The following is a 228,596-nucleotide window of genomic DNA, read 5'->3' on the forward strand; positions in this document are numbered from 1 at the left end:
AAGAGTTCGTAGAACAGAAACAACGCCGCAATTTGAAGTGGACTGTAGCCCAAGGCGTGAAAGTGCAGCACCACCAACATGCGCAGAGCGCCGTCGGTGAGGGTGAAGGCCCAATAATTGCCGGTCACGAGCAGGTACTGTCGCACTTCGGGCGCGAGGGCTAACAACGCTTTCATGACCGCTCCTCAGACTGCCAGACCGACCATTTTGGCCAGTTCGACGGTACGGTTGGCATAGCCCCATTCGTTGTCGTACCAGGCATAGAGTTTGACCTGGGTGCCATTGATGACCATGGTCGACAGCGCATCAATGATCGATGAGCGCGGGTCGGTGCGGTAGTCGATGGACACCAGTGGACGCTCCTCGAAACCGAGGATGTCTTTCAGCTCGTTCTCGGAAGCGTCCTTGAGGAGTTGATTCACCTCCTCCACAGTGGTGACTCGCTCGACCTCAAAGACACAGTCAGTCAGTGAAGCGTTGGCCAGCGGCACGCGCACAGCGTGACCATTCAGTCGCCCACGCAGCTCCGGGAAAATTTCGGCGATGGCAGTGGCCGAGCCGGTGCTGGTCGGAATCAGACTCATGCCGGAAGCACGCGCACGGCGCAGATCCTTGTGCGGCTGATCGAGGATGCTCTGGGTGTTGGTCAGGTCGTGAATAGTGGTGATGGAGCCGTGACGAATGCCCAGCTTCTCGTGGATCACCTTCACCACGGGCGCCAGACAGTTGGTGGTGCACGAAGCGGCGGTGACGATGCGATGTTCAGCTGGCTTGAACAGCTGATGGTTGACGCCCATGACGATGTTCAACGCGCCCTTTTCCTTCACCGGAGCGCAGACCACCACACGCTTGACGCCCTGATCCAGGTAGGCCTGCAACACCGCCACGGTTTTCATCTTGCCGCTGGCCTCGATCACCAGATCGCAACCCGACCAGTCGGTGTCGGCAATCGCTTTGTTCGCGGTCACCTTGATGCGCTTGCCGCCGATCACGACATGATCGCCCTCTGCGCTGGCGTCGCTGTGCCAACGGCCGTGCACAGAATCGAAGTTGATCAGGTGTGCATGGGTGACCGCATCACCGGCCGGATCATTGATCTGCACGAATTCAAACTCTGGCCAGTTCCAGGCTGCTCGCAGAGCGAGGCGACCGATCCGACCGAAACCATTGATGCCAACTTTGATAGTCATGTTGTTGCGCTCTGTATCTGTTGTCAGAGGGAGTTCGACTGGGTGTCGAACTGGCTGATGTATTCGATATGGGCAGGGTGTTGAATGGCGCGCGGAAGGGGGAATCAAACGATCTGGTTTTAACAGCAGGCAAGTGCCCGCTCAGGCCGATCACCCATTTCATCAAGGCGTTTTGCATCAGGACCTAACCAATGCTTGTTGTTATCGAGCACCGTAGTCAGCACTTGATGAACCCAGTCCGGCAGATTTGGATGCAACCGGTAATAGACCCATTGGCCTTGCCGACGGTCAGACAACAGGCCGCAAGTCCGCAGTTGTGCGAGGTGCCTCGAGATTTTTGGCTGACTCTCGTTCAACGCGCAGGTCAACTCGCAAACACACAGTTCACCTTCACGGGTGATAAGCAGCATCGTGCGTACCCGAGTATCGTCAGCCAGGCATTTGAAAACAGTGGTCGGTATCAGATGGTCAGTCATATCGTTTCTCAGCGCTTGTTTTTGACCAAAACGAACAGCTTGATGCGCTCATGAATTTCGTGAAGGGCATAACGGAAGGCCTCGGATTGGTGCTGGTCACTGGGTCCTCAAAACTCCAGGCCAACGCCTCTACTGCTCCAGGTAACGAGAGGCAATCGGCTGCGGCCTTTTCACACAAGGTGATGACGTAATCGAAACGCTCACCACGAAATTCGTCTATCGACTTGCCGCGCAATCCTCCGCTACTCACACCGATATGTGAGAACGCCTTGTGAAGCCTCTGCTCGCATATGGCTTTTCGAATATATGGTTTTCCATATATTAAGTAAAGGCGGCGGACATCGATCCGCGAGCGATTCTTATCGAAGCGAAGGGCGCAAGATGATTTTTTCGACAGGGAAGCTGACTCCTCAATCAGAACTGATTGAGGTTGCGTATCGCTGGTAAATCGAGAAAATCCACCCGCTATTGCACCCGCCCTGCCCCATGGACGCATAGCTGATAAATGATGAATGTTGGACATAGCGAATAATATGGTGTCCCAGGGCAGGTTCGAACTGCCAACCTTCCCCTTAGGAGGGGGATGCTCTATCCAATTGAGCTACTGAGACACAAATGTCTGCGAGGATACGCAGAGCGGTAGACGGCGAGCATGTTAACGGGCAAGCCTGCCTTTGTCATGTCGTCCGTGGGCTTTTTAAGTGTAGGCAAGTGCTCCACTGAGCCGCGACGTTTTACCAGGCAAACCGGTAAGCTTCCCACTTTCCTCTCATGCAGCAAGCAGAAACGCCAAGCATTTGCTATTCGAGCGGGCCAGACGACCCCGTCGTGGTCGGCCCGGAGGCACTCCCCCTTTTCGCCATCCATCCTAAATAGGCCTCACTGCACACGCACCTCTAGTAAATCGGCCATTTGCCACTATCCTGTAAAGGGTAAGGAACAGCCGCATGAAATGCCCTCAGATATTTCGACTTCGGCTGTAGGGCTGAGGACGCGGTCAGCGATACGGACCCAGACAGCTTTCCAAACCAGTCCGCATTTCTGATAATTGGTGCTGGCATAACGCCTTTATCCAGTTCAATATTTGTCACAGAATTGACGCCAATGATCTGGCAACTTTGAGGCATGATGCCAGCCTCTATCAATTCAGGTTGAACATTTGGCCATTGCGCTTGTCGTATCAGACATCCTGCGGCCAATCCCGAGAACCGCTCCCCTGAACTAACCGGTTAAATATATGCGCCCATTGAAACAGGCAATTTATTCCAGCCGTACGGCTGACAAGTTCGTCGTACGTCTGCCAGACGGAATGCGTGAACGCATTGCCGAGGTGGCTCGCAATCATCACCGCAGCATGAACTCCGAAATCATCGCGCGCCTTGAGCAAAGCCTTATTCAGGAAGGCGCACTGGGCGAAGAACTAAGCATGCGCCTGGACAGCCCAGAGCTCTCGTTGCACGAACGTGAATTGCTGCAACGCTTCCGCCAACTCTCTCACCGCCAGCAAAACGCTCTCGTCTCACTTATTGCCCATGATGCCGAGATGGCTGCTGACGCCTCCTGATTCAAATACTGAAAGCTCAAGCCAGCCTGATCGCTGGCTTTTTTTTGCCTGAAATTCGGGCATAAAAAAACCCGCGGATGGCGGGTTTTTTTCTCGCAAGAAACTCAGAGCAGGAAGATCGTGGCCAGCCCAAGGAAAATAAAGAAGCCACCGCTATCGGTCATAGCCGTGATCATTACACTCGCGCCCATCGCCGGGTCGCGCCCAAGCCGCGCGAGCGTCATCGGAATCAAAACCCCCATCAACGCCGCAAGCAACAGGTTTAGGGTCATGGCAGCAGTCATCACCACTCCCAAAGACCAGCTGCCGTAAAGCAGGTAAGCAACAACGCCGATCACCCCACCCCAGACCACACCATTGATCAGTGCAACCGCCAGTTCCTTGCGCATAAGTCGCGAAGTATTACCGGTGCTCACCTGATCCAGCGCCATGGCTCGAACGATCATGGTGATGGTCTGGTTACCGGAGTTGCCACCGATACCCGCCACGATCGGCATCAACGCCGCAAGCGCCACAAGCTTCTCGATGGAACCCTCGAACAGACCAATCACCCGAGATGCAACGAATGCGGTGATCAAATTTATCGCCAGCCAAGCCCAACGGTTGCGCAATGACTTCCAGACCGATGCGAAAATATCTTCTTCTTCACGCAGACCCGCCATGTTGAGAACTTCGTTTTCGCTCTCTTCACGAATCAGGTCGACCATTTCATCGATGGTCAGACGGCCAATCAGTTTGCCGTTTTTATCGACCACTGGTGCGGAAATCAGGTCATAACGCTCAAACGCCTGGGCGGCATCGTAGGCTTCTTCGTCCGGATGAAAACTCACCGGGTCGCTGGCCATGACTTCAGAAACCTGCTTCTCCGGATCATTGACCAGCAAACGCTTGATCGGAAGCACACCCTTGAGGACACCGTCGTAGTCGACCACGAACAGTTTGTCCGTATGGCCAGGCAACTCCTTGAGTCGCCGCAAGTAACGCAGAACCACTTCGAGACTGACATCCTCGCGGATGGTCACCATTTCGAAGTCCATCAATGCACCGACCTGCTCCTCGTCATAGGACAAAGCAGACCGTACGCGTTCGCGCTGCTGGGCATCGAGGGTTTCCATCAACTCGTGGACGACGTCTCGCGGCAGCTCGGAGGCCAGGTCAGCGAGTTCGTCTGCATCCATGTCCTTGGCCGCAGCCAGGAGCTCGTGATCGTCCATGTCGGCGATCAGGGTTTCACGGACCGAGTCGGATACTTCGAGAAGAATGTCGCCGTCGCGATCAGCCTTGACCAATTGCCAGAGTGTCAGACGATCGTCCAGCGGCAAGGCTTCAAGGATGTAGGCAACGTCGGCGGAGTGCAGATCATCGAGCTTGCGCTGCAGTTCGACGAGGTTCTGCCGGTGAACCAGGTTTTCGACCCGGTCATGATGCGGGCCTTCCTGGCGGTGAGTCAGGTCTTCAACCACTCGCTGACGCTGCAACAGCTCAACAACTTGAGCGAGGCGGTCCTGCAAGCTTTCCTGTGTTTTCTTTACTTCAATTTCAGACATAGGCGAACTCCACTCCCAGCAGTGGAGCACGCCGGAAGGATCAATCAGTCAATTCATGATTGGAAAAACGGTTTACTGAGTAACTACTGGGTAAGTCCATGGAGGTATTCCACAAGCCCCGGCGGGGCTGACGGGCGCAATGATACACCGCCTGACGGTTTTAAATGTTAAAAAATCGCGGCTGAAACAAGCGCTTGCAAGACAAACTTGAGCGCCGTCCTGATCCTTCAAACTGCGACGACTCATCCTGAAAAGAAAACACACCACAGCGGAAAAATGTGGCGGCTAACCTTGATTTCAATCGTCACGGAGGACGCTTGATGCCATCGAATGCGCAGTATTGCTTTCTTATCGCCCTGCTCTGTCCGCCCTGTGCGCTTGCCACGACCATTCACCGATGCGCGGCACCCAACGGGCATATCACCTATACAACGCTAAGCTGTGCCATCGACGAAAGCCTTACGGCCCATGAAGTCCGCACACCAACAGCCGGCAGCGTGGCGCCCACCCTCATGCCCGAAGCCGAATCTCGCGCAACTTCAGGCGTGAAGATTCAAGACAGAGATCCAACCGTTGTCGGCAAGACAGAGGACAAATGTGGAAGCCAGATCAGTGCGAGAGAGCGGCGCGAAGCCATTCTCAATCAACGGATTATTGCAGGCATGACTCAGCAAGACGTCGAAAGCGCTCTCGGCAAGCCGAGCAAGATCAGTATTCGGAATTCGAGCACGAGCTACCGCTACGAAACCAAGCGAGGTCGTAGCGCCTACATAGAATTCGATGAGAGAGGATGCACGAAAGGAAAAGCCAAATCCCAGACGGCAAAAAGCCCGCTTTAAAGGCGGGCTTTTTGTTTGTATGGTGCACTCGACAGGATTCGAACCTGTGACCGCTCGGTTCGTAGCCGAGTACTCTATCCAGCTGAGCTACGAGTGCATTTTGTGTTTTTAGACCAGACCACAACTGGTTGAAACAGAGTAGCTCACATCACTGCAAACAACTCTTAAATGGTGCACTCGACAGGATTCGAACCTGTGACCGCTCGGTTCGTAGCCGAGTACTCTATCCAGCTGAGCTACGAGTGCATTTGTTGCCGCGCATTATAGGCCGTCTAATCTCTATGTCAAACACTTTTTCTAGTAATTTCAACAACTTACCGAAGAAGCCAGATTACAACGTACTACGCAAATAATGGCGGAGAACGGGGGATTCGAACCCCCGACACCCTTTTGAGGTGTACTCCCTTAGCAGGGGAGCGCCTTCGGCCACTCGGCCAGCTCTCCGCAACACGGGGCGTATATTAACCAGCTTCTTCCCCGTTTGCAAACATAAAAAACGATAAAAATTAATGGCTTGGTTCTTCGTCCTTCTCTTTCTTGATGCGCAGGTAAATTTCCTCACGGTGGACAGCCACCTCTTTAGGCGCGTTCACCCCAATACGCACTTGATTTCCTTTGACGCCGAGCACGGTCACGGTGATTTCGCCATCACCAATAATCAGGCTTTCTGCGCACCGACGAGTCAGAATCAACATACCTTTCTCCTCACGCCTTACATTTCAGGGACAACAGTCTGCAAAAAAAAGGCACTCGACCTACAACCAAAGCGGTCGCGGCCTACATGCCTGAGTATTGACTAGCGCGAGCAAAAGAACAGCCTCGGGGTCACGCCATTCAAAAAAACAAAAGGCGCGGTCAGACCGCGCCTTTTGGCAAACGCATCACTCGCCCTGGCGGGCCGGCGCGTCCAGATCGAAAGCTGTGTGCAGGGCGCGCACAGCCAGCTCCAGATACTTCTCTTCGATCACTACAGAGACTTTGATCTCCGAAGTCGAGATCATCTGGATGTTGATGCTTTCCTTGGCCAGGGATTCGAACATGCGGCTGGCTACGCCTGCGTGAGAGCGCATGCCAACACCAACGATCGAAACCTTGGCGATCTTGGTGTCGCCAACGACTTCACGGGCACCGATCTCACTAGCGGTGTTTTCCAGAACGGCTTGCGCAGCCTGGTAATCATTACGGTGCACGGTGAAGGTGAAGTCGGTGGTGTTATCGTGCGCGACGTTCTGCACGATCATGTCGACTTCGATGTTCGCGGCGCTGATAGGGCCGAGAATCTTGAACGCTACGCCCGGGGTGTCTGGCACGCCACGGATGGTCAGCTTGGCTTCATCGCGGTTGAAAGCGATGCCGGAAATGATCGGCTGTTCCATGGTTTCCTCTTCATCAATAGTAATGAGGGTACCCGGACCCTCCTTGAAGCTGTGCAATACGCGCAGCGGAACGTTGTACTTGCCGGCGAACTCCACCGCACGGATCTGCAACACCTTGGAACCGAGGCTGGCCATTTCCAGCATCTCTTCAAAGGTAATCTTGTCCAGGCGCTGTGCCACGGACACCACACGCGGGTCAGTGGTGTATACGCCGTCGACGTCGGTGTAGATCTGGCATTCGTCAGCCTTCAGGGCTGCCGCCAGGGCCACGCCGGTGGTGTCGGAGCCGCCACGACCGAGGGTGGTGATGTTGCCGTGCTCGTCAACGCCCTGGAAACCGGCAACAACCACGACACGACCGGCCTTCAGGTCGCCGCGGATCTTCTGGTCATCAATCTGCAAGATACGCGCTTTATTGTGCGCGCTATCCGTCAGGATCCGTACCTGGTTGCCGGTGTAGGACACCGCAGGCACGCCGCGCTTGATCAGCGCCATGGCCAACAGGGCAATCGTCACCTGCTCACCGGTGGACACGATCACATCCAGTTCACGCGGAACCGGCTGGCCGTCGCCACTGATTTGCTTGGCCAGATCGATCAGACGGTTGGTTTCGCCGCTCATTGCAGACAGCACAACCACCAGGTCATCGCCGGCATCGCGGAATTTCTTAACCTTGTCGGCGACCTGCTCGATTCTCTCGACAGTACCGACCGAGGTGCCTCCAAATTTCTGTACGATCAAAGCCATTTCAAAGCCGCCTCTGCCCATGAAGGGCGCCCAAATAATCACTCAAACAGCGTTGCGGCCCGCCACTAGACTGCGGGCCGCAAGCACTGCCTTATAAACCCTGCTCTACAAACGGAACGGTCAGCGCCAGTGCCGCATCCAGTGCGCCGGCGTCAGTACCACCGCCCTGCGCCATGTCTGGACGACCACCGCCCTTCCCGCCCACTGCCGCAGCGGCTTGCTTCATCAAATCACCGGCTTTGAGTTGGCCAGTCAGGTCTTTGGTTACGCCTGCAACCAGAACGACCTTTTCCTCATGGACACTGCCGAGCAGGATCACTGCGCGACCGAGTTTGTTTTTCAGCTGATCAACCAGCGCCAGCAATGCCTTGCCGTCCTGACCGTCCAAACGCACGGCCAGCACTTTCACACCTTTGACGTCCAGCGCTTGCGCCGACAGATCGTCGCCGGCCGCGCTGGCTGCCTTGGCTTGCAACTGCTCGAGTTGCTTCTCCAGCAGACGGTTGCGCTCCAGCACAGCCGACAGCTTGTCGATCAGGTTGTCGCGGCTACCCTTGACCAGGTTGGCCGCTTCCTTGAGTTGTTCTTCCGCCGCATTCAAGTAGGCCAGTGCCGCAGCACCGGTGACTGCCTCGATACGACGCACACCCGAAGCCACACCGCCTTCGCTGATGATTTTCAGCAGGCCAATGTCGCCGGTACGGTTGGCGTGGATACCACCACACAGTTCGACGGAGAAATCGCCGCCCATGCTCAGCACACGAACGCTGTCGCCGTACTTCTCGCCGAACAGCGCCATGGCGCCTTTCTGCTTGGCGGTTTCGATATCGGTTTCTTCGGTTTCAACTTCGGAGTTCTTGCGAATCTCGGCGTTGACGATCTCTTCCAGCGCTTTCAGCTGTTCAGGCTTGATGGCTTCGAAGTGACTGAAGTCAAAGCGCAGGCGCTGACTGTCGACCAGCGAGCCTTTCTGCTGAACGTGATCGCCCAGCACCTGGCGCAATGCGGCGTGCAGCAAGTGAGTGGCCGAGTGGTTCAGCGACGTCGCGTGACGCACTTCGGCATCGACATGAGTCTCGACCGGGGCACCTACAATCAGGCTACCCGAGTCAAGCACACCGTGGTGCAGGAACGCGCCGCCGGTCTTGGTGGTGTCGCGCACGTCGAAACGCGCAGCGCCAGCCTGGAGGAAGCCGCAATCACCGATCTGACCACCGGATTCCGCATAGAACGGCGTCTGGTTCAGAACCACCACGCCTTCTTCGCCTTCATTCAAGACGTCGACCGATTGCCCGTCCTTATAGAGAGCAACGATCTTTGCCGAACCGCTGTGAGCGGTATAACCGGTGAACTCGGTGTCCACGTCGACCTTGACCAGGCTGTTGTAATCCATGCCGAAGGAACTGGCGGAACGTGCACGGACGCGCTGGGCTTCCATTTCGCGCTCGAAGCCTTCTTCGTCGATGGTCAGGCTGCGCTCACGGGCGATATCGCCGGTCAGGTCCATCGGGAAGCCGTAGGTGTCGTAGAGTTTGAACACGACATCGCCCGGCACCACGTCGCCCTTGAGCTCGGCCAGATCCTGCTCGAGGATTTTCAGCCCCTGCTCCAGGGTCTTGGCGAATTGCTCTTCTTCGGCTTTCAGCACGCGTTCGATGTGTGCCTGCTGGGATTTCAGCTCCGGGAAGGCTTCGCCCATCTCGGCGACCAGGGCCGCGACGATCTGGTAGAAGAAGCTGCCCTTGGCGCCCAGCTTGTTGCCATGACGGCAAGCACGACGAATGATCCGGCGCAGCACGTAGCCGCGGCCTTCGTTGGACGGCAGCACGCCATCGGCAATCAGGAAACCGCAGGAACGAATGTGGTCGGCCACGACTTTCAGCGAAGCCTGAGCATCGTTGGTGCAACCGATGGCCTTGGCCGATGCGCTCAGCAGGCTCTGGAACAGGTCGATTTCATAGTTCGAGTGAACGTGCTGCAGCACGGCACTGATCCGCTCCAGGCCCATGCCGGTATCCACCGACGGTGCTGGCAGCGGGTGCAACACCCCATCGGCGGTGCGGTTGAACTGCATGAACACGTTGTTCCAGATTTCGATGTAACGGTCGCCGTCTTCTTCCGGCGAGCCCGGTGGGCCACCCCAGATGTCGGCGCCGTGATCGTAGAAAATCTCGGTGCAAGGACCGCACGGGCCGGTGTCGCCCATGGTCCAGAAGTTGTCGGAAGCGTACGGCGCGCCCTTGTTGTCGCCGATGCGAACCATGCGCTCCGCCGGAACGCCGATTTCCTTGGTCCAGATGTCATACGCCTCGTCATCGCTGGCGTAGACAGTGACCCAAAGCTTTTCCTTCGGCAGGTTCAGCCACTTGTCGGAGGTCAGGAAGTTCCAGGCGTAGGTGATTGCGTCACGCTTGAAGTAATCGCCGAAGCTGAAGTTGCCCAGCATTTCGAAGAATGTGTGGTGACGAGCGGTATAACCGACGTTTTCCAGGTCGTTGTGCTTGCCGCCGGCGCGCACGCATTTCTGGCTGCTGACGGCGCGGGTGTACGCGCGTTTTTCCTGGCCCAGGAAGCAGTCCTTGAACTGGTTCATCCCCGCGTTGGTGAACAGCAGGGTTGGGTCGTTGCCCGGAATCAAAGAGCTGGAGGCTACACGGGTGTGGCCTTGCTCTTCGAAGAAGCGAAGGAAGGCTTCACGGATTTCTGCGCTTTTCATTAGGTTCTTCCACGGAGGCTGCGGCCAAAGGCCTGTTCGAAACGTCAACAGACGAAACGACGGCAAAGGGCCGCATTATATCGGCCCTGTGCGCGGGGTACAGCGTGTTTATACGATAGAAACGGTCAATTGGACGGCTAACGCTATCACTTACGTGAAAAGTCGACGAATGTCGCGACGACCTGCTCGATTTGCGCAGCGCTGACGTCCATGTGCGTGACCATCCGCAGGCGTGCGGCGGCGCTGAGCCTGACCCCGCGTTCAGCGGCAAAGGCCTTGATCGCCTCGGCCCGGTCGCCCATGTTCACATAAACCATGTTGGTCTGTACCGGCTCGACCTCATAACCCGCCGCGCGCAGGCCTTCGGCCAGCAATTGGGCGTTGGCGTGGTCGTCGGCCAGGCGCTGAACGTTGTTGTCCAATGCATACAAACCAGCCGCCGCCAGGATTCCGGCCTGGCGCATGCCGCCGCCGACCATCTTGCGCAGGCGCCGCGCCTTGGCGATCAACTCCGCCGAGCCGCACAACACCGAACCGACCGGCGCGCCCAGGCCTTTGGACAGGCAGACCGAGACGGAATCGAAATGCCGGGTGATTTCCCGGGCATCGACACCCAGCTTGACCGCCGCGTTGTACAACCGCGCACCGTCCAGATGCAACTGCAGCCCGTGCTCGCGGGTAAAGCGGCGGGCCCGGGCCAGGTATTCCAGGGGCAGAACCTTGCCCTGCATGGTGTTTTCCAGTGCCAGCAGTCGAGTGCGGGCAAAGTGGAAGTCATCCGGCTTGATCGCGGCAGCGACTTGCGCCAGGTCCAGCGAACCATCGGCTTGCACTTCCAGTGGCTGCGGCTGAATCGAGCCAAGCACCGCCGCGCCGCCCCCTTCGTATTTATAGGTGTGCGCTTGTTGGCCGACGATGTACTCGTCACCGCGCTCGCAATGGGCCATCAACCCCAGCAGATTGCTCATGGTGCCGGTCGGGACAAACAACGCCGCGGCAAACCCCAGGCGCGTTGCCAATTCAGCTTCCAGCCGATTGACCGTCGGATCTTCGCCATAAACATCGTCTCCGGTGGCCGCGGTGGTCATCGCGTCGAGCATGCCGGCGGTGGGTTGGGTGACTGTATCGCTGCGAAGATCGATAACGCTCATGAATCTGGCCTCGGTTAGCAGGGGAAAATCCCTTTCAGGTAGGAATTACTGCGGTCATGCCGCTGAATAATCAACCCTTGTGTAGGAAAAGGCTTGTTGAACCGACGAAAAAGTCGATAAGAATCATCAGATAGCAGCGATGCACAGGTGAGAAATATGTGTTAAAAAAGCGGCGCCGCCAAACAATCTGACGGCAAAACGTTCTCAGGGCGGGGTGCAACTCCCCACCGGCGGTAATTGCGCGCAACGCGCATAGCCCGCGAGCGCTTGGTGACGGCACGGCTTCGGCGGTGACTGGCGGCAAGGTCAGCAGACCCGGTGTGATTCCGGGGCCGACGGTCATAGTCCGGATGAAGAGAGAACGGGATTGTTACCGATGGGCCCTGCGCAGCATTCGTGCGAGCGCGCGTACCCTGAAATCCCCTTCGATTCATAACGCCCTGTTTTTCACACAAACAGGAGTCAGAACATGCAACCCACCGCAATCGACAGCAAAAGCAAACACCATCAGGGCGAGCGCGTTGCGTTCATCCAGGCCTGCTGGCACAAGGATATTGTTGACCAGAGCCGTAAAGGCTTCGTCGCCGAAATGATTGCCCAGGGTTATCAGGAGTCCGACATCGATTTCTTCGAAGTCGGCGGCGCCTTTGAAATGCCCTTGCACGCCAAGTTGCTGGCCAAGACCGGCCGTTATGCCGGCATCGTCGCGGCAGCCCTGGTGGTGGACGGCGGCATCTACCGTCACGAGTTCGTCGCCCAGTCGGTAGTCAGCGGCTTGATGCAGGTTCAGCTGGAAACCGAAGTGCCGGTGTTCTCGGTGTCCCTGACCCCGCACCACTTCCATGCCGGCGAAGAGCACCACAAGTTCTTCTTCGAACATTTCGTGCATAAAGGCCAGGAAGCGGCGAGGACGTGTGCGGATACGTTGAAAAAAATACGAGCATTGCGTCGCACTGAACACCGCGCAGTAGCGGTGTAAGCAGTGTAAAACCTGTGGGAGCGAGCCTGCTCGCGAAGACGGATTGTCAGTCAGCAATTATGTCGACTGATACACCGCTTTCGCGAGCAGGCTCGCTCCCACAATGTTTAGTGTTGTGCTCAGGCGAGGTTATCGTCGCTGGTTGGCACGATCAGGATGCCGGCGCGCAGGCCATTCTTCACCTTGGGGTTCGGGAAGATAATCCGGGCGCCCTCCTCCTCGATGATCCAGCGGGTATTGGCGATGTCTTCCGCCAGCAAATACCCCACGTCCAATTCGGAAAAATTCTCGATGTCCGCTGGCAGGTTCAAGCGGAAGCTATCGCTATGCTTGATGATTTCCCGTGCCACGCTGAACAGTTGCAATCCGTCCAGCGCCGCCTCGGTCGACTCCGGCTCGTTGCCTTCGATGATTTGCTTAAGTCGGTTTTCCAGCAGCGAGACGTTAACGCCGTCGTTCTGCCCGAACGGCCGCGCCTTACCCAGTTCGAGGGTAAAGGACTCTGCCCCGAGCTTGTCGTAGGTGTAGGAACTGAAAACGATGGACGGCTTGTTCTGCAGCAGCACCGCCTCCATGCCGGCGGCGCGCAAGCGGGCCAGTTCCTGGCGCGAATGCTGGCGCCCTTCTTTCCAGGGGTACAACGCGAACTGCTCGATTTTCGAGCCGCGGATCGCGGTGTGCAGGTCGTAGTGCAGGCGCTGGCGATCCGGCAGGCTGAAGAAACTGGCGGCCAGCCGCTCGAGTTCACAGGCGCGCAAGGCTTCCGAGCCGCTGCTTTGTTCGTGACGGCCATTGAATAGCCGATTGACGTCCTGCTCGACGAAACGCTCGCCCTTGCGAATCGCTTCGGGGTTGCCGAACAGGAACAGAATACGGGCGCACGGCTTCAGATCGCCGCGAGCGATGTCATGCAACAACCGATCAAGCAATTCGATCGGCGCTGTTTCGTTGCCATGGATCCCTGCGGACAGCAGCAGATCCAGGCCATTGTCGCGCGCTTCGGGCGGCCGGACTTCCAGCGCACCCTCGCTCAACCAGCGCATGCGCACGCCTTCGACAGTCAGTTGAGTCTTCTCCGCCGGTTCGCGGCCGGCGAGGGTCAGTTCAAGCAGTTTGCCGAGGGCGAGCATAGAGCGGTTTCCTTAGTGATCGTGATTGCAATCCGGGCCGTGAACGTGGTCTTCGTCGCCGACTTCAGCCGGTTCCATTTCCAGTTGCAGACTTACCAGATTAGTCGCCAATGGGCGCAGCAGCAGGTTGGCGTATTCGGCGTCGCCTTCTTCGACGTCCACGCCGATCAGCAACTGCCCGCGGCCATCGTGCTGGATCCACAGCTCTTTGCCTTGCCACATGACCGCGACGCGGGTGCAGGAGGTTTCCAATTGCGTGCCGTCGGTGTCTTCAAGGATCAGCTGCAGTTTGTCGCTCATGTAATAACGCTCTCGTTTGAGATGAAGCGGCGCGCTGTCGTGTCCGAAAGCGCGCCGTCGATCAATTGATCTGGAATGGATAAACCGCGCCCAGTTTAAGGATTTGCGTCAGTTCATCCAGTGCCGTCCGGCACTCAAGCAGCAATTGCGGGTCCGCCAGATCGTTTTCGGTCATGCGGTCGCGGTAGTGCTTGTTAACCCATTCGGTCAACGTGCCGTACAACGGTGCCGTCATGATAACCCCTGGATTGACCGCCGCCAGTTCGGTTTCGTTGAGCGCGACGCGCAACCTCAGGCAAGCAGGGCCACCGCCGTTCTGCATGCTTTGCTTGAGATCGAAAACCTTCACCTCGCGGATCAGGCCGCCGGAACTGGTCAAACTCTGCAGGTATTGCCAGACACGCTCATTGCCACGGCATTCTTCCGGCACGATCAACAGCATGGAGCCGTCAGCACGCGACAGCAATTGGCTGTTGAACAGGTAGGACCGAACCGCGTCTTCGACCGTTACTGCGGAACGTGGCACACAGATCGACTGAAATTTCCCACCGACCTTGGCGAGTTTGCTCTGCAATTCAGCCAACATCTGTTCGGTCTCGAGGAACGCGTCCTCGTGATAGAACAGCACTTCACCGTTGCCCACGGCGATCACGTCGTTGTGGAACACGCCCTGATCGATCACAGACGGGTTCTGCTGGGCGTAGACCACACCGTCATCCTTCAAGCCGTGCAGGCGAGCGACGGCCTGGGACGCTTCAAGGGTCTGGCGTGCCGGGTACTTCTGCGGAGCCGGGTAGCGGGTGTCGAACGCGCTGCGGCCGAAGACGAAGAACTCGACGCCGGCTTCGCCGTATTCACGGCAGAAACGCGTGTGGTTGGCCGCGCCTTCGTCACCGAATTGCGCCACGGCCGGCAACGCGGCGTGGTGTGCGAAGTGTTTATGGTCGGCGAACATCGCCCCCAGCACGCGGCTGGTGGTCGGGTGTTCGATGCTGCGGTGGTATTTGCAATTGAGGTTGGCGGCCGTGAAATGCACGCGGCCGTCCGCGGTGTCGGCACTCGGGCTGACGGTAGCGGCGTTGGCGACCCACATGCTCGACGCCGAGCAACTGGCGACCAGCAGCGGCATCGCTTCTTTGGCAGCGCGCTCAATCACTTCAGCGTCGGTTCCGCCAAAGCCAAGGCGACGCAGAGCCGCCACATCCGGGCGCTCCTGAGGTGCCAGCACGCCTTGCTGAAAGCCCATGTCCATCAGCGCCTTCATCTTCGCCAGGCCTTGCAGGGCCGCTTCCTTCGGGTTCGAAGACTGCTGGCTGTTGCTCTGGGACGCGACGTTGCCGTAGGACAGGCCACCGTAGTTATGGGTCGGCCCCACTAGACCGTCAAAATTGACTTCATAGGATTTCATCAGCGAGGCTCCACGAGAATCTGTTTGTTATAGGCTTCAGTAACTATTCAGTACGACCGAGGCGCGGCCATCGCTGGCAAGCCAGCTCCCACAGTGATTGCGTCGTACACAAGATGTGTGAACGCCACCGAACCTGTGGGAGCGGACTTGCCCGCGAATGGGCATCACGCCATTTTCACGCCAGGCGTCAGGGCCGCTGGCAACACCAGGTTCGGCGTTTCCAGCGAGGCCACCGGGTACGCGCAGTAATCCGCCGCGTAGTAAGCGCTGGCGCGATGGTTGCCCGAAGCGCCGACGCCGCCGAATGGCGCGCTACTCGCGGCGCCGGTCAGTTGCTTGTTCCAGTTGACGATACCGGCACGGCTTTCCAGCCAGAATTGCTGATAACGCGCTTCGGAGTCCGAGAGCAGACCGGCGGCCAGGCCGTAGGCGGTATCGTTGGCTTCAGCGATCGCCGCTTCAAAATCAGCGTAGCGGATCACCTGCAGCAACGGACCGAACAGCTCTTCATCCGGGCGCTCGGCCACGGCGGTCACGTCGAGAATGCCTGGGGTCAGCAGTGCGGCCTGGGCCTGGGGTTGAGTCATTTCCAGCAGCGCCACCGCGCCGTTGGCCAACAGATGCTCCTGGGCCTCCATCAGCGCCTTGGCCGCACCGAGGGAAATCACCGAACCCATGAATGGCGCCGGTTGCTGATCAAAAGCGCCGACCTCAATCGTCGAGCTGACTGCCACCAGTCGCGCCAGCAATGCATCGCCCCAGGCGCCTTGTGGCACCAACAGGCGGCGTGCGCAGGTGCAGCGTTGACCAGCAGAAATGAACGCCGACTGAATGATGGTGTACACCGCGGCTTCCACATCGGCGACCTGATCGACCACCAGCGGGTTGTTACCGCCCATTTCCAGCGCGAGGATCTTGTCCGGACGGCCGGCAAACTGATTGTGCAAGTGATTGCCGGTACGGCTGGAGCCGGTGAAGAACAGCCCGTCGATCCCCGGATTCGCCGCCAGGGCGATACCGGTTTCGCGGGCGCCTTGCAGCAGGTTCAGCACACCGGCCGGCAGACCGGCCTCGATCCAGCACTTGACCGTCAGTTCGGCGACTTTCGGTGTCAGTTCGCTGGGCTTGAACAGCACACTGTTACCGGCCAGCAGTGCCGGCACGATATGACCGTTGGGCAAGTGGCCCGGGAAGTTGTAAGGGCCGAAAACGGCGACAACACCATGGGGTTTGTGGCGCAGCACGGCGGTGGCGTCGCCCAGCGGGCCGCTCTTCTCGCCGGTGCGCTCACGGTAGCTCTGCACCGAGATGGCAATCTTGTTGACCATGCTGGTGACTTCGGTCGCCGCTTCCCACAGGGGCTTGCCGGTTTCCTCACCGATGGTGCGAGCCAATTCGTCAGCGCTGGTCTTCAAGGCTGCGGCAAAGGCTTCCAGTACCGAAATGCGCTCTTCCAGGGTCCGACGGGCCCAGCCCGGGAACGCCTGACGCGCCGCTTGCACGGCCGATTCAACCTGAGCGGCGGTGGCGCCTTCACCCGACCACAGCACTTGCTGGGTCACCGGGTTCAGCGACTGGAACGTTTCGCCCTGACCGGCCAGCCATTCACCTGCAATGTATAGCGACTTCATTATTTCGACTCCCGAGCTGCGGACAACGCCACGGCGCGCACTTGATCGCCAGCGTTGAGTTGAAGACGTTTGGCGGTCAGCGGGTCGACCACCAGCGTACCGGCGGCCAGACGTGCCGGAGCGGCAGTGATGCGGCAGTCTTCGCGCTTGCGGTTGTGAATGATGAATGGCGTGGCGTCGTCACCCGGTGTGCCGATGGCCAACACCAGCGCCTGGCTGTCACGCACGGCGCGGATCTTGCCGGTTTCGCATTCGATGGCCGGGCCTGCGTCGAAAATGTCGACGTAACCCTGGTAGCTGAAACCTTCGCTCTTGAGCATGGCCAGCGCCGGCTCGGTGTCCGGGTGCACCTGACCGATCACGTTGCGTGCATCCGGCGACAGGAAGCAGGTGTACAACGGGAATTTCGGCATCAGTTCGGCGATGAACGCCTTGTTGCCCACGCCGGTCAGGTAGTCGGCCTGGCTGAATTCCATCTTGAAGAAGTGTCGGCCCAGGCTTTCCCAGAACGGCGAGCGCCCGGCGTCATCGGACACGCCGCGCATCTCGGCAATGATCTTGTTGCCGAACAGTTGCGGGAACTCGGCAATGAACAGCATCCGCGCCTTGGACAGCATGCGGCCATTGAGGCCACTGCGGTAATCGGCGTGCAGGAACAGCGAGCACAGCTCGGAGTTGCCGGTCAGGTCGTTGGCCAGGAACAGCGTCGGGATTTCGCGATAGATGTTCAGTTCCTGGGACGCGCTGACGGTCAGACCGACGCGGAAGTTGTACCAGGGCTCCCGCAGGCCAACGGCGCCTGCGATGGCGGAAATGCCCACCACGCGAGCGTTGTCGTCTTCGAGCACGAACAGGTAGTCCGCATCGCCCCGCCCGGCTTCGCCACGGAAGGTCTTCTCGGCCCAGCCAACCCGATGGGCCAGACGCTCTTCGTTGGCCGGCAAGGTGGTCAGGCCGGTGCCGGTGCTGCGGGCCAGGTCGATCAGAGCGGGTAAATCGCTGCTGCGTACGGGACGAACGATCATGCTATCTCCTCAAACGGGCCGCCAACGCCACCCGCGAAACTTCGCTGCTTTGCAAGACTCTTTTCAGTCAGGTGTCAAACCGCTACCAGGCGCACGCTGGCACCTTCACCGACGCCCAGGGCTTCGGCCGCATCCAGGTCGAGAGTGACGGGTTTGCCCGGCGCGTAATCGAGCTCGAGCATGACCGCGCGGTAATCCTGCAACTGCGCGTTGGACACCAGGTACTGTCGACCGACACCTTTGACCGGCTCGCCGATTTTCACCGGCACCACGCGGCTCTGGGCGATCGAACGGATCCCCGAGACGCGGGCATGCAGGGTCGGGCCGCCGTCGAAAATATCGATGTAGTGATCGGTCTCGAAGCCTTCGCGCATCAGGATGTCGAAGGTGATCTGCGCCCGTGGATGCACCTGGCCCATCGCTTCTTGCGCAGAGTCTGGCAGCAACGGCACGTAGATCGGGTAATGCGGCATCAGCTCGGCCAGGAACGTACGGCTCTTCAGACCGCAAAGACGCTCGGCTTCGGCGTAATTGAGGTCGAAGAAGTTGCGGCCAATGGCATCCCAGAACGGCGAGTCGCCGTTTTCATCGCTGTAGCCGACGATCTCGGTCACCACGGAATCGGCAAAGCGCTCCGGGTGGCTGGCCACGAACAGCAGGCGACCACGGGAGTTGAGCTCGGCCCAGGGCGAACCCACCAGCTCACGCTGTACGTAGAAACTGGTCAGCAAGCTGTTGCCGGTCAGGTCGTGGCACTGGGAAAGCACGTGAATCTTGTTATGAATCTTCAGCTCGCGAGAGGCGTGCACGAAGGTTTCATTGCGGAAGCTGTAGAACGGCTCGGAATAACCGGCGGAAGCGACGATCGCCGAGCAGCCCACCAGTTTGCCGGTGGCCGTGTCCTCGAGGACGAAGAAATAGCTTTCTTCACCGTTGAAACTCACTTCGGCAGCGAACGACGCCTCGCTCGCGGCGATCTTGTCGCTCAGGCGTTCAACGTCATCCGGCAAGGAAGTGACACCAATCGGGCTGTCCGCAGCCAGACGCTGTACCTCGCCCAGATCAGCCATTTGCGCGGGGCGCATCACCAGCATGGTGTCACTCCTTAATCAAGAACAGGTCGACCCGATTGGCCGACGGGAAAAAAATACCGGGGTTGCTCAACACATCGCCCTCTGTAGGAGCTGGCTTGCCAGCGAAGGCGACCGTTTGATCACCGCGAGGCCTTCGGGCCTCTTCGCTGGCAAGCCAGCTCCTACAGGGGTCATGCGTCGGGCAGGCCCGGCACGGAAAAATTGTCTCGGCGCTCACCCTTGAGAATAGGCGCCGAGCGTCACGCGACCTGAATTCAGGCTTGGGTCAGTTTTGCCGCAGCGCGTTCGAAGCGGTCCAGACCGGCATCGATGTCGGCGTCTTCAACCACCAGGCTAGGCGCGAAACGGACCACGTCCGGCCCCGCTTGCAACACCATCAGGCCTTCTTTCTCAGCGGCGTTGAAGATGTCCTTGGCCTTGCCTTTCCAGGCGTCGCTCAGCACACAACCGATCAACAGGCCCAGACCACGCACCTTGGTGAACAGGCCGTACTTCTCGCCGATCTGCTCCAGGCGAGCCTTGAACTTGTCGTGCTTGGCGTTTACACCGGCCAGCACCTCAGGAGTATTGACCACGTCGACCACCGCTTCCGCGACCGCGCACGCCAGCGGGTTGCCGCCGTAGGTGGTGCCGTGGGTGCCGACGACAAGGTGCTTGGCCAGGTCTTCGGTGGTCAGCATCGCCGCGATCGGGAAACCGCCGCCCAGGCTCTTGGCGCTGGTCAGGATGTCCGGGATCACGCCGTAGTGCTGATAGGCGAACAGTTTGCCGGTACGGCCCATGCCGGTTTGCACTTCGTCGAAGATCAGCAGCGCGTTGTGCGCGGTGCAGAGCTCGCGGGCGCCTTGCAGGTATTCGAGTTCAGCCGGGATAACACCGCTTTCGCCCTGGATCGGCTCCAGCACCACCGCGCAAGTCTTGTCGGAAATGGCGGCTTTCAGCGCGGCCAGATCGTTGTACGGCACGTGGGTGATACCGGTGATTTTCGGACCGAAACCGTCGGAATACTTCGACTGGCCACCGACGTTCACGGTGAACAGGGTACGACCGTGGAAGCTGTTGAGCGCGGCGATGATTTCGTACTTCTCGCTGCCGAAGCGGTCGTGACCGACGCGACGGGCCAGCTTGAAGGCGGCCTCGTTGGCTTCAGCGCCGGAGTTGCAGAAGAAAGCACGCTCGGCAAAGGTGGCATCGATCAGCTTATGGGCCAGGCGCAGGGCCGGCTCATTGGTGAACACGTTGGACACGTGCCACAGCTTGTTGGCCTGTTCGGTCAAGGCGCCGACCAGCGCCGGATGCGCATGGCCCAATACGTTTACGGCAATCCCGCCGGCGAAGTCGATCAGCTCGCGACCGGACTGGTCCCAGACGCGGGAGCCGGCGCCACGCACAGGAATGAAGGCGGCAGGCGCGTAGTTGGGAACCATAACCTGATCGAAATCGGCGCGTTGTACCGCAGCGTGCTCAACGGACATCGGAGTCTCCTGAAGAGAAAACACTCGCCTGAAACTGGCGAGCGATGGGGGGATTGTAAGGACAGTTTTCAGCCCGGCCTTGCCGCCAAGCGACAACTTCTTATAGCGCAAACCCCGGATTTTCCCGGGTTTACGGCAATGCGACATATAGGGTCGCAAAGGCGCAGTTTAACTGGACCAGACAGTTAACGGCAGGCTTGGCAGGATTTGATTTACCGAGGCATCGCGAGATGCCGACAACGGCCGGACATCTATAAAGAAGGATGAGCGAAGGCTTTAACAGGTCATCCATGGCAATAGCGCCATGGACTGATCAGGCAGAAATCAGCCGCGCTCGGAAGGCACGGAGGACAACTCGAACGGGCTGCTGCTGCGTCGCTGGTTGCGATCTTCCCGCGGCGTGGCGCCGAAGAAGTTTCGGTAGGCGCTGGAGAAATGCGGCCCCGAGGAGAAGCCGCACGACAAGCCGATCTGAATGATCGACTTGCTGGTTTGCATCAACATCTGCCGGGCCTTGTTCAGGCGCAGCTCCAGGTAGTACTGGCTCGGCACACGGTTGAGGTATTGCTTGAAGATCCGCTCCAGCTGTCGACGGGACACGCACACGTGCTGGGCGATTTCGTCGGTGGTCAGCGGCTCTTCGATGTTGGCTTCCATCAGCAGCACCGCCTGGGTGAGCTTTGGATGGCTGGAGCCGAGGCGATTCTGCAACGGAATACGCTGACGCTCACCGCCTTCGCGGATGCGCTCGACCACCAACTCTTCCGACACCGCACCGGCCAGTTCCGCACCGTGATCGCGAGCCAGCACCGCCAGCAGCAAGTCGAGCACCGACATGCCACCGCAGGCGGTCAGGCGATCGCGATCCCAGTCGAACAGATGGCTGGTGGCGATGACTTTCGGGAAACGTTCAGCGAAATCGTCCTGCCAGCGCCAATGCACGGCAGCACGATAACCATCAAGCAAACCGAGTTGCGCCAACGGATAGACACCGGCGGACAGACCACCGATCACACACCCCGAACGCACCAGTTGTTTCAGCGCACTGCTGAGTGCCGGCGCCAGGGTGGTCGGTGGCTCGTCGGCGAGCAGGAACAGCTTCTGGAAATTTTCGAGCTTGCCAGTCCAGGCTTCGCCGGGCAATTGCCAGGCGTTTTCGGCCGGAGGTTCGGCCTGCAGGAATGACAGTTCGTAGACCACGTCCGGATGCACACGCTGGGCAACACGCAAGGCCTCCTCAGCCAGCGCAAGCGTCAGTGCTTTAGTGCTGGGCCAAATCAGGAAACCAATTCGATGGGCAGTCATGGGTGGGCGATCCGAAGCGAAGAACAGTGATGAAGGCATGGGCCAATGCTAGCCCGTAAGTGGACGCAAATCTCGAAACCAACACAGATCAACTGTAGGAGCGAGCCTGCTCGCGAAAGCGGTGGATCAGTCGACATCTACGCTGGATGTCACACCGCATTCGCGAGCAGGCTCGCTCCTACAAGGGATCAGGAGCCAGCCTCTGATTTGCGAAGCATGCACGATCCTGGTGCACAACGGCAGTCTTGATTACTTCAGGCTGCCCGAGAGGAATTGCTGCAAACGTTCCGATTGTGGGTTCACCAGCACTTCACGCGGGTTGCCGCTTTCTTCGACGACACCTTTGTGCAGGAACACCAGCTGGTTCGACACTTCACGGGCGAAGCCCATTTCGTGGGTCACCACCACCATGGTCCGGCCTTCCTGGGCCAGGGCCTGCATCACCTTGAGAACATCGCCGACCAGCTCCGGGTCGAGGGCCGAGGTCGGTTCGTCGAACAGCATCACTTCGGGTTCCATCGCCAGCGCACGGGCAATCGCCACGCGCTGTTGCTCGCCGCCGGACATATGGCCCGGGTAGGCATCCTTGCGATGAGCGACACCCACCTTGTTCAGGTAATGCTCGGCCTTTTCACGGGCCTCGGCCTTGGAAACGCCCAGCACATGAACTGGCGCTTCCATGATGTTTTCCAGCGCAGTCATGTGCGACCACAGGTTGAAATGCTGGAACACCATCGACAGGCGCGAACGCATGCGTTGCAGCTGTTTCGGGTCGGCGGCCTTCAGCGCGCCGTCCTTGTTCGCCACCAGCTTCAGCTCTTCATTGTTGAGCAGGATCTTGCCCGCGTGCGGCTGCTCCAACAGATTGATGCAGCGCAGGAAGGTACTTTTGCCGGAGCCACTGGAGCCGATGATGCTGATCACATCGCCAGCCGCCGCTTTCAGGGACACGCCCTTGAGCACTTCGTGACTGCCATAGCGTTTATGCAGGTCTTGGACTTCAAGTTTGTACATGCGGTCGGTTCTCACAAAAAGCAGTCAGTCAGTCGTTGAGCAAGCGCCCGTGACGCAGCGCTTCGCGCCCCGCCACCTTGGCCAGCCAGAAACCGGGTTGGGCATAACGCAGCCGTTCAATGGCAAACAGCACCCCGGACGTACCAGCACACACCGTGCTGACCCGATCCGCCAGCGGATCGATCACCTCAAAAATCTCGTCGCCGGCTTCAATCCACTCGCCGGGTTTACGCAGAAAACTCACCACGCCCGGATGCGGCGCGAACAGCAATTCAGTGCCTTCGAACGGCAGGCCTTCGCAAGCGTCCTGTGCAGGTGCAGGCCAGTCGCCGCTGATCAGGCCCTGCTCGGCGAGGAACGCCAGAATGCCCTCGGCGTGCGCCTCGGTCTCGAGGCGACCGGTGTCGGCCTGGCCACCCAGCTCAATGGTAGTCGCCAGGCACGCCAGCGGAATCTGCGCGTCCGGGAACAAACGGGACAACCGCAACCACGGCAGCGAACAGGCTTCATCGAAGGAGCTGCCGCCGGAGTCTTCCGCCAGCAGGCCGACCCGCACATTCAGGTGCGCGGCCAACGAACGCCACTGCGGCCAGTGCTGCGGCAAGGCGTACATGTGCAGCGCCGCCTCGCAATCGCAATGCAGGTCCAGCACCACATCGGCGGTGCAGGCATGGCTGAGCAGCACACGCTGCATGCCTTGCAACTGGCTGCTCGCCTCTGGCAAGGCAGCCAGATGGTCACTCATGGCCTGGCGGATCAAACGGATGTTGGCGTGCGGGTCATCGCCCAGATGCCCATCGAGCGCCGCCGCCACAGGCGCGCTGAGCTCGACGAAATCCCGGTTGAAGTTCTTGCCGCTGCCGGCCTCGAACCGCCCCTGATGGTTGCCCTGCAACAGTTGACCGAGGCCCAGTGGATTGGCCACCGGCACCAGTTCGATCACGCCATTGAGCAAGCCTTGGGCTTCGAGTTCGGCCAGGCGCTTCTTCAGCGCCCAGGCCGTGCGCATGCCCGGCAGTTCATCGGCATGCAGGCTGGCCTGGATGTAGGCCTTGCGCTCGCCACTGCCGAAGCGGAACACCGAAACCTGGCGCTCGCTACCAAGGTGGCTCCACGGCAATGCATGATCAATGCGTTCCATATCAGTGCTTCCGCGGGGCCAGGTAGCCCAGCCAGCGGCGCTCGGCCAGTTTGAACAGCTTCACCAGAATGAAGGTCAGGCACAGGTAGAACACGCCGGCGGTGATGTAGGCCTCGAACGGCAGGTAGAACTGGGCGTTGACCGTGCGCGCGGCACCGGTGATGTCGATCAGGGTCACGATGGACGCCAGACTGGTGGTCTGCAGCATCATGATCACTTCGTTGCTGTATTGCGGCAGCGCACGACGCAGAGCCGACGGCAACAGGATGCGCTTGTACATCTTGACCCGCGACATGCCCATGGCCTTGGCCGCTTCGATCTCGCCGTTCGGCGTGGCCCGCAGGCTACCGGCGATGATTTCGGCAGTGTAGGCGCTGGTGTTGATGGCGAATGCCAGGCACGCACAGAAGGTCGCGCTGGACAGCCACGGCCAGAGGAAGCTGTCGCGAACGGTTTCGAATTGCGCCAGACCGTAGTAGATCAGGAACAACTGCACCAGCATCGGCGTGCCGCGGATCACGTAGGTGTAGAGCCATGCGGTCATGTTGACCGCCGCGTTTTTCGACACGCGCATCAGGCCCAGCGGCAAGGCACACAGCAGGCCGAAGAACAGCGACAGCGCGAGCAGTTTGAGGGTGGTCACCAGGCCGCCGAAGTACAGCGGCAAGGCCTCCCAAATGACGTTGTAGTCGAAGATCATAGATCAGCCGCCCTTACGCCTACCGAGTAGCGCTTCTCAAGGTGACGCAATGCCAGCAACGAGACACTGGTGATCACCAGGTACATCGCCGCCACTGCGAGGAAGAAGGTGAAAGGTTCGCGGGTGGCATCGGCCGCCTGCTTGGCCTTGAACATCATGTCTTGCAGACCCACCACCGAAATCAGCGCGGTGGCCTTGGTCAGTACCAGCCAGTTGTTGGTGAAACCCGGAATCGCCAGGCGAATCATCTGCGGTACCAGCACCCGGAAGAACACCTGGAAACTGCTCATGCCGTAAGCCATGCCGGCTTCGGCCTGACCTTTGGGGATCGCCATGAAGGCGCCACGGAAGGTTTCCGACAGGTACGCACCGAAGATGAAGCCCAGGGTGCCGATACCGGCAGCCAGCGGGTTCAAGTCGATGTACTCGTCAAAACCGAGCAGCGGTGCGACGCGGTTGAGCAGGTCCTGGCCGCCGTAGAAAATCAGCAGGATCAACACCAGGTCGGGAATACCGCGGATCACCGTGGAGTACAGATCGCCCAGCCAGGCCAGCCAGCGCACCGGCGACAGGCGCAGTGCCACGCCGATCAGGCCCAGAACAATGGCCAGGGCCATGGACGACAAGGCGAGCTGAAGCGTCAGCCAAGCGCCATCGAGGATGACAGCCCCGTAGCCTTTCAACATGATTCAGGTCCTCGAAAGTTGGGATGAAAAAATGGCGCAAACCTCAGAGATCCTGTTGCTTGCGCCATTTAGGACTTGTCGCCGGGACGTGTTACTTGCCGTAGATATCGAAGGCGAAGTACTTGTCCTGGATTTGCTTGTACTTGCCGTTTTCGCGGATGGCCGCGATGGCAGTGTTGAGCTTGTCCAGCTCAGCCTTGTCGCCCTTGCGCACGGCAATGCCGACGCCGTCGCCGAAGTATTTGACGTCGGTGAACGCAGGACCGACGAAGGCGAAGCCTTTACCGGCGTCGGTTTTCAGGAAACCGTCATCCAGCAGCGTAGCGTCTGCCACGGTGCCGTCGAGGCGGCCAGCGGCCACATCCAGATAAATTTCGTTCTGCGAGCCGTACGGCTTGATCTCGGCACCCAACGGGGCCAGGACTTCACGGGCGAAACGCTCGTGGATCGAACCACGTTGCACGCCGATGTTCTTGCCCTTGAGCTCGGTCAGGTTGTCGCTGACCTGAGTGCCGGCCTTCATGACCAGGCGCGCCGGAGTGTTGTAGTACTTGTTGGTGAAGTCCACGGACTTCTTGCGATCTTCAGTGATCGACATGGACGACAGGATCGCGTCGATCTTACGCACCTTGAGCGCCGGGATCAGACCGTCGAACTCTTGCTCGACCCACACGCACTTGACCTTCATCTCTTCGCACAGGGCGTTGCCGATGTCGTAGTCGAAACCCACGATGCTGCCGTCCGGTGCTTTGGATGCGAACGGAGGGTAAGCCGCTTCAATACCGATTTTCAGAGGTTTTTCATCGGCGAAGGTTGGCAGGGACAGCACGGTGGACAGTGCCAGGGCGCCAAGCAGCACGAGTTTCTTCATCTTGGGACTCCATCGGAAAAGGGCTAAAACGGCAGAGTGAGCGACAGCCCAATATGCGAATGAGTGGAACCGGAAAGCGTTGCTGCGTCCTGCATTGCGTGTGCGAATTTTCAACACGGGCAACGACGAGCGAATGATCGGCATTCTAACGACAGGCCCGAAGCCGATATTTCTTCAATGCGACAACTAGTTACAGAAGCACCGAGAAAGCCGTTTAGGCACGTTGACAGCCTTGCAAAATCATGCAAGAGCAAAAGATGGTAAACCGATCTATGTTGCAAATTGCGGGCCTATTATTGGCAAACCCTTCTAATCCGGCAAGCGTAGCGTGGGGAGTTATTTTTTGAGCGTGCGAAATGCACCATTGCTGGCCGACGGCGTTTCGCAATGCCCCGACTCTGCGCGAGCGGTTACACATTCAGTTACTTGAAAGCAGATGGGTAACAGTGGGAAAGCGCCTACAGAGGAAGCCGATAATTATTGGCTGATGTTTATGCGGTATCTGTCAGGCCGTCATCGCGGGCAAGCCTTGCTCCCACGGAATCGGCGTCGTGCCCAAGATCGGCGAACAACACAAAACCTGTGGGAGCAAGGCTTGCCCGCGATGAGGCCAGAACTGCCAACACAAAAACCTCAGGCAACAAAAAGCCCCACCCGACTCAACATCGGGTAGGGCTTCGATGACGCCAAACGCTACTTACGCAACATTCATCGTCTTGTGCGTATCAATCAAATGCTGCACCACCCCCGGGTCCGCCAGGGTGGAAATATCGCCCAACCCGTCATATTCAGCGGTAGCAATCTTGCGCAGAATCCGCCGCATGATCTTGCCCGAACGGGTTTTCGGCAAGCCCGGCGCCCACTGGATCACGTCCGGCGAAGCAATCGGGCCGATCTCCTTACGCACCCAGTTCTTCAGCTCCAGGCGCAACTGCTCGCTGGTTTCTTCGCCGGCGATCAGGGTGACGTAGACATAGATGCCCTGGCCCTTGATGTCGTGCGGCACACCGACCACCGCCGCTTCCGCGACTTTCGGGTGCGCGACCATGGCGCTTTCGATCTCGGCGGTGCCCATGCGGTGGCCGGAGACGTTGAGCACGTCGTCCACGCGACCGGTGATCCAGTAGTACCCATCGGCATCGCGACGGGCGCCGTCACCGGTGAAGTACATGCCGCGGAAGGTCTTGAAGTAGGTGTCGACGAAACGGTCGTGATCGCCGTACAGCGTGCGCGCCTGGCCTGGCCACGAATCGAGAATCACCAGGTTGCCCTCGGCCTCGCCTTCGATGATGTTGCCCAGGTTGTCCACCAGGGCCGGCACCACGCCGAAGAACGGACGCGCCGCCGAACCTGGTTTCATGGCATGGGCGCCCGGCAGCGGGCTCATCATGTTGCCGCCGGTTTCGGTCTGCCACCAGGTGTCGACGATCGGGCAACGGGACTGGCCGACGTTCTTGTAGTACCAGTCCCAGGCTTCCGGGTTGATCGGCTCGCCCACCGAACCGAGCAGGCGCAGGCTGCTGCCATCGGCGCCTTCCACCGCCGCCGTGCCCGAGGCCATCATGGCGCGGATCGCCGTCGGTGCGGTGTAGAGGATGTTGACCTTGTGCTTGTCGACGATCTTCGCCACCCGGGTGATGTCCGGGTAGTTCGGCACGCCTTCGAACAGCAGCGTGGTCGCGCCGTTGGCCAGCGGGCCGTAGACGATGTAACTGTGGCCGGTGACCCAGCCGACGTCGGCGGTGCACCAGTAGATTTCGCCCGGACGGTAGTCGAATACACGTTCGTGGGTCATCGCCGCGTACAGCAAGTAGCCGCCGGTGGTGTGCTGCACGCCCTTCGGCTTGCCGGTGGAACCGGAGGTGTAGAGGATGAACAGCGCTTCTTCGGCGCCCATCTCTTTCGGCGCGCACACGGTGCCGGCCACTTTCATCAGGTCTTCGTACCAGATGTCGCGGTGCTGGTTCCACTTGATGTCGCCACCGGTGCGCTGGCAGACGATGACTTTCTGGATGCTGCTGGTTTCCGGGTTGGTCAGCGCGTCGTCGACGTTGGCCTTGAGCGGGATCTTCTTGCCGGCACGGATGCCTTCGTCGGCGGTGATCACCACTTTCGAGCGGCAGTCGATGATGCGACCGGCCAGCGCTTCCGGCGAGAAGCCGCCGAACACCACCGAGTGAATCGCGCCGATCCGGGTGCAGGCCAGCATGGCGACCACGGCTTCGGGGATCATCGGCATATAGATCGTCACCACGTCGCCGCGGTGCACGTCCTGGCCGCGCAGGGCGTTGGCGAACTTGCAGACTTGTTCATGCAGTTCGCGGTAGGTGATGTTTCGGCTTTCGGCAGGGTCATCGCCCTCCCAAATGATCGCGACCTGGTCGCCGCGCTCGGCCAGATGCCGGTCGAGGCAGTTGTAGGAAACGTTCAGGGTGCCGTCGGCGAACCACTTGATGTCGACATGGTGATCGTCGAAGGAGGTCTGCTTGACCGTGGTGAAAGGCTTGATCCAGTCGAGGCGCTTGGCTTGCTCGCGCCAGAAACCGTCCGGGTTGACGACCGACTGCTGGTACATGGCCTTGTAGGTCGCCTCGTCAGTCAGCGTATTGGCCAGGACCTCGGGACGAACGGGATACAGGGAAGCCGCACTCATCTTTCTTACCTCGGTGGAATTAGTTGTTTTTGTATGGCCCCCGTTTTAGCCGGGCCGGGCCTATAGAACCATTCGACGATGGTAGTAACAAGCCCATACAAATTGTCATGAATAGCTCTAAACCGCCCACCGCCCCTGGTAGGAGCGAGCCCTGCTCGCGATGGTCGTCAACAATAACGCGCCCAGCCTTACACCCCGCGAAGATCTCAGGTTCATCGCGAGCAAGCTCGCTCCCGCAGAGAAATAGAGGTTATTCGGGGATTGTTACAGGATCTGTCAAAGGTGTTTATCAAAACCACGTCTATATGAACGTATCCGCCACCCCTAAAATCTGCCACGCCAACCCGGCAACCTGAGTTAACCCAGTTACAGCCCCCACGAAGGCAGTTAACCCAAACCAAGTAGTTCAGCTCCACACGCAACCCCAAAAAGGTTGCGTGAACCCACTCGACCTTAGAAAGGTAAAACTCAAATGAAAGCTTTATTGGTTCTGGCCCTCAGCAGCGTGTGCGTAAGTGCCATGGCAAGCGAGGTCCCGACTGATGTCGCGCAGCAACAACCGCCCATTGAGGAATACACTTACTCGATGAACCTGGACATCGCCAAAGTGATCTCCATGAGCGAAGCCCCGAATGTTTGTGAAGTTGTGCCAATGAAAATGGAATACGAAGATTCCAACGGTCAACGGCATATCCTGCGTTACAGCGCGATGGGCAACGGTTGCTCTAACGGCTGATCCCCTGCTTCACCCCTCCCCCGAATAGGTTCGACCCACCCGCCGCGATCAGGCAGATGAAGCGCCGAACCTTAACAATCGAATATTTCGATTATTTTAAGCATTTATTTGCGCTTTTTAATCGAAATAGTCGGCGTAGTATCAGTCTCAACCCACGACAAACAACGCCCTCGAAACTGGAGCAAAGACCATGAAAACCCAACTGATCCTCGCCCTGACCCTCTCCGTCCTGGCTGCCAACACCTTCGCTGCCGATGGTTACGACCGCACCGGCTCGGCCGCCTACACCAGCGAAGCGGCTGTCGCTTCCGACGGTTACGACCACACCGGTTCAGCGTCCTTCGCAGCCGATGGCGCAGACCACGTTGGCGCAGGCAAACTTGCTGCCGACGGCTCTGATCACACTGGCGCCGCCCGCCTCGCCGCCGATGGTGCCGACCACGTTGGCGCCGCTCGCCTGAGCTGAGCCGCCAGCGCGACTTCATGGCCCGACTTCGGTCGGGCTTAGTTGTGTCTGGAGCCTGAGAAACCCCCACAGAAACACAAGATGTAGTGAAAAAAGCCTTTTTTGGTTATTTCTTGAGCAAAAATAATCCACGGCAAAAAATCAGGAAAAAAAATCTTTCCCCGCCAACATCGTTCAAAGCCCTGTAAACCCTCGCTCTGGCCGAACAACGGTCGCCGTCGACCGATCCGCAAGCCATTTCGTCGCACCACAGCACGCAAAACTTCCCTATAATGCGGCCGTAAACGGGCCTGCAATATTCCCTTACAGGGATGAAAAGCCAGTCTGAAGCCCCGCACAAGCAATCAACGCTTGCTGCGCCCATCAGTGGCTCTCGGAACCCCGTACAAAATTCTGTTTGATGCCTGCGTATAGCTGCTGCAAAAAACGATTCCTTTAGATCCAACGCGGCCAGTAAGGCCGTGTGAAAAACCGACCTATTCATTTTCACACGGGCAACTGGCCCTCACGCAGGAGACGACACGTCATGCTGAGCTGGGACGAATTCGACAAAGAAGACACGGAAGTAGTGGCCAAGAGCGCCAACGCCGGCCACGCCACCGAAGCCAATATGGACCGTCTCGACAGCGCCGGCGGTGCCGCAGCCCTGGAAGCTCGCGCCGTGACCGCCTCTGACTCCGCTGCCGTGGCCCGCGCCAAAGCTGCCCTGGATTCCCTCGACGTCGCCGAAGGCCTCGCCGAACTCGAAGGCGCCTCCGCCCGTGTCGCCGTTGACGAAAAGCGCATGATCAACTGCCGCGCCGACCTCAACCAACTCGTGCCCTTCAAGTACGACTGGGCCTGGCAGAAATACCTGGACGGCTGCGCAAACCACTGGATGCCGCAAGAAGTCAACATGACCGCCGACATCGCCCTCTGGAAAAACCCGGAAGGCCTGACCGACGACGAGCGCCGCATCGTCATGCGCAACCTCGGCTTCTTCTCCACCGCCGACTCCCTGGTTGCCAACAACCTGGTCCTGGCCGTGTACCGCCTGATCACCAACCCGGAATGCCGCCAGTACATCCTGCGCCAGGCTTTCGAAGAAGCGATCCACACCCACGCCTACCAGTACTGCATCGAATCGCTGGCCATGGATGAAGGCGAAATCTTCAACATGTACCACGAGATCCCATCGGTCGCGAAAAAAGCCACCTGGGGCCTGAAATACACCCGCTCGATCTCCGATCCGAAGTTCGAAACCGGCACCGTCGAAACCGACAAAGAACTGCTGCGCAACCTGATCGCCTACTACTGCGTTCTGGAAGGCATCTTCTTCTACTGCGGCTTCACCCAAATCCTCTCCATGGGCCGCCGCAACAAAATGACCGGCGTCGCCGAGCAGTTCCAATACATCCTGCGCGACGAATCCATGCACCTGAACTTCGGCATCGACGTGATCAACCAGATCAAAATCGAAAACCCGCACTTGTGGGATGCTGAAATGAAGGAAGAAGCCTCGCAGATGATTCTGCAGGGCACTCAACTGGAGATCGAATACGCTCGCGACACCATGCCTCGCGGTGTGTTGGGCATGAATGCGGCGATGATGGAGGACTACCTCAAGTTCATCGCTAACCGTCGTCTGTCGCAGATTGGGTTGAAGGAAGAGTATCCGGGGACGACTAACCCGTTCCCTTGGATGAGCGAGATTATGGACTTGAAGAAGGAGAAGAACTTCTTTGAGACGCGGGTTATTGAGTATCAGACTGGTGGGGCGTTGAGCTGGGATTGATTTCCACCCCCCCTGCTGCTCTTTCGGGGGCAGCAGGAAAAAAATTTGCAGTAACCAAAAACAAGAAACCCGCAGTAATCGCGCCAACGATTACTGCGGGTCTTGACCGCACCGTTGAACCGAAGCCCGAGGGTGCGGGCCGTGACTGAGAAGTCTCGAATCACGATGCATTGGGAAATGCGCGACGTGATTATAGACACCTTTCGGACGGTTACAACGGCCTCGCGTCGGAGATTTCGTTTTATGAACGAAGGTCCAGTGGCGCCGCCAGGATACAGAGTCATTTTCTGTATGAGCTTTAAGCACTGGCGTAGTGGTAAGGACGTATTTCGTAAGGACGGCGGGACGGGTGACTGTCCCGTTCCCATTATCACGTCGTGAGTAACATCTATGAGACAGATCATTATTGATGCAATTAATAACCTTCAAGTTCTGAAGTTCACCTACAGCGGTATTGATCGCGTAGTTGAACCACATGCAATTGACATTTCTCGCACGGGAAAAATATTGCTACGGTGCTTTCAGACTCTAGGAGGTCATGTCACGCCAGGTCATGAGTGGGATCTTTGTGAACTGAGTAAAATTTCCAACCTCAGTTTCTCGGGTGATTGCTTTCAGGCACCACGGCCAGGTTATCGAAAAGGCGATGGCCATATGATCCGCATTTTTGCGCAACTTTGACCTCAAGTAGGGATAGCCGCAGACTACGCGGCTATTTTTTCATTAACAGCCAAAATTCATCCTTAGGAAGTGCACCATCCCCCTAAGCACCTCATCAACTAGTCAGGGACTACACTGGAAGGATTAATGAAGGGCGCTTCATTTTCACCTCATTATCGAAAAACTGCCTGAACGTGATGACGTTATCGTAGCCATCGTAAGCCGACTCTTTAGCTTTCTTCAAAGACTCTGGCACAACCAGCGAAATCGAGTTCCTAGCCATCTCATCAATGGCCTCCCCCGACACTCGATCATCAACAGTAGCGAGAAAAATTTCTCCAAGCGGCTTCTCTAACGCCAACTGTTTCCATCGTTCGCGCAGGGTTGTCTTCAAGGAAACAATAACCGCATCTCCCTTTACATTGAGTTCCTTAACGTCAGGTAACACGAAATCCGGGCGCCGACCACCGAAGACAGCCTGCGCTTCGTGACGAATTCGACCATCCTTGAAAAGCCTCGCTACATGATGCTCAAACGAAAGCCCTGCTCTGCTCTTTCTGGTTTGCGCCGCGCTGAGGAATATCGAGTCGAGCTCAGAGAATGCCCGAACAAGATTGCTAACAGGATCACCTCCCCCGTGAAGTAGGATTCGGGCGACTTGAGCTGCACGAAAGCGAAGTTCTGCCTGCTTGTAGATGGAATATTCAATGTCCCTGCTGATAAGCATGACCGCATCACCAGGCCGGGACACGGTGAACGGATTCATGTCACAGAAGCCACTCCCATCGAGCCACTTGTCCTGAGCTTTTCCCGCCAGTGCATCCGGAGATGGAAGAGCCTGCTTCTTAATGAATTGCTCCAGGGTTCCATCCTTTAACGCCTGCGACAGCTCCGCAATAAGCTGATCGGTTTCGGAAGCAGGCTCAGCAAGCGAAGCAGGATCGAATAGCCCGTAGTGAAAATCGGAACCCAGCTCGAATGCGGTCTCGATAATTTCCGCCTCTTCGCTTACCGAATCGACGACGATGAACCAATAGGTGGAACCAAACCTCACCTGCTTGAGCTTTCCGATAACAAGCAGCGAGGCTGGGGAAAGTGCCTGGAATTGCTCCTTGGGTATCCCCGTGTGTTGCCACTCATACCTTGGCTTTGCTTTCTCTTTGTTGCCTGGATTGCGCATCGAAAAATATTTGATCGTCGATATCTTTATCTCGCCAGTGGCTGGCCAGAACGTTGGATATTCGACATCGTAAATGTGCGGTTTGTCCGGGTTGGAATTCTTCAGTTTTGGAAAAAAGTCAGACTCCGCAATAGGGCGAGGGATAAAAAAGCCGTTTTGGTGCCCATTCTTGGAACTATCTGCCCAAGATGTGTCATTGCGTGACAATTTCTTGATGAAGAGACTCTCACTCTGATTGATCAAAGTGGAAATATCATTCCATTCCGGATGGAAACCCATTGTTGTTCCTTATTTCTGATATTCAGGTGAGCCATCGCTGACTCGAAATGCTCAGCGACGTCCACCGCTTCGCGCATCCAGTAGGTTCTGGAGCGTTTCCAGGACACGGCCTTCAACTCTGGTGCGTTCACACCAGCGAAGTTTTCGTCGGAAATGCTTTCCCCGAAGTTTCGTTCAGATTTAGCGGACGGAGCTGCCACTGAACCACAATCACTACCTCTAGTGTGAGGACCTGCATCCTGGTTCCAACGCATCTTCGTCGATTTGGAAATATTCCGATCCATTTATCAGCCAGTTCGTTATCAGGTCAACAAGCAACGTTTTTTTTTCTTTTTTCATCGACCGTACAGCGCACTCCCACACGACAAGCACCCTCCAGCCCATTGCTTTTAGGGCGTCTTCCTGAAGGCTGTCACGAGTCTGATTTTTTCCGATTTTCTCTAACCAGAACTCAGGGCGAGTTTGGGGAATCTTGAAATACCTGCATGCATGACCATGCCAAAAACAGCCATGGATGAAAACAATTGCACGGTATTTTGGTAACACCAGATCAGGCGTACCGGGAAGGTCTTTGACATGCAACCGGAAGCGAAAACCCCGTGCGTGCAGGGCTTTGCGGATTAGAAGTTCAGGCTTGGAATTTTTACCCTGGATTCCAGCCATCATTCTAGAGCGTGTAGCTACATCCACCACATCAGTCAAAGAACCTCCATACCGGAGCGCTGGACGCTCCGGATCTAGGACCGACGCGGTTACCTCATCAGGCTGGAAGGGCGAACTCCAACTGAGGCTGCTCAGTGTCGGCCATTTTCTCTTTCGCTTTCAGGATACGGTCCTTCATCAATCGAGCCACCGCCTCGAAAACCGGTACGGCAACAGAGTTACCAAACTGACGATAAGCTTGTGTGTCAGAAACCGGAATGATGAATGCGCTCTCACCAGGCTTATCAAATCCCATCAATCGTGAACACTCATGGGGTGTCAATCGACGAGGTCGATTAATCTGGTTCAACTCGCTATTGAAATCCAGAGTGTCGACAAAGCCTCGGTCAACAAGGATTTCAGAGCCGTCCTTGTGATACCTGGCAGATAGCGTTCGCGCAATGTCATTAGGCCGTGTCAACCCAAAACCGAAGCCATTACCCTTCTCACGATGCTTCGCAGCATAGCGATACAGGTAATCCCAGAGTTTTGGCGTCAAGATGTATTTGCTGTCTACTTCTTTATCGAGCAAATCTCCAAACGTCGGTTTTTGCTTCGGAATGAGCTTGCTGATTTCACTCAGGGTGAAGCCTTGGTGAACATTCAAATCGCGGCGGAAGCCCACCAGCACAATCCGCTCACGGTGCTGGGGAAGGAAGTGTTTGGCATCGATAACTTTCGGATCTGTACCCTTCGAGGCATCTACGTCTGCTACCTCATACCCAAGCTCATCAAGCGCTTCGCAGATGATTCTGAATGTGTTGCCTTTGTCATGACTCTTGAGATTCTTCACATTCTCCAGCAGGAAAGCAGCTGGACGTTTAGCGGCAATGATCCGTGCCACATCAAAAAAGAGGGTGCCTTGGGTTTCGCACTCGAAGCCGTGCTTACGGCCTAGCGAGTTTTTCTTGGAGACACCAGCCAGCGAAAACGGCTGGCAAGGAAAGCCCGCAAGCAATACGTCATGATCCGGGATATTGCGATCAATGTGCAAATAGGCTTCGTCTTCACTTACCTCTGGTTTGTCGGACAGAGTTACCGAGCGGATATCCAGATTGAAGCTATGCCGGGCGGGATCACAGTAGTGATTCGCCTTATAGGTTTTAACCGCATATTTGTTCCACTCGGAAGTGAACAGGCACTCACCGCCAATTGCTTCAAATCCCTTTCGAATGCCTCCGATCCCAGCGAATAGATCGATGAATGTAAAAGAAGGCTTATGGTTTAACCGCTTAGGGAGTAGAGACTCCAGATGAGTGTACTCAGCGTGGGTCAGCTTCGGAAACGCTTTACCCTTCATCCAGCGGTTGACCGTTTCGCGACAGTGAGGCGAACCAATCTCACTGAGCTTTTCGGCTAGCTGGCCTTGGTCGTAGATCTCAAGCAGTTTGTGTAGAAGTGCCAAATCTTGAGCCGGATGTGGATCTTGGTGAAATGATTGCGAGCTCGTCTCGTCGGCTTGTGTAAATGCGGTTTCAAAAAGGTTCATGAGCCCTGCAATCCTCTGGGTCAAATCTGTGACGAATGATCACTATTCTATCCCTTGTGTGGCTGATGTAAATTTATCATTTCGCTAAATCACGAAATGTCAGCCGAATCACTGGAACGAAATCAAAAGCGATCTGGCATGCAAAATATACTGTACAAAAAAACAGTATATGGCGATTCGAGATTTTGTCCAGGCAGCTGCGACATTAGATAGGTGTTGAGGCAAGTAGGTCGGTACCGCCTACTCCACTCAGCCCATGTCTTGACCCTCCACCACATTCAACCTAACCTCCCGGCTCAGAGCCTAAGAAACTCTACAAACCAGAGCGGTCCTCCGCACCCGACAGTCATGCGGCTTTTTTTCGTCTGCGGTTTCTCTACGTCTGCGAAAAATTCCCGTTATGTCGGGAGTGGGCGAATACAAGACCCGAAAGGGGAATATGTCCGGCCCGTCTCTGGTGGGTTTCTTAGCTCCCGACACCCTTAACGAATGCCCTAAGAAAGCAGCCAGAGGTAAAGGAAATGCCTGACAATCCGACCTTCACGATGAAGGTGAATCGCCGTACCCTCAGATCCAACCACGCGCTTCCGCTCCAGGAGGCACGCCATGCCTGAATCGCTCAGACCTACCCTTTTCACCCGTCACAACGTCCACCTGCATGCTCTTCTTTTGGAGAACCAGGCGTGGTTCTGCGCACATGATCTAGGACGGCTGATGGGTAAACACCTTGATGAACGTATGACGCGCAAGCTCGATGCGGACCAGAGGCAAATGATGCTCATCGAAGTCTATGGCGCAGCCAAAAAGCGCTTGATGGTGAGCGAGTCAGGTGTGTATGCGTTGTTGATTTATCACTACTACCCTGAGAATCGATTGCTGCGGGAGTGGCTGACTCATCAGGTAGTGCCTGTGTTGCGTGATGCTCAGCCGTCGCGCAGGGAGCGCCCGACGTTGAGTGTGCTTGATTGGCCGAAGATGTCGCTCTGCATGCTGCATTGGCAGGATGAACCGTGGATTCGGTTGCGGGATATGCCGTGCATGTTGGCGGATGATCCTTTCAATCGGCATGAATCGTGGTGGCGGAAGGCATCACGAGTGATGCGTGGATACTGACTGCTCGCCCCAATAAAATCCGCTGCCTGAAATATCGGCAGCGGATTTTCTGTTTCTGAGTAAAAATAGCCAATTCGCGCGCGTCAGTTTGTTTGATGTTCCGCTTAGTGCGGTTTTTGGGGCTGGTTCGCAGCCCAACGGGAGCAAGCTCCCTCGCCACAAAGTGGGGGGCTTGCTTGGGGGCTGTGTTGTTCTTGGGAATAGCGAGCAAGCCCGCACCCACGGAATTTCTGAAGCTGATCGCCTGGCAGGCAGACCGAATTCGTTGAAGAACAGACAACACTCTCACGCCTGTAAGAGCGGCGGTTCATAGAAGCTCTGCGCTGCCGTCCTGACCATCAGCGACATTTCCCTGAGTCATTAGCGACCCGTCCTACAGCCACACTGTGTCCCATTCGTTAACGTCGCGCAGCCCCTATTCGGGGCTGTCGATGGACGAACACACAAGGACAATCAGTGGCTCGCAACAAGGACATTCCCCTAATTCGAAACCCGCCATCCGGTGACGGTCATCACGTCACCTACCGCCCTATGACAGCCCGCGAACTGACCGAGCGCGAGGCCCGGCAAAAAGACCACGAGGCCATGCTCGCCCGGCAAGACGAATACATGCGTAAGCGCCAGATCGTCGCAGTCGAACAAAAAACGGTTCAAGCGGGCTGCGTCTTCGCCAAATCCTGCAAGCTGCCGGACGCGGTCATCAACTACTCAAACCCTTCGGGCATGGTGCCCACCGATAGCCTTGAGGACTACGGTGAAATCGCCTGGCTCGGTGCTCGCGAGGCGGACGATGGCGGGCTGCTGAATCTGCAAACGATCAGCGGTTCGACCCTTTCGCTGGGTGTCGGGCGACTGGCACTGCGCGCTCCAGCCATGCAAGTCATGCCAGCCATCGGCGCTGCCGCAAGCGCCACGTTGGCCGGCCTGCTCGCCGTGTTCTGGACACCCAGCCTGGGCGATAGCGCCCTTTACTCCGAAGACCAACTGCGCGCCCTCAAACAGGCCCGCACTCGCGTACGCCTGCAAATCGAACAACAGGCTGATGGCAGTCTCAAGGGTTACGGCTTCTACACCGGCAAGAATCGCGACTGGGAGATGGTTGATGTCGTACAGATCGCCATGCGCGGCAGCCAATACATTGCCGACCTCGGTGACGGCATCGAACTGATCTGGACCCCAGCCGTGGACGGCACCGACATTCTCGGCATTCCCAAGCTGGAGGCCGCCCCGCAGGCACCGCATATATGGGTCTTTCCGCCGACGAAGCAGGCTGATGCCATTATCGTGAACCCGATTTACCCGCCTGAGTACAAGGATTTCATTCTTGTGTTTCCGGTGGGGACGGGGGTGAGGCCGGTTTATGTGGTTGTTAGTGTTTCTCACAAATACCACCCGAAACCGAACGTACTGCCCGCATTCCCAGGTGCAAAATGGGCTCCACCCAAAACACGTATGAAGGGTGGTGGTCTCCGCCCTCGCTGGAAGGATGGTTCCGGCACAATTTACGAATGGGACTTTCAGCATGGCGCAGTGGAGAAGTACAACAAGCGTGGGAAACACTTGGGTGAGTTTGACCATAACTCAGGAATTCAGACAAAACCTGCAGATCCGACACGGAGTATAGAACCTTGAAGCACACAGTAATGGGAGTACGCGATGGGGATGATTTCGCGTCATATGAAAAAACACTCCCAATTCTTAGCGGCGAGCTAGCTGCATTAATGGGCTGGAAAAGTGAAGAAGATTATGTGTACGACTACAAACTGACGAAAAAACAAATAAGCGAAATCGAGAAGATTTGCGCCATATCACTCCCACACAACCTAACTCTGTTTTTAACCTGTAGTGATAGTCGATAACTGAAATGATTCCGAGTGAGCGAGTTGAACAAAAACCTGTGGCGAGGGAGCTCGCTCCCGTTCGGCTGCGCAGCAGTCGCCAATCCGCGCGATGCGGTTTACCTGATGTACCGAGCTTGCTGGTTTTGGGGCCGCTTCGCAGCCCAGCGGGAGCAAGCTCCCTCGCCACAGGTGGGTGGTTGGCTTGATGGCTGTGGTGATTTTTGGAATCGCGAGCAGGCTCGCTCCCACAGGTTCAGTGGCTGGCCTTCGATTTGCGGTGTGTTGAAAACAGTGAGTGCAACCAGTCTCGGCTCCCGCTATTAATACCCCTCCCCCTCACGAATCCGAGCCCCATGAAATTCGACCTCGCCTACTGCCTCAGCCTCGACGACAAACTGTCGATCTATGACGTGCGCGATCTCAATTTCGACGAGACGATGGCGTTCGATTCCGCCCAGGAGCATTTCCAGTGCCCCAACGATGCCTGTCGTTTGGCGTTCGATGCGACGAATGGGTTGGGGACGTTCAATGCCAAGAATGTGAATTACGTGCGTACACCGCATTTCAAAAATCTGCCGAGTACGCGGCATGTCGAGGGTTGTCCTTATGTGAGCCTGAAGGCGCCGGCGTCGGGTGTGGAGGCCGAAGCGGAAGACGGTCCTGAAGAACATTTTCCGTCGGAGTTGCTGCTGACCCGGCGTCAGTATGTGCGTAAGCCGCACAGCCCAGCGGTGACGACTGATGTTGCCAGGGATGAGGCGATAACGTCTTCAGCGGACAATAGCGTCGAGCATCTAGCCCAGGATTCGGCACCGGACAAAACCAGTGTCTTCGCTCACCCCGTGGAGTGTTTTGTCTCGAACTTCGAAGACAAGGAGCTGCTCAAGCGCATGCCATTGAAGATCGGTGAGCACACGGCAACCTACGGGGCGTTCTTCAAGAAGATCGAATATCTACAGGACAACAACGGGCTGATTTACTGGGGCAGGATCAAGGAGATCAAAGACTACACCCAGAGCTTTCGCATCGATTTCGAGAAGAAGGTCTGGTTCGAGAAGAAGCCGTATTCGGTCAATGTTTACCTGAGCAAGAAGCTGATCGACACCTACCGCAAGCGCAAGGCGTTCCTGGAAGAGATCAAGCATGCCATCGACAGTGGGCGGGCGTTGTATTGCTTTTTTTATGGGGTGACGCCCGAGTTGAAGCAGGTGCCGAGCAAGAAAAACCCCGAGCAGACGTTCGGGGTGTTCAGCGCCAACATTGAGAATCTGGATCACCTCATTGTACGAGAGGCGCCGGGGTTGGAGGGGAAGTAACCGTCCGTCCGGCTGGAAGGCATGGGATAGAAAAAATCAAAAAATCAATTTGATCCGGGCTCAAAACAACTGTACAAAAACACAGTATATTTTGAACCAACACCCCCGAGCCCGGAGAACACCATGGCCTCTCAAGCGATGAAAATCACCCTGGAGCGTATCGCCCTTTTCCAATTCACCCCGGCCCACTGCGCCCAGGCCCGAGCGATGCTGGGTTGGAGTGTAGAAGAGCTGTCTCGGGAGGCCGGGGTTTCGGTGGAGGCCATTCAGCGTTTCGAGGCCAAGCGCGAGGTGCTGGATGTGACGCGGTTGACGTTGGCGTATCGGTTTGAATCGGAGGGGCTGGTGTTCTTCCCGGGGTTTGCGCCGGGGCGTGGGATGAATGTGAAGGGGTCGACGCCGAATCCGGTGGGGCGGGCGGATTTTGCGATGGTTGAATGAGCAGAAGCTTCGATTGACGATTATTCCCATATAGGTATATTTTCGCATGAGTACAAGGAAGTCACTCCTGTGGGTTAGCAGCAGCAAGAAAGATCTCAAGCAGATGCCCTCAGATGTACAGGATGTTTTTGGTCACGCTCTCCATCTGGCGCAAAGCGGCAAGAAGCATCCGGACGCCAAGCCATTGAAGGGCTTTGGAGGTGCGGGGGTTCTTGAGTTGATTGAGGACTTCGATACGAACACCTATCGTGCCGTTTACACCGTTAGTTTTGGTAGCGCAATTTATGTTCTGCACTGCTTTCAGAAAAAGTCGACTACCGGGATCAAGACCGCGCAGTGCGACATCGATCTAATCAGTAAGCGCCTTCAAGCAGCACGGGATCATGCGAAAGGATTGAAAAATGGTTGAAATCGAAGAAGGCAGTGGGAACGTCTACGAAGACCTCGGAACACCCAACGCCAGTGAAATGCGGGTCAAATCCCAGTTGGCTGCAAAAATTGGTGAAATCATCAAGGCTCGACATTTGACCCAGGTTCAGGCGTCAGACATTTTGGGTCTGTCACAACCCAAGCTTTCCGAAATGCTACGTGGAAAGTTTCGGGGGATCAGTGAAGCCAAGATGATGGAGTGCCTGCTGTTGCTTGGGCGTGACGTGCAGATCGTGGTCAAGTCGGCCCCTCGATCACGAAAAGAGGGCCGACTCGAAGTGGTCTTTACCTGATAGGCAATTCGCCTTGATCAGCCACGTTGTCGCCCTCTCGCTACGGCTTGAACGCCGGTGTCCGCCGTGCATGGGACACCTGCTCATAGCCATACGCCAACGCCAGAAGCCTGGCATCGCTCCAGCGAGGTCCGAAGAAGTAAACCGAAGTTGGCACGCCGTCATCGTCTATGCCGGAAGGCACCATGATGCCGGGATATCCTGCCAGCGGTACGACGTTCATGGCCGGTGACGCGACGTCTGATAGGAGGGCATCCAGTTGATGGGTTGCCAGTAATTGATCGATGGCAGCGGCATTTTCGCTTTGGATTTTTTGCCAGAGCTGGTTGTAGGTTTGCTCGTCAAAGACAACCTTGCTGGCGGCGATCAATGTGTCCTGGTTATGACCTTCGGAGTTAGGGGCATTGAACAGCAGTAGATCTTCCAGTGTCTTGGCAGGAACGCCGGTTCGAGTCGCCAGGTAACGAGGCAAGTCGCGCTTGATCCCCATGTGCAATGCCTCCTCTACCCGTTCTGAAACCGGGGCGATCAATTCCACGGGGATCAACGTTGCACCTGCTGCCTGCATGAGTTCCAACGCTTTAGAAAACTGCGGATCGGTCAGGAGCGGTAAATTGCTGCGATCAAATTTGGCGGGATAACCGATTCGCCGTCCGACCAGTGCGTTTGGACGCAACAAGGCGGTGAAGTCCACGGTGTCCAGATTCTGCGGCCTTGGCACCGGATCAGCGGCATCGCTGCCCACCATGGCGTTCAACAGGAGTGCTGCGTCGCGCACCGTGCGCGCCATCGGGCCGGGCGTGTCCAGCTTGTGAGTGACCGGGATGATGCCGCTGCGGCTCAACAGACCTACCGTAGGCTTGATACCCACCACACCATTCATGGACGCCGGGCAGCTGATCGAGCCAGAGGTTTCCGTTCCGACGGTCAAGGGCGCAAAACCTGCCGCGACGGCTGCGGCAGAGCCTGAACTGGAACCGCAGGGGTCGCCACTTAACAGGTGTGGATTTTTGGTTTGGCCGCCGCGCCCGCTCCAACCGCTGGGGAGTCCAGGATCGCGGAAGGCAGCCCATTCACTGAGATTGGTTTTTCCAAGAATCACCGCCCCCGCCGCCCGGAGGCGTTGCACGATGAAGGCGTCCTGCGCGGCGGGCTCACCTACCATGGCCAGTGAACCGGCAGTGGTCTGCATTTGATCGGAGGTATCGATATTGTCCTTGAGCAATACCGGAATGCCATGCAGCGGCCCTCGGATGTAGCCGCCCTTTCGCTCCCGGTCCAGCGACTCGGCCATGGCCAATGCATCGGGGTTGAGTTCGATGATCGCGTTGATGGCCGGCCCGTTTTTGTCCAGCCTTTCGATCCGCTGCAACAAGTGCCGAACCAGCGTTACAGCGTTCAGTTGACCGCGATCCATCCGCTGATTGATTTCATCGACACTCAAATACTCCAGCCTGGTTTCGGGCGCGGGGGGCTGCGCAGTGGCTGCATTCGCCGCCATCGAAAACAGGGCAATCCCGGCCAGCCGCTTCATGCAGCCGTTTAACGTTACGTCCATGTAGACATCCTTCTGACTGATTGCGAGTGAATGATTTCACCCGTTTTTTCAGCCTACAGAAGCGGCCGAAATTATCCGTCATCACGGCTCACTGCTACTCGTACGAAGGTTCGCCTCTGTTTGTAGTTGCCTTACCCGACGCTCTGTTGATCCTCGAATACCTGCTGCTCAACCGCCAGCCACCAGGCCCCACCCCGCTGTGGATGCATCAGGTTGAAGGCCTCGCCCATTTGCGGCGTGGTAATCGAAACGCTGCGTTCCCAGGCCAGGGCCAGGATGCGGTCGAAGGGCTCGTACCAGGCATGCATTGACAGGTCGAAGGTGCCGTTGTGGATCGGCAGCAGCCAGCGGCCCTTGAGGTCGAGGTGGGCTTGCAGGGTTTGCTCGGGTTGCATGTGCACGTGCGGCCACTCGACGTTGTAGGCGCCGGTTTCCATGAGGGTCAGGTCGAACGGGCCGTATTGTTCGCCGATGCGTTTGAAGCCATCGAAGTAGCCGCTGTCGCCACTGAAGAAGATCCGTGTATCGCCGTCGATCATTACCCACGAGGCCCAGAGCGTGCTGTTGCCATCGAACAGACCACGACCGGAAAAGTGTTGCGACGGTGTGGCGACAAAGCGAATGCCTTCGACTTCGGTGCCTTGCCACCAATCCAGTTGCCGGACCTTGCTGGCGTCGATGCCCCATTTGATCAGGGTGTCGCCCACGCCCAGCGGGGTGAGGAAATATCGGGTCTTGTCGGCGAGCTTCAGCACCGCTTGGTGGTCCAGGTGGTCGTAGTGATCATGGGACAGGATCACCGCTTCAATAGGCGGCAATTGTTCCAGGCTGATGGGTGGCTGGTGAAATCGTTTCGGGCCGGCCCACTGCACCGGTGAGGCGCGTTCGGCGAAGACCGGGTCGGTGATCCAGAACTTGTCCCGCAACTTGAGCAATACCGTGGAATGACCGAGGCGATAGACGCTGTGGTTCGGTGCGGCAATCAGTGCCGCTTGCGTCAGGGGTTGCACCGGGACCGGGGCGCTGGGGCGAGTATCACGCGGTTTGTGAAAGATCACGTTCCACAGGATGCGCAAGGTCTTGCGAAAACCTTCGCGTTTGACCGGCGCATGGTTGCGGTATTGCCCTTCTGTCCGACGAGAAGCTTCGGCTGTGTCAGCGACATCCGCCGGGGAAGTTGAGTTGGCCATGACTGAATGACTCCAGAAAAACCGCTCGTTTCACGATTTTCCGCTTGGGACGATAAATGGCCAAGGCACGCACGCATCAGCCGAACACTCTAGTTATCACCGTGCAGGATTAACAAAACATTACACTGCACAGTGTAGTTTCAAGGTTGCATCAAAGCCGTTCACAAGTAAACTACCGAGTGTAATTTTCTATTCACTCTGCCGAAGCCGCATTTATGACAGCTCCACAGCGCCTGACCGACCGAAAACGCGAAGCCATTATTCAGGCGGCGATTGCCGAATTCCGTGCCAACGGTTTCGAGATCACCAGCATGGACAAGATTGCCGCTACCGCCGGTGTGTCGAAGCGCACGGTGTACAACCACTTCCCCAGCAAGGAAGAGTTGTTTGCCGAAATCCTCAATCAATTATGGGCGCGGGTGACGGCTGAACAGGAAACGCCCTACCGCTCCGATTTGCCGCTGCGCGAGCAACTGCGTCCGATATTGGCGGCAAAGGTGCAGATGCTGGGCGATGACAATTTTCTCGACCTGGCGCGGGTGGCGATTGCGGCAGCTATCCATTCCCCGGAACGCGCGCAGAACATGGTGGCGCGTATGGGTGAACATGAAGAAGGCCTGACCGTGTGGATTCGCGCCGCCCAGGCTGATGGTCGCCTGAAAGCGGCCGCCCCCGACTTTGCTGCGCAACAGGTTCAGGGCCTGCTCAAATCCTTCGCCTTCTGGCCGCAGATTTCCATGGGTTTCCCGGGTTTGTCGGCCGAAATGCAGGGCACCGTGGTGGAGTCGGCGCTGGATATGTTTTTGGCCTGTTATCAAGTGCAATAAATGACAATTCTGGCCAAGTGATCGACCTGTCCGCCGTTCCAAATCAGACACGGCAATGTGTTTCTGAATGAAACTGGCGTCGGGGCTATAGTGAGCCTCAGTCCCAGCGCCATCCAGAGAGCATCATGACCAGCACGACCAGCGAAACCCAAGCCCCCGCCGCCGTCGATCACCTGCGTTTTCATCGTCCTCATGCCCACCTGGCCCCCACTTTTGGCAACGACAAATTTGCCCTGCGGGCCGAAGCCTTTGCACGATTCTTCGGCACCCCGACCTTTCTCGGTGCGCAAACGCTGATCGTGGTGGTCTGGGTGTGCCTTAACCTGTCCGGCTTCACCCACTTCGACGTCTACCCGTTCATCCTGCTCAACCTGGCATTCAGTCTGCAATCGGCCTATGCCGCACCCTTGATTCTGCTGGCGCAAACCCGTCAGGCGGCGCGTGACAAAGCCCAGTCCGAAGCCGATGCGCAGCACCGCGAAGCGCTGGCGATTGCCAACAGTGAACGTCAGGCGCAAGCGGCGCAAAATACCGCGCAACTGCTTCAGCTGCTTGAGCAAAACACCCAACTGACACAAATGACCAAGGAACTGACCGAGCGTATCGAAACCCTGACCACGGAGATGCATCAGCATTTCGTACGCAAGGATCAGCCAAAGGCCTGAGTGGCCTTACGGCAATTTCAGCGCGCGTCCCAACTCGTCGAACAGTGTCACCACCGAGCGCAACGCCCGGCAATCCGGGCGGGTCAGCAGCCATAGCGCAGTGTCGTAACCGTGCAACGGCTCGCCCAGCGTCTGCAAGCCGTCACCGATCAAAAAATCCGGTAACGCCGCCACCCCCAATCCGGCCCGCACCAGTTCGGTGACCGACAACATGCTGTTGCAGCGATACCCCGGCATCACGCCCGGCAGCGCTTGACGGCGCCACGCCACCGTTGGGTGATCCGGCAGAAAGTCATCGGGCGCGATCCAGGTCAATGCAGCCAGGTCTGTCGTATCGATCGATTGCAGGTAACCCGCGCTGGCACACACCCGGTAGGCAATGTCTGCCAGGCGCCGCCCCACCAAATGCTCCGGTGGTGTGCGAGTCAGGCGCAGGGCAATGTCTGCATCGCGGCGGCTGAGATTGGCAAAGTCGTTGGAGGTGCTGAGTTCTATCGTCAGCGCCGGGTAGTTGGGCATGAACTGCGCCAGCGCCGGCAACAGCAAACCTTGCAGGACCGAATCGGTGCAGGTCAGGCGCACAGTGCCGCTGACGACTTCACCACCCTGCTCCACGCCGATGCGCGCCGCGTCCAATGCCTGTTCGGCCCGTTCCGCCTGCTCGGCCAGCGACTGCGCCAAGGTGGTGGGCAGGTAGCCGGCGCGACTTTTTTCGAACAACTGTTGGCCCAATGCAGCTTCCAGTCGACGCACGGCCCGAAACACCGTCGAAACATCGACCTTCATCAGCTGCGAAGCCCGAGCCAGCGAGCCGCCGCGCACCAGCGCAAGGATCAGGGCCAGGTCCGGGTAGTCCAGTCGATAGTGCGTCGCTGCATTGATCACTTGGAGTAACGCCAATATTGAGTGCGTGAACGCCAATCTATAGTGGGCGTCAGGAATCAACAAGCGCTGAGGCCAGCCATGGAAAACCCCGTCATCCGCATCGCCCTGATCGGCGATTACGATCCGCAAGTTACGGCTCATCAGGCCATCCCCTTGGCCCTCGGAATGGCCGCCGAACACACCGGCAAGGATGTACAAGGGCTATGGTTGGCCACCGACAGCATCAGCACCTATACGTCGCTCGATGAGTTCGACGGTTTCTGGTGCGTGCCAGCCAGCCCTTATCGCAGCATGGACGGCGCATTGCGGGCGATTCGCTTTGCCCGCGAGCAACAACGACCGTTCCTGGGCACCTGCGGCGGGTTTCAACACGCCGTGCTGGAATATGCGCGCAACGTACTGGGTTGGTCGAATGCCGAGCACGGCGAGACATCTCCCGACGCTGCCCGCGCATTGCTCACGCCTCTGACGTGCTCACTGGTTGAGGTGGTCGATAGCATTCATTTGCGCAAAGGTTCGTTGATCGCCAAGGCGTATGAAACGTCCGAGATTCGTGAAGGCTATCGCTGCCGCTTTGGTGTGAACCCGCTGTTCGAGCAGGCCTTGCTCCAGCACGAACTACATGCTGTCGGTCACGATGCGGCGCAAAGCTTGCGCGCACTGGAGCTCAAGGGTCATCCGTTCTTCGTTGCCACGTTGTTCCAGCCGGAACGCGCTGCGCTCACAGGCACCCTGCCGCCTCTGGTGCGGGCCTTGGTTGAAGCATGCGCGGAGCGGCGGTCATGATCGCCAATACTCCGCCCGCGCCGTATTACGCGGTGATCTTCACCTCGCTGCGCACTGAGGGTGATCAGGGTTACGCCGGAGCTGCCGCGCGAATGGTCGAGTTGGCCCGTGAGCAGCCGGGGTTCCTTGGGGTGGAGTCGGCGCGGGGTGATGATGGGGTGGGGATTACCGTTTCGTATTGGGCAAGCGAGGCGGCGATTTTGGCGTGGAAGCTTCATCCGGAGCACAGTGAAATTCGGGAGCGGGGGCGGTCTACCTGGTATGCGCAGTGTTGTACGCGGGTGTGCAAGGTTGAGCGGGATTATGAGTTCAAGCTGTAGTTGATGCGGTGTTTATCAGGCCGTCTTCGCGAGCAGGCTCGCTCCCACATTGTCCGTGTGAACACTGAAGATCAACTGTGGGAGCATCATCCGGAGCACAGTGAAATTCGGGAGCGGGGGCGGTCTACCTGGTATGCGCAGTGTTGTACGCGGGTGTGCAAGGTTGAGCGGGATTATGAGTTCAAGCTGTAGTTGACGCGGTGTTTATCAGGCCGTCTTCGCGAGCAGGCTCGCTCCCACATTGTCCGTGTGAACACTGAAGATCAACTGTGGGAGCATCATCCGGAGCACAGTGAAATTCGGGAGCGGGGGCGGTCTACCTGGTATGCGCAGTGTTGTACGCGGGTGTGTAAGGTTGAGCGGGATTATGAGTTCAAGCTGTAGTTGATGCGGTGTTTATCAGGCCGTCTTCGCGAGCAGGCTCGCTCCCACATTGTCCGTGTGAACACTGAAGATCAACTGTGGGAGCGAGCCTGCTCGCGAAGAGGCCAGAAAAATCACCGCATAAACCTCAGCCCCGCACCAAACTCCGCAGCGCCGTAATCTCCGGCACATCCCGCCGGTTCATGTACACCCGCAACGGTTCGGTGATGTTGATCCGCTCGTCGATATTCTGATCCAGCAGCAGCTGAATCAACTCGCGCTTGAGGGTCATGGTGTGCTCCGGGCCGACGACCCAGACGAATTCGCTGACCGGAATGATGCCGTCGTCTGCCACGTCCATGCCGAAGGCATCTTCGCTGAAACGGACGATGTAGTGGCCAGTCTTGCGATTGAGGCCGACGAAGCCCTTGAGTTGGTCGGCAGCCTGGCAAATCAGCTGGGAAGTGATGCGCATGGTAAACCTCACACGATGTGATTTCTGGTTTACACGCAGGGCTCGCGAAGGGTTTTCCCTCTGCCGGGGAAATTGCCGGGAGCAAGCCTACTGCAAACGCACGCACAAAAACCCTGACGAACATCAGCTTCAAACAGGTTTATGTCGGTCTCGCGATAGCGCTGGCAACGTTCAGTTGTTAAAAGGGACGTCTTTGAACACCCTCGCGAAAGGATCTCGACCATGCCTGTCACCTTCACTAAAAACGCTCTGTTATTGAGTCTGCTGCTCGCCCTCGGCCAGGCCCAGGCCGCCAGCGAGCCAGCCCCCTCGGCGCTGGCGATCCGATCGGGCATCCCGCACCCGGCTGTGATCGCCCACCGTGGCGCGTCCTTCGATGCCCCCGAATCCACCGCCGCCGCGTACACACTGGCGCGCGACCTCGGTGCCGACTACCTGGAACTGGACCTGCAACGCAGCAAGGACGGCGTGCTGTTCGCCCTGCATGACAACACCCTGCAACGCACCACCGACGTCGCCCGCAAATTCCCCGAGCGCAAGGACAGCCCCGCCAACGCCTTCACCATGGCCGAGCTGAAAACCCTGGATGCCGGCACCTGGTTCAACACCGCATACCCGGATCGCGCACGCCCTTCCTACGCGGGCCTGAACATCCTGACCCTCGATGAAATCATCGACATCGCCCAGGGCAATCCGCAGCACCAACCGGGCCTGTACATCGAGACCAAGGAGCCGAAGCAATTTCCCGGCATCGAGCATGACCTGAAAGCGAAACTTCAGGAACGCGGCTGGCTGATCCCGGCCGGTTCGGCAGTGGCGAAAAGCGAGCCGGCGGTCGGTCAGGGGCCGGGCAAGGTGGTCCTGCAAACGTTCGAGAAGAGCAGCCTCGAACTGCTGCAAAAGGAAATGCCGCAGGTGCCGAAGATCCTGTTGCTGTGGGTCGGCGAGGGCAACATTGAACCTGTTTCGAAGGTCACCTTTGCCGAGTCCGGCGAGAAAGACAAAGCCGCCTATTACGCCAAACAGGCGCCGAAAGACAAAGCCGAGTTCCAGCGCTGGGTCGACTACGCCAAGGCCCAGGGCGCAATCGGCACCGGCCCGTCCGCCGCGCTGACCCAGGGTGGCGATCAGAGTTACGCGGATCTGGTGCACCCGTGGATGAACCGGTACACCCACGATCAGGGCCTGCTGGTGCACGTCTATACCATCGACGATGCCGTGGATTATCAGAAGGTCATGGAAGCAGGGGTTGATGGGATCTTTACCAACCGTGCCAGTGAGTTGTTGAAGTTCTACAAACGCCCGGCGGCGGTGAGTGTCGATCAGGTGTTGAAGAACAACGGGTATTGATCCGGGACCGAGGTGTTTGCATTCGCGAGCAGGCTCGCTCCCACATTTGATCTCGGTAGGTCACAGAATTTGTGTAAGCCAATGAACCACTGTGGGAGCGAGCCTGCTCGCGAAGGCTTTAGTTCGGACAACGGGGATTTAAGGCTGAATTAAGTTGCCACGGATAACCTGATCCCACTTAAACAGCTCCCCCAGGAAAGACGCTCATGAAAACCTTGACTGCCCTGTTCGCGGTTGCAACCCTGACCCTCGCTGCCGGTCTGGCCCAGGCCGATGTACGAGTGGACGAAATTCCACAACTGGTCAAGGACGGCAAGATCAAGCCACTGGAAGACCTGAACCAGATCGCGCTGCAACTGCATCCGGGGGCGACCATTACCAAAACCGAACTGGACAACCACTTCAACGGTTTCGAGTATGAAATCGAACTGCGCGACGCCCAAAACGTGAAGTGGGACGTGGACATCGATGCCGCGACCGGCAAGGTTTTGAAAAACAAACAGGACAAATAAATCCGCTTCAACACCAGCCGCACGATGTTCCGATCGTGCGGCTTTTTTTCGTCTGGCCGATGGGTCAGGCGCTCAGGCGCGCCGTCACCTCGTTCAACTCTCCCGACAACCCGTGCAGGTTGTTGCTCGCCGCTTCGGTGCGCTGCACGTTGTCCAGGTTGGTACTGGCGATGCTGGTGATTTCGGTGAGGTTGCGCGAGATGTCTTCGGCCACCGAGGTCTGCTCTTCGGCGGCGGTGGCGATCTGGCGGTTCATGTCGCGGATGGCTTCCACGGCCAGGGTGATGCGCTCCAGCATGGCGCCGGCCTCGGTCACTTGCTGGACACTTTCCTCGCTGCGCGACTGACCGCTTTCAATCGCCTGCGCGGCATCCACCGCGCCGGTCTGCACGGTCTGAATGATCTGGTTGATCTCGATGATCGACGCCGCCGTGCGTTGCGCCAGGCTGCGCACTTCATCGGCCACCACCGCAAACCCGCGCCCGGCTTCACCGGCACGGGCCGCTTCGATGGCAGCGTTGAGCGCCAGCAAGTTGGTCTGTTCGGCGATACCGCGGATCACTTCCAGTACTTTGCCGATGCGACCGCTGTCGGTTTCCAGCTGACGGATGACTGTGGCGGTATTGGCGATTTCGCCGCGCATCCGGGTAATGGTGTGGATGGTGCCCTGCATGACTTTTTCGCCCTGCTGCGCCGAATGGTCGGCGTCATCAGCGGCACGCGCCGCATCGGCGGCATGGCGGGCGACTTCCTGGGCGGTGGCGGACATTTCGTTCATCGCCGTGGCCACCTGATCGGTACGGTTGAACTGCTCATTGGTGCCGGACGCCATCAGGGTCGCGATCGCATTCAGTTCACCGCTGGCGCTGTCCAGATTCGTGGCGCTGCGCTGCAACCGGTTGAAGGTTTCGGCGAGAAAGTCGCGCAGCGTATTGGCGGCCATCGCCAGTTTGCCCAGTTCGTCCTGACGGGTGCTGGCCACGCGCTCGGCAAGCTTGCCCCGGCTGAGTTGCGCCACGTATTCGATCAGTTGGCGAATCGGCTCGACCAGGTTGCGGTTGACCAGCCACAGGCTCAGCAAACCGATCAGCAGACCCGAGACCAGCATCACGATGATCCCCAGCATCACGGTGTTGTCGGCACTGGCGCTGATCAGCTTCGATTGCTCGGTGCCCTGCTTGCGCAACTCGTTGACCAATTCACTCATCTGATCGCTGGTCGCGCGGTCCACGCCTTTGACCGCGGTGTCGCCCACCGTCGGGTCGGCGCCAGCCGCCACGTAGGCATCACGGCCCTTCTGGTAAGCGGCGCCCAACTGGCGATGCTCATCGCGCAGGCGCTCGATGCGAGCCTTGAGTGACGGCTCGATGTCCTTCTGCCCCGCCAGTTCGCCGAGGATGCCCTGCACATCGCGCTGGCGGTCCTCGAACTGCTTCCAGTATTTGTCCAGGTCCGCCGGTTGCTTGCCGCGCAACAGAACGTTTTTCCACTCTTGCACCTGCACCTTGAATTGCAGGTTGGCTTCGTCGATCAATTGCGACGTGTGCAACGGCCCTTCGATCAAGTTGGCGTAGCGCTGCACGCCGCTGGAGAGAAAGTGAAAACAGGCCAGGGCGATCAACAGCATCGCAAACAGGCTGCCGCTCAACAGGGCGAGAATTTGCGCTCTCAAGGACTTTTGCAAAAGCATCGGAAGGTACTCGTGGCAGGAATGAGACACGCCCGGTGAAGGCGTGAAAGGTGTTCAAACATCCCTGTCTGCGGCGTTGGCTTTGGGCCAAGGGCGCGCAACTTACCTCAAGCGGGATCGGCGTGCCAGAGCGGTTCTTTAGCTGAATCCGACCGCCGGTATGGCCATTTTTTGCATTCACTTTGTCGTCACAAAAACGTCATGAAGCCTTGCGATGATGCGGCTCAAGTGAACCTGTAAAACCCGCGACAGGCGCCTTCCCTTGCGAGTCCTCATGAACCACAGCATCGATCAAAGCCATCGCGATACGGATCTGTTCGGCCTGCTCTACGGCTTCAGTTTCCGCCCGGGCGAGCGCGGGCGGGAGATCGACTCGGCCAGGGCGTTGCAATGCCTGCAACAACCGGACGACAGCGACGAATTCCTCTGGCTGCACCTGAATCTCGCCCATGCCGCGTGCGAGCGCTGGATGAAAAGCCATCTGGAATTGCCCGACGAGTTTTTCGAAGCGCTGCATGAAGGTTCACGCTCGACGCGCATCGAGCATGTCGATTCGGCATTGTTGGCGGTGGTCAACGATGTGGTGTTCAACCTCAGCAGCATGGTCTCGTCGGATGTCTCGACGCTGTGGGTGTGCGTGCGCAGTCGGTTGATCATCAGTGCGCGCCTGCAACCGCTGCACTCGGTAGACAAGTTGCGCTCCTCGGTGAAGGCCGGCGAGCGCTTTCGCTCGCCCCTGGAATTGCTGGTGCACCTGCTGCGCGATCAGGGCGAAGTGCTGACGCAGATCGTGCGCAAGACCAGCCTGAGCGTGGATCAGATCGAAGACGAGTTGCTGTCCTCGCGCCTGTCCACCAACCGCGCCGAACTGGGCGCCAACCGACGGGTGCTGGTGCGCCTGCAACGCCTGCTGGCGCTGGAACCGGGCTCGTTGTTGCGACTGCTCAATCGCCCGCCGCCTTGGTTGCAAAAGGAAGACGTCAAGGAGCTGCGCAAATCCACCGAGGAGTTCGCCCTGATCATCAACGACATGACGGCGCTGAGCGAACGCATCAAGTTGTTGCAGGAAGAAATCGCCGCCAACCTCAACGAACAGAGCAACCGCACGCTGTTCACCCTGACCGTGGTCACGGTGCTGGCGCTGCCGATCAACATCATTGCCGGTTTCTTCGGCATGAACGTCGGCGGCGTGCCGCTTTCCCAGGACCCGGAAGGCTTCTGGATTCTGGTGGCGCTGGTCGCGACATTCACCCTGATTGCGGGACGCTGGGCGTTTCGTAAGCGACGGGATTATTGAACACGCTTGAAATCCTGTGGGAGCGAGCCTGCTCGCGAAAGCGGTGTGTCAGACACACAATTGTTGAATCCAATACCGTTTTCGCGAGCAGGCTCGCTCCCACAGGTTTCAGGTTTCACCGCGACAGAGGAGTGGTGGATTCGGATGATCGGATCCACAAAAAGCCCAAACCCTGACCCAAAGCAGCCTCCCTGTAACATTTCGCAACGATCATGGCGGATACCCCCTTCCCTCCAAAGGAATGTCCGGCATGGCTACGCCTTCCTTCTCCCCCGCCCAGGCGCCCACCAGTAGCGGTAAACCGCAGTTCGATAAAAAACCCGGTCTGCTCACCCTCGTGGTGTTTTTCGCGGTGCTGGCCTTGGGGCTGTTGTTTACTGCCTACAGCCTGATGCACGACATGAACGAACTCGGCACCGTGGTGACCACCTGGACGCCGTTTCTGCTGTTGGGCGTGGCGTTGGTCATTGCCCTGGGCTTCGAATTCGTCAACGGTTTCCATGACACCGCCAACGCCGTGGCCACGGTGATTTACACCCACTCGCTGCCGCCGAATGTCGCGGTGGTGTGGTCCGGGTTCTTCAACTTCCTCGGGGTGTTGCTGTCCAGCGGCGCGGTGGCGTTCGGCATCATCGCGTTGCTGCCGGTGGAGCTGATTCTGCAAGTCGGTTCCTCCGCCGGTTTCGCGATGATCTTCGCCCTGCTGATCGCGGCCATCCTGTGGAACCTCGGCACTTGGTGGCTGGGCCTGCCGTCTTCGTCGTCGCACACGCTGATCGGTTCGATCATCGGTGTAGGCGTGGCCAACGCCCTGATGCACGGGCGTGACGGCACCAGTGGCGTGGACTGGGCGCAGGCGACCAAGATCGGCTATGCGTTGTTGCTTTCGCCTCTGGTCGGCTTCGGCTGCGCTGCGTTGCTGTTGCTGGCGCTGCGCGCGTTCGTCAAGAATCGTGCGTTGTACAAGGAGCCGAAGGGCAACACGCCACCGCCATGGTGGATTCGCGGCCTGTTGATCCTCACCTGCACGGGCGTGTCCTTTGCTCACGGCTCCAACGACGGACAGAAAGGCATGGGCCTGATCATGTTGATCCTGGTCGGCACCCTGCCCATGGCTTACGCGTTGAACCGCACCATGCCCGCCGATCAGGCATTGCAGTTTGCCGCCGTGGCTGAAGTCACTCAGCAAGCGCTGGTGAAAAGCGCACCGCTGCCGGCCCCGGCCGACCCGCGCCCGGTGCTGTCCGACTACGTGCGCAGCAAGGAAGCAACGCCACAACTGGTGCCGGCGCTCGCCGCGCTGACCGGCAGCATCGGTGCTCAGGTCAAGGGTTATGGCGCGTTGTCGAAAGTCCCTGCCGAGGCCGTGGGCAACGTGCGTAACGACATGTACCTGACCAGCGAAACCATTCGCCTGATGGACAAGAACAAGGTCGGCAATTTCGACGCCGACACCAACGGCAAGCTGCAACTGTTCAAGCAGCAGATCGACAGCTCCACGCGGTTCATTCCGTTGTGGGTGAAGATTGCCGTGGCCATCGCCCTGGGCCTGGGCACCATGGTCGGCTGGAAACGCATTGTGGTGACGGTTGGCGAAAAGATCGGCAAGACCCACCTGACCTACGCCCAGGGCGCCTCGGCGGAAACCGTGGCCATGCTGACCATCGGCGCCGCCGACATGTTCGGTCTGCCGGTATCGACCACCCACGTCCTGTCGTCGGGCGTGGCCGGGACCATGGTCGCCAACGGCGGCGGCTTGCAGATGAAGACCATCCGCAACCTGCTGATGGCCTGGGTCCTGACCTTGCCGGCGGCGATCCTGTTGTCGGGGAGTTTGTATTGGTTGTTCACCCAACTGTTCTAAAGAACACCGCAAAACCCTGTAGGAGCGAGCCTGCTCGCGAAGGCGTTGTGTCAGTCGACATTGATATTGCCTGACATGCCGCTTTCGCGAGCAGGCTCGCTCCCACATTAGGTTATGTGATGTTGATCAGATCGCGGAACGCACCACCTCCCCCAACCACTCCATGAACACCCGCACCCGCAATGGCAAATGCCGTTGCCGGGCATACAGCAGCGAGACCTCCATGGACGGCGCGTTGTACTGCGGCATCACCGCCACCAGCGCACCGCTGTGCAGGTATTCGTGCATGCCCATCCGCGGTGCCTGGATCATGCCGAAACCGCCCAGGCATGCCGACTCATAGGCATCGGTGCTGTTGACCGTGATGCTGCCGCTCATCGGCAGTCGCTGCACCTTGCCGTCGACCTCGTACACGAAGCCTTCAGAGCGCGCGCCCAACACACCGACGTAATGGACCAGCCGATGCTGCGCCAGATCTTCCGGGCGCTCGGGCATGCCATAACGCTGCACATACCCGGGGCTGACACAGTTGATCATGGCAAAGTCGCACAGGTGGCGGGCGACCACCGATTGATCCGGTTGCGCACCGATCCGCACCACGCAATCAAAGCCTTCACTGAGCAAATCGACCCGACGGTCGGTGCTGCTGATTTCCAGCTCAAGCAGCGGGTGTCGCGCCATGAATTCCGGCAGGCGCGGCATCACCACGCGCCGGGCCAGAATGTTCGGCATGTCGATGCGGATCCGTCCCACCAATGACGCTTCGTCCTGACGAAACAACCCTTCGATTTCATCCATGTGCGACAGCAAATCCTTGCTGCGCTCATACAACACCAGGCCATCCTGGGTCGCCTGAACCTTGCGCGTGGTGCGTTGCAACAGGCGCGTGCCGAGCAATGCCTCCAGCGCCTGCACCTGTTCGGACACCGTCGAGCGCGGCAACCCCAGACTCTCCCCGGCCAGGGTAAAACTCGACATCTCGCTGACCCGGACAAAGGTGCGCAACAGTTCCAGCTTGTTCATGGCCTGCCCCTCTATTGTTCGGCTGTACCGACCAGTGATTCCGATTTCGCCATGTTTATCACCGAAAGCCGGACAAATAAACTTCCTCACATTAACAGCCACTGCTCCTGAGGAAGTCCCATGACCCGCAAAATCGCATTGATCACCGGCGCCAGTCGCGGCCTCGGCAAAAACGCAGCCCTGCACTTGGCTGCGCAAGGCATCGACATCATCGGCACCTACCACAGCCGCGCCGACGAGGCACAAGCACTGGTCGCCGAAATCGAAAGCCTGGGCGGTCGCGCCGCCATGCTGCAACTGGATGTCGGCCAGAGCGAACACTTCGCCGCCTTCGGCATCGAGGTTGACCAGGCATTACGCACGCACTTCGATCAAACGCACGTCGATTTCCTGATCAACAACGCCGGTATCGGCCTGCACGCGAACTTCGCCGACACCACGGTCGAGCAGTTTGATCTACTGATGAATGTCCAGCTCAAAGGGCCGTTTTTCCTTACCCAAACCCTGCTGCCACTGCTCAATGACGGCGGACGCATCATCAATGTGTCCAGCGGACTGACCCGCTTCAGCCTGCCGGGGTATGGGGCTTACGCGGCAATGAAGGGAGCGATGGAAGTGTTGACGCGCTACCAGGCCAAAGAACTCGGCGCCCGCCAGATTACGGTGAACATCCTGGCGCCGGGGGCGATCGAAACCGATTTCGGTGGCGGCGCCGTGCGCGATAACGCAGCCATCAACCAGTTGGTGGCGAGCAATACCGCGCTGGGTCGTGTCGGTCAGCCGGACGACATCGGCGCCGCGATTGCCTTGCTGGTGGCGCCGGGTAGCCAGTGGATCAATGGGCAGCGCGTTGAAGCGTCTGGCGGGATGTTTTTGTAATCAGCGCAAGACCCGTAGGAGCGTGCGGTGCGGCGATCCGACTTGCCCGCGAAGGCGTCGTACCTGACACACCCTCTTCGCGGGCAAGCCTCGCTCCTACAGGGTTATGCGTTGCTGTGCTCACGCATGACGAGCCGTTCGCGCACCACGTCATACACCCAGTGGTAAACGTAGGTGTACGGCAGGAAAAACAGCAGCACGCCGAGATCCAGCAAGAACGCCTGCCACAGGCTGATATTCAGCCACCAGGCGATCAGCGGTACGCCAAGGGCCACCAGGCCGCCTTCGAACATCAGCGCATGCACCCCGCGGACCCAGGCGTTATGCGCAATGGCCAGGCGCTTGAGCACCCGGTCGAACAGGGCGTTGAACACCACGTTCCAGGCCAGGGCCAGGGCGGCAATGACGACGGTGACCACGCCCATTTCCATCATCGGCTTGTCCATGATCCAGGCCAGCAACGGGGTACAGATCAGGATGGCCAGCAGTTCGAAACCGATGGCCTGGAAAATACGTTCAGTGATGGATTTGTTGGCGCTCATGACCAGACTCCTCTGAGTGACTGTGGTTGCCATGGTCCGACATCACACCGATACTTCATAACCAATAACCATCGATCAAGGCGATAGTTCATGGCCTCCCAGGAAGTGTTGCAGGCGTTTGTCCAGGCGGCGACGCAGGGTTCGTTTTCCGCCGCGGCGCGCAAGTTGGGCCGCAGCCAGTCGACCATCAGCGCCGCAGTGGCCAGTCTTGAAATCGACCTGAACCTGGCGCTGTTCGACCGCAGTAGCCGCAAACCCACATTGACCCCGGCCGGGCACGTGATGTTGCAGCGGGCGGAGGACATCCTGGCCGCTACCAGTCGTCTGGAAATGAGTGCCAGCCAATTGTCTCAAGGGGTCGAGGCGAAGCTGACCGTGGCGCTGTCCGACACCTACCAGTCCGACCGTTTCGAAGCGTCACTCAGTGCGTTCGAGCAGCGTTATCCGGACCTGGAACTCGAATGCCTGATCGCCGAATGCGACGACCTGGTGGCGCTGGTACAAAGCGGCCGGGCACAGGTTGCCTTCGCCGAAATGCAGGACAGCTATCCGCCGGACCTGGTCAATTCGACGGTGGACGAACGCACGGAAATCGCCCTGTTCGTGTCGCCAGGGCATCCGTTGGCGACGTTGAAACACATCGATCAGGACATACTGCAACAGCACCGCGAACTGCGCCTGGCAACCATCGTCAATCCCTATGAAAGCCGTGCAAAGGGCCGTGTCTGGTCGGCGCCGAGTTACTTGATGCTGCTGGAAATGGCCCAGGGCGGATTCGGTTGGGCGCCGTTGCCGCGTTGGCTGGTGGAACGTTTCGGTCCGGGATCGCTGCAGGAATTGCAGGTGCGCGGCTGGCCGAAAACGGTGTCGGTGGATGCCTTGTGGTCGCGCCTCAATCCGCCGGGGCCGGCGGGGAGCTGGTTGTTGGGCAAGATGCTGGAATAGCGGTGTCTGTTCGGACGCCATCGCGGGCAAGCCCGCTCCCACAGTGTCCGAGTCGTACACAAAATATATGCACACCCCTGAACCTGTGGGAGATGCTGGAATAGCAGTGTCTGTTCGGACGCCATCGCGGGCAAGCCCGCTCCCACAGTGTCCGAGTCGTACACAAAATATATGCCCCCCCTGAACCTGTGGGAGCGGGCTTGCCCGCGATGAGGCCCGCAAGATCACATCATTCCAACGCCCTGAGCCGCCCCTCGATAAACCGCCGCTCCGGCTCTTGCTGCGTCAACTCAAGCGCCCGTTCATAAGCCGCTCGGGCCTGCTCCACCCTTCCCAACTGCCGACAAAATTCCGCTCGGGCCGAATGCGCCAGGTGATAATCCAGCAGCTCACCGCGATCCAGTATTGCTTCGACCAGGGCCAGCCCCGCCAACGGACCGTCGCGTTTCGACAGTGCCGCCGCCCGGTTCAACTCGATCACCGGTGACGGCACGGCTCGCAGCAGCACGTCATACAGCCCGACGATTTGCGTCCAGTCGGTCTCATCCACCGACGGCGCTTCGGCATGCACCGCGGCAATTGCCGCTTGCAGGCAGTACGGACCGAAGCGTCGGGTGCCCAGCGCCCGCTCCACCAGTGCACAGCCTTCGGCAATCATCTCGCCGTCCCACAACGTTCGATCCTGCTCATCCAGCAAAATCAATTCGCCACTGGTGGAGGTTCTGGCCACCCGTCGCGACTCGTGCAACAGCATCAGCGCCAGCAGGCCCATGACTTCCGGTTCCGGCAACAGCTCCATCAATAACCGGCCGAGACGAATCGCTTCACGGGTCAAATCCTCGCGAGTCACTTGCGCACCGATGGACGCCGAGTAGCCTTCGTTGAACACCAGGTAAATCACCCGCAGCACGCTGTCCAGGCGTTCGGGCAACTCCGCCAGGGACGGCACTTGATAAGGGATTTTTGCATCGCGGATTTTCGCCTTGGCGCGCACGATGCGCTGGGCGATGGTGGCCGGCGCCGAGAGAAAGGCCCGGGCGATTTCTTCTGTGGTCAGGTCGCAGACTTCGCGCAGGGTCAACGGCACCTGGGCATCCGCCGCCAAGGCCGGGTGACAACAGGTGAAGATCAGGCGCAAGCGATCGTCTTCCACGTCTTCGTCACTCCAGTCGGCCTGCTCCAGCGCCTCCAGTTGCGCGATCAACAGTGGTCGCGAGGCGGCGAAGCGGGCGCGCCGCCGCAACACATCGATGGCTTTGAAACGCCCGGTGGACACCAGCCAGGTACGCGGGTTGTCCGGAACGCCATCCTGCTGCCAGCGCTCGACCGCAACGAAAAACGCTTCGTGCAGGGCCTCTTCGGCGAGGTCGAAATCGCCGAGCAGGCGAATCAGCGTCGCCAGAATGCGCCGCGATTCCTGGCGATAAACCTGCTCGACCTGTGCCTGCACCGAAAGCCCCGGCATCTCAAGGATTCAACTGTCGAACGGGGCGCACTTCGACACAGCCGATCCGGGCCGCCGGAATGTCCCCGGCGACCTGGATCGCTTCGTTCAGATCCCTGGCATCGATCAGGTAGAAACCGGCCAACTGCTCCTTGGTTTCAGCGAACGGGCCATCGGTGATCGACAGCTTGCCGTTGCGCATGCGCACCGTGGTGGCCGTCTGCACCGACTCCAGTGCCTCGGCGGCGACCATCCGGCCGCTGCCCTGGACCGACTCGGCGTACGCCATGCACTCTGAATCGTGCGGGCTTTCCGGCAGCGAATGCAGCAGGTGCTCGTCGCTGTAGACCAGACATAGGTATTTCATGGCGTTCTCCTGGATCGAACGGAACAACTATGGTCGCAGATGGGCATTCTGGCCCGGCTTGCCGATCAACAGCCGGATAATCAAGGCTGCAGGTCGAACAGGGTCGCGCCACTGGTCATGTCGAACGGGGCCGACCAGTGTTCGTGGACGATCTGCCACAACCCGGCTTCCTGCCGATAGCACTGGGTCACACGCATCCAGCAGGCCTGGGTTTCACCCTTCTCGTTGGTGCCGCCGCAATGCGCCAGAAAGTGGGCGAAAGCGATCTCCTGGGACGGCTCGATGGTCACTTCGTGGAACTCGAAAATGTGCGGCCCGGGGCACATTTCCATACAGGCCTGCCAATGGGCCCGATAGGCTGGTTTACCCTTGAATTGCAAGGCCTTGACCGCGTCGAAGGAGACGATGTCCTCGGCATACAGGGCCATGACTTTATCCACGTCCTTGGTCATGACGGCCTGGCGATAGCTCTCGATCAGGTTCTGGATCTGGGTTTGCGAGTTCATGGTGGTTCTCCGTGGTTTTTATTGTGAAGACACCCTTAGTCGTCCGGCGATCCGGCAAATCGACAGACGAAATAAAAATAATCCACCCACGCAATATCGCTAGAATTCGAGACTCATTTTTGTTGGAAAAAGGACACTCCAGTGACAGCCCGACTCGTGCCTTACGAAAGCCTGAACGCGCTGCAGCGACAACAGGTCGAGGCCATCGAAGTGCATCCGGATCAAATCAGGTTTTCCGGTGACATCCACGGTGCATTGCATACCTTGCTGTCCCGGCCCGGCCCCGGCGTCAAAGGCTTCGCCCTGCTGGCCGATGACATTCCCGTGGCTTTCCTGCTGCTCAAGCGCCCGCCGGTACTGCCGGCCTGGGCCGACGAACACAGCGCCACGCTGCATGCCTTGCAGGTCGATCAAAAGGTTCAGGGCAAAGGCTATGGCAAGGCCTGCCTGCAAGCACTGCCTGAAGCGGCCCGTGAGGCCTGGCCGGAAATCAGGGGACTGGAATTGTCGGTGGATGCGGACAATGAATCGGCGATTGCGCTGTATGCCAAGTATGGGTTCATCGACAGCGGCGAGGCGTACAAGGGGCGGATCGGGTATGAGCGGCGGATGGCACTGAAATTCTGAATCCCGGCATAGTTTCCCTGTGGGAGCGAGCCTGCTCGCGAAGCGGTGTATCAGGCAACATTGATGCCGGCTGATACTCCCTCTTCGCGAGCAGGCTCGCTCCCACAAGGGCTGTGCATTGAATCAGAGATTGAGCACCATCTCATGCCAGGCCATCCCGCCATGGTCGGAGGCCGAGGGCTTGATGTAGGCAAAGCCAAACCCGGCGTACAGCGCAATATGCCGCTCCTTGCACATCAGGTGGATGCTGACTTTATTCAGTGCGCGCATGCGTTCGATGAACTCGCCCATCAGGCGCTTGGCCAGGCCCAGCCCCTGATAATCCGGATGCACCACCACCGACATGATCACCACGTGCGGGCCGGCCGGGTCGTGGCCGATCAGTTCCTTGAACGCCTCGTCCGACATTTCGACCTGGAATGCCGCGCCGGAATTGATGAAACCGGCGACCACGCCGTCCACTTCGGCAACGATGAAACCCTCGGGCCAAGTGGCGATGCGGGTGGCGATTTTCTCGCGGGTCGCGGCTTCGTCGCCTTCGTAGGCAACGGTTTCGATGGCGTAGCAGCGGTCCAGATCGGCAGGCGTGACGTTGCGAATGACGGTGTTCATGGCAGCTCGGAATCGGCGGGGAAAGGCTGGGGATTTTAAATCAGCAGCCGCGTGACATCGAGAGGCGAATCCTTTGATGCGCCTCCCGACGCCGGGGTCATTGCTTGATCGGCATCCAGATTTCCAGCTTGCCGGTGTTCAGCTTCGGGTTGAAGTCTTCGCTGTAGCGCTCGAACTCCGGGGCGTCGGTTGCGGTGTACCCGGATTGCGGAAGCCAGGTGTCACAAATGTAGCGGAAGGTCTGCGGCAGGCTGGTCAATGGCCCTTTGTGCTCGAACACCGCGTAATACTGGGGCTGAATTTCTACCCAGCGGTAGGTATCGGGCAGGTCGTCGAGCTTGCTGATCTCGACCCCGGCGATGTAGTCAAAACCGCCCTCGCCGTCGAAGTTGTAACCGACGCCGTACATCACTTCGTTTTTCTGGCCCGGAATCTGACCCAGATGGGGCATGAGTTTCTCCCAAAGGGCCGGAATGCGGGGAATGGTCTGCCGGGTGAAGCGGTCGCCCATACCGGCAATCAGGAAAAAGTGCCCGTGTTCGAAGCGAGGTTCCGACAGTTCGAAGCCTTTTTGTTCATCCATGATGCAACTCCTGGAAGGAAAAAGTGGGTTCGGCTGGGAGTATAGAAGCCAAACCCGATTCGCCCAATCACAGGGCGTGCAACTGCTCGACGGCAGCGGCGCCGACAAACTCGTTGTAACCGGAAAGGATCACGTACACCGCGAAATAGCAGAAGATCGCCGCCGATGCCATGTAGGAATAGCGCAGCAACTTGTCGCCGAGCAACTTGCCGCCGTGGCTCGCCACAAAGCACAGGCCGGCGGACCACAGCAGCCCGGCGCAGAGAAACCCGCCGAGAAACAGCGCCGAGCTGAGGGATCCGCCACCGCCTGATCGGGCGATCAGCGTGCCACCCACCGCGGCGAACCACAGAATCGCACTGGGCGACGACATGGCGAGGAAAATCCCGCGAAAGAACTCCTTGCGGTGGGAGTTGTGGCCGACCTCGGGGGTCTCGGCCAGCAGCGCCTCGTGGTGGATCGCCGAATAAATCATCTTCGCCGCGAAGTACACCAGCAGCGCCGAGCCGCCGATCCACAACACCCAGCGCACGGTTTCGTATTGCAGCAAAACGGTCATGCCGGCCAGCGCCAGCACCGCGTAGATCAGGTCGCCGACACAAGTCCCCAGGCCCAGTGCAAAGCCCTGAAAATAGCCGCGCTGCATTGCCAGGGTGATCATCGCGATGTTGGCGACGCCGATGTCCAGGCACAGCGAAAGGCTCAGCAAGAAGCCACTGGTAAATTCCATCGACCCAATTCCTTCGGAAAAATTTGTTTACATGGAGGCTGGACAGTCTGCCACAGCTGCCCGTACATTCCGCCACAGGTCACCGCAGTGACCAGCGTCGCTCGGACGGTTCCGGGCGCTTACGTTATCGAGGCAACAATGGCCGAACAAGGTTCGCCGCGCCGCTTTGCGCGCATAGATCGACTCCCCCCTTACGTTTTCAACATCACAGCCGAGCTGAAGATGGCCGCCCGTCGTCGTGGCGAAGACATCATCGACTTGAGCATGGGCAACCCCGACGGCGCCACCCCGCCGCACATCGTCGAAAAACTGGTCACCGTTGCCCAGCGCGAAGACACCCACGGCTACTCGACGTCCAAGGGCATTCCGCGCCTGCGCCGGGCGATTTCCAACTGGTACAAGGATCGTTATGAGGTCGACATCGACCCGGAAAGCGAAGCCATTGTCACCATCGGTTCCAAGGAAGGCCTGGCGCACTTGATGCTGGCCACCCTCGACCAGGGCGACACCGTTCTGGTGCCGAACCCGAGCTACCCGATTCACATCTACGGTGCCGTGATTGCCGGCGCCCAGGTGCGTTCGGTGCCGCTGGTGCCGGGCGTGGATTTCTTCGCCGAGCTGGAACGGGCGATTCGTGGCTCGATCCCGAAACCGAAAATGATGATCCTCGGTTTCCCGTCAAACCCCACCGCCCAGTGCGTGGAGCTGGACTTCTTCGAACGGGTGATCGCCCTCGCCAAGCAGTACGACGTGCTGGTGGTGCATGACCTGGCTTACGCCGACATCGTCTACGACGGCTGGAAGGCCCCGTCGATCATGCAGGTGCCGGGCGCCAAGGACATCGCGGTGGAGTTTTTCACCCTGTCCAAGAGCTACAACATGGCAGGCTGGCGCATCGGTTTCATGGTCGGCAACCCGGAACTGGTCAACGCCCTGGCGCGGATCAAGAGCTACCACGACTACGGCACCTTCACCCCGCTGCAAGTCGCGGCGATTGCGGCACTGGAAGGCGATCAGCAATGCGTGCGCGACATCGCCGAGCAATATCGGCAGCGGCGCAACGTGCTGGTCAAGGGCCTGCATGAATTGGGCTGGATGGTGGAAAACCCGAAAGCCTCGATGTACGTCTGGGCCAAGATTCCCGAGGCCTATGCCCATCTGGGTTCGCTGGAATTCGCCAAGAAACTGCTGGCCGAAGCCAAGGTCTGCGTCTCGCCGGGCGTGGGTTTCGGTGAATACGGGGACGATCACGTGCGCTTCGCCCTGATCGAAAACCAGGACCGGATTCGCCAGGCCGTGCGCGGGATTCGCGGGATGTTCCGGGCGGATGGGCTCGTCAGCAAATCCTGACACCCAACACAAAACACTGTGGGAGCGAGCCTGCTCGCGAAAGCGGACTTACATTCGACATCTTCATTGAATGTTAAGCCCTCTTCGCGAGCAGGCTCGCTCCCACATTTGTCTTGCAGTGATATTCAGACGAACAACGACAACAGCAGAATAAAGCCCAGGCCCACCACCGACAGGATGGTCTCCATCGCCGTCCAGGTCTTGAAGGTCTCCGCCACGGTCATGTTGAAGTACTGCTTCACCAGCCAGAAACCGGCATCGTTAACGTGCGACAGGATCAACGAACCGGCACCGGTCGCCAGCACCAGCAGCTCACGGTTAACACCCGGAATCATCCCCACCACCGGCACCACGATGCCTGCGCCAGTGATGGTCGCCACGGTTGCCGAACCGGTCGCAATACGGATCACCGCCGCCACCAGCCAGGCCAGCAGGATTGGCGAAATTTGCGCGGCGACCGCCATATGACCGATCACATCACCCACGCCGCTGGTCACCAGCATCTGCTTGAAGCCACCACCGGCACCGATGATCAGGATGATCGCCGCGGTCGGTGCAAGGCTGGCGTCCAGCCATTTGAGGATCTGCTGGGAGCCGATGCCCTGCTTGTAACCGAAGGTGTACAGCGACAGCAGCAGCGCGATCAGCAGTGCCGAAATCGGGTGACCGATCAGGTCCATGAAGGTGCGGAAGAAATTACCGTCCGGCAGCACCACATCGGCGAAGGTCTTGAGCAGCATCAGGAACACTGGCGACAACACGGTGACCAGGGTGATGCCGAAGCTCGGCAGATCGGCTGAGTCCGTCTCGCGGGCCAGTTGATCCACCAGTTCCTGGTTCGGATGACCGGGGATGTGCTTGGCGATGAACGTACCGTAAATCGGACCGGCAATGATGGCCGTCGGCAGCGCCACGATCAGGCCGTAGAGAATGGTCTTGCCGATGTCGGCACCGAACACGCCAATGGCCAGCAGCGGCCCCGGGTGCGGTGGCACCAGGCCGTGGACGGCGGACAGGCCGGCCAGCAGCGGGATACCGATTTTGATGATCGACACGCCGGTGCGGCGGGCGACGATAAACACCAGTGGGATCAGCAGCACGAAGCCGATTTCGAAGAACAACGGAATGCCCACCAGGAACGCGGCGAACATCATCGCCCACTGTACCTTGTCCTTGCCGAAGGCGCGGATCAGGGTCTGGGCGATCTGATCCGCCCCGCCCGATTCGGCCATCATTTTGCCGAGCATGGTGCCCAACGCGAGGATGATCCCGACAAACCCGAGCACGCCACCGAAGCCGTCCTGGAATGCCTTGATGATGGTGCCGATCGGCATGCCGGAGGTCAGCCCGAGGAAAGCGGCGGCGATGATCAGGGCAATGAAGGGGTGAAACTTGAACTTGGTGATCAGGACGATAAGCCCGATCACCGTCACCACTGCATCGAGCAGCAGGAACGTCTCGTGGGACATGCCAAACATTAGGGGTGTCTCCTGGTTGTTGTTGTTATTAAAGCGGGTAATTCGAAAGCCATAAGGACAGCGCTATCTCTGCAAGCAAAATTTAACCGGCGCGTTTCAGGCCGTGCTCGAGCCACCAGTGGTGCGCTTGCACAGCCAGCTCATCGACGCTGTGGGTCGACGCATCAAGGGCCAGGGTCAACGGCTCGCCGATGGGGGATTCGAGGGTGGCGAACTGGCTGGCGATCAGGGTCGACGGCATGAAATGACCAGGCCGATGGGAGACGCGGTCGGCGGCGACTTCGGGAGTCAGTTCCAGAAACACGAAGCCCAGGCCCGGCAAGGCACTGCGCAGACGTTCGCGGTAAATGTGCTTGAGGGCCGAGCAAGTCAGCACCGGGCGCTCGCCCATGGCATCGACACGGCGCAGTTCATCGCACAGGCTGTCGAGCCAGCCGGCACGGTCTTCATCGTTCAGGGGGATACCCGCGCTCATCTTTTCGATGTTGGCGGCAGGATGAAAAGTGTCGCCTTCAATGGCAGTGGCGCCGCTGAGTTGGCACAGGGCCTCGCTGACGCACGTCTTGCCGCAACCGGCAACGCCCATGATGACCAGGGCGGTGATGGGATGATTCATGTAACACCTCAGCGCGCAGACAGCGCTACCTTTGCCAGTTATGACACTAGACCAAAAGCAGGAGTTGCCGACGCCTTTCTTGTCATTTTATGGGTTGCAGCAGGTTAAGTCTCAACGCCAAAAAGCGAGGATCAGGCGAACCCCCGCTCACGCATTTGCAGCTGCATCGAGACAGCGCTACCTTAGTGCCTTGAATTTTGTTTGGCAAGCCGTCGATGACCTCAACCAAGAACGATAAAAATACGCGCACCACTGGCCGCCCTACCCTGAACGAAGTCGCGCGCCTGGCCGGTGTCAGCCCGATTACCGCATCCCGCGCCTTGCGCGGCGTCAGCACCGTGGCCACGGAACTGGTGGAAAAGGTGCAGAACGCGGCCCTTGAACTCAACTACGTGGTCAACTCTGCTGCCCGCGCCTTGGCCTCGGCCCAGAGCCACTCGGTGGTGGTGCTGGTGCCATCGTTGTCCAACCTGCTGTTCATCGACACCCTGGAAGCCATCCATCAGGTTTTGCGCCCCAAGGGCTTCGAAGTGCTGATCGGCAACTTCCATTATTCGCGCGACGAAGAAGAAAACCTGCTGCGCAACTACATGGCCTATCAGCCCCGAGGCTTGCTGCTCACCGGTTTCGACCGCACTGAAAGTTCGCGACGGATGATCGAGGCGAGCAACATTCCCTGCGTGTACATGATGGAACTGGACAGCGCCGCCGGCCTCAATTGCGTCGGTTTTTCACAACTGGCCGCCGGCGAAACGGCCGCCGAGCATTTGCTGTCCCGCGGCCGAAAACGCCTGGCCTACATCGGCGCGCAACTCGACCAGCGCACATTGTTGCGTGGCGAAGGCTATCGCCGCGCCCTGCAAAAAGCCGGTCTGTACGACCCGGCGCTGGAAGTGCTGACGCCGCGCCCGTCTTCGGTCGGCCTGGGCGGCGAGTTGTTCCTGCAGATGATGGCCAGTCATCCCGACGTCGATGCAATCTTCTTCGGCAACGACGACCTGGCCCAGGGTGCATTGCTCGAGGCCATGCGCTGCGGGATCAAGATCCCCGAGCAGGTGGCGATCCTCGGTTTCAACGACCTGCCCGCCTCGGCTCACATGGTCCCGCGCCTGAGCAGCATCAGCACCCCGCGTGAAGCCATCGGCCGCCGCGCGGCGGAACAGATGCTGACGCTGATGGCCGGCAATACCGTGGCCAAGCCGGTGCAGGACATGGGGTTTGAGTTGAAAGTGCGCGAGAGTACCTGACCGTTCCTGACCTGTAGGAGCCGGCTTGCTGGCGATGGTGGCGCATCAATCGACATGGATGGCGCCTGATAGACCGCTTTCGCCGGCAAGCCGGCTCCTACAGGTCAGCGATCAATCCTGCGGATCAAGATTATCCAGCGCCCGATTCACCGCCAGTTCGGCCAGCATGACGATCTGGGCAATCGCCAGTGCCGTATTGCGATGGCTTCCCTCCAGAAAAGTAGCAAAGTCATTGGTCATGACACTCGCCGAGGCCAGGGATTCGCAGGCATGCGCCAGCAGGGTTTCGTTACTGATGTCTGGGGCGATGAGGAACATGGGACTGGGATTGCGCGGGGGGTTTGGTGTGGGTTTGAACATGGCGATGCTCCTAGAGTGATGGAGCTGCCACTGTTCGCTGCTAGACGAACATTAAGGTGGCAGCCGCGCGTGGGCTAGCAGACCAGGACTCTAGAACCCGGTAGACCCGAAAGTCTTCCCACGCACAGCCGCCATAACGTGAACCCATCACGAACGGTGGACGCCATGCGTCTAAAGTGTCCTGGCTGCTAGACCCGATCGCTGATTTTCAGCGACACGGAACAATAGAATCCGGACACCAGACGCACAAGTCGGCGGATTCTGGCTTAGTTGTAGGCAGGCGCGCAAGAATTCACACTCTTCGGAAATCCTCTGAAATCCCTTGCCTACAGACCATTCCTATAGGCTTGATGTCAGCCGTTGGCAGGCTCACTATGATTCTCCGACGCCTTGATTCGCTGACGGAGTAGCAACATGGACCATGCACTGAAAATCCTCGGCAAAGCCTCTTCGATCAACGTGCGCAAGGTCCTGTGGACCTGCGAAGAACTGGGCCTTACCTACGAACGCGAGGATTGGGGCAGCGGATTTGGCTCGACCCACAGTCCCGAGTTCCTCAGGTTCAATCCCAACGCCCAGGTGCCGGTGATCATCGACGAGAACGGGGTGCTCTGGGAATCCAACACCATTTGCCGCTACCTGGCCGGCAAGCACCACCATCATCACAACGAGCTGTTGCCCATCGAGCCGGCCGCCCGCGCTCGGGTGGAGCAGTGGATGGATTGGCAGGCCACCGATCTCAATTCGTCATGGAGCTACGCGTTCATGGCACTGGTGCGCAAAGATCCGGAGTTCCAGGACCCGCATCGCGTGGAAGTCAGCGTGCGTGGCTGGAACCAGAAAATGGGCATTCTCGAACATCAACTCGCGACCACCAAGGCGTATGTCGCCGGGAACCGATTTACCCTGGCCGATATCGTCATCGGCCTGTCCGTCAATCGCTGGCTGATGACCCCCATGGAGCGTCCCGACTTCCCTGCCATCGATGACTATTTCAAGCGTCTGGCGCCACAAACCGGATTTCTTAAACATTGCTGCAACGGCTTGCCCTGAATGCCACGTTTGCCGTTCGTCGGCAAACCTCTGCCGGTATCGCCCGTCGACATTTCCAATACTTATTTTCAACCAATTGATTTTTAAGGAATTTATTTTAAGGCACAGTATTTGCTGAAAGCGCTGCACCGCCATCACCCACAAGGTCTGCTCATCATGTTGGTCAGTGCAAAATCAACCCTGGTAACACCACTCCCCAAACGTCCCGGCGAAGACCCGACCACCGAAGCCGCCGCCGGGCTTCAAAGCGCCATGGCCCAGGCCCTGCAAAACAATGTGCAGGCGCAAACCGCGCAAGCCAGTACACAGGTCCAGGAATCCGCCACCGGGCAGGCCACGCAACAGGTCAGCGAAGCCACGCGGATCAGCGACAACGTCGATGAGGCGTTTGCCAAGACCCGCGTTAACCTGCAAGCAGTCAACGCGCCGCTGCCGGATGGCGTCAAGGATCGGATCAAGGACGGCTCGGCCACTTCCGAATTCAAGGATTACATGAGCAAGACCCCGGAACAGCGCATGCGTGATGCGGTTCTGCAAGAGATGGGGCTGACCCAGGAAGAGGTCGATCAAATGCCGCCGGAGAAACAGAAGGCGGTGGGTGAGGAGATTGCCCAGCGCATGGAAGACAAGCGCCAGATTGCAGAGGCCGAGAAAGCCCAGGGCAGTGAAAAAAACGGTGTTCAGGTGGTGGATAAATTCCTGGCTTCGCTTTAATCGGTGGCTACAACCCCGCACCTGTGTGAGCAAGGCTTGCCCGCGATGGCGATCTCACGACCGCTATCGCGGGCAAGCCTTGCTCCTACAGGGTTCACGTTGCCTTTTAATTCAACTGTAAGGTCGAGTTGAATTGGCTGATCGCATCCACCACATGCCGCGAGCCCTGCTGAATCTCCAGAATCACCTCCCCCGCCTCGTTCGCCAGTTCCACGCCGAGCCCGGTTCGACTCAGGCTCGACTGCATGCTCGACACGGCGCTCACCGATAAATCGTGGTTCTTGCGCACCACATCAACGATCTCCACCGTCGCCTGGCTGGTGCGCGCAGCGAGGCTGCGCACTTCATCGGCCACCACCGCAAATCCGCGTCCATGCTCGCCAGCGCGGGCTGCCTCGATGGCGGCGTTGAGCGCCAGCAGGTTGGTCTGATCGGCGATACCACGGATGGTTTGCACAATGGTGCCGATGATGTCGGACTGCTTGCTCACGGCATCAATGCTCAGCGCCGCTTCGTTCAAGTCTTTGGAGATGTCCTGAATGATCTTCACCGTCTGCTGCACCACCTCGGAGCCCTTGCGCGCGCAGACGTCGTTTTGCACCGAGGTGCTGTGGGCCGATTCTGCGGCAGTTTGCAGGGTGGTCATCTGGCTGGTGATATCGCTGGCGAACTTCACCACTTTGTAGAGCCGCCCCTTGGCGTCGAACAACGGGTTGTAGGACGCTTCCAGGAAGACTGTATGACCGTGCTTGTCCTTGCGTTCGAAACGGTGCGAGTGATATTCGCCGCGATTGAGTGACGCCCAGAATGCCTTGTAGGCCGGTGACTCGGCTTCGGCACGGTGGCAAAACAGGCTGTGGTGCTGCCCGACGACTTCATTGAGCGAGTAATGCATGGTCTTGAGGAAGTTTTCGTTGGCCGTGATCACCTTGCCGTCCGGGGTGAATTCAATCACCGCCATGGAGCGACCGATCGCCGCCAGCCTGCTTGCGTTTTCGTGTTCCTTGTTGACCCTGTCGGTGATGTCCGTGGCGACTTTGATCACACTGCGCACCTGGCGATCTGGGCCGTACACCGGCATATAACTGGCTTCGAGCCAGATCTCCCTGCCGCTTTTGTTCAGGCGCAAAAAGGTGCCGCTGACCGCTTCGCCACGGGCCAGATCACGCCACAATTTGGCGTACTCCTCGCTGCGGTAAAAGGCCTCTTCGCAAAATATCCGGTGGTGTTTGCCGCGTACCTCGTCGGCGCCGTAACCCATGGCGTTGCAAAAATTTTCGTTGGCATCCAGCACGAAGCCGTCGGGCGTGAACTCAATCATTGCCATTGAACGACTGACTGCGGCCAACTTGGCATTGGCTTCGGTCAGCGCACAACTGAAGCGTTCGATTTCCAGCAAGTCAGCCTTGTTATGCAGGTTGAACATGTTCGTTTCACCCCGAGCGCGGTCTTTTGATTAATGAAAGTAACGGGTCTTTCACATCCACCACTACGTTAGCGGGAACAGGTGCGCGCGCTCCCCCCCCAAAAGAAGGAGACTTGTCAGGTCATTGTTTGATGTTGAATCGGAGGGTCCCTATTGCGACGTCCTCATCAAGACATCCCTTTCTCGATAGCCCGGAGCCGGGCAAGCCCTAACGCGCTCATAAGAAAATTCCATTTAGCGTTTCACTCCCTGTCGTTCCGTGTGGGTGCCTTGGTTTGCGCACTCTCGGGGTCTCAATCCTTGTCATCCGATTGTGACCGACATATTTAGTTACGAGTGAGCATAGACAGGAGACTGGGCTTAGCAAGGCCACTAGTCGGCCACTATCGAGGACAAAATCGGTTCAGCTACGAGAGAGGAAGGATCAGCGGCAGGGGTGAGGTAGCGTTGGTCGCACACTGGGTGTAAGGCTGGAGACCATTAGCGAGCAGGCTCGCTCCCACATTCGATCTGTGTCGTTCACAAACCCAATCTGGGAGCGAGCCTGCTCGCGAAGGCTATGGGTCAGGTACCACTCAATTACAGATTTGCACTCACCTTGCTGGCCACCTCCCCCGGCACCCAGCCCTTCCACACCTGCGGCTGCTCACGCAAAAACGCTTCGGCCACTTCACGGGGCTTCTGCCGTTTTTCGCTCATCTGCCCCAGGGTCCGGTTCAGCAGATCGATCGGCAGGTCGACCTTTTCGAAGAACGCCACCAGGTCCGGGTACTGCGCCTTGAACGGCGCGGACACGCCGATGGCCAGGCTGGCCGGCATCGAACGGGTGCCTTTGGGGTTCGGGTTGTTGGCATCGGCCAGGGTTTTCCAGGCTTCGGCGTCGAACGGCGGTTCGTCGAGCTTCACCAGTTTGAAGCGCCCTAACAGCGGCGTCGGCGACCAGTAGTAGAACAGCACCGGTTTGCCGCGCCGGATCGACGATGCCACCTCGGCATCCAGCGCTGCGCCGGAACCGGTACGGAAGTTGACGAAGCTTGCCGTCAGGTCGTAGGCCTTGAGTTTCTGGCTGTTGACGATCTCCGAGGTCCAGCCAGTGGGGCTATTGAGGAAGCGCCCGCGATTCGGGTCTTCGGGGTCGCGGAACACGTCCTTGTACTTCGCCAGGTCTGCCACGGACTTCAACTGCGGCGCCAACGGTTTGATGCCGCGCTCCGGGTCACCCTTGATCACGTATTCCGGCACCCACCAACCTTCGGTAGCGCCCTTGACCGTGTCGCCCAGACCGAACACTTTGCCCTCTGCGGCAGCTTTGACCCACGCCGGACTGCGCCCGGCCCACTCCTCACCGATCACTTGAATGTCATTTTTGGCCAGCGCCGCTTCGAGGCTGACGGTGCTGCCCGGCAAAGTATCGGTCGGGTAGCCATAACCTTTTTCGACGATCAGGCGCAGGATCTCGGTGATGAGGCTACCGCTTTCCCAAGTGATGTCACCGAAGTGGATGGGCGCGGTTTTTTCTGCCGCCGGTGCCTGGTTGGCCATCAGGCTCAGGGCCAGCAGCGAACTGCCGAGCAGGGTTTTGATCGATCTCATGCGGACCTCTTGTCAGTAAGGCGGTTCAGGAATTGATTGGCGCTGTGGCGGTCGCACAAGGCCTGGGAGCGGGTCATGTAGACGCTGACCGAACGCAGGGAAATACCCAGCTCGGCGGCGATCTGCGGGTAGGTCAGGCCATCGACCCGCGACAACAGAAAGGTGGCCCTGACCTTGCCCGGCAGGCGCGCCAACGTGCGGTCGAGGCCATGCAGCGCCTGGGTCAGTTGCGCCAGTTCTTCGGGCGAAGGCGTTGAAGGTTGATCAACCTGTTGCAGTTGATCCAGATGCCGGCGCTCCAGGTCGTGGCGGCGCCACAGTTGATAAATCAATCGACGGGCGATGGTGGTCAGCAAGGCGCGGGGTTCGCGGATCGACACCGGCTGCGGTGCTTCGAGCAACTGCACGAAGGCTTCGGCGGCAATGTCTTCGACGCTGGCGGCGGTGCCCAGGTAGTGGCGCAATCGAGCGCACAACCAGGGGTAATGGGCGCGGAACAGTCGGCCCACGTCATTGCGATGGGAAAGGTCGGTGCCGGACATAGTGGCTCCAGAAGTTAGGGGTCGCTGAATGTCCGGTCGTCCGGTGACGCGATCCTAGCAAGGAGCCTTATTCATTAATAATATTTAAAATTCATTTTTATATTCTTTTATTGAATATAAAAATAGAGGTGCCTGGCCGATTGCTTTCGCGAGCAGGCTCGCTCCCACAGGTCCACAGAACACCTGTGGGAGCGAGCCTGCTCGCGAAAAGGGATCTGTCGACACCACCCTCAAACCTTATCGCACCCGCCCGTACCCCAACGCTTGCGCTTCCTGCTGGTAATCGAGAATAACGTGGTAGTCGCTTTCACTGGCCGGCAATACTTCCCGCAAACCAAGCACCTCTGCCACCTCCGGCAAATCGCCCAACGCCTGATTCATCACCTCCCGAATTTCTTCAATCTGTTCATCACTGACACCCGCAGCGGTGATGTACGGCAACGTCGGGCTCAAAGCACTGCGAGCGACACCCCGTAACCCGGCCACCTCCTCGGCGGCGTAACGTGCCAGATACGCGTAGGTCACGCTGTCGATGGCCGCCAGGTCGGCAAGGTCTTCGCGCAACCAACGCAGGCTTTCGCGGTGGCTGCCACTGATACCGACGCAGGCAAAAAACTGCCCGTCCCGATGCAACGGCGCCAGTCGATGGCGCAACAGGTTCATGCCGCTGTTGGAGTCTTCACCATTGATCACGCCACGGCTGCCATGAAAGTCCGGCAAGGTTCGCCGTGGATTGTCGGCGCGACTGAGTAACAGACTGCAATGGTTGCCGTCGCTGCTGTCCGGCAGTTCGTAGCGTGGACGCCCGAGGATCCGGACCTGGCCGCGCAGCGCGGTCATCAACGGATAACCGCAGGTTTGCGTCAGGAGTAACTGCGGTGACCGCCAAAGGTCCATCAACGACAGACCCTCAGCGTCGCGGCGGGTGGCGCCGAGTCGCTCGAGGATGCGCGTCAGCCAGCGCTCGTTGGCCTGGCGAATGGGTTCAGGGGCGACATACATCAGCAATTCGGCGATTTTTTGAGCCATCAGATTCGTCCCATGCAACGAAGTACCCTGTGGGAGCGGGCTTGCCCGCGATTACTATTTCACATCCAACACATCTGGCGACTGATTGATCGCTATCGCGGGCAAGCCCGCTCCCACAGGGTTAGTAGTGGTGGCTTTAGATCAATGAAACGGATGCCGTGGGCTGTCGATCGCCTTCACCCCATTCTCCCGCCACAACTGCCCATACCCCCGCACCAGAAACCCGCCGCTGCGCGCCAGCCATTGCTCGCGACGCGCGCGGTAGGCCCGTGGCAAGTCGTACCAGGGCAACCCCGGCAAATCGTGATGCACCAGGTGCAGATTGAGGTTGAGGAACAGCCAGCGCCAGGGCCACGCCGCTTCGTTGATCACGGTGCGCTGCTCCGGCGCCGTGTGCGGGCGATGTTCATAGTAGGAGCGAACCATTGCAACCGACAGCGCCGGTACACTGACCAGCAACAGGTAATGCCACACCGGCAATACGCTGTAGTGCGCAATGAACAGCAGCATCAGCCATGTCAGCGCACCATGGCTGAGCCACATCAGCCAGGCCTGGCGCTCACCGGTCTTGAGTCGATGCAGCTCCTCCCGAGCCAGCCCCAGCAACGCCAGCGGCGCACCGAGCACGAAGCGGCCGAGCACGGTTTTGTTCAGCCAGTGCAGGCCTCGTTCGAACAGCGAACTGCCCTGCCACTGTTCGCTGCTCAAGTAGCGGCTTTCCGGATCGCGGCCCGGGATGGTCAGGTCTTCGTCGCGGTGATGCAGCAAATGGCTGTCGCGATACAGCGTATAGGGATACCACACGGCGAACGGCGCATAGCCGAGGACCTTGTTCAGCGCCGGCCAGCGGGTCGGATGACCGTGCAGCAGTTCGTGCTGCACCGACAGCCAGAGCACCACCACGGGAATCAGCAACAGGGTGCACCACCAAAGACCCAATGAATGGCTGTTCAGAACGATGGCGAACCAGGCGCCGTACACGCCGATCAACAGCAACCAGGTCGGCCACTCGGTGCGGGCGGTCAGGCGCTGGCGCAGGGTTTCGATGTCTTCTCGGTGGGCGTTATCGAAGTAATGGGACATGGCGTTGCTCGGATCGGGGACCAGTCCCCTTCTGTGCAACGACACTGGGATTTCTTGCAGATTATTTTCAAATGACCGCTCCCATGCAGAGCGTGGGAGCGGTCCATCGGAGCAGGATCAATGCCCGAATACGTTCAACTTCTTGGCCTTTTTGTCGGCACGTTTTTCAATGGCGGTTTTCGCCGGTTTTTTCTTCAGCTCTTTTTTTGATTCCATACCTTTAGACATGATGCGTACTCCACTCGCGAGGGATGTGAGATCAGGTATACACCTATCCCGGCGTGCGCGTTCTTTTATAATCGCGCGCTTGCCCTCCAACAGTTTAGTCCTATGCACAGCACCCATTACGCCCAACTCGATGAGCCCCTCTGGCCGTTGATGAACAAGTTCTATCGTGCCCACCAATCGTCGATGAAAGCGGTGCGCGACGCGCAACTGTGGGTCGCAAGGCGTGACGAGATCATCGCGGCGCTGTGTTTGCGCCCGGTGTCGGGTGGGCATTGGCTGACGGGTTTGTTTGTCGATCCGGCTTGTCGCGAGCAAGGTGTCGCCGCTGCCTTGATCGCTGAGGCGGTGAAAGGACTTGAGCTGCCGGTGTGGTTGTTCTGCCATCCGGACTTGCGTGGGTTTTATGAGCGCCGTGGGTTTACCTTCGACCCGCCGATGCCCTACGCCATGGTCGAGCGCTTGAGCCGTTATGCTCGCAGTAAGCCGATGATCGCCATGGGCCTGGAACCGTTAGTCAGGTCCACCGCCGATAATGTGTGATCTTCCCCGGAACTCAAATGTGGGAGCGAGCCTGCTCGCGAAAGCGGAGTGTCAGTCGACATCAATATTGACTGACATATCGCCTTCGCGAGCAGGCTCGCTCCCACAGGGGTTTTGTGGTGAGTTCAGTCATCCGCATTCGGATCAAGGTCCGGGAACATCACTTCGGTGAACCCGAACTTGCTGAAGTCGGTAATGCGCGACGGGTACAAGCGACCGATCAGGTGATCGCATTCATGCTGTACCACCCGCGCATGGAACCCGGAGGCGATGCGCACGATGGGTTCGCCCTTGGGGTCGAAACCTTCATAGCGGATCTGTTGATAGCGATCCACCGCGCCACGCATGCCAGGCACCGACAGGCAACCTTCGAACCCCTCTTCCATAATCGGGCTCAGCGGCGTGATCAAGGGATTGATCAGAATCGTCTGCGGCACGGCTTCCGCGTCCGGGTAACGCTCGCTGTGCTCGAAACCGAAGATCACCAGTTGCAGGTCGACGCCGATCTGCGGCGCGGCCAGGCCGACCCCGCCAACACTTTCCATGGTCTGGAACATGTCGTCGATCAGTTGCCACAACTCGGGGCTGTCGAACATGTCAGCCGGCACCGGTGGCGCGATGCGCAGCAGGCGCTCATCGCCCATTTTCAGAATTTCACGGATCATTTGATGACTTCGTCAGTGGGTGGCTTCACGGAGTGATCCCGGCCCAGCCCGGAAACATGGTGTTTTTCTTCGTGGACGGGACCGTGCTCACCGGCGACTTTTTCGCCAGGGTCTTTACCTTCGCGCGACATGTGTTCGATCACCGCATTCATCTCGGCCCCGAGCAGCAGCACCGCGGCGGATATATAGAAGTACAGCAACAGCACGATGATCGCGCCGATACTGCCATACATGGCGTTGTAGTTGGCGAATTCCTTGACGTACAGACCGAAGCCCAGGGACGCGATGATCCACACCACCACTGACAGCACCGAACCCGGCGTGATGAAGCGAAACTCCTGTTTGACGTCGGGCATGACGTAATAGATCAGCGCCACGGCGACCATCAGCAAAATCACGATCACCGGCCAGCGCGCGATGTTCCACAGCGTGACGATGAAGTATTCAAGACCGACTTGCGCGGCGATCCAGTTCATCACCTGCGGCCCCAGCACCATCAGCGCGGCGGCGACCAACAGCATGCCGGCGATGCCGACGGTGTAGATGATCGACAGCGGAAAACGTTTCCACGCCGGCCGGCCTTCAACCACATCGTAGGCGGCGTTCATCGCACTCATCATCAAGCGCACACCGGCCGAAGCCGTCCACAAGGCAATCACGATACCCACGGACAACAATCCGCCCTTGGATTGCTGGAGCTGGTCGATCACCGGGTTCACCTGCTCCAGCGCCTGGGGCGGCAGCACCAGTTCCGACTGCAGGCGCAACCAGGAAAAGAAGTCGGGCAAATGCAGGAAGCCGATCAGGGCGATCAGGAACAGAATGAAAGGAAACAGTGAAAACAGCATTTGATAGGCCAGCGCCGAGGCATAGGTCGACATCTCGTCATCGACGAACTCGGTGACCGTGCGCATCATCACACGGTGCAAAGGCAGGCCTCTCATGTCCGGGAAAATCATTCGCGTCTCCATTCGCCGCATTACAGGATGGGTGGAATTGGTGCGTCTCAGGGGCCGTTTTCTTTCATCAAAGTAGCCTACCTGGCGACTTTGAAACAATTTCGTCGATCTAGTTCAGGCTGACACAAAAACGGCCATCCGTGGATGGCCGTTTCTTCCGCTCCTTGAAGGCCGTATCACGCTTTATCGACACCTTTCTTGATCGCGTCCTTGGCTTTGCCGATGGCTTGCTGGGCCTCGCCTTTCCTTTCCTGAGCCTTGCCTTCAGCTTGCAGATTGGGGTTATTGGTGGCCTTGCCAACGCCTTGCTTGACGTTGCCAGCGGCTTCGTTGGCCATGCCTTTTACTTTATCGCTTGTGCTACCCATGGTGTTTCTCCTGTGAACAATTCAATGAGAAAAGTCGTTACATGAGGTTGACCGGGGGCGTTTGCACGGAGTTTCATTTATTTTCACCAGGACATTTCATCGTTCAATGCAGGTTGGGCTTTATGTTTGCCCGGCAACCCCCGAGAATGCGCAACGTATTCAGGCCCTGGCGCTGAAGATCCAATCCCGTAGGAATGTTATGAAACTCGATAAAAAGCAGGCCATTGCCCGCAGAAATCAGGAACTCGGCGGTGCTGTGCTTGGCGTCAACAACTGCCACTTCACCGAACTGAACCGCAACCGCAACATCTGGTGGTTCGACATCCCGGTGTCGCGCCTGGCCGTTGGTCAGTACGAGTGGATTCACCTGCTGATGCATACCCCCGATACGGACGAACTGCTGCACCTGAAAGTGCCGACAGTGTTCCTGCGCGAGAAGCTCGAAGGCCTGGTGGTGCGTAACCAGGGCAAGCGCAAGGCGGCCCTGAGCCTGGAACTGAGCGCCGACAAGGACTCGTACCTGCAGGACATGCGCCCGGCGGGCACCAACGTCAATTTCGCGCCGTTTCGCATGTAGGAGCGAGCCTGCTCGCGATGGACGTCAACGATGACGCGGACTGCCTGGATGTCCGTGTTGTCTGGGCCTATTTCGCGAGCAGGCTCGCTCCTACAGAGGATCGGTGTTGCCAGCCGACCAACAAAAAGCCCCGCATCTGCGGGGCTTTTTTTGATCACACAGTCGCTTTCTTCGCGTTGATCTTCTTCAGTTCTTCATCGCGCAATTCCCGACGCAGGATCTTGCCGACGTTGGTGGTCGGCAGTGCATCGCGGAACTCTACGGAGCGTGGGACCTTGTAACCGGTGACGTTGGCGCGCATGTGCGCCATCACCTGTTCCTTGGTCAGGGTCACGCCCGGTTTGGCGACGATGAAAATCTTGATCGCCTCGCCCGACTTCTCGTCCGGCACGCCGATGGCCGCGCATTGCAGCACGCCTGGCAGGGTTGCCAGCACGTCTTCCAGCTCGTTCGGGTACACGTTGAAACCGGAGACCAGGATCATGTCTTTCTTGCGATCGACGATGCGCATGTAGCCATCCGGCTGGATCAGCGCGATGTCACCGGTCTTCAACCAGCCTTCGCTGTCGAGGATTTCATCGGTGGCTTCCTGGCGCTGCCAGTAGCCCTTCATCACTTGCGGACCTTTCACACACAGTTCGCCGATTTCGCCCATGGGCTGTTCAGCGCCAGAATCACTGATGACTTTGCACAGGGTCGATGGAACCGGAATGCCAATGGTGCCGACCTGAATGTTCTGGATCGGATTGACGGTGGCTACCGGGCTGGTTTCAGTCATGCCGTAGCCTTCGCAAATGGCACAACCGGTGACCGCTTTCCAGCGCTCTGCCGCCGCCAGTTGCAGGGCCATGCCGCCGGACAAGGTGACTTTCATCGCCGAGAAATCCAGCTTGCGGAAGCCTTCGTTGTTGCACAGGGCCACGAACAGGGTGTTGAGACCGACAAAACCGCTGAACTTCCACTTCGACAGTTCCTTGACCATCGCCGGCAAATCGCGCGGGTTGCTGATCAGGATGTTGTGGTTGCCGATCAGCATCATCGCCATGCAATGAAAGGTGAAGGCATAGATGTGGTACAGCGGCAGCGGCGTGATCAGGATCTCGCAGCCCTCATTGAGGTTGGAGCCCATCAGTGCCTTGCACTGCAGCATGTTCGCCACCAGGTTGCGGTGGGTCAGCATGGCGCCCTTGGCCACGCCGGTGGTGCCGCCAGTGTATTGCAGGACCGCGACATCGCTGCTGGCCGGGTTGGCTTCGGCCACTGGCTGACCGTGGCCCTTGCTCAATACGTCGTTGAACTTGACGGCTTTTGGCAAGTGATACGCCGGCACCATCTTCTTCACGTACTTGATCACGCTGTTGACCAGCAACCGCTTGAGCGGCGGCAGCAGGTCCGCGACTTCGGTGACGATGACGTGCTTGACCCCGGTTTTCGGCACGACGGCCTCGGCCAGGTGCGCCATGTTCGCCAGGCAGACCAGGGCCTTGGCACCGGAATCGTTGAACTGGTGCTCCATCTCCCGTGCGGTGTACAGCGGGTTGGTATTGACCACGATCAGCCCGGCGCGGATGGCCCCGAAGACGGCGACCGGGTACTGCAGCACGTTGGGTAATTGCACGGCGATTCGATCGCCCGGTTGCAAATCGGTATGCTGTTGCAGGTACGCGGCAAAGGCACCGGACAATTCGTACAGTTCACCGTAGGTGATTGTCTTGCCCAGGTTGCTGAAAGCCGGTTTGTTGGCGAAGCGTTGGCAGGATTGCTTCAACACTGCCTGAATATTCGGGTACTCGTCTGGATTGATGTCGGCAGCAATTCCAGCTGGGTACTTATCCTTCCAAAAGTCTTCGTTCATGGAAGCCCACTCCTCAGCAACGCGAATTCAACACCGCATTTGATGCGATTATTATTGGTGTTTGTCTATAGGTGAGTCTGGCTTTTTACTAGGCCGAGAAGTCACAAAGCGCGCCGAGAGTAGCAGCTTTGAATAGGGTCGCCTAGAGCCAAAAGCGGCCTCTACGGTCACATTTATGACTCAAGAATGGCAATCAGTCATTTTAGAGTAAAAAACCTATATGTCGCTGAAAGCCCCGTAAATCGGGGCCTCCAAAAAAAATCGCGAGCAGGCTCGCTCCCACAGGATCACCGAAATCCTTGTGGGAGCGAGCCTGCTCGCGAACGCGCGAAGCGCGGCCATTCACCGATCAGGCGATATCGCGCAACTCCCGCCGCAGAATCTTGCCCACCGGCGTCATCGGCAACGACTCACGCAAGACAATGTGCTTGGGCACTTTGTACGCCGTGAAGTTTTCCTTGCAGTAGGCCTTGAGCTCTTCAAGGCTGACCCCCGCTTCACGGGCCACCACGAATAACTTCACCGCCTCCCCCGAACGTTCGTCGGGCACACCGATCACCGCGCAGTTGGCGACTTTCGGGTGAGCCATGACCACGTCCTCGATTTCGTTCGGGTACACGTTGAAACCCGAGACGATGATCATGTCTTTCTTGCGATCGACAATGCGCACGAAACCGTCCGGGTCGATCACCGCAATGTCGCCAGACTTGAACCAGCCCTCGGCGTCCAGTACTTCGTTGGTCGCCTCGGGTTTCTGCCAGTAGCCCTTCATGATCTGCGGGCCTTTGATGCACAGTTCGCCACGCTCGCCCAGCGGTTGTTCGACGCCCTCGTCGTTGATCACCTTGAGCGTGGTCCCCGGCACCGGCAGGCCGACCGTGCCGATGCGCGATTGATCGCCATAGGGGTTGGTGCAAGCCACCGGCGAGGTTTCGGTCAGGCCGTAGCCTTCGGTGATGCGGCAACCGGTCAACTGCTCCCAGCGCTCGGCGGTGGCCTTGACCAGCGCGGTGCCGCCGGAGTTGGTGAGCTTGAGGCTGGAGAAGTCCAGGGTCTTGAAATCCGGATGGTCCATCAGGGCCACGAACAGCGTGTTAAGCCCCAGCAACGCCGAGAACCGCCAGTTTTTCAGCTCCTTGATAAAGCCACCGATGTCCCGCGGATTGGTGATCAGCACGTTGTGGTTGCCGGTTACCATCATGCACATGCAATTGGCCGTGAACGCATAGATGTGGTACAGCGGCAGCGGCGCGATCATCACCTCCTGCCCTTCGCGCAGCAGCGACTGGCCGTCATTGGTAAACTGACTGAGGCAGGCCCGTGCTTGCTGCATGTTGGCCACCAGGTTGCCGTGGGTCAGCATCGCACCCTTGGCCAGGCCGGTGGTGCCGCCGGTGTACTGCAAGACGGCGATGTCATTGAGGCCAACCTTCAGCGGCTTGATGGGCTGGCCTTTGCCCAGGCGCAGCGCACTTTTGAAGGAAATAGCCTGGGGCAAGGCATAGGCCGGAACCATTTTCTTGACCTTGCTCAGCAGCGTGTTGACCAGCCACCCCTTGGCGGTGGGCATCAGGTCGCCCATCTTCGCTTCGACCAGGTATTGGATGTCGGTGTCGGCCAGCACTTCCTGGACTTTCTGCCCGAACATGTTCAGGTACACCAGCGCCCGGGCACCGGAATCCTTGAACTGATGACGCATCTCCCGCGCGGTATATAGCGGGTTGGTATTGACCACGATCAGCCCGGCGCGCAAGGCGCCGAACACGGCGATCGGGTATTGCAGGACGTTTGGCATCTGCACCGCGATGCGATCACCCGGCACCAGGTCGGTGTGAGCTTGCAGATAACCGGCGAACGCTGCGCTGTAGCGTTCCAGTTCGGCGTAGGTCAGGGTGACACCCATGTTGCTGAACGCCGGGCGATCAGCAAATTTCTTGCAGGAACGTTCGAACACCTCGATAACCGACTTGTACTCAGCGACGTCAATGTCCAGGGGCACGCCGGCCGGGCGCTTGTCATTCCAGAAATCAGGTTGCATTGTTCTTGTCCTCTTTACCTGAGCCTATCCGGGCCGCTTTTCTGTCATTTCTCTTTCTTGTTGCTCAAAAAGCAGAAAGCGAAAAGCGGAGCTTCACGGACACTAGCAGCTATGTCGAATCAGGCAAATATGCGGATGTGTGTCATTGATTTTGTGAATCTTGCTGCCGCGACGCGGCCTGATCAGGCGTCCGGTGAAGGATGCGCTATAACCTTGAGCGGCAAGCTTTTAGCTGCAAGCGGCAAGCTCTATGTCCCGACAAAGGAATCGCGATGATCCACGATACATTCTGGCTGACCACCAGCGACCGCAGCCGTCTCTTCGTCAACCAGTGGCTGCCCGCAGACAAACCCCGGGCCGTGATCCTGTTGGCTCACGGCATGGCGGAACACAGCGCTCGCTACGGGCGCCTGGCAGAAAAGCTCTGTGCCCAGGGCTACGGCGTGTACGCCCCGGATCTGCGCGGACATGGCAAAACTGCCGAAAACGGGACACTCGGCCATTTCGCCGACAATGACGGTTGGGCCAAAGTGGTGGGTGATCTGGCGTGCCTCAACCAGCACATCGGCCAACAGCATCCCGCCACACCGATCGTGTTACTGGGCCACAGCATGGGCAGCTACATCGCCCAGGGGTATCTGTTGCATCACAGCGCCAGCCTGCACGGCGCCATTCTCAGCGGCTCGAACTTCCAGCCCGTGGCGCTTTATCGCGCTGCCCGCCAGATTGCCCGTTTCGAACGTCTGCGCCAGGGCCCCAAGGGACGCAGCGCGCTGATCGAGTGGCTGACGTTCGGCTCATTCAATAAGCCATTCAAACCGATACGCACCCAGTTTGACTGGCTCAGTCGCGATCCGGCCGAAGTCGACCTGTACGCCAACGACCCGCTTTGCGGTTTCCGTTGCACCAATCAGTTGTGGATCGATTTGCTCGGCGGGTTGCAGCAAATCAGCAAAGCGTCCAATCTCGCCCAGATCGACCCGGGCCTGCCGTTGCTGGTGATCGGCGGCGAATGTGATCCGGTGAGCGAAGGCAAGCGTCTGAAAGATCTGGCCGGCGCCTTGCGCGAGGCCGGCAGCCAGAGCCTGCAACTGACCATTTACCCACAGGCTCGGCACGAATTGTTCAATGAAACCAACCGCGATGAAGTGATCGCCGATGTGCTGGCCTGGATCAACCAGACACTGAGCAATCCCCGGCCACACCGAACCGAATAGTTTTTTTGTGAATCTTTTTATTCGTCACAGGAATCGAGACAGATGACCCAGGTTACCAACACCCCCTACGAAGCCCTCGAAATCGGCCAGACCGCCAGTTTCAGCAAGACGGTCGAAGAGCGCGATATTCAGCTGTTCGCCGCGATGTCGGGCGATCACAACCCGGTGCACCTGGATGCCGAATACGCCGCCAGCACCATGTTCAAGGAACGTATCGCCCACGGCATGTTCAGCGGTGCGCTGATCAGTGCGGCAGTGGCCTGCGAACTGCCAGGGCCGGGCACTATCTACATTGGTCAGCAGATGAGCTTCCAGAAGCCGGTGAAAATTGGCGACACCCTGACCGTGCGTCTGGAAATCCTGGAAAAACTGCCGAAATTCCGCGTGCGCATTGCCACTCGCGTGTTCAACCAGCGCGATGAGCTGGTGGTGGATGGCGAGGCGGAAATCCTGGCGCCGCGCAAGCAGCAATCGGTGACCTTGACCGAGTTGCCGGCGATCAGCATCGGCTGATTCGCCGCACATCAAAATGTAGGAGCGAGCCTGCTCGCGAAGGGGCCGTGTCAGTCAATATTGATGTCGACTGACACTCCGCTTTCGCGAGCAGGCTCGCTCCCACAGTTGTTACTGGCGAGGCTTATGAACGTGCACGCGCCTGGTTACGCAGGGCTTTTACCTGATCGTGGTTACGTTGCACACCGTGATACTGACGCTCGACGATGTCACGAATCCCCACCAGGTTGTGCTTGTTGATTTTTTCCATGGCTTCACGATAAGCCTTCAGTGCATGGTCTTCACCACGCTCGGCTTCGTTGAGCACAGCCTCTTCGCCCTTGCCGGTGAACATCGACTTAACGTCGACCCAGCGACGGTGCATGTCGCCGCTGACACTGGTGGACGTTTCCGGATCGCCACCCATCGAACGCACGGCACTTTGCAGTTCCGCGGCAGCCTTTGCACATTCAGCGGAACGTTGCACGAACAGGGTTTTGAGTTCAGGGTGTTTGATGTCTTCAGCGCAAGTCTTGAACCCTTCCTGACCGTCCTTGCTGGTTTCAATCAGGTCATTGAGTACAGAAATCGCTTCTTTATTCATATCGGTCATTTTTCAATTCCTTGCGGTTGATGAAAGATGCAATTAAACGATGCACCCTGCATGCCAGCTTCGGACCGCAAAATTAACCGTTATTTATCAATCATTTAGACTTATTCAAAAAATCTGTATCCGTTTTTTTTGCATGATCTGTCAATTGGCCTGCATGCAGAATGCCTGTATTTTCCCGACCATTGAATCAAGACGACTGAGTCATGAACCCTGAAAAGCTCGAACTGCTGGTAACCCGTGAAATGCCCTTCGGCAAATACAAAGGCCGAATCATTGCCGACTTGCCGGGCCCGTACCTGAACTGGTTCGCCCGGGAAGGTTTCCCCCATGGCGAATTGGGCGGCCTGCTGGCGCTGATGCAGGAAATCGATCACAACGGCTTATCGGAATTGCTCGAACCGCTACGCGCCAAACATGGCAAACCTGCGCCTCGCCACTGATTCACTCATCCCGCCCCTGATTGAGCAGCCCCATGCCCGATAACACCCGCCGCGCCCGTGACGAAGCCTTCTGGCAAACCTTTGCCGACCGCTACGACCTGCAACTCGGACCGATCAATCTGGAAAACGGTTACTTCGGACGTATGTCACGTACCGTGGTCGAGGAGTATCAGCGCAACATTGAACTGATCAACCGCGGCAATTCGGTTCATGTCCGCCAGCGTTTCGAACAGGGTGAAAGCCTCAAGATACAAGCACAAGTGGCCGGGCTGATGGGTGTGCCCGCGCAGGCCGTCGCCCTCACCCGCAATGCGTCGGACGGTTTGCAGTCGCTGATTCGCAACTACAATCGCCTGCAACCGGGGGACCAGGTACTGATTTGCGATCTGGAGTACGACACCGTCAAGGGCGCCATGCGCTGGCTGGCGAAACATCGCGGTGTCGAGGTGATCGAGATCGAACACCTGCACCCCGCCAGCTTCGACAGCTTGCTCGCTTCCTACCGTGAAACCTTCGCCCGCTATCCTCGACTCAAGCTGATGGCCCTGACCCACGTCACCCATCGCACCGGCCTGGTGATGCCGGTGCAGGCCATTGCCGCTGCCGCCAGGGAGCATGGCATCGATGTGATCCTCGACGGCGCCCATGCCTTGGGTCAGTTCGAATTCAATCTCATTGACCTGGGCATCGACTTTGCTGCCTATAACCTGCACAAGTGGATCGGTGCGCCGCTGACCTTGGGTTTTATCTACATCGCCCCCGAGCGCCTGGCCGACATCGACCCGGACATGAGCGAAATGCATTTCCCGGTCACCGACATTCGCGCCCGCACGCCCTACAGCACACCGAACATCCCTGCCCTGCTGACTTTGCCGCTGGTGCTGGAAGAGCATCACGCCATGGGCGGCGCTGCGGCCAAGGGATCGCGACTGAACTACCTGCGCAACCTGTGGGTGCGCGAGGTACGCGAACTGCCGGGCATCGAAGTCCTGACACCGGATGATCCGCGACTGTATTGCGGCATCACGTCGATGCGCTTTACCGCGCAGGATGATCAACAGGCGATGGTCGAGCGGCTGCTCAGCGAGTACAACCTGTTCACCGTGGTGCGCAGTGGTGCGGCGTGCGGCCCGTGCATCCGGATTACGCCCGGGTTGACCACCACCGCTGAGCACATGAAGCGCCTGGTCACTGCATTGACGGAGCTGCGCTGACCTGTGGGAGCGAGCCTGCTCGCGAAAGCGGTGTGTCAGCCACCACAAATGTTGAGTGTTACGCCGCCTTCGCGAGCAGGCTCGCTCCCACAAGGATTCGCGCCAAGCATTTTTTCGCAGGCAAAAAAAAACGGTGCACCGACCAAGCGCACCGTTAAAGCCGTAAAACACACAACTACGTGTCGGGTGAAGCGATCAGTCCAGCAGTGCCAAGGCCTCGGCGGTGCATTCCTGAATGCGGGCCCAGTCGCCGTTCTTGATCCACTCCGGATCAAGCATCCAGCTACCGCCCACGCACATGACGTTTTTCAACGCCATGTAGCTCTTGATGTTGGCAGGTCCCACGCCGCCGGTCGGGCAGAATTTCACCTCGCCGAACGGGCCGCCCAGGGCCTTGATGGCCGCAACGCCGCCGCTGACTTCCGCCGGGAACAGCTTGAAGCGGCGATAACCCAGGCCGTAGCCTTCCATGATGCCCGAGGCGTTGCTGATGCCCGGCAACAGTGGAATCGGGCTGGCGACGCTGGCTTCCAGCAGGTCGCGGGTGATGCCCGGAGTGACGATAAACTGCGAGCCCGCCGCTTCGGCCGCGGCCAACATGTGGCGATCGAGCACGGTGCCGGCACCGGTCACCAGTTCCGGACGCTGTTCACGCAGGATCTGGATGGCCTTGAGGCCGAACTGCGAACGCAGGGTCACTTCCAGGGCGGTCAGGCCACCGGCTGCGAGGGCATCGGCCAGCGGCAGGACGTCCTGCTCGCGGGCGATGGTGATCACCGGCAGGATTCGCGCCTTGGCGCAGAGGCTGTCGATCAGGACAACTTTATCCGCCATGGAAACGGTCGGGGATGGGTTTGTCATAGCGGCTGTTCCTTGGCTCATGGGCACCAGTAAATCTCTAACGTGGGTTGCAGAAATGCGCGCACCGGCATTTCGGCGACATCGTCACCGGCCAGCGCGAAACTCAGGGTGGTCAGCTTGGACTGACCGGAAATCGACAGGATTTTATGTTTGGCCGAAGCCAGCAGCGCACGACTCATGGTCAGGCGCTGATGCGGCACGGTCGGTGCCAGCATCGGGTAGCAGCGACGGCTGCCGTCAGCCTGAAGGGCTTCGGCCAGGTTCGGGCTGCCGGGAAACAGCGACGCGGTATGACCGTCGTCGCCCATGCCGAGCACCAGCACGTCGATCGCCGGCAATTCGGCGAGCAAACGGTCGGCGTGTTCGGCCGCCTGTTCCAGGTTGGCGCTGGCGCTGTACAGGCTCAGGAACTGCGCCTTGGCCGCCGGGCCTTGCAACAGATATTTCTTGATCAGGCCGGCGTTGCTGTCGGCGTGCTCCACCGGCACCCAGCGCTCGTCCGCCAGGCTGACCACCACGTTCGACCAGTCCAGCGCCTGCTTGGCCAGGTGCTGGAAAAACGCCACCGGGCTGCGACCACCGGACACCACCAGGGTCGCGGTACCCCGGGCGTCGATAGCCTCGCTCAGTTGTTTGGCCACGTTCAGTGCCAGGCCTTCGGCCAAGAGCACGGAGCTCTTGAACGAATGGGCGCTGACGCCCCGGGGCAGTTTCAAATCAGATATCGCCATACCACGACCTCCCATCCCGCGTGATCAGAGCAATGGAGCTCATCGGTCCCCAGGACCCTGCCGCGTAAGGCTTGGGCGCATCACCGGATTTTTTCCACCCGGCGATCAACTGGTCACACCACTTCCACGCGGCTTCGATTTCATCTTTACGGACAAACAGGTTCTGATTGCCGCGCATCACTTCCAGCAACAACCGCTCGTAGGCATCGGGAATCCGTGCGCTGCGCCAGGTGTCGGAAAAATTCAGCTGCAACGGGCCGCTGCGCAGTTGCATGCCCTTGTCCAGGCCTTGATCTTTAGTCATCACGCGCAAGGAAATGCCTTCGTCCGGTTGCAGGCGGATAATCAGTTTGTTGCTGATTTGCAGGCGCTGCTCGGGAGCGAAGATGTAATGCGACGGTTCCTTGAAATGGATGACGATCTGCGACAGCTTTTGCGGCATGCGCTTGCCGGTGCGCAGATAGAAAGGCACACCCGCCCAACGCCAGTTGCGGATATCGGCACGCAGGGCGACGAAGGTTTCGGTGTCGCTCTGGGTGTTGGAATTGGGCTCTTCCAGGTAACCCGGCACCGCCTTGCCTTCGCTATGGCCGGCGATGTACTGGCCGCGCACCACCTGGGTGGTCAGGCCCTCCGGACTGATCGGCGCCAGCGCCTTGAGGACCTTGACCTTCTCGTCGCGGATGCTGTCGGCGGACAGATCGGCCGGCGGGTCCATGGCGATCAGGCAGAGCAGTTGCAGCAGGTGATTCTGGATCATGTCCCGCAGCTGGCCGGCCTTGTCGAAGTAGCCCCAGCGGCCCTCGATACCGACCTTCTCGGCCACGGTGATTTCCACGTGGGAGATGTAGTGCTGGTTCCACTGGGTTTCGAACAGGCTGTTGGCGAAACGCAGGGCAATCAGGTTCTGCACCGTCTCCTTGCCCAGGTAGTGGTCGATGCGATACGTGCGGTTCTCCGGGAAGAACTGCGCCACGGCGTCGTTGACCTTGCGCGAGGATTCCAGGTCCGAACCGATCGGCTTTTCCAGCACCACGCGGGTGTTTTCCGCCAGGCCGACCTTCGCCAGGTTCTCGCAGATCGCACCGTACACCGCTGCCGGCGTGGCGAAATAGGCAATGACCCGTTGCGCGCTACCGGCCAGCTCAGCCAGGGCCACATAGTCTTCGGCCTTGAGGAAATCGACGTGCAGGTAGCTCAGCCGCGCAAGGAAGCGCTCGACCACGGCTTCGTCCAGCTCTTTGGCACCAACATAGCGGCGCAGCTCGGAGGCAATGAATGCCAAATGCTCCTGCTCGCTGCCAGCCTCACGGGCCAGCGCGATGATCCGCGTGTCCTCGTGCAGCAGGCCGGCACCATCGAGTTGATAAAGGGCAGGAAACAGCTTGCGCAAGGCCAGATCGCCGAGGGCGCCGAACAAGGCAAAGGTGCACGGTTCAACCGTAATCGAAGGCATGATGTTTGTTCTTTTATCAAGTTAAGCTACAAATACCTTTTTTCAAGGCATCACTCAAGGGAAAATGTAGTAATAACCACAACATTTTCGCAAAATACAGATTCCGAGTGGTGGTCGGTCGGAGCCATCAGTAGGATAGGCCACCGTTACGGGCCGCATCAAAGGCCCTTTTTGCATTAGCCGTGCGCTTATCGGCGCAGGTGAATCAAGGAAATCCATATGGACCGCGTGCGAAATCTCCTGGAGCAGATCCAGAATCGCCTTGAAGAGCTGAACAAGGCCGAACGCAAAGTCGCCGAGGTGATCCTGCTCAACCCACAGCAGGCCACCCGGTTCAGCATCGCCGCCCTCGCCCAGGCCGCGTCGGTCAGTGAGCCGACGGTCAACCGTTTCTGCCGTTCGTTCGGCGTCAGCGGCTACCCCGAACTCAAATTGCAATTGGCCCAGAGCCTGGCCAGCGGCGCGGCGTACGTCAGCCGCGCGGTGGAGGCCGACGACAATCCGGAAGCCTATACCCAGAAAATCTTCGGCAGCGCCATCGCGTCCCTGGACAGCGCTTGCCAGGCACTGGACCCGAACCTGATCAGCCGCGCCGTCGACCTGTTGATCCAGGCCCGGCAGATCCACTTCTTCGGTCTCGGCGCCTCAGCCCCCGTGGCCCTGGATGCGCAGCACAAGTTCTTCCGTTTCAACCTGGCCGTGACCGCCCACGCCGACGTGCTGATGCAGCGCATGATTGCTTCGGTGGCACACACCGGCGAGCTGTTCGTGATCATTTCCTACACCGGCCGCACCCGCGAACTGGTGGAAGTGGCACGCATCGCCCGGGAAAACGGCGCATCGGTGCTCGGTTTGACCGCAGAGAACTCGCCCCTGGCCAAGGCCAGTACCTTGAGCCTGAACATTCCGCTGCCGGAAGACACCGACATCTACATGCCGATGACCTCGCGGATCATCCAGCTGACCGTGCTGGACGTACTGGCGACCGGCATGACCTTGCGTCGGGGCGTGGATTTCCAGCCGCATTTGCGCAAGATCAAAGAGAGCTTGAATGCGAGTCGGTATCCGGTGGGTGACGAGTTCAACTGATCCGGCATTTTCATTGTCTGAGCGGGCCTCTTCGCTGGCAAGCCAGCTCCCACAGTGTCTGCGTCGAACACAAAACCTGTGACCGCCGCGGTTACTGTGGGAGCGGGCTTGCCCGCGATGGCGTCAGCGGCGCCACCGCAAAATCAGGCCCCCACGCGCGCCTGCAAACTCAAATGCGCCCGCTCCCCAGGCTTCAGGCACAGACTGTCAGTCCCGCCGCTCGCAGCCTCCACGCAAACGAACTCCGATATCTCATTCCAGCTCACGCCCAGCAACGGCCGCGAGCCCGGGTGCCAGACCACCGTGTCCGCCGCATCGCCGGTATCGATGCACAGCGCCCGCTGCCAGGCGTGATCATTGAGCTGCAGCTCGCCGTCATGCTGGAACACCCGCTGACAGCCGCCATCGACGCGCAACTCACCTTCCTGCTGACAAACCTGCCGGTTCAACTGGTCGTAACCTTGCGCGCCGTCGAGTCCAGACAGCGCTACCTCGCCGACGTCACCAATACGCCAGTAAGCGTGCAACGCCTGACTCAATTGGCAGGGAAGGCTGTCGTGATGCTCGGTGCTCAAGCGCAGGTCCATGCGCTCCCCGAGGTGCGCGTGCAGGTCCACTTGCCAGTCGCACAACTGAAGTTGCCAGTGCAGGCGCACGCCGTCGTTTTCACTGCTGCTGTCGATCAGCTTCCAGTCGAGCAAACGTGCCCAGCCGTGGGAAGGCCAGGCATTCTCGCTTGGATGGCGGCCATACCAAGGCCAGCACACCGGCACGCCACCGCGAATGGCCCCGACCTGCGGCCACTTCGCCGCGCACCACAACCAGGGTTTCTGGCCCTTGGGCTGGAAATGCAACAACTGCGCGCCCTGACGACTGAACACCGCCTGACACAGCGGATGATCGATCACCAACACGTCGCGCTTCTGATAGCGCTCCCACGCAAACACCGGCCGTTCGCGCAAGGATTTGAAGAAGCGTTGTAGCGGATGCTCAAGCATGTGCCACGGTCCTGAAAATCATCTTTACCTGGGTGCGCCACCCCAAAAAAAAGCGGACAGCCATGGCTGTCCGCAAAATGCGCACATGGAGAGGAGCTTATCGCAACAACGTCAGAACACCGACTGAATTTTCAGGCCAGCGACCAGTGCGTTATCCACTTCATCCACACCGCCCGGGTGAGTGATGTATTGCAGATTGGGACGCACGGTCAGCCAGTTGGTCACGTGGAAGCCGTAGTTGAGCTCGTAGTTGTACTCGGTCTCACGCAACGGGGAGAACAGTGGGTCCTCGTACTCGGTGACACCATTGGCAGCGTTGGTCAGCTCGGCGTTTTTCTTCACGTCATCGTTGACATGGATACGGGCGAAACCAATGCCGACGTCATCTTTTGGACGCGCATCGAACGGGCCCTTGTACACAAACATCAGCGACTGGTAGTTGTCGACGATGTTGGTGTCCTTGTCATGGAAAGTGGCGTTGGCGGCAACGCTCAGACCGCGGGACTTGTCACCGTTGTGGCTGGTCAGCTGTTGCTGCGCAACGAACCAGTAGCCGTGCTTGCTGTCGTGGCTGCGAAAGGCGTTGCCGGTGGTGGCCGCATCATTGCCGTTGTCGTCTTTGCGAACGTCGTCGGCGTTGGACGTGCTTTTGTAGTAACCGACACGGTATTCGCCCGGCAGGTTGCCAGGGTTCGGCAACCACACCAGCTCGACCGGCAAGACGGTGCCATTGGTCCCGCTGCCACTGAGCTTGAAGCCGTTACCGTGCTCCAGTTGCGAGGTGTTCTGGTTGTACGCGCCGATCTGCGCATAGAACTCAGGCGAGATGTTGTACTTCACACGGATCGCGGCCTGGCTGACCGGCCAGTTGTACCAGATGTTGGTCGCCCAGTTACCCACCTGGGAACCGCAGAACGCCAGGTTCTGGAACTCGCAAGGGAAGGTGTTGAAGTCTTCGCCTTCGCCGAAGTAACCGGCCTTGACGTCCAATTTGCCGTCGAGGAACTGGTGCTTGATCCACAGCTGGGTCAGTCGGACCATGTGGCCACGGCCGAAGACTTCCTGGGAGGAACTCAAGGTGCCGGCACGCGGATCGCCGACGCGGTCATTGGAGATGTTTTCACCGTTACGGTTGGTGAGCTGGATCTTGGCCTGGGTGTTATCCCAGCCCAGCAGTTTTTGCAGGTCCAGCGCCGCGCCCAGGCCAAACTGGTCGGAGTAACGCGCAGTCTTGTCGTTGTTGAAACCGCCGTGAAGGTTGGCGCCCACTTCACCGACATAGTCCATCTTGATGTCGATACCTTGCTCGATCAGCCGGGTCCGTTCACCACCCCAATCACCGGTCATCCATTCGGAGTCGGCGCTAAACGCATCAGCCGCGTGCACGCTACCGGCCAGCATCATGGCCGCAACGGCCGATAACTGGCAGATAAGCTGAGCGTTGTTGTTCTTCTTCATCCCTACATCCTCGTCTTATTGTTATTAACTGTTTTTATCTAACGCGGTTACATCAGTTGGGAGATGCCCCTTGTGGGAGCGAGCCTGCTCGCGAAGGCGGTGTGTCAGACGACATCTATGTTGAATGTCAGACCGTATTCGTCGGAGCGCCGCCCGGAGCCGGCTCGCTCCCACAGGGGGATTACCCACAGTTTTTGATCTTCAGCGGCCTTTGAATTGGGCGACGTTGTCAGCGTGGCTCTCGGCTTTCGGCAGGCCGGCAGCCCCCAGGCGTTCACCGGTCTTGGCATCGAACAGCAGCACTTTCGCCGGATCGAATTGCAGGGTCAGGGTCTCGCCCACCGCCGGTGCAACATCCGGTGAGAGGCGGCAGCAGACCTTGGTGTTGTTGAGATTGACGAAGACCAGTGTGTCGGGACCGGTCGGTTCGGTGACCTGCACTTCGGCGCGGATGGTCGGCAAACCGTTCGCCTCGCCGTTGGCCAGGACAATCTGTTCGGGACGCATGCCAAGGATCACTTCGCGGTCTTCAAGACCGGCGTCCTGCATGCCCAGCGGCAATTCGCAACGGGCCTGGCCGCTGTCGAGCAACGCCAGCAGGCGCCCGTCCTTGCGCTGCAAACGCAACGGGATGAAATTCATCGGCGGCGAACCGATGAAGCTCGCCACGAACAGGTTGGCCGGGTTGTTGTAGATATCTTTCGGCGTGCCGAATTGCTGAATGATCCCGTCCTTCATCACCGCCACCTTGTCGCCCAGGGTCATGGCTTCGATCTGGTCGTGGGTCACGTAGACCGTGGTGGTTTTCAGGCGCTGGTGCATCAGTTTCATTTCGGTACGCATCTCGACCCGCAGCTTGGCGTCGAGGTTGGACAGCGGTTCGTCGAACAGATAAATCTTCGGCCGCCGCGCCAACGCACGGCCCATCGCCACCCGCTGTTGCTGACCACCGGAAAGTTGACCGGGCTTGCGGTTGAGCAGGTGTTCGATCTGCAACAGCTTGGCGACGCGAGCGACTTCTTCGTCGATGTCGGCAGTCGGCATTTTGCGAATCTTCAGGCCGAAGGCGATGTTGTCCCGCACGCTCATGGTGGGGTACAGCGCATAGGACTGGAACACCATGGCGATGTCGCGATCCTTCGGGCTCATGCCGCTGATGTCGGCATCATCCACCAGGATCGCGCCGCCGCTGATGGTTTCCAGGCCCGCGATGCAATTCATCAAGGTGGATTTGCCGCAACCGGACGGACCGACCAGGATCAAAAATTCCCCGTCATCGATCTTCAGTTCGATGTTCTTCAGGGTGTCCGGCAAACCGGCGCCGTAGGTCTTGTTGACGTTGCGTAATTCGAGAGTTGCCATGTTTCTACCCCTTGACCGCGCCGGACGTCAGCCCACGCAGGAAATACTTGCCAGCGAATATGTAGACCAACAGTGTCGGCAGCCCGGCGATCATCGCGGCGGCCATATCAACGTTGTATTCCTTGGTCCCGGTGCTGGTGTTGACCAGATTGTTCAGCGCCACGGTAATCGGCTGGGCATCGCCACTGGCGAACACCACGCCGAACAGGAAGTCATTCCAGATCTGGGTGAACTGCCAGATCAGGCAGACCATCACGATCGGGATCGACATCGGCAGCAGGATCTTCCAGAAGATCGTGAAGAAACCTGCGCCATCCAGACGTGCAGCCTTGACCAGGGCATCCGGAATGCTCACGTAGTAGTTACGGAAGAACAGTGTGGTGAACGCCAGGCCGTAGACCACGTGCACCAGCACCAGGCCCGAGGTGGTGTTCGCCAGGCCGAACTTGCCGAGGGTGAACGAGGCCGGTAGCAGCACGGTCTGGAACGGCAGGAAGCAGCCGAACAGCAACAGGCCGAAGAACAGTTGCGAACCGCGGAAGCGCCACATCGACAGCACGTAACCGTTCATGGCACCGATGAAGGTCGAGATCAGCACCGCCGGTACGGTAATTTTCACCGAGTTCCAGAAGTAACCGCCCACCACATCCCAGGCCTTGATCCAGCCAATGCCGTCGATCACGGCCGGCCAGCTCAACAGGTTGCCGGTGCGGATGTCTTCCGGCGTTTTGAAGCTGGTCAGCAGCATCACCACCAGCGGGATCAAGTAGACCGCAGCGGCCAGTAACAGCGTTGTGTAAATCGCGACTCGGCTGAAGCTCAGGCCGCGCTTTCCGAATTGATCAGTCATGGCGTTTGCCTCGCAGCTCGGAGTACAGGTACGGCACGAGGATGGTCAGCACGGCACCGAGCATCAGCATGGCGCTGGCCGAACCGATGCCCATCTGGCCACGGCTGAAGGTGAAGGAGTACATGAACATCGCCGGCAGGTCGGACGAGTAGCCGGGACCGCCGGCGGTCATCGCCGCCACCAGGTCGAAGCTCTTGATCGCAATGTGCGCGAGGATCATGAAGGCGCTGAAGAACACCGGGCGCAGGCTCGGCAGTACGATCTTCAGGTAGATGGTCGGCAGGCTCGCACCGTCGACTTGCGCGGCACGGATGATCGACTGATCGACACCGCGCAGGCCGGCGAGGAACATCGCCATCACAAAACCGGAGGCTTGCCACACGGCGGCGATCACCAGGCAATACACCACGCGATCCTGATCCACCAGCCAGTCCAGCCGGAAGCCTTCCCAGCCCCAGTCACGCAGCATCTTGTCCAGGCCAAGGCCTGGGTTGAGCAGCCATTTCCACGCGGTACCGGTGACGATCATCGATAGCGCCATCGGGTACAGGTAGACGGTGCGGATGAAGCCTTCCTTGCGGATGCGCTGGTCCAGCAGCACCGCGAGGAACACGCCCAGCACCAGGCTGATACCGATGAACAGGCCGCCGAACAGTGCGAGGTTTTTGCTCGCGACCCACCAGCGGTCGTTGTCCATCAGGCGCATGTATTGCTGCAGGCCAACCCACTTGTAGCTCGGCATGAAGCTGGAATTGGTGAAGGACAGAATGAACGTCCAGATGATGTAACCGTAAAAGCCAACCAACACGATCAGCATGCTCGGCGCCAGTACCAACTTGGGTAACCAGCGTTGCAGCGCATCGAACGGTGAGGCTTTGCTGAAAACCGCCACAGAGCTCATCGGGATAATCCAGGTTAGATGTAAAGGATCGGAGTGCGATCCCTTGTAGGAACCAGCCTGCTGGCGATGGAGTGTCAGTCGACATCTGTGTATCTGACACACCATCGCGAGCAGGCTCGCTCCTACAGGGGCTCACTCGGTGCTGAGGATTACTGGGCCGCTTTGACCGCCGACGCCAGTTGAGCACTGGCCTTGGCCGGGTCGGCGTCCTTGTCGTTCATGAAGTTGGTGACCACGTCGAAGATCGCGCCTTGCACGGCCAGAGAGGTGGCCATGTTGTGCGCCATGCTTGGTTGCAGGCCGCCGGTCTTGTCGTCCGCGATGAAGTCCTTCGCCGACTTCTGGGCACACTCGTCGAAACCGAGCTTGTCCATTTCGTTCAGCATGTCGTTACGCACCGGGATCGAACCCTTGTTCATGCTGAAGACTTTCTGGAAGTCGGTACCCAATGCGACCTTGGCCAGGTCTTGCTGGGCAGCGATGTCACCCTTGCGATCGGCCTTGAGCTTGAACACCGCCAGGGAGTCGATGTTGTAGGTGAAGGCTTTTTCAGTGCCCGGGAACGCTACGCACTGGTAGTCCTTGCCGGCGACTTTCTTCGCGGCGGTCCATTCGCTTTTCGCCCAGTCGCCCATCATCTGCATGCCGGCCTTGCCGTTGATGACGTCGGCGGCGGCGATGTTCCAGTCACGACCGGCGCGGTTCGGGTCCATGTAACCGGTGATCTTTTTCAGCTCGGCGAACGACTTGGTCATCTCAGGGCCGGACAGGGTTTTCTGATCGAGATCCACCAGGGCTTTCTTGTAACCGTCAGCGCCCATAACCGAGAGCACCACGTCTTCGAACACGGTGCTGTCCTGCCACGGCTGGCCACCGTGAGCGAGCGCGATGAAGCCGGCGGCTTTCAGCTTGTCGCCCGCTGCATAGAATTCTTCGAGGGTGGTCGGGGCCTTGTCGATCCCGGCTTTCTTGAACACTTCCGGGTTGATCCACAGCCAGTTGACGCGGTGGATGTTCACCGGCACGGCTACGTAATCGCCTTCGTACTTCACGGTGTCGGAGACTTTCTTCGACAGCAGGCCATCCCAGTTTTCCGCCTTGGAAACGTCTTTCAACGCGTCGGTGCTGAGCAGGCCGGTGCTGCCCCACTCCTGGATGTCCGGGCCTTTGATCTGGGCAACGCCCGGCGGATTGCCGGCGACGGCGCGGCTCTTGAGAACGGTCATGGCCGTGGAACCGCCACCACCGGCGACTGCGCCGTCCTTCCAGGTGAAGCCGTCTTTTTCGACTTGAGCCTTGAGGACATCGACCGCTGCCTTTTCACCACCGGACGTCCACCAGTGAACGACTTCAACGGAACCTTTGGATTCGGCAGCGAGGACACTGAGGGGGAGCGCAGACAGGGAAGCGAGAGAAATGACAGTAGCGAGGCGAGAAATCGCATTCATCTAGGAGCACCTTTCTTGTTGTTATGCATGCAAGTCTGTTGCTTGCGCTGCATAGGATTTTAAACAGGCGCCAACCCTTGGCAGGTAACGAAGGGACGCGCGAATGTCACCATATGGTTACACAGGAGCGCTCTGGGACAACGCTGCCAGAGCACTGGCCATGCTCGGCGCCAATGGCAGGCGCGGGATCAACAGGGCTTGCCAGGCGTGATAAAGATCCGGTTTGCCCGCCCAGATATCGGCGCTCGGGCGGTTCAACGGATCGAGTTCGTGGTGCCAGCTACCCTCGCAGCGGTCGATGAAATGACGGTCACAGAACTCCCAGAATAGTCGGTACCAGTGTTCGTACTGCGCATCGCCCGTACGCTTGAGCAAGGCACTGGCAGCGGCGCTGGCTTCGCAATGAGTCCAGTGCAGGCGGTGGCGAACCACGGCGCGATTGTCCCAGTCGAGGGTGTAGACAATGCCGGGCGCACCATCGACATCCCAGCCATGCAGGCAGTTTTGCTCGAAGAGTTTTTGCGCATCGGTGGCCAGCCAGCCCGGAGTGAGCATCCCGGCTCGCACTCGCGCCGCTTCGAGGTGCAACAACAGCCGTGCCCATTCGAAACCGTGCCCAGGCGTGGTGCCGTACGGGCGAAAACCGTCGGCCGGGTTGTCGCGGTTGTATTCACGCAACGGCTGCCAGTCGAGGTCGAAATGCTCGACCACCAGGTAGCCGTTGGTGGCGGCATGACCATGAATCACCCGTTCGACGATGCGCTGAGCCCGGCACAGCCAGCGCTTGTCGTCGGTGACATCGGCCAGTGCGAGAAAGGCTTCGGTGGCGTGCATGTTGCTGTTGGCACCGCGATAGGCTTCCTCTGCTTTCCAGTCACGGTTGAAGGACTCGCGCATGGCGCCCTCCTCCTCGCTCCAGAAATACGTGTCGATGATGTCGATGGCATCGTCGAGCAAGGCTTGCGCACCGGGACGTTGCGCAACCACAGCGGAACTGGCGGCCAGCGCCACGAAGGCATGCAGGTAGGCGTTCTTGCCGGTATTGCCGTCACGGTGTTCGGCGACGGCGAACCAGCCACCGTACAGCGCATCGCGCAACGGCCCGCGCAGGGCCTGGATGCCGTGATCCACCAGCTCGGCAAACCCCGGCAGGCCTTGGATATGGGCCAGGGCGAAGCTGTGGGTCATGCGCGCGGTGTTCATGGTTTCGGCTTGCGCGTCGGCCGGCAAACGACCTCGTTCGTCGAGATTGCCGAAGCCTTCGGGTAGCTTCGAAGCCTTGGCAAACGCCAGCAGGCGCAGGCCTTCGACGGCGAGCCATTGCTGATGGGCGGGTGCGTTCAGCCAACTGCTGAAGGCGGGTTGGAAGGTGTGCATGGGGGGCCTTTTTTGTTGTTATGACTGAGGGGAGTCTAAACAACGGGCCGGGGCGGGCTTGTAACGAAGGGGGTGGGTTATGTCACCGTTCAGTGACAATTGCCTTGAAGAATGTGTTGCATGGTCTGACGCCTTCGCGAGCAGGCTCGCTCCCACATTGGATTGGTATTAGACGCGAAACCACTGTGGGGGCGAGCCTGCTCGCGAAGAACGATAACGCGGTTTAACTAATCAACACTGCGCGGCAACTGCAACGTCACCCGCAACCCGCCTTCACGCAAATTCTGCAAACTCACTTCCCCCCCATGACTATGGGCAATGTTCCGGGCGATCCCCAGCCCCAACCCATACCCCTGTTGCTGCCCGGCCAGACGGAAGTGTGGCTCGAACACCTGCTCCAGCCGCTGCTCGGGAACCCCCGGCCCTTCGTCGTCGACATGCAGCACGAACGCACTGTCATCGTCATCGATGTGCAGGTGGGCGTTCTGTCCGTACTTCAAGGCGTTGTCGATCAGGTTGCCGATGCAACGCTTGAGCGCCAGCGGCTTGCCCGGATAAGCCGCCAGTGCCCGCCCCTGCTGGGTCACGCGGCCGTTGCCGTTCGGTGCCAGATAAGGTTCCACCAGACAATGGAGTACATGATTGAGATCCACCGGCTCGATGTTTTCGTGGATATCGGTGTCTTTCACGCATTGCAGCGCGCCTTTGACCAGCAACTCCAATTCGTCCAGATCACGGCCGAACTTGGCTTGCAGTTTTTCGTCTTCGAGCAATTCGACCCGCAGCCGCAACCGGGTGATCGGCGTGCGCAGGTCGTGGGAAATCGCGCTGAACAACTGACTGCGTTCGGTCAGGTAACGGCTGATGCGTTCGCGCATGGTGTTGAAGGCCCGGCCGACTTCGACCACTTCACTGCCGCCGCCCTCGGCTACCGGCTCGACGTCGGCGCCCAGCGACAAGTCCCGCGCCGCCCGCGCCAGACGCTTGAGTGGACGGCTCTGCCAATGCACCAACAGGCCAATGAACAACAGCAGAAAGCCGCTGGTGAGGACAATGAACCACACCTGTTGCGCCGGCAGGCCTTGTTCTTCAAGACTGGTGTAGGGTTCGGGCAACAACGAGGCGATGTACAGCCATTCACCGGGCGCCATCTGGATCTGCGTCACCAGCACCGGCGGGTTCACCGGTTCCAGCGTCAACGCGTAGTGCGCCCAGGAACGTGGTAGCTCGTCGAGTTTCAGGCCGCCATTGAAGATCCGCAGGTCCTCGGGGCTGACAAAGGTCACCGAGATATCGGTGTCCTGGCCCAGGGATTGGCGCAACACTTCATCCACCGCTTTGATCACCGCCGCCTTGCGCGGCGTGATCGGCAAGACTTCCATGCCCAGTGGTTTGTCGTTGAGCGTGACCACGAACCGCGTGCCGCCCATGCTGCGCAACTGATCGAGCACCAACGGCCGGAACGCCACCGGCAATGAACGGAAATAACTGACACTGGCGGTCATCGAATGGGCGAGGCTGCGGGCGCTGGTGACCAGGCCTTCAAGTTGCGTGGCGCGCAATTGCGAAACCCAGATCACGCTCGACAACGCCTGGGCGAACAGCACCGCCAGCAGGGTCAGCAGCAACATGCGCCCGAGCAGCGAGCGCGGCACCGGTACTCGTGCGGCGAGTTTGCGCAGGGACTCAGTGACCATTGTTGGCAATCACATTGGCCGCCAACTGGTAGCCGCTGCCCCGCACGGTGCGAATCAACCGTGGCGGCTTTTCCGTATCGCGCAGGCGCTGGCGCAGGCGACTGACGGCCATGTCGACGATGCGATCGAGCGGCATCAGTTCGCGGCCCCGGGTGGCGTTACCGATGGTGTCGCGGTCGAGGATTTCCTGAGGGTGATCGAGGAACAGTTTCAACAAGGCGAAATCGGCGCCGGACAGAATCACCTCTTCGCCATCGATGTGAAACAACCGGTGGCTGACCATGTCCAGCCGCCAGTCATCGAAAGCCAGCACTTCACCGCCGTTTCGTTCCTGCCCGAACTGGGCCCGGCGCAACAGGGCTTTGATGCGTGCCTGCAATTCACGGGGGCTGAAGGGTTTGCCCAGGTAATCGTCGGCACCCAGCTCCAGGCCGATGACCCGGTCGGCCTCGTCGGAACTGGCGGTGAGCATGATGATCGGCACCTGCGCTCGCTTGGGGTGCTGGCGAATCCAGCGACACAGACTGAAACCGTCCTCGTCCGGCAGCATCACGTCGAGGATCACCAGGTCGCTCGGCTGATCGTTCAACGCCTGCCGGAACCCGGCGCCATCGGGCGTGGTGCGGACCAGGAAACCGGCGCGGGTCAGGTAGGTGTCCAGCAACTCGCGTATCTCTTGATCGTCATCGACCAACAAAATCGACTTGTTGACTGAGCTCACGGGGCGGCGTCCTTGTTGTTTGAATTGGGCGGATTATGCCTGATCGAGCGTAAATCTATGTTGTCTGCTCCGGCCCCATCGCGAGCAAGCTTTGCTCCCACAGGTTTCGCTGCAGACCCTGTGGGAGCAATGCTTGCTCGCGATGAAGGCAACTCGGTCTTACATCTGGTCCAGCGCCACACCCGCGCCCACCAACCCGGAATACGGTGCCGTCACCAGCCACACCGGTATCCCCTTGAAGTAATCGCTCATGCAGCCCTTGTCGGCAAAGCACCGGGCGAAACCGCTTTCGAGGAAGAAATCGGCGAAGCGCGGAATCACGCCACCGACGATGTACACGCCACCGCGCGCACCCGTGGTCAATACGTTGTTACCGGCCACGCGACCGAGCCAGCAGCAGAATTGTTCGAGCACTTCCAGGGCAATCGGGTCGCCCGCCAGACCGGCAGCGGTGATCGCTTCCGGGGTGTCGAGTACCGGCGTGTGGCCGTCCACCGCACAGATCGCCCGGTAGACCCGAGGCAAACCACCGCCGCTCAACGCGGTTTCCGCGCTGACATGCCCGATCTCATTAAAGATGTGCTGCCACAACTGGGTTTCCCGCGGACTGCTCAGCGGCAAATCGACGTGACCACCCTCCCCCGGCAGCGCGGCAAAACGCCTTTCGCCGAGGTCGAGCAAGGTGCCTACGCCAAGGCCAGTACCCGGACCGATCACCACCGCAGGGCGCAGCGGCTCAGGCGTGCCTTCGCAGACCACGCGAAATTCGCCCGGCTGCAAACGCGTCATGCCCAGGGCCATCGCCGAGAAGTCATTGACCAGCAACAGTTGCTCGACCTGCAAGGTCCGGCAGAAGCCCTGGCGACTGAGGCGCCAGTGGTTGTTGGTGAACTTGAATTCATCACCGCTCACCGGGCCGGCCACCGACAGGCACACCGAGCCGATCGAACCCGGCGCCAGCCCCAAGCCGCTCAGGTAGAGGCTGATCGCCTCTTCCGGGCTGGCATGGTCGGCCGTCGCGAGCACCTGGACCGATTCCAGCTGCTGGTTTTTCCACAACGCGAACCGTGCGTTGGTCCCACCGATGTCACCGACCAAAGCCAGTTTCAATTAAGCGTCTCCAGGGCAGAAGTAAAGGCGCTGGCGCCCTGCTCCGCCGAGCTGAAGGCCATGCGCATGAAACCGAACAGCTCGCGACCGGTGCCGATGTTGTTGCCCAACAATCCCTTGGCCGGCGTGCGCGCTGCGAATTCTTCGGCGTCCACCTTAAGCTCCAAAGTGCCTTTGACGCCATCGACGCGGATGATATCGCCCTCTTGCACCCGCGCCAAAGCGCCGCCCACATAGGCTTCGGGACTGACGTGAATGGCTGCCGGGATTTTCCCCGAGGCCCCGGACATACGTCCGTCGGTCACCAGTGCGACCTTGAAGCCGCGATCCTGCAGCACGCCGAGGAACGGCGTCATTTTGTGCAGCTCCGGCATGCCGTTGGAGCGTGGGCCCTGGAAGCGCATTACCGCGACAAAATCCTTCTCCAGCAAACCGGCCTTGAACGCGTCGGCCAGATCCTGTTGATCCTGGAACACCATGGCCGGTGCTTCGACGATCTGGTTTTCCACGGCCACGGCCGACACCTTCATCACCCCGCGACCGAGGTTGCCTTCCATCACCCGCAAGCCGCCCTCTGGGGAGAACGCGCGAGCAACCGGGCGCAGGATGCTTTCATCGAGGCTTTCAGTGATGCCTTCGCGCCAGACCAGTTCACCGTTGTCGAGGAACGGTTCCTGGGTGTAACGGCTCAGGCCATGGCCCAGCACCGTGTTGACGTTCTCATGGAGCAGTCCGGCGTCCAGCAGTTCACGGATCAGGAACGACATGCCGCCCGCGGCCTGGAAGTGGTTGATGTCGGCCTTGCCGTTCGGATAGACGTGGCTCAGGGTCGGCACCACCTCGGAGAGGTCGGCCATGTCCTGCCAGGTCAACTGGATGCCTGCCGCCATGGCGATGGCCGGCATGTGCAGAGTGTGGTTGGTGGAACCACCGGTGGCGTGCAGGGCGACGATGGAGTTGACCAGCGAACGCTCGTCGACGATTTCGCCGATCGGCAGGTAGTTGCCGTTCTGCTTGGTCAGGCGTGTGACCTGATGCGCCGCTTCGCGGGTCAGGGCATCGCGCAAAGGCGTGTTCGGGTTGACGAAGGACGCGCCCGGCAAGTGCAGGCCCATGACTTCCATCAGCAGCTGGTTGGTGTTGGCGGTGCCGTAGAAGGTGCAGGTGCCGGGGCTGTGGTAGGAGTTCATTTCCGACTCCAGCAGCTCTTCGCGGCTGGCCTTGCCTTCGGCATAGCGCTGGCGCACGTCGGCTTTCTGCTTGTTGGAAATGCCCGACACCATTGGCCCGCCCGGGACGAAAATCATCGGCAGATGACCGAAGCGCAGCGCGCCCATCATCAGGCCCGGGACGATCTTGTCGCAGATGCCCAGCATCAGCGCGCCGTCGAACATGTTGTGGGACAAGGCCACGGCGGTGGACAAGGCGATCACTTCACGGCTCGGCAAGCTCAGCTCCATGCCTGGCTCGCCCTGGGTCACGCCATCGCACATGGCCGGGGTGCCTCCGGCGAACTGGCCGACCGAGCCGATCTCGCGCAGGGCCTTTTTGATCAGTTCCGGGAAGACTTCGTACGGCTGGTGCGCCGAGAGCATGTCGTTATATGACGAAACTATTGCGATGTTGGCGGAGTTCATCATCCGCAGGCTGTTCTTGTCATCGCTGCCGCAGCCGGCCACGCCGTGGGCGAAGTTGGCGCATTGCAGTTTCCCGCGCATGGGACCGTCGCTGGCCGCACCGCGAATCAGTGCAAGGTAAGCCTCACGCGTGGCGCGGCTGCGGGCGATAAGCCGTTCGGTGACCTCAAGGACGCGGGGATGCATGTGTAGAACTCCAGGCTAACGGATGTGGCGACCTGATTGTCTATGCTGATCAACAACCGTTGTCGATGGGATGACAGACGGCGTTGTTGACCATTGGGACCAGTTGATTCAGGTCACTCGTTGTAGATTGAACAAAATATTGCCATTAAAAAGGCTTGTTTTCTATTTTTTTACGAATAATCTTGTTATTCCAACAACAAAACGACGGCGGCGCTGACAAATGACTCTACGAATAGCTATCAATGGTTTTGGCCGCATTGGCCGTAACGTTCTGCGCGCACTCTATACCCAAGGCTATCGTCAGGATCTGCAGATCGTCGCCATCAACGATTTGGGGGACAGCGCGATCAATGCGCACCTGCTCAAGTACGACACGGTTCATGGCACGTTCGACGCCGATGTCCAGCATGATCAGGAAAGCCTCACCGTCAACGGCGACCGTATCTCCGTCAGTGCCATTCGCAATCCGGCCGACCTGCCTTGGGCCGCGGAAAAGATTGATGTGGTATTCGAATGCACCGGTCTGTTCACCGACCGGACCAAAGCCGCCGCGCATATTACGGCCGGCGCACGCAAAGTGATCATCTCGGCCCCGGCCAAGGGCGCCGACGCCACCGTGGTTTACGGGGTCAACCACGACATTCTGCGCCAGTCGCACCAGATTATTTCCAACGCGTCGTGCACCACCAACTGCCTGGCACCGGTGGCCCAGGTGCTGCATCGCGAGCTGGGCATCGAAAGCGGCCTGATGACCACGATCCACGCCTACACCAATGACCAGCACCTGACCGACGTCTACCACGTCGACCCGTACCGTGCCCGTTCGGCTACCCAGAACATGATTCCGAGCAAGACCGGTGCGGCCGAAGCGGTCGGCCTGGTGTTGCCGGAACTGGCGGGCAAGTTGACCGGCATGTCGGTGCGCGTACCAGTGATCAACGTGTCCCTGGTGGACCTGACCGTGCAGCTCAAGCGTGAAGCGTCGGCCGAAGAGGTCAACGAACTGCTCAAGCATGCCAGTCAGCACTCGAAGATCCTCGGCTACAACACCCTGCCGCTGGTCTCCAGCGACTTCAACCACAACCCGCTGTCGTCGATCTTCGACGCCAACCACACCAAAACCAGCGGCAAGCTGCTCAAGGTACTGGCCTGGTACGACAACGAATGGGGCTTCTCCAACCGCATGCTCGATAACTGCCTGGCGTTGTGTAACGCCGAATAAGCCTCGCCCCCCTTCCTGTAGGAGCGAGCCTGTCGAATCGTCGCACCGTCGCGATGGTCGTGAACGATAACGCGGGGAACCTGATGCCCCGCGGTGTTCGACAGTTCATCGCGAGCAAGCTCGCTCCTACAGGGTGCGTGCCATTTCCGGAGTACCGTCGATGATCGGAATCACCTTCACTCAAAAGACCATGGCAGCCCGCAAGCGCGTCGCCCTGGTCGCCCATGACCACTGCAAGGTGTTTCTGCTGGACTGGGCCGAGCGGCAGAAAGACAAGCTCGCGCAACACGAACTGGTCGCCACCGGCACCACGGGGTTGTTGTTGCAACAACGCCTCGACCTGCCCGTAGAGAGCATGATCAGCGGACCGCTGGGCGGCGACCAACAGCTCGGCGGGCGAATCGCCGAGCAACGGGTCGACATGCTGGTGTTCTTCTGGGACCCTTTCGAACCACAACCCCACGATCCGGACATCAAGGCATTGCTTCGCGTTGCAGCGGTCTGGAACATTCCGGTGGCGTGCAACGAATGCAGCGCCGACTACCTGCTCAGCAGCCCATTGATGAATCAGGCGCACACGCACCGGATTCCGGATTACGCGACGTATTTGTCGGGGCGCAGTTAAGAAGCCGGGCGGGATGGGCCTGGGCAATCGGGCCTGAATCACACCGCTTTTTTTCTCGTTTTTTTCCGCTTTTCGGCACATTTTCCCCCGCAAACGTTCAACCATGACCGTTCGTCGGCATCGGCCTCATGCACCTCATACCGACGCCGATGTGCCATGAATGGCGCTGAATGGATTTGGCGTAACGAGTCGTTCCCGACTCCAGCCAACACCTCACCCATTCGCGAGTTCGCCCTATGTTCGACTCACTGTCCATCCGCCTGAAAACTGTCCTGCTCTCCGGTCTGTGCCTGCTCGGCGTAGTCACGTTGATCGTGGGCATGAACGTCTACCAGACCAACCAGAATGATGAGCTGGTCAGTGCCTCCAGCCGCAAGATGCTCACCGAGAGTGTGCAGAACCTGTTGCAGGCCAAGGCGGCCGAGCAGGCGGTGCGGGTGCAGAAGACCTTCGGCGAGACCCTGACTGTGGTGACCGCCCTGGCGGATCAGATCAAGGACATGCGCGCCATGGCCGCCAAGCGTTCACTTGAGCCCGGTGCCCTGCGTGAAGAGTTGAACCAGAGCCTGAAAACCGCCTTCGAGCGCAACGGCAAAGTGCTGGGTATCTGGCTGGCGTTCGAACCCAATGGCCTGGACGGCAAGGACAGTGAGTTCGTCAGTGACGCCGCCCGCCAGTCCAACGAGATCGGCCGATTCGCGACCTATTGGAGCCGTGCCGGGGGTGAAGCGCTCAACACGATCATGGTCGAAGAGGACATGACCAAAACCACCCTGAACCTCAGCGGTACGCCCTACAACGTCTGGTACACCTGCCCTCGGGACAGCAAGCGCACCTGCCTGCTCGACCCTTACGCCGATACGGTGGGCGGCAAGGAAGTGTTGATGACCACCATTTCCGTGCCGCTGCTGGTGGAGGGCAAATCCATCGGCGTGGTCGGTATCGATATCGCCCTCGATGCCCTGCAAGCCGCGGCGGTCGACGCCCAGCGCGAACTGTTCAACAGTGCCGGGCACATGTTGATTGTTTCCGGCACGGGTGTCATGGCTGCCTACAGTGTCGATGCAACGAAGGTCGGCAAAAGCATCGGCGATACCCTCGGCGCAGTTGGCAAGGACGCGCTGCAACTGCTGGGCGTCGGCGCACCGAAGGTGCTCGAACAAGGTGACCTGATCCGCGCGGTGTACCCGGTCAGCCCGATTGCCGACGCCAAGGCCTGGGGCGTGGTGATCGACCTGCCCAAGCAAGTGTTGCTGGCCGACTCGGTGAAACTGCAAGCGGTGCTCGACGACGCCCGGCAAAGCGGCACGATCAAGGCAGTGGGTGTGGCGATCATTGCCGGGCTGATCGGTTTGCTGCTGATCTGGCTCACCGCCTCGGGCGTTACCCGGCCGATCAACAGCGTGGCCGACATGCTCAAGGCGATTGCCAGCGGCGACGGCGACCTGACTCAACGCCTGCACTACGGCAAAAAGGATGAACTGGGCGAGTTGGTCAGTTGGTTCAACCGCTTCCTCGACAAGCTGCAACCGACCATCGCGCAAATCAAGCAGAGCATCACCGATGCCCGCGGCACGGCCGACCAGTCTTCGGAAATCGCCCGCCAGACCAGCGAAGGCATGCAGGTGCAGTTCCGCGAAATCGACCAGGTTGCCACCGCGTCCAACGAAATGAGCGCCACCGCCCACGACGTTGCCAACAGTGCGTCGAACGCCGCCAATGCCGCCAAGGGCGCCGACCAGTCGGCTCGCGATGGCATGCAGATCATCGAGCGCAGTACCCGCGACATCAATCAACTGGCCGACGAAGTCAGCAAGGCCGTAAGTGAAGTTGAAGCACTGGCGGTGAACAGTGAGCAGATCGGTTCGGTGCTGGAGGTGATCCGCAGCATCGCCGAACAAACCAACCTGCTGGCGCTGAACGCGGCGATTGAAGCCGCCCGTGCCGGTGAGAGCGGTCGCGGGTTTGCGGTGGTGGCCGATGAAGTGCGCAACCTGGCCAAACGCACCCAGGACTCGGTCGAGGAAATCCGCCTGGTGATCGAGCGCATCCAGAGCGGTACTCGCGGCGTGGTCGCCACCATGCATTCGAGCCAGACCCAGGCCCACAGCAACGCCGGACAGATCCAGCAAGCGGTGCAGGCCTTGAGCAAAATCAGCGACGCGGTCACCGTCATCAGTGACATGAACCTGCAAATCGCCAGCGCCGCCGAACAGCAAAGCGCCGTGGCCGAAGAGGTCAACCGCAACGTCTCGGCGATCCGCACCGTCACCGAAACCCTGACCGGACAGGCCACCGAATCGGCGCAGATCAGCAGCCAACTCAACAACCTGACCACCCACCAGATGAAACTGATGGATCAGTTCCGGGTGTAATGAACAACACAATACTGTAGGAGCAAAGCTTGCTCGCGATGGCGCCGGATCAGGCCCCGCATGGTTGACTGTCACGACGCCATCGCGAGCAAGCTTTGCTCCTACAGGGGATTTCATCCGATCGACCCGGATTTTGATCTATGCTCGGGCTCTCGCTCCGGAGGGCCTTCGATGACTGATTTACTCACGTCCATTCAAGCCGCACTCGGCTTGCCGCACACGCCAATCCCCTTCACTTCCACGGGCGCCCTGCCCTCGGCGTTTGCCGTCACGGACCTGGCCTGTGCCAGCATCGCCGTCGCCGGCCAGGCCATCAGTGAATTGTTGCACCAACAAACCGGACGCTTGCCCGGCCTCGAAGTCGACCGGCGCCTGGCCTCCTTCTGGTTCGCGAGTTCGATCCGACCGTTGGGCTGGAGTGTTCCGCCACTGTGGGACCCCATCGCCGGTGACTATGCCGCCAAGGATGGCTGGATTCGCCTGCACACCAATGCCCCCCATCACCGCGCCGCCGCAGAATCGGTGCTTGGCGCCTGCGCTGACCGTGCAGGGGTAGCGAGCAAAGTGGCGCAATGGGCCAAGAGTGATCTGGAGCAGGCCGTGGTCGATGCCGGTGGCTGCGCCGCCGAAATGCGCAGCCGGGAGCAGTGGCAGGTCCATCCACAAGGCCAGGCTGTGAACGCCGAACCGTTGATTCAGTTCGCCGCCCACCATAGCCATAACACCAAACCCTGGCAGGGATCGGTGGCGCAGCCGTTGGCCGGGATCAAGGTGCTGGACTTGACCCGCGTACTCGCCGGTCCCGTCGCCAGCCGTTTTCTCGCCGGCCTGGGTGCCGACGTCTTGCGCATCGACCCGCCCACCTGGAACGAACCGGGTGTCGTACCGGAAATGACGCTAGGCAAGCGCTGTGCTCGCCTGGACCTGCATGACAAAGCCGACCGCCGCGTGTTCGAAAGCCTGCTCAAGGACGCCGACATCGTGATCCACGGCTACCGCGCCGATGCTTTGGAAGGTTTGGGGTACGGTGTCGGTGACCGGCAAAAACTGGCTCCCGGGCTGATCGACGTTTGCCTCAATGCCTATGGCTGGAGCGGCCCGTGGCAGAATCGCCGTGGCTTCGACAGCCTGGTGCAGATGAGCAGCGGCATTGCCGAAGCCGGTATGCAGTGGAAAAAAACCGATAAACCGACGCCCCTTCCACTGCAAGCCCTCGATCACGCCACCGGGTATCTGATGGCGGCCAGCGCGATCACCTTGTTGGCAGAGCGCTTGCGCAGCGGACAAGGTGGTTCGGCACGGCTGTCGTTGGCGCGCACGGCGAAGTTGTTGATCGAGAATGGCACCGATACCGGGCAGCTGTTGCGGGCAGAGGATGAAAGCGATCAGGGGATGCTGGTCGAACAGACGCCTTGGGGGCCGGCGCATCGGTTGCAGGTGCCGCTGAAAATCACCGGTACGCCGTTGCAGTGGGCGATTGCGGCCTCTGAATTGGGTTCCCATCGCCCGCAGTGGTGGTGACCTTCCGGACGCCATCGCGGGCAAGCCTTGCTCCCACAGTTGATCGTCTTCGCTCCTACTGTGGGAGCAAGGCTTGCCCGCGATGGCGTCAGTTCAATCAACACAAAAGCAGGGCCAGCCTCAATCCGACCGACTCAACGAAGTCCAAAGCAACTGCGCCGCATACCCCCGATACGGCCGCCACCCTTCAGCCCGCAACGACAACTGCCGCGCTGTCACGCCCTGCCCCTCAAGCGCTGCCAAGGCATTGATCAACCCCACATCCCCCGTGGGAAACCCATTCATCTCGCGCAACTGCCGCAGGGCAATGTATTGCGCCGTCCAGTCACCTATGCCGTACAAGGCCAGCAAGCGCGCCACACCGCCCTGCCGACCCGGTTCGAACAGCAACGGATCATCGAGCAATGCCCGGGCCACGCCCGACAATGTGCGGCCACGGCTTTTCGGCATCCCCAATGCCGCCAGATCCGCCATCGCCAAGACCTCGGCCTCAGGAAACACGTGGCTCAAGCCACCCTGCGGCGTGGTCATTGGCACGCCGTATTGCGCCACCAGTTTCCCCGCCAGTTTGATCGCGGCCCCCACCGTAATCTGCTGGCCCAACACCGCACGAATCGCCAATTCCAGTCCGTCCCAGGCCCCCGGCACACGCAGTCCCGGACGCTCGGCAATCAACCGCGCCAGCAGCGGATCAGCCGCCAAATGCTGATGAATCGAGGGCAGGTCGGCATCCAGGTCAAACATCCGTCGCACCCGCGCGACGATCTCGGGCACGGCCGCCGGGTCGGGGAAGTCGAGTGTCAGCTCCAGTGAGTCCGCTGTCGCAGGCTTGATCGACAGGCTGCCGTGAGCACCTTTCAAGCCGATGGAGCGCGAGTAAACACCGTCGACCACTTCTTCCATTCCGGCAATTGCCCGCGCCGACAAAAAGCCGAGCATCGCCGGCCAGTCGTAAGGTGGTTGATACGCAAGCAACAACTTCATGGTGGTCCCTCAAATTGATCAAAGTGACCAGACTATCCTTTGTGGGAGCGAGCCTGCTCGCGAAAGCGGAGTGTCAGCCAACACTGCTGTCGACTGACACGCCCTCTTCGCGAGCAGGCTCGCCCCCACAGTGGAAACATCCCTGCCTGCAGCGCGCAGGATTTCACCAAACGCCCGCCCCAAGGCATACTTGCCACCCTCCGCACTCCAGAACCTGAAACCGCCCCATGCGTATCCACGTCAGCTTCATCGACCGCGTCGGTATTACCCAGGAAGTCCTGGCCTTGCTCGGTGGGCGCAATCTCAATCTGGATGCGGTGGAAATGATTCCGCCCAACGTCTATATCGACGCGCCGACCCTCAGTCCGGACGTCCTCGAAGAGCTGCGCGATGCGTTGCTCAGCGTGCGCGGCGTGCAGGCGATGACAGTGGTCGACATCCTGCCCGGCCAGCGTCGGCACCTGCAGCTCGATGCACTGTTGGCGGCCATGACCGATCCGGTGCTGGCTTTAGACAGTGCCGGCAAGGTGCTGCTGGGCAATCCCGCGCTGATTGCCCTGTACGGCCGCGAACCGGCCGGTGAAAGCGTTGCCGACCTGTTCGGCGACCCGGCGCTGCTCGACACCCTGCTCGAACACGGCTTTCGCCTGCCGCTGCGGGAAATCACGGTGAACGGCCAGACGTTGTTGCTGGACGCCACGCCGATCACTGACGCCGGTGCCCTGCTGACCCTGTATCAACCGAACCGCATCGGCGAACAGCTGTCGGCGCTGCACCACGACCACGCCGAAGGCTTCGATGCGCTGCTGGGCGAATCGCCGGTGATCCGCACGCTCAAGGTCCGCGCGCAACGGGTGGCAGCCCTTGATGCGCCGCTGTTGATCCAGGGTGAAACCGGCACCGGCAAGGAACTGGTGGCCCGGGCCTGCCACGCCATCAGTGCGCGGCACAATTCACCGTTTCTGGCGTTGAACTGTGCGGCGCTGCCGGAGAATCTCGCCGAAAGCGAACTGTTCGGCTACGCCCCCGGCGCCTTCACCGGCGCACAACGGGGTGGCAAGCCGGGGCTGATGGAGCTGGCCAACCAGGGCACGGTGTTCCTCGATGAAATCGGCGAGATGTCGCCGTACTTGCAGGCCAAGTTGCTGCGTTTCCTCAACGACGGCAGTTTCCGTCGGGTCGGTGGCGATCGCGAAGTGAAGGTCAACGTACGCATTCTCAGCGCGACCCACCGCAACCTGGAAAAGATGGTCAGCGAAGGCCAGTTCCGCGAAGACCTGTTTTACCGCCTCAATGTCCTCAATGTCGAAGTCCCGCCGCTGCGTGAGCGCGGCCAGGACATTCTGCTGCTGGCCCGCTACTTCATGCAGCAAGCCTGCGCGCAGATCCAGCGCCCGGTGTGTCGCCTGGCGCCGGGCACTTATCCGGCCCTGCTGGGTAATCGCTGGCCGGGTAACGTGCGTCAACTGCAAAACGTGATTTTCCGCGCCGCGGCCATTTGCGAAAGCAGCCTGGTGGACATCGGCGACCTCGACATTGCCGGCACGTCGGTGGCGCGCCAGAGCGACCAGGACATCGACAGCCTGGAACAGGCCATGGACGAGTTCGAAAAAACCCTCCTGGAAAAACTCTACGTCAGCTACCCCTCGACCCGCCAACTGGCGAGCCGCCTGCAAACCTCCCACACCGCGATCGCTCATCGATTGCGCAAGTACGGTATTCCCAACAAACCGTAATCCCGCTACCAACACAAAACCCTGTGGGAGCGAGCCTGCTCGCGAAAGCGGTGTGACTGTCAAATAAGCTTCGACTGACACTCCGTCTTCGCGAGCAGGCTCGCTCCCACAGAGATTGTGTGTTTGTCCTGAGAATCACTTCAAAAACGACCTCCACCTGTACTGAAAGCGCTACAGCGGAACGATATCGCTACACCCCTCTCCGATCAGCGTCCTGCAAGGCTTTGATCCACTTCAGCTTTTATCTTCACTTGCATCTGTAGCGATTTCGCTACAGCAAGCAAATCAATCGCCTTCTGAAAACATCCTAAGTCATTGATTATTAACAATAAAAAAACATTGGCCGTGTTCTTGCTTAGTAACCACTCATAAATCAGGGCAAATGCCCAAGCATTCAATCGCGTCCACCAGACGAGTCTGGCCCCTTAGGAGTTTTCCATGAGCGAATTGCGTTTTACTGAAGATCACGAATGGCTGCGCACCGAAGCTGACGGCACTGTCACAGTCGGCATTACCGCTTTCGCACAGAACGCACTGGGCGACGTGGTTTTCGTACAACTGCCGGAGCTGCAGTCCTACGACAAGGGCGCTGAAGCGGCCACCGTGGAATCGGTAAAGGCGGCCAGCGGCGTTTACATGCCTCTGGACGGTGAAGTGCTGGAAGTGAATCCGGCGCTGGACAGCAGCCCGGAACTGGTCAACGAAGACCCGCTGGGTGAAGGCTGGTTCTTCCGCTTCCAACCCGCTGACGCTTCGGCTGTCGCCAAACTGCTGGATCAGGACGCTTACGACCGTCTGATCAAAGCCCAAGCCGAAGCCTGAGGAGCACCGACATGACCCAGGTCAACCTGACTACTGCCAACGAATTCATCGCCCGTCACATCGGCCCGCGCGCCGGCGACGAGCAAGCCATGCTCAACAGCCTCGGTTTCGACTCCCTGGAAGCCCTGAGCGCCAGCGTCATCCCCGACAGCATCAAGGGCACCAGCGTCCTCGGCCTCGAAGACGGCCTGAGCGAAGCCGACGCCCTGGCGTTGATCAAATCCATCGCCAGCAAAAACCAGCTGTTCAAGACTTACATTGGCCAGGGCTACTACGGCACCCACACGCCGTCGCCAATCCTGCGCAACCTGCTGGAAAACCCGGCCTGGTACACCGCCTACACCCCTTACCAGCCGGAAATTTCCCAAGGCCGCCTCGAAGCGCTGCTGAACTTCCAGACCCTGATCAGCGACCTCACCGGCCTGCCGATCGCCAACGCCTCCCTGCTCGACGAAGCCACCGCCGCCGCCGAAGCCATGACCTTCTGCAAGCGCCTGAGCAAGAACAAGGGCAGCCACAAATTCTTCGCGTCCGTGCATTGCCACCCGCAGACCCTCGACGTACTGCGCACCCGTGCCGAGCCGCTGGGCATCGAAGTAGTGGTGGGCGACGAACTTGAACTGACTGACGTGACCCCGTTCTTCGGCGCCCTGCTGCAATATCCAGCGAGCAACGGTGACCTGTTCGACTACCGCGAACTGACCGAACGCTTCCACGCCGCCAACGCCCTGGTAGCGGTAGCCGCCGACCTGCTGGCCCTGACCCTGCTGACCCCACCGGGCGAATTTGGCGCCGACGTGGCCATCGGCAGTGCACAACGTTTTGGCGTTCCGCTGGGCTTCGGCGGCCCGCACGCTGCGTACTTCTCCACCAAGGATGCGTTCAAACGCGACATGCCGGGCCGTCTGGTCGGTGTCTCCGTGGACCGTTTCGGCAAGCCGGCCCTGCGCCTGGCCATGCAGACCCGCGAACAGCACATCCGCCGCGAGAAGGCCACTTCGAACATCTGTACCGCGCAAGTGCTGCTGGCCAACATCGCCAGCATGTACGCCGTGTACCACGGCCCGAAAGGCCTGACGCAGATCGCCAATCGCGTGCATCACCTCACCGCGATTCTGGCCAAGGGCCTGAGCAATCTCGGTCTGCAAGTTGAACAAGTCAGCTTCTTCGACACCCTGACCCTGAACACCGGCGCCCACACCGCCGCGCTGCACGAAAAAGCGCGCGCGCAACAGATCAACCTGCGCGTGGTCGATGCCGAGCGTCTGGGCCTGTCCCTCGACGAAACCAGCACCCAGGCCGACATCGAAACCCTGTGGAGCCTGCTGGCCGACGGCAAGGCGCTGCCGGACTTCGCCGCTGTCGCCACCTCGGTACAAAGCACCATCCCGGCCGCACTGGTGCGCCAGTCGCCGATCCTCAGCCACCCGGTGTTCAACCGTTATCACTCGGAAACCGAGCTGATGCGCTACCTGCGCAAACTGGCCGACAAGGACCTGGCGCTGGACCGCACCATGATCCCGCTGGGTTCGTGCACCATGAAACTCAACGCCGCCAGCGAAATGATCCCGGTGACCTGGGCCGAATTCGGTGCGCTGCATCCGTTTGCCCCGGCCGAGCAGAGCGCCGGCTACCAGCAACTGACCGACGAACTGGAAGCGATGCTCTGCGCCGCCACCGGTTACGACTCGATCTCGCTGCAACCGAACGCCGGTTCCCAGGGTGAATACGCAGGTCTGCTGGCGATTCGTGCCTACCACCAGAGCCGTGGCGAAGACCGTCGCGACATCTGCCTGATCCCGTCGTCGGCTCACGGAACCAACCCCGCCACCGCGCAAATGGCCGGCATGCGTGTGGTTGTCACCGCCTGCGACGCCCGCGGCAACGTCGACATCGAAGACTTGCGCGCCAAGGCCATCGAGCACCGCGAACACCTCGCCGCGCTGATGATCACCTACCCGTCCACCCACGGTGTGTTCGAGGAAGGCATCCGCGAGATCTGCGGCATCATTCACGACAACGGCGGCCAGGTGTACATCGACGGCGCCAACATGAATGCCATGGTCGGCCTCTGCGCGCCGGGCAAGTTCGGCGGCGACGTATCGCACCTGAACCTGCACAAGACCTTCTGCATCCCCCACGGCGGTGGCGGTCCGGGTGTCGGCCCGATCGGCGTCAAATCGCACCTCACTCCTTTCCTGCCGGGCCACGCGCAAATGGCACGCAAGGAAGGCGCGGTCTGTGCGGCACCGTTCGGCAGCGCGAGCATTTTGCCGATCACCTGGATGTACATCCGCATGATGGGTGGCGCCGGCCTGAAACGCGCTTCGCAGTTGGCGATCCTCAACGCCAACTACATTTCCCGCCGCCTCGAAGAGCACTACCCAGTGCTGTATACCGGCAGCAATGGCCTGGTGGCGCACGAGTGCATCCTCGACCTGCGTCCGCTGAAAGACAGCAGCGGCATCAGCGTCGATGACGTGGCCAAGCGCCTGATCGACTTCGGCTTCCATGCCCCAACCATGTCGTTCCCGGTGGCCGGTACGCTGATGATCGAGCCGACCGAAAGCGAATCCAAGGAAGAACTGGACCGCTTCTGCGACGCCATGATCCGCATCCGCGAAGAAATCCGCGCTGTGGAAAACGGTACCCTGGACAAGGACGACAACCCGCTGAAAAACGCCCCGCACACGGCGGCAGAGCTGGTCGGCGAGTGGTCGCACCCGTACAGCCGCGAGCAGGCGGTGTATCCGGTCGCCTCGCTGATCGAAGGCAAATACTGGCCGCCGGTCGGTCGCGTCGACAACGTGTTCGGCGATCGCAACCTGGTTTGCGCCTGCCCGTCGATCGAAAGCTACGCTTAAGGCAATAAAGGGGCGGGTTCGCTCGCCCCCGTTTTCAAGAACACCACAAAACCCTGTGGGAGCTGGCTTGCCAGCGATGAGGGTGGATCAGTCTACATTTCTGTTGCCTGACACACCGCCATCGCTGGCAAGCCAGCTCCCACAGGGGTTGTGCCAAGTCTCACATTCCGCCAATTCCTATAACAAGAAACCGGAGAACAACCATGTCGTTAAGCGTGTTCGACCTGTTCAAGATTGGCATCGGCCCCTCCAGCTCCCACACCGTCGGTCCAATGCGCGCCGCCGCGCGCTTCGTCGAAGGCTTGCGCCGTGACGGGCTGCTGACGGCCACCACCTGCGTCAAGGTCGAGCTCTACGGCTCACTCGGCGCCACCGGCAAGGGCCATGGCAGCGACAAAGCGGTGCTGCTCGGCCTGGAAGGCGAACACCCGGATACCGTGGACACCGAGACCGTCGCCGCCCGCCTGCAAGCCATTCGCGGCAACGGACGCTTGAACCTGCTCGGCGAACACAGCATTGCGTTCAACGAGAAAGAACACCTGGCGATGATTCGCAAACCGTTGGCCTATCACCCCAACGGCATGATTTTTCGCGCATTCGACGCCGCGGGCCTGCAAATCCGCAGCCGCGAGTACTACTCGGTGGGCGGCGGTTTTGTCGTCGATGAAGACGCCGCCGGCGCCGACCGCATCGTCGAAGACTCGACCCCCCTGACCTTTCCCTTCAAAAACGCCAAGGAACTGCTCGGTCATTGCGCCACCTACGGCTTGTCCATCAGCCAGGTGATGCTGACCAACGAAAGTGCATGGCGTCCGGAAGCGGAAACCCGTGCCGGCCTGTTGAAGATCTGGCAGGTCATGCAGGACTGCGTCGCCGCCGGTTGCCGTAACGAAGGCATTCTGCCCGGTGGCCTGAAGGTCAAGCGCCGGGCGGCCGCGCTGTATCGGCAATTGTGCAAGAACCCGGAATCGTCCCTGCGCGATCCGCTGTCGGTGCTGGACTGGGTCAACCTGTACGCCCTGGCGGTCAACGAAGAAAACGCCAATGGCGGGCGTGTCGTCACGGCCCCCACCAACGGTGCGGCCGGGATCATTCCGGCGGTGTTGCATTACTACATGCGTTTCATTCCTACGGCGAACGATGACGGGGTGGTGCGCTTTCTGCTGACCGCCGCGGCCATCGGCATCCTGTACAAGGAAAACGCCTCGATTTCCGGCGCCGAAGTCGGCTGCCAGGGTGAGGTCGGCGTGGCGTGTTCCATGGCGGCCGGGGCCTTGTGCGAAGTCCTCGGCGGCACGGTGCAACAAGTGGAAAACGCTGCGGAAATCGGCATGGAACACAACCTGGGCCTGACCTGCGACCCGATTGGCGGTCTGGTGCAGGTGCCTTGCATCGAGCGCAATGCCATGGGTTCGGTCAAGGCCATCAATGCGGTGCGCATGGCCATGCGGGGTGACGGACAGCACTTCGTCTCCCTCGACAAGGTCATCCGCACCATGCGCCAGACAGGCGCCGACATGAAAAGCAAATACAAGGAAACCGCCCGTGGCGGTTTGGCGGTCAACATTATCGAGTGCTGATGTGCGCTCACCTGCATAAGCACTTTTTAAGGAGCTGAATATGTCCACCGAACAACTGTTGAAAACCCCGTTGCACGCACTGCACATCGAATTGGGCGCGCGCATGGTGCCCTTCGCCGGCTATGACATGCCCGTGCAATACCCGTTGGGCGTGATGAAAGAGCACCAGCACACCCGTGATCAGGCCGGGTTGTTCGATGTTTCGCACATGGGCCAGATCCGCCTGACCGGCGCCAATGCCGCCAAGGCCCTGGAAACCCTGGTACCGGTGGATATCATTGACTTGCCGGTAGGCATGCAGCGCTATGCGATGTTCACCAATGAGACCGGCGGCATCCTCGACGACCTGATGGTTGCCAACCTGGGTAACGATGAACTGTTCCTGGTGGTCAACGCGGCTTGCAAGGATCAGGACCTGGCGCATCTGCGCAAACACATTGGCGAACAATGCGCGATCGAACCACTGTTCGAAGAGCGCGCCCTGCTCGCCCTGCAAGGTCCGGCGGCGGTCACTGTGCTGGCACGTCTGGCACCGGAAGTGGCGAAGATGACGTTCATGCAGTTCGCTCGCGTGAAACTGCTGGGCGTGGACTGCTTTGTCAGCCGCTCGGGCTACACCGGTGAAGACGGTTTCGAAATCTCTGTGCCGGCCGCCAGTGCCGAAGCCCTTGCCCGCGCCCTGCTGGCGGAGCCGGAAGTCGAAGCCATCGGCCTGGGCGCGCGCGACTCGCTGCGCCTGGAAGCCGGCCTGTGCCTCTACGGCCACGACATGAACACCGACACCACCCCGATCGAAGCCAGCCTGCTGTGGGCCATCTCCAAGCCACGTCGTGCCGATGGCGCACGTGCGGGTGGTTTCCCTGGGGCTGAAAGCGTATTTGCCCAACAACAGGGCGGTGTCAGCCGCAAGCGCATCGGCCTTCTGCCACAGGAACGCACCCCGGTGCGTGAAGGTGCCGAGATCGTCAACGAAGCGGGCGAGATCATCGGAAGCGTCTGCAGCGGCGGTTTCGGGCCGACCCTGGGCGGTCCTTTGGCGATGGGTTACCTCGACAGCGCTTATATCGCTCTCGATACACAGGTATGGGCAATTGTTCGTGGGAAAAAGGTTCCTTTGCTTGTAAGCAAAATGCCATTTGTTCCACAACGCTACTATCGCGGCTGATTGATTGTTCCTATAAGTAACGCGGTTGCGTTAACAGTGCACTAATGTGTAACGCAACCGCCATAAAAGAGTGCATCGTTTGGCTCTAAGCTTCGATTATGAACTTTGCTTATAACGTTCGAAAACAATTGAACAAGCGTATCGAATAAGCAGCCTCCATGAGCCGACAAACTGCCAGCAACCTGAGGAAATCCGGGGCTTGGCAGGGGCTTGTTTTTTCTCCCATAGTTGGCGTAGAGTTTGTTCACTGTGTTTGCATGGGTCGCTTGGAATCGTGACCTGGGCAGTAGCCTACAAGTTAGCTACATCCCGTTCGACGTCTTCTTACTCTCCTGCAACCAGCCCCAGTACTCTTTCATGAGAAGGAGACTGTCATTAATTTTAGCGTCAAAGGAAATAAGAAATGTCCCAACGTCAGAGCGGTACCGTCAAGTGGTTTAACGACGAGAAAGGTTTTGGTTTTATCACTCCAGAAAGCGGTCCGGATCTGTTCGTACATTTCCGCGCTATTCAGGGCAACGGTTTCAAGAGCCTGAAAGAAGGCCAGAAAGTGACCTTCATCGCCGTGCAAGGCCAGAAAGGCATGCAGGCTGACGAAGTACAAGCAGAAGCCTAATCTTCTGTTACGAAAAAGCCCCTGATGCTGACATCAGGGGCTTTTTTGTGCGCGTAAATCCGTAAAATGGTTTCTTTTTTCGCCGAGAGCCGCCATGTCGAAACACCTGCTTAACCCCCAGGGCGAATTTCCTGCCGCTGGCCTGGGTCGTCGTCTGGCCGCGATGTTCTATGACTTCCTGCTGTGCACCGCCCTGCTGATTGTCACCAGTGGCATTTACAAAATGATCCAGATGGCAATCATCGGCGAAGACAAAATGCGCGCGCTCACAGAGGCCGGGGCACTTGATGGCGACCCGCTGCTCTCGACCGTGTTGCTGTTCGTACTGTTTGGCTTTTTCGCCAAATTCTGGACCTGGTCCGGCCAGACCCTGGGCATGCAGGTCTGGTGCATCCGTGTACAGAACGCCGACGGCTCCTCCATCAGCCTGTGGCAAGCGCTGTTGCGCTTCGTGGTGTCGATCGCATCGCTGCTGTGCGTTGGCCTGGGGTTCTTCTGGTCGCTATTCGACAAGCAGCACCGCAGCTGGCACGACATGTACTCCAATACCCGGCTGGTGCGGATTCCCAAGAAGACCAAGTAATCCCGAAAAGCACAAACCAATGTGGGAGCGAGCCTGCTCGCGAAGAGGGAGTGTCAGCCGACATTAATGTTGCTGATACACCGCTTTCGCGAGCAGGCTCGCTCCCACAGTTTTTTTGCGATTTGACAGCTATTAAGCGTTCCCGGCCAACTTCATCCGCGCAGCCTGGGTGAAGTCCAGCATGCGCTTGAGCGGTCGAATGGCCTGAGGAACCAGCGCAGGATCGACAAAGATCTCGTTTGCCCCCTCCTTCAAGCTCTTGAGCGTACGCTCAAGGGTGTTCATCGCCATCCATGGACAGTGTGCACAACTGCGGCATGCGGCGCCGTTACCGGCCGTGGGCGCTTCGATAAACACCTTGTCCGGGCACAACTGCTGCATCTTGTAGAAGATGCCGCGGTCGGTGGCGACGATCAGGGTCTTGTTCGGCAGGCTCTGCGCCGCTGCAATCAACTGACTGGTGGAGCCGACAGCATCTGCCAGTTCGATCACGGAGGTCGGCGATTCCGGGTGCACCAGGATCGCGGCATCGGGATACAGCGCCTTCATGTCTTCGAGCTGTTTGGACTTGAACTCTTCGTGAACGATGCAGGCACCGTCCCACAGCAGCATGTCGGCACCAGTCTGGCGTTGAATGTAGGTGCCCAGATGCTTGTCCGGCCCCCAGATAATGGTTTCGCCGTTATCCATCAGGCTTTCGACGATTTCCAGCGCACAGCTTGAAGTCACCACCCAATCCGCCCGGGCCTTTACTGCCGCCGACGTATTGGCATAGACCACCACCGTGCGCTCGGGATGCTGGTCGCAGAACGCGGAAAACTCGTCGACCGGGCAACCCAGGTCCAGCGAGCATGTCGCCTCCAGCGTCGGCATCAGGATGCGTTTTTCGGGGTTGAGGATCTTGGCCGTTTCGCCCATGAACTTCACGCCGGCGACCACTACGGTCTTGGCCGGATGTGCATTACCGAAGCGGGCCATCTCCAGCGAGTCGGAGACGCAACCACCGGTTTCTTCGGCCAGGGCCTGAATGATCGGATCGCAATAGAAGTGGGCGACCAGCACCGCGTCCTGAGCCTTGAGCTCGGCAGCGATGGCGGCGCGGTAATAGGCCTCTTCGTCGGCTGTCAGCGGCTTGGGCTGCTTGGCGTCGAGGTGGGCTTGAACCAGAAGGCGTTCGGAAATCTGCGTCATGTTCGCAAGACCTGCAGGCGCATTCGCGCGAAAGTCGAGTATACACCCGGCTCCGGACCCATCAGGGTACCGCCGGGAAAGTGAGTATTCATCAGGCACGGACAGCGTTGAAGCTGCGCAAGGCTACAGAATATCCCGTGGATGCAAAAGATGATTCTGACCTGTGTCGTGCAGTGCTGCCCAAGAACCGGGCGGAGGTAAATCGCGGGCAAAAAAAAATCCGGAAATCCTCACTTTCGTGGGCCTTCCAGACTTTTAAAACAGCTTGAAAATGGTGGGTCGTGTGGGATTCGAACCTACGACCAATTGGTTAAAAGCCAACTGCTCTACCAACTGAGCTAACGACCCGCTGTGTGGTGGCGCGTATAATACTGATTTTTAAGGACTATTCAACACCTATTTTAAAATAAATCAAAAATAAGGTGTCGGGTCGCTGATTCCGGCTGCCGCAAAGCCTTCAGCACGCAGGCGGCAGCTGTCGCATTTGCCGCAGGCACGGCCGTTATCGTCGGCCTGATAGCAGGAAACCGTCAGGCCGTAATTGACCCCAAGCTTCACACCTGCCTGGACGATCTGCGCCTTGCTGAGGTTTTGCAGCGGTGCCTGGATACGGAAGCCATTACCTTCCACACCCGCCTTGGTCGCCAGATTCGCCATGCGCTCGAACGACTCGATGAATTCGGGACGGCAGTCCGGGTAGCCGGAGTAATCCACGGCATTGACGCCGATGAAGATGTCCCGTGCGCCGAGCACTTCAGCCCAGCCGAGTGCCAGGGACAGGAATACCGTGTTGCGCGCAGGCACATAAGTGACCGGAATGCCCTCACCCAACTCTTCCGGAATATCGATGCTGCTATCAGTCAGCGCCGAGCCCCCCATTCCGTTCAGGTTGAGGCCGATTACCTTGTGTTCCACGACACCCAAGTCACGGGCAACCCGTTCGGCTGCGTACAGCTCGGCGTGAGAACGCTGACCATAATCGAAGCTCATGGTGTAGCAGCTGTAACCTTCGGCACGTGCCATGGCGACGACAGTGGCCGAATCCAGGCCACCGGACAGCAGGATGACCGCACGTTTTTCCGCAGTGTTCAGTTGTTCCGTCATTTCAGCGCCCCGGCTCATCGTTCCAAAGATATTTATGCAGCTGCAGTTGCAGACGTACTGGCAGGTTGTCCGCTACCACCCAGTCGGCCAGATCCCGAGCATTGAGGTCGTGATGGCTTGGCGAGAACAGAACCTCACCGGCGCGCTGGTCCAGACCATATTGAATCAGCTTGGAAACAGACCAGTCATAGTCTTCCCGCGAGCAGATGACAAATTTCACCTGATCGTTGGGCGTGAGCAGTTCAATGTTTTCGTAACGATTGCGATGCGCTTCTTTAGAACCCGGGGTTTTCAGGTCGACGACGCGACTGACCCGGGGATCCACCGCCGAGATATCGAGCGAACCACTGGTTTCCAGTGACACTTCGTAACCGGCATCACACAACCGCTTGAGCAAAGGAATGGCGTTGGGTTGCGCCAGGGGCTCGCCGCCCGTGACACAGACATAACGCGGGCGGAATCCAGCCACTTGCTCGAGGATATCGTCGAGCGTGCGAATGGTCCCGCCGGTGAACGCGTAGGCGCTGTCGCAGTATTGGCAACGCAACGGGCAACCGGTCAGGCGCACAAAAACCGTGGGCAGGCCGGCAGTCCGAGTTTCACCCTGCAACGAGTAGAAAACTTCGGTGATTCTCAATGTGTCTTGCATAGTCGCCACGGGCGTAACAGCTAAACAGGCTGTCCGCCTCCGTCAGGCACTTCAAGGAACCCCGGCAATGCGCAGATCCCAAAAAGCGTGTTTCAGAAAAAGGGTGTGAATTCTAACGAAAAAACCCGCGACAAGCGCGGGTTTCTTTGAAACGGGTCAAGCAGGCTTACATTTTCTGCAGATCGCGCTGGGCCAACTGAGCGGCGGAAGTGCCCGGATATTGGGAAACCACCTGCTGCAAAATGCCTTTGACCCGGTCGGTATGACCGAGGCGACGCTCTACATCAGCGAGCTTGTACAGCGAATCAGGCACCTTGGCGTGCTTGGGATAAAGCTGCGAAACCTTGGCAAATGCCTGACCTGCACCTTGCAGATCGCCTTTGGCCAGGTTCACTTCGCCCAACCAGTACTGGGCATTGCCCGCGTATTGGCTATTCGGGTATTTGCGCAGGAATGCGGAGAAAGCCTGGCTGGCCTTGTCGAAATCCTTGGCTTTGATCAGGTCGAAGGCCGCGTCGTAATAGAGCTTTTCCTTCGCCGGGTCTGCCGGTTCGCTGCCCGCTGCAGGTGCCTGAGCGGCTGCCGCCCCCGCGGCTGCGCTTGCACCTGCTGCAGCACCGGGGGCATTCAAATCACCACCGGTGGAAGAATTTTCTGGAGTCGCGGCTGGTGCAACGCCCGATCCTATGCGCCGATCAAGATCCTGGTATCGCTCCAGGTTCTCTTGCTTCATGCGCGCTACATCATTTTGCAGAACTTCGATTGCACCTTGCTGGCGCTCGATTTGTTGCTGCATTGATTGCAGTTGGTTGAACAGCTCGCCCTGTGCCGAGACAGGGGCCGAAACCCCTCCCCCGGCATAGGCGCCGTTCGTACCGTAACCCGCAGGCGGATAACTACTCCCGCTATTGTTATAGCCGGAGTTGTCCTCGACCACAGGAACCGCAGCCCACACCGCAAGCGGTGCGAGACTGAGAGCCAAAACAGTTACAGCACGACGGCACGTTCGCATGACGAATTACTTACGCAGTTCGACGCGACGGTTTTGAGCCCAGGACTGCTCGTCGTTGCCGGTAGCAACTGGACGCTCTTCGCCGTAGGAAACCAGTTCCAGCTGAGCTGGGGAAACACCTTGCAGTACCAGGTAGCGCTGAACGGCTTTCGCACGACGCTCGCCCAGTGCCATGTTGTACTCACGAGTACCACGTTCGTCGGTGTTGCCTTCCAGAACAACGCGAGCGCCGTTTGCTTTCAGGTCTTTGGCGTGAACGTCCAGAGCGCGCATGGCTTCTGGCTTCAGGTCCGAACTGTCGTATTCGAAGTAGAAAGTGGTGATAGCGCGCAGTGCAGCTTCTTCGCTCAGGGAGCCGTCAACTGCACCAGTGTTTGCGCCGTAACCAGCGTTTGGATCTACTGCGCCTTCACCGGCATTGTCGCCGCCTTTGGACGAGCAACCTACAGCTACAGCCATGGCGAGAGCCAGCGCAGCAAATTTACCAAACTTCAGCATTTCCATCGTGAAACTCCTAATGAACCCCAGTGTGTTAAGTAAAACGTATAGCGCCGCGTCAGTTCAGGAAAGGGGACCAGGAAGGTTCTCTGACTTCGCCTTGTGCGGTAGGAAGTGGGAGCCTTACGCGTCCATTGATGGACACGAGCATCAAGACTCCCCGGCCCTGCTGGCGGGTGGCGTAGATTACCATGGTGCCGTTGGGCGCAACAGTAGGCGACTCGTCCAGAGTGCTATCAGTGAGGATCTTTACACTACCGCGCTGCAAATCCTGAGCCGCCACTTTGAAATTGGTAAAACCGTCCTGGCGGTGAATCATCACGAGGGTCTTTTCGTCCGCCGACAACTTAGGGTTGGCGTTGTAGTTACCGACGAAAGTCACACGCTCGGCACCGCCGCCACCGACGCTGGTTTTATAAATCTGTGGTTTGCCGCCACGGTCGGACGTGAAGTAGATGGTCGAGCCATCCTTGCCCCAGAACGGTTCGGTGTTGATACCAGGACCGTTGGTGACGCGGGTGATCTGACGCGAACCGAGGTTCATGACATAGATGTCCGGGTTACCGTCTTTCGACAGCACGAACGCCAGGCGATTGCCATCGGGCGACCAGGCTGGCGCGCCGTTCAGGCCTTCGAAGTTGGTGATCTGTTCACGGCGACCGGTATCGATGTTCTGCATGAACACCCGAGGACGCTTCTGCTCGAATGAAACGTAGGCGATGCGCTTGCCATCCGGTGCGAAACGTGGCGACAGGATCGGCTCGCGCGATTGCAGCAGGGTTACCGCACGGGCACCGTCATAGTCGGAACGTTGCAGCGTGTAGCGAGTGTTCTTCTCGGAGAAACGCTCGGCCGTCACGTACAGCAGGCGAGTCGAAAACGCACCTTTGATACCGGTGAGTTTTTCGAACGACTGGTCGGCGATGTAGTGCGACATGTCGCGCAATTGATCGACGCCACCCGACACACTGCCGGTCAGCACTTGCTGCTCGGTAGCAACGTTGAACAGTGCGTATTGCACCTGCAGGCGACCGCCCGCAGGAACAATGCTGCCCACCATGACGTACTGGGCGCCCAGCGCCTTGAAGTCACGGAAGATGATTTCGCTGGCCTGGCTTGGCTGGCTGATCATGTTCTGCTTTGGAATCGGCGAGTAGTAACCCGAGTTGCGCAGGTCGTTACCGATGATTTCAGCCATGTCATCCGGCAACACGCTGCCGCCCTGATTGCCGAACGGCACGACTGCAATCGGGGTGGCCCGATCGCTGCCGCTGGTAACCAGAATGTTTTTCTCATCTGCCATCGCGATCCCTGCCATGCAGCAGATCACGACGAGCATTCCTCGAAGGAGGTTTCTCACGGGGCTAGATCCTCAGGTGTGAATGTCATCTTGAATGAACGATACGGAGCAAAATCGCTCGGCTTCATTCCCTGCATTTCTGTCAAACGTCCAATATTCTTCACTGCCGCTACGGCTGAAGCGTCAAACGGACCGTCGCCACTGGACTTGAGCACCTTGACCGAAGTCACCGTACCGTCCGGCAACATGCCGATTTGCAGCTGAACCGTCATGCCTTTGCGGGCCGAAGGTGGACGAGCCCAGCCTTCCGCTGCACGTAGTCGAATCAGGTCATCGAAACTGCCGGCGACTTCGTCACCTCGCTCATCGGCCAAGGCCTGCTGACGCTGCGGCGTGTCGGAAAGCAAATCTGCCAGGGCCTGAGCCTTTTTGTCTTCGGCGGACTTTTTCGCCGCGTCCTGCGATTTCTTCTTCGCAGCATCGGCAGCAGCTTTCTTCTTCGCTTCTTCGGCGACTTTCTTCTTCGCCTCCTCAGCTTCAGCTTTCTTCTTGGCGTCTTCCGCGGCTTTCTTCTTCGCGTCTTCGACGATCTTTTTCTTCGCTTCTTCAGCGGCCGCTTTCTTGGCCTCTTCTTCAGCAGCCTTCTTGGCTTCTTCTTCAGCTTTCTTCTTGGCTATATCAGCCAATTGTTTCTCTTCTGCCTTCTTGGCTTCGGCGGCCTTTTTCGCGTCGTCAGCTTTCTTGGCTTCATCAGCCTTTTTCGCCTCTTCCGCTTTCTTGGACTCGTCGGCCTTCTTGGCTTCCTCGGCCTTTTGAGCCGCTTCTTCTTTCTTTTGTTCCGCAGCCTTCACTGCTTCCTGCTCAACCTTCTTCTGTTCCAACTGCTCTTCTTCGGTCTGGCGTGCGGCGGATTTCTTCGCCTCACCCGCAATCTTCTGATTGGTCTGGGTGGTTGCCTGACTTTTGGATTTCAGCTGGTACAAGGTCGCCTGGACAATCGGTTTGGCCGGCGGCAGCTCCGGTGTGAAGGCAAAACTGACGAACAGCATGCCGAACACCAGCACGTGCAAGCCAATCGCCCAGACACTAGGCCAGAAGTAGCTTTCCGAGGCGGACGGCTCTCGCTGTTGCTGCATCAGGGCGCCTCGGTAATCAAGCCAACATTACCGACCCCGGCTTTCTGCAACCCGCCCATGGCACCCATGACGGCACCGTAGTCGACGCTCTTGTCGCCGCGAATGAAGACCTGGGTACGCTTGCCGCCTTCGTTGCCGGCGCGAATGATCTTGGTGACCGCGTCCGTCATCTGCGGCAGGGTCATGGCGCGATCTTGTTGCTTCTCTGTGTCGACTTCGCTGCCAAGGTTCCAGTAATAGGTCTTGTCAGCCTTGATCGAAATGGTCAGGACCTGGGTGTTGTTGTCCTGCGGCAAGGCTTCGCTGGAAACCTTCGGCAGATCAACTTTCACGCCCTGATTGAGCATCGGCGCGGTCACCATGAAGATGACCAGCAGCACCAACATCACGTCGATGTAAGGCACCACGTTCATCTCGGCGACCGGCTTGCGCTTGTGTCGAGCTCGAGCGATTAAAGCCATTGGAAATTACCTGCTTATTCTTCGCTGGTGTGCACTTTGCGGTGCAGGATCGCCTGGAATTCGTCGGCGAAGGTGTAGTAACGGCTCAGCAGGGTTTCGCTGCGAGCAGAAAAGCGGTTGTAAGCGATAACGGCCGGGATGGCGGCGAACAGGCCGATCGCGGTGGCGATCAGGGCTTCGGCGATACCTGGCGCCACAGTGGCCAGGGTCGCTTGCTGGGCAGTCGCCAGACCGCGGAAGGAGTTCATGATGCCCCAGACGGTACCGAACAGACCGATGTACGGGCTGACAGAGCCGACGGTGGCCAGGAACGGCAGGCTCTGCTCGAGCTTTTCTTCTTCACGGGAAATGGCTACGCGCATGGCACGGGCAACGCCCTCCATGACTGCTTCCGGATCAACGCCCGGCTGCTGGCGCAAACGGGAGAATTCCTTGAAGCCGGCGCGGAAGATCTGCTCGACACCCGAGTCCGGGTCCGGATTGCTGCCAGCCTGACGGTAGAGCTTGGACAGATCGATGCCCGACCAGAAGCGCTCTTCAAAGCTCTCCAGGGCACGTCGACCGGCACGTATCAGATTGCTGCGCTGAAAGATCATGATCCATGAGGTCACCGATGCGGCTACCAGGGTCAGCATTACCAGTTGCACCACGATACTGGCATTGCTGACCAGGCTCCACATGGAGGAATGGTCGACGACGTTAGCTTCCACGCTTTATCTCCTGCTTTGAGTGTGTACCCGCGCCGCTCACGTCGGCGAAGGCCGCTCGTAGAGCTTCGGGAATGGCCCGGGGTTTTAAACTTTCAGTGCGCACACAGGCCACCAGAAACTGCCCTTCGCAGAGCAGTGCATTATCCGTAGCCCGCCTGACCTGCTGCTTGAAGCGCAGGCTGACCCGGTTCAATTCGATTACTTCAGCGCTTACCAGCAGCTCATCGTCCAGTCGCGCCGGCGCGTGGTAGCGCGCTTCGCTGGAATGCACGACGAACAACAGGTCCTCCCCTGCCAGCTGCGATTGGGCAAAGCCCAGCTCTCGGAGCCGCTCGGTTCGAGCCCGTTCCATAAACTTGAGGTAATTGACGTAATACACGATGCCGCCCGCATCGGTGTCCTCGTAATAAACGCGACAACGATGTGCGAAAGGCTCAAGCCCGTTTTGCGCGCGCATACTCTAGTGCTTACTCCTCGGGTTGCCAATCCGGCCAGGCAACTGTTTTTCATTGTTCTGCGGCTTTCTCGCAAAAGTACGGTCCTGGGACAGCACAATGCCCGAAAAATCAGCACGCAAAAGTTAATTAATCGTCCACGGCATCGAGAAACTCGTCTACCACGGGCATCTCGCCCAATCGTGACGGAATGTTTAAACCGAAGTGCAGGTACGCGTGCCGTGTCACCACTCGCCCTCGCGGGGTGCGCATGATGTAGCCCTGCTGAATCAGATAGGGTTCCAGCACATCTTCAATGGTGTGGCGCTCTTCGCTGATGGCCGCAGCGAGACTGTCGACCCCGACCGGCCCGCCATCGAATTTCTCGATCATGGTCAGTAACAGACGGCGGTCCTGGTGATCGAAGCCACGCTCATCGACATCCAGCAGGTTCAGGGCCAGATCGGCGATCGGCTTGGTGATATGACCTTTGGCGCGAACTTCGGCAAAGTCCCGCACCCGGCGCAGCAAGCGGTTGGCGATCCGCGGGGTACCACGGGCACGACGGGCGATTTCGAATGCACCCTCCGGGTCCAGTGGCAATCCGAGAATGCTCGCCGAACGACTGACAATCGTCGACAGATCGGCGTTGCTATAGAACTCCAGGCGCTGGACGATCCCGAAACGGTCACGCAGCGGATTGGTCAGCATCCCCGCCCGCGTGGTGGCGCCGACCAGGGTAAATGGCGGCAAATCGAGCTTGATCGAACGCGCGGCCGGCCCTTCGCCGATCATGATGTCGAGCTGGAAGTCCTCCATGGCCGGGTACAGCACCTCTTCGACAATCGGCGAAAGGCGATGGATTTCATCGATAAACAGCACGTCGTGCGGCTCGAGATTGGTCAGCAACGCTGCCAAATCACCCGGGCGCTCGAGGACCGGCCCCGAAGTGCTTTTGATCGAGACACCCATTTCCTGGGCGATGATGTTGGCCAGGGTGGTTTTACCCAATCCCGGAGGACCGAAAATCAAGGTGTGGTCCAGGGACTCGTTGCGCCCCCGGGCGGCCTGGATAAACAACTCCATTTGCTCACGGACCGTCGGCTGGCCAATGTATTCGGCCAGGCTGACAGGACGAATCGCCCGGTCCTGGACTTCCTCGCGGTCACGGGGAGCACCCGTGGCGGCGATCAGACGATCAGCTTCAATCACTTAGATCATTCCCTTCAGGGCGCGACGAATCATGTCTTCACTGCTCAAGCCTTTCTCCTTGATCGCGGAAATCGCCTTGCTGGCTTCCTGCGGCTTGTAGCCCAGGGAGATCAGCGCGCTGACCGCGTCGTTCTCGGCGGTATTGACCGGCGCAGGTCCGTCCGGCTGGTTCGGTACCAGGGCAAACATGGCCGGTACTGTTTCCCACGCCTTGAAGCGATCCTTGAGCTCCACCAACAGGCGTTCGGCGGTTTTCTTGCCCACGCCTGGCACCTTGGTCAGCGCCGAAGTGTCCTGGGATTGCACGCAACGAACCAGTTCGTCGACTTCAAGGCTCGACATCAAGGCCAGGGCCAGTTTCGGCCCCACACCATTGAGACGGATCAACTCGCGAAAAAAGTCTCGCTCGCGCTTGCCGGCGAAGCCATAGAGTAACTGCGCGTCTTCGCGCACGACCAAATGGGTGTGCAATGTCAGCGGTTCACCGACCGACGGCAAGCGATAAAGCGTGGTCATGGGCACTTCAAGCTCATACCCCAGGCCGTTTACATCCAGAATCAGGTGCGGCGGCTGTTTCTCAGCCAGTGTGCCGCGCAAGCGTCCAATCACGTTACAGATCCTTGAGCGTTGGCCAGCACAAGGCCGGCGACTGACAGAGCAGGGATTGCGCGCCGACAAAACAGGCGCAAATCCTCATCCCATAAAATTGACTGCCGATGCTATCAGAGACGCAGGCGCCCGCCACGACTGCGTGCCGAACCCAGGCCATGGGGCAACAGACTGGAACGGGTGTGGGCATGGCAAATGGCAATGGCCAGGGCGTCCGAGGCATCGATTTGCGGTTTACTGGTCAGTTTCAGCATGTGCATGACCATCATTTGCACTTGTTCCTTGTTGGCGGCCCCCGTGCCAACCACCGCCTGCTTGACCTGGGTCGCGGTGTACTCGGCAATCTCCAGGCTTTCCTCCGCGCCCGCCACGATGGCGGCACCGCGGGCCTGCCCCAGCTTCAAGGCAGAATCGGCGTTGCGCGCCATGAACACCTTTTCGATGCCCATGGTCACAGGCTTGTAGGTCTGAATGATCTCCCGAACCCCGCGATAGACAATCTGCAGGCGCTCATGCAGCTCACCGGCACCGGTGCGAATGCAGCCGGAGGCCACGTACTCGCAGCCACGCCCGGTATCGCGTACCACGCCATACCCGGTGATGCGCGAACCGGGGTCGATACCAAGAATTAAAGTCATAACGCCTGTGGGTTAAGTAAATGCACGATATTAAAAACAGCGAATGACAAATGTGGGAGCGAGCCTGCTCGCGAAAGCGGGTTCATATTCAGCAACGATGCTGCCTGAAAATCCGCATTCACGAGCAGGCTCGCTCCCACATTGGATCGTAATCACTCCTAACCGAGCTGGGCGGCCACCGACTCCGGGATATCCGCGTTGGAGTAGACGTTCTGCACGTCATCCAGGTCTTCGAGCATGTCGATCAGCTTGAGGACTTTTTCCGCGCCTTCCAGATCCAGCTCGGCGCTGGTGGTCGGCAACATGACGATTTCCGCGTCATTGCCCTTGAACCCGGCCGCTTCCAGCGCGTTACGCACGGAATAGAACCCGGCAAACGATGTGAACACGTCGATGGACCCGTCTTCGTTGGTCACGACGTCATCGGCATCGGCCTCCATGGCCGCTTCCATCAACGCATCTTCATCGACGCCGGGCGCGAAGGAAATCTGCCCCTTGCGCTCGAACAGGTACGCCACAGAACCGTCGGTACCGAGGTTGCCGCCACACTTGCTGAACGCATGGCGGACAGCCGCCGCGGTACGGTTTCGGTTGTCGGTCATGCACTCGACCATCACCGCCACGCCGCCAGGGCCGTAACCTTCGTAGGACAGCTCAACCATATCGTCGGTATCGGCAGCACCGGCACCACGGGCCACCGCGCGGTCGATGATGTCACGACTCATGTTTGCACCGAGGGCCTTGTCCAGCGCGAGGCGCAGACGCGGGTTGGAGCCTGGATCGCCACCACCCTGACGGGCAGCGACGGTCAGCTCACGAATCCACTTGGTGAAAATCTTGCCCTTTTTGGCATCCTGACGTTCTTTGCGGTGCTTGATGTTCGCCCACTTGGAATGACCTGCCATAACTCGCTCCGAATTCTCTTTGAAACATTGCCCGCCACGCCATGATGCGCCAGCCGGCAAACAAAAATATCGACCCTATCCATAAAGAAAAGGCGCATCCGAAGATGCGCCCTTCAGGTCAGCCTTACTCGGCCTTAGGCGTTTCGCGCAGACGAATGTGCAATTCGCGCAATGCCTTGGCATCCACCTGACCCGGCGCCTGAGTCATGACATCCGCCGCGCTCTGGGTTTTCGGGAAGGCGATCACTTCACGGATCGACTGGGCGCCGGTCATCAGCATCACCAGACGGTCCAGGCCGAAGGCCAGGCCACCGTGCGGCGGTGCGCCGTATTTCAGCGCGTCGAGCAGGAAGCCAAACTTCTCTTCCTGTTCCGCTTCGTTGATACCCAACAGACGGAACACCGACTGCTGCATCTCCTTGCGGTGGATACGGATCGAACCGCCACCCAGTTCAGTGCCGTTCAGGACCATGTCGTAGGCACGGGACAGTGCGGTGGCCGGATTGGCTTCCAGCTCTGCCGGCGTGCACTTCGGCGCGGTGAACGGGTGGTGCAAGGCAGTGAAGCTGCCGTCGTCGTTCTCTTCGAACATCGGGAAGTCGACGACCCACATCGGTGCCCACTCGCAGGTCAGCAGGTTCAGATCGTGACCAACCTTGATGCGCAGTGCGCCCAGGGCTTCACTGACGATCTTGAACTTGTCTGCACCGAAGAACACGATGTCGCCATCGACCGCACCCACGCGATCGAGGATCACGTTCAGGGCAGCTTCAGGGATGTTCTTGACGATTGGCGACTGCAGGCCTTCGACGCCTTTGGCACGCTCGTTGACCTTGATGTACGCCAGGCCCTTGGCACCGTAGATGCCGACGAACTTGGTGTAGTCGTCGATCTTGCTGCGCGGCATGCTCGCCCCGCCCGGTACGCGCAGTGCAGTCACACGGCATTTCGGGTCGTTGGCCGGGCCGCTGAACACCTTGAATTCGACTTCCTTGAGCTGGTCGGCAACGTCAACCAGTTCCAGCGGGTTACGCAGGTCCGGCTTGTCCGAACCGTAACGACGCATGGCTTCTTCGAAGGTCATGTGCGGGAACTCACCGAACTCCAGACCCAGCACTTCCTTGAACAGGTTGCGGATCATGCCTTCGGTCAGGCCAATGATGTCTTCTTCATTGAGGAAGCTGGTCTCGATGTCGATCTGGGTGAATTCCGGCTGGCGGTCGGCACGCAGGTCTTCGTCGCGGAAGCACTTGGCGATCTGGTAGTAGCGATCGAAGCCGGCCACCATCAGCAGTTGCTTGAACAGCTGCGGCGATTGCGGCAAGGCGAAGAACGAACCGGCGTGGGTGCGGCTTGGCACCAGGTAATCGCGGGCGCCTTCCGGGGTCGCACGGGTAAGGATCGGCGTCTCGACGTCGAGGAAGCCGTTCTCGTCCAGGTAGCGACGGATGCTGGTGGTCATGCGCGAACGCAGACGCAGCTTCTCGGCCATTTCCGGACGACGCAGGTCAAGGAAGCGATAGCGCAGGCGGGTTTCTTCGCCGACATCGGAGTAGTCGTTGAGCGGGAACGGCGGGGTTTCCGCTTCGTTCAGCACTTCCAGCTCGTAGCCCAGCACTTCGATCATGCCCGACGCCATGTTGGCGTTGGTGGCGCCGGCCGGACGCAGGCGCACCTTGCCGGTCACTTTAACCACGTATTCGCTGCGCACACGGTCGGCGACGGCGAAAGTTTCAGCGCGGTCCGGGTCGAACACCACCTGGGCCAGACCGTCACGATCACGGATATCGAGGAAAATCACCCCACCGTGGTCACGGCGACGGTGGACCCATCCGCAAAGGGTAACTTCCTGGCCTTCCAGGCTTTCGTTCAGTTGGCCGCAATAATGGCTGCGCATCATGGTCGTGGATTCACTTCTCGTAATTCGTCATTCGGTTGGAGACCTTGCGTACATCGGCTGGCCGAGGATGCAAGCGCTCGCGTGTGTGGTTCAGTTCAAGGCTCCCGGCCCAGAGCATGGACCCTAGTCAGCTTTGTCGCCGCCAGCCAGGTTCTTCTTGGATCCGGTCTTGAAATCGGTCTCGTACCAGCCGGTACCGCTGAGGCGGAAACCCGGCATGGACAACATCTTCTTGAGCTCTGCTGCCTGGCACGCAGGGCAGTCGACCAGCGGTGCATCGCTGATCTTTTGAATGGCTTCCAACTGATGACCACAGGAAGCACATTGGTAATCGTACATCGGCATGGGGGTTGTCTCGGCGATCAGATTGCTACCGCGCACGCTGGGTTTTGCGGCAAAGAGCGGGATTATATCCATTAAATGCAGCCTGTGCAGCCGTAAGACTGCACAGATCGACATGCTGCCCTTTCACTGCCGGGACGGTGCCATGGCCACACAACCGCCTTCCTTGAGGCTGTGAACGACGCAAACCACCCGCACCAGCCCACTGAAATTCTTCACCCCGCCATGACGCAGATGCACTTCGCGATCCACGTAAGACAACAATGCACTGACCGAGCAACAATTAACCTTGGCCATTTCAGCCAGAATGTCCCAGTAAACCTGCTCAAGCCGCAAACAAGTCGCAAAGCCATTCAAGCGCACCGACCGGGACAAGGGCTGAGCCAGCCCCATATCGAACTCACTGACAAACGGATCAATCCTTGTGTTCTTGAGTGGGCCGATCCTGACCTCCTTTCGCCTGTTTTCATAAAGCATACCGTTGACACTCCTTTGCCATCCCTGGTTTCCATAAGAGCCTGTTCGCTTATAGAACCGCGAGAGCAAAGTTATATCCAGATGACTTTTTGACCATCTGCGTAGGAGAAGCCAACAACTGAAGGCAGATCATGGAGAGCGTCCTACGCCCGAACTTTCCCTACTCTGACTGGCGAAAATTCACTCAATAAACAGGTGTTTTTCGCGAGGACAAGGACAACGCGCGAACAGCACCCACAGGGCGTCATTCACAGCTCAAACATGGAACCGGTGACATTCCAATGAAAATTATGGGTCTTCAAATAAAGCACATAAGTGTCCGACAGCAGACACGAAAGTCTGTTGACGATGGACTTGCGGTCCTGGCAATTCTGTCGCCACGCTTCTGCCCTGGATACCACCTCGACCTGCGACAAATTGCCCCCGATGCACCGCTGGACTCCTTGATTTGAGTAGCCACAAGCTTTGCTGTTAAATAGGCAGTGTGTCGCTGGCGCCCATATTTTCCGGGCACTGCGCATAGGCTGATAATCGGGTACGTGCTCAACGCCTCTTATTGTTCTGAAGCGAACCGTGCCTCATCAGCTCTTCCTTGTGATCCGTCTTAACGTGAGTTACTCAAAATGTTGAAAATCGTCCACCTGCTAATGGGCGCAGCAGCCTTGCTGTTGTCCTTCATCCCTAGCCTGCGAACCGAAGCCGTACCGTACCTGCAACAACCCGATGCGCTGTACCTGGCCTTGTTCGGCCTGCTCAACCTCACCCTCGCTCCAGTGATCCCCAACTGGAACAAAGGCCCGCGCCATCAATTGCAAAACCTCGTCAGCGCGTTGCTGATCCTGGCTGTGGTTCTGCAAATCCTGACGCTGCTCGCACCGATGCCTGTCATTGCCGCTCAACCTGCCGTACTGTTCAGCCTGGTCGCAGCCCTGATCGCCGTTGTTCTTCATCTGGCCATCAGCTTCTACAAATCGTCTCCGGCCACCGCCACGCCAAGCTATGACATGAGCAACCGCGATACCGGCACCGTCAAGTGGTTCAACACTTCCAAAGGCTTCGGCTTTATTTCCCGTGACTCCGGCGACGATATCTTCGTGCACTTCCGGGCCATTCGTGGCGAAGGTCACCGCGTCCTGGTCGAAGGCCAGCGCGTGGAGTTCTCCGTCATGAATCGTGACAAAGGCCTGCAAGCCGAAGATGTGATCGCCGCCCTGCCGCGACGCTGATTCGAAGCCATAAAAAAACCGCGAACAGCCAGGCTGTTCGCGGTTTTTTAATGCCTGTCTATTAGTAATGCGGCGGTGGCGCCTCTTCTTCGAAAGACTCGAACTGACCGGCCATTTCTTCCTGGCGCTTGAGCAACGCAGCCATTTGCAACTGCAGGCGCTCAACGACCCGCTGCTGCGTCGCCAGCACGTCATTCAATGCCTGGATGGTGTCATCCTGAAACGCCAGCTGGCTTTCCAAATCGGTAACGCGTTCTTCCAGGCTCATGATTCAACCCTCCAGAAACGTGAAGTCATCGGTCAACACCAGACGCAGCCGCTCGCGAATCACGGCAATCTGCTCGGCCGTGTAAGGCCTGGCCGGGTGTTTGCCCCAGACCGGAGCCGGCCAGGCGGCATCCTCCCTTTTGCGCACGATCACATGCATATGTAGCTGACTGACCACATTACCCAGCGCCGCGACATTCAATTTGTCTGCGTCAAACGAATCCTTGAGCGTTTCTGCCAACGCAGTCGTTTCCAGCCATAGCTGCTGCTGATCGGCGACATCCAACTGAAATATCTCGCTGATATCGTCGCGACGAGGTACCAGAATGAACCAGGGATAGTTCGAATCGTTGGACAACAGCAACCGACATAGCGGGAAATCACCGATCGGCAAGGTGTCTTGTTGAAGTCGTGAATCTAAAGCGAACACTGCGTGCACTCCCGCCAGGTCATCATTTTCAGCTTAGCGCCCATCCATAGAGATCGCGCGCCAAGCGACAGGAAGGCAGCATACCTGCGAACGCAGACGCCTTCACGAGGAACCACGGTTCAAGCCTACCCACAGGACCGACAAGCGGCCACACATCCGCCCCGAGATGTGACAACCACCGCCAAAACGCACCAATACGGCACCAGCATGGTCTGGAAAACCGCTTAAATGACCGACAGACAACGATTCGTTCAAACGTCGAAAAACGTCGAACTGTATGAATTCAGTACAACGTTAAAAAATTTTTGCACCAAAACCGAACAGTGCGTCTACGCTGATTGCTTCGAACATCCGCCAATTACTCACTGGCGGGGTGAAGCGGTAACGTTTTTGGGTGTCACCCGGCGGTAACAACAGGGGTCAACACGATGCAAGGAATGGCGTCAAGCCCAAATACCAACAGGATGATCCCCCCGATTTTATGAGGCTTTTACAGTGTCAGGCGGCCCATCAGAAAAAAAAACAGGAATCCTTCTGATTTGTGCACGTTTGTTGCATTAACACCCACATCGTCTATGAGGCATCGCTGGAAGTGAGAGCCTCAAGACTGAATAAAACAGTGGCAGGATAGCCCGATGGAGATTCAAACGTTTCACCAGGGACTCTTTTTAGCGATGCACCAGCCCCAAAAAACAGCACTAACGTTGTCGGCCCGGTTGCATCCAGGCTGTAAATTTGCGACATCTAGCAAGCTGTTTACGACAGGGTCGTAAAGATGCCGAAAGGTTAGATGCGCAAGTATCGCCAACATTGTCGGCGTGATATAAGTTTGCGCCGACACAAAAAGAAAGAGCCGCCCAGATAATAAAACAGGTGGGACGGCAGTACTCTTCTAAAACCAAAGGAGCAAATCACGATGCGCGTGATGAAGTGGAGCATGATCGCACTGGCAGTTGCAGCAGCAGCCAGTACTCAGTTGGCAGTAGCCGCACCTTTCGTAAGCGACCAGGCAGAAGCCAAAGGTTTCGTTGAAGACAGCAAGCTGGACTTGCTGGTTCGCAACTACTACTACAACCGTAACAAGAAAGACGGCGCAACCGACGACAGAGACTGGACCCAAGGGATCCAGGGCATGTTCAGCTCGGGCTACACCCAAGGTCTGATCGGTGTTGGCGTTGAAGCTTGGGGTCAACTGGCCATTAAACTGGACGGTTCCGACAAATATGCCGGCTCGGGCAACATGACCGTTGGCAATGATGGCGAAGTCAACAACAGCCAGGGCAAAGCCGGCGCTGCCGCCAAGTTCCGCATCTCCAAGACCGAGCTGAAAGTCGGCGACATGCAGCCAAGCACTGCTCCAGTGTTCGCTGTTGGCGGCTCCCGTATCCTTCACCAAACTGCCAGCGGTATCCAACTGCAGAGCAGTGAAGTCAAAGATCTCGACCTCGAAGGCGGCCACTTCTACTCGGCGACCAGCCAGGACAGCAACGCCCGTAACGGCGACCTGTGGGCTAACTACGCTGGCGTGCAAGCCAACTCCATCGACTACCTCGGTGGCAAGTACGGCATCACCCCGGACCTGAGCGTTTCGCTGTACGGCGCTAAACTGGAAGACATCTGGAACCAGTACTACGCCAACGCGAACTACACCCTGGCACTGGGTGGCGACAACTCGATCAACTTCGACGGTAACATCTACAACACCCGGGACACCGGTAGCGCTAAAGCAGGCGAAATCAACAACACCGCCTACTCGCTGGCCGCTGCTTACTCGTTCCTGAAAGCACACACCGTCACCCTGGGCTTCCAGAAAGTGAATGGCGATACTCCGTTCGACTATGTCGGCGTGGGTAAAAACAACCGCGGTGGCGACTCGATCTTCCTCGCCAACTCCATCCAGTACTCTGACTTCAACGCCCCAGGCGAGAAATCGGTACAAGTCCGTTATGACCTGAAAATGGCCGAATACGGCGTACCTGGTCTGAGCTTCATGACCCGTTACGTGAAAGGTTGGGACATCGACGGTACCAACACTCCAGCGGGCAGCGCCTACACCGGCTTCTACGGTGAAGATGGCAAGCACCACGAAACCAACGTTGAAGCCAAGTACGTCGTTCAAACTGGCCCAGCTAAAGATCTGTCCTTCCGTATTCGTCAAGCATGGCACCGCGCCAACCATGACGACGCGTTCGAAGGTAGCGTTGACGAGTTCCGTCTGATCGTCGACTACCCGCTGTCGGTTCTGTAATTGCCGAAAGTTAGTACGTTGCGATAAAAAAAGGCCCATCTTCGGATGGGCCTTTTTTGTTGCTTACTGCACCGCGGATTCCTGAACCACGCGAATAACCCGCTGTGGGAACGGGACATCAACACCGGCTGTTTTCAAACGATCACGGGATTGTTCGTTGAACATGAACATCACATCCCAATAATCCGCCGTCTTCACCCACACTCGAAGCGAAAGAGTGATCGAACTGTCACCCAGCGTAGAAACCACCGCTTGAGGTGCCGGATCGGCCAATACACGTGGATCCTTGGCCAACTCCAACAACACTTCACGGGCCTTCTGCAAGTCCGCTTCGTAATCGACGCCTACATCAAACACCACCTTGCGAGTCGGCTGACGGTTGGTGTTGGTGATGATGCCGTTCGACAGGTTACCGTTTGGCACGATGATGGTTTTGTTATCGCCGGTGCGCAGTACGGTGTGGAAGATCTGGATACTGTCGACAGTGCCGGCAACACCCTGGGCTTCGATCCAGTCACCGATACGGAAAGGGCGGAACAGCAGAATCAGCACGCCACCGGCGAAGTTCGCCAGGCTGCCCTGCAAGGCCAGGCCAATGGCCAGACCCGCCGCACCGATTGCCGCCACGAACGAAGTGGTTTCCACGCCAATCATCGACGCCACGCTGACGATCAGCAGGATCTTCAGAATGATGTTCGCCAGGCTGCTGATAAACCCTTGCAGCGCCAGGTCGGCGTTACGCAGCGCGATCAGGCCACCGAGCTTTTGCGTGACCTTGTTGATCAGCCACCAGCCGATGCCCAGGGTGATCACCGCCAGCAGCACACGGCTGCCGTATTCCATGATCATCGGGATCCAGGCCTGGGACACCCTGACCAGGTTATCTACTTCTGCATTCAAATCCATCTACGTTCTCCTGATTTCCGGCCATCCGGCACGCGAAAAATAAACGGTAGAAAAGATCGAGCCCTTATCACCGGGGTCAATCGTTTCTACCGTTGCTTGGGCCTCGGACGCCGAAAACGCCGAGAGGTTCCACGTCAGTCGCGGAAGTTGTTGAACTGCAGCGGCATGCCGAATTCCTTGGCCCGCAGTGCCGCAATGGCTTCCTGCAGATCGTCACGCTTCTTGCCGGTGACGCGCACTTGCTCACCCTGAATGGCGGCCTGGACCTTGAGCTTGGCGTCTTTGATGTGAGCGACGATTTTCTTGGCCAGCTCTTTGTCGATACCTTCCTTGAGCACGGCTTCCTGCTTCATCAGCTTGCCCGAAGCAAAAGCGTCCTTGACCTCAAGGCACTGCACATCGATCTTGCGCTTGACCAGGCAGAGCTTGAGGATCTCAATCATCGCTTCAAGCTGGAAATCGGCTTCAGCGGTCAGGTTGACGGTCAGGTCCTTTTCCTTGAACTCGAAGCTGCCTTTGCCTTTCAGGTCATAGCGACGATCGAGTTCCTTGACGGCGTTCTCGACCGCGTTGGTGACTTCGTGTTTGTCCAGTTCGGATACCACGTCGAACGACGGCATGTAATCTCTCCAAATAAAAGGCGCACCAATGGAGCACGCCTGGCTTGCGGTAAAAATCCGCGCTGATTATAACGGGTCTTTCCCATCATTCACTGCGAGCCGTCCATGCGCGCGTTAAACAGAGCAAAAAGCTGATGGCCACCACCTGGCATATCCTGGGCGCCGGCAGTCTCGGCACATTGTGGGCCACCCGCCTGGCCCGGGCCGGAGTGCCGGTGCGACTGATCGTGCGCGATGCCATGCGCTTGCAGGCGTATGAGGCGGTTGGCGGCCTGACGCTGGTCGAACACGGCGAAGCACCGCATTATCCGGTGCCTGCCGAAACAGCCGACAGCCAAGCGCCCATCCAGCGCCTGCTGGTCGCCTGCAAAGCCTACGACGCCGAACACGCCGTGGCGCAATTGGCACCCCGCCTGGCCCCCGGCGCGGAACTGATTCTGTTGCAGAACGGTCTCGGCAGTCAGGACGCCGTGGCGGCGCAGGTACCCCAGGCGCGCTGCATGTATGCCTCCAGCACCGAAGGTGCCTTTCGCGATGGCGACTGGCGGGTGGTGTTTGCCGGCCACGGGTTCACCTGGCTGGGGGACGCCAGCCATCCCGTCGCCCCGATCTGGCTGGATGACCTGGACGCTGCCGGCATTCCCCATGAGTGGACCACCGATATCCTGACCCGACTATGGCGCAAACTGGCGCTCAATTGCGCGATCAATCCGTTGACGGTGCTGCACGATTGTCGCAATGGCGGTTTGCAGGAACATCATTGTGAAGTCGCCACCCTCTGCGGCGAACTGACCGAACTGCTTGAACGTTGTGGTCAGCCTGCTGCCGCCGAGAACCTGCAACAGGAAGTCGAACGGGTGATCCATGCGACCGCCGCCAACTACTCGTCGATGTACCAGGATGTCAGCCACCGGCGCCGCACCGAAATCAGCTACCTGCTGGGCCATGCCTGCAAAGTCGCCGCTCGCCATCAATTGAACCTGCCGCACCTCACTCAGCTTGAGTCCAGGTTGATCGCCCGCCTGCACAGCCTTGGATTGCCCAGCGACTGAGCAGCGGCTACGCTGGCCACTTGTTCCTTTGTAGCGATAAACCTGATGCCATTGCGCCAGCGTCTTGAAAACCTTCCTGTCGGCCAAAAACTGCTGGCCGCCCTGTTGGTGCTGTTGACCACCGTCCTGCTGGTCGCCAACCTGACTTTTATCAGTGCCGCGTATTACATCTCCCAGGAAAGCATGGCGCCCCAGGCCCTGCAAACCATCGGCCGGCTGGTCTCCAATCCGGGCCTGATCTCCGAAGCCCTGGCATCGCCGCAAAGCGCCCAGCGCCTGCTCGATGAACTCAACAGCTATTCACCGCTGCGTGCCGCCGCCCTGTATGACGGCAAGGGCGATCGCCTGGCGCAATTGCAACATGGCGATCATCTGAACCTGCCGGAGCGTTACCGGCACATGGAAGCCTGGCAAGCCACCGAGTTTCGCAGCAATCAGGTGATCACCCTGCCCCGTCCGGGCGCCGCCTCCGGGCATCTTTTGCTGGTGGCCAGCAGCGAACTGCCCATGGCGTTCTATACCGGGACCCTGACCGCCAGTCTCGGCATCCTGATCTTCAGCGTGCTGCTGTGGCTGGTGATCGCCCGGCAGATCAAACGTCTGATCACAAGGCCGATCCATCAACTCGAAGAGCTGTCCCGGCAAGTGACCCGGGAAGAAAACTATGCCCTGCGCGCCTCCCGCGGCAACCACGATGAGATCGGCAGCCTCGCCGAAGCCTTCAACACCATGCTCTCGCGCATCGAAGCCCGGGAGCAGCAACTCAAACGGGCGCGGGACGACTCCCAGGCCGCTTTTGACCAGGCACAGGGCCTGGCCGAAGAAACCCGCCACACCAATCGCAAACTGGAACTCGAAGTCCAGGTGCGCAGCAAGATCGAGAAAAAACTCACCGGGTTCCAGAATTACCTCAACAGCATCATCGACTCCATGCCGTCCGCGCTGATCGCCCTCGACGAACAGCTGTACGTGACGCAATGGAACCAGGAAGCCAGCGCCCTCTCCGGCACTCGGCTGGACGAAGCCCTGAATCAACCGATTTTCCTCGCCTTCGAGCCGCTCAAGCCGTTTCTTCCGCAACTGAAGCAAACTGTCGAGCAGCACACGGTGGCCAAGATCGAGCGTGTCACCTGGGTCAAGGACGATGACCCCCGGCATTACGCCCTGACTTTCTACCCACTGATGGGCGGTGCCGGACGTGGCGTGGTGATCCGGATCGACGACATCACCCAGCGACTGTCCCTGGAAGAGATGATGGTGCAGTCGGAGAAAATGCTCTCGGTCGGCGGCCTCGCCGCCGGCATGGCCCACGAGATCAACAACCCGTTGGGGGCGATCCTGCACAACGTGCAAAACATTCGCCGCCGGCTGTCCCCCGATCTGCCGAAGAACCTCGAACAGGCCGAACAGGTCGGCGTCGAACTGTCGACGGTCAACGACTACCTGCAAGCACGGGAAGTGCCGCAACTGCTCGATGGCATTCAACAGGCTGGCGCCCGGGCGGCGAAAATCGTTACCCACATGCTCAGTTTCAGTCGCCGCAGCACCCGGCAAATGGCCCCGTGCGACCTGCCGGCGCTGATCGATCAAGCGGTGGAAATCGCCAGCAACGACTTCGACCTGGCGATCGGTTTCGACTTCAAGGGCCAGGCCATCATTCGCCAGTTCGATCCTGCATTGGGCCCAGTGCCTGGCACAGCCAACGAACTGGAACAGGTGCTGCTCAACCTGCTGAAAAACGCCGCCCAGGCCATTCACCAGCGCGAAGACGACCGCGAGCCGGGGCGGATCATTCTGCGCACCCGACTCAATCCACCCTGGGCAGAAATCCAGGTGGAGGACAACGGCATCGGCATGAGCGAAAGCGTGCGCAAGCGTACGTTCGAACCGTTTTTCACCACCAAGGAAATTGGCCAGGGCACCGGATTGGGCCTGTCGGTGTCGTACTTCATCATCACCAACAACCATAAGGGTCAGATGGAAGTGCAATCGACCCTGGGTCAAGGCACCTGCTTCACCTTGCGCCTGCCCCTGGCGGGCACCCCGGTCGTCTCTCAAGAACTCAACCAGCTATCGAGGTAATCCATGGGCTTTCGCTTGTCGAAGATATACACCCGCACCGGCGACAAAGGCGAAACCGGCCTGGGCGACGGTCGCCGCGTGCCCAAGGATCACCCGCGGATCGAGGCCATCGGCGAGGTCGATACGCTGAACAGTCAGGTGGGTGTGCTGCTGGCCGGACTGGCGGCAGAAATCGCCGCGCATCCGGGGCTGAGGGAAGTGATCGAGGTCTTGGCACCTTGTCAGCATCGGCTGTTCGACCTCGGCGGCGAACTGGCGATGCCGGAATATCAGGCATTGAACACCGCAGAGATCGAACGCCTGGAAACAGCAATCGATGTGTGGAATGAAGAACTGGGGCCGCTGGAGAATTTCATTCTGCCGGGCGGTTCACTGCTGATTGCCCAGGCTCACGTCTGCCGCAGCCTGGCCCGTAGCGCCGAACGCCGCTGCCAGCATCTGAATGCGCTGGAGCCGTTGGCCGGAGTGGGATTGGCGTACATCAATCGGTTGTCGGATTTGTTGTTTGTCGTGGCGCGGGTGATTGCCCGGCGCCAGGGGGTTGCGGAGATTTTGTGGCAGCCTGCTGCGAAACCTGAGGTTTAGTCGGCGCCTGCCAAGCCGCCTTCGCGAGCAGGCTCGCTCCCACATTTAATCGCTGTTTTTCTGAAAAAACGCGGTCCACTGTGGGAGCGAGCCTGCTCGCGAAAGGATCACTAGCTACACCAAAGAATCAGGCCAAAACGCCCGAATCCCCGCCACACCCTGGGCACCTGCCGCCCAAGCCTTCTGAACTTCCGCAGGGCCAACGCCACCGAGCAGAAACACCGGTTTGCTGAATCCCTCGATCAAAGTCGAAGCCTGCTCCCAACCCAATGGCTGAGCCCCCGGATGCGTCAGGGTCGGCTGAACCGGCGACAAGGTCACGAAGTCCACGCCCATCTCCTCGGCCAGCGCCAGTTCCTCGGCGTCATGACAGGACGCTGCCAACCAGCGCGATGCGGGCAACGGCCGACCGGCGGCCGCGTATTTGCGCAACTGTGCCGAGGTGATGTGCCAGCCCGCGGACGGGAAATCACCCAGCCACTCGAACGGCCCCTTGATCATCAGCTGCGCCTTGCCGGCACACAGGCCCACTGCATCCACCGCCAGATCGCGATACTTGGGGTCGTAACCGTTCGGCGCGCGCAGCTGGATCAACTTGATACCGCCGGCGATGGCTTTCTGAATCCCCTTCAGCAACGCCGGGGTTTCCAGGTCTTCGGGAGTGATCAGGTACTGCTCAGGCAAGCGTGCAGCCGCGACAATTGGCCGGTTGGCCTCGGGGAATTCATAACCCGACAGGTCACGCGCCGACACCCAGGCCAATGGCTGGCCTTCGGCGCCGTGAGGCTCGCCAGTAAACGCCGAGACTTCCCAGACATCCAGCAACACCTGCTTGTCCGGGTAATCGTGGCGGACCTTGATCAACGGGCGCGCGGCACTGACCGTGATACCCAGTTCTTCCTGCAGCTCCCGGGTCAGTGCGTTTTCTACCGATTCATCGGTCTCGACCTTGCCACCGGGAAACTCCCACAGACCACCCTGGTGCTGTGTGTCGGCACGGCGGGCGATGAGAATCTTGCCGCTGTTGTCACGGATAACGGCAGCCGCTACGTGTACTCGTTTCACCGCTCGATTTCCTCCAGTCCGGCCTTCTGCCAGGCCTTGAATGCCGGCCATTGGTAGAGGGTTTCAACATAGGCTTCGTCGGTTGACGACAGCTTGACCTGATAGGTACGCAGGCGCACGGCAATCGGTGCAAAGAAGACGTCGGCCAGCGATACACGACCGAACAGATACGGACCGGTTTCGGTGGCTGCGGCGCGGCACTCGGCCCACAACGCCGACATACGCTCGATATCGGCCTGAACATCCGCCGGGACCGGCGCCAGCGGTGCGTCGTGGCTCAGGTCGAACGGCATGTTGCCGCGCATGGCGAAAAAGCCGCTGTGCATCTGCGCACACGCCGAACGTGCCTGGGCCCGGGCCGCGATGTCCTTGGGCCACAGCTGTGCGTCGGGAAATTGTTCCGCCAGGTACTCGGCAATCGCCAAAGAGTCGGCGATGGTGCCGTGTTCGGTCTTCAACAGTGGGACTTTGCCGGTCGGCGAATGCTTGAGCAGACGCTCGCGGGTATCCGGCTGGTTCAGCTTGATCAGTTCTTCGGTATAGGCAGCGCCGGTCAGGTCGAGGGCCAGGGCGCCGCGCAGGGACCAGGAGGAAAGCAGTTTGTCGCCGATGATCAGGTGCAAGGACATGTTCGGGACCTTTAAATATAGGGACAAGCCAGTCTAGCGGGTGACTGACAAATCGCCATCGCGAGCAGGCTCGCTCCCACAGTGGTTTGAGGTGTATGCAAATCCGGTGTGGGAGCGAGCCTGCTCGCGAATGGGTCAACTCGGTCTTAGGTACGGTACTCGGCGTTGATCTTCACGTATTCGTGGGACAGGTCGGTGGTCCAGATGGTTTCGCTGCAATCGCCGCGGCCCAGTTCGATACGGATGGTGATTTCTTCCTGTTGCATCACGGCCGCGCCCTGGGCTTCGGTGTAAGTCGCGGCGCGGGCGCCACGGCTGGCGATGCACACTTCGCCGAGGAACACATCGATCTTGCTCACGTCCAGGTTCGGTACGCCGGCACGGCCAACGGCGGCCAGGATGCGGCCCCAGTTCGGGTCGGAAGCGAACAGCGCAGTCTTAATCAGCGGCGAATGGGCCACGGTGTAACCAACGTCCAGGCACTCCTGGTGATTGCCGCCGCCATTGACTTCAACGGTGACGAACTTGGTCGCGCCTTCGCCATCGCGAACGATGGCCTGGGCCACGTCCATGCACACCTCGAACACCGCTTGCTTGAGCTTGGCGAACAGCTCGCCTTCGGCACGGGTGATTTCCGGCAGGGCAGCCTGACCGGTGGCGATCAGCATGCAGCAGTCGTTGGTCGAGGTGTCGCCGTCAATGGTGATGCGGTTGAACGACTTGTTGGCGCCGTCCAGCAACAGGTTTTGCAGCACGTCGCGGGAGACTTTGGCATCGGTGGCGATGTAGCCGAGCATGGTCGCCATGTTCGGACGGATCATGCCCGCGCCCTTGCTGATACCGGTGACGGTGATGGTCACGCCGTCATGCTGGAACTGGCGGCTGGCGCCCTTGGGCAGGGTGTCGGTGGTCATGATGCCAGTGGCGGCCGCTTCCCAGTTGTTGACCGACAGGTCGTCGAGGGCCGCTTGCAGCGCGCCTTCGATTTTCTCGACCGGCAGCGGCTCGCCGATAACACCCGTGGAGTACGGCAGCACCAGGCTGGCGTCCACGCCGGTCAGCTCAGCCAGTTTGGCGCAGGTGCGCTCGGCGGCGGCCAGGCCTGGCTCGCCGGTACCGGCGTTGGCATTGCCGGTGTTGGTCAGCAGGTAACGCACCGGGCCTTGCACACGCTGCTTGGCCAGGATCACGGGAGCGGCGCAAAAGGCGTTCAGGGTGAACACGCCAGCCACTGTGGAACCTTCGGCGCAACGCATGACCACGACATCCTTGCGCCCCGGGCGCTTGATACCGGCCGAGGCGATACCGAGTTCAAAACCGGCAACCGGGTGCAACGTTGGCAAAGGACCAAGACCAACAGCCATGAATGCGCTCCTTTATAGATGATGTCTGCACCGCTTCAGCAAGAGCGGTGGTTTGAATGGTAAAACGCCGCGACGGCAGGAGCCGGTCGCGGCGCGGGTATTTCAGCGTATGAAACGGGTTTTACTGGATCTGCCCGTGGCAATGCTTGAACTTCTTGCCCGAACCGCAGTAGCACAGCTCGTTGCGGCCCAGCTTCTGCTCATTGCGAACCGGAGCGGTGGCGAGGGCCACATCGACCTCTTCACCCAATGCTTCCGGCTGCTCCAGGCCAGGGGCTTCTTCGTGCAGGAACTGCATGCGCGCGGCCAGTGCTTCGGCTTCCTGGCGCAGGCGTGCCTCTTCTTCGGCCGGATCTTCGCGGCGCACCTGAACGTGCGACAGCACACGGATCGAGTCGCGCTTGATCGAATCCAGCAACTCGGAGAACAGCGTGAACGACTCGCGCTTGTATTCCTGCTTCGGGTTCTTCTGGGCATAGCCGCGCAAGTGGATGCCGTGACGCAGGTGGTCCATGGTCGACAGGTGGTCTTTCCACAGGTCGTCCAGAACGCGCAGAACGATTTGCTTCTCGAAGGTGCGCAGCGCTTCGGCGCCCGCCTGGTCTTCTTTCTCGTTGTACGCCGCCACGAGCTCCTTCATCAGCTTCTCGCGCAGGGTTTCCTCGTACAGGTGATCGTCTTCGTCGAGCCATTGCTGGATCGGCAGCGCCACACCGAAGTCGCTCTGCAATGCGGCTTCCAGACCGGCCACGTCCCACTGCTCAGGCAGCGATTGCGGCGGAATGTGCGCACTGACGGTCGCGTTCAGCACGTCCTGACGGAAGTCGGCGATGGTTTCACCGATGTTGTCGGCAGCCAGCAACGTGTTACGCATGTGATAGATCACTTTACGCTGTTCGTTGTTGACGTCGTCGAACTCGAGCAGTTGCTTACGAATGTCGAAGTTGCGGCCTTCAACCTTGCGCTGAGCCTTTTCGATGGCGTTGGTCACCATGCGGTGCTCGATCGCTTCGCCAGGCTGCATGCCCAGGGCCTTCATGAAGTTCTTCACCCGGTCAGAGGCGAAAATGCGCATCAGGCTGTCTTCCAGCGACAGGTAGAAACGGCTGGAACCGGCGTCACCCTGGCGACCGGCACGACCACGCAACTGGTTGTCGATACGGCGCGATTCGTGACGCTCGGAAGCGATCACCTGCAAACCGCCCGATTCGAGCACTTGCTGGTGACGTTTCTGCCAGTCGGCCTTGATCTGGGCAATCTGCTCGGGGGTCGGGTTTTCCAGCGAAGCGACTTCCACTTCCCAGTTACCGCCCAACAGGATGTCCGTACCGCGACCGGCCATGTTGGTAGCGATGGTCAGCGCACCCGGACGACCGGCCTGGGCAATGATCTCGGCTTCTTTTTCGTGGAACTTGGCGTTCAGAACCTTGTGTTCGATGCCTTCCTTCACGAGCAGGCTGGACATGTGCTCGGACGTTTCGATGGTGGCAGTACCCACCAGTACCGGGCGACCAGCGGCCATGCTTTCCTTGATGTCATTGACGATCGCCGCGTATTTCTCTTCGGCGGTCAGGAACACCAGGTCGTTGTAGTCTTTACGGGCCAGCGGTTTGTTGGTCGGGATAACGATGACCGGCAAGCCGTAGATCTGATGGAATTCGAACGCTTCGGTGTCAGCCGTACCGGTCATGCCGGAAAGCTTTTCGTACAGGCGGAAGTAGTTCTGGAACGTGGTCGATGCCAGGGTCTGGCTTTCGGCCTGGATGTTCAGGTGTTCCTTGGCTTCGATGGCCTGGTGCAGCCCCTCGGACAAACGACGGCCCGGCATGGTACGACCGGTGTGTTCGTCGACCAGTACGACCTGACCGTCCTGCACGATGTACTCGACGTTGCGATGGAACAGCTTGTGCGCGCGCAGGCCGGCGTAAACGTGAGTCAGCAGGCTCAGGTTGTGTGCCGAGTACAAGCTCTCGCCTTCAGCCAGCAGGCCGAGACGGGTCAGCGCGTCTTCGACGAACTGGTGACCGGCTTCGTTGAGTTCGACCTGGCGGGTCTTCTCGTCGACGGTGTAGTGGCCGGCCTTGGTGACTTCGCCTTCCACTTCTTCGACGTGCAACTCCAGCTGCGGGATCAGCTTGTTGATCTCGATGTACAGCTTGGAGCTGTCCTCGGCCTGTCCGGAAATGATCAGCGGAGTACGGGCTTCGTCGATGAGGATGGAGTCGACTTCGTCGATCACGGCAAAATTGAGTTCGCGCTGGAATTTTTCTTCCATGCTGAACGCCATGTTGTCGCGCAGGTAGTCGAAACCGAATTCGTTGTTGGTGCCGTAGGTGATATCGGCAGCGTAAGCTGCACGCTTCTCTTCCGGCGGCTGGAAGGGTGTGACCACGCCAACCGTCAGGCCGAGGAACTCGTAGAGCGGACGCATCCAGTTGGCGTCACGGCGGGCCAGGTAGTCGTTCACCGTGACCACGTGCACGCCCTTGCCGGACAGCGCGTTGAGGTAAACGCCCAGTGTTCCCACCAGGGTCTTGCCTTCACCGGTACGCATTTCGGCGATGCGGCCTTCATGCAAGGTCATGCCACCGATCAGCTGGACATCGAAGTGGCGCATACCCATGACGCGCTTGCCCGCTTCACGGGCGACCGCAAAGGCTTCCGGCAGGAGCTTGTCGAGGCTTTCCCCTTTGGCGATGCGGGCCTTGAACTCATCTGTCTTGGCACGCAATTGATCGTCCGAAAGGGCCACCATTTGCTCTTCGAAGGCATTGACGAGTTGCACCGTCTTGAGCATGCGTTTGACTTCACGCTCGTTCTTGCTTCCAAAAAGTTTCTTTAACAAAGGCGCAAACATATCGGCAGGATCTTCCACACTAAAGGGATGGAGGGCGGCCCCGTGAGTCGCCCGAGCAGCCCTCATGGCCGCATGCGAACGAGCATTCTACCCGGAAACGATGGTGAGGAAAGTGGCGTTATTCCACGATGCTGGCACAGCGCTTTGACGGGGCTCACTTAAAATAGGGGCAAATTGCTGAACTTCAAGCCATACAAGGCAGAAGCTACTCGTTGATTTAATGGGTAAAGCGCGCGCAAAGCAATGGGTCGGGCGCATCCGGTGCTTTCTGCTACCATGGCGGCTCTGTTACTTCAGGTGTCTGATCATGGCATTTCGCCCTCTTACGGCCAGAGCACCCGCCGTCCTGCTTCGTGAAGCCAAGCCGCTCAAAGCCATACTCGGGCATGCCCAACGCCTGGGCCATCTGCAACGCCTGCTGGAAAGCCAATTGCAGCCCGCCGCCCGCGAACACTGCCATGTGGCGTCGTGGCGCGAAGGCAGTTTATTACTGATTGTCACCGACGGTCATTGGGCCACCCGCCTGCGCTACCAGCAAAAGCGCCTGCAACGGCAACTGCAAATGTTCGACGAGTTCACCAACCTCACGCGAATCCTGTTCAAAGTGCAGCCGCCCACCGTTCGGCAAGGCGCGGCCGGGCATACCATGGATTTGTCCAACGATGCGGCGGCGACCATTCAGGCCACGGCCGACGGAATAACCGATCCGAATCTGCGGGCGGCGCTGGAGCGGTTGGCGGCCCATGCCAGACCCAAGGCCTGACACAGCCCCCCTGTGGGAGCGAGCTGGCTCCGGGCGGTGTTCCGACGAAAGCGGACTATCAGTCAACATATTCGTTGAATAGCAGACCGCCATCGCGAGCAGGCTCGCTCCCACAGTTTTTACGCTAGCGGCGTTTGCTGCCGCCTAATAATGACCCCATCAACCCGCGCACCAACTGTCGCCCCAATTGATTCGCTGCCTGGCGCATCGCCGATTTAAGTGCCTGCCCCGCCGCCGTACCGAGAAACTCCCCGGCCTGCTCGGTGAAACTCGGCTCTTGCGGTGCCGGTTTGCCTGGCGCCGCGTCGGGCTCCGGCGCCAGCCCCTTGCGCCCCATCAGCACTTCGTATGCCGACTCGCGATCGATCGGTTTGTCATATCGCCCCTTGAACGGCGAACCGGCGATCAGCACCGTGCGCTCGGTCTCGGTCAACGGCCCGATCCGTGATTGCGGTGGTGCCACCAACACCCGCTGGACCATCTCCGGCGTGCCCTTGTCCTGCAAGGTGCCGACCAATGCTTCACCGATACCGAGTTCAGTCAGAACCGACAAGGTATCGAACGCCGGGTTCGGCCGAAAGCCGTCAGCCACCGCCCGAAGGGATTTCTGTTCCTTGGCGGTGAACGCGCGCAAACCATGCTGGATCCGCAACCCGAGCTGTGCCAGCACGTCATCCGGCAAATCACCCGGCGATTGGGTGACGAAATACACGCCCACGCCTTTCGAGCGGATCAATCGCACCACCTGCTCCAGACGATCCTGCAACGCCTTGGGGGTGCCGGTGAATAACAAATGCGCTTCGTCGAAAAACAGCGCCAGCAGCGGTTTATCCGCGTCACCACGTTCCGGCAACTGCTCGAACAGCTCGGCCAACAGCCACAGCAGAAAGGTCGCGTAGACTTTCGGCGCCTCATGCACCAGACGACTGGCGTCGAGCAAATGAATGCGCCCCCGCCCCTCGGCGGTCGGTTGCAGAATATCTTCGAGTTGCAGCGCCGGTTCGCCGAACAGTGCCTCGGCGCCCTGCTGCTCAAGGGTCGCCAGGCGCCGCAACAGGGCCTGGCTGGAGCCGGTGGTCATCAGCGCGGCATCGTCCCCCAGCAGTAGCGGGTTGTCCTTGAGGTGGTTGAGCAGTGCCTTGAGGTCCTTGAGGTCCAGCAGCAACAGGCCTTCGCGGTCCGCGACCTTGAAGGCGGCGTACAGCGCCGACTGCTGACTGTCGGTCAGTTCCAGAAGGCTGCCCAGCAGCAATGGCCCCATTTCGCTCAAGGTGGTGCGCAACGGATGACCGGACTGACCGTGTATGTCCCACAAAGTCACCGGATACGCCGCCGGCTTGTGGTTCAGCCACGGCATACCGGCGATCCGCTCGGCGATCTTGCCCTGGGGGTTTCCCGCGGCGCCCAGACCACACAGGTCACCCTTGATATCCGCGGCGAACACCGCCACGCCGGCATCGCTGAAGGCTTCGGCCATACGTTGCAAGGTGACCGTCTTGCCGGTCCCCGTAGCGCCTGCGATCAAACCGTGACGGTTGGCCAGGCGCATGGCCTGGGCAATCGGCTGCCCTGAAAGGTCGGCGCCGATAACAAGTTGCGATAAATCAGGCATTTGGTCACCCATGGTTAATCTTTGGTGCTGCACGGCCGATAGGAATGAGTACAAAGCAGACAGACACAACCTGGTCGGACATTTCCCTTAAGGAGCGATGGAAATATCACTTGCTTTCAACCTTGCTCATATTGCGTCCCTTTATAAAAGCACGCGATGGGCATTAAGACCTTAGCGGAACCCCAAGCCATGAACAAAAATCTACGTTTCAGCCATAAAATCCTGCTTGCCGCCGCCCTCATCGTCATTGCCGCCTTTGCCTCGTTCACGCTGTACAACGACTATTTGCAGCGCAACGCCATTCGCGAAAACCTGGACAATTATCTGCAGGAAATGGGCAGAGTCACTGCCAACAATATCCAGACCTGGCTCAACGGGCGCAGCTTGCTGATTGAAAACCTTTCACAATCCGTTGCCCTGAATTCCGACGCCGACAACGTTTCCAAATTGCTGGTACAAAAAGCCGTGACCTCATCGTTCATGGGCGCCTACCTGGGCAGCAAGGACGGTTCGTTCATCATTCGCCCGGACAGCAAGATGCCCGACGGCTACGACCCCCGTGCTCGCCCTTGGTACAAGAGCGCGCAAGGCACCAGCGGTTCGGCCTTGACTGAACCCTATCTGGATCTGGCTTCCGGCCAGCTGGTGATTTCCATCGTCAACAGTGTCATCAAGGACGGACAAAATATCGGTGTCGTCGGCGGCGACCTGAGTTTGCAAGTGATCGCCGACAGCCTCAACGCACTGGACTTCGACGGCATGGGTTATGCCTTCCTGGTCAGCTCGGACGGCAAGATCCTGGTGCACCCCGACAAAGCACTGGCGATGAAAACGCTCAAGGACGTCTACCCACAGGACACGCCTGCCATCAGCAGCGAAATGAGCGAAATCCAGGTTGACGGTAAAACCCGTATTGTGACTTTCACCCCGATCAAAGGGCTGTCGTCGGTCAACTGGTACATCGGTCTGTCCGTCGATAAGGAAAAAGCTTTCTCGATGCTCAGCGACTTCCGCACCTCGGCAGTCATTGCGACCATTATTGCCGTGGCGATCATCATCGCCCTGCTGGGCATGCTGATCCGCATCCTGATCCAGCCCCTGAACATCATGACCCGCGCCATGGCTGACATTGCCGATGGTGAAGGCGACCTGACGAAACGCCTGACCATCGTGAACAACGATGAGTTCGGCATCCTCGCCACCGCGTTCAACCGCTTCGTCGACCGCATCCACGGCTCGATACGCGAGGTGTCTTCCGCCACCGGGCAAGTCAACGAAGTGGCATTGCGCGTAGTGGCCGCGTCCAACTCGTCGATGTTCAACTCCGACCAACAGGCCTCGCGCACCAGCAGCGTGGCTGCGGCGATCAACCAGCTCGGCGCTGCCGCCCAGGAAATCGCCCGCAACGCCGCGCAAGCCTCGAATCAGGCCAGCGATGCCCGCAGCCTTGCAGAAGATGGCCAACAAGTGGTGGATCGCAGCATTGTCGCGATGAATCAGTTGTCGACCATGCTCAGCGCTTCCAGCAGCAACATTGAATCGCTCAACAGCAAAACCGTGAACATCGGGCAGATTCTGGAAGTGATCACCAGCATCTCCCAACAAACCAACCTGCTGGCCCTCAACGCCGCCATTGAAGCGGCCCGGGCGGGCGAAGCCGGGCGTGGATTTGCGGTGGTGGCCGATGAGGTGCGTAACCTGGCACATCGCACGCAAGAGTCGGCGCAACAGGTGCAGACCATGATCGAGGAGCTGCAAATCGGTGCCCGCGAATCCGTCAGCACCATGAGCGATAGCCAGCGCCATAGTCAGGACAGCGTGGAAATCGCCAATCTTGCCGGGGAGCGCCTGAGCAGCGTGACGCTGCGCATCGGCGAAATCGACGGCATGAACCAGTCGGTGGCCACGGCGACCGAGGAACAGACGGCTGTGGTGGAGTCGATCAATGTCGACATTACCGAAATCAACACATTGAACCAGGAGGGCGTGGAAAACTTGCAGTCGACCCTGCGTGCCTGTGCCGACCTTGAGCAGCAGGCGGCGCGCCTCAAACAATTGGTAGGCAGTTTCCGTATCTAGCGCCTGAACTGGCCCCTTCGCGAGCAAGCCCGCTCCCACATTTAATCGCGGTTCTACTGGAAGAACTCGGTCAAATGTGGGAGCGAGCCTGCTCGCGAAGGCGGTCTGTAAAACCCCGCAAAACCTTCCTGACACCCCCCCCCGCAAAACCCCAGCCGAACATCTATTCTTCATTAAGGTCAACCAAGGAGATCAACGGACCGGAGGGATGTTCATCGTGCATATCGCGGACATAACCATGTTCTACGCCCCTGCCAGCGGTGGCGTGCGCACGTATCTGGACGCCAAACATCATCGCCTGTGCACAAGACCGGGCATTCGCCATAGTTTGCTGATTCCCGGGCCATCCTTCGGCGAACAGGATGGCATCTACACCGTTCCTGCTCCCGCCCTGCCCTTCGGCAAAGGTTATCGCTTTCCGTTGCGTCTCGCGCCCTGGCGCAATGTCCTTCACGATCTGCAACCTGACCTGATCGAGGTCGGCGACCCTTACCTCACGGCCTGGGCCGCCCTGGATGCGCGCCGGCAACTGGATGTGCCGGTGATTGGCTTTTATCACTCGGATCTGCCGCTGCTGGTCAGCAACCGCATGGGCAACTGGGTTACCCCAAACGTCGAAGCCTATGTCAGCAAACTCTACGGCAACTTCGACCGGGTGCTGGCGCCGAGCCGGGTCATGGCTGACAAGCTGACCGGACTGGGGGTCAAGAATGTTTTCGTGCAACCCCTGGGCGTCGACTTGCAGATGTTCCATCCCGATGCTCGCGATACCGGCCTGCGGGCCGAACTGGGACTCGACGAAAACACTCACCTGCTGATTTTCGCCGGGCGCGGTTCCAAGGAAAAAAACCTGCCGGTCCTGCTCGCCTGCATGAAACGCCTGGGCCGCCGCTATCACCTGTTGCTGGTGGGCTCGTCGATGCCGACCACCGTGCCGGGCAATGTCACCGTCATCGATGAGTTCTGTCCCGCCACGCAGATTGCCCGTCTGATGGCCAGTGCCGATGCGCTATTGCATGCCGGCGATCAGGAAACCTTTGGCCTGGTGGTCCTCGAAGCCATGGCCTGCGGCATCCCGGTGGTGGCCGTGGCAGCTGGCGCGTTCGAGGAAATCATCACCGATCGATGTGGCGTGTTGTGTGCCCCTAACGATCCGCTGGCCATGGCCAATGCCGTGCGCGAACTGTTCAGCCAGGGCAGTGCAGCCCTCGGCCAGCAAGCGCGACACCATGTCGAGCGGCACTACGCCTGGGATACCGTGGTCAACAGTTTGCTCGGCCACTATCACGCCGTACTCGGCAATCAATGGCCGCGGGCGGCCAATGGTTGAGCCCATGAATGCACCCAGCCTGTTACTGGTGCTGCACGATGTCGCGCCGCCAACCTGGGTCGATTACCAGCCCTTTGTCGAAGCCGTCGACGCACTCGGCACTGTGCCGATCACCTGGCTGGTGGTGCCGGATTTCCACAAGTGCAACGCCCTGCAAGCCCACCCGGAATTTCGCCACCGGCTCGACAAACGGCTTGCCCGCGGTGATGAACTGGCGTTGCACGGCTATTTTCATTGCGATGACGGACCCATGGCGAGCAATCCCCGAGACTGGTTCATGCGCCGGATCTACACCCACGAAGGTGAGTTCTACAGCCTGTCCCGGGAGGCCGCACTCACCCGTCTGCGCGCCGGTATCGAAATGTTCCACCGTTATCAGTGGCCGCTGCAGGGCTTCGTCGCTCCGGCCTGGCTGATGAGCGAAGGCACGCGCCAGGCCTTGCGCCAACTTCCCCTGGCTTACACCAGTGATGCACAACATCTCTACCGCCTGCCGGACTTCTCAACCGTCGATGCACCCGGTTTGGTCTGGAGTGCGCGCAGTGCGTGGCGCCGGGGCTTGTCGAAACTGGTCAGCGATCAACTCGAACAACGCTGGCGGCAGGCACCGGTCATTCGCCTTGGCTTGCACCCGGTGGATATGCGACACGAATTTTCACGTACTTATTGGCTCAATACCCTCAGGCGCCTGCTCGATGAGGGCCGGGTGCCGATGACCAAGGCGCACTGGCTGGCACTGCAAGGCGACCGCCGGGATCGTGCCGCATGAGCCGCGGGATTCTATTGCTGATCGGCCTGTTCGCCGCAGTGCTGATTCCCTGGTTATTGGGTGGCAGCGAAACCTGGTCGCGACTGAACGCTTTTCCACTGAGTTGGCTGCTGGTCATGTTCGCCATGATCCTGCTGTGCTGGGTGGTGAATACCCTGCGCCTGCGCCTGTTGCTGGGAGACCAGCGCGCAAAGGTAAGCCCGGTCAAAAGTCTCGGTGTGGTGATGGCCGCCGAATTTGCCTACTGCGCCACCCCCGGCGGCAGCGGCGGACCACTGACCATCATGGCATTGCTGGCGCGCAACGGCGTGCGTCCGGCCAGAGGCAGTGCCGTGTTCGCCATGGATCAGTTGAGCGATCTGTTGTTTTTCCTTTGCGCGCTTGGCGCGATCCTGATTTATGCGCTGTTCCAGCACCTGAGCCAGCGCATGGAGTGGCTGCTGATCGTCAGCGCCATCTCGATGTTCGGCGGCCTGGTCTGTTGCGTCGTGGTGGCCCGCTATCACCGCTTGCTGATTCGGCTGAGCGGCCGATTGCTCAATCGCTTCAACGTCCAATCCACCACGCGTATGCGCTGGGCACGAAAACTGCTGCACTTTCTGGCGGCGTTTGCCGACACCCTGAAGCTGCCCTTCCAGACATTGATCACGGTGTTTGCCTTGACCTGCCTGCATTGGATCTTGCGTTACAGCGTGCTGTATCTGGCATTGCGAGGGCTTGGCGCGGATTTGCAGTGGGCCTGGAGCTTTCTGATCCAGATGCTGTCACTGAGTGCAGGCCAATTCAGCCTGTTACCGGGTGGGGCCGGGGCGGCAGAACTGACGTCAGCGGCGCTGTTGGCACCCATGGTGGGAAAATCCACGGCGGCCGCGGCGATCCTGATCTGGCGGGCGGTGACCTATTACTTCTATCTATTAGTGGGCGGGCCGGTGTTTTTGTTGATGCTGGGCCGACCGCTGCTCAAGAAGCTGTTGAAACTCAAGCAAGCCTGATCATCCCCCCCTGGTAGGAGCTGGCTTGCCAGCGAAGGCGGTCGAAGATCAATGCAAGGCTCAGAAGCCCCTTCGCCGGCAAGCCGGCTTCTACAGGTCCTCGGACTTGTCGTCGGACTCTTGCTGCAACTGCTCCCACAACTCGGCGGCACCCGGAAACTCCGTGCCATCTTCCGCACTCATGTCATCCGGGTCGTACCGGCTCAAACAGCCCTCGCCCAATGTGGCGGGCGCTTTGGAAGTCGCTTTATCCAGTGGGTCGGCCATGGTGATTTCCTCGGTGCAGAAACGGCGAAGGGCCTGCAGCGATTGAACGCCCAGGCCCTTCGAATTTCAACCGTGTCGTGACGGGATCAGAACACCACGGTTTTGTTACCGTGCACCAGCACCCGGTCTTCCAGGTGATAGCGCAGGCCGCGGGCCAGTACCATCTTCTCGACGTCGCGACCGAAACGCACCATATCTTCAATGCTGTCGCTGTGGCTGACGCGCACCACGTCTTGCTCGATGATCGGACCGGCGTCCAGTTCTTCGGTCACGTAGTGGCAAGTGGCACCGATCAACTTCACACCGCGCATGGACGCCTGGTGGTACGGCTTGGCGCCGACGAACGACGGCAGGAAGCTGTGGTGAATGTTGATGACCTTGTGCGCATATTCGCTGCACAGCTCGGGCGGCAGGATTTGCATGTAACGAGCCAGTACGACCACTTCGGCATCGTGCTGTTTGACCAGGCGCGAGACTTCGGCGAATGCAGGCTCCTTGTCTTGCGGATTGACCGGCACGTGGTAATACGGAATGCCGTGCCATTCGACCATGCTGCGCAGGTCGTCGTGGTTGGAGATCACGCAGGCGATTTCACAGTCCAGTTCATCGCTGTGCCAGCGATGCAACAAGTCCGCGAGGCAGTGGGATTCGCGACTGGCCATCAGCACCACGCGTTTTTTCTGCGCGGTATCGGTGATGCGCCAGTCCATCGAGAACTCTTCGGCAATGGGCGCAAACGCTTCGCGAAAGGCTTCGATACCAAAGGGCAGCGAGTCGGCGCGAATTTCGTGACGCATGAAGAACCAGCCGCTGAGATTGTCCGAGTGATGGCTCGCTTCAGTGATCCAGCCGTTATGTGACGCCAGAAAGTTACTGACTTTAGCAACGATGCCGACGCGGTCCGGGCAAGAGATCACCAGCCGAAAGGTGCGCATGAGGGGGAAACTCCAGAACTTCGCAAAGGCCGCCATTCTAGCGATTGCGCAGCAAAACTGCAGTATCGAATCATGCCAGGCCTTGCCCGACGGCCGGCGGCCAGGTTCTTTCAGCCCTCAAGGCGCTAGCCTTGGCAGTGTTGTTAACCCTCAAGCAGCATTCAATTGTGAATATTTGCAGCGCAAGCTTCGAAGTATTTAACTGCTCATCCAATGTAGACCGAACTCATCGTACTTAAATTAAATAAACTCCGGTTTAATGTTTACTTGATGAAATACCCTGACTATTATTGCCGCACTGTCCCTGCCATCCTGTTTCCTGCATAAGGTAGTAATCATGTCCTTGATCAACGAATATCGCGCCACCGAAGAAGCTATCAAAGAGCTGCAAGCCCGTTTGAAGAACCTGTCCCAAGACGACAAACTGCAAACCGAGCTGGAGTTCGAAGGCAAACTGCGTACCCTGATGGGCGAATACTCCAAGTCCCTGCGTGACATCATCGCGTTGCTGGATCCGGAATCCAAAACCAAGGCACCACGCGGCGGCGCAGTAAAAACTACCGGCACCAAGCGTGCTCGCAAAGTTAAACAATACAAAAACCCGCACAACGGCGAAGTCATCGAAACCAAAGGTGGCAACCACAAGACTCTGAAAGAGTGGAAAGCCAAGTGGGGCGGTGACGTGGTTGAAGGCTGGGCTACCCTGCTGGGCTAAGCCACAGTGCTTGTTGCAGATAAATCTGCGACAAAAAATAACGCCAGCATTGCGCTGGCGTTTTTTTATGCCCGGAGTTTAGCCTCCGTTCGTTTTCGATTTCAAAGATTCAAACGTTTGCGCAAGTCCTGGATATACACCTGCCATTGCTCAAGCACCTCTTGCTGAAACGATGTCGCAGTAAGGGTCAATTGGGCTGCGGCCTCTATGAAACTTTCCAGGGTATTGGGCGCTCCCCACTCAGGGGCTGACAAACGTTTCTGACAGAATATTCGCCAACGCTCTTGCTCGTCGAAACTCAACGTATTGGGAAAGTTGCGTGCGCGATATCGAAACAATAATTCAGGCAAACGTTCGTCATCGAAAGGCCAATGCGCTTGCGCTAATTGCTGCGGGTCGGCCGTTCGGACTTGTTCGCATAGCCGTCGATCGCGGTCGCCGATAAAACCATCGTATAACTGCTGTTCAGGGTCCTCGCTGGAGGCAAACTCCTCGCGGGCGTAAATTCCCTGAACTTTATCTTGCCAGACTGTTGGCGCGTCACTTAGCCGCAGTGCACGCTGCTGATACAGCGCCATATCCAGCCCCAGACGCTGCTGATCTTGCGGGCGAAGTACGGACAACGGTGCCACTACCGGACATTTATTGATGTGAATAAGTTTGAGCGGCACCGGTAATTCACCCTCGGCCAGCTCATCGCGACGGGTGTACAAGCGCTGGCGCAGGGCTTCGGCGTCCAGGTCCAGCAGGCCCTGCGGATCGAGGTGCAGGTCACAGACAATCAAGGCGTTCTTGTTCTTCGGGTGCCATGCCAAAGGCAAAACCACGCCGACGTAATGACGTGCCGCGGAAAAACGCCCGGACACATGCACCATGGGTTGCAGCAGGCGGATCTGATCCAGCACCTTTTGCTTGCTGCGCAACTGAAATAGCCAGTCATACAACTTCGGCTGTTTTTCCCGAATCAACCGCGCCAGGGCGATGGTAGCGCGAACATCCGACAGCGCTTCGTGGGCATTGCCGTGATCGATACCGTTGGCGGCCGTCAGGCGTTCAAGCTTGAGCGTCACCCGCCCCTCGTCATCCGTTGGCCAGGTAATTCCGTCAGGGCGCAAGGCATACGCGGCACGCACCACATCGATCAGGTCCCAGCGACTGTTGCCGCCCTGCCATTCCCGCGCATAGGGATCGAAAAAGTTGCGGTACAGGCTGTAGCGGGTCATCTCGTCGTCGAAACGCAAGGTGTTATATCCCGCGCCGCAGGTGCCCGGAGCCGCCAGTTGGGCATGTACCCGGGTCATGAAATCGGCTTCGCTCAAGCCTTGCTCAGACAAGCGGACAGGTGTAATGCCGGTAATCGCACAGGCCGCCGGGTGCGGCAGGATGTCGTCACTGGGCTGGCAATAGAGGTTGACCGGCTCGTCTATTTCATTGAGATCGAAGTCAGTACGCAGCCCCGCCATTTGCAGTGGGCGATCGCAACGGGGGTTGATGCCCGTCGTTTCATAGTCGTACCAGAAGATGGAGGTCACGGGCTAATCCTGAGCTGAAGATCGGCGAAGTCTAGGCGTTCATGTCCTGCTCCGGCCAGCAATCTTGTCATTCAATCGCCCCTGCCTTATTACCGCGCAATACAGAGTTATGTCGTTTTCCCCGGCGAGACTGCTAGCATCGAGAGACAAGACAATCCCGATCAGGCCACATCATCAGGTTGCCCATGCTCGAGACCACAGCACTGCCAAGGAAAGCGACGCTGTTCCCGCCACTGGATACGCGGTATCAGGTCGAAACGCCGGAAGGCATCGATTTGCCTCTGCGCCCGGCCGGGCTGATGGTTCGTGCGTTGGCGTTTTCCATTGATCTGGCGATGCGCGGCTTGATCCTCGGCGTGCTGTTCATCGTCCTGGCGATGCTGGGAAAACTCGGTGCGGGACTCGGCTCGCTGCTGATCTTCGTCGTGAGCTGGTGGTACATGGTGCTGTTCGAGGTCCTTAACCAGGGGCGCTCACCGGGCAAGCAATGGATGGGCCTGCGCGTGGTGCAGGACGATGGCACCCCCATTGGCTGGTCTGCGTCACTGTTGCGCAACCTGTTGCGCTTTGTCGACCTGCTGCCCTTCGGTTACTTCCTCGGGGCCATCAGTTGCCTGCAACACTCCAATTTCAAGCGCCTCGGCGACATCGCCGCCGGTACCCTGGTGATTTACCGCGAACAGCCACTCACCCGACCGCAACTCCCACCCGCCCAGCCTCGTCGCCCGGCCTTTACCCCGACACTGGCCGAGCAACGGGCCATCCTCGGTTTTGCCGAACGCCAGGCTGAGCTCTCCGATGCCAGGGTCTATGAGCTGGCATCGATCCTCGCGCAGCCGCTACAGGTTCCCGCGCCGCAGGCCGTGGCGGAACTCAACGGCATCGCCCATGGCCTGTTGGGTCCGGCATGAAGCAAAGTTTTTTCGAACATCGGCACATGGCCCAATGGGAGCAATTCGACGGCCTGCTGGAACGCCTGGAGCGCAACAGGAACGCCACCGGGGTCGAGGGTTTTCCCGGCGATTATCGGCGTGTCTGTCAACACCTGGCACTGGCGCGGGAACGCGGTTACAGCAGCTTTCTCATCGACTCGTTGCAGCAACGGGTCCTGCGCGGGCATCAACAGCTGTATCGCCATCGCAGCAGACCGGGCGCCCATTTGCTGGCGTTCGTCCTCGCGGACTTCCCCCGGCTGGTGCGCGAACAGTGGCGCTTCGTGGTTGCCGCCAGCCTGATGTTCTTCGGCAGCCTGATCGGTATCGCGCTGCTGGTTTATCTGTTTCCGGACCTGGTCTACAACCTGATCCCGGCCGAACAGGTCAGCGACATGCAAAGCATGTACGACCCCGACGCCGGTCACCTGGGGCGCTCGGCAGAACGGGCGGCCAGCGAAGACTGGGTGATGTTCGGCTACTACATCATGCACAACATCGGCATCGCCTTTCAGACCTTCGCCAGCGGTTTGCTGTTTGGCCTGGGCAGTGCGTTTTTCCTGTTTTTCAACGGCATGACCATTGGTGCGGTGGCCGGGCATCTGACACAGATCGGTTACGGGCACACCTTCTGGTCTTTCGTGATCGGCCATGGTGCCTTCGAACTGACCGCCATTGCCCTGGCCGGAGCCGCCGGCCTGCAACTGGGCTGGGCATTGATTGCGCCAGGACGCCTGCCACGTGGCGAGGCCTTGCGTCTGGCGGCGCGCAAGAGTGTTTTGCTGATTTGCGGGGTCATGCTGTTTCTGCTGATTGCGGCGTTCATCGAGGCGTACTGGTCGTCGCTGACGACACCGGCACCCATGACCAAATACCTGGTCGGAACGGCGCTCTGGCTGTCGGTCGCCGTTTATCTGCTGTTTGCGGGGCGGGTTCGTCATGCGCCTGAGTGACGCCAGTGTGGTGATCCGCCCGCGCCCCACCTGGGAAGCCATGGACCTTGGAGTGCTGCTGAGCCAGCGCCACCGGCGCCTGCTGATGACCAGTTGGGCCATGGTGACCTTGCCGGTCTTTGCGCTACTGACCTGGCTGCTGTGGGAGTCACCCTCCCTCGCCGTGTTCATTTTCTGGTGGCTGAAACCGGCCTTCGAACGCCTGCCGCTGTATATCCTGTCCAAGGCCCTGTTCGGTGAAACGCCCACATTGAAACAGGCGCTTTACCAATGGCCGCGACTGCTCCAGCCGCAGCTGCTGGCCAGTCTGACCTGGCGACGGCTGAGCCTTTGTCGCAGCTTCCTGCTGCCGGTGGTGCAGCTCGAAGGTCTGTCGGGTGAGGCTCGGCAACAGCGATTGCAGGTGCTGTTGCAGCGCGACGCCAGCGCGGCTCGATGGCTGACGCTGATAGGTGTGCACCTGGAAACCGCCCTGTGGATCGGGCTGATGGTGCTGTTCTATCTGCTCCTGCCGCAACAGGTGGCCCTCGACTGGAACTGGCAGTCGCTGATGAGCGCCGCCACCCAGGACTGGCGCTGGCTGGAACACCTGACCAATGCCTTCTATGCGTTGGTACTGGTGATTTGGGAACCGATCTACGTGGCCTGCGGCTTCAGCCTTTATCTGAACCGGCGCACCGTGCTGGAAGCCTGGGACATCGAACTGGTGTTCCGTCGCCTGCGCCAACGCCTGAGCAGCGCAGCCGTCGCGTTATTGCTGGCGGTGATCCTGCTGATGCCGGCCGCACAAAGCGTCTGGGCCACCGAGCCGGCCATTACACCCGACAGCCCGCGGTTGCTGGAGCAGCCACTGACCAGTCAGGCCTCCCGGGACAGCATTAAGGCAATCCTCGATCAGCCGCCGTTTAAAAACAGGGAGACGGTCACCCGTTACCGCTTTGGTACGGACAATGCCACGACCGAAACCCCGGAAGACGGCAACACACCGCAATGGCTCAGGGCGTTGTTCGAGCTGTTTGGCAGCCAGCGCTTCGGTGCCGTGGCCACGCTGATCGAGGCTTTGCTGTGGGGCACCGTAATCGCAGCCGCCGGTCTGTTGATCTGGCATTACCGCGACTGGCTACAGGCTTACGTCAGTCGTCGGCCAAGCCCTGGAAAACAAGCCGCGCGACCGGTGCCGCAACAGGCATTCGGCCTGGATATCGACCGCGAAACCTTGCCCACCGACATTGCCACCAGCGCCGAAAACCTCTGGCAAACTCACCCCCGGGAAGCGCTTGGGTTGCTCTATCGCGCCCTGCTCAGCCACTTGCTGCACGACTTCGACATCGCACTGAAAGCCGCCGACACCGAAGGCCAGGTATTGGAACGCGTCGAAGAATTGCAACAACCGGCCTTGCTGGCTTTCAGCCAAAACCTGACCCGTCACTGGCAGAACATGGCCTACGGGCACCGACTGCCCCCCGCGCATTTGCAGCAGGAACTGTGTGACGGCTGGCGTGCCTTGTTCGGCCCGGGGACAAGCCGTTGAACCGGCGCGCCTGGCCAGTGATGCTCGGCGCTTTGATCGCCGTGTTGCTGGGTACGCTGAGTGTCTGGCTGTATCTCAAGGCTACGCCCTATCCGGTGGAAATCGATCACGGCCCCTCGCCGCAAGCCCAGGCCAATCCCTACCTGGCCGCCGAACACTTCCTGCGCAAGCAAGGCCTGAACGTCAACCATGCCGACAGCCTCGACATCCTGCCCAGCCTGGAGCCGCATCGGCACAGCCTGTTGTTGCTGGGGGACCGCTACAACATGACGCCACGGCAAATTGATCAAGTGATGAACTGGGCTCGAGCCGGTGGGCGGCTGCTGTTCGTCGCCCAGTCGTTGTGGGATGAAAAGACCGGGCAAAGCAATGACCGGCTGCTCGACCGGGTACAGCTGCACCAATTCTTGAGCAAGGATCTGAAGGAGCCACCGCCGGACAATGAAAGCGATCCCTATCCGAATCTCACCAAGCTGTACCTGGAAAACGAAGACGCGCCGGCCTACGCCAGCTTCGATCCTGCGTTTCATCTGGAAGACCCGAAAAACCTGGCCCAGGCTTGGGCCAACAGCGGCAAGGCCACGCACATGATGCAACTCAACCATGGGCTCGGTTCGATCATCGTGGTGACCGATGCCGACCTGTGGAAAACCCCGGCCATCGACCAGTACGACAACGCGTGGTTGCTCTGGTACCTGACGGCGGACACGAGCGTGACCCTGCTATATGACACCGAACACGACAGTCTGTGGACACTGCTGTTGCGCAATTTCCCCCAGGCACTGGTCGCCTTGCTGGCCCTGATCGGCCTGGGCCTCTGGCATGCCGGGGTGCGCCACGGGCCAATGCAGCAACCGGTGCCGACAGCACGTCGGCAGTTGCAGGAGCACCTGCGTGCCAGCGCCGACTTCATGTTGCGCCGCAGCGGTCAGCACAGCCTGCTGCAAGGGTTGCAGCAAGACATTCTGCGCCGTGTCCGTCGGCGCCATCCCGGTTATGACCAACTCGGCGTCGCCGAACAATGGCGAGTGCTTTCACGCCTGACCGGCCAACCCACACTCGCCATCAGCCAGGCCATGGGCCCGCGACCGAAGCAGCGACTGTCCAGCGCCGAATTCAGTCGCCAGGTCGCCCATCTGCAAACCTTGAGGAACGCCTTATGATCTGGCACTTGGAAAGCGTTGGATTGCTGTGATTAGAAACAGTCACTTAGAAGCTCATGCGCTTTAGGGGCGAATTCATGCCCTAACGGGTCAGCGCAGTCAACGTGAACGGGATTGGGTTCGAAGCGTTCATGGCCCAGTACCGGACGCGCACTGTACGATTTCCATACATCTGCACGTTCTATGAATACGCGCTGAAGGAGGGGTGGGTGGAGCGTCTGCCCTTCCCCCATGAAGAGCGCACCGTCAAGCGCGAAGCGGACTTCCTTGTGCATGTGGATGCCAGTGGCGGCAAGGCCATGGCAAGGGGAGCGCTATTGATCGCTCCTTTTGGTTCACGGCCAATTGATTTTTATCAACCGCAGGCTCAACAGAGCCCCTTTCAATCTGGTGGCGGTAATGGTTTGACGATCATCAAACTGCACGGTGCCCGGTTCAACACGCTCTCAGCGGTACTGCCGATAAACCGGTTATGTTCGTGAGGATAAACCGTGCCCAGCACCACCATGTCAAAGGCATTCTGTTGAGCGAAAAGCCCGATGACTTTGTGGGGGATGCCCGTCAGTGAATGCCGGCGTGTATTCTTGATGCAATAGCGCTCGGCAAGCGCATCCATGGCCTCTTGCTGGGCATCCTCAATCGCGTCTCTCAAACTGTCATCCAGACTGCCTGTCGGCACGCTCATCGGCGTATCGCTCATCACAGACCAACGACTGACGTTGAGCATGTGCAGTACAGCACCGCAGCCCGCCGCTAGCGTAGAGGCCAGATCGAGTACCCGGTCGTTCAATCCCCGGGTCATCTCTTCCAGATGGGATAGATCGATCGCAGCAAGAATTTTCAATGGTTTAGGGTTGGCGGCACTGGTCACCAGGTGTAAGTGGGCCGGACACTCGCGCAGCAAGTGCCAGTCCAAAGGTCGGTGAAAGGCCCGGTCGAGTGCCGGCACGTAATGGGTATCCTTGATCACCAGATCCGGAAGAAAGTCATTCACATACTCCAGCAGGTGCGCCAGGCTCGACCGGGCCCAGACCACTTCAGTGGTCACCTGCATGCCGGTGCATCGTTGAAACCGGGCTTGCTGCTCCAGCCAATGCCGGTGTACCTGGAGATAACCTTCCCGTGCCTGGGCCATCGCATCGTGGTCAAGCAGACCGGCCACCGCAAGCGCCGGAACATAATCGAACGCGACGATGTGCAGCAACGCACCGGTTGCACAAGCCAAGGCACGCGCACGCTCAAACGCCGGAGTCAGGGTCATTTCGCTAGGGGCTATCAATAGAATGCGTTTGAGTTTGAGCATCACACACCGCCCCCTGAAACCATTGACCTGTCTGCTTGCAAGCCCGACTTTCTTTCATTGGGCCCGAGGCAACCCTTGCTACTTGCGATTCGCCTTCTCCAGCATCCGCCTGGCACGTTCGTTCGCCTCATCGGCGGTGCTTTGCGCCTGTGCGGCCGCTGCCGTTGCCTGCTCAGCCTTTATGAATGCCTCATCGGCCCTGAGTCGTGCCGTTGCAGCATTGTTTTCGGCGGACTCCAGACGTGCGTCGATCTCCTGGGCGTACTTGTGACTGCAACCGACAGTCGTCGCCAGCAGAATGCCCAGCAATGTAATGGACAAACTCTTGCTCATGATCTTCACCCTCGGACTATCACAACTGGAAACCTGTGGTTCGAGTATCTTGCGTAATCCGGCGGGAACACTGATTTTTATCAATTAAATCGTTGGCTATTGCTGGCAATACCTCTTCCTTTCGGCTCATGAAACCATTGTTGATTTACCTCAACGACTTTCCCGTTCTCAGGCGTAGAAAACACAGACCGGCAATGACAGTTCGCCATAACCCTCGGACCTTACAGTGGAGGTCCGCATGAGCGACTTGAGCCTGCGTAAAACCAGTCTGGAATAGCTTGAATTCCAGCCCGACACCGCTGGAGATCCGCCATGCTGGCAGTCACGCTGATCAATACGCTCGTGGTCATCATCGTCGTAGCGATCCATTACGAATGTCTGCTGCGCCTGAATGATTGGCTGCCCCGACTCAAGCTGTGGAGCCGTTTTAGAATTGTCGTTGGGGTATTCGGCGCACTGCTGGCCCACGCCACAGAGGTCTGGTGTTTCGCATTGGTCTACTACCTGATGGTGCACTCCGGTCGTTGGGGTAGCCTGACGGGCAACTTCGACGGTTCGCTGATGGACTGCGTTTACTTTTCCTTCACGACGTACACGACGATCGGCTTCGGTGATATTTCGCCGGTGGGCAACCTCAAATACTTGACCGGCCTGCAAGCACTGACCGGGTTGGTACTCATCACGTGGACCGCATCCTTTCTGTTTCTGGAAATGCAGAAGTACTGGAAACGAAAATAATCCCTTTTCAATCCATATCAGATTCAACTGTCGGCCGCTAAGAGCAGGCTATCGACAAATTGTCGAGTTGACGGTGTGACATCAAGCCCCGTACCGATTCGATCTATACCGCCAGGACGCAGCATGGCACCTGATACAAGATATGCTCGGTCGTGCTGCCCACAAGCTTGTGCACCCCATGGGACTGGACCCTGCCCATCACGATCACATCCACGTGGTGTTGATTAGCGAACTCGCTCAGCGCCGTGACCGGATGCCCCAGAATGAAATGTCGACGATCAGAGGGCACGCCGAAGTGGAAGGCCAACCTCAGGAAGGACTTTTCCAAGTCCCTGCGTAGCGCTTTGGTAAGGTCAGCGAGCTTCAGGCCACCCATGTCCGCCAGATAATCTGCCGCAACATCGCAGGCGTACAATAAATGCAACTCGGCTTCACACTGCATGGCAAGGCTGGAGGCCTGCTTGATAATCCGCTCATTCAGTTCGTTGTCGGCTGACTCATTGTCTGACACCTCAACCGCCGCCACCACTTTGCGCGGCAACACAAAGCCGCTGCCACCCACCAGAAAAATCGGTACCGGACAATGGCGCAGCAGATGCCAGTCCAAAGGTGTGAAAAAGGCCCGTTTGAGCGCCGACTCATGCTGAATCTCCTTGATCAACAGGTCGGGTTGCAGCTCCACAACGTGGTCAAGAATGTCCTGTTTCATATCCTCGGCCCAAACCACCTCGGTGGTCACGTCAATATCTCTATCCCGCAGGCTTTTTGCCTGCGTCTTGAGCCAGTCGCGATGGTCCTGAAGGTAGCGCTCCCGAGCCGGTTCTCGATCACCTTCTTCAAGCAGCGATAACCATTTGAAAGAGGGGATTAGCGCCGCGATATGCAAACTCGCGCCGCTGGCCTTGGCCAGCGCTGCCGCATGGTTCATGGCTGAGGAATAGCGCAGGACAGGGTTAAGAATGAGTAACAACCGTTGATACTGGCTCATGATGGGTCTCCAGTCAGATCATCATTTCAAGCAAGCTGCGATCCTGAACGTCGGCAAATCATCGCTCGATGCTGCCTGCCAGATCGAGATCCCGGCGCCTGATGAGGCTTAGCCGGAACATCGGCATCAAAGCTTTCCTCGATTCTGAGAGCCTGAAGCGTTCATGACTTGATTTACATCAACTCTCAAAGATTGCGTTTAAGTTGAATGGCGCTGGCGTCCAAGGAGCATTTTGCCAACGGAACGGCGCTCCGACCCGTTCGTCTATTACATCCACATTAAGTTGGATCTAATGAAAAGCTGGGCAATTAGAGCACCTATGCTTATTCCAATTACCCGGGGCATGCAGATTATGTCGGACGCCAAGCCGTCTCAAAGTCACTACCTCAAGTCTGCATGCTCCAATTGCAGTGTGTTGGAATTGTGTCTACCACTAGGCCTGACCGGTGTGGAAATCGAGCGTCTGGACACACTGATCATGCAACGACTTAAGGTCAAAAGAGGCGCAGCACTCTACCGTGCAGGCGATCCGTTGCGCTCGCTCTATGCCGTCCGAATCGGTTCGTTCAAAACCAGCGTGCTTTCAATCGATGGTCGCGAGCAAGTCACTGGGTTCCAGATTTCTGGTGAAATACTCGGTCTGGACGCCATCAGCACCGATCTACATGCCTGCGACGCGGTAGCTCTGGAGGACAGCGAGGTCTGCCCCATCCATTTTGCTCACCTGGAAAAACTTGCCCGAGAACTGCCTTCATTGCAGCACAACCTGAACAAAATCCTCAGCCGTGAAATCGTTCGCGATCACGATATGCTGATGATGCTGGGCAACATGAACTCGGATGAACGCCTGGCCGCTTTTTTGCTGAATATGTCACAACGCTTGAATACGCGGGGTTATTCGTCCAGCAGCTTTGTGCTGAAAATGCGTCGGGAGGAAATAGGCTCCTACCTGGGCCTGCGCCTCGAAACCATCTGTCGGGGCATCGCGCACCTGCGTGACCAAGGACTGGTGGCAATAACCGGACGCGACGTCAACATCATGGACCTGGACGGGCTCAAGCAACTGATCGTGGGCTGCCAACGTCACCTGAAGTGACGCCTGGAGAATCTTCATGCGCGCCATGGCCCTGCATCGTCCCGGCCAGCCGTTACAACCGCAAGAGCACCCTATTCCAACGCCTGGTTCACGGCAACTATTGATCAACGTCCTGGCCTGCGCGGCACACTTGGCCATCCAGATCGCCCCTGGACGCGGACAGTAAACTGCGGCATCACCCGTCTTTCCCTGAACGATGCCAATCCGGCGCTGGAACGCTTACGGACCGGCCAGTTCAACGGCGCAATCGTGCTCACTCCCTGACGTGCTGCCTGACCGCCAGAATGCTCCCCGGCACAGAATACAGCGCCCGCTCTGTATTGCTGCCAATCAGCCGGTCGATTCCCACCCGATGCACAGTGCCCATCACCACCACATCGGCCAAAAATTCCTCGACGAATCCACTGATCACCGGCACCGGCAGCCCCATGACGAAATGGCGTCGTTCAGGCGGCACGCCGTAACGCTGCGCCAGTGTAATAAACGCCTGGTGCAAGGATTGACGCATCTCCTCGATGAAGTCCACACCCCAACCTCCCCCGGCCAGTGGCGCGTCGCTGTTGAAGAGGGGCGACAAGTCATAGGCGAACAACAGGTGTAACGGCGCATCACATTGCAGTGCCAGGGCATTGGCGGTCTGGATGATGGTGTCATTCAAACCGCTGATTTGAGTTGCCGGATCGAACGGGTCCACTGCCGCCACGATCCGGTGGGGCAAGCTGTACTGGACGTGGTTGACCAGGTGCACGGCGACCGGGCACTCACGCAACAAGTGACAATCGAGCGGGGTAATAAACACCCGCTTGAGCACAGGTTCAAGGGTTACATCCTTGATCAACAGGTCGGGCTTGAGGTCTTCGACCGTCCTCAAAATATCCAGCAGCGGATGGGTGGTGAAGACGGCTTTGACCGTCACCTCCAGATCCAGGTCGCTGAGCCGATCGAACTCTTCGGCCTCCCAGCGGCGGTAGCGACGCAAATAGCGCTGCTGCTCTGCATCGTCGACTTTTTCCTCCCACAAATGCACCACCGGCGTCGGCTCTACAAAGGCCCGCACGTCCAGAACTGCCCCGGCGGCCTTGGCCAGCGCGACGGCACGCTGCACCGCCGGGGACTGCTGAAGGCCTTGATCGACGATCAGCAGCAACCTTTGATATTGACTCATCACACACCTCCGTTCGACCCGGTCATCACCTGCCGGCATGCTTCCACACTGCGCTCTGATACTTCGAGCAGGTTGATTTACATCAAACCGGCACGAATTGACGCCCCAGACACCCGTCTCTGATCCAGATCAAATTCCAGCGCAGACAGCGGCGTAAAAAAGGAATCAATCGCGGCGTTTTGCCGCCCGATCACCTTTTAAACCGCACTGGAGGAATACCCCATGCTCACCGTCAAAGACCACAATGATCGGGCAGCGGCCGTCTACGCTGCGGTCAACGGCCAATACTGGATCGAAGCGCTCAGGGACGGCCGCCACGTGCTGATCCGGCCGCTGACGGAAAAGGATCGCGACCGTGAATATGCCTTCATCAAACGGCTTTCGCCCGAATCCCGGCACATGCGCTTTCTCGCGCAGTTCAGCGAACCCAGCGATGCGATGCTCAATCAATTGATGGATACCGACGACAGTCTGCGCCTGGCCTACATCGCCCTGGTTCACGACAACGGTGAACTGGTCGAGATAGGCGTCAGCCGCTATGCGGCGACTGGCGACCATGTTTGTGAATGCGCTGTTACGGTCGCCGACGAATGGACGCACCTGGGGCTAGGCACATTACTGATGCACCATTTGATCAAGGCAGCCCGGAAAAACGGCTTTCGCCAGATGTATTCGGTGGACGCCTCCAGTAATTTGCCAATGCGCGACTTGGCCAAGGCACTGGGTTTCGAGACGCACAATGATCCCGACGACACCCGTCAGGTCATCCATAGTCTTTACCTGTAAAAATTGCCCCGCGATGTTCCGGCCAACGGTCCATCGCGGGGCAATTCCCGCCCTCAGGATTGCAGCATTCGTCCCGGCTTGATCGCCAGCACACTGCACGGCGCCCGATGCAAGAGCTGCTCGGCCGTGGTACCTAAAAGTTTGCTCAACCCCTTGTGCTGCACCGTGCCCATGACGATGACATCCGTGCCGTGCTCGGCGGCGAATTCACAAATACTCGCCACGGGGGCACCTTCCTTGAAGTGACAATGTTCCACAGGCACGCCGTGGCGTGCAGCGATGGCCGCGAACGCCTCGTGTTGGGCCGTCCCCAACACTTCATTGATCTCGGAGGCTAGCGCAAACGAGGCAAAGCCCATCTCCTGCACGTATGCAGCTGTCCAGTCATACACGTGCAGCAATTCAAGGTTGGCATCAAAGACCGCGGCCAGTTTCGCCCCTGAGTCGATAATCTGGTCGTTGAACACACGGTCCTGCTCCTCATCGCGCAACACATCAATGATGGCCAGTACGTTACGTGGCCGGGGATTCAGGGAATTGGTCACCAGATGCACCGGCACTGGACAGTCGCGCAGCAACTGCCAATCCAGCGGCGTGAAAAACACGCGCTTTAACGCCAACTCTTCCTGCGCGTCCTTGATGATCAGCGTCAGCGGCATTTCATTAATGAACGCCAGGATTTCCTCGTACGCCTGCTGAACCCACACCACCTCGCTGGTGACTTCCACGCCATGCTTGCTCATCAAACCGGCCTGATCCGCGAGCCATTGCCGATGGGTTTGCAGATAGCCGTCCCGGGCCAGGCTGAACTGTTCCGGGGCGAACATCCCGGCTACCGCCAAGGCCTGTGAATAGTCGAACGCCACGATGTGCAACGGCAAATGCATCGCCAGCGCCAACGCCGCGGCCCGGTCGAATGCCGGGGTACGAGTCATGGCTGAAGGGGCGATCAAGAGTAAACGCTGAGTCTGCGACATGGGACACCTCCGCACGCGTTCATTTCAATCCGGTAGTAGAGCCATAGATTGATTGTTACCTGTTCTGACCACTTGATTTTTGTCAGTTACGCGTGCGATGTCCGTCAGCCCCCCCACATCGCCGGCGTTAGCAACATCTGGTCCGCAACCGAACCATCACCCAGCGCTGACCCACGCCACCACAGATTGGCTGATGGAATAGCTGCTGATCGCAATCAGCAAACCCGTGCAGCTCCCGTGCTGGTCCAAAGGGTTACACCACGAGGTCGGCCCGGGCCCCAGGGCCAGGCATCCGTTTGGTGAACGCTACCGGGGAAGGAGGAGTTGGCCAGACATGCGGCGCTTCGATGCGTGCCTTGAGTTGGCCAACGAAAGCCTGTGCTTCTCCCAGGCTATTGAAGTTCACTTGCAGGGCATCCATGCGCACGACCCAGCAATGGTTTGTCGGTTTCTCCGTGATATCAATGATCATAAATACCTCCGTTCGACATCTAGATTCGCCCCGCATACCCTCACGGCGTAATCGCGACCTTCATCACACCGTCCCGTTGGTGTGCAAACAACTCATAAGCCGCCTCGATATCATCAAGTTTGAAACGGTGAGTCACCAGCGGCGACAGGTCCACGCCACCGCTCTGGACCACCGCCATCAAGCGGCGCATGCGTTCCTTGCCGCCGGGACATAGGGTGGTGACGATGCTGTAGTCGCCCAACCCTGCGGCAAAGGCATCGAGGGGAATTTGCAGATCGCTGGAGTAAACACCCAGGCTGGATAGTCGACCACCCGGGCGCAATACCCGCAGCGCGGATTCGAACGTCCCCTGGGTTCCCAGTGCCTCGATGGACACATCGACACCCCGACCATCGGTCAGGGCCATGATCTGCTCGACCACGTTACCGTCCTTGAAGTTGACGACATGGGTCGCGCCCAACCGTCGTGCGACGCTCATCCGTTCAGCCACGGCATCGACACCAATGATCGTTGTCGCGCCTTTGAGTCGTGCACCCGCCACCGCACAGAGGCCTATTGGCCCTAAGGCAAACACGGCTACCGTATCGCCGATGGTCACTTCACCCCGCTCTGCCCCGGAAAACCCGGTGGACATGATGTCCGGGCACATCAACACTTGCTCGTCACTGAGTCCGTCGGGAATCGGACACAAATTGGCGATGGCATCCGGTACCAGCACGTACTCGGCCTGGCAGCCGTCGATAATGTTGCCGAACTTCCAGCCCCCGATGGCACGGAAACCATGGCGGGTATCTGGTCCATCCTGTGACCCGCAACCACACAGGCAGGCATAACTTTGCCCGCTGGGCGTGATGGCACCAGCAATCACCCGCTGCCCTTCGACAAAGCCGCGCACCTGCGAACCGAGACGCTCAATGATGCCCACCGGCTCATGGCCCACGGTCAGGCCCTTGGCCACTGGATATTCACCGCGCAAGATGTGCACGTCGGTGCCGCAAATGGTCGTGGTGGTGATACGGATCAATGCATCCTGCGGCCCGACTTCCGGGATGGGTTTGTCTTCCAGCACGATCCGGTTCTGTTCAACGAAAACAGCCGCTTTCATGGTTGCCATGGTGATCCCTCTTTTGCCTGCGCAAGCCAACGTTCAGCACGAGCCTAAAGACTGCGCCGGGGCGACGGACGAAAAATTGATAATGGTCAACAATTTCGTCACTGGACGAGGCCCGGGCAACCGCACGTCGGGCCACATCATCCGTCCCCATTCCATTTGACAAATGTCAACCTTCTGCCCCCAGTCGAAAGCAGGATAAGTGCAAGGCTTCATTGCCCAGTACCGCAGCCATTGCGGCAAGCCATTGCGCGTTTACCTACTGGAGACCTCCCATGTCTGATCAATCACGTTTCATGCTGGTTGTCTCGCCGTTGATGGAAAACAGCCCTGCCTTCGACCGGGCTGCCGCACTGGCCAAGGCTTCGGACGCGGCACTGCACATCGTAGCGTTCGATTACCTCGAAGGGCTGGCGACTGCCGGGATGGTCAACGAACAAGCGCGGGAACAGATGCGGCTGGGCTATGTCGAGCGCCATCGTCAATGGCTTGAGGACCAGGCTAGACCGTTGCGCAAAATCGGGGTTCACGTCACCACTGAAGTGGTCTGGGTGGAGAACCCCTTGCAGGAAATCCTCATTCATCTCAAAGAACAGCCGATGGCCGTATTGATCAAGGCGCTGGAACACGAATCCCTGCTGTCACGCCTGATGTTTACCCCATTGGATATCCATCTGCTGCGCGAATGCCCGGTGCCGCTGCATTTTGTCAGTCATATGCACCATGCATTGCCGCGCAAAATCGTCGCCGCAGTGGACCCTTTTCATCGTGATGACCAATACGAAGGTTTCAACGACAGGATTCTGCGCGAGGCGTCCAAACTGGCCGCCACCTGCAACGCCGAGCTCGATGTGATCTACGCCCATGACCTTTCATCCATCAGCGCAGATGAATTCGGTTTCAGTAATGGCTCCGCATTCTTTTCTTCGAGCAAAGCCAAGACCCTGTTCGACGCTCAAGCTGAAGCGTTCGGCGAGCTTTCGGAGCGCAACGGGATTGCGCCGGAGCACCAGCACATGATTATGGGCAATCCGGCCAAGGTGCTTTCCAGCTATGCCGGGGCTTATGACACTGACGTCATTGTCATGGGACGCGTAGGTCACCGCGCCATGGAGCGGTTAGTGGGCAGCACCGTGGAACATCTGCTGTACAAGATGCCCTGCAGCGTGTGGGTGGTATCGCCAGAAATAATTTGAATGATGGTTCACCACCTATCAAAAGAAATACGAGACGGGAGAATGAGAAATGAGCGCTCAACCGATCAAAGCCGCCAACCTGCTTCTTGTCTGCCTACTTTCCCTGGTACCCGTAGTCGCGGGAGCCGACACGCTTGAACGGGTGCGCAACAGTCATTCAGTGGTTCTGGGGTATGTGCCTGACTTCGCACCGTTCAGTAACCAGGCGGGTGACAAGGTCAGCGGATATGCGATCGACCTCTGTCAGGACATCTTCAACTCAATAAAAACCGAGTTGAACCTGCCCTCATTGCAAGTTCGTTATCAGCCAGTTCAGTTGGGCGAAGAAACCAGCGCCGTCAGTACTGGAAAAGTCGACATTCTGTGCACGCCGACGCCAGTAACTCTGGAGCGTCGTAAAACAGTCAGCTACTCAATTCCTGTCTACACGGCCGGCCTCTCGGCTGTAGTCAACAAAAAAGCGCCTAACTCGCTACTTATTGCCCTGAAAGGTGAAGTGGCCAAAACCGGCCCGACCTGGCGCACAGACATCAATCGCGCACTGGCCAACATGACTTATGCCACGATCGCGGGCGGTGTCACCGAGCAGTGGATCAATCAACAAATGCGATCCTTGGGGGTGGTCGCCACGCTCGTCACGGTGCAAGACACTGGCGCTGGTCTCAAACGCGTTGCCGAAGGCAAGGCAGATGTCTTCTTCGCCGAACGCACGATGCTTAAACATGAACTCGCCGACAACAACGCCACCGGGAATCTTGTGCTGCTCGATCGCATTTTCGAGTACGCAACGACCTCAATGATGGTCAATCGAGACGATGAAAACTTCCGTCTGCTGGTCGATCGCGCCCTAAGCGAAATGTACCGTACTGGAGCGATTGAACGGGCATACGACAAGCATTTGGGAGGCGTCAACGATACATCCCGGATGCTGTTCAAGCTCTATGCCCTACCTTGATGACGATAGGAGGCCAGGATAGAAACCACCAAGGACGGTTTAGACCCAGGAGCATCTCTGCCGTGTGCCCCCAGCGGCAAAGCGTTGACTTAGCATTCCAATCCCGCTGGGTGGCGTCCGAACACATGTTCCCCCCATAGGCGGGGGAGCCTCATTTTTTGGGGGGGGAACTCGGGGACAGTTTTCGTCTGAAAGCAGTCGCCTGGAACGCCGCGCTACAGGTCCAAGGCTTGCATCCAGGCAGCCTTCACTTAAATGGCTTAATTATTGCGTTAGGACTCCTACGAGCTCTTGAGTTTCGAAGCTCCCAAAATGTTGCCAAACCCTAAAATAAAAGAACGGTAATGGGAGTCTAGTGTCATGTGGATTCACATCTTGATGCGTACGATTGTCTTCCTGACGATCATCTTCAGCATCGGTTTGTTGTTTACCATTGCCATCCTTTATTTGCTTTGAACCATCGACAAAAAAGAGGGTGACCGAATCTTCAAAGGTGCATCTACTGGGGCCAGCAGCGATAGATCTACATCCCATGATGTTTATCCACCTCATCCATGAATCGGGCCAGATGTTGTTGAGCCTGGTCTAGTGAGCGAAGGAACTTGCCCGATAGCAGGTTCCTCATTGAAGGTGCTCAGTTACGCTGGCCCTTGGCCTCCACCTCCTTCTCCACTTCCTGAATGTACGCTTCTACCGATCGCACCTTTTCCAAGAGCTCTTTGCAAGCGTCTGAATAACGGTGCGATTGGACTTCTGCACCGTTCATGATCGCGCAGTGATACTTATTGTCGAATCTGATATCGATCCCAGTGGTTTCAGCGCCAACCCCCCCTCGGCTTTCGTCACGTTGGCCAGCACTTTGTAATCGATCTGGATAGGGTTTCCGGGGATGTCGGTCCGCACGAGCTGGCAGGTGCGAGCCAGCAAAGCCCTGAGCAATCTGGGGTTCACATTCTTCAGTGCTTCGTTTGCTCCGAAGGCTGAATAGACCCAGCTGAATCATTGTCCGTCGTAGACTAACCTCCACCTCTGACGAACGCTTAAGTGAGGGGTTGCCATGAGATTGCAATGAGGCAGATTGGCAGTCGTTCACCCGTTCCACGCGTAAAAAATAAGTTAAAAAAGTCAGATTAGGTAAGTGACTGATTTATGGAAGATAAAACACATGTAACTGTTAGCAGGGTTCCGGAAGTTATGAGTGAACCGATCAAGCCCGACGCCGCCAGTCACGCCGCGGCGCAACGACAACGCGCCAGCCAGTTGGCGCAAGCCATACGCGGTGAACTGCAAAAAGCCGTGATCGGCCAGATCAATGTGATCGACGATGTGCTCACGGCATTGATTGCCGGCGGCCATGTGTTGCTCGAAGGTGTCCCGGGGCTGGGCAAGACCCTGTTGGTGCGGGCACTGGCGCGCTGCTTCGGCGGCGAATTCGCACGCATCCAGTTCACCCCGGACCTGATGCCCAGCGACGTCACCGGGCACGCGGTGTACGACTTGCAGACCGAGCAATTCAAACTGCGCAAGGGTCCGCTGTTCACCAACCTGTTGCTGGCCGACGAGATCAACCGTGCCCCGGCGAAAACCCAGGCCGCGTTGCTCGAAGCCATGCAGGAGCGGCAAGTCACCCTGGAAGGTCGCGCCCTGCCCATCGCGCAACCCTTCATGGTGCTGGCCACACAAAACCCCATCGAACAGGAAGGCACTTACCCGTTGCCGGAAGCCGAGCTGGATCGCTTCATGCTCAAGGTGCGCATGGACTATCCCGACGCCGGGCAGGAGTTGGACATGGTGCGCCAGGTCAGCCGCTCGACCCGCGCCGACATGCTCGACGTGCAGCCGCTGCGCACAGTGTTGCAGGCCAAGGATGTGCTGGCCTTGCAGCGCATCGCCAGTGACTTGCCGATGGATGAACAGGTGCTCGATTACGCCGTGCGCCTGGCCCGCACCACCCGGAGCTGGCCAGGCCTGACCCTCGGTGCCGGGCCCCGGGCCTCGATTGCACTGGTCCGTTGCGCAAGGGCGCGGGCCTTGTTGCGCGGTGGCGAGTTCGTGATTCCGGATGACATAAAAGGTTGTGCGCTGTCGGTGCTGCGCCATCGCGTGCGCATCGCACCGGATCTGGACATCGAGGGGCTGGAGGTGGATCAGGTGCTGCGGCAATTGCTCGATCAAGTGCCGGCGCCGCGCCAGTGAAACCATCGCGCCTGCTGCTGCTCTGGCTGGCCCTGCTGTTGGTCATCGGCATCGTGCTGGGCGCCTTGCAGGCACTGGATTTTGCGCTGCCGTCTTACCTGTCGCGGATCAATTGGGGTCTGCTGTTGGCGCTTCTCGCGCTAGCGCTAATCGATGCCATCCGCCTCAAACGCTTGCCCTCACCCCGCGTGCGACGGCACATGCCCGGCAGCCTGTCGCTGGGACGCTGGGGGGAAGTACGACTGGAGCTTGAACATGACTTCGTTCAGCCGCTGGACCTGAAACTCTTCGACCATGTACCGGACGGCCTGGGCTTCGAAAACCTGCCGCTGACGCTGTCATTGCAACCCGGCCAACGCAGCCTGAGCAGTTATCGCCTGCGCCCGCTCAAGCGTGGTCACTTCCGTTTCGAGCACTGCGAAGTCAACCTGCCAGGTCCGTTGGGCCTGTGGACCGATAAACGCTTGCTGCAGGTACCGGACCAAACGCGCGTCTATCCCGACTTCGCCCGCCTGTACGGCGGCCAACTGTCGGCGGTGGACCACTGGCTCAACCAACTTGGCGTACGCCAACGCCAGCGCCGCGGACAGGGGCTGGAATTTCATCAACTGCGCGAGTTTCGCGAGGGCGACAGCCTGCGGCAAATCGACTGGAAAGCCACCGCCCGCCAACGTACGCCGATTGCCCGGGAGTATCAGGATGAACGCGACCAGCAGATCATTTTCATGCTCGATTGCGGCCGCCGCATGCGCAGTCAGGACGATGAGCTGGCGCATTTCGATCATGCGCTCAATGCCTGCCTGCTGCTGAGTTACATCGCGCTGCGCCAGGGCGATGCGGTGGGCCTGAGCACTTTTGCCAGCGATCAACCGCGCTACCTCGCCCCGGTGAAGGGCAGCGGGCAACTCAATATCCTGCTCAACACCGTCTACGACCTCAGCAGCAGCCAGCGCAGCGCCGACTATCAAGCGGCCATCACCCAATTGCTCGCCCGACAAAAACGCCGGGCGCTGGTGGTGCTGGTGACCAACCTGCGCGATGAGGACGATGAAGAGCTGCTCACGGCCGTCAAACGATTGGGCAAGCATCATCGGGTACTGGTCGCCAGTTTGCGCGAAAACGTGCTCGACCACATTCGGGAATCACTAGTGCAGACCTTGCCCGAGGCGTTGGCCTATTGCGGCACGGTGGATTACCTCAATGCACGGGTTGAACTGCATGAGCGGTTAAGTGCACATGGGGTGCCGGTGCTGGATGCGCGGCCCGGAGAGTTGGGTACGAAACTGGTGTCGCAGTATTTGAGCTGGAAGCGTAGTGGGAGTGTTTGATCTGCCTGCTGGATGCCCATCGTCTGCACTGGCGCCTTCGCGAGCAAGCCCGCTCCCACATGGGATCTTCAGTGAACATGGTATTTGCGAAACACACAGATCAACTGTGGGAGCGGGCTTGCTCGCGAAGCTCATTCAGGCCGAAGCCGGCAATGTCTGAAAACTGAAGTACTGCTTCAACGCCCCCACCAATTGTGCATATTCCGGCGGCGCCTGTTGCAGGCTGAACCCGGCGTCATAGTGGCGGGGGGTGGCGTCTTCATGGCACCACAGGCAGCACGCCCGCAGGTCAATAACCTGTTGGCAGCCATCGCTGGCCGGGATCTTCAGGCGCAAATCGAAGTCCGCGCCGATCATCATCGGCAACTGGCTGATCAGCATCAGCCCGTCTTCGGAGACATTGCCCAGATAGCCGATGGGTTTGTCGGTGATGCTGTTGAACACTTTCAGAAAATACGGCAGTTGATGCCGCTCGATCCGGCGGTCGGTGAACATGCTGAATTCGCTACGCAAGGCCCTTAAGCAGGACCGCACTAATGCTTCGGAACAGGCCAGCCTACTGATACCCAGGCATAAACCGCCCGCTCTCCCCGTTCCCGGTGCGACAGTCCATCAACCGCTGCCGCTTACGCCTGCCGATCACAGGTGTTACGTCAGTTTAGAAACTAGGCTCTAAACTGGTCTATTCGACTATAGCTCACCGCCGCCGGTCGGCCAGCTATTGAAGGGCAACCCGAATCAGAACTGCGTCGGGCGCACCGCTGCGGCACTGCGGGTGGGGTAGTGACCCAGGCTCTGCAAGGTTTCCAGACGGGCGCGGGCGCGGTAGGCGTATTCGCTTTGTGGATAGGAAGCGATGATGAATTGATAGGTCTGGGCGGCGTCGATGAACATTTTCTGCCGCTCCAGGCACTGACCGCGCATCATCGACACTTCCGGCCAGACATAAGGCCGTGCACGGCTGTCACGCTCGACCTTGGACAACTCGAGCATCACCTGCTCGCAATTGCCACGGTCGTAGGCGCTGTAGGCATTGTTCAAATGATGGTTCATGGCAAAACGGGTGCAGCCCGTGACGCTTGCAACACTAAGGGCAAGGGCAGCAATGTGTACGAATCGCATGGGAAATCTCCTGTCTTGAACGCTGTATCGACCCGAGGGCGCAAATCTTCAGGCCACCTGGCACAAAGTTGCGCGTTCAATAAAGAAAGAAAAAAGTAGTGCAAACGAACAATGACTACACCCCGAGACCATAGTAGCCTCACTCAGCGCTTGAACTCAGGAGTCTTTGCATGTCCGTCCGTCGTACCAAAATCGTCGCTACCCTTGGCCCGGCCAGTAACTCGCCGGAAGTTCTCGAACAGCTGATTCTGGCTGGCCTGGACGTCGCCCGCCTGAACTTCTCCCACGGCACCCCCGACGAGCACAAGGCTCGCGCGAAGCTGGTGCGTGACCTGGCCGCCAAGCACGGCCGCTTCGTCGCCCTGCTGGGTGACCTGCAAGGTCCGAAAATCCGTATCGCCAAATTCGCCAACAAGCGCATCGAGCTGAAGATCGGTGATCAATTCACCTTCTCCACCAGCCATCCGCTGACCGAAGGCAACCAGCAAGTGGTCGGCATCGACTACCCGGACCTGGTCAAGGACTGCGGTGTGGGCGACGAGCTGCTGCTCGACGACGGTCGCGTCGTAATGCGCGTCGACACCGCCACCGCCACCGAATTGAACTGCACCGTGACCATCGGCGGCCCGCTGTCGGACCACAAAGGCATCAACCGTCGCGGCGGCGGCCTGACGGCACCGGCCCTGACTGAAAAAGACAAGGCCGACATCAAGCTCGCCGCGGAAATGCAGGTCGACTATCTGGCCGTGTCTTTCCCGCGTGACGCAGCCGATATGGAATACGCGCGCAAACTGCGCGACGAGGCTGGCGGCACCGCCTGGCTGGTGGCGAAGATCGAACGCGCCGAAGCCGTGGCTGACGACGAAACCCTCGATGGCCTGATCAACGCATCCGACGCCGTGATGGTGGCCCGTGGTGACCTGGGTGTGGAAATCGGCGACGCCGAGCTGGTGGGCATCCAGAAGAAAATCATTCTGCACGCACGTCGCCACAACAAGGCGGTGATCGTGGCGACCCAGATGATGGAGTCGATGATCCAGAACCCGATGCCGACCCGCGCCGAAGTGTCCGACGTAGCCAACGCCGTGCTCGACTACACCGACGCCGTGATGCTCTCGGCCGAAAGTGCCGCTGGTCTGTACCCGCTGGAAGCCGTACAGGCGATGGCACGCATCTGCGTCGGCGCTGAAAAGCACCCGACCAGCAAGACCTCCAGCCACCGCATCGGCAAGGAATTCCAGCGCTGCGACGAAAGCATCGCCCTGGCCACCATGTACACGGCCAACCACTTCCCGGGCGTGAAGGCGATCATCGCGTTGACCGAAAGCGGCTACACCCCGCTGATCATGTCGCGCATCCGTTCCTCGGTGCCGATCTATGCGTTCACTCCGCATCGCGAAGCCCAGGCCCGCGCGGCGATGTTCCGTGGCGTGTACACCGTTCCATTCGACCCGGCCTCGCTGGCACCCAATGAAGTCAGCCAGAAAGCCATCGACGAGCTGGTCAAGCGCGGCGTGGTGGAGAAAGGCGACTGGGTCATCCTGACCAAGGGCGACAGCTACCACACCACCGGCGGCACCAACGGCATGAAAATCCTGCATGTTGGCGACCCGATGGTCTGAGTGACCGGTTGCTGAAAGACAAAAGCCCCGCCATGTGAATGGCGGGGCTTTTTGCTTTCTGATCCTGGTGCTGTGTTGCCTGGGCTGACGCTTTCGCGAGCAGGCTCGCTCCCACAATGGTACGGCGTAGCCTGCTCGCGAAGAGGGAGGCCCAGTCACCATAGATTTCAATGCCTGTTGATAAACCCGGACAACGCCGCCATCGCCTCCGGCGAACGCAATCGCTGGGTAAACAACGCCCCCTCTTCTTCTATTACCTTGCGCAACAATTCCCGATCCGGGGCTTTCATCAACTGCTTGCTGATCCGCACCGCCTCAGGTGGCAAAGACTCAAAGCGCAGGGCCATCTCCCGAGCCTTGGCCAACGCCTCTTCGCCACTGCCCAAGGCTTCGGACGCAATGCCCCATGCCGCAGCCTGTTCACCGTTGAATCCTTCGCCCAGCAGCAACAATTCCGCCGCTTTGGCCTGCCCAAGCAGACGCGGCAGGAGCAAGCTGGAGCCGAATTCCGGGCACAGGCCAAGGTTGACGAACGGCATGCGCAAGCGTGCGTCACGGCTGACGTAAACCAGATCGCAGTGCAGAAGCAGCGTCGTGCCAATCCCCACGGCAGCGCCCGCCACGGCGGCGATCACCGGTTTGCGGCATTCAAGCAGGTTGAGCATGAAGCGGAATACCGGGCTGTCGAGGTTGTTCGGTGGTTGCTGGATGAAGTCAGCAATGTCGTTGCCGGCGGTGAAACACTCGCTGGAGCCCGTGATCAGCACGGCGTTGATTTCAGGGTCGCTATCGGCCTGCTTCAGCGCTTCGGCCAGATGGTTGTACATTGCACGGGTCAGGGCGTTTTTCTTTTCCGGGCGATTGAGGCGCAGCGTCAGCAGGCCGCGTTCGCGTTCAATCTGGATGGCATCGGTCATGGTCGGTCTCGCGTCTGGAATTCAGCGCTCAACCACGGGGCAGGAAGACATCGGCCAGCAGTTGATTGCGCGGCAGTCCCGCCAGATACAGGCGCCGGGCAAAGGCGTCAACGCTGTCGGGGGCTCCGCAGAGTAGGGCCAGGGTTTGCCGGGAGACAAGGCGCAGTTGCGCCAAAACCGCTGGCAACTCGGCCGCGGTCCATAGCTCGATACTCAGGTTCGCACGGCTGGCAGCCATGGCTTGCAACGGCTTGGCCAGATAATGCTCATTGCCATCATGGGCCAGGTGAATGACGCGAATTGCGCCCCGGTGATCATGGCGCAACGCTTCGCGCAGCACACCGAACAGTGGCCCCAGCCCCGTGCCGGAGGCCATTAGCCACAACGGTCGATCATGCCAGTCCGGGTCATAGTGCAAGGCCCCGCCGCGCAATTCGCCAAGGCGGATCGGATCGCCGATGTTCAGCTGACGCGCGGCATCACTGAATTCACCCGGCAGGCGACAATCGAGGTGAAACTCCAGGAAGCGGTCGTCTTCCGGCAGGCTGGCCAGGGAATACGGTCGCGCCACATTACCCACCCACAACACCAGATGCTGGCCGGCGCTGTAGCGCAAAGGACGTTGTGGGGTCAGGCGCAAACGTAACACGCTGTCGCTCAACCAATCGACGGCCGCGACCTCGGCCGGGCGGCCGTCCTGTTGCGGGTCGAAAGTGTGCACCTGCAAGTCCTCGACCACCTGGCACTGGCACGCCAGGCGCCAGCCTTGCTGGCGTTGCTCCGGACTCAAGGCATCGGGGCGGCTGTCGCTCGGCAGCCCTTGTACGCACTGCACCAGGCACGCATGACAACTGCCGGCGCGACAGCTGTAGGGCACTGCCACACCGTTCTGATTCAGGGCATCGAGCAAATTGCTGCCCACCGCCACCGACCAATGGCGCTCGCCGACACGCAGCTCAGGCATCGACGTTTTCCCACGCTGCCGCGCAACGGTTGCGCCCGTCACGCTTGGCGCGATACAGCGCCTGATCGGCCCGCTGCAAGGCTTCGTCGAGATCCTCGCCCGGCTCCAGCAGGGTCATGCCCGCGGACAGGCTGAGATTGCGTACGTTCAGACCGATCAACTCGACATCGGTGAACGCGATGCGCAACCGCTCGCAGCACAGGGTCAAACTGTCGGCATCGCAGTCGGGCAGCAGCACTACGAACTCTTCGCCGCCGTAGCGGGCCAGGACGTCACCTTCGCGCAAGCAAGCGGTGGCCACGCCGGCAAAGGCTTGCAGCACTTGATCGCCAGCGGCATGACCGTGCAGGTCGTTGATGCGTTTGAAATGGTCGAGATCGATCAGCGCCAGGCCATGCATAACGCCGGTCTCCATGGCATTGAGCTCGCGGGAGGCCAGGCGCAGGAAATGCCGGCGATTGAACAGGCCGGTCAACTCGTCGGTGGCCACGAGGTCTTCGAGCTGGCGCATCATCCCGCGCAATGTGTCCTGGTGAGCCTGCAAGGCAAAACGGCGCTGGCGCATGCGGTGGCGCGAGGCCTGGACATAACCGGCATAGAGCACCAGCCAGACCAGCACGATCAACAGCACGCACACCTGCAACGCCGCCAGGGCCGGGTCGGGCAGCTGGAAGTGATAGCCCTCCCACAGCGTGATCGCGCTGAAACTTAAAAACACCAGCAAGGCGCATCGCAGGAATGAGCGACGGGACAGGTGGAACAACCCGAACAGCAGAATCAATACATAAAAAACCAGGAATGCCCCGCGCGCATCGTTCAGATGGGCAATCAGCCAGGTTTGCCAACCCAGCCCCAGCAACACCTGGGTTTCGGTCATGCTGGGGTCGGCGAAGCGCAGGTTGCAGCCGGAATAGAATATTGCGAACAGCGTTGCCTGGCTGATCACCACCAGCGCGCTGCCAATGGCCACGCCCGATAGCGTGTCCTGAAAGTGACCGGTAAAAAACGCCAGCCACAGCAACAGCAGAGCCAAGGCATAGGTGCCGGCCGCGAGGGCAAAACGTTTGAGCAACAGTCGCTGGATGGCGTTATGGGTCAATCGTTGACTCACCGAATGAAAGGAGACTGACAGAGCGTCCTACTCTACAGACCGTATGTCACTTTAGTGGCGTGGCCGATAAATGACCATCGATTTTCTGGCCCCCACGTCCTTGTAGGTGCTGGCTTGCCAGCGAAGACGGCGTGTCAGACGACAACTGTATCGCCTGTCAGGTCGCTTTCGCTGGCAAGCCAGCGCCTACAAGAGGTTATGCGTATCTATGCGACCAACGATTGACTACCGGCGCGTGTGCCCTTGAGCGAGGCGCGGTATACTGCCGCGCCTTTTTAGCGTCGCGCCAGCATGCCCGGCGTGCCTTGAAAGGTGCTTGCAACCGACCGATGCACCCAAGCTGCAAGCACCTTATTGAATGTTCCCGTCTTTTAGAGGAGCGCGACTCATGACCGTGATCAAGCAAGACGACCTGATTCAGAGCGTTGCCGACGCCCTGCAGTTCATTTCCTATTACCACCCCGTGGATTTCATCCAGGCGATGCACGAGGCCTACCTGCGTGAAGAATCGCCGGCAGCCCGCGATTCCATGGCGCAGATCCTGATCAACTCGCGCATGTGCGCCACCGGCCACCGCCCGATCTGCCAGGACACCGGCATCGTGACCGTGTTTGTCCGCGTGGGCATGGACGTGCGCTGGGATGGCGCGACCATGGGCCTGGACGACATGATCAACGAAGGCGTGCGTCGCGCCTACAACCTGCCGGAAAACGTCCTGCGTGCTTCGATCCTCGCCGACCCGGCGGGTGCTCGCAAGAACACCAAGGACAACACCCCGGCCGTTATCCACTACTCCATCGTTCCGGGTAACACCGTGGAAGTGGACGTGGCGGCCAAGGGCGGCGGTTCCGAGAACAAGTCGAAGATGGCCATGCTCAACCCGTCCGACTCGATCGTCGACTGGGTTCTGAAGACCGTTCCGACCATGGGCGCCGGCTGGTGCCCACCGGGCATGCTCGGCATCGGCATCGGCGGTACTGCCGAGAAAGCCGCGGTAATGGCCAAGGAAGTGTTGATGGAATCCATCGACATCCACGAGCTGAAAGCCCGCGGCCCGCAGAACCGCATTGAAGAAATGCGCCTGGAGCTGTTCGAGAAGGTCAACCAGTTGGGCATTGGCGCCCAGGGCCTCGGTGGCCTGACCACCGTGCTCGACGTGAAGATCATGGACTACCCGACCCACGCCGCTTCGTTGCCGGTGTGCATGATCCCGAACTGCGCCGCCACCCGTCACGCGCACTTCGTGCTCGACGGTTCCGGCCCGGCCTCGCTGGAAGCGCCACCGCTGGACGCCTACCCGGAAATCGTCTGGGAAGCCGGTCCTTCGGCCCGTCGCGTCAACCTCGACACCCTGACCCCGGAAGAAGTGCAGAGCTGGAAGCCGGGCGAAACCGTCCTGCTCAACGGCAAGATGCTCACCGGTCGCGACGCTGCGCACAAGCGCATGGTCGAGATGCTGAACAAGGGTGAAACCCTGCCGGTGGATCTGAAAGGTCGTTTCATCTATTACGTCGGCCCGGTTGATCCGGTTCGCGAAGAAGTGGTTGGCCCTGCCGGCCCGACCACCGCTACGCGGATGGACAAATTCACCCGTCAGATCCTTGAGCAAACCGGCCTGCTGGGCATGATCGGCAAATCCGAGCGCGGCCCGACCGCCATCGATGCGATCAAGGACCACAAAGCCGTTTACCTGATGGCAGTGGGCGGCGCGGCTTACCTGGTGGCGCAAGCGATCAAGAAATCCCGCGTCGTGGCGTTTGCCGAACTGGGCATGGAAGCGATCTACGAGTTCGACGTCAAAGACATGCCAGTGACTGTTGCAGTCGACAGCAAGGGCGAGTCGGTACACATCACCGGTCCTGCCATCTGGCAGAAAAAGATCAGTGAAAGTTTGGCGGTGGAAGTGCAGTAAGCACCTCGACTGAACAAGCAAAGGCGACAGGGCTACCCCTGTCGCCTTTTTTATTGCCCACCCTTCCCCCTTCCCTGTAGGAGCGAGGCTTGCCCGCGAAGAGTCCCTCGAGGGAGCCAAAAGCTTCGCGGGCAAGCCTCGCTCCTACAAGGAAAGCGGAAGCTCATGTTATCGTGCGGCCCCTCCGTATTCCTTGTGTAAGCCCTGCATGTTCTTGTCTTCCCGCTCCCTGCGCCTGACGCTGTATACCGTGTTGATCATCGCCGGTGCTGCCCTCGCGGCCACCCTGGCCATGCGTCATACCGTGCGCCAATCCATGGTCGAAGACGCGGCCCGGGCCAACCAGCAACTGGCGCTGTACGCCACATCGCTGCACACCCTCATCGAACGCTACCGCGCCCTGCCCTCGGTGCTGGCGCTGGATCCGCAATTGCGCGATGCGCTCAAAGGCCCGGTCAGCCCCGAGCAACAGGAGCTGCTGAACCGAAAACTGGAAAAGATCAACGGCGCCGCCGAATCCTCGACCCTGGAATTGCTCGACCGCACCGGCCTTGCCGTGGCCGCGAGCAACTGGCGTTTGCCCAGCAGTTACGTCGGCCACAATTATGGCTTCCGTCCCTATTTCAATCAGACCCGCACCCAAGGCACCGGGCGCTTTTATGCCGTAGGCGTGACCAGTGGAATTCCGGGTTACTTCCTGTCCAGCGCCGTGACCGATGACGACGGACAGTTTCTCGGCGCCATGGTGGTGAAACTGGAGTTTCCGGAACTGGAACGCGAGTGGCGCCAGGGCAACGACACGCTGCTGGTCAGCGACGCCCGCGGGATCATCTTCATCGCCAATCAACCGGGTTGGCGCTATCGCCACTTGAAACCGCTGAGCGAAAGCGATCACGCCGAACTCAAGACCACCCGCCAATACGACAAGCAACCGTTGACGCCGCTTGAATTTCAATCGTTGCGCCGCTTTGACGACAACAGCGAACTGGCACGGGTCGAGGGTCCGGACGGCAATGCCGACTATCTATGGGAATCTTTGCCGCTGGCCGCCGAAGGCTGGACCCTGCACCTGCTCCGGCGTCCCCAGGTTGCCTTCGAAGACAGCCGCAACGCGGCACTCGCGGCAGCCGGGTTGTGGCTGGCTCTGGTGTTTCTGTTGTTGTTTCTCAACCAGCGCTGGCGTCTGGCCAAACTGCGCCAGCGCAGTCGCGAGGAGCTTGAGCAACTGGTGGAAGAGCGTACCCGTGACCTGCGCACGGCCCAGGACGGACTGGTGCAATCGGCCAAACTCGCCGCCCTCGGGCAGATGTCGGCCGCCTTGGCCCACGAGATCAATCAACCGCTGACAGCCCAGCGCATGCAGCTGGCGACCTTGAGGCTGCTGCTCGATCACGGCCGGGTCGATGATGCCTACAAGGCGCTCAAACCCGTGGACGAGATGCTCACACGCATGGCCGCCCTCACCGGCCACCTGAAAACCTTTGCCCGCAAAAGCCCCAGCGGCTTGCGCGAACGCCTGGACCTGGCGGCGGTGGTGGACCAGTCGCTGCAATTGCTCGACACGCGACTGCGCGACGAGCAGGTCAGCACAGTGCTGCATCTGACGCGTCCGGCCTGGGTACGCGGCGATGCGATTCGCCTGGAGCAGGTGCTGATCAACCTGTTGCGCAACGCGCTGGATGCGATGCAGGACAAACCCTGCAAGCGCCTGGAAATCCGCCTCGAAGCCGAGGAACAACTGTGGCGGTTGAGCGTCATCGACAACGGCAGCGGCATCTCGGAAGAGAATCTGCCCAAGGTGTTCGATCCATTCTTCACTACCAAACCCGTGGGCGATGGCCTGGGTATCGGCCTGGCGGTTTCTTTCGCTATCGTTCACGAATCGGGCGGGCGCCTGACGGCCGACAATCACGCCAACGGTGCAGTGTTCACCCTGACCTTGCCCATCGATCTGGAGGCCCATGGCTCATGCTCAATTCAGTGATGGTGGTCGATGACGAAAGCAGCATCCGCAGCGCCGTCGAGCAATGGCTGAGCCTGTCGGGTTTCGAAGTGCAGTTGTTCAGTCGTGCCGATGAGTGCCTGGCACAACTGCCGAAACATTTTGCCGGGGTGATTCTCAGCGATGTGCGCATGCCGGGCATGACCGGGCTGGAGCTGTTGGCTGAAGTGCAGCAACGCGATGCCGACCTGCCGGTGATCCTGCTGACCGGTCACGGCGATGTCCCCATGGCCGTCGACGCCATGCGCGAGGGTGCCTACGATTTTCTGGAAAAACCCTTCAGCCCCGAAACCCTGCTCGGCAGCCTGCGCCGGGCCCTGGACAAGCGCCGGCTGGTCCTGGAAAACCGTGCCCTGCACGAACAGGCCGACAACCGCGCCAAGCTCGATGCCACGCTGCTCGGCGTATCCCGAAGCCTGCAAACCTTGCGCGGGCAAGTGCTGGACCTGGCGGCGCTGCCAGTCAACGTACTGATCCGTGGCGAAACCGGCAGCGGCAAGGAATTGGTTGCCCGCTGCCTGCACGACTTCGGGCCGCGCGCCGACAAACCCTTTGTCGCATTAAACTGCGCGGCCATTCCCGAGCAACTGTTTGAAGCCGAGCTGTTCGGTCACGAAAGCGGCGCGTTCACCGGGGCTCAGGGCAAGCGCATCGGTAAACTGGAATACGCCGATGGCGGCACCTTGTTTCTCGACGAAATCGAGAGCATGCCCCTGGCCCAGCAGGTGAAATTGCTGCGGGTGTTGCAGGAGCAGAAGCTGGAACGCCTGGGTTCGAACCAGAGTATTCGCGTGGATCTGCGGATCATCGCCGCGACCAAACCGGACCTGCTCGACGAAGCACGGGCCGGACGTTTTCGCGAGGATCTGGCTTATCGCCTGAACGTCGCCGAACTGCGCCTGCCGCCGTTGCGCGACCGTCGCGAAGACATTCCCCTGTTGTACGAGTCTTTCGCCCGACAGGCCGCCGAGCGCCTGGGTCGTTCCTTTTCACCGTTGAGCGGGCCGCAATTGAGCCATCTGCTGAGCCACGACTGGCCGGGCAATGTGCGGGAACTGGCAAACGCGGCCGAGCGCCAGGTGCTGGGGCTTGGCGAACCTGTCCCTGCGGGTATCGAACCCGGGCAGTCACTGGCGGCGCAGCAGGAAGCCTTTGAAGCACAGTGTCTGCGCGCGGCGTTGGCCCGGCACAAGGGCGACGTCAAGGCGGTGCTTGAGGAGCTGCAACTGCCGCGTCGCACCTTCAATGAAAAGATGCAGCGGCATGGGCTTACACGGGAGATGTTTCTGTAGCGTCTGGACGGACCTCTTCGCGAGCAGGCTCGCTCCTACAGTGGATCGGTGTACGCCTCACCATTGTGGGAGCGAGCCTGCTCGCGATGGGGCCCGCACATCCAACAAAAACTCCCGAGCCGAATGAGCGACTTTCCGCTCACATCCAATCCTGAATAAGCGGATTTCCGCTCACCAGAACGTCCTACCCCCTCTAAACCGGCCCTCTCCCTCTTGGCACAGCTCCTGCTATAGCCCCCGCAGGCTGCGTTTAACCGCGCTCCACAAAAACAATTAAACGAAGGATCCTTCAATGGATAACTCCAACGCCCTGCCCCTTGGGTCGGCTGCCGTGACGGCCAAACCAAGAACCACTGCCAGCCGCATCAAATCGATTTTCAGCGGCTCTGTCGGCAACATGGTCGAGTGGTATGACTGGTACGTCTATGCCGCCTTCTCCCTGTACTTTGCCAAGACCTTTTTCCCCGCCGGTTCCTCCACTGCGCAACTGATGAACACCGCTGCGATCTTCGCCGTGGGCTTTTTGATGCGCCCGATCGGTGGCTGGCTGATGGGCCTGTATGCCGACAAAGTCGGACGCAAAAAGGCGCTGATGGCCTCGGTATACCTGATGTGCTTTGGCTCGCTGCTGATCGCGCTGAGCCCTGGCTATGAAACCATCGGCATCGGCGCGCCGATCCTCCTGGTGTTCGCCCGACTGCTGCAAGGCCTGTCGGTCGGCGGCGAGTACGGCACCTCCGCCACCTACCTGTCGGAGATGGCGACCAAGGAACGTCGCGGCTTCTTCTCCAGCTTCCAGTACGTGACGCTGATCTCCGGCCAACTCATCGCGCTGGGGGTACTGATCCTTCTGCAACAAACCCTGACCACCGAACAGCTGTATGCGTGGGGCTGGCGTATCCCGTTCGCCATCGGCGCGCTGTGTGCCGTGGTCGCGCTCTACCTGCGTCGCGGCATGGAAGAAACCGAGTCGTTCACCAAGAAGGAAAAGGCCAAGGAAAGCGCGATGCGCACGTTGCTGCGTCATCCGAAGGAACTGATGACCGTGGTCGGCCTGACCATGGGCGGTACCCTGGCGTTCTACACCTACACCACCTACATGCAGAAATACCTGGTGAACACCGTCGGCATGAGCATTTCCGACTCCACCACCATCTCTGCGGCCACGCTGTTCCTGTTCATGTGCCTGCAACCGATTATCGGCGGCCTGTCGGACAAGATCGGCCGACGCCCGATCCTGATCGCCTTCGGCGTGCTGGGCACGATTTTCACCGTGCCGATCCTGATGACCCTGCACACCATCCAGACCTGGTGGGGCGCGTTCTTCCTGATCATGGCGGCGCTGATCATCGTCAGCGGCTACACCTCCATCAACGCGGTGGTCAAAGCCGAACTGTTCCCGACCGAAATCCGCGCCCTGGGCGTCGGCCTGCCCTACGCACTGACCGTATCGATCTTCGGCGGCACCGCTGAATACATCGCCCTGTGGTTCAAGAGCATCGGCATGGAAACCGGCTACTACTGGTATGTCACCGCGTGTATTGCCGTGTCGTTGCTGGTGTACATCACCATGAAAGACACCCGTAAGCATTCGCGGATTGTGACGGACTAATAGTCACATTTGAGGGTGGCTGTACTGGCCTCATCGCGGACAAGCCCGCTCCCACAGTATTCGGCGTTGGTCACAAATGTTGTGCACGCCACAGAAACCTGTGGGAGCGGGCTTGCCCGCGATGGGTTCACCTCGGTATCAAGTCAACTCGGCAGTCGCCTGTTTCCCGTACTTGTTCTGCGCGAACGAAGCCCCCGCAATCATCACCACCAGAACCCCCGCCAACACCAGCGACGAACCGATAGTGCCGAAATCCAGTCCGCCTTTTGCATGGGGTTTGGTCAGGAAATCGCCCAAGGTTGCACCGAACGGTCGTGTCAGCACAAACGCCACCCAGAACAACAGCACCGACGAAATCTTCGTGAAGTATTTGAGCAGCACCACCAGCGCAATGGTCGAGCCGATCAGCAATGCGCCACCGGCAAAACCAAGCCCCGAATCATCGGCCAGGTAGTCCCCAAGGGCAGTACCCAGCGTGTTGGAAAACAGAATGGCCGTCCAATAGAACATCTCGCCGCGGAAGGTCTGGACCTTGGTCACGTTCAGCGAATCCCCACTGAGGCGCCAGGCCGCGAAAATCCCCAGCAAGATCGCAATCAGGATCATCGAGCCGGTGGCATAGCCCAGTTCAAGGGTGCGATCCATGAAGTCGGACATGGTGGTGCCCGCCGTGCTGGTCGACAGAATCACCAGCCAGTACAGCACCGGCTTGTAGGTTTTCGACATCAGTTGCGTGATCAATGTCAGCACGAACACGCTGATCAACAGCAGCGAACTGACGGCGTAACCGACATTGAGGGTCATCGACAGCAGGTCCCCGGCGGTCTCACCCAAGGTGGTCGCACAGATTTTCATCACCCAGAACGCCAGGGTGATTTGAGGAAGTTTATTCATCGGGCAATAGAGCTCCAGTGGTCATGACAAGCATTTTCTTCGGCTTATGCCGCGGGGGCGCAGACTGGAGCAGAGGCAGTGAAAAATGGGTAAGCGCTTTATGAAAATTCTGTCACACAGGCAAAAGAGCGGATTAATCACGAGTGAGGCGGTTATGCCCACGGGTGGAAATCAGCGGCGCGTCCTTGCACTATGGCTCCCCTCCGATTCAAGCCTTCAGGAAGACTGGCCATGCCCGACGACATCCACTACTACGAACCCGCCAATGGCCACGGCCTGCCCCACGATCCGTTCAACGCGATCGTCGGCCCGCGTCCCATTGGCTGGATTTCTTCACAGGATGCCAACGGCCGCTTGAATCTGGCGCCCTACAGTTTCTTCAACGCCTTCAACTACATTCCGCCGATCATCGGTTTTTCCAGCGTCGGGCGTAAAGACAGCCTGAACAACATCGAACAGACCGGTGAGTTCGCCTGGAACCTGGCCACACGGCCATTGGCCGGGCAGATGAACCAGAGCAGCGCCATGGTCGGGTCAGAGGTGGACGAATTCGAGCTGTCCGGACTGACCCCGGCTGCCTCGAAAATCATTGCGGTGCCACGGGTTGCCGAAAGCCCGGTGTCCTTCGAGTGCAAGGTCACACAGATCATCCAGCTGCAGCGCGCGGACGGGAATGTGGTGCCGAGCTGGCTGATTCTCGGCGAAGTGGTCGCCGTGCATATCGCCAAGTGGCTGTTGAAGGACGGGGTGTACGACACCGCCGCGGCAGAACCGATTCTGCGCGGCGGCGGGCCGGCGGACTATTTCCAGCTGGGGCCTGAGGCGTTGTTCAAGATGTATCGCCCGGGGGCGGTCAAATGATCACCAGAGCAGGTCGGCATCTTCCTTGACGTTCTTGAGACGGGTCAGCTCTTTGGCGGCCGCCAGATCGGCATCATGGGCGGTCTTGAAAATCTGGCCTTCCAGCACCTTGTGAAAACGCGGGGCGCCGGAGCCACCCAACGCTTTGACGGCAATGGCGGCATGGTAACCACCCTCGCCGGGTACTACGGCCGATACGGCTTCGAAGGTTTCAAAGGCTTTGCGTGCCATGTTGAGCATCCTGGCTGGTTGAGAATGCTGCCATTAAACCCTCAACCGGCCAGTTTGTGTACCGCTACCCCGGACTGGCCGAGGGCCTGCGCCGCCGACACCTCCTTGAATGTGTGGAAATCCAGGCTGTTGACCACCAGTTCCTGCACCAGCTCGGCAAAAATCTCCATGGCCGGGGTACTGAAGTAGGCGGTCATGGCTGTTTGATTGACCCAGAAGCCGGACACCAGCCACAGCTCTGGATCGCACTGCGACTGCTGCAAGGCAAAGTTCAGGCAACCTGGCGCCGCGCGGGACGGTTCGATCAGCGCGCTCAGGCGCACACCCAGCTCTTGCGAACGCCCGGCACGCGCTCGGACAAAGGCCATATGACTGACGGGGATTTGCTTTGACATGTTCAACCCTCCCGGGGAGTCGCGTGGCAGCCTGGGACGGGCTGCGACAGGATCAAAGGTTAAGGGCCGATACGCCTGTGTCGTTAGTCGATTCCTGCCGGTGCGTTGCACAATCCTGCGAGACTGCAGTGTGCGGCTGTAACAAGGTGTAAAACGCTGTCACGGTACTGTCATACGAGTTTCAAGCAAGTTTTCCCGTCTGCTCTCTGCCTTGTCAGGGTGAAAAAACAACCCCGTGCAGAATCAGGCAAGCATTCGACAGGATGTGTCTACCGCTGCCGCTTGCACAAACATATGCTCTGCCCCATCACTTCTGCCCTTGCGAGGATGCCTTGCATGTCGTCATTCGATCACTTTTCTCAACAGCAACCAGACCCGCTGGATGCCGAGATGGAAAAGCAGCGCGCTGAACTGGCGGCAATCATTCGTCGCAATACTGGCGAAGATGGCAGTTATGCCACCGCCGTCGATTCGCTGTTCATGTCGCGCCACAGCCAAAACCACGATTTCGCCCCGGTGCTGGCGCAACCCGCGCTGTGCATCATGGCTCAGGGACGCAAGGAAGTTCGGCTGGTTGACGAGTATTTCAATTACGACCCGCTGAATTACCTGGTGGTATCGGTCTCGATGCCTCTTAGCGGTCGGGTGGTGAATGTCACGTCCGAGGAACCGATCCTGGCGGTGCGGCTGGATATCGATCCGACGGAAATCACCGCGCTGATCGCCGATGCCGGCCCCATCGGCGTGCCGACCCGACCCGCCGGGCGCGGCCTGTATGTGGAACGCATCGACACCGCGATGCTCGACGCGGTGCTGCGTCTGGCGCGGTTGCTCGACACACCGAAAGACATCGCCATGCTCGCGCCGCTGATTCGACGGGAAATTCTCTATCGGTTGCTGCGCAGCCCGCAGGGCCATCGGCTGTACGAAATCGCCATCGCCAACAGTCAGAGCCATCGCATCAGCCAGGCGATCAAATGGCTCAATGGCAACTTTGAGCAACCGCTGCGCATCGATGATCTGGCGAAGGAAGTGAACCTGAGCGTCTCGACGCTGCATCACCGTTTCAAGGCGATGACGGCGATGAGTCCATTGCAATATCAGAAGCAGCTGCGCCTGCAGGAGGCTCGGCGCTTGATGCTGGCGGAAGGGCTGGAGGCTTCGGCGGCGGGTTACCGGGTCGGCTATGAAAGCCCCTCGCAGTTCAGCCGGGAATACAGCCGGTTGTTCGGGGCGCCGCCGTTGCGGGATTTGGCGCGGTTGCGACTGTCGGTCTAGCAAAGTTTTGTGTTGTTTGTACCGGCCTCATCGCTGGCAAGCCAGCTCCCACAGGGGCTGTGGGTGATCACAAAATTGTGTGAACACCGACGAACCCTGTAGGAGCTGGCTTGCCAGCGAAGAGGCCGGCAAAACCACCATCAAATCCGATCAGGCGCCCAGCACGCGGCACGCCTCCGCCGGCAAGGTCACCGACACCGGATGCCCGATGCTCAAGCCAATCCCCTGGCACGGCGTGCTCAGTGCGGTAAACGAAACCCCGGAACACTCAACCGTGGTCTCGATGGTCGCGCCGATATCACGCACGAACGTCACCTTGCCCAGCAAGCGGTTGCCCGCCGTTGCCTGCGCGGGCGACAGTTGCAGGTCTTCAGGGCGAATCAGCATCTTCACCTTCTCCCCTGCCGCAATACTCGTGCAGATCGGCACTTGCAGCGCATCGCCACCCGGCAGGCTGACCTTGCCGTTGCCCAGCGCGGTGGCCGGGAAGATGTTGCCGGAGCCGATGAAGTCGGCGACGAATTCGTTGGCCGGATGCCGATAGATCTCGATCGGCGTGCCCACCTGCTGTACCCGATGTTCACCCAATACGACGACGATATCGGCCATGGTCATGGCCTCGCGCTGATCGTGAGTCACCATGATGGTGGTGATGTTCAGGCGCTGTTGCAGCTGGCGGATTTCCACCTGCATCGACTCGCGCAGCTTGGCGTCCAGCGCCGACAGCGGTTCGTCGAGCAGGAGGATTTTCGGGTTGTTGGCGATCGCACGGGCAATCGCCACACGCTGGCGCTGGCCGCCGGAGAGTTTTGCCACCGGGCGATCGATCATCGCTTGCAGCTGGATCAGCTCCAGCAACTCCACCACTCGCGCCCGCTGATCAGCCTTGCTGACCCCGCGCAGTTTCAGCGGATAGGCAATGTTCTCGCCCACGGTCATGTGCGGGAACAGCGCCAAAGACTGGAACACCATGCCAAAGTTGCGCAGGTGCGCCGGGGTGTTGCCGATGTCCTCGCCATCCAGGCGGATCTCGCCGCCGGTCAGGGTTTCAAGACCGGCAATCATGCGCAGCAACGTGGTTTTGCCACAGCCCGAAGGGCCGAGGAAACACACCAGTTTGCCCTCGGGCAAATGCAGGTTTACATCCGTTACCGCGCAGGCCGAGCCGTAATGTTTCTCGACGTTTTCCAGAATCAGACCAGACATGTGAATCACCTCAAGAAATCAGAACGAAACGCCGCCTTCACCCACCAACTTCTCCAGCGCCCAAATGAGCACGAAGTCGATCAGCACGATGAGCACGGCAAACGAGAATACGGTGGGGTCAAGCGAGGACACGGTGCGGCTGTACATCCAGATCGGCACGGTCATCACGTCGATGGTGTAGAGGAAATAGGTCACGGTGAATTCGTTGAACGAGACGATGAACGCCAGCAGCATTCCCGCCAGGATCCCCGACTTCATCAACGGCACCACCACATCGACAATCGCCCGCAGCGGTGAAGCACCAAGCATCTGCGCGGCCTCTTCGACTTCGCTGCCGATGGAGAGCATCGCCGCCGTGCAGTTTTTCACCACGAACGGCAACGCGAGGATCACGTGGGCAATCACCAGCCGCGAAGTGGTCATCTGGAACGGCAGGCTGTCGAACACCAGCAGCAATGCCAGGCCCAGCACCACCATCGGGAACACCAGGGGCAGCGACATCAATTGCAGCGCCACGGCCTTGCCACGGAACTCACAACGGGTCAGCGCATAGGCCGCCGGCACCGCGATCAGTGTGGCGAAGATCATGGTCAGGCACGACACCATCAGGCTGGTGGTCATGGCCTTGCCCAGGCTCAGCACATCGCTGGCATCCGGCGACACGAAGGTGTGCCAGGCCGCCTTGTACCATTGCAGGCTGTAGCTGCTTGGCGGGAAGTCGAGGTTCGACGAGCCGCTGAAGGACATGACGATCATGGTCAGGATCGGCAACACCGCCAGCAACAGGATGAAGCCGGAGAGGATGCCGGCGAACTTGCCGGTTTCACCCGGCAGCAGCGACTGGCGCTTCTTGGTCAGGGAACTCATTGCGAAGCCTCCAGCATGCGCCGACGACGGCCTGTGATGTATTCGGACAAGGTCATGATGGCGAGCGTGGTCACGATCAGCACCACACCGGCAGCAGATGCGGCGGGCCAGTTCATCAGCGGGGCGATCTGGTCATGCACCATCACCGCCAGCATCGGTACGCGACGGCCACCGAGCAGCAGCGGCACGACGAAGCTGCTGGCGTTGTAGGCGAATACCAGGGTCGCACCGGTGATGATCCCCGGCAGGCTCATCGGCAACACCACCTGGCGAAACACCTGCAGGCGACTGGCGCCCAGGGTCGCGGCGGCTTCTTCGTAACTGCGGGCGACACCGCGCATGGCGCTGGCAATCGGCAGCACCGCCAGTGGGAAAGCGGTTTGCACCAGGCCCATCAACACGCCGTTCTGGTTGTAGAGGAGCATGATCGGACGCTTGATCAGGCCCAGGCCCATCAACGTCTGGTTGAGCATCCCGCCCGGGCCGAGGATCACCAGCCAGCCGTAGCTTTGCAGCAGCAGGTTGACCAGCAACGGCAGCAGCACCGCGGCCAGGAAGATCCGGCGTACGAACGGCGAAGTCAGGCGCGACATGGTGTAGGCCACCGGGATTGCCAGCAGCACCGCGATCACCGCACTGATCAGCGCCAGGCGCAGTGTCAGGATCAGCGATTTGAGGTAATAGGGTTCCAGCAATTGGGCATAACTGGCCAGGCTGAACCCGGACCATTCCGCGCCTTTGGTGCCCACGCTCATGCGCAGTACCAACAGGCTGGCGGCAATCAGCACGCCGAGAAACAGCATCGACGGCGAAAGGAAAAACCAGGCGCGCGCCGTGGGCGAAACACCCCGATTAGCGCGCACGGGGGCGACACTCACCGGATGGGTCAGAGGTTGGTGTTCCATAGCAAAGGGTCTCGTCAATGGAAAGCAGCTGACAAACACAACCTTGAAAACCACCACAAACCCTGTGGGAGTGGCGGTGCGACGATTCGACTTGCCCGCGAAAGCGATCTGTCATTTATCTTTGCCGACACGAAGACCGTCATCGCGGGCAAGTCGAATCGTCGCACCGCCGCCCCACAGAGTGTTGCAGTGTTCTAAAAGCCTGTGTACGTCACTCGATCAGGAAGAAAAGATTTCCGTGTAACGACGAATCCATTGGTCATGCACGGTGGCCAGGAAGGCGTTGTCGTGCATGATCGCTTTCTCGGCAATCTGTTCCGGCGTGAGGATGTACGGGCTCTTGCGCGCTTCGGCGGAGATGATCGCCTTGGCGTTGACCGGACCGTTGTAGATGTCCTCGGCCATTTTGCCCTGCACCAGCGGATCCAGAGAGTGGTTGATGAAGGCGTAGGCCATGTCGGTGTCGCCAGGACGGTTCTTCGGCATTACCGAGAGCATCAGGTCGGTGTAGAAACCTTCCTTCATGCCGAAGGTGGCGCCCAGGCCGTAGTTCGGATCACGGATCTGTTTCGGGAAGAATGCGGGTGCGTACAGGCCGCCCATGTCCAGGGAACCGGTGCGGAACAGTTCGGCGATCTGGTTCGGGTTTTCACCCAGGGTCACCACGCGATCTTTCAACTCGGCGAGTTTCTTGAAGCCCGGCTCGATGTTGTGCTCGTCACCACCGGCCAGCTTGGCGGCGATGATGATCAGGTCCATGGCCTCGGTCCAGTTCGGCGGCGGCAGGAAGATGTTCGGGGCCAGTTCCGGGTCCCACAGGGCCGCGTAGCTGTCCGGTGCTTGTTTCTGGGTGCGGGTGCTGTAGACCAGGCTGTTGCACCACAGCAGGTAACCGATACCGTGGCCATTGGCGCCGGTGCGGTATTTCTCCGGTACGTCGACCAGGTTGGGAATGCGGTTGAGGTCGGGTTTTTCCAGCAGGTTGGCGGCGGCCAGACCTTCGGCGCCGACGCCTGCCAGGGTGATGATGTCGTACTGCGGACGATCACCGCCGGCCTTCAGTTTGGCGACCATTTCCGAGGTACTGCCGGTGCGGTCGGCGACGACCTTGCAACCGTACTTGTCTTCGAAGGTCGCAGCGATGTTGCGCAACGCCGCCAGGCCGGTGTCATCGGACCAGGTCAGCAGTTTCAGGGTCTTGCCGGCAAAACGTGTATCGCTGGCGTTGGCCTTGATGAACGGCATGCTCATGGCCGCCGCGGCAACCGAGGCTACGCCCACGGTCTTGATGAATTGACGTCTATTCAGATCGTGCTCGCCCATTACGGACTCCCTTTGTTTTTGTAGGTATGAGGCTGGTCGAAACTGTTGCATCCGCGCGGCCGGATCTGCTTGGAACCCCTTATTTACGGGGTGTTAACTGAGCCGACGGGTTCATCCTGAGGTTGTGTAAAACACCTGACTATCGATAAAAACTCATTGAAGCCATGACCTGAGCGCATGCCTCAACACGAGGCATGCGCTCACCTTTTTCGTGCCTTCAGACAGCCCGGATCACGTGCTTGATTTCCTGGAAAGCCTGCAAGCCCCATGGCCCCAATTCGCGGCCGATGCTGCTCTGTTTGTAGCCACCCCAGGCGGTCTGCGGGAAGATCACCTGCGGCGCGTTGATCCACACAAGCCCCGCCTGCAAAGCGTTGGCGACGCGATCCGCCGTTTCGGCACTGGTACTGACCACGCTGGCCACCAGGCCGAACTGGCTGTCGTTGGCCAGGGCAATCGCCTCGGATTCGGAACTGAAGCGACGCACGCAGATCACCGGGCCGAAGATCTCTTCACACCACAGCGCACTGTCCAGGGGCACGTCGGTGAACACCGTCGGCTGCAAAAAATATCCGCGTGGCAAGTCGGCGGGACGATTGCCACCGCAAATCAACGTGGCACCGGCACTGAGACCGCGATCGATGTGACCGAGCACGCGCTGGTATTGCGCCTGATTGACCAGTGCGCCCATTTCCACGTTCGGGTCGAACGGGTCGGCCACGCGAATGGCTTCGGCGCGGGCCTTCAAGCGGCTCAGGAAATCGTCGAACAACTCATCGGCGACCAGCACGCGGCTGGTGGCGGAACACATTTGCCCGGCGTTGAAGAAACCGCCACCGCAGGCCACGTCCACCGCCAGTTCGATATCGGCATCGGCCAACACCAGCAGCGAAGATTTGCCGCCCAGCTCCAGGCTCACGCCTTTGACGGTTTCCGCCGCCCGTTGCATGACCTGCACCCCCACCGCGTTGCTGCCGGTGAAGGAAATCTTGGCAATGCGCGGGTCCGCCGACAGCGGCGCGCCAACGGCCAGGCCCGTACCGCAGACCACGTTCAACACACCGGCAGGCAAGCCGGCGTTCGCGATGATTGCCGCCAGTTCCAGTTCCGGCAGCGGCGTCACTTCCGAAGGTTTGAGCACCACGCAGCAACCCGCGGCCAGGGCCGGGGCGAGCTTCCACGCGGTGGTGACCATCGGGAAGTTCCACGGCACGATCAGGCCGACCACACCGCAGGGTTCGCGGCGCAGGCGGGCGCTGAAGTCATCGCTCGGCAGTTCGACGGCGCTGTCCTGTTTCGCGTCCAGGCCTTCGGCCAGTCCCGCGTAGTACTCAAAGGTGGCGATCACGTCATCGACGTCGATGGCCGCTTCGAACTGTGGCTTGCCGTTGTTGCTCGACTGCAAATGCATCAGGTGGTCACGACCGGCCTGCACGCCCGCAGCGATTTTGCGCAGGATGGCACCGCGCTCGGCGCCGGTGGTTTTCGACCAGTCGGCGAACGCTCGGGTCGCCGCGCTGACAGCCTGATCGACTGCTTGCTCATCACCGCCCACGACCGTGGTCAGCAGCGCTTCGGTAGCCGGGTTGATCACGCGCAGGTGTTCGGTGCCGGCGGACCATTGACCGTCGATGAACAGGCCGTCGAGCGTGGTTGGCAACGTCAAAGAGAAGCTCATTTCGACACCGCCTTGGTCCACGCCGTCTGATCGATTTCAATCAGGGTCGGGCCCTGGCGATCGGCGGCCACGCGCAAGGCCCGGCGCAGATGCTCGACGTCACTGACCGCTTCGGCGGCGCAGCCCAGGGCCTTGGCGACACCGATGAAGTCCGGGGTGTAGATGTCCACGCCAACCGGCTCGATAGCGCGATTGACCATGTATTTCTTGATTTCTTCGTAGCCCTGGTTGTTCCACAGCAGCACGATCACCGGGGTGCGCGCTTCCACGGCGCTGGCCAGTTCCGGCAAGGTGAATTGCAGGCCGCCGTCACCGATCAGGCACACCACCGGAGGACGCGTACCGCTTTCCACGCTGCCACCGAGCCAGGCGCCAATTGCGGCCGGCAAGGCGTAACCGAGGGTGCCGTAGCCAGTGGACGAGTTGAACCAGCGGCGCGGGCGCTCAGGGTTGAACGTCAGGTTGCCGGTGTACACCGGTTGGGTCGAATCGCCGACGAATACGGCGTCCGGCAATTCGTGCAGCACGGTTTCCAGGAAGCGGGTCTGGGCCAGGGTCGGCGCATCCCAGGTGGCGGCCAACTCTTCGCGCAGGCGGGCGGCACGCACCTGGCCCCAATCGTTGCTGCGCTCGGCCAGCGACTTGTGGGATATCGCACTGAGCAAAGCCTGGGCGGCGTTGCGTGAGTCGGCCACCAACGCCACGTGCGGCGGGTAGTTGCGCACGGTCTGGTCCGGGTCGATGTCAACGCGCAGCAGTTGGCCAGGAATCTCGAAGCCACCGGCGAAGGTAACGTCGTAGTCGGTCTCGGCCAGCTCGGTACCGATGGCCAGCACCACGTCAGCCTCGGCGACCAGTGCACGGGTCGCGACCAGGCTCTGGGTCGAACCGATCAACAACGGGTGGCCGGACTCGAGCATGCCTTTGGCATTGATGGTCAGGGCGACAGGGGCGTCCAGCAGTTCAGCCAGTTCGGTCAACTCGGCAGCAGCATCGATGGCACCGCCACCGGCGAGAATCAGCGGACGCTTGGCGCCGGCCAGCAACTCGGTCATGCGGCTCACGGCCGCCGGAGCAGCACCGGCACGGTCGATGTTTACCGGAACGCTGGCGAGCAGGTCATCGGCGTTTTCAACCAGCACGTCCAACGGAATCTCGATGTGCACCGGACGCGGACGACCCGCCTGGAACAGCGCAAAGGCGCGGGCCAGAACGCCCGGCAATTCCGACGCCGACATCAGGGTGTGGGAGAACGCCGCGACACCGGCACACAGTGCGCCCTGGTTCGGCAGCTCATGCAGCTTGCCGCGACCGCCGCCCAACTGGCTGCGCGATTGCACGCTGGAGATCACCAGCATCGGGATCGAATCGGCGTAGGCCTGACCCATCGCGGTGGTGATGTTGGTCATGCCAGGGCCGGTGATGATGAAGCACACGCCCGGTTTGCCGCTGGTGCGGGCATAGCCGTCGGCCATGAAGCCGGCGCCCTGTTCGTGACGCGGCGTGACGTGGTTGATGCTCGAACGGGCCAGCCCGCGATACAGCTCCACGGTATGAACCCCCGGAATGCCGAACACCTGCTCGACCCCGTAACCTTCGAGTAACTTGACCAATACTTCGCCGCACGTCGCCATGTCATTGCCCTTCTTGTTCGATTGAGACGCCGGACCTGTGCAATGTTTATGATGGATTCGCAGGTCCAGGGATGGCCTCATTGGAACGGGCGACACGTAGCCGCAACAATGGATAAAAAGTCATACTAGCCATGTCTTCACGTCATACCTTGGATCCCAATGAAACGACTGCCTCCCCTGCCGGCGCTGCACACTTTTCTGATTACCGCGCAGTGCTGCAATTTCACCCGGGCCGCCGAGCAACTGCACATCACCCAAGGCGCAGTGAGCCGACAGATCGCCGGGCTGGAAGATCATCTGGGTTATGAACTGTTCATCCGCCAGGCCCGAGGGCTGGACCTGACCGCCGAAGGGCGGGAGTGGCTGCCGCGGGTCCAGCAGATTTTCGGCCTGATCGACGAAGCGGTGGAACAGATCGGCGAGAAGCGCGAAACCTTGCAGCTCAAGGCACCGAGCTGTGTCATGCGCTGGCTGTTACCCCGGCTGTTGCAGTGGCAAAAGGAACGACCGGACGTGCCGGTGGAACTGACGACCACGGTCAAGCACGGCGTGGATTTTCATCGCGAACAATTCGATGCGGCAGTGATGTACGGTGCGCCACCGGACAGTGCCCTGGTGTCGTGCCTGCTGTTTGATGAACAACTGACACCCGTGTGTTCGCGGCCAATGCTGGAAGGATCGTTGGCCCTGCATACGCCGGCCGACCTGCAACAACACTTGTTGTTGCACCCCACCCGCGATGAACGGGACTGGAAAACCTGGCTGAAAGCCGCGGATGTGCACTTGACCAATGTCGGCAAGGGTCAGCATTTCGAAACGCTGGACCTGGCCATGTCGATGGCCTCCCAAGGAACAGGCGTGGCGATTGGCGACTGGTCGTTGATCGGCGATGACCTGAATGCCGGGCGGTTAGTCATGCCTTTTGATTTGAAGGTAAAAACCGGGCTGTCGTATTACCTGGTGTTCCCGGAAAAACCTGCACCTTCGCCGAAGTTGCGCGAACTGACGGGGTGGTTGGTGGAGCAGGCGCAGTCACGGTGATTCCGAAGGCTGGCTTGCAACCCTGTGGGAGCGAGCCTGCTCGCGAAAGCGGTCTGACAGTCGACATCTCTGTTGAATGTAAATCCGCCTTCGCGAGCAGGCTCGCTCCCACAGGTGAACTGTGTTCTCAGTAGCCGACAGTAAATCGCTGCCGTGAATGCTTCGGCGCTTCGACTTCATCCAGCATCGCAATCGCATAATCGGCAAACGTGATCCAGCTGCGCCCTTCGCTGCTTACCAGCAAGTCGTCCTTGCCGATCCGGAATTTCCCGCTGCGCTCGCCTTCGACAAACTCCGCCGACGGCGACAAGAAGGTCCAGTCCAGCACCTTTTCCTGACGCAGGTTTTCAAGAAACAAGGCACCGGCGCCGGCCTCTGCCTTGTACGCCTCCGGGAAGCCTGCGCTGTCGATCACCCGGGTGCCGTCCGGCAACAACAGCGAACCGGCACCGCCCACCACCAGCAGGCGTTTGACCCCGGCCTGCTTCACCGGCCCGATCACGGCGGCGGCAGGCAGCGTCGAGAAATGCGCCGCGCTGATCACCACGTCATGACCGGCAATTGCCGCTTGCAACGCGGCGGCATCCAGCGCATCGACAGCCTGGCTCACCACACCGCTACGCGGAGCGATCTTCGACGTGTCGCGGGCGATGGCGGTGACGCTGTGACCGCGACGCAGGGCTTCTTCCAGCAGTTGGCTACCGGCACGACCGGTGGCACCGATGATTGCGATTTTGCTCATGACGTTCTCCATTTGTGGATGACTCGATAACTTTCCTGTGGCGAGCGAGCTTGTTCGCGCTGGGCTGCGCAGCGGCCCCAAAAATCCTGCGACTGCTACGCACTCGAACGGGAGCAAGCTCCCTCGCCACAAAAGCTTCTTCAGTGTCAGATATGGCGGCTTACCACTTCATCTCGCCCTTGGCGACTTTGGCGCTCAGCTCAAGGGAGCTTTCTTCGCCCAATGCCGGGAAGCGTTTTTTCATTGCAGCAATCAACGCCGCGGAATCCTTGGCCTTGGCGGTTTCTTCGTCGAAGACCTTGATGTAATCCGCGGTGAACTGCACCGCCGCCAGGGACCGGGTGCTCTCGCCGAGGTAGTGTCCCGGCACGATGGTTTTCGGATGCAGCGTTTCAATCGAATGCAGCGTAGCCAACCAATCGACATGGGACTGCGGGGTCTGGGTGTCGGCCATCCACACGTGGATGTTTTCAGCGACGACCACACCCCCCACCACGGCCTTGATCGATGGAATCCAGACGAAGCTGCGATCAGGTTGCTTGCCCGCCAGGCCCACCACCTGCAACTTCTGCCCTTCGAGGATCAGGCTGTCGCCCTTGAGCACGTCCGGCACGATGGTCTTGGCCGGTGCGTCAGCCCCCAACTTCGGTCCCCAGAACGCCCGTTTGCCCTCGACGGTCTGCTTGATGTGATCAACGGTTGGTTGCGAGGCGAGCACCTTGGCGTTGGGGAATGCAGCGGTCAGGGTGTCGAGGCCGAAGTAATAATCCGGATCGCCGTGACTGATGTAGATGGTGGTCAGTTGCTTGCCGCTGGCGCGGATTTTTTCCACCACCTGTTCGGCCTGGGACTTGCCGAATTGCGCGTCCACCAGGATCGCGTCTTTTTCACCGCTGACCAGCACCGAGGTCACCGGGAAAATGGCCTTGTCGCCGGGATTGTAGACGTCCAGCGTCAGCGTCGAAGCGCTGGCATGGGCGGCAAACCCGAGGGCGGTGGCGAGGAAAACACGTTTGAGTGAGGTGAAGCCGATCATTTTTTACACCGTTATCGGAATGAAAAAACCGCCCCTTGTGGGAGCGAGCCTGCTCGCGATGGTCGCAAGGGCAACGCGTTCAACCCTGTCTGCACGCGTTATCGTTGACGACCTTCGCGAGCAGGCTCGCTCCCACAGTTGGACAGAAGTACATGGAAGCAGAGCTTAGTTGCATGGGTCAGTACAAAAAATGCGATGCTTGAACATAGTTTGTTTCTGAAAGCGGGCAAATCATGGATCGTCTACAAGCAATGAGGGTGTTCGTCACGGTGGTCGACCTCGGCAGCCAATCGGCCGCCGCCGATCATCTTGAGCTGTCGCGGCCGGTGGTTTCCCGGTACCTGGCGGAACTGGAAGACTGGGTCGGCGCGCGCCTGATGCACCGCACCACCCGCAAGTTGAGCCTGACCGCCGCCGGCAGCGAAACCCTGCCCCGGTGCCGACAGATGCTGGAACTGTGCAACGACCTGCAAGCCGCCGTCAGCGAGCCGGACGAGGCACCCCGTGGCCTGTTGCGCATCAGCGTCAGCACCTCGTTCGGTCAGGCGCAACTGGCCGATGCCATGGCGGCGTACGTCAAGCGCTACCCCGGCGTCAGCATCGACATGCAGATGCTCGACCGCACGGTAAACCTGGTGGATGAGCGCATCGACCTGGCGATCCGCACCAGTAACGACCTGGACCCCAACCTGATTGCCCGCCGGCTGACGGTCTGTCGCTCGGTGATCTGCGCCTCCCCCGCTTACCTGCGCGAACATCCAGCGCCGCAGCGGGTCGAGGATTTGAGCCAACACAACTGCCTGACCCACTCCTACTTCGGCAAGAGCCTCTGGCATTTCGAACAGGACGGCGAACAGATCTCGGTGCCCGTGCAAGGGAACATCAGCGCCAACGAAGCCAGCACACTGCTGCGCGCAGCCATGGCCGGTGCCGGGGTGGCGATGTTGCCCACGTATCAGGCCGGGGTGCATATCCACAATGGCGAACTGGTCCGCCTGCTGCCCCGGGCGGAACCGCGGCGGATGAACGTGTACGCGGTTTACGCCTCGCGCAAACACATGCCGGCGGCGTTGCGCAGCTTGCTGGATTTTCTGGTGGAGAGGTTTCCCGAAGAGCCGGCGTGGGATGCTGGCCTGTAAACACCGGCCCTGTACGAGCTGGCTTGCCAGCGAAGGGGCCCCGAAAAATGGTGCAAGATTCGAGGCCGCCTTCGCTGGCACGCCAGCTCCTACAAGGGTGATCAGTGCTGGCAACTCACTGACGCTGACCTATGCTCAAGGTAGTACCCAAGGGTATTCGTTCAGAGGTCTGCGCCATGAACATCAAAACAAGAAGGTACCTCGCCATTTTCATCACCTGCGCGGTGACGCTCGGGTTGTATGGCGCGGCAGCCTGGCGTGTGGAGCAGTTGCGCAACCTGCCCCGTGATTACGCCAGCTGCAATTTCGAGCGTTGCATCCCCCACAACGCCACCCTCAACGCCCTGCGCTGACGAATGCCGTTGGGGGATAGCTGATCAGGCCTGATTGTCCTGGTCGGCCTTCAAGCGGTCGCGAAAAGCCTTGGGCGAAATCCCCACCCGGCGTCGGAACAGGCGCGTGAAGTTGGTCGGATCCGAGAACCCCAATACGTCGGACATTTCATAAATGGTCATGCTGGTGTAGGTCAGCAAGCGCTTGGCCTCCAGCAGTTGCCGTTCGTGCATGATCTGCAACGCCGGTTGCCCCGCCAGCTCGCGGCAGGTGCCGTTGAGGTGGGACACGGAAATGCCCAGCCGATGGGCCAGATCCTCGACCTTGACGTGCTGGCGATAGGTCTCTTCCACCAGTTGAATGAAACCGTTGAGGTATTCCCGGGCACGCTGTGGCCGTTGTGAGGCTGAACGTCGCTGGATCACCTGACGGCTGACCCACACCATAATCACGCTGACCAGCGAATGCATGAGCATTTCCCGCGCCGGTTGGTGACCTGTGTATTCGGTTTGCAAGGCAGCAAACAGGCTGTTGAGGTACTCACTGTCCTTGCCGGCCGGGTAACTTTCGGCCTGGGCCAGGGCATTCACCGAGTTACCCAATTGCGCTTGCAGATGGGCGACGAGTGGCGCGGCCAGGGTCACGACGAACCCTTCGACGTCTTCGGAAAAACGATAGCCATGAATCGACAACGGAGGCATGACCAGAATCGACGGTTCATCCAGTTGCGTACGTTTGCCTTCGATTTCAAGCTCTGCCTGACCTTTGAATACGAAGAGCAACTGGCATAAATCGGCATGACGGTGGGGTTTGATTTCCCATTGATGTTCGCGGCTGCGTTTGGAGATGGTTTCACAGTGCAGCAAGTCCGGGGTGGGCCAATCCAGGCTTTCACCGTAGAGCTTGAACACCGGAATCGAAGGCACGTCAGGCTTGTTCATCACTTCAATCCAGGCCTCGGAATAGATGACGGGCGATAATCGCACCGATTGGCAGAATGTACAGGTATCGGCTCAGTTTTCACCTTCAATTGACAGACCCGCAAGGGAAAAATGCAAGCACTCGATCCATAAAAATCATTCACCGACCCTGGTCGCGTGGAGCTTGCGAGTCCTAAAAACAATGAAAATGCTGAAAACCCAAGTCGCCATTATCGGTGCCGGTCCCTCCGGCCTTTTGCTCGGTCAGTTGCTGCATAAAGCCGGTATCGACACCCTGATTCTCGAACGCCAGACCCCGGATTATGTACTCGGGCGCATCCGTGCCGGCGTCCTTGAACAAGGCATGGTAGAGCTGTTGCGCCAGGCCGGTGTGGGGCAGCGCATGGATGCCGAAGGCCTGGTCCACGGCGGTTTCGAACTGGCCCTCGACGGGCGCCAGGTGCACATCGATCTGCAAGCCCTCACGGGCGGTAAAACCGTGATGATCTATGGCCAGACCGAGGTCACACGCGACTTGATGGCCGCTCGTCGGGAGGCCGGCGCGCAGACGATTTACCAGGCTGGCAATGTCGTTCCCCATGGCATGAAAACCGACGAAACCTTCGTCACATTTGAGAAGGACGGTGAGCAGTATCGCCTCGATTGCGACTACATCGCCGGCTGCGACGGCTTCCATGGGGTGGCGCGGCAGTCGATTCCCGCCGAGTGCCTGAAGGTGTTCGAGCGGGTCTACCCGTTTGGCTGGCTGGGAATACTGGCCGACACCCCGCCGGTTCACGAAGAGCTGGTCTATGCCCGCCACGCGCGCGGTTTCGCCCTGTGCAGCATGCGTTCGGCGACCCGCACCCGTTATTACCTGCAAGTGCCGGCCGATGAAAACGTCGAGGACTGGTCCGATCAGCGCTTCTGGGATGAGCTCAAGACTCGCCTGCCGGAGAAACTGGCTGAAAACCTGGTGACCGGGCCGTCCATCGAAAAAAGCATCGCGCCACTGCGCAGCTTCGTGGTGGAACCCATGCAGTACGGGCGGATGTTCCTGGTCGGCGACGCCGCGCACATTGTCCCGCCCACCGGGGCCAAGGGCTTGAACCTGGCGGCGAGCGACGTCAGTACCTTGTTCAATATCCTGCTGAAGGTGTATCGCGAAGGCCGTGTCGATTTGCTGGAGAAATACTCGGAGGTCTGCCTGCGCCGGGTATGGAAAGCCGAGCGTTTTTCCTGGTGGATGACCTCGATGCTGCACCGTTTCGAGGAGCACGATGCCTTCAGCCAGCGGATTGCCGAATCGGAGCTGGAGTACTTCATCGATTCCGAGGCTGGCCGGAAAACCATTGCAGAAAATTACGTCGGGCTTCCTTATGAGGCTATCGAATAGCTGCCTACCGACTTACACTGGCGAGCATCCCCGCTCGCCCATGCCCCTTGCGGGACCCTCACTGCCCGCAGGTTCTCCCGTGACCAATCTCAACCATCCCGAAACGTCCAAACCGGCCATTCGCAGCGTACTGGTCGCCTTGATGATGGCGATCTTTCTTGGCGCGCTGGACCAGACCATTGTGGCCGTGTCGATGCCGGCCATTTCCGCGCAATTCAAGGACGTCAGCCTGCTGGCCTGGGTGATTTCCGGCTACATGGTGGCCATGACAGTGGCGGTGCCGATCTACGGCAAACTGGGCGATCTGTACGGGCGGCGCAAGTTGATGCTGTTCGGCATGGGCGTGTTCACCCTGGCGTCGCTGTTCTGCGGCATGGCCCAGAGCATGGAGCAATTGGTGCTGGCGCGGATCCTTCAGGGAATCGGCGCGGGCGGAATGATTTCGGTCAGCCAGGCGATCATTGGCGATATCGTGCCGCCGCGCGAGCGCGGTCGCTATCAGGGCTATTTCAGCAGCATGTACGCAGTGGCCAGCGTGGCCGGTCCGGTACTCGGCGGCTACATGACCGAATACCTGTCCTGGCGCTGGGTGTTCCTGATCAACCTGCCCCTGGGGCTGGGCGCCTGGCTGGTGGCAAACCGCAATCTGGTGGGGCTGCCGATTCCGCAACGCAAACCGGTCATCGACTACCTTGGCACACTGCTGATGATTATCGGCCTGACTGCGCTGTTGCTGGGGATCACTCAGGTCGGCCAGGGACATTCATGGCGCAGCCGCGAAGTGCTCGGTCTGTTCGCTTGCGCGGTGATGGTGCTGGCGGTGTTCGTCTGGCATGAACGTCGCGCGCGGGAGCCATTGCTGCCGATGCACCTGTTCGCCAACCGCAACGCCCTGCTGTGCTGGTGCACGATTTTCTTCACCAGTTTCCAGGCCATTTCGCTGATCGTACTGATGCCGTTGCGCTTTCAGAGCGTCACCGGCGCCGGGGCCGACAGCGCTGCGCTGCATTTGCTGCCGCTGGCCATGGGGCTGCCGATTGGCGCTTATTTCGCCGGCCGTCGCACCTCGGTGACCGGTCGCTACAAACCGCAGATTCTCACCGGCGCGATCCTGATGCCGATTTCGATTCTCGGCATGGCCTTCAGCCCGCCCAACGCCACCTTACTGAGCAGCCTGTTCATGCTACTGAGCGGCATCGCCGGCGGCATGCAGTTCCCGACTTCGCTGGTGGGGACGCAGAACTCGGTGGAACAGCGCGACATCGGCGTCGCCACCAGCACCACCAACCTGTTCCGTTCGCTGGGTGGTGCAGTGGGGGTGGCATTGATGTCGGCACTCTTGCTGGCGTTGTTGCAGGACTCGAGCTTCGCGCACCTGGCCGGCTCGTCGCTGATCAACGAAGGGCATTCGGGCAATGTCCTGCTGGACGGCCTCAACGCCGTACCGGGGGATGCGCAGAACGCCTTGCGCGCCGAACTGCTTTTGACCTTCCGGCATTTGCTGATGGTCAGCACGGCGGTGTCCCTGCTGGGACTGGCCGCGGCGATTGCGATGCCGAACAGGTTGCTGCGGGGGCGGGAGGACAAAGTTCGGTAGCCAGACCGCGTCGCCTGCATCGCGGGCAAGCCCGCTCCCACAGGATTTGCACGGTCCTTGTGGGAGCGGGCTTGCCCGCGATGGACTAAAGAGCGCCGCGCTTATCCTGTAACCCCGCGTTTTCGTTGACGACCATCGCGAGCAAGCTCGCTCCTACAAATACCCTCGGTTTTACTGACGGGCGCGCAGTTGCTGTTGCAGGTTCTGGATTTGCGCCTGAAGGGTATTGATGTTTCGGGTGACCTGGCCACGGAAGGCGTCGAACTCCGCGATGTTGGCCGAGCTTTGGGAGGTCGCCGGGCGATTGTCCTGCTGGCTCTTGAGGATGACGACTTCCTGTTCCAGACGATCGATGGCTGCGCTCGGGTTGCCTTGTTTCTTCAAGGCGGTGATGTCGGCGCCGAGGCTTTTCAGCTGGGCGTCGAATTTTTCCGTGTCCGCCGGGGCGCTTTTCAGCGTGGCCACATCACTGTTCAAGACTTTGACCTGAGCCTGCAATTGAATGGTGGCGGTCTGTTGCTCAGTGTTCTGGGCAGTGATCTGCGCCAGATGCTTGTCCAGTTCGGTGGTTTGCGCGGTCATCTGCGCCAGGCGCTTGTCCAGGTCCGAAGCCTGACCGGCCACGCCTTGTTGCTGTTTGCCCTGATCCTGCAACTTGCTTTCCAGCTGCTTGATTTGCAGCTTCAAGGCTTCGCTGTCGCTGGTGACGTTGGTCTGGCTGGCTACGACCTTGCCGGAAATGTCCTGCAGGCGCCCCGCCGCTTCCTCACTGATGCGCGCGAAACTTTCCTGGGTCGCCACCAGTTGCTGCTCCATCAGCGAGATCTGCTGGAAGCTCCACCAGGCCAGGCCTGCAAACGCAAAGAACAACGCGCCCACCAGCGCCCACAACGGCCCGGTGCTCGGGCTCTTGACCTTGACCACTGGTGTTGTGCGCGAATGCACGGAGGTACGCGCGGTGGGTACATAGTCATCGTCGTCGAGGCTGTCGGCACGCAGGCTCGGTACATCATCGAAGTCGTCGTTGGCATCGTTACGCATGGACATTGAGTCAACCTTTGTGAAACGGTGATGGCTTGATGCGGCGAGTATAACCCCCACAGTCGCACCGATTGACCCTCAACCCCGGAGTCGGTTCAGTGTGGGCTGTTCAGCGAATAGCCTGGGCCTTCCACCAGCCGCAGAACTCATCGAGGGCGGTCCACAGGCTCACCTTCGGGTCGTAATCCAGATAATGCCGGGCGCGGCTGATGTCCAGGGTGAAATTTTTGTTCATGACCTGCATGCCCAGTCGCGACAGGGTCGGTTCCGGGCGACCCGGCCACAGCTTGCACGCGCCTTCGTTGAGGGCAGCGACGCTGTAGGCCAAACCGTAGGAACGGTAGCGCGTAACTTGTGGGACTTCCATGTTGCGCATGACGTAATTGACCACATCCCACAACGGGATCGGCGTTCCGTTACTGATGTTGTAAGCCTTGCCCAGGGCTGAACCATTGGCCAGCAAACTGCTGAGCAACGCTTCATTGAGGTTTTGGACACTGGTGAAATCGACTTTATTCAGGCCGTTGCCGATGATTGCCAGTCGGCCCTTGCGCTGCATGTTGAGCAGACGCGGGAAAATGCTCATGTCGCCGGCACCGGTGACGAAACGCGGACGCAGTGCCAGGGTTTCGAGGCCGAATTCCTGGGCGCCGAACACCTTTTGCTCGGCCAGGTATTTGGTCGCGGCGTAGGGATGCTTGAAGCGTTTGGGCACCTGTTCTTCGGTCAGGCCCAAGTGATCGCGGCCATCGAAGTAGATCGACGGCGAGGACAAATGCACCAGGCGCCGAACCCGCTGTTTCAAACAGGCCTCGACCACGTTTTCGGTGACCTGGACGTTGCCTTGGTGAAAATCCTGATAGCGCCCCCACAGGCCGACGGCGCCGGCACAATGCACCACGGCCTCGACATCGGAACACAGCTCGCGGGTGAATTGCGGGTCGCTCAAGTCGCCCTGGATAAACTCGGCGCCACGCCGCACCAGATGCTCCACCCCCTCGGCCCGGCGACCGTTGACCCGCACATCCAGGCCTTGCTCCAGGGCGAATCGCGCAAAGCGCCCGCCGATGAAACCGCTTGCGCCGGTGACCAGAATTTTCATGTATTGCTCCGAATATTTCTTTTTGCGTATTGCGTGAGGTCTTGACGCTGCCCGTCAGTCCAACGGCACCAGCCATTGCTTCGACGCGCGTACCAACTGATCGGTGAGCAGACCCAGCAACTGACCGCCATTGCGCCAATGATGCCAGTACAGCGGCACATCGATCGGTTTATCTGGCAAAAGCTCCAGCAAAGTGCCGCGTTCCAGTTGTTCGCGTACCTGTAGTTCCGGCACCAGCCCCCAGCCGAGCCCAGCTTCGGTGAGTCGGATGAAGCCTTCTGACGACGGGCATAAATGGTGTTCGAATCCGCCATCGACGCCCAGGGATGCCAGGTAGCGATGCTGCAGGAAGTCATCCGGGCCGAATACCAGGGCCGGCGTTCGGGCCAACTGCCCGGCATGTACGCCTTGGGGGAAATGTCGGGCAATAAAGGCCGGGCTGGCCAATGCCCGGTAGCGCATCGCACCCAGCAACACGCTGCGGGCGCCGGCCACCGGCCGCTCGCTGGCACACAGGCAGGCCGCCACTTCCCCTGCGCGCATACGTTTGAGGCCGACGGTCTGGTCTTCGACGATCAGGTCCAGCAATACATGCTGATCCGCGCAAAAATCCCCCACGGCCTGCGCCCACCAGGTCGCCAGACTGTCGGCGTTCAACGCGATGCGCAGGCGTTCCGGCACACCTTCTTCGTCCAGCGCCGGCACCAGGCTCTGCAAGTCACGCTCAAGCAAGCGCACCTGCTGCACATGGTTGAGCAGACGCCGGCCAATCTCGGTTGGAGACGGTGGCGTACCTCGTACCAGTACCGGCTGGCCAACCCGCGCTTCGAGCAATTTGATGCGCTGGGAAATTGCCGATTGCGACAAACCCAGGACCTGCGCAGCCCGTTCGAAACCCGCCTGCTCGACCACCGCGGCCAAGGCAGAAAGCAATTTATAGTCGAACATCAGTTTTCCTAATGAGCGATCAGCATTATTGGTTTTTCTTATACAGCGATGTACCAGAGAATGGCCAGCAAGAACTCTTGAACAGGAAACACCGACATGGCTGGCGAAACTTCATTGGCAACGCTGCTGCGCAGCATGAGCCCGCAACTCAATGCCGGCGAATACGTGTTCTGCACCCTGCGCGACGGGCAATTGCCGCAAGGCCTGGACATCGTCGGCAGCTTCCGTGAGCAGGAAGGCCTGACGGTCATTCTTGAACGGTCCCACGCTGAACGGGCCGGTTTCAGTTTCGACTACGTCGCGGCCTGGATCACTTTGAACGTGCACTCGGCCCTCGAGGCCGTCGGCCTGACCGCCGCGTTCGCCACGGCGCTGGGCCGGGCGGGCATCAGCTGCAATGTGATCGCCGGCTATTACCACGACCATTTGTTCGTCGGCCAGGCCGACGCCGAACGCGCGATGCAAGTGCTGCGCGACCTGGCAGCGAACGCGGAGTAACCCTCATGTGGCAAAGCTACGTAAATGGCCTGTTGGTGGCCTTCGGCCTGATCATGGCGATCGGCACGCAAAACGCGTTTGTGCTGGCGCAAAGCCTGCGACGTGAGCATCACCTGCCGGTGGCGGCACTGTGCGTGATGTGCGATGCGATTCTGGTGGCCGCTGGTGTGTTCGGCCTGGCCACGGTGCTGGCGCAGAACCCGACCCTGTTGGCGGTCGCCCGCTGGGGGGGCGCGGTGTTTTTGATCTGGTATGGCAGTCAGGCGTTGCGCCGGGCGTTTTCAAAACAAAGCCTGCAACAGGGGGAAAATCAGACCGTTCGTTCGTTGCGGGCAGTGATGCTCAGTGCGTTGGCCGTGACCCTGCTCAACCCCCATGTGTATCTGGACACCGTTTTGCTGATCGGCTCCCTTGGCGCGCAACAAACCGAGCCCGGCGCTTATGTGGTCGGTGCGGCCAGTGCCTCGTTGCTGTGGTTTTTCACGCTGGCACTGGGTGCCGCATGGCTGGCTCCGTGGCTGGCTCGGCCAAGTACCTGGCGAATCCTCGATCTGCTGGTGGCTGTCATGATGTTCGCTGTAGCGCTGCAACTGATCATGGCTGGCTGATTTATTCCAAAAGGCTCTGGAACCTCTATTCCACACAGTTGTTGCGTGGTTATGCCGCACCCCCGGTGCTATGATCCGACACCTGCGCCGCAAAGAGTATAAAACTCCCCGGCGCTTGTCTGGCCGCCCGTGATCGGCCTTGCGCCCACCGCAACTGACCTGATTAGGAGATCCACCATGGCTTTCGAATTGCCGCCACTGCCTTACGCACACGATGCACTGCAGCCGCACATTTCCAAGGAAACTCTGGAATACCACCACGACAAGCACCACAACACCTACGTCGTGAACCTGAACAACCTGGTGCCAGGCACCGAGTTCGAAGGCAAGACCCTGGAACAGATCGTCAAGACTTCCTCGGGTGGTATCTTCAACAACGCCGCTCAGGTCTGGAACCACACTTTCTACTGGAACTGCCTGGCGCCAAACGCTGGCGGTCAACCAACCGGCAAACTGGCTGAAGCCATCAACGCTGCGTTCGGTTCGTTCGACAAGTTCAAGGAAGAGTTCAGCAAGACCTCCATCGGCACCTTCGGCTCCGGCTGGGGCTGGCTGGTGAAAAAAGCTGACGGCTCCCTGGGCCTGGCCAGCACCATCGGCGCCGGCAACCCGCTGACCAACGGCGACACCCCGCTGCTGACCTGCGACGTCTGGGAACACGCCTACTACATCGACTACCGCAACCTGCGTCCTAAGTACGTTGAAGCGTTCTGGAACCTGGTCAACTGGAAGTTCGTGGCTGAGCAGTTCGAAGGCAAGACCTTCACCGCTTAAGCTCGATGCCAGTCAAAAAACCCGGCTTTTATGCCGGGTTTAATGAGATGGTCAGCCTGACCGAGAAGCCCTGCAGGTTTACGCTTGCAGGGCTTTTCTCGTTTTCGGCCGGAGGATCTCTCATGAATGCGATGACGCTTCTCGGTATCGACATCGGCAAACACAGTTTCCACCTGCATGGCCAGGACACCCGAGGCCATCAGGTTTTGCGCAAGAAGATGAGCCGTGGCCAGTTGCTCAGCAACTTGGCGCAGCTCCCCATCTGCACGGTGGTGATGGAGCCTTGCGGTGGTGCCCACTGGTTAGCCGCGCCCGGCCAGGGATGGCCGATCGCGGCGGGCCCACGGAGCAGGGCCGGAACGAGGGTATGCCGAGCATTAGCGAGGCACCGAACGAAAGGGGCAAGAGCCCTTGGTTACTTGGGGCTTTTCCAAGTGACTCGCCGTAAGGGCGAAACCGCAAGTGGCCGTTACCGCAGCAACGGATATGTACTCAGTCAACAAGGTCAGGTCGGCTGTTTGGCCGTCTTCGCTGGCAAGCCAGCTCCTACAGGAAAATCGCGCCAATACACAAAGCGGGTCCATTCCCCAGGATGAAACGAGCCTTCACCCCCTTGCCCCCCCGCCACAGCCGTCTAACATCAACCAGAAGGAAAATATCTCCACCTCCCCCCTCAAGTTGAAGGACTCGACAACCGACACAGTACTAATCGGACAATTACCCCAGTCAAGACCCTATCGGCCAAGCTGCAGGCAAAATCCCGCAAGGATGATTGTCCCTTTGACTGCCATCACGGGATTGCCAATACTCATGGCAACTTGATGCTACCCGCACGGAACAAGGAATAGCCTTTTGAAGCTGGAACTCAAGAACAGCTTGTCGGTGAAGTTGCTCCGGGTCGTGCTCCTGTCGGCATTGATCGTCGGCGTGGTCTTGAGCTGCGCGCAGATCGTTTTCGATGCCTATAAAACACGCCAGGCCGTCGCCGGCGATGCCGAACGCATTCTGGACATGTTTCGTGACCCCTCGACCCAGGCCGTCTACAGCCTGGACCGGGAAATGGGCATGCAGGTTATCGAAGGCCTGTTTCAGGACGACGCCGTACGCCAGGCTTCCATCGGCCATCCCAATGAAGCCATGCTCGCGCAAAAATCCCGCGAATTGCAGCAGTCCAACAGTCGCTGGCTGACCGACCTGATCCTGGGGCAGGAACGCACGTTCACCACCCAGTTGGTGGGTCGCGGCCCGTACAGCGAGTATTACGGTGACTTGAGCATCACCCTCGACACGGCCACCTACGGACAAGGCTTTATCGTCAGTTCGGTGATCATCTTCATTTCCGGCGTGCTGCGCGCCCTGGCGATGGGGCTGGTGCTGTATCTGGTTTATCACTGGCTGTTGACCAAACCCCTGTCGCGGATCATCGAGCACCTGACCGAAATCAATCCGGATCGTCCCAGCGAACACAAGATTCCGCTGCTCAAGGGCCACGAGAAAAACGAACTGGGGATCTGGATCAACACCGCCAACCAATTGCTGGAGTCCATCGAACGCAATACCCATCTGCGCCACGAAGCGGAAAACAGCCTGTTGCGCATGGCCCAGTACGATTTCCTCACCGGCCTGCCGAACCGCCAGCAATTGCAAACGCAACTGGACAAGATTCTGGTCGATGCCGGCAAACTGCAACGCCGGGTTGCCGTACTGTGCGTCGGCCTCGACGACTTCAAGGGCATCAACGAACAATTCAGCTACCAGACCGGCGACCAGTTGCTGCTGGCCCTGGCCGATCGCCTGCGGGCGCATAGCGGACGCCTCGGCGCCCTTGCACGCCTCGGCGGCGACCAGTTCGCCCTGGTCCAGGCCGATATCGAGCAGCCCTACGAAGCCGCCGAACTGGCCCAAAGCATTCTCGATGACCTGGAAGCGGCGTTTGCCCTCGATCATCAGGAAATCCGCCTGCGCGCCACCATCGGCATCACCTTGTTCCCCGAAGACGGCGACAGCACCGAGAAGCTGCTGCAAAAAGCCGAGCAGACCATGACCCTGGCCAAGACCCGCTCGCGCAATCGCTATCAGTTCTATATCGCCAGCGTCGATACCGAAATGCGCCGCCGTCGCGAGCTGGAAAAAGACCTGCGCGACGCCCTGGCTCGCGAGCAGTTCTACCTCGTCTACCAACCGCAGATCAGCTACCGCGATCACCGGGTAGTCGGCGTCGAGGCGTTGATTCGCTGGCAGCACCCGGAACACGGGCTGGTTCCACCGGACCTGTTCATCCCGCTGGCCGAGCAGAACGGCACCATTATCGCCATCGGCGAGTGGGTACTGGATCAGGCCTGCAAGCAGTTACGCGACTGGCACGACCAGGGCTTCAGCGACCTGCGCATGGCGGTGAACCTGTCTACCGTGCAACTGCACCACGCCGAGTTGCCAAGGGTGGTCAACAACCTGCTGCAAATGTATCGCCTGCCACCGCGCAGCCTGGAGCTGGAGGTCACCGAAACCGGCCTGATGGAAGACATCAGCACCGCCGCCCAGCATTTGCTCAGCCTGCGTCGTTCCGGCGCACTGATCGCGATCGACGATTTCGGTACGGGGTATTCCTCGCTGAGCTATCTGAAAAGCCTGCCGCTGGACAAGATCAAGATCGACAAGAGCTTCGTTCAGGACCTGCTCGATGACGACGACGATGCGACCATCGTTCGCGCCATCATCCAGCTGGGCAAGAGCCTGGGCATGCAGGTGATCGCCGAAGGCGTGGAAACCGCCGAACAGGAGGCTTACATCATCTCCGAAGGCTGCCATGAAGGTCAGGGCTATCACTACAGCAAACCACTGCCCGCAAGGGAGCTGGGCGCTTATCTGAAGCAGGCCCAGCGCAGCAACGCCGCGATTATGTAAAGACTGCCGCCGCGTTTGCCCCCCAGTAGGAGCGAGCTTGCTCGCGATGAATTTGAAGGTGACGCGTTTTTCCAGAAAGCCCGCGTCATCGTTCACGCCCATCGCGAGCAAGCTCGCTCCTACAGAGGGCAAAGACGGCGGCGTTTTTTTTATCCGCGCTTTCCGTCCCGCGAATAAGAAATATTTCCAAGAACAACTCTTTACACATAATGCGAAAGATTTGCATTATGTGGCACTTTGCGCGCCGGGCGCGCCATTCAACCCCTCTCGAAGCAGGATGTTCGCCATGATTCGTATGCCTCTGGCTACCGCCAGTCTGTTGGCCATCGCAATTTCTCTCGCCGGTTGCGGTGAAGGCAAAGACAAGGAAAAAGCTGCCGCACCTGCGCCGGCTGCCAGCACCGCTGCGGCCCCGGCTGCACCTGCCGCGGCCGGTAAAGTCGATGAAGCCGCTGCCAAAGCCGTTGTCGCCCACTATGCCGACATGGTTTTCGCGGTTTACAGCGACGCCGAATCCACCGCGAAAACCCTGCAAACCGCCGTCGATGCCTTCCTCGCCAAGCCGAATGCCGACACCCTGAAAGCCGCCAAGGCGGCCTGGATCGCGGCCCGCGTTCCTTACCTGCAAAGTGAAGCGTTCCGCTTCGGCAACACCATCATCGACGACTGGGAAGGACAGGTGAACTCCTGGCCACTGGACGAAGGCCTGATCGACTACGTCGACAAATCCTATGAGCACGCGCTGGGTAACCCAGGCGCCACGGCCAACATCATCGCCAATACCCAAATCCAGATCGGCGAAGACAAGGTCGACGTGAAGGACATCACCCCGGAAAAACTCGCCAGCCTGAACGAGTTGGGCGGTTCCGAGGCCAACGTCGCCACGGGCTACCACGCCATCGAATTCCTGCTCTGGGGCCAGGACCTGAACGGCACCGGCCCAGGCGCCGGCAACCGACCAGCTTCGGACTACCTGGAAGGCAAAGGTGCCACCGGCGGCCACAACGATCGTCGTCGCGCTTACCTGAAAGCCGTGACCCAACTGCTGGTCAGCGACCTGGAAGAAATGGTCGGCAACTGGAAGCCGAACGTGGCCGACAACTACCGCGCCACCCTGGAAGCCGAACCGGCTGAAAGCGGCCTGCGCAAAATGCTGTTCGGCATGGGTAGCTTGTCCCTGGGCGAACTGGCAGGCGAGCGCATGAAGGTTTCCCTGGAAGCCAACTCCCCTGAAGACGAGCAGGATTGCTTCAGCGACAACACCCACAACTCGCACTTCTACGATGCCAAGGGCATTCGCAATGTGTACCTGGGCGAGTACACCCGCACCGACGGCAGCAAAATGACCGGCGCCAGCCTGTCGTCGCTGGTGGCCAAGGCCGACCCGGCGGCCGACACCGCGCTGAAAGCCGACCTGGCCGCGACTGAAGCCAAGTTGCAGGTCATCGTCGATCACGCCAACAAGGGTGAGCACTACGACCAACTGATCGCCGCGGGCAACACCGCTGGTAACCAGATCGTCCGTGATGCCATTGCTTCGCTGGTCAAGCAGACCGGTTCGATCGAAGCCGCTGCTGGCAAACTGGGGATCGCCGACCTGAACCCGGACAACGCTGATCACGAATTCTGATCAACGCGGGCTGAGTGAACAAGAAAGGCGACCTCCGGGTCGCCTTTTTCATGCCTGATATTTGCGGTGATGCTGATGGCCTCATCGCGGGCAAGCCCGCTCCCACAGTATCCGTGCTGATCACATCATCTGTGAGCACCTTCAATCCCTGTGGGAGCGTGGCTTGCCCGCGATGGCCGCGACACGATCTCAAACCCTGCCCCACATCAAGCAAACGATAATTCCTCTTATTCAAATTCCCATCCCCTGTTAGACTTTGCGCCCCCGTTTTACTCGTCTTGCAGGATGTCTGATGCCCCCGCTGCTTCTTCGCTTGTCCGCACTGTTTCTGGCCCTGGGCCTGAGTGCCTGCGATGACGCCCCGCGTTTTACCAAGGCAGAACCCGGTGAAGCCCGCTCCGGGGGCGGTACGACCGTGCGCAAGACTGACCAGAACGCTTTCTCGCTGCCATCAGCCAACCTGCCGCCATCGCGGCGCGTGGATTTCAGTGTCGGCAACAGCTTCTTTCGCAGCCCCTGGGTGATCGCCCCGTCGACCACCACCGCCCGTGACGGCCTCGGCCCGTTGTTCAACACCAATGCCTGCCAGGGCTGCCATATCAAGGACGGCCGCGGTCACCCGCCGGCGCCGGGTGCACAAAACGCCGTGTCGATGCTGGTGCGCCTGTCGATCCCCGATACCCCGGCCTACGCCAGAATCATCGAGCAGCAAGGCGTGGTGCCCGAACCGGTCTACGGCGGGCAATTCCAGGACATGGCCGTGCCCGGCGTCGCCCCGGAAGGCAAGGTGCGGGTCGATTACACACCGGTGCCGGTTCGCTTCAAGGACGGTACCGAAGTCGAGCTGCGCAAGCCGACCTTGAACATCACCCAGCTAGGCTACGGCCCGATGCACCCCGACACACGTTTCTCGGCGCGGGTTGCACCGCCCATGATCGGCCTGGGCTTGCTGGAAGCCATCCCTGAAGAGGCCATTCTGGCGAACGCCCAGGCCCAGGCGAACGAGAAAAACGGCATCACCGGACGCCCGAACCGGGTCTGGGATGACGCCCAGCAGAAAACCGTCCTCGGGCGATTTGGCTGGAAAGCCGGGCAACCCAATCTCAATCAACAGAATGTTCACGCGTTTTCCGGGGATATGGGCCTCACGACCCGCCTCAGACCCTTTGATGACTGCACCAATGCACAAACCGCCTGTAAACAGGCACCCAGCGGCGCCGGTCCCGATGGCGAGCCGGAAGTCAGCGACAACATCCTGCGTCTGGTGCTGTTCTACACCCGCAACCTTGCCGTACCGGCGCGCCGCAATGTCAATGCGCCTGAAGTGCTGGCCGGCAAGAACCTGTTTTACCAGGCCGGTTGCCAGTCCTGTCACACACCGAAATACACCACCGCCGCCAACGCCGCCGAACCTGAACTGGCCAATCAAGTGATTCGGTCGTACAGCGATCTGCTGCTGCACGACATGGGCGACGGTCTGGCCGACAACCGCAGCGAATTCCAGGCCGGTGGCCGCGACTGGCGTACCCCGCCGTTGTGGGGCATCGGGTTGACGCAAGCGGTCAGTGGTCACACCCAGTTTTTGCACGATGGCCGCGCCCGCAACCTGCTCGAGGCCGTGCTTTGGCATGGCGGCGAAGCTGCGGCTGCGCGTCAACAGGTTTTGTCTTTCGATGCCGGGCAGCGCGCTGCGTTGCTGGCGTTTTTGAATTCCCTTTAATTCGCACTCCAGCGGGAGCCCGACATGTTCCGTCCCAAATTATTGTTCACCAGCCTTGCCGCGCTCGCCCTGGGCGCCTGCTCGCCGCAAGACCCGCAGGCCGTCACTTCGGCGGCCATCGCCAAGTCGGTGATTCTGCCGACCTATACCCGCTGGGTTGAGGCCGATCGCCAACTGGCCGTCAGCGCCCTCGCCTATTGCGAAGGCAAGGAAACCCTGGAAACGGCCCGCGCCGATTTCCTGCACGCGCAGAAAGCCTGGGCCGAGCTGCAGCCGCTACTGATCGGGCCACTGGCCGAAGGCAACCGTTCGTGGCAGGTACAATTCTGGCCAGACAAGAAAAACCTTGTCGGCCGTCAGGTCGAACAACTGGTTGCCGCGCAGCCACAGATCGACGCCGCCGCGCTGGCCAAGTCCAGCGTTGTGGTTCAGGGCCTGTCGGCCTACGAATACATTCTGTTCGACAGCAAGCCTGATGTGACCAACGCCGAGCAGAAGGCCAAGTACTGCCCGCTGCTGATCGCCATCGGCGAGCGTCAGAAACAACTGGCCGAAGAGATTCTGCAAACCTGGAACAACACCGACGGCATGCTCGCGCAGTTGAGCAAATTCCCGAACCAGCGCTATGCCGATTCCCACGAAGCGATCGCCGATCTGCTGCGTGTGCAGGTCACTGCCCTCGACAGTTTGAAGAAAAAACTCGGCACGCCGATGGGCCGTCAGACCAAGGGTGTGCCGCAACCGTTCCAGGCCGACGCGTGGCGCAGCCAATCGTCCCTGACGGGCATGGAAGCCAGTCTCGCCGCCGCCAGAACAGTGTGGGAAGGTGTCGACAATAAAGGTCTGCGCGGTCTGTTGCCGAGCGACCAGAAACCACTGGCCGACAAGATCGACGCCGCTTATGCCGCATCGTTGAAACTGTTTGCCAGCAACCAGCGCTCGTTGACCGAAATGCTCAATGACGACGCCGGTCGCCAGCAACTCAACGATCTTTACGACAGCCTTAACGTCGTCCACCGCCTGCACGAAAGCGATCTGGCCAAGGCGCTGGGCATCCAACTGGGCTTCAACGCCAATGACGGTGACTGATGAGGGCGACTTCCATGCTGCGACGTCAGGCTCTGACTTTAGGTAGTTTGCTGCTGGGAGCAGTGACACTGGGCGGCTGGACGCTGTTCAAGCGCAAGGATCAAAGCCCGTTGCTGCTGTCGGCGCGGGACGATACCGACGGCAAGCACTATGCCGTCGGTTATCGGCTGGATGGCACCCGGGTATTTGCCACCCGGGTCGGCCAGCGCTGCCACGACATCATCAACCACCCGACGCTGCCGATCGCGCTGTTCGTCGCCCGGCGACCGGGCACCGAGAGCTACCTGATCGACCTGCGTGACGGTACGTTGCTGCAAACCGTGACGTCGCAGCCGAACCGGCACTTCTACGGTCACGCGGTGGTTCACCACAGCGGCGACTGGCTGTACGCCACCGAAAACGACACGACAGATCCGGGTCGCGGCCTGCTCGGCGTATACAAATTCGAAGGCGAACGCCTGGTCCACAGTGGAGAGATTTCCACCCACGGCATCGGCCCGCATCAGGTGTCGTGGATGCCCGATGGCGAAACCCTGGTGGTGGCCAACGGCGGGATTCGAACCGAGGCTGAAAGCCGTGTCGAGATGAACCTCGACGCCATGGAGCCGAGCCTGGTCCTGATGCAACGCGACGGTACATTGCTGAGCAAGGAAACCCTCGCCCAACAGATGAACAGCGTGCGTCACCTGGGCATTGCCAGCGACGGCACCATCGTCGCCGGCCAGCAATTCATGGGGGCATCGCACGAGCGCTCGGAGCTGCTGGCCATCAAGCGTCCCGGTCAGCCCTTTGTGGCGTTCCCGGTGCCCGAGCATCAGTTGCAGGCCATGGGGCACTACACCGCGAGCGTCGCCGTGCACAGCGACTTGCGCCTGGTGGCGTTGACCGCGCCACGGGGCAACCGCTTTTTCATTTGGGATATGGACAGCGGTGAAGTGCGCCTGGACGCGCCACTTCCCGATTGCGCCGGCGTGGGCGCGGTGGCCGACGGTTTTGTCGTGACCTCGGGACAGGGACGCTGCCGGTACTACGATTGCCGCCAGACAAATCTGGTTGCAAAACCGTTGGAACTGCCGGCGGGGCTCTGGGACAACCATTTGCACCTGATCTGAACAACTCGCTCTTTGTAGGAGCAACGCTTGCTCGCGATGGCGGCCGCACATTCAACATCGTGTTGACTGAAATACCGCTATCGCGAGCAATCGAGCGTCGACCGGCTGCTCCTACAGATTTGGCATCTGCCTGTAATAAGTGCCAGTTGGATTCCCCTTCCCAGTCGCGGTAATGTGCCCCTCTGTCTCACCTGATTTACTCCAAGGAACTGGAAATATGCTGCGTCGCCGCATGCTGATCATGTTGGGGGTAGTTCTGCTGATCGTGCTGGTGCTGGCCGGGTACAAAGCCTTCTCCATCTACACGATGATCCAAGGCTTCTCCAAGCCGAAACCACCGATCAGTGTCGCCGTGGCCACGGCCACCGAACAGCCGTGGCAGGCGCGCCTGCCTACGGTTGGCACCCTCAAGGCACTGCAAGGTGTGGATCTGAGCCTGGAGACCGATGGCACCGTCGTCGATGTGCAGTTCGAGTCGGGACAGAAGGTCAAGGCCGGCCAACCCATCGTCCGGCTCGACAGCGCCGTGGAAAGTGCCCTGCTCGAAACCGCCCTCGCCGACCTCGGGCTGGCCCAGGTGGACTACACCCGCGGCAGTCAACTGGTGGGCAGCCAGGCCATTTCCAAAGGCGAGTTCGACCGACTCTCGGCGGTATTGAAAAAGAGCAAGGCCACCGTCAACCAGCTCAAGGCTGCGCTTGGCAAAAAAAGCATCCTCGCGCCCTTCAGCGGGACCATCGGCATTCGCCAGGTCGATGTCGGCGACTACGTGGCCACCGGCACCATGATCGCTACCCTGCAAGACCTCAGCAGCCTCTACGTCGATTTTTTCGTGCCCGAGCAATCGGTGCCGAAGATCGCCGTTGGCCAGCCGGTGCAGATCATCGTCGCGGCGTTTCCGACGGAGGAATTCCCCGGCACCATCAGTGCAATCAACCCGAAAGTCGAGAACAGCACGCGCAACGTGCAGGTCCGCGCAACCCTGGCCAACCCCGATGGCAAATTACTCCCCGGGATGTTCGCCAGCCTGCAGGTGATTTTGCCCGACCCGCAGCGGCGCATCGTCGTGCCTGAAAGCGCGATCACCTACACGCTCTACGGCAACTCGGTCTATGTCGCCGTCCAAAAGAAAGCCGAAGACGGTAGCGTGGAAAAAGACGACAAGGGCCAACCTGTCCTGATCGCCGAGCGGCGTTTCGTCGAAACCGGCGAGCGCCGCACGGGCGTGGTGATGATCACCAAAGGCCTGCAGAACGGCGAAACGGTAGTGACTGCCGGCCAGATCAAACTGGACAACGGTGCGCACATCGCCATCAGCGACGACAAGACGCTGTCCGAAAAGAACAGCCGGCCACGCGCTGACTGATCAAGGAACCCCCAATGGCCTTTACCGACCCGTTCATCCGTCGCCCGGTGCTCGCCACCGTGGTCAGCCTGCTGATCGTGCTGCTGGGCTTCCAGGCCTGGAGCAAGTTACCGTTGCGCCAATACCCGCAAATGGAAAACGCCCTGATCACGGTGACCACCGCCTACCCCGGGGCCAACGCCGAAACCATCCAGGGCTA

General features: G+C 59.4%; 214 protein-coding genes, 5 tRNA genes, 7 pseudogenes and 1 riboswitch (2 of these 227 cut by a window edge). Of the genes and pseudogenes, 94 read left to right on the forward strand and 132 right to left on the reverse strand.

All coding sequences use genetic code 11. The annotated features are described in order from the left end of the window. The 5 genes and pseudogenes from arsJ to LAB08_RS23620 all read right to left on the reverse strand — a co-directional run. On the reverse strand, window positions 1-176 hold the beginning of the coding sequence (arsJ, locus tag LAB08_RS23605) for an organoarsenical effux MFS transporter ArsJ (RefSeq protein ID WP_096509455.1). It extends 1,039 nt beyond the left edge of the window; the window shows 176 of its 1,215 coding nt (coding positions 1-176); its start codon is at window positions 174-176; its stop codon lies off the left edge, out of view. A gap of 9 nt (window positions 177-185) precedes the next feature. Then, window positions 186-1,190 (reverse strand): ArsJ-associated glyceraldehyde-3-phosphate dehydrogenase, encoded by a 1,005-nt coding sequence (locus LAB08_RS23610; protein ID WP_096509454.1) that lies wholly within the window; start codon window positions 1,188-1,190, stop codon window positions 186-188. A gap of 119 nt (window positions 1,191-1,309) precedes the next feature. Then, on the reverse strand, window positions 1,310-1,666 hold the full coding sequence (locus tag LAB08_RS23615) for a metalloregulator ArsR/SmtB family transcription factor (protein ID WP_096509453.1): 357 nt from the start codon (window positions 1,664-1,666) through the stop codon (window positions 1,310-1,312). A gap of 8 nt (window positions 1,667-1,674) precedes the next feature. Next, window positions 1,675-1,958, reverse strand: a pseudogene (locus tag LAB08_RS30445) (low molecular weight phosphatase family protein). 242 nt (window positions 1,959-2,200) lie between these two features. Beyond that, window positions 2,201-2,277 (reverse strand) — tRNA-Arg (locus LAB08_RS23620). Window positions 2,278-2,903: 626 nt separating this feature from the next. Here LAB08_RS23620 and LAB08_RS23625 point away from each other — a divergent pair. After that, window positions 2,904-3,230: an Arc family DNA-binding protein gene (locus LAB08_RS23625; RefSeq protein ID WP_003178899.1), complete on the forward strand. Its 327-nt coding sequence runs from the start codon at window positions 2,904-2,906 to the stop codon at window positions 3,228-3,230. 104 nt (window positions 3,231-3,334) lie between these two features. On the opposite strand, the gene mgtE is transcribed toward LAB08_RS23625, so the two are convergent. Continuing rightward, the gene (gene mgtE, locus LAB08_RS23630) at window positions 3,335-4,777 is read right to left on the reverse strand and encodes a magnesium transporter (protein WP_096509451.1); all 1,443 of its coding nucleotides are present in this window, start codon (window positions 4,775-4,777) and stop codon (window positions 3,335-3,337) included. 320 nt (window positions 4,778-5,097) lie between these two features. Between mgtE and LAB08_RS23635 the strand changes: the two genes are divergently transcribed. Beyond that, window positions 5,098-5,616 (forward strand): cell envelope protein SmpA, encoded by a 519-nt coding sequence (locus LAB08_RS23635; protein ID WP_096509450.1) that lies wholly within the window; start codon window positions 5,098-5,100, stop codon window positions 5,614-5,616. 20 nt (window positions 5,617-5,636) lie between these two features. Here LAB08_RS23635 and LAB08_RS23640 read toward each other — a convergent pair. The 7 genes from LAB08_RS23640 to ltaE form a co-directional block, all read right to left on the reverse strand. Next, window positions 5,637-5,713 (reverse strand) — tRNA-Arg (locus LAB08_RS23640). A 72-nt stretch (window positions 5,714-5,785) separates the two neighbouring features. After that, a tRNA-Arg gene (locus LAB08_RS23645) sits at window positions 5,786-5,862 on the reverse strand. 107 nt (window positions 5,863-5,969) lie between these two features. Next, window positions 5,970-6,060: transfer RNA gene (locus tag LAB08_RS23650), tRNA-Ser, on the reverse strand. Between the two features lie 62 nt (window positions 6,061-6,122). Further along, a complete protein-coding gene (gene csrA / locus LAB08_RS23655) occupies window positions 6,123-6,311 on the reverse strand; it encodes a carbon storage regulator CsrA (protein ID WP_002554426.1) in 189 nt (62 codons plus the stop codon). A 186-nt stretch (window positions 6,312-6,497) separates the two neighbouring features. After that, window positions 6,498-7,739, reverse strand: a complete 1,242-nt coding sequence (locus LAB08_RS23660) for an aspartate kinase (RefSeq protein ID WP_096509449.1) — start codon at window positions 7,737-7,739, stop codon at window positions 6,498-6,500. Between the two features lie 91 nt (window positions 7,740-7,830). Next, window positions 7,831-10,455: an alanine--tRNA ligase gene (gene alaS / locus LAB08_RS23665; protein ID WP_096509448.1), complete on the reverse strand. Its 2,625-nt coding sequence runs from the start codon at window positions 10,453-10,455 to the stop codon at window positions 7,831-7,833. 146 nt (window positions 10,456-10,601) lie between these two features. After that, on the reverse strand, window positions 10,602-11,606 hold the full coding sequence (gene ltaE / locus LAB08_RS23670; RefSeq protein ID WP_096509447.1) for a low-specificity L-threonine aldolase: 1,005 nt from the start codon (window positions 11,604-11,606) through the stop codon (window positions 10,602-10,604). Between the two features lie 196 nt (window positions 11,607-11,802). After that, a riboswitch (FMN riboswitch) is annotated at window positions 11,803-11,973 on the forward strand. A gap of 102 nt (window positions 11,974-12,075) precedes the next feature. Here ltaE and LAB08_RS23675 point away from each other — a divergent pair. Then, window positions 12,076-12,585 (forward strand): 6,7-dimethyl-8-ribityllumazine synthase, encoded by a 510-nt coding sequence (locus LAB08_RS23675; protein WP_096509446.1) that lies wholly within the window; start codon window positions 12,076-12,078, stop codon window positions 12,583-12,585. 119 nt (window positions 12,586-12,704) lie between these two features. Here LAB08_RS23675 and astE read toward each other — a convergent pair whose 3' ends face one another. The 14 genes from astE to acs all read right to left on the reverse strand — a co-directional run bounded on the left by astE (window position 12,705) and on the right by acs (window position 29,018). Then, window positions 12,705-13,715, reverse strand: a complete 1,011-nt coding sequence (astE, locus tag LAB08_RS23680; RefSeq protein ID WP_096509445.1) for a succinylglutamate desuccinylase — start codon at window positions 13,713-13,715, stop codon at window positions 12,705-12,707. Window positions 13,716-13,727: 12 nt separating this feature from the next. Beyond that, on the reverse strand, window positions 13,728-14,015 hold the full coding sequence (locus tag LAB08_RS23685; RefSeq protein WP_047532370.1) for a hypothetical protein: 288 nt from the start codon (window positions 14,013-14,015) through the stop codon (window positions 13,728-13,730). Window positions 14,016-14,076: 61 nt separating this feature from the next. Beyond that, a complete protein-coding gene (gene astB / locus LAB08_RS23690; protein ID WP_096509444.1) occupies window positions 14,077-15,423 on the reverse strand; it encodes an N-succinylarginine dihydrolase in 1,347 nt (448 codons plus the stop codon). A 164-nt stretch (window positions 15,424-15,587) separates the two neighbouring features. Beyond that, complete coding sequence (astD, locus tag LAB08_RS23695; RefSeq protein ID WP_172901657.1) at window positions 15,588-17,057, reverse strand: succinylglutamate-semialdehyde dehydrogenase; 1,470 nt, start codon at window positions 17,055-17,057, stop codon at window positions 15,588-15,590. Continuing rightward, entirely contained in the window at window positions 17,054-18,079 is a 1,026-nt protein-coding gene (gene astA, locus LAB08_RS23700) for an arginine N-succinyltransferase (RefSeq protein WP_096509442.1), read from the reverse strand. Before astA ends, astD begins: the two co-directional genes overlap by 4 nt. A 74-nt stretch (window positions 18,080-18,153) precedes the next feature. Then, window positions 18,154-19,173: an arginine/ornithine succinyltransferase subunit alpha gene (gene aruF / locus LAB08_RS23705; protein WP_096509441.1), complete on the reverse strand. Its 1,020-nt coding sequence runs from the start codon at window positions 19,171-19,173 to the stop codon at window positions 18,154-18,156. A 254-nt stretch (window positions 19,174-19,427) separates the two neighbouring features. Continuing rightward, window positions 19,428-20,648 carry an aspartate aminotransferase family protein gene (locus LAB08_RS23710; RefSeq protein ID WP_096509440.1) on the reverse strand — a complete coding sequence of 407 codons (1,221 nt, stop codon included), beginning with the start codon at window positions 20,646-20,648 and terminating at the stop codon, window positions 19,428-19,430. Between the two features lie 324 nt (window positions 20,649-20,972). After that, window positions 20,973-21,953, reverse strand: coding sequence for a transcriptional regulator ArgR (gene argR / locus LAB08_RS23715; RefSeq protein ID WP_096509439.1), 981 nt, complete (start codon window positions 21,951-21,953; stop codon window positions 20,973-20,975). Between the two features lie 249 nt (window positions 21,954-22,202). Next, on the reverse strand, window positions 22,203-22,967 hold the full coding sequence (locus LAB08_RS23720) for an ABC transporter ATP-binding protein (protein ID WP_007971015.1): 765 nt from the start codon (window positions 22,965-22,967) through the stop codon (window positions 22,203-22,205). Between the two features lie 28 nt (window positions 22,968-22,995). Beyond that, window positions 22,996-24,108, reverse strand: coding sequence for a M14 family metallopeptidase (locus LAB08_RS23725; RefSeq protein ID WP_096509438.1), 1,113 nt, complete (start codon window positions 24,106-24,108; stop codon window positions 22,996-22,998). Window position 24,109: 1 nt separating this feature from the next. Then, complete coding sequence (locus LAB08_RS23730) at window positions 24,110-24,808, reverse strand: ABC transporter permease (RefSeq protein ID WP_096509437.1); 699 nt, start codon at window positions 24,806-24,808, stop codon at window positions 24,110-24,112. Continuing rightward, a complete protein-coding gene (locus LAB08_RS23735) occupies window positions 24,805-25,494 on the reverse strand; it encodes an ABC transporter permease (protein WP_047532379.1) in 690 nt (229 codons plus the stop codon). The genes LAB08_RS23730 and LAB08_RS23735 overlap by 4 nt, the downstream gene beginning before the upstream one ends. 91 nt (window positions 25,495-25,585) lie before the next feature. Then, window positions 25,586-26,365 (reverse strand): ABC transporter substrate-binding protein, encoded by a 780-nt coding sequence (locus LAB08_RS23740; protein WP_096509436.1) that lies wholly within the window; start codon window positions 26,363-26,365, stop codon window positions 25,586-25,588. Between the two features lie 697 nt (window positions 26,366-27,062). After that, window positions 27,063-29,018: an acetate--CoA ligase gene (acs, locus tag LAB08_RS23745; protein WP_121104728.1), complete on the reverse strand. Its 1,956-nt coding sequence runs from the start codon at window positions 29,016-29,018 to the stop codon at window positions 27,063-27,065. A 472-nt stretch (window positions 29,019-29,490) separates the two neighbouring features. Here acs and LAB08_RS23750 point away from each other — a divergent pair, with 472 nt between their 5' ends. From LAB08_RS23750 to LAB08_RS23765, 4 genes are all read left to right on the forward strand, one after another. Next, window positions 29,491-29,754: a DUF2790 domain-containing protein gene (locus LAB08_RS23750; protein ID WP_096509435.1), complete on the forward strand. Its 264-nt coding sequence runs from the start codon at window positions 29,491-29,493 to the stop codon at window positions 29,752-29,754. A gap of 190 nt (window positions 29,755-29,944) precedes the next feature. Continuing rightward, window positions 29,945-30,220 (forward strand): hypothetical protein, encoded by a 276-nt coding sequence (locus LAB08_RS23755; protein ID WP_096509434.1) that lies wholly within the window; start codon window positions 29,945-29,947, stop codon window positions 30,218-30,220. 526 nt (window positions 30,221-30,746) lie between these two features. Further along, the gene (locus LAB08_RS23760; protein WP_020800276.1) at window positions 30,747-31,994 is read left to right on the forward strand and encodes a ribonucleotide-diphosphate reductase subunit beta; all 1,248 of its coding nucleotides are present in this window, start codon (window positions 30,747-30,749) and stop codon (window positions 31,992-31,994) included. Between the two features lie 390 nt (window positions 31,995-32,384). Next, window positions 32,385-32,675, forward strand: coding sequence for a hypothetical protein (locus LAB08_RS23765; protein ID WP_096509433.1), 291 nt, complete (start codon window positions 32,385-32,387; stop codon window positions 32,673-32,675). 109 nt (window positions 32,676-32,784) lie between these two features. On the opposite strand, the gene LAB08_RS23770 is transcribed toward LAB08_RS23765, so the two are convergent. The 3 genes from LAB08_RS23770 to dcm form a co-directional block, all read right to left on the reverse strand. Continuing rightward, on the reverse strand, window positions 32,785-34,113 hold the full coding sequence (locus LAB08_RS23770; protein WP_096509432.1) for a type II restriction endonuclease: 1,329 nt from the start codon (window positions 34,111-34,113) through the stop codon (window positions 32,785-32,787). A 219-nt stretch (window positions 34,114-34,332) separates the two neighbouring features. Continuing rightward, a complete protein-coding gene (locus tag LAB08_RS23775) occupies window positions 34,333-34,815 on the reverse strand; it encodes a very short patch repair endonuclease (protein WP_217910637.1) in 483 nt (160 codons plus the stop codon). A gap of 58 nt (window positions 34,816-34,873) precedes the next feature. Further along, entirely contained in the window at window positions 34,874-36,304 is a 1,431-nt protein-coding gene (dcm, locus tag LAB08_RS23780) for a DNA (cytosine-5-)-methyltransferase (protein ID WP_096509430.1), read from the reverse strand. Window positions 36,305-36,910: 606 nt separating this feature from the next. On the opposite strand from dcm, the gene LAB08_RS23785 reads away from it, so the two are divergent. From LAB08_RS23785 to LAB08_RS23810, 6 genes are all read left to right on the forward strand, one after another. Next, entirely contained in the window at window positions 36,911-37,417 is a 507-nt protein-coding gene (locus LAB08_RS23785; protein WP_096509429.1) for a BRO-N domain-containing protein, read from the forward strand. A 456-nt stretch (window positions 37,418-37,873) separates the two neighbouring features. Continuing rightward, entirely contained in the window at window positions 37,874-39,049 is a 1,176-nt protein-coding gene (locus LAB08_RS23790; protein ID WP_096509428.1) for a colicin E3/pyocin S6 family cytotoxin, read from the forward strand. 562 nt (window positions 39,050-39,611) lie between these two features. Next, window positions 39,612-40,574 (forward strand): hypothetical protein, encoded by a 963-nt coding sequence (locus LAB08_RS23795; protein ID WP_096509426.1) that lies wholly within the window; start codon window positions 39,612-39,614, stop codon window positions 40,572-40,574. A 123-nt stretch (window positions 40,575-40,697) separates the two neighbouring features. Beyond that, window positions 40,698-41,015: a helix-turn-helix domain-containing protein gene (locus LAB08_RS23800; RefSeq protein WP_096509425.1), complete on the forward strand. Its 318-nt coding sequence runs from the start codon at window positions 40,698-40,700 to the stop codon at window positions 41,013-41,015. Between the two features lie 46 nt (window positions 41,016-41,061). Beyond that, entirely contained in the window at window positions 41,062-41,424 is a 363-nt protein-coding gene (locus LAB08_RS23805) for a type II toxin-antitoxin system RelE/ParE family toxin (RefSeq protein ID WP_096509424.1), read from the forward strand. Continuing rightward, complete coding sequence (locus LAB08_RS23810) at window positions 41,417-41,737, forward strand: helix-turn-helix domain-containing protein (RefSeq protein WP_096509423.1); 321 nt, start codon at window positions 41,417-41,419, stop codon at window positions 41,735-41,737. Before LAB08_RS23805 ends, LAB08_RS23810 begins: the two co-directional genes overlap by 8 nt. 40 nt (window positions 41,738-41,777) lie before the next feature. Here the strand turns inward: LAB08_RS23810 and LAB08_RS23815 are convergent, their stop codons facing one another. Both LAB08_RS23815 and LAB08_RS23820 read right to left on the reverse strand, forming a co-directional pair. After that, window positions 41,778-43,295, reverse strand: a complete 1,518-nt coding sequence (locus LAB08_RS23815; protein WP_096509422.1) for an amidase family protein — start codon at window positions 43,293-43,295, stop codon at window positions 41,778-41,780. 131 nt (window positions 43,296-43,426) lie between these two features. Further along, window positions 43,427-44,485, reverse strand: coding sequence for an MBL fold metallo-hydrolase (locus LAB08_RS23820; protein WP_096509421.1), 1,059 nt, complete (start codon window positions 44,483-44,485; stop codon window positions 43,427-43,429). Window positions 44,486-44,700: 215 nt separating this feature from the next. On the opposite strand from LAB08_RS23820, the gene LAB08_RS23825 reads away from it, so the two are divergent. Together LAB08_RS23825 and LAB08_RS23830 are read left to right on the forward strand one after the other, a co-directional pair. Next, window positions 44,701-45,312, forward strand: a complete 612-nt coding sequence (locus tag LAB08_RS23825) for a TetR/AcrR family transcriptional regulator (protein WP_096509420.1) — start codon at window positions 44,701-44,703, stop codon at window positions 45,310-45,312. A gap of 125 nt (window positions 45,313-45,437) precedes the next feature. Next, on the forward strand, window positions 45,438-45,977 hold the full coding sequence (locus LAB08_RS23830) for a DUF1003 domain-containing protein (protein ID WP_096509419.1): 540 nt from the start codon (window positions 45,438-45,440) through the stop codon (window positions 45,975-45,977). A gap of 6 nt (window positions 45,978-45,983) precedes the next feature. Here the strand turns inward: LAB08_RS23830 and LAB08_RS23835 are convergent, their stop codons facing one another. Further along, a complete protein-coding gene (locus LAB08_RS23835; protein WP_096515219.1) occupies window positions 45,984-46,925 on the reverse strand; it encodes a LysR family transcriptional regulator in 942 nt (313 codons plus the stop codon). A 15-nt stretch (window positions 46,926-46,940) separates the two neighbouring features. Between LAB08_RS23835 and LAB08_RS23840 the strand changes: the two genes are divergently transcribed. The 3 genes and pseudogenes from LAB08_RS23840 to LAB08_RS30450 all read left to right on the forward strand — a co-directional run. Beyond that, window positions 46,941-47,648, forward strand: coding sequence for a CTP synthase C-terminal region-related (seleno)protein (locus tag LAB08_RS23840; RefSeq protein ID WP_096509418.1), 708 nt, complete (start codon window positions 46,941-46,943; stop codon window positions 47,646-47,648). After that, window positions 47,645-47,968, forward strand: a complete 324-nt coding sequence (locus LAB08_RS23845) for an antibiotic biosynthesis monooxygenase family protein (protein WP_096509417.1) — start codon at window positions 47,645-47,647, stop codon at window positions 47,966-47,968. Before LAB08_RS23840 ends, LAB08_RS23845 begins: the two co-directional genes overlap by 4 nt. A gap of 78 nt (window positions 47,969-48,046) precedes the next feature. After that, window positions 48,047-48,160 (forward strand): annotated as a pseudogene (locus tag LAB08_RS30450) (antibiotic biosynthesis monooxygenase); the annotation flags it as partial. Between the two features lie 319 nt (window positions 48,161-48,479). Here the strand turns inward: LAB08_RS30450 and LAB08_RS23850 are convergent. After that, window positions 48,480-48,806 (reverse strand): DUF2025 family protein, encoded by a 327-nt coding sequence (locus LAB08_RS23850; RefSeq protein ID WP_096509416.1) that lies wholly within the window; start codon window positions 48,804-48,806, stop codon window positions 48,480-48,482. Between the two features lie 222 nt (window positions 48,807-49,028). Here LAB08_RS23850 and LAB08_RS23855 point away from each other — a divergent pair, with 222 nt between their 5' ends. Together LAB08_RS23855 and LAB08_RS23860 are read left to right on the forward strand one after the other, a co-directional pair. Continuing rightward, window positions 49,029-50,156 (forward strand): glycerophosphodiester phosphodiesterase, encoded by a 1,128-nt coding sequence (locus tag LAB08_RS23855; RefSeq protein ID WP_096509415.1) that lies wholly within the window; start codon window positions 49,029-49,031, stop codon window positions 50,154-50,156. 206 nt (window positions 50,157-50,362) lie between these two features. Further along, window positions 50,363-50,668, forward strand: coding sequence for a PepSY domain-containing protein (locus LAB08_RS23860; protein WP_096509414.1), 306 nt, complete (start codon window positions 50,363-50,365; stop codon window positions 50,666-50,668). 64 nt (window positions 50,669-50,732) lie between these two features. Here LAB08_RS23860 and LAB08_RS23865 read toward each other — a convergent pair whose 3' ends face one another. After that, window positions 50,733-52,358, reverse strand: coding sequence for a methyl-accepting chemotaxis protein (locus LAB08_RS23865; RefSeq protein ID WP_096509413.1), 1,626 nt, complete (start codon window positions 52,356-52,358; stop codon window positions 50,733-50,735). A 274-nt stretch (window positions 52,359-52,632) separates the two neighbouring features. Between LAB08_RS23865 and LAB08_RS23870 the strand changes: the two genes are divergently transcribed. After that, window positions 52,633-53,655 (forward strand): transporter, encoded by a 1,023-nt coding sequence (locus tag LAB08_RS23870; RefSeq protein WP_096509412.1) that lies wholly within the window; start codon window positions 52,633-52,635, stop codon window positions 53,653-53,655. 250 nt (window positions 53,656-53,905) lie between these two features. Continuing rightward, on the forward strand, window positions 53,906-55,519 hold the full coding sequence (locus LAB08_RS23875; protein ID WP_096509411.1) for an inorganic phosphate transporter: 1,614 nt from the start codon (window positions 53,906-53,908) through the stop codon (window positions 55,517-55,519). Between the two features lie 126 nt (window positions 55,520-55,645). On the opposite strand, the gene LAB08_RS23880 is transcribed toward LAB08_RS23875, so the two are convergent. Next, a complete protein-coding gene (locus tag LAB08_RS23880; RefSeq protein WP_096509410.1) occupies window positions 55,646-56,542 on the reverse strand; it encodes a LysR family transcriptional regulator in 897 nt (298 codons plus the stop codon). A 120-nt stretch (window positions 56,543-56,662) separates the two neighbouring features. On the opposite strand from LAB08_RS23880, the gene LAB08_RS23885 reads away from it, so the two are divergent. Beyond that, a complete protein-coding gene (locus LAB08_RS23885; RefSeq protein WP_096509409.1) occupies window positions 56,663-57,421 on the forward strand; it encodes an SDR family NAD(P)-dependent oxidoreductase in 759 nt (252 codons plus the stop codon). Between the two features lie 104 nt (window positions 57,422-57,525). Here LAB08_RS23885 and LAB08_RS23890 read toward each other — a convergent pair whose 3' ends face one another. Continuing rightward, complete coding sequence (locus LAB08_RS23890) at window positions 57,526-57,963, reverse strand: multidrug/biocide efflux PACE transporter (RefSeq protein WP_096509408.1); 438 nt, start codon at window positions 57,961-57,963, stop codon at window positions 57,526-57,528. A gap of 90 nt (window positions 57,964-58,053) precedes the next feature. Here LAB08_RS23890 and LAB08_RS23895 point away from each other — a divergent pair, with 90 nt between their 5' ends. Continuing rightward, a complete protein-coding gene (locus tag LAB08_RS23895; protein ID WP_096509407.1) occupies window positions 58,054-58,908 on the forward strand; it encodes a LysR family transcriptional regulator in 855 nt (284 codons plus the stop codon). Window positions 58,909-59,137: 229 nt separating this feature from the next. On the opposite strand, the gene LAB08_RS23900 is transcribed toward LAB08_RS23895, so the two are convergent. The 3 genes from LAB08_RS23900 to LAB08_RS23910 form a co-directional block, all read right to left on the reverse strand. Further along, window positions 59,138-60,373: an RNA polymerase sigma factor gene (locus LAB08_RS23900; protein WP_096509406.1), complete on the reverse strand. Its 1,236-nt coding sequence runs from the start codon at window positions 60,371-60,373 to the stop codon at window positions 59,138-59,140. Between the two features lies 1 nt (window position 60,374). After that, window positions 60,375-60,719 carry a YciI family protein gene (locus tag LAB08_RS23905; protein ID WP_096509405.1) on the reverse strand — a complete coding sequence of 115 codons (345 nt, stop codon included), beginning with the start codon at window positions 60,717-60,719 and terminating at the stop codon, window positions 60,375-60,377. 80 nt (window positions 60,720-60,799) lie between these two features. Further along, window positions 60,800-61,225 carry a YybH family protein gene (locus tag LAB08_RS23910; RefSeq protein WP_096509404.1) on the reverse strand — a complete coding sequence of 142 codons (426 nt, stop codon included), beginning with the start codon at window positions 61,223-61,225 and terminating at the stop codon, window positions 60,800-60,802. 141 nt (window positions 61,226-61,366) lie between these two features. On the opposite strand from LAB08_RS23910, the gene LAB08_RS23915 reads away from it, so the two are divergent. Continuing rightward, window positions 61,367-61,852, forward strand: coding sequence for a GNAT family N-acetyltransferase (locus LAB08_RS23915; protein ID WP_096509403.1), 486 nt, complete (start codon window positions 61,367-61,369; stop codon window positions 61,850-61,852). A gap of 123 nt (window positions 61,853-61,975) precedes the next feature. Here the strand turns inward: LAB08_RS23915 and LAB08_RS23920 are convergent, their stop codons facing one another. The 3 genes from LAB08_RS23920 to LAB08_RS23930 all read right to left on the reverse strand — a co-directional run bounded on the left by LAB08_RS23920 (window position 61,976) and on the right by LAB08_RS23930 (window position 63,777). Next, window positions 61,976-62,464: a GNAT family N-acetyltransferase gene (locus tag LAB08_RS23920; protein ID WP_096509402.1), complete on the reverse strand. Its 489-nt coding sequence runs from the start codon at window positions 62,462-62,464 to the stop codon at window positions 61,976-61,978. 97 nt (window positions 62,465-62,561) lie between these two features. After that, window positions 62,562-63,047 (reverse strand): GyrI-like domain-containing protein, encoded by a 486-nt coding sequence (locus LAB08_RS23925; protein WP_096509401.1) that lies wholly within the window; start codon window positions 63,045-63,047, stop codon window positions 62,562-62,564. 67 nt (window positions 63,048-63,114) lie between these two features. Beyond that, on the reverse strand, window positions 63,115-63,777 hold the full coding sequence (locus tag LAB08_RS23930) for a LysE family translocator (RefSeq protein WP_096509400.1): 663 nt from the start codon (window positions 63,775-63,777) through the stop codon (window positions 63,115-63,117). 138 nt (window positions 63,778-63,915) lie between these two features. Between LAB08_RS23930 and alaC the strand changes: the two genes are divergently transcribed. Beyond that, window positions 63,916-65,127, forward strand: a complete 1,212-nt coding sequence (gene alaC / locus LAB08_RS23935) for an alanine transaminase (RefSeq protein WP_096509399.1) — start codon at window positions 63,916-63,918, stop codon at window positions 65,125-65,127. 125 nt (window positions 65,128-65,252) lie between these two features. On the opposite strand, the gene LAB08_RS23940 is transcribed toward alaC, so the two are convergent. Both LAB08_RS23940 and LAB08_RS23945 read right to left on the reverse strand, forming a co-directional pair. After that, window positions 65,253-66,605 carry a GntP family permease gene (locus LAB08_RS23940; protein WP_096509398.1) on the reverse strand — a complete coding sequence of 451 codons (1,353 nt, stop codon included), beginning with the start codon at window positions 66,603-66,605 and terminating at the stop codon, window positions 65,253-65,255. Between the two features lie 82 nt (window positions 66,606-66,687). Next, on the reverse strand, window positions 66,688-67,221 hold the full coding sequence (locus LAB08_RS23945) for a gluconokinase (protein ID WP_096509397.1): 534 nt from the start codon (window positions 67,219-67,221) through the stop codon (window positions 66,688-66,690). Between the two features lie 215 nt (window positions 67,222-67,436). On the opposite strand from LAB08_RS23945, the gene gntR reads away from it, so the two are divergent. Then, on the forward strand, window positions 67,437-68,468 hold the full coding sequence (gntR, locus tag LAB08_RS23950; protein ID WP_096509396.1) for an HTH-type transcriptional regulator GntR: 1,032 nt from the start codon (window positions 67,437-67,439) through the stop codon (window positions 68,466-68,468). Window positions 68,469-68,579: 111 nt separating this feature from the next. Here gntR and LAB08_RS23955 read toward each other — a convergent pair whose 3' ends face one another. Beyond that, entirely contained in the window at window positions 68,580-68,828 is a 249-nt protein-coding gene (locus LAB08_RS23955) for a DUF6124 family protein (protein WP_096509395.1), read from the reverse strand. Between the two features lie 414 nt (window positions 68,829-69,242). Between LAB08_RS23955 and LAB08_RS23960 the strand changes: the two genes are divergently transcribed. Together LAB08_RS23960 and LAB08_RS23965 are read left to right on the forward strand one after the other, a co-directional pair. After that, window positions 69,243-69,881 (forward strand): glutathione S-transferase family protein, encoded by a 639-nt coding sequence (locus LAB08_RS23960; protein WP_096509394.1) that lies wholly within the window; start codon window positions 69,243-69,245, stop codon window positions 69,879-69,881. Window positions 69,882-70,037: 156 nt separating this feature from the next. Then, the gene (locus LAB08_RS23965; RefSeq protein ID WP_096515217.1) at window positions 70,038-70,595 is read left to right on the forward strand and encodes a hypothetical protein; all 558 of its coding nucleotides are present in this window, start codon (window positions 70,038-70,040) and stop codon (window positions 70,593-70,595) included. Between the two features lie 106 nt (window positions 70,596-70,701). Here LAB08_RS23965 and LAB08_RS30830 read toward each other — a convergent pair whose 3' ends face one another. The 6 genes and pseudogenes from LAB08_RS30830 to LAB08_RS23990 form a co-directional block, all read right to left on the reverse strand. After that, window positions 70,702-71,241, reverse strand: a complete 540-nt coding sequence (locus tag LAB08_RS30830) for a methyl-accepting chemotaxis protein (RefSeq protein ID WP_436799365.1) — start codon at window positions 71,239-71,241, stop codon at window positions 70,702-70,704. A gap of 6 nt (window positions 71,242-71,247) precedes the next feature. Further along, window positions 71,248-72,021: pseudogene (locus LAB08_RS30835) on the reverse strand (PAS domain-containing protein); the annotation flags it as partial. A gap of 579 nt (window positions 72,022-72,600) precedes the next feature. Next, window positions 72,601-73,614 carry an ABC transporter substrate-binding protein gene (locus LAB08_RS23975; protein WP_096509392.1) on the reverse strand — a complete coding sequence of 338 codons (1,014 nt, stop codon included), beginning with the start codon at window positions 73,612-73,614 and terminating at the stop codon, window positions 72,601-72,603. Then, a complete protein-coding gene (locus LAB08_RS23980) occupies window positions 73,611-74,156 on the reverse strand; it encodes a sigma-70 family RNA polymerase sigma factor (RefSeq protein ID WP_096509391.1) in 546 nt (181 codons plus the stop codon). Before LAB08_RS23980 ends, LAB08_RS23975 begins: the two co-directional genes overlap by 4 nt. A gap of 237 nt (window positions 74,157-74,393) precedes the next feature. Continuing rightward, window positions 74,394-75,185, reverse strand: a complete 792-nt coding sequence (locus tag LAB08_RS23985) for a phosphate/phosphite/phosphonate ABC transporter substrate-binding protein (RefSeq protein ID WP_096509390.1) — start codon at window positions 75,183-75,185, stop codon at window positions 74,394-74,396. 141 nt (window positions 75,186-75,326) lie between these two features. Continuing rightward, window positions 75,327-76,268 (reverse strand): fatty acid desaturase, encoded by a 942-nt coding sequence (locus LAB08_RS23990; protein ID WP_096509389.1) that lies wholly within the window; start codon window positions 76,266-76,268, stop codon window positions 75,327-75,329. Between the two features lie 330 nt (window positions 76,269-76,598). Between LAB08_RS23990 and LAB08_RS23995 the strand changes: the two genes are divergently transcribed. Next, window positions 76,599-77,036: a GNAT family N-acetyltransferase gene (locus LAB08_RS23995; RefSeq protein WP_096509388.1), complete on the forward strand. Its 438-nt coding sequence runs from the start codon at window positions 76,599-76,601 to the stop codon at window positions 77,034-77,036. A 125-nt stretch (window positions 77,037-77,161) separates the two neighbouring features. On the opposite strand, the gene def is transcribed toward LAB08_RS23995, so the two are convergent. The 3 genes from def to LAB08_RS24010 all read right to left on the reverse strand — a co-directional run bounded on the left by def (window position 77,162) and on the right by LAB08_RS24010 (window position 79,028). Beyond that, the gene (def, locus tag LAB08_RS24000) at window positions 77,162-77,701 is read right to left on the reverse strand and encodes a peptide deformylase (RefSeq protein ID WP_096509387.1); all 540 of its coding nucleotides are present in this window, start codon (window positions 77,699-77,701) and stop codon (window positions 77,162-77,164) included. After that, window positions 77,698-78,660: a YihY/virulence factor BrkB family protein gene (locus LAB08_RS24005; protein WP_096509386.1), complete on the reverse strand. Its 963-nt coding sequence runs from the start codon at window positions 78,658-78,660 to the stop codon at window positions 77,698-77,700. Before LAB08_RS24005 ends, def begins: the two co-directional genes overlap by 4 nt. A 176-nt stretch (window positions 78,661-78,836) precedes the next feature. Beyond that, the gene (locus LAB08_RS24010; RefSeq protein ID WP_096509385.1) at window positions 78,837-79,028 is read right to left on the reverse strand and encodes a CsbD family protein; all 192 of its coding nucleotides are present in this window, start codon (window positions 79,026-79,028) and stop codon (window positions 78,837-78,839) included. Window positions 79,029-79,227: 199 nt separating this feature from the next. On the opposite strand from LAB08_RS24010, the gene LAB08_RS24015 reads away from it, so the two are divergent. After that, window positions 79,228-79,605, forward strand: coding sequence for a hypothetical protein (locus tag LAB08_RS24015; RefSeq protein ID WP_096509384.1), 378 nt, complete (start codon window positions 79,228-79,230; stop codon window positions 79,603-79,605). A 154-nt stretch (window positions 79,606-79,759) separates the two neighbouring features. Here the strand turns inward: LAB08_RS24015 and fadD1 are convergent, their stop codons facing one another. Beyond that, complete coding sequence (gene fadD1 / locus LAB08_RS24020) at window positions 79,760-81,460, reverse strand: long-chain-fatty-acid--CoA ligase FadD1 (RefSeq protein ID WP_096509383.1); 1,701 nt, start codon at window positions 81,458-81,460, stop codon at window positions 79,760-79,762. A 349-nt stretch (window positions 81,461-81,809) separates the two neighbouring features. Then, window positions 81,810-83,498 (reverse strand): long-chain-fatty-acid--CoA ligase FadD2, encoded by a 1,689-nt coding sequence (fadD2, locus tag LAB08_RS24025; RefSeq protein WP_096509382.1) that lies wholly within the window; start codon window positions 83,496-83,498, stop codon window positions 81,810-81,812. 272 nt (window positions 83,499-83,770) lie between these two features. On the opposite strand from fadD2, the gene LAB08_RS24030 reads away from it, so the two are divergent. Together LAB08_RS24030 and LAB08_RS24035 are read left to right on the forward strand one after the other, a co-directional pair. Continuing rightward, on the forward strand, window positions 83,771-84,715 hold the full coding sequence (locus LAB08_RS24030; protein WP_096509381.1) for an alpha/beta hydrolase: 945 nt from the start codon (window positions 83,771-83,773) through the stop codon (window positions 84,713-84,715). 42 nt (window positions 84,716-84,757) lie between these two features. Beyond that, window positions 84,758-85,228, forward strand: coding sequence for a MaoC family dehydratase (locus LAB08_RS24035; protein ID WP_096509380.1), 471 nt, complete (start codon window positions 84,758-84,760; stop codon window positions 85,226-85,228). A 124-nt stretch (window positions 85,229-85,352) separates the two neighbouring features. On the opposite strand, the gene LAB08_RS24040 is transcribed toward LAB08_RS24035, so the two are convergent. Beyond that, a complete protein-coding gene (locus LAB08_RS24040; protein ID WP_096509379.1) occupies window positions 85,353-85,820 on the reverse strand; it encodes a ferritin-like domain-containing protein in 468 nt (155 codons plus the stop codon). Between the two features lie 203 nt (window positions 85,821-86,023). On the opposite strand from LAB08_RS24040, the gene LAB08_RS24045 reads away from it, so the two are divergent. Further along, entirely contained in the window at window positions 86,024-86,260 is a 237-nt protein-coding gene (locus tag LAB08_RS24045) for a DUF3820 family protein (protein ID WP_096509378.1), read from the forward strand. A 32-nt stretch (window positions 86,261-86,292) separates the two neighbouring features. Continuing rightward, window positions 86,293-87,474, forward strand: a complete 1,182-nt coding sequence (locus LAB08_RS24050; RefSeq protein WP_096509377.1) for an aminotransferase class V-fold PLP-dependent enzyme — start codon at window positions 86,293-86,295, stop codon at window positions 87,472-87,474. A gap of 195 nt (window positions 87,475-87,669) precedes the next feature. On the opposite strand, the gene LAB08_RS24055 is transcribed toward LAB08_RS24050, so the two are convergent. From LAB08_RS24055 to zwf, 3 genes are read right to left on the reverse strand one after another with little or no spacing between them, the layout of a single operon-like run. Beyond that, window positions 87,670-88,335 carry a bifunctional 4-hydroxy-2-oxoglutarate aldolase/2-dehydro-3-deoxy-phosphogluconate aldolase gene (locus LAB08_RS24055; RefSeq protein WP_096509376.1) on the reverse strand — a complete coding sequence of 222 codons (666 nt, stop codon included), beginning with the start codon at window positions 88,333-88,335 and terminating at the stop codon, window positions 87,670-87,672. A 17-nt stretch (window positions 88,336-88,352) separates the two neighbouring features. Continuing rightward, window positions 88,353-89,066 carry a 6-phosphogluconolactonase gene (gene pgl / locus LAB08_RS24060; RefSeq protein WP_096509375.1) on the reverse strand — a complete coding sequence of 238 codons (714 nt, stop codon included), beginning with the start codon at window positions 89,064-89,066 and terminating at the stop codon, window positions 88,353-88,355. Continuing rightward, window positions 89,053-90,522, reverse strand: a complete 1,470-nt coding sequence (zwf, locus tag LAB08_RS24065; protein WP_096509374.1) for a glucose-6-phosphate dehydrogenase — start codon at window positions 90,520-90,522, stop codon at window positions 89,053-89,055. The genes pgl and zwf overlap by 14 nt, the downstream gene beginning before the upstream one ends. Window positions 90,523-90,750: 228 nt before the next feature. Between zwf and LAB08_RS24070 the strand changes: the two genes are divergently transcribed. Further along, the gene (locus tag LAB08_RS24070; RefSeq protein WP_170948639.1) at window positions 90,751-91,611 is read left to right on the forward strand and encodes a MurR/RpiR family transcriptional regulator; all 861 of its coding nucleotides are present in this window, start codon (window positions 90,751-90,753) and stop codon (window positions 91,609-91,611) included. A gap of 143 nt (window positions 91,612-91,754) precedes the next feature. On the opposite strand, the gene LAB08_RS24075 is transcribed toward LAB08_RS24070, so the two are convergent. From LAB08_RS24075 to edd, 11 genes are all read right to left on the reverse strand, one after another. Beyond that, complete coding sequence (locus LAB08_RS24075; protein ID WP_096509373.1) at window positions 91,755-92,609, reverse strand: D-hexose-6-phosphate mutarotase; 855 nt, start codon at window positions 92,607-92,609, stop codon at window positions 91,755-91,757. Window positions 92,610-92,720: 111 nt separating this feature from the next. Further along, window positions 92,721-94,067, reverse strand: a complete 1,347-nt coding sequence (locus LAB08_RS24080) for a carbohydrate porin (protein WP_096509372.1) — start codon at window positions 94,065-94,067, stop codon at window positions 92,721-92,723. Window positions 94,068-94,268: 201 nt separating this feature from the next. Beyond that, on the reverse strand, window positions 94,269-95,429 hold the full coding sequence (locus LAB08_RS24085; protein WP_096509371.1) for an ABC transporter ATP-binding protein: 1,161 nt from the start codon (window positions 95,427-95,429) through the stop codon (window positions 94,269-94,271). Window positions 95,430-95,433: 4 nt separating this feature from the next. Next, the gene (locus LAB08_RS24090; protein ID WP_096509370.1) at window positions 95,434-96,279 is read right to left on the reverse strand and encodes a carbohydrate ABC transporter permease; all 846 of its coding nucleotides are present in this window, start codon (window positions 96,277-96,279) and stop codon (window positions 95,434-95,436) included. After that, on the reverse strand, window positions 96,272-97,180 hold the full coding sequence (locus tag LAB08_RS24095) for a carbohydrate ABC transporter permease (protein WP_096509369.1): 909 nt from the start codon (window positions 97,178-97,180) through the stop codon (window positions 96,272-96,274). Before LAB08_RS24095 ends, LAB08_RS24090 begins: the two co-directional genes overlap by 8 nt. A 149-nt stretch (window positions 97,181-97,329) precedes the next feature. Next, window positions 97,330-98,628, reverse strand: coding sequence for an ABC transporter substrate-binding protein (locus LAB08_RS24100; protein WP_096509368.1), 1,299 nt, complete (start codon window positions 98,626-98,628; stop codon window positions 97,330-97,332). A gap of 117 nt (window positions 98,629-98,745) precedes the next feature. Continuing rightward, window positions 98,746-100,005, reverse strand: a complete 1,260-nt coding sequence (locus LAB08_RS24105) for a D-mannose isomerase (RefSeq protein ID WP_096509367.1) — start codon at window positions 100,003-100,005, stop codon at window positions 98,746-98,748. Between the two features lie 227 nt (window positions 100,006-100,232). Beyond that, window positions 100,233-101,660 carry an ATP-binding protein gene (locus LAB08_RS24110; protein ID WP_436799366.1) on the reverse strand — a complete coding sequence of 476 codons (1,428 nt, stop codon included), beginning with the start codon at window positions 101,658-101,660 and terminating at the stop codon, window positions 100,233-100,235. Between the two features lie 31 nt (window positions 101,661-101,691). Next, the gene (locus LAB08_RS24115) at window positions 101,692-102,423 is read right to left on the reverse strand and encodes a response regulator (RefSeq protein ID WP_096509365.1); all 732 of its coding nucleotides are present in this window, start codon (window positions 102,421-102,423) and stop codon (window positions 101,692-101,694) included. A gap of 159 nt (window positions 102,424-102,582) precedes the next feature. After that, window positions 102,583-103,533: a glucokinase gene (locus LAB08_RS24120; protein ID WP_096509364.1), complete on the reverse strand. Its 951-nt coding sequence runs from the start codon at window positions 103,531-103,533 to the stop codon at window positions 102,583-102,585. Next, on the reverse strand, window positions 103,530-105,356 hold the full coding sequence (gene edd, locus LAB08_RS24125) for a phosphogluconate dehydratase (RefSeq protein ID WP_096509363.1): 1,827 nt from the start codon (window positions 105,354-105,356) through the stop codon (window positions 103,530-103,532). Before edd ends, LAB08_RS24120 begins: the two co-directional genes overlap by 4 nt. Window positions 105,357-105,576: 220 nt before the next feature. Here edd and gap point away from each other — a divergent pair, with 220 nt between their 5' ends. The 5 genes and pseudogenes from gap (at window position 105,577) to LAB08_RS24145 (ending at window position 111,099) form a co-directional block, all read left to right on the forward strand. Then, a complete protein-coding gene (gene gap / locus LAB08_RS24130) occupies window positions 105,577-106,578 on the forward strand; it encodes a type I glyceraldehyde-3-phosphate dehydrogenase (RefSeq protein WP_096509362.1) in 1,002 nt (333 codons plus the stop codon). A gap of 160 nt (window positions 106,579-106,738) precedes the next feature. Beyond that, window positions 106,739-107,203, forward strand: coding sequence for a methylglyoxal synthase (locus LAB08_RS24135; protein WP_096509361.1), 465 nt, complete (start codon window positions 106,739-106,741; stop codon window positions 107,201-107,203). A gap of 509 nt (window positions 107,204-107,712) precedes the next feature. Beyond that, a pseudogene (locus tag LAB08_RS30840) lies at window positions 107,713-108,720 on the forward strand (methyl-accepting chemotaxis protein); the annotation flags it as partial. A 102-nt stretch (window positions 108,721-108,822) separates the two neighbouring features. Beyond that, complete coding sequence (locus tag LAB08_RS30845) at window positions 108,823-109,578, forward strand: methyl-accepting chemotaxis protein (protein ID WP_372237755.1); 756 nt, start codon at window positions 108,823-108,825, stop codon at window positions 109,576-109,578. Window positions 109,579-109,749: 171 nt separating this feature from the next. After that, window positions 109,750-111,099 (forward strand): CoA transferase, encoded by a 1,350-nt coding sequence (locus LAB08_RS24145; RefSeq protein WP_096509359.1) that lies wholly within the window; start codon window positions 109,750-109,752, stop codon window positions 111,097-111,099. A gap of 120 nt (window positions 111,100-111,219) precedes the next feature. On the opposite strand, the gene LAB08_RS24150 is transcribed toward LAB08_RS24145, so the two are convergent. Further along, window positions 111,220-112,083 (reverse strand): DNA-3-methyladenine glycosylase family protein, encoded by an 864-nt coding sequence (locus LAB08_RS24150; protein WP_096509358.1) that lies wholly within the window; start codon window positions 112,081-112,083, stop codon window positions 111,220-111,222. A gap of 227 nt (window positions 112,084-112,310) precedes the next feature. On the opposite strand from LAB08_RS24150, the gene gcsR reads away from it, so the two are divergent. Then, on the forward strand, window positions 112,311-113,819 hold the full coding sequence (gcsR, locus tag LAB08_RS24155) for a transcriptional regulator GcsR (RefSeq protein ID WP_096509357.1): 1,509 nt from the start codon (window positions 112,311-112,313) through the stop codon (window positions 113,817-113,819). 206 nt (window positions 113,820-114,025) lie between these two features. Here the strand turns inward: gcsR and LAB08_RS24160 are convergent, their stop codons facing one another. After that, complete coding sequence (locus LAB08_RS24160) at window positions 114,026-114,217, reverse strand: hypothetical protein (RefSeq protein ID WP_157755686.1); 192 nt, start codon at window positions 114,215-114,217, stop codon at window positions 114,026-114,028. A gap of 40 nt (window positions 114,218-114,257) precedes the next feature. Between LAB08_RS24160 and gcvH the strand changes: the two genes are divergently transcribed. The 6 genes from gcvH (at window position 114,258) to LAB08_RS24190 (ending at window position 121,449) form a co-directional block, all read left to right on the forward strand. Beyond that, entirely contained in the window at window positions 114,258-114,641 is a 384-nt protein-coding gene (gcvH, locus tag LAB08_RS24165; protein ID WP_096509356.1) for a glycine cleavage system protein GcvH, read from the forward strand. Window positions 114,642-114,652: 11 nt separating this feature from the next. Next, window positions 114,653-117,505 carry an aminomethyl-transferring glycine dehydrogenase gene (gene gcvP, locus LAB08_RS24170; RefSeq protein WP_096509355.1) on the forward strand — a complete coding sequence of 951 codons (2,853 nt, stop codon included), beginning with the start codon at window positions 114,653-114,655 and terminating at the stop codon, window positions 117,503-117,505. A 203-nt stretch (window positions 117,506-117,708) separates the two neighbouring features. After that, window positions 117,709-119,085 carry an L-serine ammonia-lyase gene (locus LAB08_RS24175; RefSeq protein ID WP_096509354.1) on the forward strand — a complete coding sequence of 459 codons (1,377 nt, stop codon included), beginning with the start codon at window positions 117,709-117,711 and terminating at the stop codon, window positions 119,083-119,085. A gap of 40 nt (window positions 119,086-119,125) precedes the next feature. After that, a complete protein-coding gene (gcvT, locus tag LAB08_RS24180; protein ID WP_096509353.1) occupies window positions 119,126-120,250 on the forward strand; it encodes a glycine cleavage system aminomethyltransferase GcvT in 1,125 nt (374 codons plus the stop codon). Window positions 120,251-120,653: 403 nt separating this feature from the next. Next, the gene (locus LAB08_RS24185; RefSeq protein WP_007977299.1) at window positions 120,654-120,866 is read left to right on the forward strand and encodes a cold-shock protein; all 213 of its coding nucleotides are present in this window, start codon (window positions 120,654-120,656) and stop codon (window positions 120,864-120,866) included. Between the two features lie 94 nt (window positions 120,867-120,960). After that, on the forward strand, window positions 120,961-121,449 hold the full coding sequence (locus tag LAB08_RS24190; RefSeq protein ID WP_096509352.1) for an RDD family protein: 489 nt from the start codon (window positions 120,961-120,963) through the stop codon (window positions 121,447-121,449). A 132-nt stretch (window positions 121,450-121,581) separates the two neighbouring features. On the opposite strand, the gene nadA is transcribed toward LAB08_RS24190, so the two are convergent. The 19 genes and pseudogenes from nadA to LAB08_RS30460 form a co-directional block, all read right to left on the reverse strand. After that, window positions 121,582-122,640, reverse strand: coding sequence for a quinolinate synthase NadA (gene nadA / locus LAB08_RS24195; RefSeq protein WP_096509351.1), 1,059 nt, complete (start codon window positions 122,638-122,640; stop codon window positions 121,582-121,584). A 272-nt stretch (window positions 122,641-122,912) separates the two neighbouring features. Continuing rightward, a tRNA-Lys gene (locus LAB08_RS24200) sits at window positions 122,913-122,988 on the reverse strand. Between the two features lie 63 nt (window positions 122,989-123,051). Next, window positions 123,052-123,744: a 7-cyano-7-deazaguanine synthase QueC gene (queC, locus tag LAB08_RS24205; RefSeq protein WP_096509350.1), complete on the reverse strand. Its 693-nt coding sequence runs from the start codon at window positions 123,742-123,744 to the stop codon at window positions 123,052-123,054. A gap of 1 nt (window position 123,745) precedes the next feature. Next, complete coding sequence (gene queE, locus LAB08_RS24210) at window positions 123,746-124,393, reverse strand: 7-carboxy-7-deazaguanine synthase QueE (RefSeq protein WP_096509349.1); 648 nt, start codon at window positions 124,391-124,393, stop codon at window positions 123,746-123,748. Window positions 124,394-124,559: 166 nt separating this feature from the next. Then, window positions 124,560-125,405: a tol-pal system protein YbgF gene (gene ybgF / locus LAB08_RS24215; RefSeq protein ID WP_096509348.1), complete on the reverse strand. Its 846-nt coding sequence runs from the start codon at window positions 125,403-125,405 to the stop codon at window positions 124,560-124,562. A 6-nt stretch (window positions 125,406-125,411) separates the two neighbouring features. After that, window positions 125,412-125,909 (reverse strand): peptidoglycan-associated lipoprotein Pal, encoded by a 498-nt coding sequence (pal, locus tag LAB08_RS24220; RefSeq protein ID WP_003178634.1) that lies wholly within the window; start codon window positions 125,907-125,909, stop codon window positions 125,412-125,414. A 52-nt stretch (window positions 125,910-125,961) separates the two neighbouring features. Next, window positions 125,962-127,242 carry a Tol-Pal system beta propeller repeat protein TolB gene (gene tolB / locus LAB08_RS24225; protein ID WP_172901656.1) on the reverse strand — a complete coding sequence of 427 codons (1,281 nt, stop codon included), beginning with the start codon at window positions 127,240-127,242 and terminating at the stop codon, window positions 125,962-125,964. Between the two features lie 17 nt (window positions 127,243-127,259). After that, complete coding sequence (tolA, locus tag LAB08_RS24230) at window positions 127,260-128,339, reverse strand: cell envelope integrity protein TolA (RefSeq protein ID WP_096509346.1); 1,080 nt, start codon at window positions 128,337-128,339, stop codon at window positions 127,260-127,262. After that, window positions 128,339-128,791: a protein TolR gene (gene tolR, locus LAB08_RS24235; RefSeq protein ID WP_172901655.1), complete on the reverse strand. Its 453-nt coding sequence runs from the start codon at window positions 128,789-128,791 to the stop codon at window positions 128,339-128,341. The genes tolA and tolR overlap by 1 nt, the downstream gene beginning before the upstream one ends. A 23-nt stretch (window positions 128,792-128,814) precedes the next feature. Further along, on the reverse strand, window positions 128,815-129,510 hold the full coding sequence (tolQ, locus tag LAB08_RS24240; protein WP_060539647.1) for a protein TolQ: 696 nt from the start codon (window positions 129,508-129,510) through the stop codon (window positions 128,815-128,817). Continuing rightward, complete coding sequence (ybgC, locus tag LAB08_RS24245; protein WP_008027788.1) at window positions 129,500-129,967, reverse strand: tol-pal system-associated acyl-CoA thioesterase; 468 nt, start codon at window positions 129,965-129,967, stop codon at window positions 129,500-129,502. The genes tolQ and ybgC overlap by 11 nt, the downstream gene beginning before the upstream one ends. A gap of 127 nt (window positions 129,968-130,094) precedes the next feature. Then, window positions 130,095-131,156, reverse strand: a complete 1,062-nt coding sequence (ruvB, locus tag LAB08_RS24250) for a Holliday junction branch migration DNA helicase RuvB (RefSeq protein ID WP_096509344.1) — start codon at window positions 131,154-131,156, stop codon at window positions 130,095-130,097. Then, complete coding sequence (gene ruvA / locus LAB08_RS24255) at window positions 131,157-131,765, reverse strand: Holliday junction branch migration protein RuvA (RefSeq protein ID WP_096509343.1); 609 nt, start codon at window positions 131,763-131,765, stop codon at window positions 131,157-131,159. Between the two features lie 113 nt (window positions 131,766-131,878). Continuing rightward, window positions 131,879-132,403 (reverse strand): crossover junction endodeoxyribonuclease RuvC, encoded by a 525-nt coding sequence (gene ruvC, locus LAB08_RS24260; protein WP_096509342.1) that lies wholly within the window; start codon window positions 132,401-132,403, stop codon window positions 131,879-131,881. 158 nt (window positions 132,404-132,561) lie between these two features. Then, a complete protein-coding gene (locus tag LAB08_RS24265) occupies window positions 132,562-133,308 on the reverse strand; it encodes a YebC/PmpR family DNA-binding transcriptional regulator (protein WP_096509341.1) in 747 nt (248 codons plus the stop codon). A 124-nt stretch (window positions 133,309-133,432) separates the two neighbouring features. Then, window positions 133,433-135,208 (reverse strand): aspartate--tRNA ligase, encoded by a 1,776-nt coding sequence (gene aspS / locus LAB08_RS24270; RefSeq protein ID WP_096509340.1) that lies wholly within the window; start codon window positions 135,206-135,208, stop codon window positions 133,433-133,435. Window positions 135,209-135,331: 123 nt separating this feature from the next. Further along, entirely contained in the window at window positions 135,332-135,553 is a 222-nt protein-coding gene (locus LAB08_RS24275) for an FmdB family zinc ribbon protein (RefSeq protein WP_096515216.1), read from the reverse strand. 123 nt (window positions 135,554-135,676) lie between these two features. Next, a complete protein-coding gene (locus LAB08_RS24280; RefSeq protein WP_096509339.1) occupies window positions 135,677-136,027 on the reverse strand; it encodes a ribbon-helix-helix domain-containing protein in 351 nt (116 codons plus the stop codon). A gap of 257 nt (window positions 136,028-136,284) precedes the next feature. Next, window positions 136,285-136,377: pseudogene (locus LAB08_RS30460) on the reverse strand (DNA starvation/stationary phase protection protein); the annotation flags it as partial. Between the two features lie 273 nt (window positions 136,378-136,650). On the opposite strand from LAB08_RS30460, the gene LAB08_RS30565 reads away from it, so the two are divergent. Then, window positions 136,651-137,253 (forward strand): cold-shock protein, encoded by a 603-nt coding sequence (locus tag LAB08_RS30565; protein ID WP_096509338.1) that lies wholly within the window; start codon window positions 136,651-136,653, stop codon window positions 137,251-137,253. 61 nt (window positions 137,254-137,314) lie between these two features. Here the strand turns inward: LAB08_RS30565 and LAB08_RS24290 are convergent, their stop codons facing one another. Both LAB08_RS24290 and LAB08_RS24295 read right to left on the reverse strand, forming a co-directional pair. Further along, window positions 137,315-137,521 carry a SlyX family protein gene (locus LAB08_RS24290; protein WP_096509337.1) on the reverse strand — a complete coding sequence of 69 codons (207 nt, stop codon included), beginning with the start codon at window positions 137,519-137,521 and terminating at the stop codon, window positions 137,315-137,317. A 3-nt stretch (window positions 137,522-137,524) separates the two neighbouring features. Next, on the reverse strand, window positions 137,525-137,950 hold the full coding sequence (locus tag LAB08_RS24295; RefSeq protein ID WP_096509336.1) for an HIT family protein: 426 nt from the start codon (window positions 137,948-137,950) through the stop codon (window positions 137,525-137,527). Window positions 137,951-138,866: 916 nt separating this feature from the next. Here LAB08_RS24295 and LAB08_RS24300 point away from each other — a divergent pair. Further along, complete coding sequence (locus LAB08_RS24300) at window positions 138,867-140,198, forward strand: OprD family porin (RefSeq protein ID WP_096509335.1); 1,332 nt, start codon at window positions 138,867-138,869, stop codon at window positions 140,196-140,198. 63 nt (window positions 140,199-140,261) lie between these two features. On the opposite strand, the gene LAB08_RS24305 is transcribed toward LAB08_RS24300, so the two are convergent. Together LAB08_RS24305 and LAB08_RS24310 are read right to left on the reverse strand one after the other, a co-directional pair. Further along, the gene (locus LAB08_RS24305; protein WP_096509334.1) at window positions 140,262-141,104 is read right to left on the reverse strand and encodes a mechanosensitive ion channel family protein; all 843 of its coding nucleotides are present in this window, start codon (window positions 141,102-141,104) and stop codon (window positions 140,262-140,264) included. A 134-nt stretch (window positions 141,105-141,238) separates the two neighbouring features. Further along, the gene (locus LAB08_RS24310) at window positions 141,239-141,724 is read right to left on the reverse strand and encodes a YajQ family cyclic di-GMP-binding protein (protein ID WP_096509333.1); all 486 of its coding nucleotides are present in this window, start codon (window positions 141,722-141,724) and stop codon (window positions 141,239-141,241) included. Between the two features lie 134 nt (window positions 141,725-141,858). Between LAB08_RS24310 and LAB08_RS24315 the strand changes: the two genes are divergently transcribed. Genes LAB08_RS24315 through LAB08_RS24325 form a run of 3 tightly spaced genes read left to right on the forward strand, consistent with a single transcriptional unit; the run spans window position 141,859 to window position 145,443 of the window. Further along, the gene (locus LAB08_RS24315; RefSeq protein WP_096509332.1) at window positions 141,859-142,776 is read left to right on the forward strand and encodes a putative 2-dehydropantoate 2-reductase; all 918 of its coding nucleotides are present in this window, start codon (window positions 141,859-141,861) and stop codon (window positions 142,774-142,776) included. A 45-nt stretch (window positions 142,777-142,821) separates the two neighbouring features. Further along, on the forward strand, window positions 142,822-144,858 hold the full coding sequence (locus tag LAB08_RS24320) for a sensor histidine kinase (protein WP_096509331.1): 2,037 nt from the start codon (window positions 142,822-142,824) through the stop codon (window positions 144,856-144,858). A gap of 3 nt (window positions 144,859-144,861) precedes the next feature. Next, the gene (locus LAB08_RS24325; RefSeq protein WP_096509330.1) at window positions 144,862-145,443 is read left to right on the forward strand and encodes a cob(I)yrinic acid a,c-diamide adenosyltransferase; all 582 of its coding nucleotides are present in this window, start codon (window positions 144,862-144,864) and stop codon (window positions 145,441-145,443) included. 114 nt (window positions 145,444-145,557) lie between these two features. Here the strand turns inward: LAB08_RS24325 and LAB08_RS24330 are convergent, their stop codons facing one another. From LAB08_RS24330 to secA, 4 genes are all read right to left on the reverse strand, one after another. After that, window positions 145,558-146,508, reverse strand: coding sequence for a Nudix family hydrolase (locus LAB08_RS24330; RefSeq protein ID WP_096509329.1), 951 nt, complete (start codon window positions 146,506-146,508; stop codon window positions 145,558-145,560). Continuing rightward, window positions 146,505-147,137: a glutathione S-transferase family protein gene (locus LAB08_RS24335; protein ID WP_096509328.1), complete on the reverse strand. Its 633-nt coding sequence runs from the start codon at window positions 147,135-147,137 to the stop codon at window positions 146,505-146,507. Before LAB08_RS24335 ends, LAB08_RS24330 begins: the two co-directional genes overlap by 4 nt. Window positions 147,138-147,283: 146 nt before the next feature. Continuing rightward, on the reverse strand, window positions 147,284-148,501 hold the full coding sequence (argJ, locus tag LAB08_RS24340) for a bifunctional glutamate N-acetyltransferase/amino-acid acetyltransferase ArgJ (RefSeq protein WP_010457517.1): 1,218 nt from the start codon (window positions 148,499-148,501) through the stop codon (window positions 147,284-147,286). Between the two features lie 121 nt (window positions 148,502-148,622). Then, entirely contained in the window at window positions 148,623-151,358 is a 2,736-nt protein-coding gene (secA, locus tag LAB08_RS24345; protein ID WP_096509327.1) for a preprotein translocase subunit SecA, read from the reverse strand. 307 nt (window positions 151,359-151,665) lie between these two features. Between secA and LAB08_RS24350 the strand changes: the two genes are divergently transcribed. After that, complete coding sequence (locus LAB08_RS24350) at window positions 151,666-152,121, forward strand: DUF721 domain-containing protein (protein ID WP_096509326.1); 456 nt, start codon at window positions 151,666-151,668, stop codon at window positions 152,119-152,121. Window positions 152,122-152,245: 124 nt separating this feature from the next. Here the strand turns inward: LAB08_RS24350 and LAB08_RS24355 are convergent, their stop codons facing one another. Then, entirely contained in the window at window positions 152,246-153,733 is a 1,488-nt protein-coding gene (locus tag LAB08_RS24355; RefSeq protein ID WP_096515214.1) for a helicase HerA-like domain-containing protein, read from the reverse strand. 333 nt (window positions 153,734-154,066) lie between these two features. Between LAB08_RS24355 and LAB08_RS30850 the strand changes: the two are divergent. The 5 genes and pseudogenes from LAB08_RS30850 to gpgF all read left to right on the forward strand — a co-directional run. Then, a pseudogene (locus tag LAB08_RS30850) lies at window positions 154,067-154,954 on the forward strand (HAMP domain-containing protein); the annotation flags it as partial. Between the two features lie 93 nt (window positions 154,955-155,047). After that, window positions 155,048-155,812: a methyl-accepting chemotaxis protein gene (locus LAB08_RS30855; RefSeq protein ID WP_372237754.1), complete on the forward strand. Its 765-nt coding sequence runs from the start codon at window positions 155,048-155,050 to the stop codon at window positions 155,810-155,812. A gap of 208 nt (window positions 155,813-156,020) precedes the next feature. Then, a complete protein-coding gene (gene gpgS / locus LAB08_RS24365; RefSeq protein WP_172901566.1) occupies window positions 156,021-157,142 on the forward strand; it encodes an N-acetylglucosaminyl phosphatidylglycerol synthase in 1,122 nt (373 codons plus the stop codon). Next, on the forward strand, window positions 157,135-157,911 hold the full coding sequence (gene gpgD / locus LAB08_RS24370) for an N-acetylglucosaminyl phosphatidylglycerol deacetylase (protein WP_096509324.1): 777 nt from the start codon (window positions 157,135-157,137) through the stop codon (window positions 157,909-157,911). Before gpgS ends, gpgD begins: the two co-directional genes overlap by 8 nt. Next, the gene (gene gpgF, locus LAB08_RS24375; protein WP_096509323.1) at window positions 157,908-158,903 is read left to right on the forward strand and encodes a glucosaminyl phosphatidylglycerol flippase; all 996 of its coding nucleotides are present in this window, start codon (window positions 157,908-157,910) and stop codon (window positions 158,901-158,903) included. Before gpgD ends, gpgF begins: the two co-directional genes overlap by 4 nt. A 90-nt stretch (window positions 158,904-158,993) precedes the next feature. Here gpgF and LAB08_RS24380 read toward each other — a convergent pair whose 3' ends face one another. Both LAB08_RS24380 and purU read right to left on the reverse strand, forming a co-directional pair. After that, entirely contained in the window at window positions 158,994-159,170 is a 177-nt protein-coding gene (locus LAB08_RS24380) for a hypothetical protein (protein WP_172901565.1), read from the reverse strand. Between the two features lie 86 nt (window positions 159,171-159,256). Further along, window positions 159,257-160,105 (reverse strand): formyltetrahydrofolate deformylase, encoded by an 849-nt coding sequence (purU, locus tag LAB08_RS24385; protein WP_096509322.1) that lies wholly within the window; start codon window positions 160,103-160,105, stop codon window positions 159,257-159,259. 337 nt (window positions 160,106-160,442) lie between these two features. On the opposite strand from purU, the gene mvaT reads away from it, so the two are divergent. Continuing rightward, complete coding sequence (gene mvaT, locus LAB08_RS24390) at window positions 160,443-160,820, forward strand: histone-like nucleoid-structuring protein MvaT (RefSeq protein WP_007933316.1); 378 nt, start codon at window positions 160,443-160,445, stop codon at window positions 160,818-160,820. Between the two features lie 101 nt (window positions 160,821-160,921). On the opposite strand, the gene sbcB is transcribed toward mvaT, so the two are convergent. Continuing rightward, window positions 160,922-162,352 (reverse strand): exodeoxyribonuclease I, encoded by a 1,431-nt coding sequence (sbcB, locus tag LAB08_RS24395; RefSeq protein ID WP_096509321.1) that lies wholly within the window; start codon window positions 162,350-162,352, stop codon window positions 160,922-160,924. Window positions 162,353-162,537: 185 nt separating this feature from the next. Here sbcB and LAB08_RS24400 point away from each other — a divergent pair, with 185 nt between their 5' ends. The 4 genes from LAB08_RS24400 to LAB08_RS24415 are packed head-to-tail and all read left to right on the forward strand — an operon-like array spanning window position 162,538 to window position 166,931. Then, window positions 162,538-163,263 carry an RDD family protein gene (locus LAB08_RS24400; RefSeq protein WP_096509320.1) on the forward strand — a complete coding sequence of 242 codons (726 nt, stop codon included), beginning with the start codon at window positions 162,538-162,540 and terminating at the stop codon, window positions 163,261-163,263. Further along, window positions 163,260-164,237: a stage II sporulation protein M gene (locus LAB08_RS24405; protein WP_096509319.1), complete on the forward strand. Its 978-nt coding sequence runs from the start codon at window positions 163,260-163,262 to the stop codon at window positions 164,235-164,237. The genes LAB08_RS24400 and LAB08_RS24405 overlap by 4 nt, the downstream gene beginning before the upstream one ends. Beyond that, the gene (locus tag LAB08_RS24410; protein WP_096509318.1) at window positions 164,224-165,768 is read left to right on the forward strand and encodes a DUF4129 domain-containing protein; all 1,545 of its coding nucleotides are present in this window, start codon (window positions 164,224-164,226) and stop codon (window positions 165,766-165,768) included. Before LAB08_RS24405 ends, LAB08_RS24410 begins: the two co-directional genes overlap by 14 nt. Next, window positions 165,765-166,931, forward strand: a complete 1,167-nt coding sequence (locus tag LAB08_RS24415; protein ID WP_096509317.1) for a DUF4350 domain-containing protein — start codon at window positions 165,765-165,767, stop codon at window positions 166,929-166,931. Before LAB08_RS24410 ends, LAB08_RS24415 begins: the two co-directional genes overlap by 4 nt. A gap of 382 nt (window positions 166,932-167,313) precedes the next feature. Here LAB08_RS24415 and LAB08_RS24420 read toward each other — a convergent pair whose 3' ends face one another. Together LAB08_RS24420 and LAB08_RS24425 are read right to left on the reverse strand one after the other, a co-directional pair. Beyond that, a complete protein-coding gene (locus LAB08_RS24420) occupies window positions 167,314-168,234 on the reverse strand; it encodes a universal stress protein (RefSeq protein WP_096509316.1) in 921 nt (306 codons plus the stop codon). Between the two features lie 78 nt (window positions 168,235-168,312). Then, window positions 168,313-168,567, reverse strand: coding sequence for an Lpp/OprI family alanine-zipper lipoprotein (locus LAB08_RS24425; RefSeq protein ID WP_096509315.1), 255 nt, complete (start codon window positions 168,565-168,567; stop codon window positions 168,313-168,315). A gap of 312 nt (window positions 168,568-168,879) precedes the next feature. Between LAB08_RS24425 and LAB08_RS24430 the strand changes: the two genes are divergently transcribed. Next, window positions 168,880-169,305: a potassium channel family protein gene (locus LAB08_RS24430; protein ID WP_096509314.1), complete on the forward strand. Its 426-nt coding sequence runs from the start codon at window positions 168,880-168,882 to the stop codon at window positions 169,303-169,305. A 103-nt stretch (window positions 169,306-169,408) separates the two neighbouring features. Here the strand turns inward: LAB08_RS24430 and LAB08_RS24435 are convergent, their stop codons facing one another. Beyond that, window positions 169,409-170,293, reverse strand: coding sequence for a universal stress protein (locus tag LAB08_RS24435; protein WP_096509313.1), 885 nt, complete (start codon window positions 170,291-170,293; stop codon window positions 169,409-169,411). 352 nt (window positions 170,294-170,645) lie between these two features. Here LAB08_RS24435 and LAB08_RS24440 point away from each other — a divergent pair, with 352 nt between their 5' ends. Continuing rightward, window positions 170,646-171,389 (forward strand): helix-turn-helix domain-containing protein, encoded by a 744-nt coding sequence (locus LAB08_RS24440; RefSeq protein ID WP_096515210.1) that lies wholly within the window; start codon window positions 170,646-170,648, stop codon window positions 171,387-171,389. Window positions 171,390-171,642: 253 nt separating this feature from the next. Here LAB08_RS24440 and LAB08_RS24445 read toward each other — a convergent pair whose 3' ends face one another. Beyond that, entirely contained in the window at window positions 171,643-172,554 is a 912-nt protein-coding gene (locus tag LAB08_RS24445) for a universal stress protein (protein ID WP_096509312.1), read from the reverse strand. Between the two features lie 222 nt (window positions 172,555-172,776). Between LAB08_RS24445 and LAB08_RS24450 the strand changes: the two genes are divergently transcribed. Continuing rightward, window positions 172,777-173,340 (forward strand): GNAT family N-acetyltransferase, encoded by a 564-nt coding sequence (locus tag LAB08_RS24450; protein WP_096509311.1) that lies wholly within the window; start codon window positions 172,777-172,779, stop codon window positions 173,338-173,340. A gap of 53 nt (window positions 173,341-173,393) precedes the next feature. Here LAB08_RS24450 and LAB08_RS24455 read toward each other — a convergent pair whose 3' ends face one another. The 3 genes from LAB08_RS24455 to LAB08_RS24465 form a co-directional block, all read right to left on the reverse strand. Beyond that, window positions 173,394-174,317, reverse strand: a complete 924-nt coding sequence (locus LAB08_RS24455; RefSeq protein ID WP_096509310.1) for a universal stress protein — start codon at window positions 174,315-174,317, stop codon at window positions 173,394-173,396. 253 nt (window positions 174,318-174,570) lie between these two features. Then, window positions 174,571-174,789, reverse strand: coding sequence for a hypothetical protein (locus LAB08_RS24460; RefSeq protein ID WP_096509309.1), 219 nt, complete (start codon window positions 174,787-174,789; stop codon window positions 174,571-174,573). Window positions 174,790-174,829: 40 nt separating this feature from the next. Further along, the gene (locus tag LAB08_RS24465) at window positions 174,830-175,903 is read right to left on the reverse strand and encodes an NAD(P)-dependent alcohol dehydrogenase (RefSeq protein WP_096509308.1); all 1,074 of its coding nucleotides are present in this window, start codon (window positions 175,901-175,903) and stop codon (window positions 174,830-174,832) included. Between the two features lie 272 nt (window positions 175,904-176,175). Here LAB08_RS24465 and LAB08_RS24470 point away from each other — a divergent pair, with 272 nt between their 5' ends. The 4 genes from LAB08_RS24470 to LAB08_RS24485 all read left to right on the forward strand — a co-directional run bounded on the left by LAB08_RS24470 (window position 176,176) and on the right by LAB08_RS24485 (window position 181,575). Continuing rightward, window positions 176,176-177,096 (forward strand): universal stress protein, encoded by a 921-nt coding sequence (locus LAB08_RS24470; protein ID WP_096509307.1) that lies wholly within the window; start codon window positions 176,176-176,178, stop codon window positions 177,094-177,096. Between the two features lie 49 nt (window positions 177,097-177,145). Continuing rightward, window positions 177,146-178,051: an amino acid ABC transporter substrate-binding protein gene (locus tag LAB08_RS24475; RefSeq protein WP_096509306.1), complete on the forward strand. Its 906-nt coding sequence runs from the start codon at window positions 177,146-177,148 to the stop codon at window positions 178,049-178,051. A 1,194-nt stretch (window positions 178,052-179,245) separates the two neighbouring features. After that, the gene (locus tag LAB08_RS24480; RefSeq protein WP_096509304.1) at window positions 179,246-180,247 is read left to right on the forward strand and encodes an AAA family ATPase; all 1,002 of its coding nucleotides are present in this window, start codon (window positions 179,246-179,248) and stop codon (window positions 180,245-180,247) included. After that, window positions 180,244-181,575 carry a DUF58 domain-containing protein gene (locus LAB08_RS24485; protein WP_096509303.1) on the forward strand — a complete coding sequence of 444 codons (1,332 nt, stop codon included), beginning with the start codon at window positions 180,244-180,246 and terminating at the stop codon, window positions 181,573-181,575. The genes LAB08_RS24480 and LAB08_RS24485 overlap by 4 nt, the downstream gene beginning before the upstream one ends. A 135-nt stretch (window positions 181,576-181,710) precedes the next feature. On the opposite strand, the gene LAB08_RS24490 is transcribed toward LAB08_RS24485, so the two are convergent. Both LAB08_RS24490 and LAB08_RS24495 read right to left on the reverse strand, forming a co-directional pair. Further along, window positions 181,711-182,070, reverse strand: coding sequence for a PilZ domain-containing protein (locus LAB08_RS24490; protein ID WP_096509302.1), 360 nt, complete (start codon window positions 182,068-182,070; stop codon window positions 181,711-181,713). A gap of 243 nt (window positions 182,071-182,313) precedes the next feature. Next, the gene (locus LAB08_RS24495) at window positions 182,314-182,697 is read right to left on the reverse strand and encodes a tetratricopeptide repeat protein (protein ID WP_096509301.1); all 384 of its coding nucleotides are present in this window, start codon (window positions 182,695-182,697) and stop codon (window positions 182,314-182,316) included. 170 nt (window positions 182,698-182,867) lie between these two features. On the opposite strand from LAB08_RS24495, the gene pyk reads away from it, so the two are divergent. Further along, window positions 182,868-184,319 (forward strand): pyruvate kinase, encoded by a 1,452-nt coding sequence (pyk, locus tag LAB08_RS24500; RefSeq protein WP_096509300.1) that lies wholly within the window; start codon window positions 182,868-182,870, stop codon window positions 184,317-184,319. A gap of 167 nt (window positions 184,320-184,486) precedes the next feature. Here pyk and LAB08_RS24505 read toward each other — a convergent pair whose 3' ends face one another. The 3 genes from LAB08_RS24505 to LAB08_RS24515 are packed head-to-tail and all read right to left on the reverse strand — an operon-like array spanning window position 184,487 to window position 187,299. Continuing rightward, window positions 184,487-185,236 carry an enoyl-CoA hydratase-related protein gene (locus tag LAB08_RS24505; RefSeq protein WP_096509299.1) on the reverse strand — a complete coding sequence of 250 codons (750 nt, stop codon included), beginning with the start codon at window positions 185,234-185,236 and terminating at the stop codon, window positions 184,487-184,489. A gap of 28 nt (window positions 185,237-185,264) precedes the next feature. Further along, entirely contained in the window at window positions 185,265-186,200 is a 936-nt protein-coding gene (locus LAB08_RS24510) for an iron-sulfur-binding ferredoxin reductase (protein WP_096509298.1), read from the reverse strand. Then, entirely contained in the window at window positions 186,193-187,299 is a 1,107-nt protein-coding gene (locus tag LAB08_RS24515; protein WP_096509297.1) for a GGDEF domain-containing protein, read from the reverse strand. The genes LAB08_RS24510 and LAB08_RS24515 overlap by 8 nt, the downstream gene beginning before the upstream one ends. Window positions 187,300-187,699: 400 nt before the next feature. On the opposite strand from LAB08_RS24515, the gene LAB08_RS24520 reads away from it, so the two are divergent. The 4 genes from LAB08_RS24520 to LAB08_RS24535 all read left to right on the forward strand — a co-directional run bounded on the left by LAB08_RS24520 (window position 187,700) and on the right by LAB08_RS24535 (window position 194,129). Then, window positions 187,700-189,223: a fumarate hydratase gene (locus tag LAB08_RS24520; RefSeq protein ID WP_096509296.1), complete on the forward strand. Its 1,524-nt coding sequence runs from the start codon at window positions 187,700-187,702 to the stop codon at window positions 189,221-189,223. A 208-nt stretch (window positions 189,224-189,431) separates the two neighbouring features. After that, on the forward strand, window positions 189,432-191,207 hold the full coding sequence (locus tag LAB08_RS24525; protein ID WP_096509295.1) for a sensor histidine kinase: 1,776 nt from the start codon (window positions 189,432-189,434) through the stop codon (window positions 191,205-191,207). After that, the gene (locus LAB08_RS24530; protein ID WP_096509294.1) at window positions 191,192-192,517 is read left to right on the forward strand and encodes a sigma-54-dependent transcriptional regulator; all 1,326 of its coding nucleotides are present in this window, start codon (window positions 191,192-191,194) and stop codon (window positions 192,515-192,517) included. The genes LAB08_RS24525 and LAB08_RS24530 overlap by 16 nt, the downstream gene beginning before the upstream one ends. 292 nt (window positions 192,518-192,809) lie before the next feature. Further along, window positions 192,810-194,129 carry an MFS transporter gene (locus LAB08_RS24535; RefSeq protein WP_096509293.1) on the forward strand — a complete coding sequence of 440 codons (1,320 nt, stop codon included), beginning with the start codon at window positions 192,810-192,812 and terminating at the stop codon, window positions 194,127-194,129. Window positions 194,130-194,267: 138 nt separating this feature from the next. On the opposite strand, the gene LAB08_RS24540 is transcribed toward LAB08_RS24535, so the two are convergent. Then, a complete protein-coding gene (locus LAB08_RS24540; RefSeq protein ID WP_096509292.1) occupies window positions 194,268-195,023 on the reverse strand; it encodes a COG4705 family protein in 756 nt (251 codons plus the stop codon). A 231-nt stretch (window positions 195,024-195,254) separates the two neighbouring features. Here LAB08_RS24540 and LAB08_RS24545 point away from each other — a divergent pair, with 231 nt between their 5' ends. Continuing rightward, window positions 195,255-195,884 (forward strand): flavin reductase family protein, encoded by a 630-nt coding sequence (locus LAB08_RS24545; protein ID WP_096509291.1) that lies wholly within the window; start codon window positions 195,255-195,257, stop codon window positions 195,882-195,884. Here LAB08_RS24545 and LAB08_RS24550 read toward each other — a convergent pair whose 3' ends face one another. Both LAB08_RS24550 and LAB08_RS24555 read right to left on the reverse strand, forming a co-directional pair. Next, window positions 195,885-196,115 (reverse strand): hypothetical protein, encoded by a 231-nt coding sequence (locus LAB08_RS24550; RefSeq protein ID WP_096509290.1) that lies wholly within the window; start codon window positions 196,113-196,115, stop codon window positions 195,885-195,887. Window positions 196,116-196,156: 41 nt separating this feature from the next. Continuing rightward, window positions 196,157-196,510, reverse strand: coding sequence for a putative quinol monooxygenase (locus LAB08_RS24555; protein WP_096509289.1), 354 nt, complete (start codon window positions 196,508-196,510; stop codon window positions 196,157-196,159). A gap of 336 nt (window positions 196,511-196,846) precedes the next feature. On the opposite strand from LAB08_RS24555, the gene LAB08_RS24560 reads away from it, so the two are divergent. After that, on the forward strand, window positions 196,847-197,788 hold the full coding sequence (locus LAB08_RS24560) for an AraC family transcriptional regulator (protein ID WP_096509288.1): 942 nt from the start codon (window positions 196,847-196,849) through the stop codon (window positions 197,786-197,788). A 150-nt stretch (window positions 197,789-197,938) separates the two neighbouring features. Here the strand turns inward: LAB08_RS24560 and LAB08_RS24565 are convergent, their stop codons facing one another. From LAB08_RS24565 to LAB08_RS24590, 6 genes are all read right to left on the reverse strand, one after another. Then, window positions 197,939-198,994, reverse strand: a complete 1,056-nt coding sequence (locus LAB08_RS24565) for an ABC transporter ATP-binding protein (RefSeq protein WP_096509287.1) — start codon at window positions 198,992-198,994, stop codon at window positions 197,939-197,941. Between the two features lie 18 nt (window positions 198,995-199,012). Further along, window positions 199,013-199,861 carry an ABC transporter permease gene (locus LAB08_RS24570; RefSeq protein WP_096509286.1) on the reverse strand — a complete coding sequence of 283 codons (849 nt, stop codon included), beginning with the start codon at window positions 199,859-199,861 and terminating at the stop codon, window positions 199,013-199,015. Next, window positions 199,858-200,766: an ABC transporter permease gene (locus LAB08_RS24575; RefSeq protein WP_096509285.1), complete on the reverse strand. Its 909-nt coding sequence runs from the start codon at window positions 200,764-200,766 to the stop codon at window positions 199,858-199,860. The genes LAB08_RS24570 and LAB08_RS24575 overlap by 4 nt, the downstream gene beginning before the upstream one ends. Before the next feature lie 219 nt (window positions 200,767-200,985). Next, window positions 200,986-202,089, reverse strand: a complete 1,104-nt coding sequence (locus LAB08_RS24580; RefSeq protein WP_096509284.1) for an extracellular solute-binding protein — start codon at window positions 202,087-202,089, stop codon at window positions 200,986-200,988. Between the two features lie 217 nt (window positions 202,090-202,306). Further along, window positions 202,307-203,755 carry an aldehyde dehydrogenase family protein gene (locus tag LAB08_RS24585; RefSeq protein ID WP_096515208.1) on the reverse strand — a complete coding sequence of 483 codons (1,449 nt, stop codon included), beginning with the start codon at window positions 203,753-203,755 and terminating at the stop codon, window positions 202,307-202,309. Window positions 203,756-203,763: 8 nt separating this feature from the next. Beyond that, window positions 203,764-205,401 (reverse strand): 5-guanidino-2-oxopentanoate decarboxylase, encoded by a 1,638-nt coding sequence (locus LAB08_RS24590; RefSeq protein ID WP_096509283.1) that lies wholly within the window; start codon window positions 205,399-205,401, stop codon window positions 203,764-203,766. 159 nt (window positions 205,402-205,560) lie between these two features. Here LAB08_RS24590 and LAB08_RS24595 point away from each other — a divergent pair, with 159 nt between their 5' ends. Further along, window positions 205,561-206,442 (forward strand): LysR substrate-binding domain-containing protein, encoded by an 882-nt coding sequence (locus LAB08_RS24595; protein WP_096509282.1) that lies wholly within the window; start codon window positions 205,561-205,563, stop codon window positions 206,440-206,442. A gap of 127 nt (window positions 206,443-206,569) precedes the next feature. Here the strand turns inward: LAB08_RS24595 and LAB08_RS24600 are convergent, their stop codons facing one another. Both LAB08_RS24600 and LAB08_RS24605 read right to left on the reverse strand, forming a co-directional pair. Next, entirely contained in the window at window positions 206,570-207,184 is a 615-nt protein-coding gene (locus LAB08_RS24600) for an NAD(P)-dependent oxidoreductase (RefSeq protein WP_096509281.1), read from the reverse strand. A 160-nt stretch (window positions 207,185-207,344) separates the two neighbouring features. Beyond that, window positions 207,345-208,220, reverse strand: coding sequence for an MBL fold metallo-hydrolase (locus LAB08_RS24605; RefSeq protein WP_096509280.1), 876 nt, complete (start codon window positions 208,218-208,220; stop codon window positions 207,345-207,347). A 233-nt stretch (window positions 208,221-208,453) separates the two neighbouring features. Here LAB08_RS24605 and LAB08_RS24610 point away from each other — a divergent pair, with 233 nt between their 5' ends. Beyond that, on the forward strand, window positions 208,454-209,359 hold the full coding sequence (locus tag LAB08_RS24610) for a LysR family transcriptional regulator (RefSeq protein ID WP_217910638.1): 906 nt from the start codon (window positions 208,454-208,456) through the stop codon (window positions 209,357-209,359). Between the two features lie 176 nt (window positions 209,360-209,535). Further along, a complete protein-coding gene (locus LAB08_RS24615; protein ID WP_172901564.1) occupies window positions 209,536-209,712 on the forward strand; it encodes a hypothetical protein in 177 nt (58 codons plus the stop codon). Window positions 209,713-209,736: 24 nt separating this feature from the next. Here the strand turns inward: LAB08_RS24615 and LAB08_RS24620 are convergent, their stop codons facing one another. Beyond that, entirely contained in the window at window positions 209,737-210,633 is an 897-nt protein-coding gene (locus LAB08_RS24620; protein ID WP_096509278.1) for a helix-turn-helix domain-containing protein, read from the reverse strand. Between the two features lie 190 nt (window positions 210,634-210,823). On the opposite strand from LAB08_RS24620, the gene pobA reads away from it, so the two are divergent. Together pobA and LAB08_RS24630 are read left to right on the forward strand one after the other, a co-directional pair. After that, a complete protein-coding gene (gene pobA, locus LAB08_RS24625) occupies window positions 210,824-212,008 on the forward strand; it encodes a 4-hydroxybenzoate 3-monooxygenase (RefSeq protein WP_172901654.1) in 1,185 nt (394 codons plus the stop codon). 79 nt (window positions 212,009-212,087) lie between these two features. Further along, on the forward strand, window positions 212,088-213,605 hold the full coding sequence (locus LAB08_RS24630) for an MDR family MFS transporter (RefSeq protein ID WP_096509276.1): 1,518 nt from the start codon (window positions 212,088-212,090) through the stop codon (window positions 213,603-213,605). Window positions 213,606-213,776: 171 nt separating this feature from the next. Here the strand turns inward: LAB08_RS24630 and LAB08_RS24635 are convergent, their stop codons facing one another. From LAB08_RS24635 to LAB08_RS24645, 3 genes are all read right to left on the reverse strand, one after another. Then, entirely contained in the window at window positions 213,777-214,652 is an 876-nt protein-coding gene (locus tag LAB08_RS24635; protein ID WP_096509275.1) for an ATPase, read from the reverse strand. Between the two features lie 103 nt (window positions 214,653-214,755). Further along, window positions 214,756-215,748: an NAD-dependent epimerase/dehydratase family protein gene (locus LAB08_RS24640; RefSeq protein ID WP_096509274.1), complete on the reverse strand. Its 993-nt coding sequence runs from the start codon at window positions 215,746-215,748 to the stop codon at window positions 214,756-214,758. Window positions 215,749-215,802: 54 nt separating this feature from the next. Continuing rightward, window positions 215,803-216,696 (reverse strand): LysR family transcriptional regulator ArgP, encoded by an 894-nt coding sequence (locus tag LAB08_RS24645; RefSeq protein WP_096509273.1) that lies wholly within the window; start codon window positions 216,694-216,696, stop codon window positions 215,803-215,805. A 96-nt stretch (window positions 216,697-216,792) separates the two neighbouring features. Here LAB08_RS24645 and LAB08_RS24650 point away from each other — a divergent pair, with 96 nt between their 5' ends. From LAB08_RS24650 to LAB08_RS24700, 11 genes and pseudogenes are all read left to right on the forward strand, one after another. Beyond that, entirely contained in the window at window positions 216,793-217,194 is a 402-nt protein-coding gene (locus tag LAB08_RS24650) for an ACT domain-containing protein (RefSeq protein ID WP_096509272.1), read from the forward strand. A 5-nt stretch (window positions 217,195-217,199) separates the two neighbouring features. Beyond that, window positions 217,200-217,802, forward strand: coding sequence for a LysE/ArgO family amino acid transporter (locus LAB08_RS24655; RefSeq protein WP_096509271.1), 603 nt, complete (start codon window positions 217,200-217,202; stop codon window positions 217,800-217,802). A gap of 177 nt (window positions 217,803-217,979) precedes the next feature. Then, window positions 217,980-218,576, forward strand: a complete 597-nt coding sequence (locus LAB08_RS24660; protein ID WP_096509270.1) for a superoxide dismutase — start codon at window positions 217,980-217,982, stop codon at window positions 218,574-218,576. Between the two features lie 122 nt (window positions 218,577-218,698). Continuing rightward, window positions 218,699-218,884, forward strand: a pseudogene (locus LAB08_RS30470) (IS110 family transposase); the annotation flags it as partial. Window positions 218,885-219,428: 544 nt separating this feature from the next. Beyond that, complete coding sequence (locus LAB08_RS24670) at window positions 219,429-221,480, forward strand: putative bifunctional diguanylate cyclase/phosphodiesterase (RefSeq protein ID WP_096509269.1); 2,052 nt, start codon at window positions 219,429-219,431, stop codon at window positions 221,478-221,480. A gap of 286 nt (window positions 221,481-221,766) precedes the next feature. Further along, window positions 221,767-223,110, forward strand: coding sequence for an imelysin family protein (locus tag LAB08_RS24675; RefSeq protein ID WP_096509268.1), 1,344 nt, complete (start codon window positions 221,767-221,769; stop codon window positions 223,108-223,110). A 292-nt stretch (window positions 223,111-223,402) separates the two neighbouring features. Then, entirely contained in the window at window positions 223,403-224,830 is a 1,428-nt protein-coding gene (locus LAB08_RS24680; RefSeq protein WP_096509267.1) for a di-heme oxidoreductase family protein, read from the forward strand. Between the two features lie 24 nt (window positions 224,831-224,854). Beyond that, complete coding sequence (locus LAB08_RS24685; RefSeq protein WP_096509266.1) at window positions 224,855-225,919, forward strand: imelysin family protein; 1,065 nt, start codon at window positions 224,855-224,857, stop codon at window positions 225,917-225,919. A gap of 14 nt (window positions 225,920-225,933) precedes the next feature. Beyond that, window positions 225,934-227,031 (forward strand): DUF1513 domain-containing protein, encoded by a 1,098-nt coding sequence (locus LAB08_RS24690; RefSeq protein ID WP_096509265.1) that lies wholly within the window; start codon window positions 225,934-225,936, stop codon window positions 227,029-227,031. A 217-nt stretch (window positions 227,032-227,248) separates the two neighbouring features. Beyond that, a complete protein-coding gene (locus LAB08_RS24695) occupies window positions 227,249-228,397 on the forward strand; it encodes an efflux RND transporter periplasmic adaptor subunit (RefSeq protein WP_096509264.1) in 1,149 nt (382 codons plus the stop codon). A 14-nt stretch (window positions 228,398-228,411) separates the two neighbouring features. Further along, window positions 228,412-228,596 carry the beginning of a multidrug efflux RND transporter permease subunit gene (locus LAB08_RS24700; protein WP_096509263.1) on the forward strand. It continues 2,851 nt past the right edge of the window, so 185 of the gene's 3,036 nt are visible here — the first part of the coding sequence; the start codon lies at window positions 228,412-228,414; the stop codon falls past the right edge of the window.

The organism is Pseudomonas izuensis (assembly GCF_002356535.2).
Taxonomy (GTDB): Bacteria; Pseudomonadota; Gammaproteobacteria; order Pseudomonadales; family Pseudomonadaceae; genus Aquipseudomonas; species Aquipseudomonas izuensis.

Bases quoted from the DNA above. Each gene is read 5' to 3' on its own strand.
- LAB08_RS23610 (WP_096509454.1), bottom strand. From the start codon at position 1,190: ATGACTATCAAAGTTGGCATCAATGGTTTCGGTCGGATCGGTCGCCTC.
- LAB08_RS23615 (WP_096509453.1), bottom strand. From the start codon at position 1,666: ATGACTGACCATCTGATACCGACCACTGTTTTCAAATGCCTGGCTGAC.
- LAB08_RS23625 (WP_003178899.1), top strand. From the start codon at position 2,904: ATGCGCCCATTGAAACAGGCAATTTATTCCAGCCGTACGGCTGACAAG.
- mgtE (WP_096509451.1), bottom strand. From the start codon at position 4,777: ATGTCTGAAATTGAAGTAAAGAAAACACAGGAAAGCTTGCAGGACCGC.
- LAB08_RS23635 (WP_096509450.1), top strand. From the start codon at position 5,098: ATGCCATCGAATGCGCAGTATTGCTTTCTTATCGCCCTGCTCTGTCCG.
- csrA (WP_002554426.1), bottom strand. From the start codon at position 6,311: ATGTTGATTCTGACTCGTCGGTGCGCAGAAAGCCTGATTATTGGTGAT.
- LAB08_RS23660 (WP_096509449.1), bottom strand. From the start codon at position 7,739: ATGGCTTTGATCGTACAGAAATTTGGAGGCACCTCGGTCGGTACTGTC.
- alaS (WP_096509448.1), bottom strand. From the start codon at position 10,455: ATGAAAAGCGCAGAAATCCGTGAAGCCTTCCTTCGCTTCTTCGAAGAG.
- ltaE (WP_096509447.1), bottom strand. From the start codon at position 11,606: ATGAGCGTTATCGATCTTCGCAGCGATACAGTCACCCAACCCACCGCC.
- LAB08_RS23675 (WP_096509446.1), top strand. From the start codon at position 12,076: ATGCAACCCACCGCAATCGACAGCAAAAGCAAACACCATCAGGGCGAG.
- astE (WP_096509445.1), bottom strand. From the start codon at position 13,715: ATGCTCGCCCTCGGCAAACTGCTTGAACTGACCCTCGCCGGCCGCGAA.
- LAB08_RS23685 (WP_047532370.1), bottom strand. From the start codon at position 14,015: ATGAGCGACAAACTGCAGCTGATCCTTGAAGACACCGACGGCACGCAA.
- astB (WP_096509444.1), bottom strand. From the start codon at position 15,423: ATGAAATCCTATGAAGTCAATTTTGACGGTCTAGTGGGGCCGACCCAT.
- astA (WP_096509442.1), bottom strand. From the start codon at position 18,079: ATGATCGTTCGTCCCGTACGCAGCAGCGATTTACCCGCTCTGATCGAC.
- aruF (WP_096509441.1), bottom strand. From the start codon at position 19,173: ATGCTGGTGATGCGCCCCGCGCAAATGGCTGATCTGGGCGAGGTACAG.
- LAB08_RS23710 (WP_096509440.1), bottom strand. From the start codon at position 20,648: ATGTCCGTTGAGCACGCTGCGGTACAACGCGCCGATTTCGATCAGGTT.
- argR (WP_096509439.1), bottom strand. From the start codon at position 21,953: ATGACTGCCCATCGAATTGGTTTCCTGATTTGGCCCAGCACTAAAGCA.
- LAB08_RS23720 (WP_007971015.1), bottom strand. From the start codon at position 22,967: ATGTACAAACTTGAAGTCCAAGACCTGCATAAACGCTATGGCAGTCAC.
- LAB08_RS23725 (WP_096509438.1), bottom strand. From the start codon at position 24,108: ATGGAACGCATTGATCATGCATTGCCGTGGAGCCACCTTGGTAGCGAG.
- LAB08_RS23730 (WP_096509437.1), bottom strand. From the start codon at position 24,808: ATGATCTTCGACTACAACGTCATTTGGGAGGCCTTGCCGCTGTACTTC.
- LAB08_RS23735 (WP_047532379.1), bottom strand. From the start codon at position 25,494: ATGTTGAAAGGCTACGGGGCTGTCATCCTCGATGGCGCTTGGCTGACG.
- LAB08_RS23740 (WP_096509436.1), bottom strand. From the start codon at position 26,365: ATGAAGAAACTCGTGCTGCTTGGCGCCCTGGCACTGTCCACCGTGCTG.
- acs (WP_121104728.1), bottom strand. From the start codon at position 29,018: ATGAGTGCGGCTTCCCTGTATCCCGTTCGTCCCGAGGTCCTGGCCAAT.
- LAB08_RS23750 (WP_096509435.1), top strand. From the start codon at position 29,491: ATGAAAGCTTTATTGGTTCTGGCCCTCAGCAGCGTGTGCGTAAGTGCC.
- LAB08_RS23755 (WP_096509434.1), top strand. From the start codon at position 29,945: ATGAAAACCCAACTGATCCTCGCCCTGACCCTCTCCGTCCTGGCTGCC.
- LAB08_RS23760 (WP_020800276.1), top strand. From the start codon at position 30,747: ATGCTGAGCTGGGACGAATTCGACAAAGAAGACACGGAAGTAGTGGCC.
- LAB08_RS23765 (WP_096509433.1), top strand. From the start codon at position 32,385: ATGAGACAGATCATTATTGATGCAATTAATAACCTTCAAGTTCTGAAG.
- LAB08_RS23770 (WP_096509432.1), bottom strand. From the start codon at position 34,113: ATGGGTTTCCATCCGGAATGGAATGATATTTCCACTTTGATCAATCAG.
- dcm (WP_096509430.1), bottom strand. From the start codon at position 36,304: ATGAACCTTTTTGAAACCGCATTTACACAAGCCGACGAGACGAGCTCG.
- LAB08_RS23785 (WP_096509429.1), top strand. From the start codon at position 36,911: ATGCCTGAATCGCTCAGACCTACCCTTTTCACCCGTCACAACGTCCAC.
- LAB08_RS23795 (WP_096509426.1), top strand. From the start codon at position 39,612: ATGAAATTCGACCTCGCCTACTGCCTCAGCCTCGACGACAAACTGTCG.
- LAB08_RS23800 (WP_096509425.1), top strand. From the start codon at position 40,698: ATGGCCTCTCAAGCGATGAAAATCACCCTGGAGCGTATCGCCCTTTTC.
- LAB08_RS23805 (WP_096509424.1), top strand. From the start codon at position 41,062: ATGAGTACAAGGAAGTCACTCCTGTGGGTTAGCAGCAGCAAGAAAGAT.
- LAB08_RS23810 (WP_096509423.1), top strand. From the start codon at position 41,417: ATGGTTGAAATCGAAGAAGGCAGTGGGAACGTCTACGAAGACCTCGGA.
- LAB08_RS23815 (WP_096509422.1), bottom strand. From the start codon at position 43,295: ATGGACGTAACGTTAAACGGCTGCATGAAGCGGCTGGCCGGGATTGCC.
- LAB08_RS23820 (WP_096509421.1), bottom strand. From the start codon at position 44,485: ATGGCCAACTCAACTTCCCCGGCGGATGTCGCTGACACAGCCGAAGCT.
- LAB08_RS23825 (WP_096509420.1), top strand. From the start codon at position 44,701: ATGACAGCTCCACAGCGCCTGACCGACCGAAAACGCGAAGCCATTATT.
- LAB08_RS23830 (WP_096509419.1), top strand. From the start codon at position 45,438: ATGACCAGCACGACCAGCGAAACCCAAGCCCCCGCCGCCGTCGATCAC.
- LAB08_RS23840 (WP_096509418.1), top strand. From the start codon at position 46,941: ATGGAAAACCCCGTCATCCGCATCGCCCTGATCGGCGATTACGATCCG.
- LAB08_RS23845 (WP_096509417.1), top strand. From the start codon at position 47,645: ATGATCGCCAATACTCCGCCCGCGCCGTATTACGCGGTGATCTTCACC.
- LAB08_RS23850 (WP_096509416.1), bottom strand. From the start codon at position 48,806: ATGCGCATCACTTCCCAGCTGATTTGCCAGGCTGCCGACCAACTCAAG.
- LAB08_RS23855 (WP_096509415.1), top strand. From the start codon at position 49,029: ATGCCTGTCACCTTCACTAAAAACGCTCTGTTATTGAGTCTGCTGCTC.
- LAB08_RS23860 (WP_096509414.1), top strand. From the start codon at position 50,363: ATGAAAACCTTGACTGCCCTGTTCGCGGTTGCAACCCTGACCCTCGCT.
- LAB08_RS23865 (WP_096509413.1), bottom strand. From the start codon at position 52,358: ATGCTTTTGCAAAAGTCCTTGAGAGCGCAAATTCTCGCCCTGTTGAGC.
- LAB08_RS23870 (WP_096509412.1), top strand. From the start codon at position 52,633: ATGAACCACAGCATCGATCAAAGCCATCGCGATACGGATCTGTTCGGC.
- LAB08_RS23875 (WP_096509411.1), top strand. From the start codon at position 53,906: ATGGCTACGCCTTCCTTCTCCCCCGCCCAGGCGCCCACCAGTAGCGGT.
- LAB08_RS23880 (WP_096509410.1), bottom strand. From the start codon at position 56,542: ATGAACAAGCTGGAACTGTTGCGCACCTTTGTCCGGGTCAGCGAGATG.
- LAB08_RS23885 (WP_096509409.1), top strand. From the start codon at position 56,663: ATGACCCGCAAAATCGCATTGATCACCGGCGCCAGTCGCGGCCTCGGC.
- LAB08_RS23890 (WP_096509408.1), bottom strand. From the start codon at position 57,963: ATGAGCGCCAACAAATCCATCACTGAACGTATTTTCCAGGCCATCGGT.
- LAB08_RS23895 (WP_096509407.1), top strand. From the start codon at position 58,054: ATGGCCTCCCAGGAAGTGTTGCAGGCGTTTGTCCAGGCGGCGACGCAG.
- LAB08_RS23900 (WP_096509406.1), bottom strand. From the start codon at position 60,373: ATGCCGGGGCTTTCGGTGCAGGCACAGGTCGAGCAGGTTTATCGCCAG.
- LAB08_RS23905 (WP_096509405.1), bottom strand. From the start codon at position 60,719: ATGAAATACCTATGTCTGGTCTACAGCGACGAGCACCTGCTGCATTCG.
- LAB08_RS23910 (WP_096509404.1), bottom strand. From the start codon at position 61,225: ATGAACTCGCAAACCCAGATCCAGAACCTGATCGAGAGCTATCGCCAG.
- LAB08_RS23920 (WP_096509402.1), bottom strand. From the start codon at position 62,464: ATGAACACCGTCATTCGCAACGTCACGCCTGCCGATCTGGACCGCTGC.
- LAB08_RS23925 (WP_096509401.1), bottom strand. From the start codon at position 63,047: ATGGATGAACAAAAAGGCTTCGAACTGTCGGAACCTCGCTTCGAACAC.
- LAB08_RS23930 (WP_096509400.1), bottom strand. From the start codon at position 63,777: ATGGAATTTACCAGTGGCTTCTTGCTGAGCCTTTCGCTGTGCCTGGAC.
- alaC (WP_096509399.1), top strand. From the start codon at position 63,916: ATGGCCGAACAAGGTTCGCCGCGCCGCTTTGCGCGCATAGATCGACTC.
- LAB08_RS23940 (WP_096509398.1), bottom strand. From the start codon at position 66,605: ATGTTTGGCATGTCCCACGAGACGTTCCTGCTGCTCGATGCAGTGGTG.
- LAB08_RS23945 (WP_096509397.1), bottom strand. From the start codon at position 67,221: ATGAATCATCCCATCACCGCCCTGGTCATCATGGGCGTTGCCGGTTGC.
- gntR (WP_096509396.1), top strand. From the start codon at position 67,437: ATGACCTCAACCAAGAACGATAAAAATACGCGCACCACTGGCCGCCCT.
- LAB08_RS23955 (WP_096509395.1), bottom strand. From the start codon at position 68,828: ATGTTCAAACCCACACCAAACCCCCCGCGCAATCCCAGTCCCATGTTC.
- LAB08_RS23960 (WP_096509394.1), top strand. From the start codon at position 69,243: ATGGACCATGCACTGAAAATCCTCGGCAAAGCCTCTTCGATCAACGTG.
- LAB08_RS23965 (WP_096515217.1), top strand. From the start codon at position 70,038: ATGTTGGTCAGTGCAAAATCAACCCTGGTAACACCACTCCCCAAACGT.
- LAB08_RS30830 (WP_436799365.1), bottom strand. From the start codon at position 71,241: ATGACCACCCTGCAAACTGCCGCAGAATCGGCCCACAGCACCTCGGTG.
- LAB08_RS23975 (WP_096509392.1), bottom strand. From the start codon at position 73,614: ATGAGATCGATCAAAACCCTGCTCGGCAGTTCGCTGCTGGCCCTGAGC.
- LAB08_RS23980 (WP_096509391.1), bottom strand. From the start codon at position 74,156: ATGTCCGGCACCGACCTTTCCCATCGCAATGACGTGGGCCGACTGTTC.
- LAB08_RS23985 (WP_096509390.1), bottom strand. From the start codon at position 75,185: ATGGCTCAAAAAATCGCCGAATTGCTGATGTATGTCGCCCCTGAACCC.
- LAB08_RS23990 (WP_096509389.1), bottom strand. From the start codon at position 76,268: ATGTCCCATTACTTCGATAACGCCCACCGAGAAGACATCGAAACCCTG.
- LAB08_RS23995 (WP_096509388.1), top strand. From the start codon at position 76,599: ATGCACAGCACCCATTACGCCCAACTCGATGAGCCCCTCTGGCCGTTG.
- def (WP_096509387.1), bottom strand. From the start codon at position 77,701: ATGATCCGTGAAATTCTGAAAATGGGCGATGAGCGCCTGCTGCGCATC.
- LAB08_RS24005 (WP_096509386.1), bottom strand. From the start codon at position 78,660: ATGATTTTCCCGGACATGAGAGGCCTGCCTTTGCACCGTGTGATGATG.
- LAB08_RS24010 (WP_096509385.1), bottom strand. From the start codon at position 79,028: ATGGGTAGCACAAGCGATAAAGTAAAAGGCATGGCCAACGAAGCCGCT.
- LAB08_RS24015 (WP_096509384.1), top strand. From the start codon at position 79,228: ATGAAACTCGATAAAAAGCAGGCCATTGCCCGCAGAAATCAGGAACTC.
- fadD1 (WP_096509383.1), bottom strand. From the start codon at position 81,460: ATGAACGAAGACTTTTGGAAGGATAAGTACCCAGCTGGAATTGCTGCC.
- fadD2 (WP_096509382.1), bottom strand. From the start codon at position 83,498: ATGCAACCTGATTTCTGGAATGACAAGCGCCCGGCCGGCGTGCCCCTG.
- LAB08_RS24030 (WP_096509381.1), top strand. From the start codon at position 83,771: ATGATCCACGATACATTCTGGCTGACCACCAGCGACCGCAGCCGTCTC.
- LAB08_RS24035 (WP_096509380.1), top strand. From the start codon at position 84,758: ATGACCCAGGTTACCAACACCCCCTACGAAGCCCTCGAAATCGGCCAG.
- LAB08_RS24040 (WP_096509379.1), bottom strand. From the start codon at position 85,820: ATGACCGATATGAATAAAGAAGCGATTTCTGTACTCAATGACCTGATT.
- LAB08_RS24045 (WP_096509378.1), top strand. From the start codon at position 86,024: ATGAACCCTGAAAAGCTCGAACTGCTGGTAACCCGTGAAATGCCCTTC.
- LAB08_RS24050 (WP_096509377.1), top strand. From the start codon at position 86,293: ATGCCCGATAACACCCGCCGCGCCCGTGACGAAGCCTTCTGGCAAACC.
- LAB08_RS24055 (WP_096509376.1), bottom strand. From the start codon at position 88,335: ATGACAAACCCATCCCCGACCGTTTCCATGGCGGATAAAGTTGTCCTG.
- pgl (WP_096509375.1), bottom strand. From the start codon at position 89,066: ATGGCGATATCTGATTTGAAACTGCCCCGGGGCGTCAGCGCCCATTCG.
- zwf (WP_096509374.1), bottom strand. From the start codon at position 90,522: ATGCCTTCGATTACGGTTGAACCGTGCACCTTTGCCTTGTTCGGCGCC.
- LAB08_RS24075 (WP_096509373.1), bottom strand. From the start codon at position 92,609: ATGCTTGAGCATCCGCTACAACGCTTCTTCAAATCCTTGCGCGAACGG.
- LAB08_RS24080 (WP_096509372.1), bottom strand. From the start codon at position 94,067: ATGAAGAAGAACAACAACGCTCAGCTTATCTGCCAGTTATCGGCCGTT.
- LAB08_RS24085 (WP_096509371.1), bottom strand. From the start codon at position 95,429: ATGGCAACTCTCGAATTACGCAACGTCAACAAGACCTACGGCGCCGGT.
- LAB08_RS24090 (WP_096509370.1), bottom strand. From the start codon at position 96,279: ATGACTGATCAATTCGGAAAGCGCGGCCTGAGCTTCAGCCGAGTCGCG.
- LAB08_RS24095 (WP_096509369.1), bottom strand. From the start codon at position 97,180: ATGAGCTCTGTGGCGGTTTTCAGCAAAGCCTCACCGTTCGATGCGCTG.
- LAB08_RS24100 (WP_096509368.1), bottom strand. From the start codon at position 98,628: ATGAATGCGATTTCTCGCCTCGCTACTGTCATTTCTCTCGCTTCCCTG.
- LAB08_RS24105 (WP_096509367.1), bottom strand. From the start codon at position 100,005: ATGCACACCTTCCAACCCGCCTTCAGCAGTTGGCTGAACGCACCCGCC.
- edd (WP_096509363.1), bottom strand. From the start codon at position 105,356: ATGCATCCCCGCGTCCTTGAGGTCACCGAACGGCTTATCGCCCGCAGC.
- gap (WP_096509362.1), top strand. From the start codon at position 105,577: ATGACTCTACGAATAGCTATCAATGGTTTTGGCCGCATTGGCCGTAAC.
- LAB08_RS24135 (WP_096509361.1), top strand. From the start codon at position 106,739: ATGATCGGAATCACCTTCACTCAAAAGACCATGGCAGCCCGCAAGCGC.
- LAB08_RS30845 (WP_372237755.1), top strand. From the start codon at position 108,823: ATGCAGGTGCAGTTCCGCGAAATCGACCAGGTTGCCACCGCGTCCAAC.
- LAB08_RS24145 (WP_096509359.1), top strand. From the start codon at position 109,750: ATGACTGATTTACTCACGTCCATTCAAGCCGCACTCGGCTTGCCGCAC.
- LAB08_RS24150 (WP_096509358.1), bottom strand. From the start codon at position 112,083: ATGAAGTTGTTGCTTGCGTATCAACCACCTTACGACTGGCCGGCGATG.
- gcsR (WP_096509357.1), top strand. From the start codon at position 112,311: ATGCGTATCCACGTCAGCTTCATCGACCGCGTCGGTATTACCCAGGAA.
- gcvH (WP_096509356.1), top strand. From the start codon at position 114,258: ATGAGCGAATTGCGTTTTACTGAAGATCACGAATGGCTGCGCACCGAA.
- gcvP (WP_096509355.1), top strand. From the start codon at position 114,653: ATGACCCAGGTCAACCTGACTACTGCCAACGAATTCATCGCCCGTCAC.
- LAB08_RS24175 (WP_096509354.1), top strand. From the start codon at position 117,709: ATGTCGTTAAGCGTGTTCGACCTGTTCAAGATTGGCATCGGCCCCTCC.
- gcvT (WP_096509353.1), top strand. From the start codon at position 119,126: ATGTCCACCGAACAACTGTTGAAAACCCCGTTGCACGCACTGCACATC.
- LAB08_RS24185 (WP_007977299.1), top strand. From the start codon at position 120,654: ATGTCCCAACGTCAGAGCGGTACCGTCAAGTGGTTTAACGACGAGAAA.
- LAB08_RS24190 (WP_096509352.1), top strand. From the start codon at position 120,961: ATGTCGAAACACCTGCTTAACCCCCAGGGCGAATTTCCTGCCGCTGGC.
- nadA (WP_096509351.1), bottom strand. From the start codon at position 122,640: ATGACGCAGATTTCCGAACGCCTTCTGGTTCAAGCCCACCTCGACGCC.
- queC (WP_096509350.1), bottom strand. From the start codon at position 123,744: ATGACGGAACAACTGAACACTGCGGAAAAACGTGCGGTCATCCTGCTG.
- queE (WP_096509349.1), bottom strand. From the start codon at position 124,393: ATGCAAGACACATTGAGAATCACCGAAGTTTTCTACTCGTTGCAGGGT.
- ybgF (WP_096509348.1), bottom strand. From the start codon at position 125,405: ATGCGAACGTGCCGTCGTGCTGTAACTGTTTTGGCTCTCAGTCTCGCA.
- pal (WP_003178634.1), bottom strand. From the start codon at position 125,909: ATGGAAATGCTGAAGTTTGGTAAATTTGCTGCGCTGGCTCTCGCCATG.
- tolB (WP_172901656.1), bottom strand. From the start codon at position 127,242: ATGCTCGTCGTGATCTGCTGCATGGCAGGGATCGCGATGGCAGATGAG.
- tolA (WP_096509346.1), bottom strand. From the start codon at position 128,339: ATGCAGCAACAGCGAGAGCCGTCCGCCTCGGAAAGCTACTTCTGGCCT.
- ybgC (WP_008027788.1), bottom strand. From the start codon at position 129,967: ATGCGCGCGCAAAACGGGCTTGAGCCTTTCGCACATCGTTGTCGCGTT.
- ruvC (WP_096509342.1), bottom strand. From the start codon at position 132,403: ATGACTTTAATTCTTGGTATCGACCCCGGTTCGCGCATCACCGGGTAT.
- LAB08_RS24265 (WP_096509341.1), bottom strand. From the start codon at position 133,308: ATGGCAGGTCATTCCAAGTGGGCGAACATCAAGCACCGCAAAGAACGT.
- aspS (WP_096509340.1), bottom strand. From the start codon at position 135,208: ATGATGCGCAGCCATTATTGCGGCCAACTGAACGAAAGCCTGGAAGGC.
- LAB08_RS24275 (WP_096515216.1), bottom strand. From the start codon at position 135,553: ATGCCGATGTACGATTACCAATGTGCTTCCTGTGGTCATCAGTTGGAA.
- LAB08_RS24280 (WP_096509339.1), bottom strand. From the start codon at position 136,027: ATGCTTTATGAAAACAGGCGAAAGGAGGTCAGGATCGGCCCACTCAAG.
- LAB08_RS30565 (WP_096509338.1), top strand. From the start codon at position 136,651: ATGTTGAAAATCGTCCACCTGCTAATGGGCGCAGCAGCCTTGCTGTTG.
- LAB08_RS24290 (WP_096509337.1), bottom strand. From the start codon at position 137,521: ATGAGCCTGGAAGAACGCGTTACCGATTTGGAAAGCCAGCTGGCGTTT.
- LAB08_RS24300 (WP_096509335.1), top strand. From the start codon at position 138,867: ATGCGCGTGATGAAGTGGAGCATGATCGCACTGGCAGTTGCAGCAGCA.
- LAB08_RS24305 (WP_096509334.1), bottom strand. From the start codon at position 141,104: ATGGATTTGAATGCAGAAGTAGATAACCTGGTCAGGGTGTCCCAGGCC.
- LAB08_RS24310 (WP_096509333.1), bottom strand. From the start codon at position 141,724: ATGCCGTCGTTCGACGTGGTATCCGAACTGGACAAACACGAAGTCACC.
- LAB08_RS24315 (WP_096509332.1), top strand. From the start codon at position 141,859: ATGGCCACCACCTGGCATATCCTGGGCGCCGGCAGTCTCGGCACATTG.
- LAB08_RS24320 (WP_096509331.1), top strand. From the start codon at position 142,822: ATGCCATTGCGCCAGCGTCTTGAAAACCTTCCTGTCGGCCAAAAACTG.
- LAB08_RS24325 (WP_096509330.1), top strand. From the start codon at position 144,862: ATGGGCTTTCGCTTGTCGAAGATATACACCCGCACCGGCGACAAAGGC.
- LAB08_RS24335 (WP_096509328.1), bottom strand. From the start codon at position 147,137: ATGTCCTTGCACCTGATCATCGGCGACAAACTGCTTTCCTCCTGGTCC.
- argJ (WP_010457517.1), bottom strand. From the start codon at position 148,501: ATGGCTGTTGGTCTTGGTCCTTTGCCAACGTTGCACCCGGTTGCCGGT.
- secA (WP_096509327.1), bottom strand. From the start codon at position 151,358: ATGTTTGCGCCTTTGTTAAAGAAACTTTTTGGAAGCAAGAACGAGCGT.
- LAB08_RS24350 (WP_096509326.1), top strand. From the start codon at position 151,666: ATGGCATTTCGCCCTCTTACGGCCAGAGCACCCGCCGTCCTGCTTCGT.
- LAB08_RS24355 (WP_096515214.1), bottom strand. From the start codon at position 153,733: ATGCCTGATTTATCGCAACTTGTTATCGGCGCCGACCTTTCAGGGCAG.
- LAB08_RS30855 (WP_372237754.1), top strand. From the start codon at position 155,048: ATGTTCAACTCCGACCAACAGGCCTCGCGCACCAGCAGCGTGGCTGCG.
- gpgS (WP_172901566.1), top strand. From the start codon at position 156,021: ATGTTCATCGTGCATATCGCGGACATAACCATGTTCTACGCCCCTGCC.
- gpgD (WP_096509324.1), top strand. From the start codon at position 157,135: ATGGTTGAGCCCATGAATGCACCCAGCCTGTTACTGGTGCTGCACGAT.
- gpgF (WP_096509323.1), top strand. From the start codon at position 157,908: ATGAGCCGCGGGATTCTATTGCTGATCGGCCTGTTCGCCGCAGTGCTG.
- LAB08_RS24380 (WP_172901565.1), bottom strand. From the start codon at position 159,170: ATGGCCGACCCACTGGATAAAGCGACTTCCAAAGCGCCCGCCACATTG.
- purU (WP_096509322.1), bottom strand. From the start codon at position 160,105: ATGCGCACCTTTCGGCTGGTGATCTCTTGCCCGGACCGCGTCGGCATC.
- mvaT (WP_007933316.1), top strand. From the start codon at position 160,443: ATGTCCTTGATCAACGAATATCGCGCCACCGAAGAAGCTATCAAAGAG.
- LAB08_RS24400 (WP_096509320.1), top strand. From the start codon at position 162,538: ATGCTCGAGACCACAGCACTGCCAAGGAAAGCGACGCTGTTCCCGCCA.
- LAB08_RS24405 (WP_096509319.1), top strand. From the start codon at position 163,260: ATGAAGCAAAGTTTTTTCGAACATCGGCACATGGCCCAATGGGAGCAA.
- LAB08_RS24410 (WP_096509318.1), top strand. From the start codon at position 164,224: ATGCGCCTGAGTGACGCCAGTGTGGTGATCCGCCCGCGCCCCACCTGG.
- LAB08_RS24420 (WP_096509316.1), bottom strand. From the start codon at position 168,234: ATGCTCAAACTCAAACGCATTCTATTGATAGCCCCTAGCGAAATGACC.
- LAB08_RS24425 (WP_096509315.1), bottom strand. From the start codon at position 168,567: ATGAGCAAGAGTTTGTCCATTACATTGCTGGGCATTCTGCTGGCGACG.
- LAB08_RS24430 (WP_096509314.1), top strand. From the start codon at position 168,880: ATGCTGGCAGTCACGCTGATCAATACGCTCGTGGTCATCATCGTCGTA.
- LAB08_RS24435 (WP_096509313.1), bottom strand. From the start codon at position 170,293: ATGAGCCAGTATCAACGGTTGTTACTCATTCTTAACCCTGTCCTGCGC.
- LAB08_RS24440 (WP_096515210.1), top strand. From the start codon at position 170,646: ATGTCGGACGCCAAGCCGTCTCAAAGTCACTACCTCAAGTCTGCATGC.
- LAB08_RS24445 (WP_096509312.1), bottom strand. From the start codon at position 172,554: ATGAGTCAATATCAAAGGTTGCTGCTGATCGTCGATCAAGGCCTTCAG.
- LAB08_RS24450 (WP_096509311.1), top strand. From the start codon at position 172,777: ATGCTCACCGTCAAAGACCACAATGATCGGGCAGCGGCCGTCTACGCT.
- LAB08_RS24455 (WP_096509310.1), bottom strand. From the start codon at position 174,317: ATGTCGCAGACTCAGCGTTTACTCTTGATCGCCCCTTCAGCCATGACT.
- LAB08_RS24460 (WP_096509309.1), bottom strand. From the start codon at position 174,789: ATGATCATTGATATCACGGAGAAACCGACAAACCATTGCTGGGTCGTG.
- LAB08_RS24465 (WP_096509308.1), bottom strand. From the start codon at position 175,903: ATGGCAACCATGAAAGCGGCTGTTTTCGTTGAACAGAACCGGATCGTG.
- LAB08_RS24470 (WP_096509307.1), top strand. From the start codon at position 176,176: ATGTCTGATCAATCACGTTTCATGCTGGTTGTCTCGCCGTTGATGGAA.
- LAB08_RS24475 (WP_096509306.1), top strand. From the start codon at position 177,146: ATGAGCGCTCAACCGATCAAAGCCGCCAACCTGCTTCTTGTCTGCCTA.
- LAB08_RS24480 (WP_096509304.1), top strand. From the start codon at position 179,246: ATGAGTGAACCGATCAAGCCCGACGCCGCCAGTCACGCCGCGGCGCAA.
- LAB08_RS24490 (WP_096509302.1), bottom strand. From the start codon at position 182,070: ATGTTCACCGACCGCCGGATCGAGCGGCATCAACTGCCGTATTTTCTG.
- LAB08_RS24495 (WP_096509301.1), bottom strand. From the start codon at position 182,697: ATGCGATTCGTACACATTGCTGCCCTTGCCCTTAGTGTTGCAAGCGTC.
- pyk (WP_096509300.1), top strand. From the start codon at position 182,868: ATGTCCGTCCGTCGTACCAAAATCGTCGCTACCCTTGGCCCGGCCAGT.
- LAB08_RS24505 (WP_096509299.1), bottom strand. From the start codon at position 185,236: ATGACCGATGCCATCCAGATTGAACGCGAACGCGGCCTGCTGACGCTG.
- LAB08_RS24510 (WP_096509298.1), bottom strand. From the start codon at position 186,200: ATGCCTGAGCTGCGTGTCGGCGAGCGCCATTGGTCGGTGGCGGTGGGC.
- LAB08_RS24520 (WP_096509296.1), top strand. From the start codon at position 187,700: ATGACCGTGATCAAGCAAGACGACCTGATTCAGAGCGTTGCCGACGCC.
- LAB08_RS24525 (WP_096509295.1), top strand. From the start codon at position 189,432: ATGTTCTTGTCTTCCCGCTCCCTGCGCCTGACGCTGTATACCGTGTTG.
- LAB08_RS24530 (WP_096509294.1), top strand. From the start codon at position 191,192: ATGCTCAATTCAGTGATGGTGGTCGATGACGAAAGCAGCATCCGCAGC.
- LAB08_RS24535 (WP_096509293.1), top strand. From the start codon at position 192,810: ATGGATAACTCCAACGCCCTGCCCCTTGGGTCGGCTGCCGTGACGGCC.
- LAB08_RS24540 (WP_096509292.1), bottom strand. From the start codon at position 195,023: ATGAATAAACTTCCTCAAATCACCCTGGCGTTCTGGGTGATGAAAATC.
- LAB08_RS24545 (WP_096509291.1), top strand. From the start codon at position 195,255: ATGCCCGACGACATCCACTACTACGAACCCGCCAATGGCCACGGCCTG.
- LAB08_RS24550 (WP_096509290.1), bottom strand. From the start codon at position 196,115: ATGGCACGCAAAGCCTTTGAAACCTTCGAAGCCGTATCGGCCGTAGTA.
- LAB08_RS24555 (WP_096509289.1), bottom strand. From the start codon at position 196,510: ATGTCAAAGCAAATCCCCGTCAGTCATATGGCCTTTGTCCGAGCGCGT.
- LAB08_RS24560 (WP_096509288.1), top strand. From the start codon at position 196,847: ATGTCGTCATTCGATCACTTTTCTCAACAGCAACCAGACCCGCTGGAT.
- LAB08_RS24565 (WP_096509287.1), bottom strand. From the start codon at position 198,994: ATGTCTGGTCTGATTCTGGAAAACGTCGAGAAACATTACGGCTCGGCC.
- LAB08_RS24570 (WP_096509286.1), bottom strand. From the start codon at position 199,861: ATGAGTTCCCTGACCAAGAAGCGCCAGTCGCTGCTGCCGGGTGAAACC.
- LAB08_RS24575 (WP_096509285.1), bottom strand. From the start codon at position 200,766: ATGGAACACCAACCTCTGACCCATCCGGTGAGTGTCGCCCCCGTGCGC.
- LAB08_RS24580 (WP_096509284.1), bottom strand. From the start codon at position 202,089: ATGGGCGAGCACGATCTGAATAGACGTCAATTCATCAAGACCGTGGGC.
- LAB08_RS24590 (WP_096509283.1), bottom strand. From the start codon at position 205,401: ATGGCGACGTGCGGCGAAGTATTGGTCAAGTTACTCGAAGGTTACGGG.
- LAB08_RS24595 (WP_096509282.1), top strand. From the start codon at position 205,561: ATGAAACGACTGCCTCCCCTGCCGGCGCTGCACACTTTTCTGATTACC.
- LAB08_RS24600 (WP_096509281.1), bottom strand. From the start codon at position 207,184: ATGAGCAAAATCGCAATCATCGGTGCCACCGGTCGTGCCGGTAGCCAA.
- LAB08_RS24605 (WP_096509280.1), bottom strand. From the start codon at position 208,220: ATGATCGGCTTCACCTCACTCAAACGTGTTTTCCTCGCCACCGCCCTC.
- LAB08_RS24610 (WP_217910638.1), top strand. From the start codon at position 208,454: ATGGATCGTCTACAAGCAATGAGGGTGTTCGTCACGGTGGTCGACCTC.
- LAB08_RS24615 (WP_172901564.1), top strand. From the start codon at position 209,536: ATGAACATCAAAACAAGAAGGTACCTCGCCATTTTCATCACCTGCGCG.
- LAB08_RS24620 (WP_096509278.1), bottom strand. From the start codon at position 210,633: ATGAACAAGCCTGACGTGCCTTCGATTCCGGTGTTCAAGCTCTACGGT.
- LAB08_RS24635 (WP_096509275.1), bottom strand. From the start codon at position 214,652: ATGTCCATGCGTAACGATGCCAACGACGACTTCGATGATGTACCGAGC.
- LAB08_RS24640 (WP_096509274.1), bottom strand. From the start codon at position 215,748: ATGAAAATTCTGGTCACCGGCGCAAGCGGTTTCATCGGCGGGCGCTTT.
- LAB08_RS24645 (WP_096509273.1), bottom strand. From the start codon at position 216,696: ATGTTCGACTATAAATTGCTTTCTGCCTTGGCCGCGGTGGTCGAGCAG.
- LAB08_RS24650 (WP_096509272.1), top strand. From the start codon at position 216,793: ATGGCTGGCGAAACTTCATTGGCAACGCTGCTGCGCAGCATGAGCCCG.
- LAB08_RS24655 (WP_096509271.1), top strand. From the start codon at position 217,200: ATGTGGCAAAGCTACGTAAATGGCCTGTTGGTGGCCTTCGGCCTGATC.
- LAB08_RS24660 (WP_096509270.1), top strand. From the start codon at position 217,980: ATGGCTTTCGAATTGCCGCCACTGCCTTACGCACACGATGCACTGCAG.
- LAB08_RS24675 (WP_096509268.1), top strand. From the start codon at position 221,767: ATGATTCGTATGCCTCTGGCTACCGCCAGTCTGTTGGCCATCGCAATT.
- LAB08_RS24680 (WP_096509267.1), top strand. From the start codon at position 223,403: ATGCCCCCGCTGCTTCTTCGCTTGTCCGCACTGTTTCTGGCCCTGGGC.
- LAB08_RS24685 (WP_096509266.1), top strand. From the start codon at position 224,855: ATGTTCCGTCCCAAATTATTGTTCACCAGCCTTGCCGCGCTCGCCCTG.
- LAB08_RS24690 (WP_096509265.1), top strand. From the start codon at position 225,934: ATGCTGCGACGTCAGGCTCTGACTTTAGGTAGTTTGCTGCTGGGAGCA.
- LAB08_RS24695 (WP_096509264.1), top strand. From the start codon at position 227,249: ATGCTGCGTCGCCGCATGCTGATCATGTTGGGGGTAGTTCTGCTGATC.